Below are 223,527 nucleotides of genomic sequence, written 5' to 3' on the forward strand. Positions count from 1 at the left end.
CTCGCCGAGAACGCGCGGATACCGAACAACGCGCTCGCGGACGCGGTGGGCATCGCCGCCTCGACCTGTCTGACCCGGGTCCGGGCGCTGCGCGAGCGCGGGGTGATCCGCGGGTTCCGGGCCGAGATCGCCCCGGCCGCGATCGGTCTGCCGCTGCAGGCGATGATCTCGGTCCGGCTCCGGGCCCACACCCGGGAGCAGAACGAGAGCTTCCGGGCGGCGGCCCCGGACATGCCCGGTGTGGTGACGGTCTTTCACATGGCGGGCTCGGACGACTACTTGCTCCATGTGGTGCTCGCGCACCCGGACGCGCTGCGCGACTTCGTGGTGGACCACCTCACCACCCATCCGGCGGTGGCGCAGACCCGGACCAACCTGATCTTCGAGCAGATCGCCGGCCGTCGGCAGCTCAGCCCCGGCTGACGGTCCGGCTCCGCCCTGCCCGCCCCTCCCGCCCGCCCCCCGGCTTCGGCCGAGGGGCGTTTCTGTTGCTCCGGAGCCGGACCCGACAGTCGAGAGTCGTCTTTTTGCGAAATCCTGTCGACATCTTGTGGTCATCTGTCGAGCAGTGGTTAAGTAGCGGAGCCGCCAGGAGCCGCCAGGCGAGGGCCGCGGCGCCCCCCTCCACCCATGCCTGTAGAAGGGTCAGTCCGCCATGAAGAGAACCGGGCTTGTCCGTAGATCCGTCGGTGTCGCGTTGGCAACCGGGATGGCCATCTCCCTTGCCGCCTGCGGCAGTTCGGGAAGCACGGGCGGAGGTGACGGGTCGACCAAGGGGACCGGCTCGGCGACGCTGGACCCGGGTGCGAAGGTCACCATCAGCGTGGACTGCCAGCCGCCGGTGACCAAGGCGGCCGAGCGCAAGCAGTGGGACGAGGACATCGCGGCGTTCGGCAAGCTGTACCCGAACGTGACGATCAAGAGCAAGGACGCCTCGCCCTGCGAGGAGCCCGCCCCGTTCACCGCCCAGCTCAAGGGCAAGACGCAGACCGACGTCTTCTACACCTACTTCACCGACCTGAACCAGGTGCTGGACGCCGACGGCGCCGAGGACATCAGCGCGTACGTCAACGAGAGCACCGTCCCGGCGCTGAAGGACATCGACCCGTCGGTGCTCGCCACGCTCAAGGACGGCGGCAAGCTGTACGGCCTGCCCACCTCGAACTACAAGATGGGCCTGCTCTACAACCGCAAGCTGTTCAAGCAGGCCGGGCTCGACCCGGAGAAGCCGCCGGCCACCTGGGCGGAGATCCGGGAGGCGGCGAAGAAGATCGCGGCGCTCGGCAACGGGGTCAACGGGTACGGGGACTACAGCGCCACCAACCAGGGCGGCTGGCACTACACCGCCGAGCTGTACGGCCTCGGCGGCAAGATGGTCAGCGACGACGGCAAGAAGGCCGCGTTCAACACCCCCGAGGGCAAGCAGGTCCTGCAGAACCTGTACGACATGCGCTGGACCGACAACACCATGGGCGCGGCGCAGAGCCTCAAGTGGCCCGACCTGATGACGCAGATGGCGTCGGACAAGCTCGGCATGTACGTCGGCGCCCCGGACGACATCACCTACATGGTGCAGACGCTCAAGGGCGACTACGAGGCGTACGGCATGGGCCCGATGCCCGGGGCCAAGGCGGCGCTGCTCGGCGGCAACGACTACATGTTCAAGAAGGGGTCCAGCCCGGACCAGATCAAGGCGGGCATCGCCTGGATCAACTTCAAGTTCCTGAGCCTGGGCAAGGGCCAGTTCAACTACGCCCGGACCAAGACCGACGGCCTGCCGGTCGGCCTGCCGCAGCCGTTCTTCTTCACCGGCGCCAGCCTGGAGGCGGACAACAAGGCGAAGGCGGCCAGCGCCACCGTCCCGGTGCAGAACTACGCGCCGTACCTGGCCGTCCCGGTGCCCGGCCTGACCGAGCCGGCCCACGCGCAGCAGATCTACAAGGTGCTCGACAACCCGGTCTCGGCCGTGCTGACGGACAAGAACGCCGACATCAGCAAGCTGCTGACCGAGGCGGAGACCCAGGTCAACCAGGTCCTGGCCAGCCTCCAGTAGTGGTCCCCAGGGGGCTGGCCGTCAGAGCCGGCCCCCTGCCGGGGGAGTACCGACGATCCAGCGGGAGAGCGAAGCAATGGCAGCGATCAGTGTCGCCGGGAAGGCGGCCAGACCCACCACCCACGAAGGCCGGCTGTGGCGCCAGGTCCGGCAGAACCTCACCGCGCACGGATTCCTGATCGGCGCCCTGCTCTGCTTCGCCTTCTTCACCTGGTACCCGATGGTCCGCGAAGTGGTGATGAGCTTCCAGAAGACCAAGCGGGGCAGAACCAGCTGGGTCGGCCTGGACAACATCGACCAGCTGCTCCAGGACCCGGCGTTCTGGCAGGCCTGGCGGAACACTCTGCTGTTCACGCTGCTGGCGCTGGTGCTCGGCTTCGCGGTGCCGTTCTTCGTGGCGGTCCTGCTGAACGAGCTCCGGCACGCCAAGTCCTACCTGCGGGTGCTGGTCTACCTGCCGGTGATGATGCCGCCGGTGGCCTCGGTGCTGCTGTTCAAGTACTTCTACGACCCGGACTTCGGGCTGTTCAACAGCATCCTGCACAGCCTGCACCTGCCGACCTCGGCCTGGCTCAACTCCCCTGACACCGCGATGATCTCGGTGGTGATCGCCTCCACCTGGATGAACATGGGCGGCGCCACCCTGATCTACCTGGCCGCGCTCCAGGGCATCCCCGGCGAGCTGTACGAGGCGGCCGAGCTGGACGGGGCCGGCCTGTGGCGCCGGGTCTGGCACGTCACCATCCCGCAGACCCGGCTGATCCTCTCGCTGCTCCTGCTGCTCCAGGTCGTGGCCACCATGCAGGTGTTCGTCGAACCCTTCCTGCTGACCGGCGGAAACGGGCCGCAGGGGTCCACCACCACGGTGGTCTACCTGGTCTACCAGTACGCCTTCAACTTCAACAACTACGGCGCCGCCTCGGCGCTCGGCCTGATCATGCTGCTCGTACTGGCCGGCTTCTCCGCCCTGTACGTGCGGCTGTCCCGAAAGGCCGACTGAACCATGGGAGCCCCGGTGGACGAGCCGCTGACCCGGACGCTGATATCGCAGACCCAACTCAACCGTCCGCTCGGCAGGTTGCTGTACCGGACCGTGCTGGTGCTGACCGTCGTCGGCTTCACCGTGGTGTTCCTCGGGCCGCTGTACTGGCTGGTGACCGGTGGACTGAAGTCCACCGCCGAGGTGATCCAGAACCCGCCGACGCTGTTCCCGGCCGAGCTGCACCCCGACACCTACGCCACCGCCTGGCGCCAACTCGGCATGGGGCGGCTGCTGTTCAACACCCTGTACTACGCCTTCGGGGCGCTCGCGTTCCAGCTGGTGTTCGACGTGGCGGCGGCGTACGCGCTGTCCAAGCTGCGGCCGGTGCTGGGGAACCTGATCCTCGGCATGATGCTGGCCACCCTGATGATCCCGGCGGCGGTGCTGATCGTGCCGCAGTACCTGACCGTGCTCGACCTGCCGCTGCTGCACCTCAACCTGATCAACACGCCGTGGGCGATCTGGCTGCCGACCGTGGCCAACGCCTTCAACATCTTCCTGCTGAAGCGGTTCTTCGACTCCATCCCGGAGGACCTGATGGCGGCGGCGGCGATCGACGGGGCCACCCCGCTCCGGGCCCTGTGGTCGATCGTGCTGCCGATGTCGCGGCCGATCATCGGGGTGATCTCGATCTTCGCGGTGGTCAACGTCTGGAAGGACTTCCTCTGGCCGATGCTGGTCCAGCCGGACCCGGCCAACCAGACGCTCAACATCGGCATCAAGTCGCTGTCGATGGGCGTGCCGCAGAACGTGATCATCGCGGCGCTGGCGATCGCCTCGGTGCCGACCATCCTCTTCTTCCTGATCTTCCAACGCAACATCATGTCCGGGCTCACCTCCGGCGGCCTGAAGGGCTGAGGCCCGCAGGGCCGGCCGGGGCCGAGAACGGGCGCCGACCCGAAAGGACCTCCCACCGTGGGACAGCAATCCCGGCTCCCGTCCGAGCACCCGGACTGGTGGCGCGACGCCGCGATCTACCAGGTGTACCCGCGCAGCTTCGCCGACGGCGACGGTGACGGCACCGGAGACCTGGCCGGGGTCCGCTCCCGACTGCCGTACCTGGCCGAACTCGGCATCGACGCGGTCTGGTTCAACCCCTGGTACCCCTCGCCGATGGCCGACGGCGGCTACGACGTGGCCGACTACCGCGGCGTCGACCCGCTGTTCGGCACCCTGGCCGACGCCGAGCTGCTGATCGCCGAGGCGCTCGAACTGGGCATCCGCACCGTGGTGGACATCGTCCCCAACCACGTGTCCGACCAGCACCCGTGGTTCCAGGCCGCGTTGGCGGCCGAGCCGGGCAGCCCGGAGCGGGACCTGTTCCACTTCCGGCCCGGCCGGGGGGAAGCCGGCGAGCTCCCGCCGAACGACTGGGTGTCCGAGTTCGGCGGCTGCCCGTGGACCAGGGCGGCCGACGGCCAGTGGTACCTGCACCTGTTCGCCACCCAGCAGCCCGACCTGAACTGGGCGCACCCGCTGGTGCGTTCGGAGCACGAGGAGATCCTCCGGTTCTGGTTCGACCGGGGTGCGGCCGGGGTCCGGATCGACTCCGCCGCCCTGCTCGCCAAGGACCCGGCCCTGCCGGACTTCGTCAAGGGCCGCGACCCGCACCCGTTCACCGACCGGGAGGAGCTGCACGGCATCTACCGCTCCTGGCGGGCGATCGCCAACGAGTACCCGGGTGAGCGGATCCTGATCGGCGAGGTCTGGCTGCCGGACGCCGAACGGTTCGCCCGCTACCTGCGCCCGGACGAACTGCACACCGCGTTCAACTTCGACTTCCTGGCCCGCCCCTGGGAGGGCCGCAGCCTGCGGGAGTCGATCGACGGCACCATCGCCCTGCACGCCCCGGTCGGGGCACCGGCCACCTGGGTGCTCTGCAACCACGACGTGACCCGGACGGTGACCAGGTACGGCCGCCGGGACACCCGGTTCGACTTCGCCACCAAGGCCTTCGGCACCCCGACCGACCTGGCGCTCGGCCGCCGCCGGGCCCGGGCGGCGGCGCTGCTCTCGCTCGCCCTCCCAGGTGCGGTCTACCTGTACCAGGGCGAGGAGTTGGGCCTGCCGGAGGTCGAGGACCTGCCGCTGGACCGCCTCCAGGACCCGATGCACCTGCGCTCCGGCGGCACCGACCCCGGCCGCGACGGCTGCCGGGTGCCGCTCCCCTGGTCGGGCGACCGACCCCCGTACGGGTTCAGCCAGGCTCCGGCCGAGCCCTGGCTCCCGCAGCCGGCCGACTGGGCCGACCTCACGGTCGAGGCCCAGTCGGCGCGGGCTGACTCGATGCTCACCCTGTACCGCACCGCGCTCCGGCTGCGCCGCTCCGAAGCGGCGCTGCACGGCGACAAGTTCGAGTGGCTGACCAGTACGGAGCAGGTGCTCGCGTTCCGGCGCGGCCCCGGCTTCGTCTGCGTGGTCAACCTCGGGGCGGAGCCCGTGCTGCTCCCCCCGCACGACTCCGTCCTGCTGGCCAGCGGCCCGATCGCCGACGACCGGCTCCTCCCCGCCGACACGGCGGTCTGGCTGCTCAGCTAGACGGCGCACCGCAGCACCGCAGCACCGCAGCACCGAAGGCACCGCAAGCGCACCGCAGCGTCCCGGCGCGGAACACCCTCCGTCCGGCCCGCCAGGGCCGGGCGCCGCTCCGCCCCGTCGCTTCCCCCGGAGACCCGGATGGCCCGGTCGCCACCACCTCGCAAGGTTCCCAACTCCTCACCCCCACCCCTTCGTTCGGACGAGACGAGACAGAGGAAACCGTGAGAACCCGAGCACCGATCCCCCGACTGGTGGCCACCGCAGCCACCATCAGCCTGCTCGCGCTGGCAGGCCCGATGCTGCCCGGCACCGTCGCTTCGGCGGCCGGTGGCCCCAACCTGGCAGCCGGAAAGGCCGTCGCGGCCAGCAGCTCCAACGGCGGCCAGGCCGTGGCCAACATCAACGACGGCAACCAGTCCACCTACTGGGAGAGCAGCAACGGCAGCCTCCCGCAGTGGGTCCAGGTCGACCTGGGCGCCGCCGCCAGCGTGGACGAGGTGGTGCTGAAGCTCCCCGCCGCCTGGGGCAGCCGGACCGAGACGCTGGCCGTCCAGGGCAGTGCCGACGGCACCAGCTTCACCACCCTGACCAACTCGGCCGGCTACAGCTTCGACCCGGGCGCCGGCAACACCGTGAAGATCGGCTTCCCGGCCGCCACCACCCGGTTCGTCCGGCTGGCGATCAGCGCCAACACCGGCTGGCCCGCCGCCCAGATCTCCGAGCTGGAGGTGCACGGCGCGACCGGCACCAGCGCCAACCTGGCCCAGGGCCGCACCCTGACCGCCAGCAGCTACAGCCAGACCTACACCGCGAACAACGCCAACGACGGCAGCCAGTCCAGTTACTGGGAGAGCTCCAACAACGCGCTGCCGCAGTGGATCCAGCTCGACCTGGGCTCCTCGGTCGCGGTGAACAAGCTGGTGCTCAAGCTGCCGGCCGGCTGGGAGAAGCGCACCCAGACGCTCTCGGTCCAGGGCAGTGCCAACGGGACCGGCTTCACCGATCTGGCCGCCTCCACCGGCTACGTCTTCGACCCCGCCGCCGGCAACGCGGTGACGGTCGACTTCGGCACCACGACCACCCGGTACATCCGGCTGAACATCACCGCCAACACCGCCTGGCCGGCCGGCCAGCTGGCCGAGCTGGAGGCGTACGGCCCGACCACCGGGGACACCCAGGCGCCGTCCGCGCCCGCCAACCTGGCGTACACCCAGCCGAGTTCGGGTCAGATCAAGCTGACCTGGGGTGCGGCGACCGACAACACCGGGGTGACGGGCTACGACGTGTTCGCCAACGGTGAGCTGCTGACCAGCGTCGCGGGCAACGTGCTGACGTACACCGACAGCCGCCCGGACAGCGCCACCGTCTCCTACTTCGTCCGGGCCAAGGACGCGGCCGGCAACCAGTCCGGGAACAGCAACACCGTCACCCGCACCGGCGCCACCGGGGACACCCAGGCTCCGTCCGCTCCGGCCAACCTGGCGTACACCCAGCCGAGTTCGGGTCAGATCAAGCTGACCTGGGGTGCGGCGACCGACAACACCGGGGTGACGGGCTACGACGTGTACGCCAACGGCGCGCTGCGCGGCACGGTCGCGGGCAATGTGCTGACGTACACCGACAGCCAGCCGGACAGCGCCACGGTCTCGTACTACGTCAAGGCCAAGGACGCGGCCGGGAACCAGTCCGCGAGCAGCAACACCGTGCTGCGCAGCGGGACCACCGGCGGCACCAACCTGGCGGCGGGCAAGGCGATCACCGCCTCGTCCAGCATCTTCACCTTCGTGGCCGCCAACGCCAACGACAACGACCTGGCCACGTACTGGGAGGGGAACTCCAACAGCTACCCCAACAACCTGACGGTGGCCCTCGGTTCGAACGCGGCCGTCGACTCGGTCGTGGTCAAGCTCAACCCGGCGGCGGCGTGGGGCGCCCGCACCCAGACCATCGAGGTGCTCGGCCGGGACCAGAGCGCCAGCAGCGTGAGCAGCCTGGTGGCCGCGAAGAGCTACTCCTTCGACCCGGCCTCCGGCAACACGGTGACCATCCCGGTCGGCGCCAACGCGGCCGACGTGCAGCTCCGGATCACCGCCAACTCCGGCTCCGGCGGCGGCCAGGTGGCCGAGTTCCAGGTGATCGGCACCCCGGCGCCGAACCCCGACCTCACCGTCACCGGCACCACCGCCAGCCCGGCCAACCCGGTCGAGACCGACGCCGTCACGCTGGCCGCGACGGTCAAGAACGTCGGCACGCTGGCCTCCGCCGCCACCGCCGTCGACCTGTACCTCGGGTCGACCAAGGTCGGCACCGCCCAGGTCGGCGCGCTGGCCGCCGGTGCCTCCGGCACCGTCTCGGTCAACGCCGGGGTGCAGAACGCCGGCAGCTACCAGGTGACCGCCAAGGTCGACCCGGCGAACACCGTGATCGAGCGGGACGAGACCAACAACAGCTTCACCGCCCCGGCCGCCCTGGTGGTCAGCCAGGTCGCCAGCTCGGACCTGCTGGCCTCGCCGGTCAGCTGGTCGCCGGGCAACCCGGCCGCCGGCAACGCCGTCAACTTCTCGGTGGCGCTGAAGAACCAGGGCACGGTGGCCTCGGCCGCCGGTGCGCACGGCATCACCCTGACCGTGGCCGACCAGAGCGGCGCGGTGGTCAAGACGCTGACCGGCTCCTACTCCGGCGCGATCGCGGCCGGCGCCACCAGCGCCCCGGTCAGCCTGGGCAGTTGGACGGCGGGCAACGGCAAGTACACCGTGAAGACGGTGATCGCCAACGACGCCAACGAGCTGCCGGTCAAGCAGGCCAACAACACCAGCACCCAGTCGCTGTTCGTCGGCCGCGGCGCCAACATGCCGTACGACACCTACGAGGCCGAGGACGGCGTACTGGCCGGCGGAGCCGCGCTGGTCGGCCCGAACCGGACCGTCGGCGACCTGGCCGGCGAGGCCTCGGGCCGCCGGGCGGTGACGCTCAACTCCACCGGTGCCTCGGTCGAGTTCACCACCAAGGCGCCGACCAACACCCTGGTCACCCGGTTCTCCATCCCGGACGCGGCGGGCGGTGACGGCATCGACTCGACGCTCAGCGTCTACGTCAACGGGACCTTCCTGAAGACCATCGACCTGACCTCCAAGTACGCCTGGCTGTACGGCAGCGAGACCGGCCCGGGCAACTCCCCGGGTGCGGGCGGACCGCGGCACATCTACGACGAGGCGAACGTGCTGCTCGGCACCACCGTCCCGGCGGGCAGCAGGATCAAGCTGCAGAAGGACGCGGGCAACACCTCGCAGTACGCGATCGACTTCGTCAGCCTGGAGCAGGCCACCGCCACCCCGAACCCGGACCCGGCGCGGTACGCGGTGCCGGCCGGGTTCACCCACCAGGACGTGCAGAACGCCCTGGACAAGGTCCGGATGGACAGCACCGGCACCCTGGTCGGCGTCTACCTGCCGACCGGCGACTACCAGACCGCGAGCAAGTTCCAGGTCTACGGCAAGCCGGTCAAGGTGATCGGCGCGGGCCCCTGGTTCACCAGGTTCCACGCTCCCAGCACCCAGTCCAACACCGACGTCGGCTTCCGGGCCGAGGCCACCACCAACGGCTCGACCTTCGCGGGCTTCGCCTACTTCGGCAACTACACCTCGCGGATCGACGGCCCGGGCAAGGTCTTCGACTTCTCCAACGTCGCCAACACGGTGATCGACAACATCTGGGTCGAGCACATGGTCTGCATGTACTGGGGTGCCAACACCGACTCCATGACCATCAAGAACTCCCGGATCCGCGACACCTTCGCCGACGGCATCAACATGACCAACGGCAGCACCGACAACCTGATCAGCAACAACGAGGCCCGGGCCACCGGTGACGACTCCTTCGCGCTCTTCTCCGCCATCGACTCCGGCGGCGCGGACGAGAAGAACAACGTCTTCGAGAACCTGACCTCGATCCTCACCTGGCGGGCGGCCGGCGTGGCGGTGTACGGCGGGTACGCCAACACCTTCCGCAACATCCACATCGCCGACACCCTGGTCTACTCGGGCATCACCATCAGCTCGCTGGACTTCGGCTACCCGATGAACGGCTTCGGGACCGATCCGACCAACCTGCAGAACATCTCCATCGTCCGGGCCGGCGGCCACTTCTGGGGCTCGCAGACCTTCCCGGGGATCTGGGTCTTCTCGGCCTCGAAGGTGTTCCAGGGCATCCGGGTGAACGATGTCGACATCGTCGACCCGACCTACCACGGCATCATGTTCCAGACCAACTACTCGGGCGGCCAGCCCCAGTTCCCGGTCAAGGACACGGTGTTCACCAACGTCTCGATCAGCGGGGCGCAGCGCAGCGGTGACGCCTTCGACGCCAAGTCGGGCTACGGGATCTGGGTCAACGAGGCGGCCGAGGCCGGCCAGGGCCCGGCGGTCGGCAACGCGGTCTTCAACAACCTGCGGATGAGCGGCAACTTCCAGGACATCAAGAACACCACCTCCACCTTCACCCTGACCGTGAACCCGTAATACCCCCTGAAACGGTGCCGCCGGGAGTCCTGACACTCCCGGCGGCACTTCCGGCTGTTCGGCAACTGTCCGGAAAAGGCGGATTGTCGGGAACGCAAGAAAGCGCAAAAAGCTTGCGACAGAAGACGTACACTCACGGCATGACACGACGACTTGCCCAGGTGGCGCAGAAGGTCGGCGTCAGCGAGGCCACGGTCAGCCGGGTGCTGAACGAGAAACCCGGCGTCTCCGAGGCGACCAGGGCGGCGGTGCTGACGGCGCTGGACGTGCTCGGCTACGAGCGACCCACCCAACTCCGCGGCGAGCGGGCCCGGTTGGTCGGCATGGTGATGCCAGAGCTGCAGAACCCGATCTTCCCGGCCTTCGCCGAGGTGGTCGGCGGCGCGCTGGCGGGCCAGGGCTTCACCCCGGTGCTCTGCACCCAGACCGCGGGCGGCGTCTCCGAGGCCGACTACGTGGACCTGCTGCTCTCCCAGCAGGTCTCCGGCGTGGTCTTCTTCGGCGGCCTGTACGCCCAGGCGGACGCGGCCCACGACCACTACGAGCGGCTGGCCGAGCGCAGCCTGCCGACCGTGCTGCTGAACGCCGCGATCGACGGGCTGGACTTCGCCCGGGTCTCCTGCGACGACGCGGTGGCGGTGGAGCAGTCCATCGGCCACCTGCGCCAGCTGGGGCACCGGCGGATCGGCCTGGTGCTCGGCCCGAGCGACCACGTGCCGTCCCAGCGCAAGCTGGCGGCGGCCCGGGTGGCGGCCGCGAAGGCCGGCCTGGAGCTGCCGGACGAGCACGTGGAGCGGGCGCTGTTCACCCTGGAGGGCGGCCAGGCGGCCACCACCAGGCTGCTCCGGCAGGATGTGACCGGCATCATCTGCGCGAGCGACCCGCTGGCCCTGGGGGCCGTCCGGGCGGTCCGCCGGGCCGGGCTCTCGGTACCGGACGACGTGTCGGTGATCGGCTACGACGACTCGTCCTTCATGAACTGCACCGACCCGCCGCTGACCACCGTCCGGCAGCCGATCGAGGCGATGGGCCGGGCCGCGGTGGACCTGCTGGCGGGGGAGATCGGCGGCGCCAAGATCACCCACGACGAGCTGCTGTTCGAGCCCGAGCTGGTGGTGCGCGGCTCCACCGCGCCGCCCCGCTCGCGCGGTTGACGCACGCGAAGGCCCTGACTCCCGCAAGGGGTGTCAGGGCCTTCGTCGTTCGGGTGGGTCAGGAGCTGAACGCCTGCAGGTCGGAGAGCTGGGCGGCGGGCCAGCCGGTGTTGCCGGTGAAGGTCACCCGCAGGTACCGGGCGGAGGCGCCGGGGAAGGCCACCGTGACGGTGTTGCCGGTGGCCGGGTCGAAGCCGTAGCCCGCCGAGGCCTTGGCCGTGGTCCAGTTGGTGCCGTCGGTGCTGGTGAGCACGGAGAGCGTCTCGGTCCGCGCGCCCCAGCCGGCCGGCAGCCGGAGCACCAGGCGGCCCACCGTGGACTGGCTGCCGAGGTCGGCGCTCAGCGACTGCGGGAAGGCGTTGTTGGCGCTCTCCCAGTAGCTGTTCGGGTCACCGTCGTTGGCCCGGGACTCGGAGTAGACGTCCGCGTGGCTGGTGGCGGTCAGGGTCCGGCCCGCGAGCAGGTTCTGGTTGGCCGGCGGGGTGGTGGGCGGGGTGCTGGTGGGCGGGGTGGTCGGGTTGCCGCCGGTGAGCACGGTCAGCTCGGAGAGCTGGGCTGCGGGCCAGGCGGTGTTGCCGGTGATCGTCACCCGGACCCAGCGGGCGCTGGTGGAGGGGAAGCTCACGGTGGCGGTGTTGCCGGTCGCGGGGTTGAGCACCACGCCCTGGGCGGCGGCCAGTTGGGTGAAGGCGACCCCGTCGGTGGAGCCCTGCACCGAGACCGTCTCGGTCCGGGTCTCCCAGCCGGCCGGCAGCTTGAGCTGCACGCCGTTGACGTTGGCGGCGGTGCAGCGGTCCACGGTCAGCGACTGCGGGAAGGCGTTGTTGGCGCTCTCCCAGTAGCTGGCCGCGTTGCCGTCGATCGCGTTGGCCGCACCGTAGTTCTGGTTGGTGCTGCTCGCCGTCGCGCTGACGGTGCAGGCCGGCGGCGTCGAGGTGGAGGGCGACGGGGACGGGGACGGGCTGGGCGAGGAGGAGGGGGAGTCGGACGGGGACGGGGAGGGCGACGGCGAGGGCTGGGTGCCGTTGGACGGCCGCCCGCCGTAGGTGAACCTCGGGTCCGGCCAGACGCCCGAGCAGGTGCTGCCGGACCAGCCGGAGTTGCCGCCGCCGTCGGTGATCACGAAGCCGGTACCGACGCAGTTGTGGGTCGGGGTGGCGGCCTGCGCGATGTTCTTCGCCGTCACGTTGGTGAACTTCATGCTCGCGTTGGCCTGCGCCTGGATCGCGTAGGTGCCCGCGCCGTCGATGTTCACGTTGGTGAAGTTGACGCCGGAGACGGCGCCTTCGATGGTCTGGATCGCCTCGTACGAGCTGTCCAGGATGTCGCTGTCGGTGATGTTGATGGTCGCGCCGCTGATCGCCTCGTTCAGGCCGCTGAACCAGACCGCGCCGACCCCGAAGTTCCAGTTGAAGTCGCTGTTGCCGGTCCGGATCAGGGTGTTGCGGGCGGCCGTGATGGTGCCCGCGACGGCGGTGCCGGCGCCGGAGCTGACGCCCGGGTAGCGGTTGGCGATGTGCAGGCCGCCGCCGTTGCTGATGGTGTCGGCCATCACGTTGTCGGAGATGGTGAAGTCCTTGCCGCCGTACGTGACGATGTTGTTCGCCAGGATCGGCAGGATCACCGTGTTGTGGGTGAAGCTGTCGCCCACGTTCGGCACCCGCTCCGGCCAGGAGGCCAGGCCGTCGTCGCCGGTGTTGCGGACGAAGGTGTTGGTGACGGTCGAGTTGGTGACGCCGGTGTGGAAGTTCACGCCGTCGGCGGTCTGGTCCAGGATCCGGCTGTTGCGGATGGTGAAGCGGTCCATCGGACCGTCCATCCAGGCCGCCACCTTGGTGTGCTGGATCCACAGGTTGTCGACCACGGAGTTGCTCATCGCACCGCCGATGGCGTTCACCTGGTCGTCGTCGATCCGCTCCTGGATGTCGCCGATGATGGCGAAGTCCTTCAGCGTCACGTTCCGGCTCGGGCCGTTGGCCTCGTGCGGCCGGACCGCGCCGCCGTAGCCGCCGCCGGGCACGTACTTGCCGTAGATGCCGGCCGCCCGGTTGCGGTTGATCGGGTCGCGCCCGCCGAGCACGCTGTACCAGGGCCCCGCCCCGGCCAGCGTGACGCCGTCCACCACCACGTGGTCGTACAGGGTGAAGCTGCCCTGCGGGATGAAGACCGTCTTGCCCTGCGCCTGACCGGCGTTGACCGCCGCCTGGAACTTGGAGGTCGAGTCGGTGGCCCCGCTCGGGTCGGCGCCGAAGTCCGCCACCACGTCAAGTGCCCCGGCGGGCTTGGCGATCGGGGCGGCGACCTGCTCGAAGTCGGCCAGGTCGATGGTGAAGCTGGGCGACTGCGCGGTGGAGGAGACCTGCAGCCGGACCTTCGCGCCGGCGGGCAGGGTCGAGCCGAACATGGTCCGGGTCTCGTCGTAGAAGTGGTGCGGGTTGGTGTCGCCGGGGTTGTTGTTGAACGGGTAACCCCCGTAGTACCAACCGTACTTGGAGGTGACCGGCAGGTCCTTGAGCTTCGATCCGTTGACCACCAGGTCGATCGAGGCGGTCCGGCCCTTGCCGTCGGCGGTGTCCGGCAGGCTGTACCGGAAGCTCATCGCGTTGGCCGGTGCGGTGAGGGTGAACTCCACGTACTGGCCGGTGGAGTTGAGCGTGACGGCCTGGCGGCCCGAGGCCTCCGAGGGCAGCGTGCCGTACCGCCGCTCGGGGCCGATCACGGTGCCGTTGGTGGCCGCGTACTCGGCCTCCTGCTCCTTGAACGGCACGGTGGCGCCCCGGCCGGTGACGTCCAGCGGGGAGAGGGTCGGCACGGCGGCGGCGTGTGCGGACTGGGCGGTCAGGCCGAGCAGGGCGGCAGAGCTCAGTGCGGCTGCCGTGAGCAGGGCGAGTGGGGCGCGCAGTCGGTGGAGCGGGGGTGGCTGCATGGGGGGATGCACTTCCTTGCTGGTCGCGTGGGTGGGAACGGCCGAGCGTTGGAGAGACTAGGCGCGACGGTGCATGAAGTCCATGTAAATGCGCAAAATTTCGACAGAGACAACGCAAGTACGTCGAATCTGCGGGCTCACCCCGGGTGTTGGCAGCGTTCAGCCCTGGTCCGGCGCCGGGTTCGCGGCGTCCGTCCACAGGCTGTGGACAAGTCCCGCAGTGGTCAGCGGCGGTTGCCCAGGGCGAACAGCAGGATCACGAAGCCGGCGAAGACATGGGTGCCCGCGATGTAGACGGAGGCCCGCACCAGCATCTGCCGGCGCCGGCTCTTCTCGTCCTGGACGGCGGCGCTCCGCACGGCCTCGCTCACGGTCGGGCTCCTTCGGTTCGCGGCCGGTTCCTCAGATCCCGAGTCTACGGGCGCGGGCGGCGGCCAGGTCGAGCAGCCGGTGGACGTCCGCCTGCCGGGTGCCGGGGGCGTCGTTGTACTCGTCCGGCGAGCTGACGGGGTGTCCGCTCGCGTGCAGCACCTCCATCACCTGGATCCGGCCGCGCCGGGCGTCCTCGGGCACGCCGAAGCCGTGCGCGAGGACGGCGGCCTGGGCGCCGAGCAGGCAGACCCGGCCATGGTCGTCCCACATGGTGCCCTGCACCCAGCCGGCCGCGGCCAGGTAGCGGGAGGCCAGCGCCAGGTGCCCGGCGATGCCCACCCTGGTCGGCGCGGGCGGCCGCCGCAGCAGCCGGTCCAGCAGGGTCGCGGCCGGCGGCCGGTGCTCCGCGTACCAGGGCTGCCGGACGCTGCCGAGCGGGCAGACGTACGGGAGCTCCGGGCGGCTCGGGAAGGTGGCCAGGTAGGCCTCGATCTCGGCCACCAGGCCGGAGCTGTCGACGGTGAGCAGGGGCGGGATGAATAACGGCTTATGGGTGGATTTCACCCTTTCTTGATACCGGACGTTCCGGCATCGCGCCGCGGTCGACGCGCGGGCTCCTCCGATCCGCGGGCGCCTCCGGCGGGGGGAGAAGGCGGAGGAATCGGAATCCGCCGACCGGGGGCGCCGGGGCGCGGGTAGCGTGCGAGGTATGTCGATCTCCTGGGTGACCGTGCCGACGCCGCTGCCGAGCGGACCGCTGCGGTTGGCCGTCACGGCGCAGGGGGTGGCCGCAGTCTCGTACCACGGGGACGTGGTGGCCGGGGTGCGGGTGGGCGAGCCGGAGTGCACGGACCAGGACCGGGTGCGGTTGGTGACCGCCCGGCTGGAGGAGTACTTCGAGGGGAAGCGGACCGACCTCGGGCTGCCGGTCGACTGGCGCTTCGCCACCGGGCCGCACCGCACCGTGCTGCAGACCCTGGTCGCCCAGGCGGGCTACGGACAGACCCTCACCTACGGCGAACTCGCCACCCGCAGCGGGCTGTTCGAGGACTTCACCGACGGCGGCTGGACCGCCGCCCGGACAGTGGGGAAGATGATGGGCGCCAACCCGCTCTGCCTGCTGGTGCCCTGCCACCGGGTGGTGGCCTCGGACGGGCTCGGCGGGTTCGGCGGCGGGCCGCGCGGCCTGGAGATCAAGCGCTGGCTGCTCACGCTGGAGGGCGTGCTGCCGCCCACCCTGGACTGGAACGGCCCCGGCTGACCGCCGGAGCCCGTCCCGTCGGCGTCAGACCAGTGCGGCCATCGGCTCCGGCTGGTGCAGCGGCACCGACCGGGCCGGCCGGATCGGCTGGATCGCGGCCACCAGTGCGTAGTCCTCGCCGAGCAGCTCGTCGGCCGGCGGCAGCGCGGGCCGCAGGCCGAGCGCCAGCTGGACGGCGGCCAGCGGCAGGTTGAGCCCGCACAGCCGCAGCTGGTGCAGCCCGCCCGAGGGCCGGGTGTTGATGTCCAGCAGCACCGGGACGCCCCGGTGGTGGCGGAACTGCACGTTGGAGAGGTAGGACATGCCGAAGGTCTCGATCAGGTGCCGGGTCGGCTCCAGGTAGACCGGGTCGGTGGTGAAGCTCCGGCGGCGGCTGCGCTTGCTGCGGCCGACGGCGGCCAGCAGCCGGCCGTCCTGGTCGGCGAGGCAGTCCACCGAGATCTCCGGGCCCTCCAGGTAGGGCATCACCAGCAGGTCGACCGGCCCGGGGGCGGCGGCGATCGCGGCGGCCAGCTGGTCGAGCTGGACGCCCGCGCTCGGCCAGCCGTCCAGCTGCCCCAGGCCGAACGGCTCCCGGGTGATGGTGCGGAACCCCTCGCCGCCCGCGCCGCTGGCCGGCTTGAGGCAGGGCTGCTCCCCGGCCTCCTCCAACTCGGCCACGGCCAGCAGGAGTTCGTCGGCGGTACGGACGTGGTGCCAGCTCGGTACGGGCAGCCCGGCGGCCGCCATCGCGACGTAGCCGTCCACCTTGCTCTCGAAGGTGGCGATCGCCCCGGCGGGCGGGCAGACCAGTGCGGTGCCCCGGGCGGCGAACTCCGCGCGGTGCCGGGCGATCGCGAGCTGGTGCAGCCGGGGGAGGAAGACGTCGATCCGGTAGCGGTCGCAGAAGTCCAGCGCGAACTCGACGTACGCCTCGGCGGAGAGCCCGTCCGGCTCCAGCAGGCCGTGGTCGGCGGCGGCCAGGACGGGGGAGTCGGCGTCCACGTGGGTGGCCCAGACCTCCACCGGCGCGGCCCGCAGCAGGTCGATGAAGAACACGTTCTCGGCGTAGGTGCGGTTCAGCCAGACGCGGGTGGGGGCGCTCACAGAGGTCTCCCTGGGAAAAGGGCATGAAACAGTGGGAGGGCGTCCGGCAGAAGGTGGCCGAGACCCGGCCTTGACTGCGCCCTTGAGGTGGCACCTTAGCGCTCCCGGCCGAACGGGTGAACGGGGGGTGGCGGCCTGTTCGGGGCCCTGATCGGGCGTTCCACCAGCGATCCGTCAACTGGCTTGGTCGGAGCGGAAGTTGACCGCGACTTCGACAGGTTTCGGGGATGTGAATTCTTCGGCGGCCAGGGCGCGGCCGGGCGCACGATGCACAGAACGGGCGGCGCCGGAGCGAAAACGCTCGAACAGTCACCGAATCGGGTGAGCCCGCTGCCATTTCCCGACCGGTCGGGGCCGGATCGCAGCCACCATGAACCACGCAACGCGATACGTCCATCGTGCCCGCATCGTGCCCGCGGAGAGGCCTTTCGATGTCCATCGAAACCACTGTCGGTATCCCTGGTCAAGGCGGGGAGCCGCAGGTCCCACCCGGCGTGCACCCGCCCGCAGCCGCTGCTCACCGGGAGAGCCTCGGCACCGAGGCCGCCCGCAATCTCGCCACCACCACCAAGTCCGCCCCGCAGATGCAGGAGATCAGCGACCGCTGGCTGCTCCGGGCGCTGCCCTGGGTCGACATCGAGGGCGGCGCCTACCGGGTCAACCGGCGGCTGAGCCACGCCGTCGGCCAGGGCCGGGTGGCCTTCGAGCAGACCGGTTCCGAGGTCCGGGTGGTGCCCCCGACGCTGCGGGAGGTCCCGCTGCTGCGCGACTTCCCGGACGACGGTCTGCTGACGGAGCTGGCGGGCCGGTTCACCGTGCGCACGGTCACCGCCGGCGAGCTGCTGGTCGAGGCCGGGCAGCCGGTCGACGAGATCTTCCTGATCGCGCACGGCAAGCTGGACCGGCTCGGCACCGGCAAGTACGACGAGACCACCGTGCTCGGCGGCCTGGCCGACGGCGACCACGTGGGGGACGAGGCGCTGGCCCAGTCCGACCCGCTCTGGCCGTTCGGCGTCCGGGCCACCACCGGCGGTACCGTGCTGGCGCTGCCCCGGTCCGCGTTCGAGGAGCTGGCCGGGCGCTCGCCCGCGCTCCGCGAGCAGATCGAGCGGTACCGCGAGGGCGCCCGGCAGGCCGTCAACAAGTACGGCGAGGCGGCGATCGCGATGTCCGCCGGGCACCGGGGCGAGCCCGAGCTGCCGAGCACCTTCGTGGACTACGAACTCCGGCCGCGCGAGTACGAGCTGAGCCTGGCCCAGACCGTGCTCCGGGTGCACACCCGGGTCGCCGATCTCTACAACGAGCCGATGAACCAGACCGAGCACCAGCTCCGGCTGACCATCGAGGCGCTGCGCGAGCGGCAGGAGTTCGAGCTGGTCAACAACCCCGGGTTCGGCCTGCTCAGCACCGCCGCGTACGACCAGCGGATCTCCACCTGGTCCGGCCCGCCGACCCCGGACGACATGGACGAGCTGCTCTGCCGCCGCCGCGGCACCAAGTTCTACCTGGCCCATCCGAAGGCGATCGCGGCGATCGGCCGGGAGGCCAACAAGCGCGGTCTGTACCCGGACCCGGTCGAGCTGGACGGCAAGCGGGTGACCGCCTGGCGCGGGGTGCCGATCCTGCCCTGCAACAAGATCCCGATCAGCAAGGCGCAGACCACCTCGATCCTGGCGATGCGGGTGGGCGAGCACAACCAGGGCGTGATCGGCCTGCGGCAGACCGGCCTGCCGGACGAGTACGAGCCGGGGCTCTCGGTGCGGTTCATGGGCATCGACGAGAAGGCGATCATCTCCTACCTGGTGAGCACCTACTACTCGGTCGCCGCGCTGGTGCCCAACGCCGTCGGCGTACTGGAGAACGTGGACGTCGCGCACCGCAGTTGAGCACGTCGTGACCGCGGGCGGCCTGCCCGCGGTCACTTTTTCTCGGTCTGGGGGAGGACGTTCATGGGGATCTTCGCGCTCGAACGGGACAGCCGGGAGGGCCAGGAGGCCGCCGAGGTGCTGGCCCGCTCCCGTGCCGTGGTCGACCCGGCCCTGCGGGCGGCGGTCGAGTCGCTGCCCAGCTCGATGCGGCGGGTCGCGGGGTACCACTTCGGCTGGTGGGAGGCGGACGGCACGCCCTCGGCGGCCGGTTCGGGCAAGGCGATCCGCCCGGCCCTGGTGCTGGCCGCCGCACAGGCGGTCGGCGGATCCGGGCCCGCGACGGCGGTCCGGGCGGCAGCTGCGGTCGAGCTGGTGCACAACTTCACCCTGCTGCACGACGACGTGATCGACCGGGACGACACCAGACGCCACCGGCCCACCGCCTGGCGGGTGTTCGGCACCACCGAGGCGATCCTGGCGGGCGACGCGATGCACTCGCTGGCCCTGCGGGTGCTCGCCGAGGACGAGCACCCGAGCGCGGCGGCGGCGGTCCGGCGGCTGGCCGACTGCGTGGTCGAGCTCTGCGAGGGCCAGCAGGTGGACTGCGCCTTCGAGCAGCGCGACGACGTCTCGCTGGCCGAGTGCCTGGCGATGGCCGAGGCCAAGACCGGCGCGCTGCTCGGCGCGGCCTGCGCGATCGGCGCGCTCTACGGCGGGGCGGGCGAGCAGGCGGCGGCCGCGCTGGACGCGTTCGGCCGGGAGATCGGGCTGGCCTTCCAGCTGATCGACGACCTGATCGGGATCTGGGGCGACCCGGCCGTCACCGGCAAGCCGGTCGGTGCCGACCTGGCGGCCCGGAAGAAGTCGCTGCCGGTGGTCTTCGCGCTCTCGGCCGACCGTCCGGGCAGTGCCCGGCTGGCCGAACTGTACGCACTGGAACGCGAGTTGACGCCCGTCGAGCTGCACGAGGCGGCCGCCGCGGTGGACCAGGCCGGCGGCCGGGCCTGGGCCCAGAGCGAGTCCTGCGAGCGGATGGCGGCGGCGATCGCCCACCTCGCCGACGCCGTCCCCGACCCGGCCGCGGCCGACGACCTGCTGGCCCTGGCCGAGCTGGTCACCCGCCGGATGCACTGACCCGACCCGAACGGGCGGACCGTTCCTAGAGCCCGGTCAGCAGGCGCTCCTCCTTCGCCCGGTCGATCCCCAGCTCGGTGGTGCCCTGCCGGTAGGGCGCGCCGGCGGGGCCGCGCTGCTGGATCCAGGCCCAGGTGTCGGCCACGGTCTCGGCCAGCGGCCGGATCTGCAGGCCGGCCGCCGTCGCCTTGGCGGTGTCGGCGGCCCAGATGCCGGACCACTCGGGCGTGGAGGGGCTCCAGAGCGGCAGCTCGACCCAGGGCGCCACCTCGGCCTCGCCGAGCAGCGCATCGGGGGCCCAGACCAGCTCGGCCCCGCTGCCGGTGGCGGCCACGCAGGCCTCCAGCAGCTCCCGCATGGTGCTGGACCCGGCCGGCGCGGTGGTGACGTACCGTCCGGTGCCGCCCCGCTCCAGCAGGTCGAGACCGAAGGCGGCGAAGTCGCGGGCGTCGATCAGCTGGGTCGCCCGCGCCGGGTCGCCGGGAGCGAGCACCCTGCCGCCCTCGGCGATCCGCTCCAGCCACCAGGGCAGCCGGCCGACGTTCTCGTACGGGCCGATCAGCAGGCCGCAGTTGAGGATCAGCGCGCGCTCGGGGCCGAACGCCGCCAGCACGGCCCGCTCGCAGCCGGCCTTGAGGTGATTGCCGGGCGGCTGGTCGGCCGGGGTGTCGGCGGGGCACGGCTGGGTGGCGGAGTCCTCGTCGACGGGCAGCGCGGGCCAGTCGGTGAAGGCGTGCACCGAGGAGACGAAGGTGTAGTGGTCGGTGTGCCCGCGCAGCGTCCGGGCGGCCAGCGCGACCGCGTACGGCTGCTGGCCGGCGGTGTCCACCACGGCGTCCCAGTGGCGGCCCTCGACCAGCCGGGCCAGGTCCTCGGGGGAGTTGCGGTCGCCTCGGACGGCCTCGACGCCGTCCTGGTCGGGGCCGGAGCGGCCGCGGTTGAAGGTGGTGACCCGGTGGCCGCGGCGGAGGGCTTCGGAGACGTAGGCGCGGCCGAGGAAGGACGAGCCGCCGATCAGGAGAAGGTTCATGCCGTTCAGCCTGCGCCCGCCGGGTGCGGGCCGGAAGCGGCGTTCACCCTGGGCCGAGCGGATTCGCCGAGAGCTGACGGTCCGTCCGACATGCCGCCCCCGAGCGGCCGACATAGCATCCGTTTCATACGGATTGTGGTGGTATGTCAGACCCTGGGGGTTCGGTCCGGACCGGGTGGTCCTGGACGGCAGCCGGACCATCCCCGCGCTGACCGGACGGAGGAACGGGCATGACCGAGGCCGCCACCCTGGAGGCGCTCGCCGCCGACGCCTATGTGTACGGCTACCCGATGGTCTTCGACCTGACCATGGTGGACCGGTTCCACCGGGACGGGATGGGCAGTCTGCCCGCCACCGGGTTCAACCGCTTCAGCCACGCCGACAAGCTCGGCGGGGCCGGGACGGAGTTCGTCTCGGTCAACAACGACACCGTCTACTCGGTCGCCCAACTCGACCTGTCCGGCGGCCCGTTGATCCTGGACGTGCCGGACGCGGACGGCGCGTACTACGTGCTCCAGTTCGTCGACGCCTGGAGCAACAACTTCGCCTACCTGGGCCGGCGGGCCACCGGCACCCGGGCGCAGCGCCGACTGCTGGTGCCGCCGCACTGGCGCGGAACCCCCGAGCCCGGCCTCGAGGTGATCGAGTGCCCGACGGCCGTGGCGACCGTGATCGGACGCAACGCCTGCGACGGCCCGGCCGACCTGCTCCGGGTGCGCGCACTCCAGCAGCAGCTGACCCTCACCCCGCTGGAGTCCGGCGGGGAGTCCGGCGGCGAGTGCGCGGGCCTGCCGGAGCCGGACCCGGAGGTGCCGGAGCAGCTCCGCTTCCTGGAGCAGCTCCGGCTCTGGGCCGCGCAGTTCCCCCCGGCCCGGCCCGATGTCGAGTACCAGCAGCGGTTCGCCCCGCTCGGCCTGCTGGACACCGGCGCCTCGCCCTACCGCAACCCGGCGCCCGACTGGGCCGCCGCACTGGCCAGGGGGCTGGCCGAGGGCCGTCGCCGGGTCGAGCAGGCGGGCCGGCCCGACCCCGACCAGCCGGGCGGCGACTGGGCGCTCAACCTGCACCTGTTCGACTTCAACCTGGACCACCTCGGCCCCGGCACCGTGGACGACCCGCAGTGGCGCATCCCCGACCGCCGGGCCGCCTACCTGACCCGCGCGGTCGCGGCCAGGACCGGACTCTGGGGCAACCACGCGTACGAGGCGGTGTACGCCGCCACCTACCGGGACGCGGAGGGCAGGCCGCTCACCGGCGCCTGCTCGTACACCCTGCGCTTCGACGCCCCGCCGCCGGTGGACGCGTTCTGGTCGCTCACCATGTACGACGCCACCGACTACTTCCTGGTGCCCAACCCGGTCGACCGGTACTCGATCGGCGACCGCACGCCGGGCCTGGTGTACGGGCCGGACGGCTCGCTCACCCTGGTGCTCCGGCACGAACGGCCGGAGGACCCGGCCGAGGCGGCCAACTGGCTGCCCACCCCCGCCGGGGAGTTCCGCCCGATGATCCGGCTCTACCAGCCGGGCGCCGCCGTCCTGGACGGCACGTACCGGCTGCCGCAGATCCGGCCGTACTGAAGCCCGGCCGACCCGGAGCGGGAGCACGGTGGCGCGGTCCGTGCCGGGCGCCGGGTAGGTCGGCGACGCCGTCCCGGGTCTGCCGGCGTGAGTCCTGACGCGGGCGGGCGGACGCTCACCGTGCCGGGTGGTGCGGCGGTCGCCGTACCGCTGTCGGCCGGCACGGCGGCCGTCGCGGGGCCGCCCGGCGGCGGCGCCCGCCCGGTGCGCCCGGTGCTCCCCGCGTCATCGCCCGCCCCGCCGTCCGCCGGGCCGGTGCCACCGCTCCGGCGCGCTCATGGGGACACCTCGGCGGAGGGGCTCGCGGGGGCCGGAGCCGGCGACGACGAACCCGAGGACGTGGGGGACGGCGTGGCCGACGGGCCGCTGCTCGGCTCCGAACTCGGCGAGCCGGTCGGCGTGGGGGAGGGCGTGGGTGTGGACGTGGGCGTCGGGTCCGGAGTCGGCGTCGCTGGGTCGCTCGGCCCGGAGGTGGGGGGCTGGGTCGGGATGTCCCGGTCGGACGGGCCGCCCTCCAGGGTGACCACGGCCTGCGACGGCGGCAGGGCGATCCGGGCCCGCCACTGGTGGTCCGGCGCCCGGGTCTGATCGACCGTCACGGTGACGGTGATCCGCTGGGCGGGGGCCAGGGTGCCGGAGTCCCGGCTCAGCCGGAGCCAGTCCACGTCCACCTCGGCGTGCCAGTGGATCGTGGTGCCGCCGGAGTTGACCAGGGTGATCACTGTGCGCTCGCCGAACTCCTGCGCCTCGACGGTCAGCAGGCCCGGCTCGGCCGGCTGCGTCCGGGGTGCCTGCGCCGGGGCCTCCGCGCGCGGGGTGGCGTTCCCCAGCCGGGTGGCGCCCCGGCCGGGCACCTGGACGGCCGGGCCCAGGACCGAGGGAAGCAACGTTTCTGCGTTGGTGGTGACCGCTCCTGCCAGCTCCAGGCTGCGCTCGGGGACCGTGGGCGTGCTCTCCCAGGTCGACGGCGCGACGGACGCCTTCGCCGGCGTCTCCACCCGCACCGAGGAGACCGACGCCGTCCCCGACGCACCGTCACCACTGCGGTGGGCGCCCCAGAGCGCGACCACCGGAGCCGTCAGCACCGCCGCCAGGACGCCCGTGGTCACCACCCGCTGACGCACCGCCGCCCCGCCGAGCCGACCCGGCGCCCGGTGGCGCGGGAAGCCCTGCTGGTCGAACCGGAGCCCGCCCTCCTCCGGCCCGGCCGGCCGCCGGGCCACCAGTCGCGCCCGCAGCTCCTCCGGCGCCGCCAGCAGCGGCAGCCCCGGCAGGGCCGCCAGCCCCGTGCCCAGCTCGCCGGAGACCCGGTCCGCGGTACCCCGGCAGGTCGGGCACTCCACCACGTGGCGCACCAGCTCCCGCCGCAGCGCGGGCCCGAGCACCCACTCCCGCCAGCTCTCCGCCCCGGCCCCGCCCAGCTCGGCCAGCACCGGGCAACTGCCCACGCCCAGCACCAGCAGCGCCACCCGGGTCCGCCACACCTCCGCCTCGGCCGCGGCCAACAGCTCGTCACCCGCCGCTGCGGACAGCCCCAGCACGGCCGTCACCTCGTCCGGCGCCAGCCGGTGCCGCACCGCCAGCTCCAGCGCCTCGCGCTGCTCCGGCGGTGTCCCGGCCGCCTCCGGCCAGGCCAGCGAGGCCAGCTCGCGGCGGTGCTCGGGACTCGGCGCGGTCAAGCCCTGGGCCAGCCGCTGCAGGCAGCAGTGCCGCGCCAGCGAGTACAGCCAGGCCCGCCGCAGGGCCGGATCGGCCAGCCGGGACCCGTGCCGCAGCGCCAGGTCGCGCACCTCGCGGACCGCCGCGACGGCGGCCTCGTGCTCGCACAGGACCGAGAGACAGTAAGTGAACAGCCCGTCGGCGTACTGGTCGTAGGCCGCCGCCGTGGACGTGGGGGAAGTCGTCACCCGACCGACGCTAGGGACCGGGCCGGGCCCGGGGGCGGATTCGGGCTCCTTGTACTTCTTTCGGGTAACAACACCACCCGACCGAGAACTTCTGACAGGTGCGCGACCGGGCGTCCGCCCTGGGCGGTCGGCCCGGGCTTGTCGGTCCGGGTTGTCGGTCCGAGCGGCTACCGTGTGCGCCATGGCTGCCCGCACCAAGACCACCGCCAAGCCCCGCCCGGCGTACCGCTGCACCGAGTGCGGCAACCAACTGCCCAAGTGGGTCGGCCGCTGCCCCGAGTGCAACGCCTGGGGCACCGTCGAGGAGTACGGCGCCGTCCCGATCAGGACCACCGCCGCAGGCCCCGTGAGCACCCCCGCCATGCCGATCGGCCAGATCGACGGCAAGGTCGCGACCGCCCGTACGACCGGTGTGCCCGAGTTGGACCGGGTGCTCGGCGGCGGCCTGGTCCCCGGCGCGGTGGTGCTGCTCGCCGGCGAGCCCGGTGTCGGCAAGTCGACCCTGCTGCTGGACGTGGCGGCCAAGGCGGCCACCGACCAGCACCGCACGCTCTACGTGACCGGCGAGGAGTCGGCCAGCCAGGTCCGGCTGCGCGCCGACCGGATCAACGCCCTGTCCGACCACCTCTACCTGGCCGCCGAGTCCGACCTCGGCGCGGTGCTCGGCCACATCGACGCGGTCAACCCCGGCCTGCTGATCCTGGACTCGGTGCAGACCATCGCCTCCGCCGAGCTGGACGGGGCGCCCGGCGGCCCGGCCCAGGTGCGGGAGGTGGCCGGTGCGCTGATCCGGGCGTCCAAGGACCGCGGCATGGCGACGCTGCTGGTCGGCCACGTCACCAAGGACGGCTCGATCGCCGGGCCGCGGTTGCTGGAGCACCTGGTCGACGTGGTGCTGAGCTTCGAGGGCGACCGGCACGCCCGGCTGCGGATCATCCGCGGCATCAAGAACCGCTACGGCGCCACCGACGAGGTCGGCTGCTTCGAGCTGCACGACGAGGGCATCGTCGGCCTGGCCGACCCGTCCGGGCTGTTCCTGACCCGGCGTGACAAGCCGGTCCCCGGCACCTGCCTGACCGTCACCCTGGAGGGCCGCCGGCCGCTGGTGGCGGAGGTGCAGGCGCTGATGGTGGATTCGCAGATCCCGTCCCCGCGCCGGACCACCTCCGGCCTGGAGTCGCCCCGGATCGCGATGATCCTGGCGGTGGTGGAGCGCCACGGCGGGGTGAAGCTCGGCAAGCAGGACATCTACACCGCGACGGTCGGCGGGGTGAAGCTGACCGAGCCGTCCGCCGACCTGGCGATCGCGCTCGCGGTGGCCAGCTCCTCCTCCGACACCCCGCTGCCGAACGGCCTGGTGGCGATCGGCGAGGTCGGCCTGGCGGGCGAGGTGCGGCGGGTGACGGGGGTTCAGCGGCGGCTCGCGGAGGCGCACCGCCTGGGCTTCACCCACGCCCTCGTCCCGCCGGACCCGGGCAAGGTCCCGCGCGGCATGAAGGTGGTCGAGGTCGCCGACATCGGCGAGGCGCTGCAGGCCATTCCGGGCCGTCGCAAGGCCGCGGCGAAGCCGCGCGCGGACGCCGCCGGAGCCCCGGCCGCACCCCGTCCCGCCCGGGTCCCGGCACCCGTCGCGGCCTACCCGGACGAGCTGATGGAGGGCTGGGAACCGGTCGACTCGGACGAACTCAACTGACCCAGACCTCCTTATTGCCGAACGCCGTTAGACTTTCCCCTGTTTAATCGGCATGAAGTGCAGTAATGAGAGACAGACCGTCGGGCACCACGCCACACGGTCCGGGTCGACCGGAGGAGTCACGTGGCAGCCAGCGACCGGGCGGACAAGTCCTCCCGCGAGGAGGCCCTGCTGCGGGCCTCCCTCACAGCCATCGCACCGGGGACGGGTCTGCGCGACGGTCTGGAGCGGGTGCTCCGGGCCAACACCGGCGGGCTGATCGTGCTCGGCTTCGACAAGACGGTGGACTCGATCTCCACCGGCGGCTTCGTGCTGGACGTCGAGTTCACCGCCACCCGGCTGCGCGAACTGTGCAAGCTGGACGGCGCGGTGGTGCTCGACAAGGACATCACCAAGATCGTCCGAGCCGGGGTGCACCTGATGCCCGACTCGACCATCCCCACCGACGAGACCGGCACCCGGCACCGCACCGCCGAGCGGGTCAACCGGCAGACCGGCTACCCGGTGGTCGCGGTCTCGCACTCGATGCGGCTGATCGCGATGTACGTGAACGGGACGCGCCGGGTGCTGGAGGACTCCACCACCGTGCTCTCCCGGGCCAACCAGGCGCTGGCCACGCTGGAGCGCTACAAGCTCAGACTGGACGAGGTGGCCGGCACCCTCTCCGCACTGGAGATCGAGGACCTGGTCACCGTCCGGGACGTCACCGCCGTCGCGCAGCGGCTGGAGATGGTCCGCCTGATCGCGGCCGAGATCGCGGGCTACGTGCTCGAACTCGGCACCGACGGCCGACTGCTCTCGCTCCAGCTGGACGAGCTGATCGCGGGCGTCGAGCCCGAGCGCGAGCTGGTCGCCCGGGACTACTTCCCCGAGCGGGCCGCCAAGCGCGGCAAGACCGTCCCGGAGGTGCTGGCCGACCTGGAGGCGCTCACCCACGCCGAGCTGCTCGACCTGCAGACGGTCGCGAAGGCGTTCGGCTACCCCGGCACGCCGGAGTCGCTGGACTCGGCGGTCTCGCCGCGCGGCTACCGCCTGCTGGCGAAGGTGCCCCGGCTGCCCAACACCGTGATCGAGCGGCTGGTCGAGCACTTCGGCGGCCTGCAGAAGCTGCTGGCCGCCAGCATCGACGACCTCCAGACGGTCGAGGGCGTCGGCGAGACCAGGGCCCGCTCGGTCCGTGAGGGGCTCTCCCGGCTCGCAGAATCGTCCATCCTGGAGCGCTACGTCTGACCCCGGGCCGGGGCCTTGGCCCTCGGCGCCCTGAACCGCAACGGCCGACCGCCGCGGATGACCCGAACTGCCGGGTCCGTCCGTGGCGGTCGGCCGTTCGTCGGTCGGGCCGTTGTGCTTCAGCCGTTGCGCGTCAGTCCCCGGCGGGTGCCGACGGCTCCGGCTTCACCGCGTAGAGCAGGCTGAGCAGGGAGACCTGCACCGCGTCCGGGTCGCGACTGTCGCCCTCGGTGGCCAACTCGTCCATGATGGCGCCCAGTTGATTGCGCAGCCGGACCACCCGCTCGGGGCGAAGCCGGATGTTGAAGTGGCTGAACGCGGCGGGGGAGGCGGGCTTGCCCGGGGCGACGCTCGGCAGGTCCAGCCGGTCGGCCAGGTAGTGGTTCCTGAACTCGTTGCGGACCAGGTCCACGGCGGCGAGCAGCGGGCCGATCGCCTCGGTGCGCTCGATGCTGCGGTCCGCGAAGACCTCGCCGGTCAGCCGGAGTGACTTCTGCGCGGGCAGGTAGCGGCTCTCGGTGATGCCGGAGACCACCCTGGTGCCGGCCACCAGGATCAACGAGGTCTGTTCGAGCTGCTTGATGTGCCGGTAGAGCTTGGTGGGCGGCTCGCCGAGGGCGGCGGCGATCTCCTTGACCGTCAGGGCCTCCGGGCTCCGCTCCATCAGCGTGTTGATGATCGACAGCCGTACGGGATCGGCCAGGGCCTTCAGCGTTGCCAGGTCATTGACTTCACGCTCATTCAGTTGCTCAACCACCCGTTCATTAACCCATGAACGTCAACGCTTGTGCAACCAATCACCCTTCTGCAACCATTCACTTAAGCGTGAATGGTTGCAGAAGGGTGACCGTGCACGCTCGGGTGAACGGGGTGGGCCATGACGGAGCTTCAGGCCGAACGGGAGATCCACGAGCCGACGGGCGACCAGCGCGAGCGGGCGGAGCAGCCGACCACCGTCCCGCTCCGCCGCAACTGGCGCTACCAGGCCCTGTGGAGCGGTTCTGCGGCCTCGATGCTCGGCACCATGGTCGCCGACACCGCCTACCCGCTGCTGCTGCTGGCGCTGACCGGTTCCCCGCTGATCGCCGGGGCGTTCGGGGCGGTCCAGTTCACCGCCTCGCTGCTGTTCGGGCTGCACGGCGGCGCGCTCGCCGATCGCCGTGACCGCCGCCGCATCCTGATCGCCGCCGACACCGTCCGGGTGCTGGCCACCGGCTCCGTCCCGGTCGCGCTCTGGCTGGACGTCTTCAGCGTCTGGCAGGCGCTCCTGGTGGCCGCCGTCATCGGCGCGACCATCGCGTACGCGGGCCCGGTCCGGACGCTGGCGGTCCGTTCGCTGGTGCCGGCCCCGCAGCTCCGGCAGGCGCTCACCCAGGACGAGGTGCGGATCAACGGTGCGGCCCTGCTCGGGCCGCCGCTGGCCGGCCTGCTGCTCGGCCTCGGCCGGGCCGTCCCCTTCCTGGGGACCGCACTCGCCTCTGTCTACTCGCTCGCCACCGCCTGCCTGGTCCGGTTCGACGGCCGCCCGGGCGGAGCCGCCGACGGTTCCGGCCCCGGCGACTCCGCCCGGGAGGAGGGCGGCGTCCTGGCCGGTCTCCGCTACCTGTGGCGCAGCGCGGTGATGCGGTCGATCGTCGGCGTGGTCGCCCTGATCAACCTGACCGGTGCCGCGACGCTGCTGCCGGTGGTGGTCCTGCTCCGGGACGGCGGTACCTCGACCACCGGTACCGGCCTGGTGCTGGCCGGCGAGGCGGTCGGGGGGCTGCTCGGCGCGCTGCTGGTCCGTCCGCTGCACCGCCGCCTGCGGCCGGGGGTGCTGCTGTTGCTGGCCTCGTGGGCGATGGTCCCGCTGGTGCTGGCGCCGTCGCTGCTGAGCGGCCCGACCGCGTTCTTCCTGGTGCTGCTGGTGGGGTCGCTCGGCGTCCCGGCACTCCGGGTGATGGTCGACCTGTTGATCTTCCGGCAGGTGGCCGACCACCTGCGCGGCCGGGTGATCGCCGCGACCATGACGCTGTTCGTCCTCGGGATGCCGCTCGGCAGTTTTGTCAGCGGTCTGCTGCTCGACCATCTCCGGCCGGCTACCGTGCTCCAGCTGGCCGCCGGGTGCCTCGCGCTCGCGCTGCTGCCCGCCACCGCCAGCCGCTCGCTCCGCCGGGCCCAGTGGCCGGCTGCGGCGACCCCCGCCGCGCACTGAGCCCGGCCGCACGACTGCCCGGCCGCACAGCCGGACGACTGCCCACCCGGACGACCGCACGGCCGGGGGCGGCTCAGTCCTCCAGGCGGATCGAGGTGCGGGCCGAGACCGGTCCGCCGGACGGGCCGGTCAGGGTGGCCTGGACCAGGTAGCGGCCGAGCGGCGCGGGGGTGGGGTCCGGGGTGGCGTTCGGCGTGGCGCACTGCGGCTTGCTCCGCCCGCGCTCCCAGGTGAAGGTCTCGGTCAGCCCGGTGCCCGCGCCGAGCTGGACCCAGGTGTCCTGACGGTCCGTCGGGCAGTCGCCGGAGGACCAGATCCGCTCGTTGGACTCGGCCAGCGTGACCACCACGGTGGAGGCCGTCCGGCCGAGGTTGACCCGGCAGGTGCCGGTCGAGGTGTTCCGCACGGTGAGTGAGAGCCGGGGCTTGTCCTTGGCCTTGTAGGCGTCCTGACTGCCCGCCAGCTCCAGCGAGACCTGCGAGGCGGTGCAGACCGGGAGGGCCATCACCTCGGAGGTGTTCACCGGCGGTGGGTTCGTCCCGCCGCCCGTGGTGCCGCCCGCGCCGCCGGAGGTGCCGCCGGTGCCACCGGTACCGCCCGTGCCGCCGGTGGTCCCGGCGGAGCCGGAGGTGCCCCCGGTGGTCAGGCTGACCTCGCCGCCGCCGGAGCCGGAGACCCCGCCGGTCGAGGTCGAGCCGCCGCTGCTGCCGCCCGGGCGGGTGGTGATCGCCGGACCGGTCGGGTCGGCGCCGGGCGTGATCGACTGGGCGGGGGCGGGCTGGGCCGCCTTGCCCGGGCCCGATTTCCCGTCGCCGCCGGGGCCCGTGACCAGCCAGAGGACCAGCGCGAGGAGGGCTGCCACGGCCACGAGCACGACGACGCGCCGTCGCCAGTAGATCGAGGCCGGCAGCGGTCCCACGGGTTGACGCAGAGAAGGCACGCGCAAACTCTACGAGACCCGGCGCACCCGATGGTGCATCAACACCGCTGCTGCGCCGGTTCCTTCACATCATCCGTGTTTTGCTCCGGACGGGGGACCCGGGTGGCTCGCCGCCGGGGCCGCCCGGAGGAGGGTCGGCAGCCGGAGTCCCGGACCTCGCCGAAGCCGGGTCCCCAGCAGCTCCCATCAGCGTCGATCCGGTCGAACCGACGGCGGGCGGCGGCCTCGGACACCGTTCCCGCCCCTGCCGCGGCGCGGCATGACCCGGGTGTTCCTGCGGTTCACCGATCCCCGGACGGAGCGGATCCGGCTGCGTGGGAGGATGGACGGGCCATGGCTGCCACTTCCGTGACCCCCGCCCCGACTGCCGCCCCGACCTCCGCGCCGCTGCTGCACTCGACCGTGCTCGACTGGTACGAGGTGCACGCCCGCGACCTTCCCTGGCGTACTCCGGAGGCCTCGCCCTGGGCCGTGATGGTCAGTGAGTTCATGCTCCAGCAGACGCCGGTGAAGCGGGTGCTGCCCGCGTACGCCGCCTGGCTGGAGCGCTGGCCGACCCCGGCGGACCTGGCCGCCGACGCCCCGGGCGAGGCGGTCCGGATGTGGGGCAGGCTCGGTTACCCGCGCCGGGCGCTGCGGCTGCACGCCGCCGCCGTCGCGATCACCAGGGAGCACGGCGGCCGGGTCCCCGACGACCACGCCGCGCTGCTCGCGCTGCCCGGCGTCGGCGAGTACACCGCCGCCGCCGTCGCCTCGTTCGCCTTCCGGCAGCGCCACGTGGTGCTCGACACCAACGTCCGCCGGGTGTTCGCGCGCGCGGTGGCCGGGGTGGAGTACCCGGCGCAGGCCACCACCGCGGCCGAGCGCCGGACCGCGACCGCCCTGCTGCCCGCCGACACCGCGACCGCCGCCGCCTGGGCGGTCGGCGTGATGGAACTCGGCGCACTGGTCTGCACGGCGCGCAGCCCCGACTGCGGCGGCTGCCCGCTGCGCCGGCACTGCGCCTGGCAGGCCGCCGGCTGCCCGCCGTACCAGGGCCCGGCCCGCCGGGGTCAGACGTACGAGGGGACGGACCGCCAGGTCAGGGGCAAGCTGCTCGCGGTGCTGCGGGACGCGCACGGCGAGGTGCCGCAGGCCCGGCTGGACGCGGTCTGGCCGGACCCGGTGCAGCGCGCCAGGGCGCTCGACGGGCTGGTCGCCGACGGGCTGGTCGAGCCGGTGGCGCAGGGCGTGTACCGGCTGCCGCAGTAGCACCCGGCAGAACCCGGAACGCCAAGCCGGAACAACCCAGAACGCCGGCAGGACCCGGAACGCCGGATGCCCGGGCCGCCCCCGTCAGGGGTCGGCCCGGGCATCCGGTGCGAAGGCGTCAGAGCGCGCTGGCCTCGAGGGACTTCTCGGCCGCGTCGCCGGTCCCGCGCAGCGGGACCTCCCGCATGAAGAGCGCGGCCGCCACGGCGACCAGGCTGATCACCGCACCCCAGAGGAAGACGGTGTGCATGCCGTTGGAGACGGCGTGGTGGTAGGCGTCCTGGAACGCTGCGGGCAGTGCCCGCAGCGCGTCCGGCCCCAGCTGGCTGTGCGAGGCGCCGGTCTGGATACCGGAGGCGGACATGGTCGAGGTGACCCGGTTGTTGAACAGGGCGCCGAACAGCGCCACGCCGAACGAGCCGCCGATGGTGCGGAACAGGGTGGCGGTGGAGCTGGCCACGCCCATGTCCTTGAGCTCGACGCTGTTCTGCGCGACCAGCATGGTGATCTGCATCAGGAAGCCCATGCCGGCCCCGAGCACCACCATGAAGCAGGCCGAGGTGAACTTGCCGGTGTCGGTGCCCAGGGTGGAGAGCAGCAGGCAGCCGCCGGCCATCACGGCGGTGCCGATGATCGGGAAGATCCGGTACTTGCCGGTCTTGGTGACGGCCTGTCCGACCACCAGCGAGACGACCAGCATGCCGAACATCATCGGCATCAGCAGCAGGCCGGAGTTGGTCGCCGAGGCGCCCTGCACGGTCTGCTGGTACAGCGGCAGGAAGGTGACCGCGCCGAACATCGCGAAGCCGACGATGAAGCCGATCACCGAGACCAGGGCGAAGTTGCGGTTGCGGAACAGGTCGAGCGGGAGCATCGGCTCCTCGGCCCGCTGCTCGACGTAGCAGAAGCCGATCAGCGAGGCGATGGCGAGCGCGCCCAGGCCGAGGATCTGCTTCGAGCTCCAGGCGTACTCCTGGCCGCCCCAGGTGGTGATCAGGACCAGCGAGGTGATGCCCGCGGTGAGCAGGATCGCGCCGAGGTAGTCGATCTTCGCGGTGGAGCGGACCTTGGGCAGCTTCAGCGTCACGATGACGACGGCGAGCGCGACCAGGCCGAGCGGCAGGTTGATGTAGAAGGTCCAGTGCCAGCTCAGGTGGTCGGTGATGAAGCCGCCGACCAGCGGGCCGCCGATGGTGGCCAGCGCCATCACGGCGGCGAACATGCCCTGGTACTTGCCGCGGTCGCGCGGCGGCACCAGCGCACCCATGATCGACATCACGCCGACCATCAGGCCGCCCGCGCCCAGGCCCTGCACCGCGCGGAAGGCGATCAGCTGGGTCATGGTCTGCGAGAGCCCGGAGAGCGCCGAGCCGAGCAGGAAGATCCCGATCGAGATCAGGAAGGTGCCCTTGCGGCCGTAGAGGTCGCCGAGCTTGCCCCAGATCGGGGTGGAGGCGGCGGTGGCCAGGGTGTACGCGGTGACCACCCAGGACAGGTGCTCGGCGCCGCCGAGGTCACCGACGATGGTGGGCATCGCGGTGCCCACGATCAGGTTGTCCAGCATCGCCAGCAGCATGGCGACCACCAGACCGATCATGACCAGCCGGATCTCGCGCGGGCTGCGCGGGGTCGGGTCGGCCTCCGGCACCGCGGCGTCGGCCGGGGTGTCGACCTGCTGTTTCGGCATGCTTCTGTCTCCTGGAACGGCACCGGTCGGCTAACTTACTTGCCGACCGGCTAGTGACTGGGCCAGTGGCACGGTAAGTTGTCCGTATGCTGGGCGTCAAGCCGAAATTCTCGGCAGCGGGCCCGGCCGCAGGGAGAATGCAAGCCCAGAGGCTCCGGGGTACCGCAGTCTCCGCCCCGATCGCCGTCCTGAGGCAGGCCGCCAACTCATGAGCACCGCGCAGAGCCCCCGTACCGACACCAGGGCACGGATCATCGAGGTGGCGCTGGAGCTGTTCGCCGAGCAGGGGTACGAGAAAACCTCGCTGCGCGAGATCGCGGACCGGCTCGGGGTCACCAAGGCGGCGCTCTACTACCACTTCAAGACCAAGGACGACATCGTCCACGGGATCGTGGAGAGCATGGCCGCGCCGATCGACCAGGCGATCGCCTGGGGCGAGGGGCAGGAGTGGTCGGCGGAGCTGCGGGACGAGCTGGTCCGGCGGTTCGCGGCCGGGATGGCGGAGCGGGCTCCGCTGCTGCGGTTCTTCCACGAGAACCAGCCCGCGCTGCGGGAGTCGCCGGCCGGGCTGCAGTTCAAGGCCCGGATGATCGCGATGATCCGGCTGGTGCACGGCCCCGACGCGAGCTTCCAGGACCGGCTGCGGGCCGCGATGGCGCTGTTCTCGATCAACACCGCGCTGTTCCTGCTCAAGCAGGACCAGGAGAGCCCCGCCGACCCGGCCTGCGGGGGCGACCACGCCGCGGCGAGCCTGGAGGAGGCCACCGCCGCTGCCCTGGAGGTCGCGCTGGAGATCGCCGGGCGGATCGACCCGCTCCAGGCGCTCTGACCGGAGGCCTCCTGAGCGGCCGTCAGAAGTCGGCGACCGTCAGAAGTCGGTGACGCCGCGGGCCGCGAGGTAGGCGATCGGGTCGATCACGGCGCCGTACTTGTTGGCGCTGCGGATCTCGAAGTGCAGGTGCGGGCCGGTGGAGTTGCCGGTGGTGCCGGCCTTGCCGATCTGCTGACCCGGCGTCACGGTCTGCCCCGCGTGCACCGAGACCGCGGACAGGTGCGCGTACTCGGCGTAGTGGCCGTCGGAGAGCCGCAGCACCACCTCGTTGCCGTACGCGCCGTCGTACCCGGCCGAGACCACGGTGGCGTCGCCGACCGCGAGCAGCGGGGTGCCGACGCTCACCGCGAAGTCCACACCGGTGTGGTAGCCGGCGGCGTACTCGGGGTTCTTCTTGCCGTACGGGTTGCTGATCGGCTCGCCGGGCGTGGGCGCGGACCAGGCGGGTGCGGGCGCCGGGGCCGGGGTGGCCTCGGGGGCGGGCTCGGCGGGCGCCGCAGCGGGCTCGGGGGCCGGGGCGGCCGCCAGGTTGTCCGCGACGGCCACGGCCTCGTGCGAGGAGGCGGAGCCCGCCAGCTCGTACGGGGCGGGGGCGGCGACCTGGACCAGGCCGGCCCGGGTGCCGTCGAAGGCGGTGGAGGCGAAGGCGGCCGAGGTGAAGGCCGAGCTGCCCGGTGTGGTCGGCAGCACCGTCTGGGCGGCGGCGGTCGCGGGCAGCAGCAGGGCGCCGCCGGCCAGCGTCAGGGCGCCGCTCCAGGCCACGACCGTCCGGCGCTCCCGGACCCAGGCGGTGACGCGGTGAAGGGAAGACATCGGGTGACGACACCTCATGGTTCGGGAACGGGGGGACCAATCAGATGTAAACGGTCACCGCGGGTGTCCCAAAATGGTGTGACGTACTACGGCGTGTAGTGAGTGTGGGCCGGAACTTCCAGCAGTCGGAGTAATGATCTTTCGATCTGACCGGCCGAACGGGCGAACCGGGCATTTCGCTCCACGGCCCGCCCGCTACTACCTGACCTAGTATCGGCCGTCGGAGCTGTGACCAGCCCCACCGGAGGGCTTGGTCTACCCGGCCCCGACCAGCGCCAACCGTGAACCGGGTCACAGAACCGCGGCCACCCGCCGACGCCGCTGCTGTCCACTTCGTGCGCTTCCGTGCCAGGCTGAACCGCGATCACAGCACGCCCTGCCCGAGCCATCCCGTCCCCCGACCGGAGGAACTCCCCTCATGGCGGCACCACAGCTCAAGCCCGGCACATCCTGGTCCGAGACCTACGCCCGCTGCATCGCGGCCGCGCCCGAGGCGTTCACGCCCGACCGGCTGCTGAACCTGGTCCGCGGCGAGTGGCGCGCGGTCGGCACTCCCGGCGAGCACACCACCCCGCTGGACGGCACCGCGATCCCGGGTCCGCCCCGGATCGGCATCGAGGAGGCCGAGGCCGCCGTCGCGTTCGCGTCCGAGCAGCACGCCGCCTGGGGCCTGGTGCCGCTGGACGAGCGCAAGGCCCGGGTCGCGGCCGCCGTCGACGGCCTGGCCGAGCAGCGCGACCTGCTGGCCCTGCTGCTGGTCTGGGAGATCGGCAAGCCCTGGCGGTTGGCCTGCGCCGACGTGGACCGGGCCCTCGACGGGGTGCGCTGGTACCTGGAGCAGATCGACCGCCAGCTGGCCGGGCGCACCCCGCTGCCCGGGCCGGTCTCCAACATCGCCAGCTGGAACTACCCGATGAGCGTGCAGGTGCACGCCGAGCTGGTCCAGCTGCTGGCGGGCAATGCGGTGGTCGCCAAAACCCCCTCCCAGGGCGGTTTCCACTGCCTGACCCTGGCGCACGCGGTGATGCACCGGGCCGGGCTGCCGGTCACCCTGCTCTCCGGCACGGGCGGGCAGATCGGCGATGCGCTGATCCGCTCGGCCGGCCTGGGCGCGCTGGCCTTCGTCGGCGGCCGGGCCAACGGCCGCAAGGCCGCCACCGCGCTGGCCGACCTGAACCGCCGCCACTTCCTGGAGCAGGAGGGCCTGAACACCTGGGGCGTCTGGGACCACAGTGACTGGGCGGCGCTCGGAGCACACCTGAAGAAGGGCTTCGAGTACGCCAAGCAGCGCTGCACCGCCTACCCGCGCTACGTCGTGCAGCGCACGCTCTTCCCGGCCTTCCTGGAGACCTACCTCGGGGTGCTGGAGGAGCTGCGGTTCGGCCACCCGCTCGCCGTCGCCGCCCCGGGCGACCCGCTGCCGGACCTCGACTTCGGCCCGGTCATCCACGCGGCCAAGGCGGCCGAGCTGCGCGGCCACTTCGACGCGGCGGTGGCCGCCCGGGCGATCCCGCTGCACCGGGGCAGCCTGGCCGACGGCGTCTTCCTGCCCGGCCAGTCGCTGGACGCCTACCTCGCCCCGGCGGCCGTCCTGGAGCCGCCCGCCAGCTGGGCCCTGCACCACTCCGAGCCGTTCGGCCCGCTGGACTCGATCGTGCTGGTCGACACCGAGGCCGAGCTGCTGGCCGCGATGAACGCGGGCAACGGCTCCCTGGTCGCCTCGCTCGCCACCGACGACCCGGCCTTCGCCGACCGGGTCGGGCCCGATCTGCTGGCGTTCAAGGTCGGCATCAACAAGCCGCGCAGCCGGGGTGACCGGGAGGAGGTCTTCGGCGGGCTCGGCGCCTCCTGGAAGGGCGCCTTCGTCGGCGGGGACCTGCTGGTCCGGGCGGTGACGTACGGGAAGGAAGGGGCGGACGAGAAGCTGTACGGCAACTTCCCGTCGTACTCGCTGTACCCGCCCCGCTAACCGGCTGGAGGGTCCGCCCGCCGTGGGGCAGGATCGTTCGTATGACCGAATCTGAGCTCACCACCCGCGAGCGACGCTTCAACGCCTTCCACCGCTGCGGCCGACTGCTCTCGGGCAGCCGGCCGCAGTCGGTCCGCGACCGGCTGGCGACCCTGGCCGCCGACGCGGAACTGGCCGGGTACGACCTGGACCGGGCGCAGGACCTCTACGGCGACGGGGTGATCCTGGCCCTGGAGGAGCAGGTCGCCGATCTGCTCGGCAAGCCGGACGCCGCCTTCTTCCCCACCGGCACGATGGCCCAGCAGGTCGCCCTGCGGTACTGGGCCGACCGCAGCGGCAGCCGGACGGTCGCGATGCACCCGCTCTCGCACCCCGAGCAGTGGGAGCGCCGGGCCTACCAGCGCCTCGGCGGCCTCACCTCGGTCTGGCCGACCGAGGAGCCCCGGGTGCCCACCCCGGAGGAACTGCGCGACTGCGAGGAGAAGTTCGGCACCCTGATGCTCGAACTCCCGCTCCGGGACGCCGGGTTCATCCTGCCCAGCTGGGACGAACTGGTCGCGGCGGTGACGGCGGTGGAGGGCGTGCACGTCCACCTGGACGGGGCCAGGATCTGGGAGTCGGTCTATCACCTGGGCCACTCGCTGCCGGAGATCGCCGCCCTGGGCGACTCGATCTACGTCTCCTTCTACAAGACCCTGGAGGGCATCAGCGGGGCGGCCCTGGCCGGCCCGGCCGACTTCGTCCGGGAGGCCAAGGTCTGGCGGCACCGCTACGGCGGCTCGCTCTACCAGCAGTGGCCGGTCGCCCTGAGCGCCCTGGCCGGCCTGGAGCGCACGCTGCCCCGGCTGGAGTCGTACGTCGCGCACGCCAAGGTGGTGGCCGAGACGCTCGGCCGGATGCCCGGCGCCCGGGTGAACCCGGAGGTGCCGCACACCCACCAGTTCCAGCTCTGGCTGCCGTACGGCGCCGAGCGGTTGACCGAGGCCACCCTGCGGCTGGCCGAGGAGCAGGGCGTCGGCCTGTTCGCCTGGTGGAACGAGCCGGGCCCGGTGCCCGGCCACTCGGTGACCGAGATCACCGTCTCGGAGGCGGCGCTGGAGTGGACCCCGGAGGAGATCGAGGAGGCGGCGGCGGAGTTCCTGGAGCTGCTGCGCTGACCCGGCGACCGCCGCCCCCGGCTGCCCGTGTTGTTCTAGGCTCGGCTGGACGACACATCTTCAGGGGGCGCTGTGGACACGGGAATTGAGCTGGCCGACGCGATCGACGTCGTACGGGCGCAGCTGGCGGACGCGGTGGCGCGCGGGGAGGGCGAGGCGATCCGGTTCGGGGTCGACTCGGTGGTGGTGGAGTTCGGGGTCGAGCTGAAGCGGGACGCCAAGGTCAAGGGCGGCGTGAAGGCCTGGGTGTTCAGCGCCGACGCCGAGGCGGGCGTGGCCCGGCAGCGGACCCACCGGATCACGGTGACGCTCACCCCGAAGGGCCCGGACGGCTCCGTGGAGGTCGGCAACGACGACCTCGGCAGCCGGGCCGGGTTCTGACCGTGGCCACCCGGGCGGTCGCGGTCCGGGGCGTCACCCAGGGCAGCGGCCACCTGCTCGGGCGGCGCCTGGTGCTGACGGCGGACCACGTGGTGCGTGCGGAGGTCGGCGGGGCGGCCGAGGCGGCCGTCCCCGGCGGGACGGGCTGGGGCCGCTGCACCGTGCTCTGGCGCAGCCAGGAGCTGGACGCGGTACTGCTGCTGGCCGGGGCCGACCTGGTGCAGGGTGAGGTGGCGCCGGTCCGGTGGGGCCGCACGGACCGGCACGAGCCGCTGGGCGGCTGCCATCTGACGGGCTTTCCGGCGGTGGAGCGGGACGACCGGGGGCGGCTGGAGAGCACCCAGGTGACGGGCTCGCTGATGCCTGAATCGGGCCTGCTCAAGGGGAGTGAGGTCTTCCTCGCCCAGCAGCTCCCGCCGGTGGCCGCCCAGGGCTCCCCGTGGGCCGGGCTGTCCGGCGCAGCGGTGGTGTTCCGGGGCCGGGTGCTCGCGCTGGTGCTCCGGGACCACAACCCGGGGGCGTGGGGCAGCTCGCAGCTCGACGTCCTGCCCGCGGCGGCGCTGCTGGCGGCCCCGGGCTTCGCGTTCAGCCTGGTGGACCAGCTCGGCGCCCAGCCGAGGCTGGAGGGGATCTCGGAGCAGGAGATCGCCGACACCGACTTCGAGCGCGAGTACGCCGAATCGATCCAGGCCGACTACGGCCGGATCAGGATCTTCGGCCTGGGCAAGGCGCACGGCCAGGGCCGCCGCGGCTGGGGCCTGGACGCCGGGTACCTCACTCTGGAGGCGACCGAGCTCTCCGACCGGTCCAGGCGCCACCCGGCCGGGGCAGTCGAGTCCGGTGAGGGCGAAGGCCGTTCCGGCCCGCAGCAGGTGCCGGAGATGCTCCGGGGCAAGCGGCGGATCCTGCTCCGGGGGCAGGCCGGCTCCGGGAAGACCACGCTGGTCCAGTGGCTGGCGACCGGTGCGGTGGCGGGCACGCTGGACGAGGAGCTGGCCGAGCTGAACGGCCGGGTGCCGCTGGTCCTGCAGCTGCGCAAGCTGGCCCGGCAGGGCAACTTCAGCCCCCGGCCGGAGGAGCTGCTCGCCCTGGACGGACGCCTGTGCGCCGACGCCCAGCCGGCCGGCTGGGCGGCCCGGGTGCTGGCCAGCGGCCGGGCGATGCTGCTGGTGGACGGCCTGGACGAGGTGCCGGACGCCCAACGCCGGGAGACCCTGCGCTGGTTGGAGCGCCTGCTCGACCACTACCCCGAGGTCTGGACGATGGCGACCGTCCGCCCCTCGGCGGTGGAGCCGGGCTGGCTGGCCCACCTGGACTTCGAGGAGCTGGCCCTCCGCCCGATGGGCGAGGAGCACCGGCGCCGGTTCATCGGGCGCTGGCACGGCGCGATCCTGGCCGAGCTCACCTCGGTGCCGCACACGCCGCTGGAACGGGCCCGCTGGCAGCAGGAGTTGGACGAGCTGGAGAGCGGGCTGCTGCGCACCCTGGAGCAGTCGGACGACCTGGCCCAGATCACCGACAGCCCGCTGCTCTGCGCGATGGTCTGCGCGCTCAACCGGGAGTCCGACGGCGCACTGCCGAGCCACCGGATGGAGATCTACCGGGACGCCTTGTCGATGCTGCTGGTGAAGCGCGACGACGCCAAACAGGTGGGCGCCGACGAGAAGTTGAGGCCGTCCGAGCCCGAGCAGCTGGCGCTGCTGCGCCGGATCGCGCACTGGCTGGTGCGTAACAACCAGGTGGAGGGCGAGCGCACGACCGCGATCCGGCAGATCGACGCCGCACTGGCCAGCCTGCCCGCCCTCGCCCGGCAGGGCGACGCCGCCCAGGTCTACGCACACCTGCTGAACCGCAGCGGCCTGCTGGCCGAGACCAGTACGGACACCTTCCAGTTCATCCACCGGACCTTCCAGGACTACCTGGCCGCACTGGAGTTCCGGGAGCAGGCCGACTTCGGCCTGCTCACCAGGATGGCGGCGGAGCAGACCTGGCAGGACGTGATCCGGATGACGGTGGGTCACTCCGGGCCCCGGGAGCGGGCGGAGCTGCTCGGGCGACTGGTGGCGGCAGGGGACGAGGCGGAGGGAGAGCGGCAGCTGGCGGTCCGTCTCGCGGCCGGCACCTGCCTGCCCTACGCGCAGGAGCTGGACGGGGCGTCCCGGGAGGCGGTGCTGAGCCGGCTCTCCAGGCAACTGACGGACGATCCGGCGGCGCTGGACAGCGCGAGCTGGGCGCCGGTCGGGGAGGGCCTGATCGGGGTGCTCCGGATGCTGCTCCTGGACGGGGTCGAGCTAGACCAGGACGAGGTGGTCCGCACGGCCGGTCAGCTCGGCGGAGACGAAGCCCTGGCGCTGCTGGGGGAGCTGGCGGCCGACGGGGTGAGCGCCGAGACGATCACCCGCGAGTGGTCCAACTTCGGGCACACCGAGTTCGTCGCTGCGGTGATCTCGCGGATCGACCTCTCGACGTTCCACATCCTGCTGGTCACCACCGCCGAGCAACTGGCGGTGGCTGCCGGACTGGGGGCCAGCGGGATCTATGTGGACGCGGAGGGGATCGACCTCGCGCCGCTCGCTGACTGGCCCGAACTGACCGAGCTCTACATCAGCGAGTGGGGCTACGACCTGAGCGTGCTGGCCGGCACGGCGGTGCGGGTGCTCGACGTCTACGGCGCGATGGGGCTGTCAGCGGCCGCCTGGCGGGCCCTGAACGGCATCACCGCGCTGCGCATCTCTGCCAACGCGCTGGCCTCCGTCCCGCCGGGGTTCTCCCTGCCGAACGTCGAGTTCCTGGGCCTCTTCGCGCGTGAGCGGTACCGGGTCGACGTCAGCGCGTTTCCCGGCCTGCGGCATCTCCTGCTCTACTGCGCCGCGACCGAGACGGTGGACCTCCGAGCGGCGGCCGCGCAGGGCGACTTCACGGTGGAGATCCGGACCGAGGGCGGCGATCCCCCCGAGCTGCTGGGCCGCGAGGCGTTCGAGCCGGACCGACTGACCATGCGCTGAACGCACCTCGGCCCCGCCGGGACGAATCCCGACGGGGCCGAAGTCACCTGACTACCACGTCAACTGAGCTGAGCTCACTTGCCGGGGCTGACCAGGACCAGGGTCTCGAGCTTGTTCCAGCTCTCGTAGAGGACCGAGATCGCGGTGTTGGTGTTGGGCACCTGGACGCTGCTGTACTGGTTCTCGGCGCTCCAGTACTTGTTCTTCGCGTCGTTGAAGGAGCTGACGCCCTTCGAGGACGGGATGGTGGTCAGCACGTCGGCCTTGTGGAGCTTCAGGCCGTCGGTGCGCTCGAACCCGAAGGTCGAGTCGTAGCCCTGCATGCGCGGGCGCATCGCGGTGCCGTCGGCCCACTTGAGGGTGTCCGGGTGCGAGTCGACCGGCAGGATCAGGCCCTGGCCCGGGTGGTTGGTGACGTTGTTGTCGCTCTGCGACTTGTCCCACAGCCAGATCAGGAGGCCGTTCTGGTTGGCGTAGTGCTCCACCCAGTCGGGCTTGGCGGCCGAGCCGAAGGTGTACGGGCCGGTCTTGAGCGTCTCGTCGTACGAAACGTACTGACGGTTCTCGACCAGGTACTTCTGCTCGTACGACTTGGAGAACTTGCCGTTGATCCGCGAGAAGCCGCTGGCGGTCCAGCCGTTGTCGCCGTTCTCCACGTTGTCGGTGAAGACCGGGGCACCGTTCGCGCTGACGACGATGTTGTCGAGCGCGAGGCCCTTGAGGTGCACGCCACCGTCGGTGGTGTAGCGGAAGCGGACCTTGACGGCCTTGCCGGCGTAGGCGTCCAGCGAGTAGGACAGGTCGCCCCACTTGCCGGCCGAGTCACCGGTCAGACCCGCGGTGCCGGCCGGGGTGGCCGGGATCGCGGTGCCGTTGAAGGTGCCGTCGAGGGCGGTCCACTTGGCGCCGCCGTCGGTGGAGACCTCGGCGTAGCCGTAGTCGTAGTCCTGCTCGATGTCGTACCAGGCCTTGGCCGACAGGTTGGCCGAAGCCTTGCCGGTCAGGTCCACGTCGCGGGTCAGCGAGACGTTCAGGTCGTCGGCGCTGCCGCTCCACCACTCGCCGGCACCCTCGAACGGGGTGTTGATCTCGGTGGTGACGGTCTTCGACGGGAGGTCGACCACCAGCGCCTGCGGGCGCTTGGTGTTGTACTCCGCCGGGCCGAGGAGGTGCGCGGAGTACTTGCCGGCCTTGCCGGTCTCGAACTTGAGCCAGCCGAGCTGCAGCTTGCTCCAGGCGTCGAGGTCGGCCGGCTTGTCACCGATGCTGTTCTTGCCGGTGCCGAGCCAGGAACCCGACGACATCAGCGACCAGAAGCCGACCGAGTTGTCGATGCCGGAGCCCGAGGTGTCGTACAGGTCCGGCAGACCGAGGTCGTGGCCGAACTCGTGCGAGAACACACCGAGGCCACCGTTCTCGGCCTGCATGGTGTAGTCACCGGCCCAGATGCCGGTGCTGCCGACCGGGGTGCCACCCAGCTTGTTGTTGTCCGGGCCGGCCTGGCCCTGCAGGGTGCCGTAGACGTACGAGCGGTGGGCCCAGAGCGCGTCGGTGCCCTGGACGCCGCCGCCGGCGGACTGGTCCTCACCGGCGTGCACGATCTGGAAGTGGTCGATGTAACCGTCGGGCTCGTTGAAGTTGCCGTCGTGGTCGTAGTCGTACCGGTCCCACTGGTCGTACTGGGCGATCTGCGCCTTGATCTGAGCGTCCGTCTGGCCCTTGGCCTTCTGGTCGGCGACCCAGGCGTTGATGCCGTCGCGGATCAGGTCCTGCGCGTTGTTGCAGACGTGCTGCTTGCAGTAGTCCGAGCCGTAACGGGCCTCGTTCCACGGCACCTTGACCCAGTCGGTGACCTGGCCGTCGACCGAGTAGCGGCCGGAGGACTGACGCTCGTAGTAGGTCTTGAGCGAGTCCTTGGTGGTGCTGAAGTACAGGTCCTGGTAGTGCTGGCGGTTGTAGTCCGCCCGCCAGTCCGTGGAGTTGTCCTTCGTCCGGTCCGGCTGCGCGATCTGGTTGCGCAGCGGGCCGGGCTGGCCGCCGTACTTCACCGTGCCGTCGGGCAGCTTGGTGGTGTTGTCCACCTGGTCGCTGAACTCGACCAGGATGGTGAAGATCTTGTCCGTGCGCTCGCGGCCGAGCTCGACGAACTTGTCGCGGCCCAGCTTGATGCTGGTGCTGCCGCCGTGGGTCTCGATCTTCGCGGTGCCGTTCACGAGCTGCTCGACAGCAGCCTTCTGCTGGGCCTCGACCTTGCCGGTCAGCGGACCGGGCAGGTTGTGGTCGTCCGGCGCGTTCAGCGCAGCGTCGGCCGGGTCATTGGAGACCGTGACCGGCGCGGCGGTAGCCGTAGCCGGCAGCATTCCCGCGCCGAGAGCGGCGATTACCGCCACGGCCGCGGTCGCCGCGGCGGCCTTCTTGGATATGTTCAACGTGGTGACGTCCTCCCCATACCGGCCGAGCTCATGGCCCCGCCGGTGAACCAATGAAAGACAGGTGGACGTCATTTGATCCAAGGGTGAGCAAAAAAGAAAGACCTTGACCCTGACATGGCCACGGCGCTATGCTCCGGCGCTTCTATCACCTGATCATCCGTCAAATGTCCGAGCCGGACCCGGCGGTGGAAGCATCCATCGCATCCGAACCAGCCTGGCTATCCGTCGAACGGCGGGGGCCACCGTGCGGTTCATCACAAGAATTGTGACCTGGCGATGAACGCGAGGGGCATGGCAAAAGGACCCCTGCGCTGGCGCTATGGCCAGTGCAGGGGCCCTTTCGGAGCCGGTCGGTGCTACCCGGTACTGCGGTTACTTGGTGAGATCAGGACCGGCCGAGGCGACCGCCGCGGGAGAGTCCGCCACCGGCGACTTCTCCTCGCCGCGGAAGGTGAACTTGGCTTCCTTGCCCTCGCCCTCGACCCCGACGACCACGATGTGGCCGGCCCGCAGCTCGCCGAAGAGGATCTTCTCCGACAGGTGGTCCTCGATCTCGCGCTGGATGGTGCGGCGCAGCGGACGCGCACCCAGCAGCGGGTCGTAGCCGCGCTTGGCCAGCAGCTTCTTGGCGTCGATGCTGAGCTCGAGACCCATGTCGCGGTCCTTGAGCCGGCCGTCCACCTTGTCGATCATCAGGTCGACGATCTGGATGATGTCTTCCTCGGACAGCTGGTGGAAGACCACGATGTCGTCGACACGGTTCAGGAACTCGGGCCGGAAGTGCTGCTTGAGCTCCTCGCTGACCTTCGCCTTCATCCGCTCGTACCCGGTGGTGGCGTCACCCGTGGCCGCGAAGCCGAGGTTGAAGCCCTTGGAGATGTCCCGGGTGCCGAGGTTGGTGGTCATGATGATGACGGTGTTCTTGAAGTCGACAACTCGACCCTGGGAGTCGGTCAGGCGACCGTCCTCCAGAATCTGCAGCAGCGAGTTGAAGATGTCCGGGTGCGCCTTCTCGACCTCGTCGAAGAGGACCACCGAGAACGGCTTCCGGCGCACCTTCTCGGTGAGCTGGCCGCCCTCCTCGTACCCGACGTAGCCGGGCGGGGAGCCGAACAGCCGCGAAACGGTGTGCTTCTCGCTGAACTCCGACATGTCGAGGGAGATCAGCGCGTCCTCGTCGCCGAACAGGAACTGCGCCAGCGTCTTGGAGAGCTCGGTCTTACCGACCCCGGACGGACCGGCGAAGATGAACGAACCGCCGGGGCGCTTCGGGTCCTTGAGGCCCGCACGGGTACGCCGGATCGCCTTCGAGAGCGCCTTGATGGCGTCCGTCTGGCCGATGACGCGCTTGTGCAGCTCGTCCTCCATGCGCAGCAGGCGGGAGGACTCCTCCTCGGTGAGCTTGAAGACCGGGATGCCGGTGGCCGTGGCCAGGACCTCCGCGATCAGCTCCTCGTCCACCTCGGCGACGACGTCCATGTCGCCGGCCTTCCACTCCTTCTCCCGCTTCGCCTTCGCGGTGAGGAGCTGCTTCTCGTCGTCGCGCAGCGAGGCGGCCTTCTCGAAGTCCTGCGCGTCGATCGCGCTCTCCTTCTCCCGGCGCACGTCGGCGATCTTCTCGTCGAACTCGCGCAGGTCCGGCGGCGCGGTCATCCGGCGGATGCGCATCCGGGAGCCGGCCTCGTCGATCAGGTCGATCGCCTTGTCCGGCAGGAAGCGGTCCGAGATGTAGCGGTCGGCCAGGGTGGCGGCGGCGACCAGCGCGGCATCGGTGATGGACACCCGGTGGTGCGCCTCGTAGCGGTCCCGCAGACCCTTGAGGATCTCGATGGTGTGCGGCAGCGACGGCTCGGCGACCTGGATCGGCTGGAAGCGGCGCTCCAGCGCGGCGTCCTTCTCCAGGTGCTTGCGGTACTCGTCCAGCGTGGTGGCACCGATGGTCTGGAGCTCACCGCGGGCCAGCATCGGCTTGAGGATCGACGCCGCGTCGATCGCACCCTCGGCGGCGCCCGCGCCGACCAGGGTGTGCAGCTCGTCGATGAACAGGATGATGTCGCCGCGGGTGCGGATCTCCTTGAGCACCTTCTTCAGGCGCTCCTCGAAGTCACCGCGGTAGCGGGAGCCCGCGACCAGCGCGCCGAGGTCGAGCGTGTAGAGCTGCTTGTCCTTCAGCGTCTCCGGGACCTCGCCCTTGACGATCGCCTGGGCCAGGCCCTCGACCACGGCGGTCTTGCCGACGCCGGGCTCGCCGATCAGCACGGGGTTGTTCTTGGTGCGGCGGGACAGCACCTGCATGACCCGCTCGATCTCCTTCTCGCGCCCGATCACCGGGTCGAGCTTGGCCTCGCGGGCGGCCTGGGTGAGGTTCCGCCCGAACTGGTCCAGGACCAGCGAGGTGGAGGGGGTGCCCTCGGCGGGGCCGCCGGCCGTGGCCGACTCCTTGCCGGTGCCCTGGTACCCGGAGAGCAGCTGGATGACCTGCTGACGCACCCGGTTCAGGTCGGCACCCAGCTTCACCAGGACCTGGGCGGCGACGCCCTCGCCCTCGCGGATGAGGCCGAGCAGGATGTGCTCGGTGCCGATGTAGTTGTGGCCGAGCTGAAGGGCCTCGCGGAGCGACAGCTCCAGCACCTTCTTCGCCCGCGGGGTGAAGGGGATGTGGCCGGACGGGGCCTGCTGGCCCTGGCCGATGATCTCCTCGACCTGCTGGCGGACGGCCTCAAGAGAGATCCCGAGGCTCTCCAGGGCCTTGGCGGCGACACCCTCGCCCTCGTGGATCAGGCCCAGGAGGATGTGCTCGGTGCCGATGTAGTTGTGGTTGAGCATCCGGGCTTCTTCCTGAGCCAGGACGACAACCCGCCGCGCACGGTCGGTGAACCTCTCGAACATCGTTTATCGCTCCTCAGAGCGGTCGGGCAGTTCGGGGACTGTCCCCGCCCTGTCCTTCCGCATGCTAGTCCCGCTCAGCGGCGCGGCTCACGGATCAGCTCCAACTCACGTGGAGCCTTTCATGCTGCGCGACCAGCCGACACCATTCCCAACCTGATGCTGGGAGACGGTGTTCCCACAGCAGGGCCTGATGCACCCGATACCGCTACGCCAACGGCGAACAACGTCCACCGAGGACTCGGACAGCTGGTCTCGCGATCTGCTCGGCCGGGGCCATCGGCCCCACCCACCTGCATTCATACCCGGTAATGCGGCGAGTTTCGCGCAGTTTCCCCGGTGGCGGTGTTCGCCTGGCGAGAAGTCCACCGGGGTGACGGTGGATCAGATCGGGCCCGCGGCCGTTCAGGTGGTGGCCGCGTGACCGCGTCGCCCCTCCAGCGTTGCACAGCCCATGACGGTTCCGTCGAGCCGGAGCGGGCTGTGCCCCGTCCCGCTCACCGCCCTGCTGGACTCCGACCGGGTCGAGGTGCGCCGCCCGGTCGGGCTGGCCTCGCTCGCCCGGCTGGACCGCCTGGGGCGGCCGTCGGGTCCGGTGGTGGCCCGGGGTGACCGGGTCGCCTTCCTGCTGGCGCCGGACACCGCGGAGACGGTGCCCGAGCTGCTGCGCTGGCTGGGCTGGGGGGCCGAACTCCGGCTCGGCCTCACCGCCAGGGCGGCCGGACCGGCCCGGGTGCCACGGCCGCGGGGCGCGGAGGAGGCTCCTCCGCGCCCCGATGACCGGCGGGCCAGCTGGCTCCGCCCGGCCGAGCACGGGTCCGTACTGGACCTGCGCTCACCCGATCTGCTGCGACTGCTCGACTGCCTGGCCGACGCCTGCGCCCGTGACCTGATGGGTCTGGCACCGGCCGGCTGACCGGTCGTCAGGCGACGTTGGCCTGCTCGTACGCCTCGCGCACGTCGCTCGGGACCCGGCCGCGGTCGTTGACGTTGAAGCCGTTCTCCTTGGCCCACGCGCGGATCTTCGCGGTGTCCGGGGCGCTCGCCGCCGGGCGGCCGGTGCCGCGGGCGGTGCCCCGGCGCGCTCCGGCCAGTCGGCCGCTCTGCTTGCGGCCCTTGTCCACGTACGGGGCCAGCAGCCCGCGCAGCTTCTCCGCGTTCGCGCTCTTCAGGTCGATCTCGTAGGCCACGCCGTCCAGGGCGAACGTCACGGTCTCGTCCGCCGAACCGCCGTCGAGATCGTCTTCAAGAATGACCTGCACCCTCTGTGCCACGGGCTTCCCTTTCCGCTAAACGACCCATTGCCTAGAGAAAGGAAAGCGCCTTTTTCGTGAAAACACAAACCCCTGGCTGCTCCGAAGGTGTCCGCCGACCTCTTCCGCCGGGTGTTCAGAGGCGGAGCAGCATCCTTGAGTTGCCCAGCGTGTTGGGCTTCACCCGCTCCAGGTCGAGGAACTCCGCGACACCTTCGTCGTACGAACGTAGAAGTTCCTCATAGACATCCGTAGCGATCGCCGCCGGATCTGCTGTACTGTCGTCGGTTTCACCGATCTCGACGAAACCGTGTTTCGCGAAGAACGAGACCTCGAACGTCAGGCAGAAAATCCGACGGACGCCCAGCCAGCGGGCGGTGTGGACCAGCTTCTCCAGCACCAGGTGGCCGACCCCCAGGCCCTTGCAGGACGGATCGACCGCCAGGGTGCGGACCTCGGCCAGGTCCTCCCACATCACGTGCAGTGCGCCGCAGGCGACCACGAGACCGGTGTCGTCGCGTTCCGCGACCCAGAACTCCTGTACGGATTCGAACAGCGTCACGGTCGGCTTGTCGAGCAGAATGCCGTCCCGCGAGTAGCCGTCGATGAGCCGCCGTACTGCGCGCACGTCGCTGGTCCGCGCCCGGCGGATGGTGACCTCCATGGCGGGACGCTATCGTGCTCAGGCGCTTCCGGTCTCCCCCGGATCACCTTCGGGCCCGCTATCGGGGGGTGCGAGCGCGGTGACCCGGAGGGCGTCCCGGAGTGCCTCGCGCTGCTCGGGCGACATCAGGCCGAAGAAGTGAACCAGTGCCGCGGCCGGATTGTCACTGGTCGCCCAGGCGTCGTTCATGAGGGCCGCGGTGTATGCCTCGCGGGACGAGACCGGCTCATATACATAGGCGCGACCGACCTGCTCCCGTCGGAGCCAGCCCTTTCTGAAGAGCTTGTCGAGCACCGTCATCACGGTGGTGTACGCGATTTCGCGTTCCGACCGAAGATCCTGCAGAACCTCGCGAACGGTGACCGGGCGGTTCCACTGCCAGACCCTGGTCATGATGTCGTTCTCGAGTTCTCCGAGTTGCCGCACCATAGTCCGGCCAGGATAGGGAGTGTTCCGGACAAACTTTGCTGATTCGCCGCAAACCGGCGCGCCGCCACCCCGGAGGGTGACGGCGCGTCGGGCCGGGGCTGCTATTCGGCGTTCCGGGCCGCCAGCGCGTCCGCGAGGGCGTCCTCCTTGGCGCGCTGGGCGCCGCCCTGGGAGCGGATGATCGCCCGCACCAGGAAGCCGAAGCCGATCGCCATCACCAGCGGGGGCACGATCGCACTGATGTAGTCCACCAGGTCACTCCTCTTCGGAAACGTCGGAACCTTCGGCACCGTCCGCGGCCTTGGCGGCCTTGGCGGTCGGCTTCACGATCGGGAAGAGCACCGTCTCACGGATGTTCTTGCCGGTCAGCAGCATGATCAGGCGGTCCACCCCGAGGCCGAGGCCACCGGTCGGCGGCATCGCGTACTCCAGCGCGCGCAGGAAGTCCTCGTCCACCTGCATCGCCTCGACGTCGCCGCCGGCCGCCAGCAGCGACTGGGCGGTCAGCCGGGCCCGCTGCTCGACCGGGTCGACCAGCTCGGAGTAGGCGGTGCCGATCTCGGTGCCGAAGATGACCAGGTCCCACTTCTCGGCCACGCCCGGGATCGAGCGGTGCTGGCGGGTCAGCGGGGAGACCTCGGTCGGGTAGTCCTTGATGAAGGTCGGCTTGATCGCGTGGTGCTCGAGCAGCCGCTCGACCATCTCCAGCACGATCTGGCCGTGGCCCCACTCCTTCTCGTACGGGATGCCGGCCTTGTCGGCCAGCTCGCGCAGCTCGTCGACACCGGTCTCCGGGGTGACCTCGGTGCCGAGGTGCGCGGAGATGCCGGGGTAGACGCTGACCTCGGCCCAGGGCTCGGCCAGGTCGATCTCGTGCTCGGCGCCGTCCGGGCCGATGCCGCGCACCACGGTGGTGCCCAGCGCGTCCCGGGCCGCGTTCACGATGGTGGCCCGGATCAGCTCGGCCTGGGTGTCGTAGTCGCCGTAGGCCTCGTACGACTCCAGCGAGGTGAACTCGGGGTTGTGGGTCGAGTCGGCGCCCTCGTTGCGGAAGTTGCGGTTGATCTCGAAGACCTTCTCGGCGCCGCCGACCACCAGGCGCTTGAGGTACAGCTCCGGCGCGATCCGCAGGAAGAGGTCGATGTCGTACGCGTTGATGTGGGTGGTGAACGGGCGGGCGTTGGCGCCGCCGTGCACCGGCTGCAGCATCGGGGTCTCGACCTCGATGTAGCCGCGCTCCTCGTAGGTGCGGCGGATCGAGCGGACCACCTTGCTGCGCAGGTAGAGGATCTCCCGCGCCTCCGGGTTCACGATCAGGTCGACGTAGCGCTGGCGGACCCGGGCCTCCGGGTCGGTCAGGCCCTTGTGCTTGTCCGGCAGCGGCCGCAGGCACTTGGCGGTCAGCTCCCAGCGGTCCACCAGCACGGACAGCTCACCGCGCTTGGAGGTGATCACCTCGCCCTCGACGCCCACCTGGTCGCCGAGGTCGATGTCGGCCTTCCAGGCCGCCAGCCGCTCCGGGCCCAGCTTGTCCAGGGAGAACATCACCTGGAGGTCGCCCGAGCCGTCCCGCAGGGTGGCGAAGCAGAGCTTGCCGCCGGTCCGGGCCAGCACCACGCGGCCGGTCACGCCGGCCCGCTCGCCGGTGGTGACGTCCGGCTCCAGGTCGGGGTGCTTGGCGCGCAGGTCGGCGATGGTGGTGGTGCGGGGGAAGCCGACCGGGTACGGGTCGACGCCGGCGGCCCGGAGCCGGTCCAGCTTCTCGCGCCGGACGCGCATCTGCTCGGGAAGGTCGTCGGTCGCGGGGATGCTGTTCTGATCGCTCACCACACCAGGGTATCGACCGTTACGGGGGCGACCGCCACGGGATATCGCCGCGACACGGCGGCGGCCCCGGAGAGGTCGGCAGGACCTCTCCGGGGCCGCCCGGGCGCAGCGGGTCCGTCAGGCGCGCCCGCCGGCCCGGCGGCGGCGCAGGGTCACCGCGATGACGCCGAGGCCGAGCACGACCGCGGCGCCGCCGAGGACGATTCCGAGGGTGCCCGGTCCGGTGATCGGGCCGGCGCCACTGCCGCCGCCGGTCGAGGCGAGCGGCCGGGAGGAGGAGCCCGGCGTCGCCCGCGCGCCGGAGTCGGAACTCGTGGGGGCGCCGGAGCTCTCGACGGGGGTGGCGGAGTCGGTCGGGCCGGTGCCGGTGCTGGTCCCAGCGCGCGCGGTGGCCGGGGTGCCACGGCCCGGCTGCTCACCGAGCCGGACCAGGACGACGTCGTTGACCGGGGTCCGGTCGTTCGGGTCGACCGCCGAGAGGTGGCCGGGCTGGTACGTGCTGGTCCGGTCCTGCAGCGAGACCCGGGCGCTCAGACCGGCGGCCGGGGCGTCGAGTTCGAGCCCGAGATCGAACGAGAGCTCCTCCCCGACCCGGCCCAGCTGCGACAGGGAGCAGTAGTAGCCCGGGCCCAGGAGCTGCGTCGCGTCCCACGCCGCGTCGTGGCAGGCCGCCGGGAGGTCGGTGACCACCCGGGCCCCGTCGGGCAGGTGCAGGCGCACGGACGTGGCCTGGTCGCGGAAGTAGTCCGAGGAGTCGGCCGGGCCGTTGTTCCGGGCGCCGATCGTCAGGGTGCCGCGCCGGCCGTTGCCCGCGGGGGTCCACCGGCCGAGGGCCTCGTGGTCCGAGGTGGTGGCGACGTCGAATCCGAACGTGCTGTCGTGACGGCCCGTCAACAGGTCCGGCCCGCCGACGTCGTCGACCGGGGTCTCCGGACTGCCGAAGGTGAGCCGGGGTCCGGTGCCCTGCTCGAATGCGTAGGAGTTCCGCAGGTCGTTCCGCTCCAGGGCCCGGTTGCCGAACACCTCGAAGGCGAGGAAGCCCTTGAACTCGGATCCCGTGACCTCGATGGCGAGGGGATCGAGGTGCACCGTCTGCTGCGGGGCGACCGGGCTGTCGATGGTGCAGACCATGTAGGTGCTCGGCATCCGGTAGGTCTGCCATGGTGGCGTGGTCGCGTACTCGCAGTTGGAGAACTGCTGGCGGAACTTCGCTCCGGGGCCGAGGGTGGCCTGGACGATCACCCGTTGGGCCGGGAGCCGGCCCTCGTTGGTGACCTCCAGCCGGGGGCTGAGGGTGCTACCGGGCTTGACGTCCTTCAGGGGTTCCGGCCACTTCGGGACCAGGTTCGGGCCGCCGACGAAGACCTCGACGTCACGGGCGGCGGGCTTCGTGTTCGAGCCGGTCACGGTGATGTGCAGGACGCCCTTGGCGCCGATCGCGGCACCCTCGGCCGGACTCAGGTAGGGGTTTCCGCCGGTGCTGGCGCTGCCGGGGGCGGGCGAGGGCTGCTCGCACCGGTGCACCGTGCCCGTGACCTCGCACCCAAGGGCCGTGCCGAGCTCGGCGACCCCGGCCAGATCGCGGGTGTCGTAGCTGACCCTGAGGTCCTCGGGCGTGCCCTCCCCCTGCTGGGTGATGGTGAGAAAGAGGTCGCTCGGCCGCTCGGCCGGATCCAGCGAGAGGGTGGAAGCGCCGAGGAAGGTGAAACCGAGGTCGTTCTCCGCCGAAGCGGGCCGGGCACCGCCGACCAGGAGGAGGGTGATGACGGCGGCGGTTCCGAACGTACGGGCCAGGCGTATGAGTGCCACTGCTGTCCTTCGGTCACAGGGTCTTCGCCGCGCACTCTAAATTGTGTGATCGAACGACCGTTGCGCGACGGGCAGGACAAGTCGGTCAACTCGTCGCAGGAGCGGTCGATTCAGGAATCCATTGCAGCAGAACTGTTACAGCGCGCCCGAGCCTGGCGCTCAGTCGGCCGGCCGGCGGGCCCGGCGGCGGAGCGCGAGACCGGCCGTCGCGGCGACCAGGGCCGCTGCGGCGACCACGGCGGTGGCGACGGCGCTGCCCGGCCGCCCGGACGCGTCGGCGGTCGTGATGGAGGAGCCGGACGCCTGGACGTCCGGGGATCCGGCTGGACTCCCGACCGACGGGTTCGCGGTGGGTGCGGGGGCAAGGGACACCCTGCTCCGGTAGGACCTCCAGGAGTCGTGGAGGCCGACGGGGCCCAGGGCGGTGACCGGGGTCTCGGGTCGGCCGAAGGTCAGGTGGGGACCCGAGCCGGTTTCGTAACCCAGCTGTTCCAGTTGCCGCTCGCTGCTGGCGGGACGGCTGTCCCAGTTGGCCTGTGCGGCGAACTCCACCGAGGATGTGGGTAGTTCGAAGGTGATCGGCACCGGGTCCAGAGTGACGGTCTCGCCGGGGGCGATCGGGCTGTCGACGACGCAGACCACCGCCGACGTCTTCGCGTACCTGCAGTTGCCGAACTGCTCCGCGATCGTGGCGCCCTTTTCCGGGGTGAGGGTCAGGATGACCCGTTCGGCGGGGAGCGTACCGGTGTTGGTGATCTGCAGCGACGGGCTGACCACCTCGCCCAGGGGCTGGTCGGCCGGTGTCGGGAGCGGGCCGAACTCCAGGTTGGGGCCGCCGATCACGATGGTGACGTCGACCTCGGCCAAGGTGCCCGTCGCGTTCGTCAGCGTGATGTGCAGGACGCCGCTGGCGCCCGCCTCGGCACCCTCGGCCCGCATCAGCTGGAGAGATCCCCAGACGGGCAGTCCCTCGACGTGCCAGTGCCGGCAGACGTACGCCGTACCGTCCGGGGTGCAGTCGGGGGTTGCGCTCATGTTCGCGACCCCGGCCAGGTCACGGGCATCGAACCGGGTCCGGACGGCCTCGTACGGACCGACGTCGCCGAGGAAGGCACCCCGGACGGGCGTCGGGTCCCACGGGAGGAGCGACACCGCCAACGGCCCGTCGTAGACCACGGGGCCCTTGTCAGCCGCAGCGGGGAGGGCGGGGCCGGTCAGGGCGAGACCGGCCAGCAGGGCGGTCGCTAGCCGGAGTGCCGGGCGTATCAGGGGCATGGCCGTCCCAGGGGTGCGTACGGAGGGTCCGGTGCACTCTAGGGGCGGACGGGGGCCGGTGTCAGGGGAGGCGGGGGAGCCTCCCCTGACCGGGGGTCAGCCGGTGGCGAGTTCCAGGTCGTCCTGGGCGGGGGCCGGGGCGCTGGGCTCGGTGTGGGTGCGGCGGCCGAAGAGCTCGGCGGGGGTGGGCATCCGGCGGGGCTGCGGGCGGGCGTCTGCGGGCGACTTCGGGGCCGCGGCGTGATCGGTCATCGGGAACCGTCCTCCAGCTGGATCGGGGGAGCCGCCGCTGAGATGCGCGGCGGGGCTTGGTACGGCCGTCAGGTGCCGCTGACCGGTGCCGAGGGCGAGGCGTTCGCGGACGTCGGCCTCGGCGATGGCGTGGCAGCGGCCCGCCAGCCGGGAGCGGCGGGAGCGTTCGCCGCCGCCGCAGGGCAGCCGGGTCAGGGCGCGGAGGGCGGTGAGGTCCTCGGCGGTGGGGAGGTAGCCGTCGGTGATGGCCTCCTCCAGGCGTTCCAGGTAGCCGGAGACGGTGCCGGGCAGGGCGGCCCGGTACCGGGCGAGGTCCGCGAGCAGGAACGAGCGCAGCCGCCCGCCCTCCTGCACGGCCTCGTCCACGGCCTCGGCGAGGCGCAGGGCCTCCTGGACGTCCTCGGCCCACAGCTCACCCGCAGGAGTCGGGTACGGCATGTGGACCGGGTACAGCGCTTGGGCGAGGGCACGGCGCAACACGCGGACTTCGTCGGCGCTGAAGGCCATGCCGCCGCGCGATCCGTGTGGCGTCGGCATGCCATGACAGTACGTGGCGTACGTCCGATTTATGGCTATTTGCCGCGCGTCTGTACCGATTGGCCTATCTGCGGCTCATCGGAGGAGTGACGGTCCGTCAGGGCTTCGCCGCCCCGCTCAGGCGGTGGCGGGCTTGTTGCGCTCGTAGACCAGCCGGAGGCCGATCAGGGTGAGCCACGGCTCGTGCACGTCGATCGTGGCGGCCTCGCCCAGGACCAGCGGGGCCAGGCCGCCGGTGGCGATCACCTGGACGTCGTCCGGATCCTTGGAGAGCTCCTTGGCCATCCGCTCGACCAGCCCGTCGACCTGCCCGGCGAAGCCGTACAGGATGCCGGACTGCATGCCCTCGACGGTGTTCTTGCCGATCACGTTCCGGGGGCGGGCCAGCTCGATCTTGCGGAGCTGGGCGCCGCGCATCCCCAGCGCCTCGACCGAGATCTCGATGCCGGGCGCGATCGCGCCGCCGACGTAGTCGCCGCGCTCGTTGACCGCGTCGAAGGTGGTGGCGGTGCCGAAGTCGACCACGATGCACGGGCCGCCGTACAGGTGGTTGGCGGCCAGCGCGTTGACGATCCGGTCGGCGCCGACCTCCTTGGGGTTGTCCATCAGGACGTGCACCCCGGTCTTCACCCCCGGCTCCACGATCACCGCGGGGACGTCGCCGTAGTAGCGGCGGGTCACCTCGCGGAGCTCGTGGAGCACGGCGGGCACGGAGGAGCAGATGGCCAGGCCCTCGATCCGGTCCTCGGCCGAGACGACCGGGTGAGAGCCCATCAGGCCCTGCATCAGCACCGCGAGTTCGTCGGCGGTGCGGCGCGGGTCGGTGGAGATCCGCCAGTGCTCCACGATCTCCTCGCCGTCGAACAGGCCGAGCGTGGTCTGGGTGTTGCCGACGTCGATGGTGAGGAGCACGGGGGGAGCCTTCTGCTAGATACGGATCAGGAAGAGCGGAGGTCCAGGCCGATGTCCAGGATCGGCGAGGAGTGGGTGAGCGCACCGACGGCCAGGAAGTCCACCCCAGTCTGGGCGACCTCGCGCGCGGTGGCCAGGGTCAGCCCGCCCGAAGCCTCCAGCTTGGCCCGGCCGTCGACCAGCTCGACCGCCTGCTTCAGCTCGGCGGTGGTGAAGTTGTCCAGCAGGATCAGGTCGGCGCCGGCCTCCAGCACCGGCAGGATCTGGTCGAGCCGGTCCACCTCGATCTCCACCGGCAGCTCCGGGTACGCGGCCCGGACGGCCTTGAACGCCTCGGCCACGCCGCCCGCGGCGACCACGTGGTTGTCCTTCACCAGCGCGGCGTCGGAGAGCGACATCCGGTGGTTGCTGCCGCCGCCGGCCCGGACCGCGAACTTCTGCAGCGAGCGCAGGCCCGGGGTGGTCTTGCGGGTGTCCCGGACCACGGCCCCGGTGCCCTCCAGGGCGTCCGCCCAGGCGCGGGTGGCGGTGGCGATGCCGGAGAGGTGGCAGAGCAGGTTCAGCGCGCTGCGCTCGGCGGTGAGCAGGTCGCGGGTGCGGCTGCGGACCGAGAGCAGGACCTGGCCGGCCTCGACCGCGTCACCGTCCTCGACGTGCCGCTCGACCTCGAACTCCTCCTCGCAGACCAGCGAGACCACGGCCTCGGCGATCCGCAGACCGGCCACCACGCCGGCCTGACGGGCCGTGAAGTCCGCGGTCGCCACCGCGTCGGCGGGGACGGTCGCCACCGAGGTGACGTCCTCGCCGCCGGCCAGGTCCTCGGCCAGCGCCAGGGTGGCGATGTCCTCCACCTCGACCGGGTCCAGGCCGGCCGCCTCCAGCATCTCGGCCAGCGCCGGGTCCAGGCCGGTCTCGTACGCCTCGCCGTCGCCGCAGCCGCAGGCGTCGCCGCAGCCGACCATCGGGAGTTCTTCGTGGGTGTGGGACATCGGATGCTCCTGTTTGGCAGATGGTTCGGAAGTCAGGGGTTCGGAGAGGGGAACGGCAGAGTGCCTGACCCGGTACGCAGGTTGAACGCTCCTGGGGTCGGCGCCGCCGTTCCCCGGGCCCCTAGTGGCTGATCGTGATGCCCGCGGCGTCCAGCGTGGTGGTGAGGTGGAGCTGCCAGCGGGTGTCGTCGCGGTCGGGGAAGTCCTCGCGCCAGTGGCAGCCGCGGGTCTCCTCCCGGCGGGCCGCGGCGGCGACCAGGGCGGTGGCGACCAGGTGCAGGTTGGTGGCCTCCCAGGTCTCCACCCGGGGGTCGGCGGGCTTCTCCTCGGTGGTGTGGGTACGGGCCTCCTCGCCGAGCCGGTCCAGGCCGGCGGCGGTGGCGGCCATCGAGGCGGCCGACCGCAGCACGCCCGCCCCGGTGGACATCAGGTGCTGGATCTGCGCCCTGGCCTCCGAGGTGAGCAGCGGCACCGTCGCGGCGGACCGGGCCCCGGCCACGTCGACCGAGCGCTCGGGGAGCCGGCCGGCGGTGTGCCGGGCGGTCAGGTCGGCGGCGATCCGCTCGGCGAAGACCAGGCCCTCCAGCAGCGAGTTGGAGGCCAGCCGGTTGGCGCCGTGCACGCCGGTGCAGGCCACCTCGCCGCAGGCGTACAGGCCGGGCACGGTGGTGCGGCCGAGCAGGTCGGTGCGGATGCCGCCGGAGGCGTAGTGCGCGGCGGGGGCGACCGGGATCAGCCCGGTGACCGGGTCGATGCCGTGCGAGCGGCAGGAGGCCAGGATGGTCGGGAAGCGCTCGGCCCACATCTCGGCGCCGAAGTGCCGCCCGTCCAGGTACATGTGCTCGGTGCCGAGCTCCTGCATCCGCTCGGTGATCGCCTTGGCGACGATGTCGCGCGGGGCCAGCTCGGCCAGCTCGTGCCGCCCGAGCATGAACCGGACGCCGTCGGCGTCCACCAGGTGGGCGCCCTCGCCGCGGACCGCCTCGGAGACCAGCGGCTGCTGGCCCTCGGCCTCGGGGCCGAGCCAGAGCACGGTCGGGTGGAACTGGACGAACTCCAGGTCGGTCACCTCGGCCCCGGCCCGCAGCGCGAGCGCGACGCCGTCGCCGGTGGAGACCGCCGGGTTGGTGGTGGCCGAGAAGACCTGCCCCATGCCGCCGGTGGCCAGCACCACGGCGCGGGCCCGGATCGCGCCGACACCGTCCCGCTGGCCCTCGCCCATCACGTGCAGGGTCAGGCCCGCCGCGTGGCCGTCGGCATCGGTGAGCAGGTCCAGCACCAGGGCGTGCTCGATGAGTTCGAGCCCGGGGTCGCTGCGGACGGCGGACACCAGGGCTCGCGATATCTCCGCCCCGGTGGCGTCGCCGCCGGCGTGCGCGATCCGGCGGCGGTGGTGGCCACCCTCCCGGGTGAGCAGGATCTCGCCCTCGGCGTCGAGGTCGAAGGCGGCCCCGGTGGCGATCAAGTTCCGTACGGCGTCCGGGCCTTCGGTGACCAGGGTGCGGACGGCGGCCTCGTCGCAGAGCCCTGCCCCGGCCACCAGGGTGTCGGACAGGTGCTGCTCGGGGGTGTCGCCCTCGCCCAGGGCGGCGGCGATGCCGCCCTGGGCCCAGCGGGTCGAACCGTCGTCGAGCATCGCCTTGGTGACCACCATGGCCCGCAGGCCGGCCTTGCGGACGTTGAGGGCGACGGTGAGTCCGGCCACGCCCGAACCGACCACGACCACGTCCGTGGTGGTGGTCCAGCCCGGGGCCGGGGCGGTGAGGCGGTGCGAGACGGTCATGTCCTGTTGCTCCTTAGCGCGCGGCGGTGGGGGCCGCGGTGTGCCCGTCACCGTACGCCTGGTCACCGCGCAGCAGGCCGCTGCCCTCGGGGGCCTCGGCGGCGTCGGTGCCGTAGCCGGTGATCCGGTTGTCGCCGTCCACGAAGACCACCCGGGGCACGTAGCCCTTGGCCTCGGCGGTCTCCATCTGCCCGTAGGCGATCAGGATGACCAGGTCGCCGGGGTGGACCAGGCGGGCGGCGGCGCCGTTGATGCCGATCACGCCGGAGCCGCGCGGGCCCGCGATCGTGTAGGTCTCCAGCCGGGCGCCGTTGTTGATGTCGACGATGTGGACCAGCTCCCCGGGGAGCAGGTCGGCGGCGTCGAGCAGGTCCTCGTCCACCGTGACCGAGCCGACGTAGTGCAGGTCGGCCTGGGTCACGGTGGCCCGGTGGATCTTGGACTTGAGCATGGTGCGGAGCATTGGGTCACGCCTCCTGTGAGTGCATGCCTGGGAAACTGCTTCTTACCGGACGATGATGCGGGCGTTGTCGATCAGGCGGGTCGAGCCCACCTTCGCGGCGACGGCCAGCACCGCCTCGCCCTGGAAGTCGTCGGCGGCTTCGGTGAAGTCGTCCGGATCGATCAGGGCGAGGTAGTCAAGGGTGACACCTTCGGCGCCGTCCAGGGCGGCCGAGGCGGCGGCGCGGACGGCCTTCGGGCCCTGCGCGGCCACGTCGCGGCCGGCGAACAGCGCCTTGGAGAGGGCCAGCGCCTGCTCCCGCTCGGACTCGGAGAGGAAGCGGTTGCGGGAGGAGAGGGCCAGGCCGTCGGGCTCGCGGACGGTCGGGACGCCGATCACCTCGACGTCGAAGTCCAGGTCGGCGACCATCCGCTGGATCACCGCGAGCTGCTGGGCGTCCTTCTCGCCGAAGAAGGCGAAGTCCGGGTCGGTGATGTGCAGCAGCTTGGCCACCACGGTCAGCACGCCGTCGAAGTGGCCCGGCCGGGCCGCACCCTCGAACCGCTCGCCCATCGGGCCCGCGGTGATCCGCACCTGCGGGGTCCCGTTCGGGTAGACCTCCTCGGGCAGCGGGGCGAACACCACGTCCGCGCCGTTCTCCTCGGCCAGCCGGACGTCGGCGGCCAGCGTGCGCGGGTAGCGGTCCAGGTCCTCGCCGGCGCCGAACTGGAGCGGGTTCACGAAGACGGTGACGGCGACCCGGCCGTCCTTGCCGACCTGCTTGCGGGCGGCCCGGATCAGCGCGGCGTGGCCCTCGTGCAGCGCGCCCATGGTCATCACCACCGCGTTGTCCACCGGCTGCTCGTCCGGCCAGAAGGCGGGCTCGAAGTCGGCGATCGTGTGGGTCAGCTCGGCCTTGTGCACCTTCGGAGCCTTGCTCGGCTGCTGCTTGCCACGGGCCATCAGGGGTTCTCCTCGTTGAGTACGTCCAGCAGCGCAGCCGCCGACTCTTCCTTGAGCGATCCGGACCGGACCGCCCGCTGCGCCGTGGCGCGGGCCATCGCGCGGTAGGCCTGCCCGATGTCGGGGGCTACCGTACCGAGCTGGTGCAGATGACGGCGGACCGTCCCCGCGTCGCCCCGGGCGACCGGTCCGGTGAGGGCCGCGTCGCCGGAGCGAAGACTGTTGTCCAGGGCTGCTCCGAGCAGCGGGCCGAGCAGGCGGCCCGGCTCGGCCACGCCCGCCGTGCGGAGCAGTTCGAGGGCCTGGGCGACCAGGGTGACCAGGTGGTTCGCGCCGTGCGCGAGGGCCGTGTGGTAGAGCGGGCGGACCTCCTCGGGCACCCATTCGGGCTCGCCGCCCATCTCCACCACCAGTGCCTCGGCCACCGGCCGCAGCTCCTCCGGGGCCGTCACCCCGAACGGGCAGCCGGCCAGCCGGGCCAGGTCCACGCCGGTGCCGGTGAAGGTCATCGCGGGGTGCAGCGCCAGCGGCAGTGCCCCGGCCCTGGTCGCGGGCTCCAGCACCTTGACGCCGTGCGCGCCCGAGGTGTGCACCAGGATCTGCCCCGGGCGGACCGCCCCGGTGGCGGCCAGCCCGGCCACCAGATCGGCCAGCGCGTCGTCCGGCACGGTCAGCAGCACCAGGTCGGCGGCGGCCAGCACCTGCGGCGGACTGACCAGCCGCACCCCCGGCAGCAGTGCCTCGGCCCGCCGCTGCGAGGCCAGCGAGACCCCGGACGCGGCGACCACCCGGTGCCCCGCCAACTGCAGTGCGGCCCCCAGTGCGGGCCCCACCCGTCCCGTCCCGACCACCCCGACCGCCAGCCGCGCGGGCCGGTTCCCGGGGTCGGAGGGATCACCGAACGGATCGGCCAGGGCCCCGAATTCGGCCTCGTCGAAGGTGCTCACGGCTCGCCGTCGTCCTTACTTCCGTTCCAGTCCTCTGCAGGTACCGGACGTACCGCGTCATTCTACGGCCGCGGCCGCCGTCGGCTACTCCCCGGCACCGGCCCGGACCAGGCCGGCCTCGTAGGCGAGGACGACGGCCTGGACCCGGTCGCGGAGGTTGAGTTTGGCGAGGATGCGGCCGACGTGGGTCTTCACGGTGGCCTCGGAGAGGGTGAGCCTGGCGGCGATCTCGCCGTTCGAGAGGCCCTGGGCGACCAGCAGGAAGACCTCCCGCTCGCGCTCGGTGAGCGGCGCCAGGACGGGCGAGCCGGGGGTGGAGCGGGGGAGCGGGAGGACCTCGGCGAAGCGGTCGATCATGCGCCGGGTGGTGGTGGGGGCGACCACGGCGTCGCCGGCGTGGACGGAGCGGATCGCGGCGACCAGCTCGATCGGCGGGACGTCCTTGAGCAGGAAGCCGCTGGCGCCGGCCTTGAGCGCGGCGAAGGCGTACTCGTCCAGGTCGAAGGTGGTCAGGATGAGCACGTGCGGGGAGTCCGGGCGGGGGGCGCCGTCCTCGGTCAGGCAGATCCGGCGGGTGGCCTGGACGCCGTCCAGCCGGGGCATCCGGACGTCCATCAGGATGACGTCGACCTCGGTGTGCTCCAGCACCTGGAGGGCCTGCTGGCCGTCCCCGGCCTCGGCGGTGATCTCGATGTCGCCCTGGGACTGGAGGATCATCCGGAAGCCGGTGCGGAGCAGCTCCTGGTCGTCGACGAGCATCACCCTGATGGTCACGGTGCAGTCCTTACTTGATGGTCTTGAGGGGAAGTACCGCGCGGATCCGGAAGCCCCCGCCGGGCCTGGGCCCGATGTCGAGGGCACCGCTGACCATGCCGACCCGCTCCCGCATGCCGATCAGACCATGGCCGGGCCCGTCGCTACCACCGACCACCAACTGGTCGTCGGTGGAGCCGCGGCCGTCGTCCTCGATCAGCACCTCCAGCTCGCGGTCGCGGAAGTCCACCGCGACCCGGGCCCGGACGTCGGGGCCGCCGTGCTTGCGCACGTTGGTGAGCGCCTCCTGGACGATCCGGTACACCGTCAGCTCGACGCCGCGGGGCAGCTCCTGGACCTCGCCGGTGCTGTCGAAGTCGACCGGGAGCCCGGCCGTGCGGACCTGGTCGAGCAGCTCGGGCAGCTCGGCCACGCCGGGCTGCGGGACGTACTCCTCGGTGGTGTCGGTGGTGCGCAGCACCCCGAGCAGCCGGCGCATCTCGACCAGCGCCTGACGCCCCGTCGAGGCGATGGTGCCGAGCGCCTCCTTGGCCTGCTGCGGGGAGTTGTCCAGCACGTAGGCGGCGCCGTCGGCCTGAACGATCATCACCGAGACGTTGTGCGCCACCACGTCGTGCAGCTCCCGGGCGATCCGGGCCCGCTCCGCCGCCACCGCGATCTTCGCCTGGGCGCCGCGCTCGCGCTCCAGCCGGGCGGCCCGGTCCTCCAGCTCGGTCAGGTACGCCCGGCGGACCCGGGTGAGCCGGCCCCAGGCCCAGCAGAGCACGAACGGCGTCGACATCAGCACCGAGAAGAAGACCAGCTGGGGGCCGCCGTCGACCGAGCTGCCCGCCTCGTGGAACTGCAGCAGCGTCAGCGGGCCGGCCGCGAGACCGGCCACCAGGGCCAGCCGGGAGGTCAGCACCGATCCGTAGGCCGCGCCGGTGTACGCGAACACCAGGTACCCGACGCTCTCCACGCCCGGGTTGACCCGGACCACCAGCTGGCCGATGCCGAGCACCACCGCGGCGACCGTGGTCGCGTCGGGGTGCTGCCGCCGGAACACCATCAGCCCGCCGACCAGGCCGGCCAGCACGTAGGCGACGTCCTCCTGCCAGCCGCTCTGGTTGCCGGTGGAGAGCAGGGCGAAGCAGGCAAGCAGCAGCGCCCAGGCGGAGTCGACCACCATGGGGTGACGGCGGAACCAGGCGTTGAGTCGATGCACAGCTCAAGCCTAGGCAGTCGAAGGTGGTGCACAGGTCCGCCGGGAGAGCGATCCCTCCTACTCCGCAGGGTGGAGAGCCGGCGTGACGCCGGTAACGTCCGGGGCATGAGGTGGATGCGGTGGCGGACGGCCATGGAGCAGGCGCTGTACGGGGCCGACGGCGGGTTCTACCGCAGGCCGGAGGGCCCGGCGGGGCACTTCAGGACCTCGGTGCACGCCTCCCCGCAGTACGCCGGGGCGGTGACCCGCCTCCTGACGGAGGTGGACGCCGCACTCGGTCACCCGGAGGAGTTGTCCCTGGTCGACGTGGGGGCGGGCCGGGGCGAACTGCTGGCCGGGGTGCTGGCGGCGGTGGACCCGGAGCTGGCCGGGCGGCTGCGCCCGTACGCGGTGGAGCTGGCGGACCGGCCGGCCGGGGTGCCGGAGCGGGTGGTGTGGACGGACCGGGTGCCTGACGGGGTGTCGGGCCTGCTGTTCGCCAACGAGTGGCTGGACAACGTCCCGCTCGACCTGGCTGAGCGGGACGGGGACGGCGGGCTGCGGTACGTCGAGGTGGCCCCGGACGGGACGGAGCGGCTCGGCGGCCCGGCGGACCGGGCGGACGCCGACTGGGCCGCCCGGTGGTGGCCGGACGGGCCCCGGGTCGAGCTGGGCGGGTCCCGGGACGCGGCCTGGGCCGGGGCGGTCGGTGCGCTGGAGCGGGGGCTCGCGGTGGCGGTGGACTACTCCCACGCCCTGGACCGGCGTCCGCTGCTCGGCACCCTGACGGGGTTCCGGAACGGGCGGGAGGTGCACCCGGTGCCGGACGGCTCGTGCGACCTCACCGCGCACGTGGCGCTGGACTCGGTGGCCGTCCCCGGTGTCCACAGCCTGTGGACAACCCAGCGCGAGGCGCTGCACGCCCTCGGCGTGCACGGCGCACGCCCCCCGCTCGCGCTGGCCTCCAGCGATCCGGTGGCGTACCTGCGCGCGCTCGGCGGCGCGGGCGAGGGCGCGGAGCTGACCGACCCGGCCGGTCTCGGCGGCTTCGGCTGGCTGCTGCAGGCTGTCCGGATGCCGGTACCGGAGAGCCTGGCGGGGCGGCCGGGATGGCAGACTCTCACCCCATGAGGGAGACCACGGTCGGCGTCGGCGCGGGTGCCGAGAATCTTGTCGGGGAGCTGGGCACCAGTGACATGGTGCTCAACATCGGCCCGCAGCACCCGTCCACGCACGGGGTGCTGCGGCTGAAGCTGGTGCTGGACGGCGAGCGGATCGTCGCCGCCGAGCCGGTGATCGGCTACATGCACCGGGGCGCCGAGAAGCTCTTCGAGGCCCGGGACTACCGCCAGATCATCATGCTGGCCAACCGCCACGACTGGCTCTCCGCCTTCTCCAACGAGCTGGGCGTGGTGCTCGCGGTCGAGCGGATGCTCGGCATGGAGGTGCCCGAGCGGGCGGTCTGGATCCGCACCCTGCTGGCGGAGCTGAACCGGGTGCTGAACCACCTGATGTTCCTCGGCTCGTACCCGCTGGAGCTCGGCGGCATCACCCCCGTCTTCCACGCCTTCCACGGCCGCGAGGAGCTCCAGCACGTCCTGGAGGAGGCCAGCGGCGGCCGGATGCACTACATGTTCAACCGGGTCGGCGGCCTGAAGGAGGACCTGCCGGCCGGCTGGCTCGGCCGGGTCAGGGCGGCGGTCGCCACCGTCCGCTCGCAGGTGCCGGTCTTCGAGGACCTGGTCCTCGGCAACGAGATCTTCCGGGCCCGGACCGCCGGCGTCGGGGTGCTCTCGCCCGAGCACGTCCACGCGTACGGCGCCAGCGGCCCGATCGCCCGGGCCAGCGGCGTCGACTTCGACCTGCGGCGGGACGAGCCGTACCTGGCGTACGGCGAGCTGCAGGACGTGCTCACCGTGGTCACCCGGGAGGAGGGCGACTGCCTGGCCCGGTTCGAGTGCCTGCTCGAACAGACCGTCAACTCGCTCGCCCTGGCCGACGCCTGCCTCGACCGGCTGGCCCAGCTGGCCCCCGGGCCGGTCAACCTGCGGCTGCCCAAGGTGCTCAAGGCCCCCGAGGGGACCACGTACGCCTGGACCGAGAACCCGCTCGGGATCAACGGGTACTACCTGGTCTCGCGCGGCGACAAGACACCGTGGCGGCTCAAGCTCCGGTCGGCCTCGTTCAACAACATCCAGGCCCTGACCGAGCTGCTGCCCGGGACGCTGGTCGCCGACATGGTGGCGATCCTGGGATCGATGTTCTTCGTCGTCGGCGACATCGACAAGTAGCGCCCCGGGGAACAGCTTCAGCTCAGCTGGGGTCGGCCGGGTGCGGGGCGACCAGGGCGCCGCCCTTGATCCGCTGGTCGCAGAGGCCGGCCAGGACGGCGTAGCCCTCGGGGCCCATCAGTTCGGTGAGTTCGGGGCGGTAGGAGACGTAGACCGGGTCCGGCGCGTCGTGGGCGTCCGGGCTGCCGGTGCACCACCAGTTCAGGTCGTGGCCGCCCGGGCCCCAGCCGCGGCGGTCGTACTCGCCGATGGTGACCTGGAGGTAGCGGGTGTCGTCGGGGCGGTCGATCCAGTCGTAGGTGCGGCGGACCGGGAGCTGCCAGCAGACGTCGGGCTTGGTCTCCAGCGGCTCCCTGCCCTCCTTGAGGGCGAGGGTGTGCAGCGAGCAGCCCGCGCCGCCGGGGAAGCCGGGGCTGTTCAGGAAGAGGCAGGCGCCGTTGACCCGGCGGGTCTGCCGGTCGCCGTCCTCGTCCAGCATGGTGATGCCGCCGTCGACCTTGATCCGGCCCTTGGCGTCGGTGCCGTGCGCGTGGTTCTCCCAGATCTCCGGGGTCAGCCGGGCCGCGTGGCCGATCACCCGCTGCTCGTCGTCCTCGTCGGAGTAGTGGGCGCCCAGCGTGCAGCAGCCGTCGGACTCGCCCCGGCCCGGGCGGATGCCCTGGCAGCCGCGCCCGAAGATGCAGTTCCAGCGCGAGGTGAGCCAGGTCAGGTCGCACCGGAAGACCTGCTCCTCGTCGCCCGGGTCGGCGAACTCGACCCAGGCGCGGGCGAAGTCCAGCGGCACCTCGGGCCGCATGGTCGGCATCGCGAGGTCGATCGTGCCGCCCTGCTTGTCCTTGGGCTTCTTGCTGTGCTTCTTGCTGTCTGCTGCCACCGGTCAAGGGTATGGCCTCGCCCGGGTGTTCCCCGGTGACGGCCCCGGCGGGTGGTGAAGTTGCGGTGAGAAACCGGGACGGGCCCTGCGACGGGCCCCTGCCCTGGCCCTAGGATGGCGGCCAGGTATCTGCACGGGGGCACTGGGGGAGTGGGCGGATGGGCAGCGGTGGCGCGGGCGAGTTCCTGATCAAGCCATGGGAAGTACGCGGCGAGGGAAGGGAGTTCGAGAAGATCTCGAACGACTACGCCCGGGCCGCGCTGGCGCTGGAGCAGGGTCTGACCGGTCTGGGCACGCCGTGGGGCGGTGACGCGCCGGGGGCCGGATTCGGGACGGCGTACACCGAGGCCCAGGGCATGCTGCTGGCCGGGCTGAACGGACTGGCCGACCGGCTGGGCAAGGTCGGGGCCAATCTGGCGGGCATGGCCGAGGAGGTCGACCGTACGGACGGCGACGTGAGCGCCGATCTGGCGAAGGTGCACACCGGCAAGCCGCTGGTGGTCTGACGCACCGTCGGGAACCGCGGCGGCCCGTCCGTACGTGTTGCTGTCCGTCTCCAGCTTGTCCGTCCCCGCAGAACCCGGAAGGAGGGGCCTGGTGTCCCGTAGCGTGCCCGAGGAACTCGTCCCGGTACTGGCCAGGTTGGGCCATGAGTGGCCGCAGGCCGACGAGGAGGGCCTGCGCCGCGCGGCCGGTGTCTGGCGGGAGTTCGGCGCCGAGGCGGAGCGGCTGAGCCGCCGCGGCGGGGATTCGGCGCAGCGCGTCACCGGGGAGAACTCCGGGCAGGCGGTGGACGCCTTCGCCGCGCACTGGCGCGGCTTCACCGGTGGCGGCCGGGGCAGCCTGGACGACGCGCAGAGCGCCGCCGACCTGGTGGCCGCCGCGTTCGACCGGGCGGCCGGGGCGGTGGACTCGTGCAAGGCCGAGATCATCGCGGCGCTGCACGACCTGGCCGAGGAGATCAAGGTCGCGCAGAAGGTCGAGGCGGTGGCCCACGCCGCGCTCGGCGTGATCGGTGACGCGATCGCCGACGTGGTGGTCGGGGCCGGCGAGCTGGTCGCGGTGCAGATGGCCAAGCACAAGGTCGGCAACCTGCTGGAGGAGCTCGGCCGGGAGATGAAGGAGGGGCTCCAGCAGGCGCTGAAGGAGCCCCCCGTGGTCGCCCTGGAGCGGATCGCGCAGGCCGACGGGTACGCGACCCGGGCCGCGCACTCCGCCGGTGCGGCCGCCGCGGGAGCGCTGCTCGGCGGGCGGGCGGTGGCCGGGGTCCGGATGCTGTCGGCGAAGGTCGGCCGGCACGGCGAGCTGGTGACCGACGCCCAGGGGCAGCCGGTGATCGTCGACGAGCAGGGCAAGCAGGTCCGCGGCGTCGAGGGCCTCATGGTGGCCAAGGACGCGCAGGGCCGGCCGGTGGTCGGCGACGACGGCCGGGTCGCGGTGCTGGGCACGGACGGCAAGCCGGTGGTCGGCCTGGCGGTCGACGCCGAGGGCAGGCCGCTGCGGGACGGCCACGGCGGGCTGGCACTGGTCGGCACCGGCGGCCTGATAGCGGCGGCCGGGGTCAGCGTGGCGCTCGGCCACGATGGGAAGCCGCTGCTCGGCACCGACGGTGAGGTCGTCGTGCTGGACCAGAACGGCGCGCCGGTCCGGGGCACCGACGGCCACGTCGCCAAGCTCGGTGCGGACGGCGCCCTGGTCACCGACTCGCACGGCCGGACGGTGATGGTCGACGACCAGGGCAACACGGTCCGGGGCCCGGAGAAGTCGGGCGCCGGCGTCGGGGTCAACCTCGGCGGCGTGGGGGTCGACCTCCAGGTCGGTCCCGGCGGGGTCGATGCGGACATCGAGCTGAAGGAGCACGACAACAGGCACGGCCAGGGCCGCGGGAGCGAGTTCGACCAGGCGCACGGGCACGGGCCGGACCCGGCCGGCGGCCGGGGGCCGCTGGCCGGCGTCCAGGTCCAGGCCGGTCCGCTCTCGGCCTCGGTCCAGGCCGACCCGTTCCAGGGTGGCGGCGGACACAGCGCCCCCGTGCACGGCAACAGCCATGGCAGCAGCAGCATTTGGGGCGACAGCGGCTCGCACCGGAGCGAGCCGGCCGCCCAGGTGGGCGGCGGGTACGGGCCGCAGCGCCCGACCGTGTCGGTCGACTACGACTACGGCTACGACTCCACCCCGTCCGCGCCGGTGCACCACGGGCCCGCCTCGGTCCGCACCGACTCGGTGGCCGTCGCGCCCTCCCCGGTGAACGTCGGCCCGGTCCACGGCGACGCCGGCTCGGCGCCGGTGTTCGGCGGCCGCCCCGGTGGCGAGTCGTCGCTGCCGGCCGGCGGTGCGCCGTCCGGGCTCGGCCCGGTCTCCGGCGGTGGCGGCGCCCCCGCCGGACCGGTCGGTGCGCCGCCGGTGGCCCCGCCGCCGGCCGCGGCCGCCGCCCCGGTCGCCGCCGCTCCGTCAACTCCGGTGGCAGCCGGTACTCCTGGCGCTCCCGGCGCCGCCGGAGGGGCCGGCGCGGGCGGCCAGTCGGGCGTGGTCGGTGCGGTCGGTGCCGTGGGCGCCCCGCAGCACGCCCCCGGCGCGGGGCAAGGCCGTCCGCTCGGCGGGCCGCCGCAGGCGGTCGGCCTGGTGCCCAACCCGCTTCCCACGCACCCGGGTTCGTCCGGTGCGGCCGCCATGGGCGCGGTCCCGCTGCGCGCCTTCGAGGTGCTGCCCGAGGCGCGCCGCCGGGACGGCGAGAGCCTGGCCCACCCGGCCCAGGCCGCGCCGGTGGCCGCGATGTTCCTGATCGCCCACTCCTACCGCCGCACCGCGCCCGAGCAGCCGGGCGAGCGCCAACGCGCCCGGATCATCGCGGACGGCCGCCCGTACGGGGCCGCCGGCGGGCTGGGCCCGGTCGACCCGGCGCACCAGGCCGAGCTGGAGCGGCGGGTGCCGCGCGACCCGGAGGGTGCGCCCTCGGTCCACCCCGACCCGCGCTTCGGCGACTGGCCGGAGGCGCTGAACGCCGGCGGCTTCCGCGAGCCCGGCCGGGCCAACAACGGCCTCGACCTGGCCCTGTCCGCGCTGGACAGCTACCTCGGCAACATCACCTGCGGCGCGCCGCGGCTGCCCGACGGCCCGGCCGGCGAGTTCGGCGGCCGGGACCGGGCGGAGCGCGAACTCGGCACCCAGTTCAAGGACCTGGGCTACGGCGCGGAGGCGCTCGGCCAGCTCGCCGAGGTGCTCCGGCGGTGCGGCTCCGGCGCCCAGGCGGTGCTGCTCACCCTGGACGAGTACGGGCGCTCGCACACCTGGAACGCCTTCGTCTCCGGCGAGACGCTCACCTACCTCGACCCGCAGACCGGCTACCGCTCGGCGGCCCCGCTGCACCCGGCGGACCAGGGCCTGTGGGCGATCGCACTGGAGGCCTCCGGCCGCCCGCTGGACCTGTCGGCGCTCCAACCCTCCATCCCGGTAGTCGAGTTGACCCCGGCTCCGGCGCCCGACCCGCTGGCCAAGCCGGTACCGGAGCCGCCCGCCCCGCCGCGTTCGCGCCTGACCATCCACCGCAACACCGCCAGGAGCGCCCGTCGATGACCACCCTCGCGCAGGCCCTCGACACCGCCCACCGGTGGGTCAACGGCGAGCTGGCCCAGGAGAGTCCGCGCCCGGTCAGGGCGCACGAGTTCGACCTCGGCTGGGTGGTCTGGCCCGAGCCCGCCCCGGTCCGGCTCGACCCGCTGTCGGGGGAGCGCCGCGCCCCGGAGGAGCTCGGCGCGGCCTGCGCGGTGGTCGACCGGTTCACCGGTGAGCTCACCGTCTGGCCCTCGGTCCCGGTCCAGCAGGTGATCCGGCTCTACCGCGACCGGACCGGCGCGGGCGACTACGACCCCGCCCTGCCGCCCGCCATCGGCCCCGGCTGCCGGACCCAGATCGGCTACCGGGACGCCCTCGGCGAGGACCGGACCCTGGTGCTGCGCTCCGCCACCGGCCGCCCGCACCCGGCCCTGCGCGCCTGGCGGCAGCTGACCGAGCAGGGCATCCCGCCCGAGGACGTGGTCTCGGTGCACACCGACCTGCGGCCCGCGATGCTGCCCGGCGGCTACGTCGCGGCCGCCGTGCTGGCCGCGCTCCCGACCGCCCTGCACAGCCACGACCTCGCCTACGGCCCGCGCTACGACGGCCGGGCCCGCGCGGTCCGGGCCGCCGGTGCGGCCAACCCCCGGCCGAACCGGGTGCCGTTCCCCACCAACGTCCCGCCCGCTCAACCGGAGGCGGAGGCCGCCCTGGTGGCCCGGCTGGCCGCGCAGTTCGGCCCGCAGGGCGTACGCCGCTTCGACCCCGCCCACACCGCGGCCGCCGACCTGCCCGAGGCGGTGGCCGCCCCGCTCCAGCGGATCGGCCTCCCGGTGCTGCTGGAGGGCTGGTTCACCCTGCACCACCCGGTCTCCGACGGGATCGCGGACGGCACCCCGGACGAGCCCGTCCTGCCGGACCTGGCGGGCTACCTCGCCGCCCGCGGCCTGGCCGGCCGGGCCGGCGAGCAGGCCCGGCGGGACCTGCTCGGCCAGCTGCTGATCGGTACCGACGGCTGGGCCCTGCTCAGCGTCGACACCGCCCAGGGCCGGATCCGCGCGGTCGACCCCGAGACGGCCGCCACCCGCTACGTGAACGCCGACCTGACCGCGTTCGTCCGCTCGCTGGCCCTGTTCGCGGACCGGCTGCCCAAGCTCCGCGACCTGCACCCGCTGGCGGCCGGCCAGGCCGTGGCCGAGCTCCAGTGGTCCCTGGCGGGGCTCGACCGGACGGTCTTCAACGACCCCGAGAACTGGTGGGCCGTCATCGTCGAGCAGCTCTGGCACGGGGTGCTCTAGTTCTTGCCTGACGACCCGGCGCTGCCGGCGCTGCCGGTTCAGCGGAGGAAGTTCTCCAGGGTGGTGGCGAGGGCGACGGGGATCTCGTACATCGGGTAGTGGCCCGAGTTGGCGAGGAGTTCGAGGTCGCCGTTGGGGTAGTCGGCGAGCCAGGTGGAGCGGTAGAGCTCGGGCGTCAGGGCCAGGTCGTGCTCGCCGACGAAGGCCCGGGCGGGCAGCGGCAGCCCGGCCACCTTCGGGGCCAGGTCGGCCCCGGTCCAGTCGGCCAGGTAGGCGGCGAAGGCCTCCGGCCGGGAGTCGGCCACGGACTGGGCGGTCATCCGGTCCAGCCAGACCGGGGTGGCCCGGCCGCCGGTGACCAGGTCGAGGATGGCGCGGCGGTTGGCGGGGCTTGCGGCGGCTCCGTGGAAGAGGTCGTGGGCGTCGCCGGTCAGCGGGTACGGCGCGGCGGGGACCGGGGCGATCCCGGCCAGCCGGTGCACCCGGTCGGGGGCCTCGGCCAGCACCTGCTGGGCCGCCTTGCCGCCCATCGAGTGGCCGATCAGCGAGAACCGCTGCCAGCCCAGCTGGTCGGCCAGCGCGAGGGCGTCCCGGGCGATCTCGGCGAGCGTGTACGCACCCGCGACCTCGGCCCGTTCGCCGTACCCGCGGTAGTCGAGGAAGGTGTAGCTGAAGGTGTCGCCGTCCAGGTAGTCCAGGAAGGACCCCCAGCCCGCACTGGTGCCGAACCAGTCGTGCAGCACGATGACACCGTGCCCGCCGGTGCCGATCCGCCGGTGAGTGATCGTCATATCCGCCTCCGCCGTGATGAGTTGACCCAGGGACGCTACCCACGGGGCCGGTGCGCGAGTCGGGGCGGCGGGGACGGACCGCCGCGATCCGGCCGCCGGCGCGGCCGGATCGCGTAGCGTGGGCCGTTATGCGACTCGGTGTACTCGACGTAGGTTCCAACACCGTCCACTTCCTCGTGGTGGACGCGCACCCCGGTGCTGCCCCGCTGCCCGCGTACTCGCACAAGGCCGAGCTGCGGCTCGCCGAGCTGCTGGACGGGGCCGGGGCGATCACCGAGGCCGGCGTCGACAAGCTGGTCGCGATGGTGGCCTCCTCGATCCGGGTGGCCGAGGACAAGGGCGTGGTCGACCTGCTGCCGTTCGCCACCTCCGCCGTCCGGGAGGCGGTCAACGGCGAGGCGGTGATCCGCCGGGTGGCCGAGGAGACCGGGGTCGAACTGCGGGTGCTGTCCGGGCAGGACGAGGCCCGGCTGACCTTCCTGGCGGTCCGCCGCTGGTACGGCTGGTCCTCCGGGCGGCTGCTGGACCTGGACATCGGCGGCGGCTCACTGGAGCTGGCGGCCGGTCTGGACGAGCAGCCCGACGTGGTCTGCTCGCTGCCGCTCGGCGCGGGCCGGCTGACCGCCCGGCTGCCCGGCGACGTCGCGGACCCGGACGACGTCCGGGAGCTGCGCCGGTACATCAGGGCCGAGATCGCGCAGGTGGTCGGCGAGTTCGCCCGGCGCGGCGGGCCCGACCACGCGGTGGGCACCTCCAAGACCTTCAAGCAGCTGGCCCGGATGACCGGCGCGGCCCCGGCCGACGCGGGCCCGCTGGCGGTCCGCAAGCTCACCCGGGCCGGCCTGGCCGCCTGGGTGCCCCGGCTGGCCACCATGACGGTGGCCGAGCGGGCGCAGATCCCCGGCGTCTCCGAGGGCCGGGCGAGACAGCTGCTCGCGGGCGCGCTGGTGGCGGACGCGGCGATGGACCTGTTCGGCCTCGAAGAGCTCGACATCTGTCCGTGGGCCCTGCGCGAGGGCATCATCCTGCGCCGGCTCGACACCCTGGACAGCCCCTCCGACCGGCGGGTCGCACTGACCGGGTGACCGGACGGGTGACCGGGCACACACCAATACCGCGCGCGTCCGCATACGCTGTCTCCCGTGGCGGAACCAGCGGACGAGGACGGAACGCGGGCCGGCCGCGAGGCCGGTGACCCTGCCCGGCAGCCGCGGCCGGCCCGGCCGCGCCGCGCCAGGGCCCGGGCGGCGGCCGAGCAGCCGCAGGCCAAGCCGGCCAAGGCAGCGAAGCCGGCCAAGGCGACCAGGACCGCGAAGCCGCCCAGACCCCCCAAGCCCGCCAAGCCCCCCAAGCCCGCCTCGCTGGCCGCGCAGGCGGTCAAGGCGGTCAAGGCCGCGAAGAAGCCCGCCCAGCGGGCCCCGCTGCTGCGCACCACCGACCGGCTGGTGCTGCCGCCGCACGGCGACGGGCTGCACGTTCCGGACACCAAGGTGGTGCTCTCGACCGCCTCGGTCTACCCCGAGAACACCGCCACCGCCTTCGAGCTGGCCGCCGGACTCGGCTACGACGGCGTCGAGGTGATGGTCTGGAACGACCCGGTCAGCCAGGACATCGAGGCGCTCAGGCGGCTCTCGGACGAGCACCGGATGCCGATCCTGGCGGTGCACGCGCCCTGCCTGCTGATCACCCAGCGGGTCTGGACCACCGACCCCTGGACCAAGCTGGTCCGGGCCAGGGCCGCCGCCGAGAAGCTCGGCGCCGACACGGTGGTGGTGCACCCGCCGTTCCGCTGGCAGCGGCAGTACGCCCGGGAGTTCGTCACCGGGATCAACCGGATGGCGGGCGAGACCGACGTCCGCTTCGCGGTGGAGAACATGTACCCCTGGCGCTACCGGGACCGCGAGATGCTCGCCTACGCGCCCGGCTGGGACGTCACCGAGGAGGAGTACCGGCACTTCACCATCGACCTCTCGCACGTCTCCACCTCGCGGATCGACGCCTTCGAGATGGCCGACCGGATGGGGGACCGGCTCGCGCACGTCCACCTCGCCGACGGGGTCGGGTCCGGCAAGGACGAGCACCTGATCCCGGGCCGGGGCACCCAGCCGTGCGCCGCCCTGCTCGAACGGCTGGCCAGGACCGGTTTCACCGGCCACGTGGTGCTGGAGGTCAACACCCGGCGCGCGCTCTCCCCCGCCGAACGCGAGGCCGACCTGGCCGAGGCGCTGGCCTTCACCCGCAAGCACCTGGCCACGGTGCTGAGGTAAGTGCTCACTACGGTGGCGGTATGACGAGCTATCAGCGACAGGACCACGCGAACTCCTTCGGCGCGGTGGCCGCCGAGTACGACGCCGCCCGGCCCTCGTACCCCGACGCGCTGTTCACGGAGCTGGAGCGACTGACCGGCCGTCCGCTCCGGGGCGCCGAGGTGCTCGACGTCGGCGCGGGCACCGGCATCGCCACCCGGCTGCTGGCCGCCCGGGGCGCCAGGGTCACCGCCGTCGAGCCGAGCCCGGGGATGGCCGCGCAGCTGCGCGCCGTCAGCCCGGAGCTGCCGCTGGTGAAGGCCGCCGGCGACGAACTGCCGTTCCACGACGGCACCGCCGACCTGGTCACGTACGCCCAGGCGTTCCACTGGACCGACCCGGACCGGTCGGTCCCGGAGGCGCTCCGGGTGCTCCGCCCCGGCGGCTCGCTGGCCACCTGGTGGAACGTCAAGGACCAGCGGACCCCGTGGATCAAGGCGATGGGCGAGCGGCTGAACACCGGCATCCCCGGCGGCCACCACGGGTACGGCGCGGTCAACGAGATCGCCGAGGTGTTCGCCCCGTACGGCCTGCCGGTCGGCCGGGTGGTGCTGCACTGGGAGCGGGAGGTCACCGTGGACGCGGTGATCACCGACCTGCGCTCGCGCTCGTACATCGCGGTGCTGCCGCCGGAGCGGCGGGAGGAACTGCTCGCCGTGGAGCGGGCCGAACTGCTGGCCGCGTTCCCGGCCGGGCTGGTCACCGAGCCGTACGTGCTGGACCTCACGGTGCTCACCAAGGCGTGACCGGATGGCGGACACGGTGTCCGTCCGCTGGTACCGGGGGCGTAGGCTCGAAAGCCACGGCGACCCTGCACCCTCCCACCCCAGCAGGGCCGCGAACGCGCCTGAGAAGGAGTGGACACAGTGCCCGAGCTGAAGTCCCGTACGGTCACCCACGGTCGCAACATGGCAGGCGCCCGGGCGCTTCTCCGGGCGGCCGGCGTAGCCCGCGAGGACTTCGGGAAGCCGATCATCGCGGTGGCCAACTCCTTCACCGAGTTCGTGCCGGGCCACACTCACCTGCAGCCGGTCGGCCGGATCGTCTCCGAGGCGATCCAGGCCGCGGGCGGCATCCCGCGCGAGTTCAACACCATCGCGGTGGACGACGGCATCGCGATGGGCCACCACGGCATGCTCTACTCGCTGCCCTCGCGCGACCTGATCGCCGACTCGGTCGAGTACATGGTGAGCGCGCACTGCGCCGACGCGCTGATCTGCATCTCCAACTGCGACAAGATCACCCCCGGCATGCTGATGGCCGCCCTGCGCCTCAACATCCCGACGGTCTTCGTCTCCGGCGGCCCGATGGAGGCCGGCCAGGCCGTCCTGGTGGACGGCACGGTGCGCAAGCTCGACCTGGTGAACGCGATCTCCGACGCGGTGAACGAGAACGTCTCCGACGCGGACATCGCGATCATCGAGGAGAACGCCTGTCCGACCTGCGGGTCCTGCTCGGGCATGTTCACCGCCAACTCGATGAACTGCCTGGCCGAGGCGATCGGCCTGGCGCTGCCGGGCAACGGCTCGGTGCTGGCCACCCACACCGCCCGCAAGGCGCTGTACGAGGACGCCGGCCGGACCATCGTCGACATCACCAAGCGCCACTACGAGCAGGACGACTACTCGGTCCTGCCGCGCTCGATCGCCTCCCGCGCCGCGTTCGAGAACGCGATGGCGCTGGACATCGCGATGGGCGGCTCGACCAACACGATCCTGCACCTGCTGGCCGCCGCCCAGGAGGCGGAGGTCGACTTCGACATGCGCGACATCGACGCGATCTCGCGCAAGGTGCCCTGCCTGTCCAAGGTCGCGCCGAACGGCAAGTACTACATGGAGGACGTGCACCGGGCCGGCGGCATCCCCGCCATCCTGGGCGAGCTCTACCGGGGCGGGCTGCTCAACGAGGACGTCACCACGGTGCACTCCTCCTCGATGGCCCAGTGGTTCAAGGACTGGGACATCCGGGGCGGCTCCGCCACCGAGACGGCGGTCGAGCTGTTCCACGCCGCCCCCGGCTGCGTCCGCTCCGCCACCGCCTTCTCGCAGTCGGAGCGCTGGGACACCCTGGACACCGACGCGGCGAACGGCTGCATCCGCTCGATCGAGAACGCGTACTCGGTCGAGGGCGGCCTCGCGGTGCTCTACGGCAACCTGGCCGAGGACGGCTGTGTGGTGAAGACCGCCGGTGTCGACGAGTCGATCTGGACCTTCAGCGGCCCGGCCGTGGTGCTGGAGTCGCAGGAGGACGCGGTGGACGCGATCCTCACCAAGCGGATCAAGGAGGGCGACGTCGTCGTCATCCGCTACGAGGGCCCCAAGGGCGGCCCCGGCATGCAGGAGATGCTCTACCCGACCTCGTTCCTCAAGGGCCGGGGCCTGGGCAAGGCCTGCGCGCTGATCACCGACGGCCGGTTCTCCGGCGGCACCTCCGGCCTGTCGATCGGCCACGCCTCGCCCGAGGCGGCCTCCGGCGGCACCATCGCGCTGGTCGAGGACGGCGACGTGATCGCGATCGACATCCCGAACCGCTCGGTCGAGCTGAAGGTCTCGTTCGAGGAGCTGCACGAGCGCCGGCTCAAGCTGGAGGCCGGCACCGGCTACCGCCCGAAGGACCGGGTCCGCCCGGTCAGCGCGGCGCTGAAGGCGTACGCCGCGATGGCCACCTCCGCCGACAAGGGCGCGGTGCGCGACGTGAGCAAGCTGGGCTGACGCCCGGTCAGGCGGCCGTCCCCCGGTGCGGGAGACGGCCGCCTTCGTCGTTCCCGGGGGTGGTCGGGCCATAATCGGTCTCGTGGACGAGCAGCAGAACCCCCAGGCCAGGACCGTCGGCACCGCCGAGCCGGAGTCGATCCGCTGGTTCGGCACCAGCTGGCTGGAGCGCGGCTCCGGCTACTGGGCCCGCCGGGTCGCGGTGCCGCTCGGCGCGCTGGTGGCGGTGGCGGCGGGGGTGCTGCTGCTGCGGTTCGCGGTCGCCGGCGTGCGGGACTCCGATGCCGGCGGGCTGGTCTACGGGCTGCTGGTGGCCGCGATCGGGCTCTGCTCGCTGCTCTCCGGCCTGCGGATGTGGAAGGTGCTGACCGAGGGCAAGGACGCGCTGACCGGCTGGATGACCGAGGAGAAGTCGCTCGGCGCGGTCTGGCTGATCGGCTTCGCCGGGGCCCTGTTCGTGTACTTCCTGCGCAGCCTCGCCGAGGCTCCCGGCGAGGCCGTCGCGCGGGCCCGGTACGAGCGCGCCCTCGCCGCCTCCGAGCGCCGGCAGAGCGGCCGGGCCGCCCGCAGCGGCAACCCGAAGCGGGCGAAGAAGCGCCGCTGAGCCGGCCGCGGACCGGCTGCCGCGGACTTGGGCTGCGTCAGACCGGCTTGGGCACGTCGGTCGCCGCCGTCGCGGTCGGCTGGACGGCCGGGCTGCTCGGGGCCGGGCGCGGCTGCTCGCCGGTGCTGTCGGTGGCGACCTTGAGGCTGAACAGCACGATCGCGATCATCGCCAGCACGATCAGCCAGGTCTGCCAGCCCTTGCCGCTCCGGGCCCGGCGCCGCTTCGGCCCGTCGTTGACGGAGCGTCGCCCGCCCGGGTCGACCGGCGGCTGCTGCTTCCAGCGCGCGGCGAGCATCCGGGTGCGGCCGGACGCCTCCTTCATGGTGGCGGCCCGGACGAACTCCTCGTCCAGCACCAGCCCTTCGAACGGGTCGGGGTGCTCGGAGGGGCGGGGCTCCGGCTCATCGGCTATCGGCACATCGTCAGTATGCCTCGACCGGGGCTCGAACGGCCGTCGGTTTCCGATCAGCTCCGGCTGATCGTCCCGCACTCCTGGCGGTCGGTCAGGCCCTTGCTGCGGTCGTACGGGTCGGTGGTGGGCCCGCCCGGGGCCGGGGTGGCCGGCGCTCCGAAACCCATCTCGAACTGGTTGAAGGCCGGGTGGTAGTGGCCGGGGGCGCCGTTGCACCGGCTGTTGCCCGCTTCGCTGTCGACGTCCGCGAAGAAGATCTTCTTCGGGTCCACCTTGTAGTGGGCCGGGTCGTAGAACCGGACCGTGATGATCCGGCGCACGATGGTGCGGGCGGTCCAGGTCCCCGGGGTGGCGTCGGCGCCGGTCCAGCCGGCCGGCTTGGCGGCGGCCCCGGCCGGGTTCGGGGCGGCGGTGCGGAGCTGCTCCGCCTCCGGGCCCGGCCGCAGCGGGTAGACGAAGGTGTAGTCGGTGTGGACCAGCACACCCTTCTCGCCGTCGCCCTCGAAGGTGGTCCGGCCCTGCACCTTGACGGTGCCGTCGACCGGTACCGCCTCGCGCGGGTCGAACCGGCTGAACAGGGAGACCGGGTCGTTGTCGACGGTCGGCCGGTCCAGGCCTTCGGCGTAGCGCTGCCGGGATTCGCGGTCCAGCATCGCCAGGGCGGCGTCCGGGCGGCCGCCCGCGACCACGGCCGGGTCCAGGTTGGCCGCCACCAGGAAGTCCTTGACCAGCTTGAGCTGGGCCGTCACCTGTTCCTCGGTGAAGACGCCGACGGCGGTGGCCGGCGGCAGCACGACGGCGTCAGGACCGGTCGGCCAGCCCTCGGCGGGGGAGCCGGCCCACGGGTGGGCCACGGTCGGCTGGCTCGGGTCCACCGACGGCGGGGCGGCGGAGGGCTTCGCGGTCTCCGGGCCGACGGTCGGCACCACGCGCGCGGCGGCCGGCTCGCCGTCGCCACCGCCGGGACCCGCGTACCAGGAGCGCAGGCCGTCGAGGTTCAGCGCGGCGAGCGCCACCGCGACCGCGAGCAGCACGAACACGGGGGTCTGCCAGTTCCGCTGCCGGCGCGGGGCGTTGCCCCAGGGGTCGACCGGCTTCGGCTTCCGTCCGAACCGGTGCCGGGCCTGCGGCGGCGCGTCGTTGACGGAGCGTCGGCCGCCCGGGTCGACCGGTGGCTGCTCCTTCCAGCGCGCGGCGAGCATCCGGGTCCGGCCGCTCTGCTCCTTCACCTCGGCGGAGCGGACGAAGGCCTCGTCCAGGACGAGGCCCTCGAACGGGTCGTCGGCGGGGCGCTGTTCTGGATCTTCGGCTATCGGCACGCGGACAGTATGCAGACGCCGGGACGAGGGTCTTCTGTCGGGTGGCGGGTCGACCGGCCCGCCCGGGCCGGTACGCGCCGGTTCGTCCGGATCAGTCCCGGCGGCGGGCCTTCCGGACCGAGCCGACCACGCCCGCGATCACCAGCAGCACCCCGGCGGGCACCAGCGAGCTGAACAGCGCCTCGAACAGGTTCGTCCCGCCGAGCAGCGTCATGGCGACGGTGTTCAGCCCCCAGAGCGCGCCCGCCGCCGGCAGCGCCGAGCGCCAGGGGTGCTCGGCCGCCCAGCGGTGCAGCCGGCGGTCCGCGGTGTCCCGGCGGAGCTTGCCGCCGACCGCCCCCACCAGGAAGAAGAAGAACAGACCGAGCCCGACCGGCCCCGCCAGGATGTCGGTGGACCAGTGCCCCGTCACCACGTCCACCCCGAGGGCGGCCCCACCCACCAGCGCGCCGACGCCCGCCGCCGTGCGCCACGGCCCGAGGGTCGCCGAGGCGACCGCGAGCTGCCGGTTCTCACTGCGCGTCAAATCTCCGTGTCCCATGCCTCCAAGGTGCTCCGTCGCCCGGCCGGAATCCATAGGGGTAGCCCCCGACTTTCCCCCTACGGGTGGCCCCGCCGGCCCGGTGTGGCGCCCGGCAGGACCGGCCCTGACCACACCGTGGGACGGACGGCCGCCGGGGCCCTGACCGGTGCGAGGATGGCCGCACACGTACGTAAGGAGCGGCCATGTCCGGACAGAAGATCGCTTTCCTCGGTACCGGCAAGATCGGGGAGGCACTCCTCTCCGGTCTGCTGCGGGCGGGGACCGACCCGGCCGACGTCCTGGTGACCGCCCGCCGCCCGGAGCGGGCCGCCGAGCTGGCCGAGCGCCACGGCGTCACGGCGGTGACCAACGCCGAGGCGGCGAAGCTGGCCGACACCCTGATCCTGGCGGTCAAGCCGCAGGACATGGGCGCGCTGCTGGAGGAGCTCTCCCCGCACGTCAGCCCGGACCGGCTGGTGATCTCGGCCGCCGCCGGTGTGCCGACCCGCTGGTTCGAGGCCAGGCTCGCCGCCGGTACGCCGGTGGTCCGGGTGATGCCCAACACCCCGGTGCTGGTGGACGAGGGGATGAGCGTGATCTCCGGCGGCACGCACGCCGAGGAGCGGCACCTGGTCCGGGCCGAGGAGATCTTCCGCTCGGTCGGCAAGGCGCTGCGGCTGCCCGAGTCGCAGCAGGACGCGGCCACCGCGCTCTCCGGCTCCGGCCCGGCGTACTTCTACTTCCTGGTCGAGGCGATGACCGACGCGGGCATCCTGCTCGGTCTGCCCCGGCAGGTGGCGCACGACCTGATCGTGCAGTCGGCGATCGGCGCCTCGGTGATGCTGCGCGACTCCGGCGAGCACCCGGTGAAGCTGCGCGAGGCGGTCACCTCCCCGGCCGGCACCACCATCGCGGCCATCCGCGAACTGGAGAACCACGGGGTCAGGGCCGCGCTGCTCGGCGCCCTGGAGGCGGCCCGCAACCGCTCGCAGGAGCTGGCCTCCGGGGGAAAGTAGGCTCACCGGGGTGAGCTACGACTTGGTGATATTCGACAACGACGGCGTGCTGGTGGACAGCGAGCCGATCTCCAACCGGGTGCTGGCCGAGTACCTGACCGAACTCGGTTACCCGACCACGGTCGAGGACTCGTACCGGGACTACATGGGCTGCGCCGCGCACACCGTGCACGACGTGATCGGCGAGCGGTACGGCGCAGCCCTGCCCGAGGGCTTCGACGTGCTGTTCCACGCCCGGGTGTTCGCCGCCTTCGAGCGCGAGCTCACCGCGGTGCGCGGCGCCGAGGCGCTGCTGAAGACGCTTCAGCGGCACGGCGTGCGGTACTGCCTGGCCTCGTCCGCGCACCACGAGTGGATCAGGACCGCGCTCGACCTGACCGGTCTGCGCAGCCACCACGCCGAGCAGCGGATCTTCAGCGCCCAGGACGTCGGCATCGGCAAGCCCGCCCCGGACCTGTTCCTGCACGCGGCCCGCACCATGGGGGTCGAGCCCGGCCGCTGCCTGGTGCTGGAGGACAGCCGCAACGGTGTGCTGGCGGCCCGGGCGGCGGGGATGGACGTGTACGGCTACGCCGCGCTCACCGACCCGGCCAGGCTGACCGGGGCCGGGGCGACCGGCGTGCTCGGCGACCTGGCCGAGGTCCCGGCGCTGCTGGGCCTGCCGACCGACTGACCGTCAGTCCTGCTTCTCCCCGGCGGAACCCGGGCGCCGTCTGGCCGCCAGGTCGCCGAGCGGCCGGGGCCGGGGGACGCCGGTGCGGCTCTTGCCCCGGCGCTGCCGATGGGCCATCAGTTCCCGGCCCCGCTCCGTCTCGGAGGCGGCGACCAGCGGGATCGGATGGGGGAAGCGCAGCAGGGTGCCCTGGTCCGCCGCGGCCTCCGCGGCGCCGGTGCGGTCGAGTTCGGCTGCCAGGTCGAGCAGTTCGGCCACCGGGTCGGGCCGCTCGGCGCCGGGCTGCGGTCCTGCGGACCGGGGCTCGGCCGGCTGCGGCGGACCGGAGCCGGCCGGGGCGGCGTCCATCCGGCCGCTGCCGCCGACCGCCGCGCACTGGTAGGCCATCGAGTCCTGCCAGCCCAGTGCGTAGGCGTGCTCCTCGGCCCGGCCGAGCTCCTCCCGGGTCAGCACCACCAGGCCGTCCGGGACCGCGAGATGGGCCAGCCGGGCCAGCAGGCGGGCGACGGCCTCCGGGCCGAGGACGCGGGCGGACTCGAACCCCGAGAGCTCGTCGGCCACACCGGCCTGACGGTCCGTCGCCCCCGTCCGGTGGTCAGCCCCCGAGCCCTGTGGCCCACCGTCCCGCTCCACCCCGTTGCACCTTCCTGTCCGACTACCCCGTGGCGCGCCTGCCCCCTGCGCTGTCGTCGGTGTCCTCCAGGGCGAACTGGGCGGCGATCCTCAGGAACATGGCCCGCCGATCGGCAGGAATGCCCAAGGCGTCTGCCGCCTCGTCAGCTGTCATCCGCCGTCGGGAATCTTCGTTCTGGGAAGAGTACTCGGTTGCCAGCGGAAGATCGTCAGCGGTCAGCTTCCCCGACCTGATCAGGACCTCTCTGACCGGCACCTGGAGCGCCCGGGCGAGCCCGCGCATGGTGTCCAGGTCGGGCATGCTCTGCCGGTGCAGCAGCCGGGTGACCGCAGCGCGGTGCACACCGGCGTCCTCGGCCAGCTTCGACTTCCCGCCCCCGCGCGGACTGTCGATGTCGTACCCGCGGTCGCGCATCAGGGCTTCGATCCAGGCCGCGAACGGCTCCAGGCCGATGTCCTTGTTGTCCATGTCGTGCTCCCTCCATCCGAGGGAAAGGCTATCGCGCGCACGCGCACGCCACGTGACGACAGCTGTATACAGGGGCGTCGATTTGGTCAAGAAACGCCGAAGATTCCGTTCCGGATACTGGACGGCGCCTGGTGGGCGGGCCGGTGGCGGACGGAGTAAGCCCTTGCGCGCGCGAGCGCAACAAGACAGGATCGGAGCGCGTCGCACCCTCCGCACCTCCCGACCCGCTGCCCGCAGGAGTACCACCGCCATGCCCGGACGCTCCGGCTCATCCCTGCCCCGCCACCTGCTGCTCGACCAGGACCCGGACCTCGACGCCGACCTGCCCCCCACTCCGTCGGCCGCCTGCGCCGGGCTTCCCGTCGGTGCCGTCTTCGCCACCCGCTACGCCCAGGCGCTGCCCGCGCTGCTGGCCTGCGGTCGCTGCGCGCTCCGGACCGAGTGCGTGACCGCCGTCGACCCGGCCAACTCCTGGTTCGACGGCGTCAGCGGCGGCCGGCTCTGGCGGAACGGCCGCCCCATCGCGGACTCCCCGACGGTCCCCGCCGCTCCCGCCGCCCCGGCCGCCTGACGCCCCGTCGGCCCAGCAACCGCGCGGGTCTCCGCGCCCGTACCCGCACCACGCCTGCCCGATCAGAGGAGCACCGTCATGTCCCGTCCCACCCCGGCCGTCCCCGCCGCTCCCGCCGTCCGCTCGGTGCTCGCCGAGTCGGACGCCACCCGGGCCCGGCTCTGGATCGAGATCCTGGCCCGGCAGTTCCCCGAGCTGATCGAGGAGCTCGCCCCGGGACGGCCGGGCGCCCGCTCCGCTCCGGGGCCGCTGGACCCGGCGCAGCTGGCCGCCCGGGCCGAGCGCGACCGGGACGACCGGGCCGCCGCCCGCTGGAACGAGCAGCACGGCCACTCGGTGGTCGGCGGCGGCGCGGCACCGATCCGGCTGCACGTCTCGGACGCGCTGCGCGACATCACCGACGGTGTGGTCGAGCTGGAGGAGGCGGTGCTGGACCGGCTCGGGGCCGGCCGCCCGCGCAAGGCCGCCGTCCCGGAGCGGCTGGCCCGGCTGACCGCACTGCTGGGCCGGATCGCCGAGCACCCGGTGCTGGCCTCGCACGTACTGGACGAGTGCCGGCGGATGGCCCGCCGCTGTTCGGCGGCGCTCGGGGAGGCGGAGTCGCTGATCCGGGTCCGCGGCCGCTGCCCGTGGTGCGACTCGGTCTCGCTCCGGGCCTTCCCGGCCTGGCGGGCGGTGCTCTGTGTGAACCCCGGCTGCCGGTGCACCGAGCCGGACTGCGGCTGCGGCACCAACTCCTCCTACCGGCACACCTGGCGGGAGACCTCCTGGACCCAACTCGCCCTCGATGCCGGGGTGGACGCCGACGAGATCGCCGCCCTGGTGGACGAGGCCGAGGCCGCCCCGGCGGGGCTGCGGGCATGAGCGCCGCAGTCGCGCTGGGCGCGGCCCTGGTGACCGGCCCGATCGCGGCCGACGAGGTGGCGGTGGCTCCGGCCACCATCCGCAAATGGGTCCAGCTGGGCCACCTGGCCCCGGCCGGCCACCGCGGCCGCGCCCAACTCTTCCGGCTGGAGGACGTGTTCGCCGCCGAGCGGGCCACCCGCCGCCGTCCGCGCAGCTGACGTCCGTTCAACTGGCCGAGCCCCCGCCGCACTTCGGTGCGGCGGGGGCTCTCTGCATGTCCCGCACTTCGATCGTGCGAACCCGCCCGTACAAGTTGCGCGCTCGCACGCACATGGATCACAATAAGTGCAGCGGCGGAGCTGTGCCCGACACCGGGTCACGGTCCGCCGTTTCGCGTCGGCTGGCCTCTCCGGCTCCTGCGCACACGGCACCCCACCCCCTCCATCCACCGGGTGTCCGTCCGTGCGACCGGAGCCGGGAGCCGTCCGGCGCACCACCCCCGCCCCTCCATGCAGAAGGGAGCAGCCCCTTGAGCGGTCCGGTGATCGCCTTCCCCGACGTCGAACGAGTCGTCGTGGACGCTCTCAAGAACCGCCCCGAACTGGCCGGGGTGACCGTCGACAACCGGCCCCCGGCCGGCTTCGACGGCACCCAGAAGGCCGTCCTGGTCTCCCGGGTCGGCGGCGCCTGGCTGGACGACCAGTTCCTCGACCGCCCGCTGGTCGACCTGGAGGTCTACGGCCCGGACAAGACCACCGCGCACGGCATCGCGCTGACGGTCCGTTCGCTGGTGCTCCAGCTCGGCGGCACCGCGGCCGGCACCGGCGTGGTGACCGACATCGCGGAGGCCGACGGCCCCCGCTGGCTGCCGGACTTCAACCGCCCGGCGGCCAGCCGGTACATCAGCACGGTGCGGCTCACGCTCCGGCTCTCCTGAACGTCCCTGACGGACGCTCACCCCTGATCAGGCCCCGTCGCCCGGCGGGGCCTCTGCCGTACCCGAGCCCGGGTCGGCGCTCCACCTCATCACCAAGGAGTACGCATGGCAGGCAACAACGCCGCTGAGATCCGCGTGGCCGGTACCGGCCGCATCCTCGTCGCCCCGGTCGGCACCGCCGCCCCGGTCGACACCAGCGTGGCCTGGGCGGCCGGTTGGAAGGACCTCGGCTACACCTCGCCGGACGGCATCAAGTTCACCAAGAAGGACAAGCTGGACCCGGTGGACACCTGGCAGTCCGTCAGCCCGGCGCGGTTCATCTACTCCGACCGCGACCTCACGGTGAAGTTCGCCCTGCTCCAGATGAACGAGGACACCCTCCCGTTCTTCATGGGCGGCGACGCCGTCACCGAGACCGCGGCCGGTTCGGGCATCTACAAGTACGACCTGGCCAGCAACCCGAAGTTCAACGAGAAGGCGCTGGGCATCGAGTTCACCGACGGGAACGCGGTCACCTACCGCTTCATCGTCCCGCGCGGCCAGGTGACCGAGAACGAGGAGATCGCGCTCACCCGCACCTCGGCGATCAAGCTCGGCGTCACCTTCACCGCCCTGGCGGTGGACGACACCAAGCCGCTGGCCAGCTTCCTGATGAAGGACCCGGCGTACAACCCGGCCTCCTGATCCGGTAGTTCGCGCCACCTCCTGGCCCGGTGCCGCCCCGGCGCCGGGCCAGGCCCCGTTCCCGCTTTCCCCCAACTCCCGGATGGAGAACAGTCATGGCCCGTTTCGACGTGAACGCCGCGCGCGCCCAGCGCCAGGAGGCGCTCGGCCGCTCCTGGACCTTCGAGCTGGACGAGGACGTCTTCGAGCTCCCGACCGAGATCGGCCGCACGGTCGCCCGCAAGCTGAACGCCCTGGACGACAACGACGTCGACGGCCTGCTCCGACTCCTGCTCGGCGACAAGCAGTTCGCCCGGCTGGAGGACCACGAGCTCACCATGCAGGACGTCAGCGCGATCCTCGAGGCCTACGGCAAGGAGACGGGGCTGGCCCTGGGGGAAGGCTGAGCCTCGTCGAGTTCGTCGATGAACACGCCGAGGCCCTCGAAGCCGACCTGCTGAAGCACTACGGCGTGGACCTGCTCGACTGGCACCGCGGCCGGCTCTCCTCCCGCCGGCTCTCGGTGCTGGTCCAGCACCTGCCACGCGACAGCAACACGGTCCGCGCCCTGCACGGCGAAGCCGCCGAGTGGACCCTGACCGACCACCTCCTCGCCGCCGCCGTCGACCACCTGGCGGTGGCCAACTGGATGTTCCTCTCCGTCAACCGCGACGAGGACTCCGACCCCCCGGAGCGCCCGGAGCCCGTCCCGCGCCCCGGCGACGACGAGGAGCAGGACGACGAACCGCAGGAACCGCAGCCGGTGTCGGCCCGGGAGTTGCGGTCCTTCTTCGGATAACTGGAGGTAACAGATGGGTGGTCTCGGAGGCTTCATCGAGGACACGGCCAACAGTCAGCTGACCGGCCCGGTGAATGCCATCAAGAACGAGCTCACGCTGTTCAAGGCTGATGCCAAGGTGCAGAAGCACATGCTGACCGGCCTTGCCACCAGCATCACCGGGCTCAAGTCGGACTTCACCGCAGTGGCCAACAGCAACACCTTCTTCAAGGCCGATCTCACCGCCCTGGCCCTTGGTTTCACCGTCTTCAAGGCCGACTACAGCCTTCTCAAGGTCGACGAGAAGGGCGTGTACTGGCGCGGAAAGCCGGTCAAGCAGTGGGGCGTCGACAAGATCAAGCAGCTGGAGAAGAACACCGAGAAGGCTCAGCGAGAGGCCAACCGAGAGTCCCAAGTACTCAACTCCCGTCTGCGCACGCTGGATCAGCGGATATCAGCACTCTCGGGCACGAAGGACCAGCGCGATACCGCCAAGAGTGACAACCGCAAGGCATGGAGCACCTATTCCGGGGACAGGACCGAGGAGAACCTGAGGAAGGCCCAGGAGGCTCAGCGGAAGTACCAGGAGCTCGACCGGCAGGTCGCGAAGGAGCTCCGCGAGATCGACGGGCTCAAGAAGAGGGCCGAGAAGTCCAAGGACGAGCTGAAGGAACTGAGGAAGGTCGCCACCGACCTCGAGGCCAAGCGCAAGAAGCTGAAGGACATCGAGAGCGACGCCACTAAGGCGAAGGCAACCACGGAGCGGTTGTTCGGAGCCCTTGAGCAGAAGGCCCAGAAGCTGGAGACCAAGCTGAACTCGCTGTCGCGAGCCATCGGCTGACGGCGGGCGAACGGAGTAACGATGAGTCTGAAAAGTTCACTGGCGGGTGCTTCGACAAGCCTGACCCGTTTCGGTAGCTCGCTCGGTACCGCCTCCTCCAAGGCCGACCGGCTGCGGGATTCGGCCAAGGGCGCCGACGGTGCCGTGGGAAAATTGAAGAGCTCGGCCGATCAGGCCGAGAAGGCCGTCTCGAAGACCGGTAAGGCGGCCGGTAGTTCGGGCGGGATGTTCAGCAAGATGAAGGGTGGGCTCGGGGCGGCGACCACCGGGTTCAAGGGGCTGAACACCGCGATGAAGGCCAATATCATCGGCCTGCTGCTCGCGCTGCTGGCCCCGCTGATCGCCAAGATCGTCGATATGGCGATGCAGTCGAAGACCATGCAGAAGGTGATGCAGAAGGTCTTCGCGGTGGTGCAGAAGGTCATCGACGCGGCGATGAAGGTCGCCGTCAGCGTGATGAAGTGGGCGGCCCAGTGGATCGCCAAGATCTGGCCCGGCATCAAGAAGGTCATCGAGACGGTCGTCAAGGTGATCTCGACCGTCATCACGTTCTACTTCAACGCCTACAAGACCGTCATCACGACGGTCTTCAACGTGGTGAAGAACTTCATCACCACGGTGTGGAACGGCATCAAGAAGGCGATCGAGGTGGTCGTCAAGGTCGTCTCGACGATCATCAAGTTCTACTTCAACGCGTACAAGACCGTCATCATGGCGGTCTTCAACGCGGTCAAGTCCTTCATCTCGGCGGTGTGGAACGGCATCACGGGTGCGATCAGGTCGGCCGTCAACACGATCAAGAGCGTGATCGAGGGCGTCCGGCGGGTCTACGAGGTGGTCAAGGACGCCTTCGGGCGGGCCAAGGACGCCGTCGCGGACAAGATCGGCGGGATGGTCGACTTCGTCCGGGAGCTGCCGGGGAAGATCACCAACGGGCTCGGCAACATGGGGCACCTGCTCTATGACAAGGGCAAGGACATCATCAACGGCCTGATCAACGGCCTGAAGGACATGATGGGCCGGGTCGGCGATGTGGTGAAGGGCATCGCGGACAAGATCACCGGCGGGCTGTCCAGCGCGCTGAAGATCTTCTCGCCCTCGCGCGTGATGATGGGCCTCGGCGGCCACGTCGGCGAGGGCCTGGCGATCGGCATCGAGCAGACCGGGGACCGGGTCAGGAAGACCATGACCGAGCTGGTCCCGGTGCCGGACGGCCCGCAGACCAGGGCGGCGATGGCGAACGCGGCCAACTCCCGGCTGTTCCAGGGCCGGACGGACATCCTGCGGGCCAGGGCGGCCACCGTCCAGACGGCGGCGTACGGCGCGGCCGCGCAGGCCGGCCTGGCGATCCAGAACTACTACGAGTCGAGCACCGGCGGCGCCCGGCAGACCGCCGAGGAACTGATGTTCCTGGTGAAGGCACGAGGGTGAGGAGGAACCAGTCATGGCCGACAACCCGACGGCACCGCAGGATCCCGGTTCGCTGATCACCCGGGACGGTCAACTCCAGTGGGGCGACCTGCTGATGGGGCCGGGGACCAGGTACCAGATCGCCGCCGAGGGCCTGACCGGCTGGCACGACCTGCCCGGGATGGACCTGGGGGACTCGCCCCGGGCGGCCGGCCACGGCGCCCTGCCGGGGGTGCGGTTGGCGCAGGCCCGTACGGTCGGCGCCGTGGTGCTCGCCCTGCCGGGGCGCTCGCCCGATCCGGACGCCCCCTGGGACCCGGTCGGCGGGGACGACGACCCGGCCGGCTCGCTGGCGGAACTGCGGTACCGGACCGGCCTGTCGGCGGGTGAGCAGTGGCTGGCCGTCCGGCTGCACGGGGCGGTCAGGGCGGTCCGGGCCAGGGTCTCCGGGCGGGTGACGGCGGTCAACCGCCAGTACGCCTCGGCCGGGCTGGCCCGGATGACGCTGCAGTGGGTCTGCACCGATCCGCACGTGTACTCGCAGCAGGAGTACGTGGCCAGGACCCCGGTGCGCCGGGAGGGCGGCCGGGTCGGCTACCCGCTGGCCTATCCGCTCGCCTACGGCACCGCCGGGGTCAGCGGCGCGGTGGCGGTGCTGAACGGCGGCAACGTCGCGGCCCGGCCCCGGCTGACCCTCACCGGCCCGGTGACCAACCCCCGGATCAGGAACGCCGCGACCGGCCGAGTGCTGGAGTACCGGATCACGCTGACCGAGCGGGACCGGCTGACCGTGGACACCGGGGACGGCACCGTCACCCTCAACAACGTGGTCTCCCGGCTCGGCAGCGCCAGCCCGCGCAGCACGCCCGAGCAGGACTGGACGCTGGTGCCGGGCGCCAACCAGGTGGAGTTCTCCGACGACGCGAGCGACAGCGCCGCCGGGCTCGTGATCACCTGGCGGGACGCCGACCTCTGACACCGGCCACCGGGGACTGCAACCAACCACCAGGCGAACCAAGGTACTTGGGCCGCCAGAATCTCTGGAGCACTCCATGACAGTACGTGTCGGCCGACTGGCCAGCGGCATGTCCGCCGAGGACCATCGGCTCGCCGCCGCCATCTTCATGGCCCCGAGCGGGCCGGTCACCACCAGGGGCGGCTGCGTCCCGGGCGGCTTCGTCCGGGACACCGCGCTCGGCGACGGCATGCAGATGCGGATCCTTCCGGGCCAGGCCTGGATCGACGGCAACAGCAAGAGCGCGCAGGGCGGTTACGCCGTGACGGTGGACGCCCCCGAGACCGTCTCGTTCTCGCCGGGCCACACCAGCTACGACCGGATCGACTCCGTCGTGCTCCAGGTCTTCGACGACGCGACCGACCAACTCGGCCAGGGCACCCGCGGGTTGGTCCGGGTGGTGGAGGGCGTGCCGACCGCCTCGCCGGTGGCCCCGATCTCGCCGTACAACAGCGAGAAGCTGTACGAGGTCCGGGTGCCGAGCAAGGCCTCCGGCACCAACACCGGCATCCCGTTCACCACCGGTGCCGCCGCCGACCGGCGCCGCTACACCTCCACCTTCGGCGGCATCGTGCCGGAGGGCTGGGGCAGCGCCTTCAACGGCGGCTACCCCGGCCAGTACCGGGACAACAAGGGCCGGCTGGAGCGCTGGAGCGGCACCTCCTGGCAGCCGCTGCCCGGCGCCGTCGGCCCCTCGGACGCGGTCGGCGCCTACGTCGGCCAGTACCGGGACAGCGGCACCCGGATGGAGCGCTGGAACGGCTCCGCCTGGCTGCCGACCACGCCGGCCAGCGTGATCGTCTACGACGACGACGGCGGCGACGCCACCTCCGTCACCTACATCGAGCTGATCGCGGACACCATCGTGCCGGTGACGGTCACCTTCACCGCGCCCGCGTCCGGGCAGGTGATCGTCTCGATCGGCGCCTACGCCAACAACACCCTTGCCACCGCGGCCACTTACCTGTCCGCCAACATCCGCCGGGGCTCGACCGTGGTGTCGGCCGCCGACGACCGCAGGGCCGCCCTCGCCTACGGCACCACCCACCGGTCCTCGGTCTCCACCCAGTACCCGGTCACCGGGCTGACCCCGGGTGCGGTGCACACCGCCACCCTGGCCCACCGCACCAGCAACGCCTCCGGCTCGGCCGGCTACGACAACCGGTACGTCCGCGTCGACCCGGTGCTCTGACCGGAGCCCGATCCACCACCCGCGAGCAGCAGGAGGAGCAGCCGATGCCCACTCCCGGCGCGGTACTCAAGTCCTCGGCACCCGGCTCACTGATCACCTGCGACGGACAGGTGCAGTGGGCCGGGCTGCTGATGGGCCCCGGTACCCCCTACCAGATCACCGCCGAAGGCTTCACCGGCTGGGAGGACCTGCCCGGGCTCTCCTCGTCGGACGTGCCCCGGCCGACCGCCCACGGCGCCTGGCCCGGCGCCCGCTGGGCCCAGCCCAGGATCGTCACCGTGACCGTCTGGGTGCTGCCGCCGAGCGGCGGCGCACCGGCCGACGCGCTGGCCGCCCTGCTCGCCGCCACCGCGCCCACCGCCGACGGCGACGACGAGCGCTGGCTGACGGTGCGTCTGCACGACGAATCACTGGCCTGCCAGGCCCGGGTCACCCAGCGCACCGTCCAGGTGGACCGCAGCTACGCCCGCCTCGGTGCCACCCGGGTGGCCCTGCAGTGGGTCGCCACCGACCCGCGCCGGTTCGAGCCCGAGCTGCTGACCGAGGTCGGTGGCCTGCCCGAGCCGGAGCGCGGCCTCGGCTGGGACCTCGCCTGGGGCCAGCGCGACCCGGCCAACCCGGCCTGGGAGTCGCTGGACTGGGGCGTGCTGCCGGGCAGCGGCGACCTGGTGGTCCGCAACGAGGGCAGCGCCCCCGCCCAGCCGGTGATCGAGATCGTCGGCCCGTGCGTCAAGCCGCGGCTGACCGTGGCGGCCACCGGCGCGCAGCTCGGGTACAACATCTCGCTCAAGTACGGCCGCCGGCTGGTCATCGACACCGCCGCCGGCACCGTGCTGCTGGACGGCGAGGAGGACGTCCGGGCCACCGCGCTGAGCGGCAGCCTGCCGGAGAACCTGTTCGCGCTCCAGCCCGGTACGACCGTGCTGCGGTTCCGGGCCGACTGGGGCACCGGCGACGCCAAGGTCCTGGTCCGGCGGCGCAACGCCCACTGGTGACCGCCGGCGCCTGATCCACCGTCAACTCCGTTGGGCGCCCGGTCGGCGCCGTCCCGAGCAGAGGGAGCATTCCATGACCATCCGTACCGCCTGGCTGCCGCCGACCGGTCAGACCAGGGCCGACACCCGGCTGGCCCTCTCGGCCCTGATCACGCCGGGCAACGCCCTTGCCGCCAACCACGGTTGCACCCCCGGTGGCCTCAACCTCACCGGGCTGACCGGCCCGGACGGGATGAAGTGCCGGATCGGCACCGGCCGGGCCCTGGTCCAGGGCCTCTCCGAGCAGGGCAGCTACCCGGTCGCGGTGACCTCCTCGGAGACGCTGGAGTTCGAGCCGGGCGACCCGACCATGGACCGGGTCGACCTGGTCGTGCTGCAGGTCTACGACACCGACCACGACAACAGCGGCCGGACCGAGACGGTGCTCCGGGTGATCAAGGGCGCCCCGGCCGCCGCCCCGCAGCCGCCGGCCACCCCCGGTGCCGCACTGGCGCTCTACCGGGTGCTGGTCAAGGCCAACACCTCGGTGGCCAACGGCGGCATCGCCTGGACCGTCGACGGCATCAAGGTGGACGTCCGGCACTACACGGCGGCGCTCGGCGGCATCCTGCCGCCGCGCGACCCGGCCTTCAACGGCGTGTACGCGGGCCAGTACCGGGACAACCTCGGGCGGCTGGAGCGCTGGGACGGCACCGCCTGGCGGCCCAACCCCGGTGCGGTCGGGCTGCCCGGCGCCCCCGGTGTGTACGCGGGCCAGTACCGCGACACCGGCGACCGGATGGAGCGCTGGGACGGTTCGTCCTGGCGCCCGTACCCGGTGCAGACCGCGGTGGCCTTCACCGCCGACGCCGGGTACACCACGGGCGTCACCACCTTCGTGGAGACGCTCAACGACACCCCGACCAACAGCACCCTGGTCGCCACCTTCCTGGCCCCGCCGTCGGGGCGGGTCGCGATCTCGCTGGGCTGCCGGATGGAGCTGCTCGGCGCCGCCACCACGGCCTTCGCCGAGATGTCGGCAACCGTCCGGCAGGGCGGCACCACGGTCTTCACCCCGGACGACACCTCGGTGGCCGGCCTGCTGAACTCCGCCAGCCCGATGCGGGTCTCGGTCTCCAACACCTTCGTGATCACCGGGCTGACCAAGTACACGACGTACACCGCGACCAGCTGCTACCGGATCTCCGAAGCCGTCGGCCGGGCCTGGTTCGACAACCGTTTCGTCCGGGTCGACCCGCTCTAGGTCCGCCCCCTCACCTGTCAGGAGACAGAGATGGCCGAGTTGAACCCTGTCACGGCGTGGCTGCAGCCGACCGGACAGACCCGGGCCCACACCCGTGCCGCGCCGCTGGGCGCGATGGCCCCCGGTGCCGGGCACCGGGTCAACGTCCGCTCCGGCGTGCTGCCCGGCGCCGAACCGTTCGGCCTGCTGGAGCCGTCCGGGATGCAGTTCAAGCTCCAGTCCGGCAAGGCGGTGCTCCAGGGCGGCACCTTCCAGGGCGCCTACCCGGTGGCCTGGTACGGCGACGACCCGCTGGTACTCGCCGACGGCGACGCCCAGTTCGACCGGATCGACTCGGTCGTGCTGCGGGTCTACGACACCGGCTACGAAGCGGCCGCGAGCGACCGGGCCGCGATCGAGATCGTCAGGGGCACACCGGCGGCCGCCCCGGTCGCCCCGCCGCTGCCCGCGGCACCCGCGGTGGCGATCCGGCTCTGGGACATCCGGGTCCGCAAGGGCGCCTCGTCCGGCACCGCGATCGACTGGAACCTGGACGTCACCGACAAGCGGGTCTGGACCGTGGCCGTCGGCGGCATCACGCCGAAGGACGCCGGCGGGGCCAACGGCGGCTACCAGGGCCAGTACCGGGACAACGGCGGCGGCCTGGACCGCTGGGACGGCACCGCCTGGGCCGAGGTCGGCGGGTGGAAGGCCTACACCCCGAACTGGACCGCCGAGACCACCAACCCGGTGCTGGGCGACGGCACGGTGGAGGCCAGGTTCACCAGGATCGGCCGCACCGTGCACGTCCGCGGCTACCTGCTGACCGGGACCACCACCACGTACGGCTCCGGGCGCTGGCAGTTCTCGCTGCCGCTGACCGCCTCCGCCGTCCCCGGTTACCAGATCGGCCAGGCCCAGCTCAGCGGCCCGTACCGCTACGTCGGCCAGTTGATGGTGTCGCCCAACACCGGTGCGGTGACCGTCTATTCGCCCGGTCCGACCGGATCGGCGCTCCAACTGGTCAGCTCCACCTACCCGTTCACCTGGAGCGGCGGCGGCCAGCTGCTCCGCTTCACCATGACCTATGAGGCGATATGACCGGCGCAGGCACCGGCTACCGCGCGGTCTTCTGTGATCTGCGCACCGACCAGGTGATCGACGTACTGCCGCTGCGGGACGTCGAGTTCGACGACTACATCGGCAAGACCGGCTCGCTCAGCGGCACCATCCCGGTGCCCAACCAGGAGATCGGCCGCCGGGTCCGGCGGGTGATCGAGGGCCGCACCGCGCTCTACCTGGAGCGCGGCGGCGAGGTCTGGTGGGGCGGCATCGTCTGGACCCTGACCCCGCAGTCGGACGAGAACGGCGTGCTCACCGTCCCGGTGCAGGCCGCCACCTTCGACTCCTACGCGGCCCGCCGCCGGATCCGGACCGACCTGCGGCTCAACACCCGGGACAGTGCCGACCTGGTGGTGGACCTCTGGCGCGACCTGCAGTCGGCGGCCGGCGGTGACATCGGCATCACCTACGGATCCGGCCTGGCCGGATCCGACCAGGAGATGTACTGGCCCGGCAGCGACGACACCCTCTACGAGGACGCGATCGGCCAGGTCCTGGCCGGTGCACCCGAGCTGGAGTACCGGGTCGCGGTCTTCCGGGACCCGGTCACCGGCGAGCGCCGCCGCCAACTGCAGCTCGGCACCCCGCGGATCGTCAGCACCGCGGCCGAACTGGTGCTGGACCGCCCCGGCGCGGTGCTCAGCTACTCGTTCCCCCGGGACGCCACCCGGGGCGGCACCACCTGCCGGATCAAGGGCGCCGACGCCGACGGCGGCGACCTGTCCAACGGCGCCAAGCCGATGCTCTCGGCCGAGGCGGTGGCCCAGCCGCTGATCGACGGCGGCTACCCGCGGATCGACCTCTCCGGCGAGCACAGCAAGCTCGCCAAGCAGGCCGAACTCGACCGGCTCGCCCGGATCCAACTCGCCGCCGCCACCGGTGCGGTGGTGATCCCCTCGGTCCGGATCCGGCTCGGCGACGGCGCGCCGTCCGCACTGCTCGGGCGGACCGCCCGGCTGCGCATCGTGGACGAGTGGTTCCACGAGGGTCTGGACGCCCGCTACCGGGTGGTCGGCCTCCGGGTCACCCCGCCGGAGCGCGGCCGGCCCGAGGCGGCCGACCTCTACCTGGAGGAACTGTGACCAGCCCGTACGAGGAGGCACCCTAGATGGCAGCGCTGCCCGAGAACATCGTGGACCGGCTGCGGGACATGCAGCGCAAGATCCAGCAGCTCGGCGCCGAGGTGCGCAACCGCCCCGGCCTGACCCGGATCCTGGGCGACCTCACGGTCTCCGGCGGCGGGCGGCTCACCGTCCGCACGCCGGAGGACAAGACCCTGGCCCGGATCGGGGACATCACCGCGGCCGGCGCCAGCCCGCAGCAGGGCATGCTGGTCTACCGCGACGACGCCTCGCTCGCCTTCAGCATCAGCGGCAGCAGCGGCGCCACCCAGTGGGTCGGCATCTGGGACCGGCTCGGACACCTGGCCGTCTCCGACGACACCGTGACCGGCGGCCTGGCCCGGCCGTACGTACCGATCCCGCTCTACCCCGCTCCGCTGCCGATCACCTCGGCCAGCTGGACCCGGGTACTGCAGGGCGGCATGTACCTCCAGCACCCCCGGATCGCGGTCGGGGTCTGGGTCTCGGCCGCCGCCGCGACCACCGTCGAGGCCCGGGTGATGTACCTCAACTCCGACGGTGTGTCGGTCCAGTTGGGCAGCACGGTGACCGTGGCCGCGCAGGCCGTCACCCAGCAGGTGATCGGCTTCCACGGCCAGCCGCCGTTCACCTGGAGCAACCTCTACGTCGAGGCCCGCCGCACGGTCGGCACCGGGGCGGCCTCGGCCGGCGTGCTGTTCGCCGAGGGCCGCCAGAGCTGACCGACCGTCACATCCCAGGAGGTGCGCCCATGTCCCAGCCCGTGCCGGAGCAGCCGGCCGAGGAGGTCCTGACCTTCCCCGGCGGATTCATCCTGCTGCCGCCCGACCCCAACCCGGCGCCGATCCCCGAGCCGCCGCAGGAGGAGGTCCTGGTGCCGCCGCCGCCCGTGGACGGCGAGTCACCCTGACCGCGCTGCCGACCGGCCCCGCATCCGCCCTTCCGGCGGGTGCGGGGCCGCTCCCTTTTCGCCCGACCGCCAACCGCTGACCGCCGACCGCCAGGAGGCACCGCCATGTCCGACTCCGCCCGCCGCACTCTGCGCACCACCGTGCAGACCCTGCTCGGCCTGCTCGCCGCCGTCCCGCTGCTGGTCGACAGCGGCACCCTGCCCGCCACCCTGCCCGGCCTCGCCCTGGCGGTCACCGTCTCCACCGCCGTCACCCGGCTGATGGCGCTGCCCGGCATCGAGCAGTTCCTGCCGGCCTGGCTGCGCCGGGAGAGCACCGACGCCCCGTCGGACGGCCGGTGACCGCCGGCGCCCTGGGGACGGCCGCCACCCTCGACACCGCCGTGGTCTGGTGCGGAGCGCTCACCGCCGTCACGGCCGCCACCGGCATGCTCTGGCGGCTCGGCCGGGTGGTCCGTCAGATCGCCCACCGGGTCGAGGAGTTCAGCGAGGACTGGCAGGGCACCGAGGACCGCCCCGGCGTCCCCGGCCGGCACGGCGTGATGACCCGCCTCGACGGCATCGAGAAGCGGATCAGCGCGGTCGAGCACGAGCTCCGCCCCAACAGCGGCTCCTCGATGCGGGACGCGATCGACCGGGTCGACCGCCGCACGCTGCGCATCTCCCCCGACGCGGAGGGGTGACCCGCGGAGGGGCGAACTCCCGCACCACCGAACGGAATCCAGGAGGAACCATGCAGTTCGTCTCCCGCGCCCAGTGGGGCGCCCAGCCCCCGAGGGGCGACTGGCGCCAGATCCCCGGCACCCGGGGCGTCAAGATCCACTACGAGGGCACCGCCGTCCCGGCCGACCTGCCCGCCGACCACGACCGCTGCGCCGGCCGGGTCCGGGCGATCCAGAATGCTCACATGGCAGACCGGAACGAGGGCTGGATCGACATCGCGTACACCGCCGTGGTCTGCCCGCACGGCCAGGTCTTCGAGGGCCGCGGCGCGCACCACCAGACCGGGGCGAACGGCGGCGCCTCGCTCAACCGGGACCACTACGCGGTCTGCGCGATGGTCGGCGACTCGGGGCTGACCGAGCCCACCGAGGCGATGCTGCACGGCCTCCGGGATGCGGTCGAGTGGCTGCAGCGCGACGGCGGCGCGGGCGGCGAGATCAAGGGCCACCGCGACGGCTACGCCACCAGCTGCCCCGGCGGCCCGCTCTACCGCTGGGTCCAGGCCGGCGCCCCGCGCCCGGGCGGACCGGCCGCTCCGGTCCAGGTCTCCCCGCCGCCGGCCCCGGCCGGCCCCGAGTGGCCCGGCGAGTACCTGGCGCTGCGCTCCCCGATGCTGCACGACGAGAACGTCCGCCGCTGGCAGCAGCGGATGCGCGACCGCGGCTGGCCGATCGAGGCCGACGGCTGGTTCGGCCCCGCCTCGGCCGAGACCGCCCGCCGCTTCCAGGCCGAGAAGGGTCTGAGCAGCGACGGCGTGGTCGGGCCCGCGACCTGGGCGGCCAGCTGGAACAGCCCGGTGACCTGAGCCGCGGTCGGCCGGGGACCGGCCCGTTCGGGCCGGTCCCCGGCACCGTTTGCGTTCGACCCCTCCCGCAAACGCGATCGAACGCCTACGCTCACGCCTCAACATCTCCGTACCGGCCGGTAGCGCCGACAGTGAGCGAGGCCGACCATGCCCGAGCAGCAGGTGGACGCGCGGTTGCGCCGGTCGCGGGCGGCGGTGGCGGCGAGCTTCGTGCTCCAGGGCGTCACCTTCGCGCTGCTGGTGACCTGCATCCCGGAGATCCAGCGGCGGTACGGGCTGAGCGACGGGCTGCTGCCGGTGTTCCTGGCGGCGGTGCCGATCCTGGCCGGGGTCGGCTCGGTGACCTCCGAGTCGGTGGCCGGGCGGGTCGGGGCGCGGGCGGTGCTGCGGGTGGTGCAGCCGGCCGTCTGCGTCAGTCTGGCGCTGGTCGGGCTGGGCAGTGAGCTGTGGCAACTCGCCATCACGCTCGGCCTGTTCGGCCTGCTGGTCGGGGCGCTCGACGCGAGTATGAACATGCTCGGGGTCGGCCTGCAGCGCCGGTACGGCCGGAGCATCATGATCGGTTTCCATGCCGCGTTCAGCCTCGGCGGCATCCTCGGCGCGGCCCTGGCCGGGCTCGGCGCGCACGAGGACCTGGAGCTCCCGGTGCTGTTCGGCGGCGCGGCCGCCGTGCTGATCCCGCTCGCGCTGCTGGTCGGCACCCGCTTCCCCGGCCGGGCCGAACTCGGCGACGCGGTACGGGAGGCGGCCGCCGCCGCGGCCGCCCGGATCCCCTGGCGCCCGCTGCTGCCGCTCTGCGCCGCGATGGCCTTCGCGTACATCGCCGACGCCTCGGTCTCCAACTACAGCGTCAAGTACCTCACCGACGTGCTGGACAGCCCGGCGGACCTGGCCAAGCTCTCCTACCTCGGCTACATGGTGGCGATGCTGCTCGGCCGGGTGGTCGGCGACCGGGCGGTGGAGCGCTGGGGTGCGGTCCCGGTGGTGCGGGGCGGGGCGGCGCTGGCCGCGCTCGGCTTCGCGCTGGCGGCCGCCGCGCCGGAGGAGTGGGCCGGGATCGCCGCGTTCACCGTGCTCGGCTTCGGCATCTGCGCGATCATCCCGCAGGTGTTCGCGGCCGGCGGCCGGCTCTTCCCGCTCGCCTCCGACGCGGCGGTGGCCCGGCTCAACCTGTTCAACTACGTCGGCTTCCTGCTCGGTTCACCACTGGTCGGCGCGCTGGCCGGGGCCGGATCGTTCCGGCTGGCGCTGCTGGCCCCGATGGTGCTGATCCTGGCGATCCTCCCGCTGGCCCGGCACTTCGAGGGCGGACCCGCCGCCCGATAACGTGTGACCCATGTCCGAGAACTGCAGCGGCCTGCACCTATACTGGGACGAGGCCGTCACCTCGTACGACTTCGGGGCGGGGCACCCGATGGACCCGACCAGGCTGGCGCTGACGATGCGGCTGGTGGAGGCGTTCGGCCTGACCGCCGCGCCCGGGGTGACCGTCCGGGCGGCGCCGCCGGCCGGGGACTCGACGCTGCGGCTGGTGCACACCGCCGGGTACGTCGAGGCGGTCCGGCGGATCGCCGCCGACCCGGAGCGCAGCGACCCGGTGCACGGCCTGGGCACCGCCGACAACTGGGCCTTCGCCGCCCAGCACACCGCCTCCGCGCTGATCGCCGGCCAGTCGGTGGCCGGGGCCGAGGCGGTCTGGCGCGGCGGCGGCGCCCGACACGCCGTCAACTTCGCCGGCGGCCTGCACCACGCGATGCCGGACCGGGCGGCGGGCTTCTGCGTCTACAACGACCCCGCGCTGGCGATCGCCCGGCTGCTGGAGCTCGGCGCCGAGCGGGTCGCGTACGTGGACGTGGACGTGCACCACGGCGACGGCGTGCAGCAGGCGTTCTGGAACGACCCCCGGGTGCTCACCGTCTCGATCCACGAGAGCCCCGCCACGCTCTTCCCGGAGACCGGCTGGGCCACCGAGACCGGCGGCCCGGACGCCCCGGGCACCGCCGCCAACCTGCCGCTGCCCGCCGGGACCGGGGACGCGGGCTGGCTGCGGGCCTTCCACGCGTTCGTCCCCGAGCTGCTCTCCGCGTTCCGCCCGCAGGTGATCGTCAGCCAGCACGGCGCCGACACCCACGTGGCGGACCCGCTGGCGCACCTGGCGGTCAGCCTGGACGCGCAGCGGCTGGTGGCCGAGGCGGTGCACGAGCTGGCGCACCACTACGCCGACGGCCGCTGGCTGGCCCTCGGCGGTGGCGGCTACGCGGTGGTGGACGTCGTCCCGGCGGCCTGGACCCAGCTGGTGGCGATCGCCGCCGGACGCCCGATCGACCCGGCCGCCGAGCTCCCCGCCGAGTGGCGGGCCGAGGCCGAGCGGCTGACCGGACGCCCGGGGCCGGCCCGGATGACCGACGGTGCCGAGCCGCGCTGGCGCGACTTCCACGACCACGGCTACGACCCCGGCGACCGGCTGGACCAGGCGATCCTGGCCGCCCGCCGGGCCGTCCTGCCGCACCACGGCCTGCTGCCGTGAGCCGCGCGGGCGCCCCGACCAGGGCCGAGCTGACGGCCCATCTGCTCCGGCACCGGCTGGCGGGCCCGGCCGTCCCGACGCCCCGTCAGAACAACCTGCGGCACTACCGCCTGTTCGGCCAGGCCGACCCGGCGGCCCTGATGGGCCTGGACCCGGAGCGCCGCTGGGGGCCGGGCGCGGTGCTGGACCTGATGGCCCGACAGGTCGGCGTGCACCCCGACTTCTCGTACGGCCAGGGGCCGGACACCATCGACCCCGAGCGCACCGTCGACGCGCTGGACCGCCTGGCCGGGCTGCTGGGAGCCACCGCCGCCCGCCGCGGCGGCGTCCTGGCCGGGACGGGGCACCCCACCAAGCTGGCGGGCTTCCACGGCGCACTGGCGCGCGCCCTGGAGCGCGCGGGCTGCACCCTGCACACTCCCGGGCGCGGGACCCGCTTCCGCGAGCCCACTCCGGCCGGTCAGCGGGCCTGCGTGCTGGACGCGGTCGGCCCGGTCCTGGTGGTCCGCTCCGCCGACAGCGCGAAGGAACTGCTGCACACCCACTCGCCGGCTCCGGTCCGACTGGCCCTGGCCGCACTCACCGGGGCCGGGCACCCGCTGCCCGACCTGGTGCTGGGCGACCACGGCTGGCTCTGCGGGGCCGGCCGGCTCGGCGTCCCGGCCGGTGGCCTCGCCGACTCCAACGACCCGGCGCCGTTCGTGGCCGAGGCCGAGGGCACCGTCGCGGTGGCCGTCCCGGTGGACGACGGTGCGCATCCGGACTGCTACAGAGCGCTGAGTGACTACGTACTGCAACGGGCGGACCTCGCACCGTACAAGGACTGAGCTTCCCCCTCTTCCCACTGGTACCACCCTTAACTACTCTGGGGATACACGTGTGCCGGTGGAGTCACCGAAGGGGAAGTCGGTGCCTTGCACACGGGTAAGGGTCGGGTGAGGGTCATGAGTTCCGGCGAGCGCCCATTGCAGGAGGTCGTCTTCCTGACCGTGGCGGAGGTTGCCTCGGTCATGCGGGTGTCCAAGATGACGGTGTACCGGTTGGTGCACAGCGGAGAGCTGCCCGCGATCAGGGTCGGCCGCTCCTTCCGAGTCCCCGAGCAGGCCGTCCACGAGTACCTCAGGGATTCCTACGTACGGCTCGAAAGCGCGTAACCTGGGCTCTCATCAGGGCGCGATTACGGCTTATCCGAGGTGACGGGTAGGCTAGGCCCTCCGTCAGTCGTATGGACTCCGTCTCTCACGGACGAGAGTCTCAGTGAGCGAGGGTAGTTCCGTGGGCTCTGTCATCAAGAAGCGTCGCAAGCGTATGGCCAAGAAGAAGCACCGCAAGCTTCTGAAGCGCACTCGCGTTCAGCGTCGTAACAAGAAGTAGGCACCCACGGCCGCGCCCTGCGCGCCAGGTTGCAGACAGCGCCCGCCCCGGCTCAGGCCGGGGCGGGCGCTGTCGTTTCCCCGGATCGAACCCCGGCGCGATACGGTGCGTGCAGGGCTTACGAGAGGGGTGCGGCGGAGTGGGCAAGGTCGTGCTCGTCACCGGTGTGGCCCGGCATCTCGGGGCCAGGTTCGCGGCCCGGCTGGCCGCCCGGCCCGGGATCGACCGGGTGGTCGGGGTGGACAGCAGGGAGCCCTGGGGCGGGATGGCCGCCGACGGCGTCGAGTACGTCCGGGTGGACCTGCGCCGGCCGGCCGTCGCCCGGGTGATCGCCGAGCACGACGTGGACACCGTGGTGCACCTGGACGTCAGCGCCGGAGTGCAGGGCGGCCGGGCCGCCGCCAAGGAGACCAACGTCATCGGCACCATGCAGCTGCTCGGGGCCTGCCAGAAGGCACCCGGTCTGCGTCGACTGGTGGTCAAGTCCACCACCGCCGTGTACGGCTCCACCCCGCGTGACCCGGCGGTGTTCGGCGAGCGGATGCCGCCCAAGGGCCTGCCGCGCAGCGGTTTCGGCAAGGACGCCACCGAGGTCGAGGGCTACGTCCGGGGCTTCGCCCGGCGCCGCCCCGACGTCGCGGTCACCGTGCTGCGGTTCGCCAACATCGTCGGCCCGGCCGGGGACACCCCGCTCTGCGACTACTTCGCGCTGCCGGTGCTGCCCACCGTGCTCGGCCGCGACCCCCGGCTCCAGTTCGTGCACGAGGACGACGCGGTCGAACTGCTGCACCTGGCCGCCACCGAACCCAGGCCCGGTACCTACAACGTGGCCGGCGACGGCGTCCTGCTGCTCTCCCAGTGCGCCCGCAGGCTGGGCCGGCCGACCGTGCCGCTGCTCGGCCCCGCGCTCGGCCTGGTGGCCGGGCTGGCCCGGCAGACCGGGCTGGCCGACATCTCGCCCGAACAGATCCAACTGCTCACCCACGGGCGGGTGGTGGACACCGCCCAGCTGCGCGAGGGCTTCGGCTGGACCCCGTCGCGCACCACTCCTGAGGCGTTCGCCGACTTCGCCGCCGCCCAGTCCGGCGGGCTGCTGCCGCCCGAGCGGCTGGCCGCCGCCACCGACCGGCTGGCGGGTCTGCTGACCCGTCAGAACCCTCCGAGGAGCTGAGGACGGGATGACCGCTGCGAGGGACGCCGCCCAGGCGAAGGTGATCCCGATCGAGTCCGCGCCGAGCTGGCAGCCGGAGCCCTCGGGCCCGGCCCTGTCCGACCGGATCGCCGACGCGGTCGGCGGCGCGCTGGCCGGGCCGCTCGGCTCGGCCGCCACCAGGGCGCTCGGCAAGGGCTGGGAGCAGCGGGCCGCCAACGGCCTGTCCTTCCTGCGGCGCCGGATCACCGGCGACTACGAGGTGGACCAGTTCGGCTTCGACCAGGAGCTCACCGAGGAGGTGCTGCTCTCGATGCTCCGCCCGCTGGCGGAGAAGTACTTCCGGGTCGAGGTCCGGGGGATCGAGAACATCCCGGCCGAGGGCGGCGTGCTGATCGTGGCCAACCACTCGGGCACCGTCCCGCTGGACGCGCTGATGACCCAGATCGCCATCCACGACCACCACCCCCGGCGGCGGCACCTGCGGATGCTCGCGGCCGACCTGGTGTTCGAGCTGCCGGTGGTGGGCGGGCTGGCCCGCAAGGCCGGGCACACGCTGGCCTGCGGGGAGGACGCCGCCGCGCTGCTGGAGCGCGGCGAGGTGGTCGGGGTCTGGCCGGAGGGCTTCAAGGGGATCGGCAAGCCGTTCTCCGAGCGGTACAAGCTGCAGCGGTTCGGCCGGGGCGGGTTCGTGGCGTCCGCGCTGCGGGCCGGGGTGCCGATCGTCCCGTGCTCGATCGTCGGTGCCGAGGAGACCTACCCGATGATCGGCAACGCCCGGACGCTGGCCCGGGCGCTCGGCCTGCCGTACCTGCCGATCACGCCGACCTTCCCCTGGCTCGGCCCGCTCGGCGCGATCCCGCTGCCGACCAAGTGGACCATCCAGTTCGGCGAGCCGATCCCGACCGACAGCCACCCGCCGGAGGCGGCGGACGACCCGATGCTGGTCTTCGACCTCACCGACCAGGTCAGGGAGACCATCCAGCACACGCTCTACCAGCTGCTGGTGCAGCGGCGGTCGGTCTTCTTCTAGACCTTCCCGGCACACGGGGGCGGGGCCGGGGCAACTGCCCCGGCCCCGCCCCCGTCGGGTGTCAGCCCAGGGAGATCTCCGGCAGCAGGCCCGGGATCAGCGCGGGGATGCGCAGCTCCTGGGTCGGCGGCTGGTCCTGCGGGGCGCCGCTGTCCGCCGGGGCTGGTGCCTCGGCGGGGTGCTCGGCCGGGCCGGCGGCAGGGCTGCTGCCGGTGCCGCCGTTGCCGGTGATGGCACCGGGCAGCAGCTTGTCGAGCAGACCGGGGCTGGCCTTGCCGCTGGGCGTGGTCGCGCCCGCTCCGGTACCGGAGTCGGGCCGGCCCTGCTCGCTGCGCGGGCGGTCCGCGGTGCCGTGGCCGGTCGCCGGGGAGCTGCCCGACCCGCCGGTGGACTGCTGCGCGCCGCCGCCGGGTGCGGCCGGAGCGCCGCCCTTGGCCGCGGGCTGGGTCAGCCTGAGCGGGGCGACGTCCTCGGTCATCTCGTCGAAGAGGCTGTTCACCTTGCTGGCCTGGCCGGTGAGTTGCGACGGCAGCTGGCCCTGGACGGCCGCCCAGCGGTCGTCCTCGGCGTCGGTGAAGGTGGCCAGCTTGCGCATCGGGTCGAGCGAGCCGTTGCTCCGGTAGACCGAGCGGAGCAGCTCCCGGCCCTTGACCGCCTCGGCGTGCATGTCGTCCAGGGCGCGGCGGACCTGCTCCACCGTGTCCGGGCTCAACGAGGCACCGGTGTCCGTCCGGCCGAGCAGGCCCTGGGCCTCCTCCAGCCGGGTGGAGGCCTGGTCCAGCAGCAGGGCACCGACCTCGGAGTCGGACCCGGCCCAGCTCAGCCGGAGGTCCTCCAGGCCGCGCTTCATGCCGTAGAGGGTGTCCCCCGGAAGGGCGTTGGAGCTGGCGGCGGCCGCGCCGGCGAAGCTGCCGACCGCCACCCCGGCGACCAGACCGCCGATCGCCAGCCGCCGGCCCCAGCGAGTCCTGGCGCCGGAGCGGACCGCCCGGTGCCTGCGCTGCTGCGGTACCCGGGCCGCCGGGCTGCCGGTCCAGTCGCGCTCGAACGCGGCCATCAGCTGGGCGCGTTGGAGTGTCCTGGCCTCGGCGCTCAGCTCGGGCTCGGGCAGTGCGCCCAGGGCGTCCGCCATGCTCAGCAGCTCCGCCATCGCGGTGGAGCCACCTTGCCGACTGCTGCCGGGTCTCTGATCCCCTTGGTGGGGCTCTGCGTGGTGGGCCTCCAGCGCCTCGGCGAAGGCCCTCGCCCGCCGGTGCTCCAGCATGTTTGCCGTCACGGGCCACACCTCCCTTCGTCGTTGTCGACTCCCCGGCCTGCCGGACGGTTGCCTCGGCGGGCCAAAACCACTCCATCGGGTGAGCGTGGCCGATCCTGCTTGACCCACGGCCCGGCGGGGGCTTGCACGTTGGCCAACGAGCGGTGCGGGGCGTCGGTTACGCACGACTGATCATGTGACCGCTCATTCACCCGACTGGGGAGGCTGGGCAGTTGATATGACTCACGGTCGGTTATCGCCTTCACCGGGCGTCGGGCGGCAGCAGTCGCGCCAGGGTGCGCACCGCGCGGTACTGGAGGGTCTTGATGGCCCCCTCGTTCTTTCCCATGATCCTGGCCGTCTCGGCCACCGACAGCCCCTGCAGGAACCGGAGCGTGACGCACTCCTGCTGCTGCGGGTTGAGCCGGCGCACCGCGTCCAGCAGGGCCGCGTTGGAGAGCGACTCCAGTACCGAGTCCTCGGGGCTGCGCTCGCACTCGTTGGAGTCGAGCATCTCGCCGGTGGTGACCTCGAGCCGGAACCGGCTGGACTTGAAGTGGTCCGCCACCAGGTTCCGGGCGATGGTCACCAGCCAGGCGCCGAAGTCCCGGCCCTGCCAGGTGAAGGTGCCGATCCGGCGCAGCGCGCGCAGGAAGGTCTCGCTGGTCAGGTCCTCGGCGGTGGCCCGGCCGCCGACCCGGTAGTAGATGTACCGGTAGACGGTGTCCGAGTAGTGGTCGTAGAGGCGGCCGAAGGCCTCGCTCTCGCCGTTCTGGGCCCGCTCGACCAACTCCATGATCGGGTTGTGCTCGGACTCCAGGCCGGGGGTCGGCGTGGTTCTGGCCCTGCTTCGTGAGCCCGGACCCGTCCCGGCACCGACCCGGCTGCGGGTGCCCGTCCCGCTGGTGGTCGCCGGGGAGCGCAGGGCTACCCCGGTGGCCAACGGGACTCCGGCCAGGGCCGGTTGTGGCACGTACAGCTCGAACTCGCGGATCGCGGACCGGAGTCGGTCGAGGTGTGTACCGCGGCGCAGGTTGGTGGGCGACGGGCGGGAGGAGGCAGGCGCGTCGTTCCGGACGGGTGGGTACACGGGACTCCCAGAGGCAGAACTGTGGACGGATCACCTCCGCCTGCGCGGAGAGCACACTCCGACTGACCCCTCGTCACCGGGGACGTGTGGGTGGCGTGCATCCAGGAGAGAATAACGCTTTGTGCAATGACAGCTACACCCTGTGGCCGAAGTGGTCGTTTGAGATCCGCTTGGCGTGCATATTCAGCTGGAACTGACCGAACCTGGCATCAGCCGCCCGGCTCAATGTGATCGCGCGTGTGCACCGGGTGACAGTTTCCGGAGGTGGGGGGCCCGATTCCCGGGTTCAGGCCTCGGCAATCCCCGACTTTGCCGAGTCTCCGAACGATCGGTTCCGGTCACGCGCGAACGAGATCGGAGCGCCCGGGTCCGGCACCGGAGTTCGCCCTTAAGAGTGAGCCGGTGTCCGCACCCCGCTGACCCCGCTGACCAGGCGTCAGACCGCCCGGTGCCGCCGCCGGATCGCCACCGCGGCCGCCGCCGTACCGGCCAGCACCCCCAGGCCGGCCGCCGTGGGCAGGCCGATCCTGGCCGCCTTGCGGCCGGTCCTGAAGTCCCGCACCCGCCAGCCGTTGGCCCGGGCGTGCCGCCGCAGCGCCGAGTCCGGGTTCACCACGTACGGGTGGCCGACCAGCGCGAGCATCGGGATGTCGTTGGCCGAGTCGCTGAACGCCGCGCACCGGCTCAGCTCCAGCTGCTCCCGCCGGGCCAGCGCGGTGACCGCCGCGGCCTTCGCCTCGCCGTGCAGCAGCCCGCCGACCAGCCGGCCGGTGTAGACGCCGTCCACCGCCTCGGCCACGGTGCCGAGCGCGCCGGTCATCCCGAGCTGCCGGGCGATGATCCGGGCCACCTCCTGCGGGGCGGCCGTGACCAGCCAGACCCGCTGCCCGGCGTCGAGGTGCAGCTGCACCAGGGCCCGGGTGCCGGGCCAGATCTTCCGGGCGATGACGTCCGCGAAGATCTCCTCGCAGATCTCCTCCAGCTCGGTGGTGCGCTTCCCGGCCACCAGGCCGAGCGCCTTGTCCTTGGCGTCCGCCATGTGCGCCGGGTCCTCGGCGCCGTGCACCCGGAACCAGGCCTGCTGCCAGGCGAACCTGGCCATGTCGCGGCGGGTGAAGAAGCGGCGCCGGTACAGGCCGATGCCCAGGTAGAAGATCGCCGCGCCGCGCAGGATGGTGTTGTCGCAGTCGAAGAACGCGGCCGCCCGCGGGTCGTCCGGGGTCGGCGTGTGGTCCTCCGCCGCGTCGGCCGCGGCCTCGCCGGCCAGGGCGGACTGCTCGGTCGGGGAGCGCCGTGCGGGGGAGAGCCTTCGGAGGACGGCCATGGCACCGAGCATAACGAGCCGGCGTGAACGAGGGTGCACGGGAGAGTTGCCGCCGCCTTGCCGCAGAATGGGCGGGGTGAGCCCACTGTTGCGACGTGACACGAGCAAGAAGCCGGCCGAGCGGACGGTCACTCTGATCGGGAAGCCGGGGTGCCATCTGTGCGACGACGCACGGGCGGTGATCACCCGGGTGACCGGGGAGCTGGGGAGCGCCTTCGAGGAGCGGGACATCACCCAGGACGAGGAGCTGTACCGGAAGTACTGGGAGCAGATTCCGGTGACGCTGATCGACGGGAAGCAGCACGATTTCTGGCGGGTCGACGAACGCCGGCTGCGGGCCGCGCTCGGCGCCTGACGACACGGCAGCCCCTCCGAACGGCGGGGGTGCTTCGCCAAATCGTTGTGGATAAAAGTGAAGATCGGCTTAGAGAACGCCAAATGGTCGGCTTACGATCTAAAATGTTCTGTCCGCCGGGGGTTGGATGACGGAGGAGGGCTTCCATGCTTCCCGGTCGACAACTGCCGCCCGTGCGGGGCGGCTTCGCCGTCGTGGACGTCGAGGCCAGTGGCCGCAGCCCGTGGCGCCACCGGGTGGTCGAGGTGGCGGTGGTGCTGCTGGACGGCCGACTCCGGACCGAGGGCGAGTTCTCCACCCTGATCGACCCGGTCGGACCGGTCGGGCCGACCCATGTGCACCGGATCAGCCAGGCCGACGTGGTCGGCGCGCCGAGGTTCCGCGAGGTCGCCCCCGCACTGCTGGACCTGCTGGCGGGCCGGGTGCTGGTCGGCCACCACGTCAGCTGCGACCAGGCGTTCCTGGAGCGCGAGTTCGCCCGGATAGGCGTGCCGCTCCCGTCGGTGCCCTCGCTCTGCACGCTCCGGCTGGCCCGGGCGCACCTGGCCGGGGCCGGCGGCTACGGCCTGACGGCCTGCGTGGAGGCGGCCGGGCTCGGCTGGTACCCGGCGCACACCGCGCTCGGCGACGCCCGGGCCACCGCCGACCTGCTCCGGCACCTCACCGCGGCCCGGGCCGACTGGGCCCCGCCGCTGCACGAGGCGGCCGGACTGCCCTGGCCCCGGCTGGGCGGCGCGATGTCGCGGCGGCACGCCGGTCCGCCGCCGCTGATCCGGCGGGAGGCCCCGTTCGGGCCGTGGCCGCAGGGCGTCGAACCGCCCGGCATGGTGCTCACCGCTCTGGGCGCCGGGCGGTGAGTGGCGCACACTGTCGCAGGGGCGGCCGCGGCGGAGGCGTGATGCGCGTCACTGTGCCCGGACAAATCGGACACCATCTTTGTGCACACGTTCACAAACACATAGCCTGGCTGCCAAAGCCCAGCTTCACCCACAGGAGCACCGTGGCAATCGGCCGATCCACCCAGAGCACTTCGCAGACGCCCGAACCGGGCGCCGCGCGCCGACCCTCGCGTGCCCGGGGCATCCCGGAGGCGACCGTCGCCCGCCTTCCCCTCTACCTGAGGGCACTCACCGCGCTCTCCGAGCGCTCCGTGCCCACCGTCTCATCCGAGGAACTGGCCACCGCAGCCGGGGTCAACTCGGCGAAGCTCCGCAAGGACTTCTCCTACCTCGGCTCCTACGGGACCCGCGGCGTCGGCTACGACGTGGAGTACCTGGTCTACCAGATCTCCCGCGAGCTCGGCCTGACCCAGGACTGGCCCGTGGTCATCGTCGGGATCGGTAACCTCGGGCACGCGCTCGCCAACTACGGCGGCTTCGCCTCCCGCGGTTTCCGGGTCGCCGCCCTGCTGGACGCCGACCCGACCGTGGTCGGCAACAGCGCCGCCGGCCTGCCGGTGCGGCACATGGACGAGTTGGAGGCGATCGTGGAGAGCCAGCACGTCTCCATCGGCGTCATCACCACCCCGCCCGGCGCGGCCCAGCAGGTCTGCGACCGCCTGGTCGAGGCCGGCGTCACCAGCATCCTGAACTTCGCCCCGACCGTGCTGACCGTCCCGGACGGCGTGGACGTGCGCAAGGTGGACCTCTCGATAGAGCTCCAGATCCTCGCCTTCCACGAGCAGCGCAAGGCGGGCGAGGAGGCCGGCTCCGGCGACTCGGTGCTCGACCGCGCCCCCGGCCCGGTCCGGGCCGCGGCCGCCAAGCTCCGCCGGGCGGCCGGCGCCGCCAAGGCCGAGCCGGTCAAGGGCAAGCCCGCCAAGGGCACCGAGGGCGAGCGCTCCGCGGTGATGCCCGCGTGAGCCGCCAGCAGATCCGCAGCACCAGGGGGCGGGCATGAGTCTTCTCGTCGTCGGTCTGAGCCACCGCAGCGCGCCCGTCGGCCTGCTGGAGCGGGCCGCCCTCACCGGTGCGGTGCCCACCCGGCTGCTGCACGACACCGCGGCCTCCCCGGCCGTCGGTGAGGCCGCCCTGGTCAACACCTGCAACCGGATCGAGCTCTACGCCGACGTGGACAAGTTCCACGCCGGGGTGGCCGAGCTCTCCGTGCTGCTCGCCCACCACAGCGGCGTGGACCTGGAGGAGCTCACCTCGCACCTCTACGTGCACTACGAGGACCGGGCCGTGCACCACCTCTTCTCGGTGGCCTGCGGCCTGGACTCGATGGTGGTCGGCGAGGGCCAGATCCTCGGTCAGCTCCGCGACGCGCTGGCCCGCGCCCAGGAGGAGCACACCGCCGGGCGCGGACTGAACGAGCTGTTCCAGCAGGCCCTGCGGGTCGGCAAGCGGGCGCACAGCGAGACCGGCATCGACAAGGCCGGCCAGTCCCTGGTCACCTTCGGCCTGGAGCAGGTCGCGGCCGGGGCCGGCGAGATCGCGGGCAAGCGCGCCCTGGTGGTCGGGGCAGGATCGATGAGCTCGCTGGCCGCCGCCACCCTGGTCCGCTCCGGTGTCTCCGATCTGCTGATCGCCAACCGCACCCCCGAGCGGGCCGAGCGGCTCGCGGCCAACCTGGGCGCCCGTACGGTCGAGTTCGGCAAGGTCCGCGCGGCGCTCGCCGACGTCGACCTGGTGATCTCGTGCACCGGGGCGGCCGGTGTGGTGATCAGCGCCGAGGACGTCGCGGCGGCGGTCGCGGTCCGGACCGCCGAGAACCCGCTCGCCTTCCTCGACCTGGCCATGCCGCGCGACGTGGACCACGCGGTCCACGAGCTGGCCGGGGCCCTGCTGGTCGACCTGGAGACCCTCTCGCAGGCGCACGCCGCCACCCCCGGAGCCGGGGACGTGGACGCCGTGGTGGGCATCGTCGCGGACGAGGTCGACGCCTTCGGCGCGGCCCAGCGCGCGGCCCGGATCGCCCCCACCGTGGTGGCGCTCCGTCAGATGGCCTCCGAGGTGGTGCTGAGCGAGCTCGGCCGCCTCAACACCCGGCTGCCCGACCTGGACGAGCGCACCAGGGCCGAGGTCTCGCAGACCGTCAAGCGCGTGGTGGACAAGCTCCTGCACGCCCCGACCGTCCGGGTGAAGCAGCTCGCGGCCGAGCCCGGCGGGGCCGGGTACGCCGATGCGCTGCGCGAGCTGTTCGACCTGGACCCGGCGGCAGTGCAGGCTGTCTCCGGCACACCGATCGGTGCGCAGGCCACGGCCGACGCCGCCCACGCGGGGGGAAGCCCCCGATGAACCACCAGCCAGCCCACGAGCATGACCGGGACGATCACCTCATGAATGGTCAACTGAGCAGCAGCGACGGCCAGTCGCAGCCGCTGCGCCTCGGCACGCGCCGAAGCGCCCTTGCGATGGCCCAGTCGGGCATGGTCGCCCGCACGGTCGAGCGGGTCACCGGACGCCCCGTCGAGCTGGTGGAGATCACCACCTACGGCGACACGTCCAGGGAGGCGCTGGCACAGATCGGCGGCACCGGGGTCTTCGTCTCCGCGCTGCGCGACGCGCTGCTGGAGGGCCGGATCGACCTGGCCGTGCACTCGCTCAAGGACCTGCCCACCGCGGCGCCCGAGGGCCTGCTGCTGGCGGTCGTGCCCGAGCGCGAGGACAGCCGGGACGCCCTGGTCGGCCGGGACGGCCTGGGCCTGACCGAGCTGGTCGAGAAGCTGGCCGGGCACACCGCCCGGATCGGCACCGGATCGCCGCGCCGGATGGCCCAGTTGAACGCATGGGCCCGCGCCAAGGGGGTCGAGCTGGAGACGGTCCCGATCCGCGGCAACGTGGACACCCGGATCGGCTACGTCGCCTCGGGCGAGCTCGACGCGGTGGTGCTGGCCGCCGCCGGGCTCAACCGGCTCGGCCGCAGCGCCGATGCCACCGAGCTCCTGGACCCGGAGCTGATGCTCCCCGCTCCCGGCCAGGGCGCCCTGGCCGTCGAGTGCGTGAGCCCCGAACTCGCCTCCGTGCTCGGTGAGTTGGACCACCTCCCGACCCGGGTCGCGGTGGCCGCCGAGCGTGCCCTGCTGGCCCGCCTGGAGGCCGGCTGCTCCGCCCCGGTTGCCGCCCTCGCCACCTGGCAGGGCACCGAACTGCGGCTGGAGGGCGTGGTCGGCACCGTCGACGGCGCCACCCTGCTGAAGAAGACCGCCAACGGTCCGCTCGTCCTCGACGAGACCGCCGAGCGGCAGGCGGTGGCCCTCGGCCACGCGCTCGCCGAGCGGCTGCTCGACGTGGGAGCGGCCAACCTGATGGGGGAGCGAGCCCGATGAGCGCCGCCGCCAACCTCGCGCACACCCCGGCCGCCCCGGCCGGACGCTGCACCTTCCTCGGTGCGGGCCCCGGTGACCCGGGCCTGCTCACCCTGCGGGCGGTGGACGTGCTGGCCTCCGCCGACGTGCTGATCGCCGACCCGCTCACCGCGGTCGCCGTGCGCACCCACTGCCCCGAGCGGGTGGTGGTGCACAGCACCGCCGGCGAGGACTGCCCGGACGTGGCGGCCCTGGTCGCCGAGGCCGTCCGCTCCGGCAAGCACGTGGTCCGCACCGTCGACGGCGACCCCGGCCTGGACGGCTGCGCCGCCGAGGAGATGCTCGGCTGCGCCCAGGCCGAGATCCCGTTCGAGGTGATCCCGGGCGTGGCCCAGTCGGTCGGCGTGCCGGCCTACGCCGGGGTGCCGCTGCGCGGCAGCCGGGGCGCGGACGTCCGGTTCGTGGACGGGGCCGGCCTGCTGGCCGGCCAGGCGGTCGACCTCGGTGCGCCGGAGACCACCCTGGTGGTCCGCACCACGCTCGGCCAGCTGCCCGCCACCGCCGCCGCGCTGGTGGCCAACGGCCGCAAGCCCGACTCGCCGCTGTCGGCCACCCTCTCCGGGACCACCACCCGGCAGCGCACCTTCACCGCCACCCTGGCCACCATCGCGGCCGACCTGAAGGCGGCCCGGGTACTGCCCTCGCCGGTCTCGGCCCCGGTCGACCCGGCCACCTCGGTGATAGCCGTGGTGGGCGAGCAGGTCGCCCACCGCTCCTCGCACTCGTGGTTCGAGACCAAGCCGCTGTTCGGCTGGAACGTCCTCGTGCCGCGGACCAAGGAGCAGGCGCACGGCCTCTCCGACCAGCTCCGCGGCTACGGCGCGGTGCCGCAGGAGGTGCCGACCATCGCGGTCGAGCCGCCGCGCACCCCGCAGCAGATGGAGCGCGCCATCAAGGGCCTGGTGACGGGCCGTTACGAGTGGATCGCCTTCACCTCGGTCAACGCGGTCCGCGCGGTCCGGGAGAAGTTCGAGGAGTACGGGCTGGACGCCCGCGCCTTCGCCGGGATCAAGGTCGCGGCGGTCGGCGAGACCACCGCGCAGGCCCTGGTCGACTTCGGCGTGAAGCCCGACCTGGTGCCCAGCGGCGAGCAGTCCGCCGCCGGTCTGCTGGAGGACTGGCCGCCGTACGACCCGGTCTTCGACCCGATCGACCGGGTGCTGCTGCCGCGCGCCGACATCGCCACCGAGACCCTGGTGGCCGGCCTGGTCGAACTCGGCTGGGAGGTGGACGACGTGACGGCCTACCGGACCGTGCGCGCCTCGCCGCCGCCGGCCGAGACCCGGGAGGCGATCAAGGGCGGCGGCTTCGACGCGGTGCTCTTCACCTCCTCCTCGACCGTCCGCAACCTGGTCGGGATCGCGGGCAAGCCGCACAACGTCACGATCATCGCCTGCATCGGCCCGGCCACCGCGAAGACCGCGGAGGAGCACGGCCTGCGGGTGGACGTGATGGCCCCGGCCCCGTCGGCCGCCGCACTGGCCCAGGCGCTGGCAGACTTCGGGGCGGGCCGCCGGGACACCGCGACCGCCGCGGGCGAGCCGGTCTACCGCCCGAGCGAGCGTCGTCCGGGTTCCCGCCGCAAGGCCCGCTGACCCGGGACTTCTCGCAGGGCCTCAGGTACTACGGTCCAGGGGCTCGGGGAACGGCGAGGATGTCTGGCGTGCGGGTCAAAGGCGAAAGTGCCTGACCGCCCACGCACCGGTGACCTTGTACGAGGTCGGCGTCGCAGTTCCCCGAGCCCCTGATGGTTCCCACCGTTCGGAGAGAGAAGCTCGTGTCCGCTGAGTTCCCGTACGTCCGTCCGCGTCGTCTGCGTTCCACTCCCGCGATGCGGCGGCTGGTCGCGGAGACCAGGCTGCATCCGGCGGAGCTGATCCTGCCCGCGTTCGTGCGGGAGGGGATCAGCGAGCCGCGGCCGATCGGGTCGATGCCCGGGGTGGTGCAGCACACCAGGGACACCCTGCGCCGGGCCGCGGTCGAGGCGGCCGAGGCGGGCCTGGGCGGCATCATGCTGTTCGGCGTGCCCGAGGTGCAGGACGCGATCGGCAGTGAGGGCACCAACCCGGACGGCATCCTGCAGCTGGCCATCCGGGACGTGGTCTCCGAGGTCGGCGACGCGCTGGTGGTGATGTCCGACCTCTGTCTGGACGAGTACACCGACCACGGCCACTGCGGGGTGCTGGCCGAGGACGGCAGCGTGGACAACGACGCCACCCTGGAGCGGTACAAGGAGATGGCGCTGGTCCAGGCCGAGGCCGGGGTCCACCTGGTCGGCCCGTCCGGGATGATGGACGGTCAGGTCGGCGTGGTCCGGAAGGTGCTGGACGAGCAGGGCTTCCAGGACGTCGGGATCCTGGCCTACACGGCCAAGTACGCCTCGGCCTTCTACGGCCCGTTCCGGGAGGCGGTCGGCTCCTCGCTCAAGGGCGACCGGAAGAGCTACCAGCAGGACCCGGCGAACGCCCGGGAGTCGCTGCGCGAGCTGGAGCAGGACGTGGCCGAGGGGGCCGACCTGGTGATGGTCAAGCCCGCGATGGCCTACCTGGACGTGCTGCGGCAGATCGCCGACGCCTCGCCGGTGCCGGTCGCGGCGTACCAGGTGTCCGGCGAGTACTCGATGATCGAGGCCGCCGCCGCCAACGGCTGGGTCGACCGCGAGCGCCTCATCCTGGAGACCCTCACCTCGATCCGCCGGGCCGGCGCCGAGCAGATCCTCACCTACTGGGCCACCGAGGCCGCCGGGATGCTGCGCTGAGCACCTGAGCACCTGAGCACCTGGGCATGCGGAAGGGGTGGTGGGGAACCGGGTTCCCCACCACCCCTTCCTGCTGACCGGGTGTCAGTCGATCGTGGCGCTGCCCTCGGCGCCGCCCGCGGCCCAGTCGTCGCCCGCCACGAACCACTCGTGGAAGCAGGCCTCGATGTGGCTGGTCTCGGCGTGGCCCCAGCGCTCGGCGGCCAGGAAGGGCTCATCGGCGGAGGCGGCGAACTGGGCGCCACCGCTTGCACTCACGTGCGCGTAGGCGGGGGCCGAGACTCCGGCCAGGGCCAGGGTGGCGACCGCGGTGATCGCGGCCTTGCCCAGGATGCTCTTCATCAGAAGTTCCTCTCTGCGTGACAGCAGTGTGACTACAGGTGACCATGGATTCGGGTGCGCACGGTGCAGCACGCGCGCGAGCCGCGGCCGGTCCACTCGAAAGCAGCACGTCGCGAACGGCAGCAGACCGCAGGGCCCGGGGGAAGGCTTCCCCCGGGCCCTGCGGCGGTGGTGCGTGGAGCAGTGATCAGCCGATCAGGTGGGAGACGCCACCGTCGCCGCTGCCCACGGTGTTCTGGCCGACGTTGCAGACCTGGTTCGGCTCGTTGTTCAGAACGTCGGCCTCGATCGGCACCGCGACACCGATGACGGCGACGGCGATGTTGTGAACCTCGGGCAGGCAGAGGTTCGGGTTGTCCAGGGTGTGGAAGTTGTTGCTGTGGTCGCCGTGGGTGCCGGTGGCGTTGGTGCCGCCGTTGCCCGAGATGGAGGTGGCGGCACCGTCGGAGTCGCCGATCGCCATGGCGGGAGCGGCGGTCATGGCCAGACCAGCGGTGGCAACGCCCACGGCGGCGAGAGCCTTCTTGATCATTGTTCTGTTCCTTTTCGGATCTGATGGGAGTGATGGAGCAGGGTGGATCAGTCGGCCCTTACGGGCCAGGCCGGCGAGAGGGTTCAGCCGACCAGGTGGGAGACGCCGCCGTCACCGCTGCCGAGCGTGCCCTCGCCGACCACGCAGGTCTGCTTGGGCTGGTTGCTCAGAGCCGCGACCTCGACCGGCACCGCGACACCGAGGACGCCGACGCCGATGTTGTGCACCTCGGGCAGGCAGATGTTGGGGTTGTCGAGCACGTGGTAGTTCGGGCTGTGGTTGCCCCAGGTGCCCGTGGCGTTGGTGCCGCCGTTGCCCTGGATGGAACCGGCCGCACCGTCCGCGTTGCCGATCGCGGAGGCCGGAGCGGCGGTGGCGGCCAGGGCGGCGGCGGCCAGCCCGACAGCCGCGAAAGTCTTCTGGAGCATGGTGGAGATACCTCTCTGGATGAATCACATCGGTTGCCGGCCTGTCCGGGGGGATTACCTCCGACACCGTCCTGGCTGCGACATTTAGATCAAAGAATGACGGGCGCGAAGGTTACGCGGAATCTTCGGAAATCGGTGATGGATCGCCAAAGACCCGGCCCTGCAGTCGGATTATTAGGCCATACTGGTTAACCCGTGCTATCCCGGGCGCCGCTTACTCGTTTAGGCAGTTTGCTTTCGGCCGCGCAGCGGCTGCTACCCAAGCTCCACAGACAGAACGGTGATTAGCATGAAGCTCTCCAAGCGGGCGACCGGCGCGCTGCTGCTGGCGGTCGGGACCGGCGTCCTGGCCGGCCAGTCGGCGGCGATGGCCGCCCCCGGCAGCTCCCCGGTGACGCCCGGTCAGGTCGCGTCGATCGAGGACGAGTGGGGCACCGAGGAGGTCCCGTTCACCATCCCGCTGGAGACCGTCAGCGAGCACCTGCCGCTGCTGCCGAAGGGCGGCCAGGTCTCGGGCGGGATCCCGACCTCGCTGCTGATGCCGCCGGTGCCGGACGCCAAGCCGGGCGCCCAGCTGATCCCGGACCGGGTCGTGCCGGGGGTCGAGGTCGGCAAGGTCGGCCCCCGCCTGCAGGCCGCGCTGCCGCTGCCGACGGCCGACCGCAGCACCGAGCTGGGCGACCTGGCGCTGGACGCCCCGGCCGCCCCGCTGAACGCCCAGGGCCCCGACCTGACCCTCGGTCAGCCGTTCGCCTGGGTCGAGGGCAACAGCGGGTCGGCCGCGGACGACATGCTGACCGCCGGCGAGCTGGACCCGCAGCTGGTCACCGCGCCGGTGCAGGCGATCCCGGGCGCCAAGGCGAGCCTGGGCAAGGGCGGCGAGAAGCTCTCGGTCACCGACTCGCTGGCCGGCCTCACCTCGACCACCACCGGCACCATGCGCGAGGTGCTCGACCAGGCCTGACGGACCGTACGGAAGAGCCCGGCACCCGCCGTTCCGGTGGTGCCGGGCTCCGCTGTGCCGGGCGCTGCCCGGGGCCGCGGGTCAGCCGGGCAGCAGGTCGGTGACCTCACCGACCAGCAGCAGGTCCTCGGGGCCTCCGCCACCGCTCAGCGGGGCGGTCAGCGGGGCGGTGGAGACCGGCTCCAGGCCGTTGTCCGGTTCGAGCGCGAGGCCGTTGTTCAGCACATCGGCGGAGGACTGGGCGAACGGGTCGAGCCGGAGCGTCTTGGCGGGCCGGACGCCGTGGCCGAGCGCCCCGGTGACCGCACCGAGTCCCGCGGCGGCGTCCACCGGCTGCAACTGGCCGCCGGGCGCGGGCAGGTCGACCGCCTGGGCGGCGGTGGGTGCGCCCAGCAGGGCGGCGGCGGTGAGCAGGCCGAGGGACAGCTGCTTCCTGAGCGTCATGGGTTCAACTCCTGGGTGGTGCCTGGGCGGACGCCGAAGCCCCTCGGTCGGCGGACCAAGGGGCTTCGCACGGGTGCACTGCCGTTCAACAGGTGGTTCAGCAGTCCTCGTCGGCCACCGGGGGCGCCTCGACGTTGGCGCAGGAGTTGCCGAACGACGGGTTCAGCAGGCCCACCAGGTTGGCGCTGTTGCCGCAGAGGTTGACCGGCACGTGCACCGGAACCTGGATCGAGTTGCCCGAGCCGACACCGGGGGAGCCGGCGGTGACGCCCTCGGCGGAGGAGCTGGCCAGCGCGGAGCCCGCACCGGCGGCGACGATACCGAGCGCGGCGGCGCCGACGGCGGCGGCCTTCTTCACGTTCTGCATGGGGGTTGATCTCCTAGATCACACAGGGAGGGGTGGGTGGTGCCCCGCACAGGAACGGGGCACCACCCGGTGGAGCCTGATCAGCCGGAGCTGATTCAGCCGACGTTGGCGCAGGAGTTGCCGAACGACGGGTTGAGCAGCGCGATGACGTTGACGGTGTTGCCGCAGACGTTCACCGGGATGTGGATCGGGACCTGGACGTTGTTGCCCGAGAGCACGCCCGGCGAGCCCGCCACGACGGCCTCGGCGTCGGAGCTGGCGGAAGCGGCACCGGCGGAGCCGAGCAGCAGGCCGGCAGCGGCGAGGGAGAGGACAGCAGCCTTCTGGATCTTGCGCATGGGGATTCCTCCGTTTGGGCGGATGGCCGGAAAAGCCACCCGAGTTCTGGGGGGTACCGTGTGGTGTGTCATGCGAGCGGCCCAAGTGCCTTGTTACGCCCGTGGATTGGACGGTCTCGCTCGGCCGCTTCGTTCACGCGCCCCGTGGTTCAGTTCTCGCACGGTCGAGATCAGTACGCAATCGCGGCGCGCCCAGGCGGGTGTCGAAATACTCCACCTGGAAGCCTTCGGTCTGACGTGGCGTCAGAGTCAGGCGTTGACGCAGGAGTTGCCGAACGCGGGGTTCAGCAGGCCGATCACGTCGACGGTGTTGCCGCAGAGGTTGACCGGGATGTGGACCGGGACCTGCACGTTGTTGCCCGAGAGCACACCGGGCGAGCCGGCCGTGACGGCCTCGGCCGAGGCGCCACTGCTGTGGTGGCCGTGGGCGGCGGCAGCAGCGGCGCCGCTCAGCAGCAGGGCCGCGGCTGCGGCGGTACCGAGGGTGCCGTAGGCGAGCTTGCGCATGGTGCGAACTCATTTCTTGCGTGTTGATCAGGGGACTGGGTGGAGCTGGGTTCGCCAGTAAGAACGACGCAGTGCGCGGGGGGAAACGGGCGGCGCCCGCGATCACCCAAATGCCGGGATTGCTGCATTCGGGTGATTGTCGAAGTGCCGCCGGAACCAGCCCTGGCAGCCCTCGTTGGACCGGAAGCACGCCTGTGCGCTTCCTTGCTCGTCCGCTGTTGGTACGGCAACTGGAAGACCTGATCTACGAGGAGACTCAAATGAGCGTCAAGAAGGCCGCCGCTGTCGGCGCCGCTGTTGTCGGCATCGTTGCCGCCGGTGCGGGCACCGCGATGGCGAGTGCCGGGGCCGAGGGCGTCACCGCCGGCTCTCCGGGTGTCATCTCCGGCAACTCCGTCCAGGTTCCGGTTCACGTCCCGGTCAACCTCTGCGGCAACAGCGTCAACGTGATCGGCGCGCTGAACCCGGCGTTCGGCAACTCCTGCGCGAACGTCGGCTGAATTCAGCCCCGTAACACCTGAGTTGTACCCGAACAGCGCCTGACGCCCCGGTGTCGGGCCGCCTCTCGGTCGATTCCGCCGTACCCGAGCCGCCGCTCCCCGCCTCCCCTCCTGAGGCGCGGGGCGGCGGTTCCGCGCTGTCCGGAGGCTGCGCCAACTCGCCTGTGCCGCCCGTGTCCTGGCTCTTGTTGCGTTACTTGTCAGTATCTAGCATGTGAGCCGGGCTCATCTTCTGCCCACCCGTTCCACGCCCGATACTCCGCGCCGCCCGGCGCACGCCGAGTGGCCCCCACCCCTCAAGGAGTCACGCGTGATCAGGACAGAACCACGGGCGGTGCGGCGACAGCGCCGGGCTGCTCTGACGGCCGCCATCGGCCTGCTCGCCGCCCTCGTGCTGACCGGCACCCCCACCGCCTCGGCCGCCCCCACGGCTGCGGTGAAGCCCGCCGCGATCGTCGCGCTCGGCGACAGCGCCATCTCCGGCGAAGGCGCCGGGACCGACACCGCCGACGCGTACGAGCCCGGTACCGACACCCCCACCAACTACTGCCACCGGCACGCCAAGTCGGAGATCTTCGTGACCGACCTGCCCGGGGTCACCGGGCTGGATCTGGCCTGCTCCGGCGCGCAGACCGGCGACCTGGTCAGCGACCCGGAGCTGGCGAAGATCACCGGGCCGGGCAGCGGCGACTTCGGCGAGCCCAAGCAGGACGTCCAACTCGCCCGCAAGGCGGCCGAGTACGACATCAAGATGGTGGTCGTCACGATCGGCGCCAACGACGACTTCGACTTCAGCGGCATCATGATGAGCTGTCTGCAGCAGTACTTCCCGATCCCCAAGGACCGGGGCTGCCGGGACACCATCGGCAGCGACTCGATCGAGCAGCGGGCCGAGCGGGTCAAGCCCAAGGTGGCGGCCGCGCTCACCAGCGTCCGCGCCACCATGCGGGCGGCCGGGTACGCCGACTCCTCCTACCAGTTGGTGTACCAGTCCTACTTCACCCCGATCACCCCGGACATCCGGCGCAACGACTACGCCGGAAAGGTGGCCGACGGCTGCCCGGCCTTCCCCGAGGACCTGGCCTGGGGCCACAACTGGGTGGTGCCGAAGCTGAGCGACGCGCTGCGCGAGGCCGCCGCCCGGGTGCCCGGGGTGCGCTACCTGGACCAGCGCCGGGTCTCCTACGGCCACGAGGTCTGCGCGGGCTGGACCAGCTCGCCGTACGAGTACACCAACGGCGACGTGATCGACCTGTCGGAGCGGACCAGGAACGGCTGCGACCACGAGATCGGCATCCCCGGCGTCTGCATGAACATGGTGCGGCAGTCCTACCACCTGCGGGTCGCGGGCTTCCGCGGCGAGGGGGTCTGCCTGGGCCAGTTCTACCGGCAGCCCGCACTCCAGGAGGCGTTCTGCACGCTCAACCCGCAGAACACCACCTCGATCCAGCCGCTGACGCCCGGTCAGCCCTTCCCGGACAAGCCGGAGGCGGGCTCCTGGTACCAGCTCACCAACCTGGCCACCGGCCAGGTGCTGGACTTCGCGGGCGGCGGCACGTACGGCGACAGCACCAACGGCCGGGCCGCCGTCGGCTACCGGGCCACCGGCGGGCTGAACCAGTCCTTTGTGCTCAACTCCCGCCCGGCGGGCGGATTCACGCTGAACTTCAGTGGCAACGAGTCGATGTGCCTGGACGCCACCGGGGCGGCCACCGCGCCCGGCACCCGGCTGGTCCAGTGGAGCTGCCACGGCGGTGACAACCAGCGCTGGATCTTCCGGCCCGCAGCGGCCGGCGGCTACCAACTGGCCGCCGCGGCGGACCAGTCCAAGGTGATGGGCCTGTCGTCGGTGCTGGACACCCAGGGCAACCGGGTGGTCGCGCTGGCCGCCGACACCGGTGCGGCCGACCAGCGGTGGCAGATCACCAAGCTCGGCATCGCCTACCTGCCGTAGGGCCGGGCAGATGGAGACGGCGGGCCCGGTCTCCCGGGCCCGCCGTCTCCGTCCTGCCGTGACTACGGCAGCCAGTGGTTCCCGGTGATCGCGATCATCACCTGGAGCTGGATGCTGGCGCCGTAGTAGCCGCTCGGGTCCAGCGGGGTGGCGTTCAGGTTGTTCCAGAGCGCGTCCAGCCAGGCCTGGCTGGACGGGTCGGCGGCGGCGGCCACCGCGAACGGGGCGATGAAGGCGACCGAGGAGCCGGCCTCGGCCACGGTGCCGTTCAGCTTGTACCCCTGGGCGATCTTGCTGGGGTCACCGCCGGTGGCGGACTTGATCCAGGTGTTCATCTTCCGCACCGAGGCCAGCGACTGGCTGTCACCGGTGGTCAGCGCGTCCACGCCGATCCGCCACGGGTCGCGGCAGGCGTTCCAGGAGTAGGCGCCGTCCAGCGAGGACTCCAGCACCTTGCCGGGGGCCGGCTTGGGGTCGCTGGTGTTGGTGTTCACCACGAAGTCCGGCAGCAGGCCGGTGCTGGGGGCGTACTTGCTCTGCAGGTGGCTGATCGCGTTCTGGTGGGCGGTCAGGATGCCGTCCCAGGCGCTGTCGCCGGTCGCCTTCCGGAAGGCCTTGAAGTGGCCGGGCAGCCAGTCCGAACTACGGCTCATGGTGTTGTAGTTGCCGTCGGACCAGTCGCCGAAGTTGGTCAGCTTGGTGCCGGCCACCACCTCGCTCGCCTTGATCGCGTTGATCCGCTTCACCGCGAGGGACTTGTAGTTGTAGCTCCCGGTGCTGCCCCACTGCCGGTCGGCCAGCAGCAGCGCGTACGCGATCTCCAGGTCGCCGTCGGTGGCGGAGTCGCTGCCGTCGACGCTCTTGCAGCTCGCGTCCTGCTCGGCCGCGTGCAGCGCCGAGTTGTTCACCGAGGGGTGGTCGAGGACGAACTTGAGCACCTTGTCGAAGGAGGACTTGGCGTCCGGGTCGGCCCCGGCCATGGTGGCCAGGATGGTCAGGCCGTAGCCCTGGCCCTCGGCCACGTAGGGGTGGTCCGCGTCGGTGGAGGCGATCGCCGACCAGCCGTTGCCGCACTTGGAGGTGACGAAGGCGGCCTTCCACTTCTTGTAGTAGTCCACCACCTTGGCGTCGTTGGCGGCCTGACTGCCGGACACCTTGATGGTCCCGGCGGCGTACGGGAACGCGTGGCTGCCGAAGGGCACGTTCACGCCGCCGCCGGGGGTCGGGGTGGGGGTGGGCGTGGGGGTCGGGGTGGGCGTCGGCGTGGGGGTCGGCGTGGGGGTGCCGCCGCTGCCGTAGGCCTCCAGCTCGAACAGCGAGTAGCCGTACGCGGTGCCGCGGGCGGTGCCGAAGACCCGCAGGTAGCGGCCGGTGCCGCTGACCGCCAGGTCGTCGGTGCCGCCGTCGCCGGTGCTGGTGGAGTACACCTGGCGCCAGCTGCTGCCGTCGTCGGAGAGCTCCACCCGGTACGCCTTGGCGTACGCCGCCTCCCAGTTGAGGACGACCCGGCCGACCGAGGCGCCGGCCCCGAGGTCGACCTGGATCCACTGGTTGTCCACGCCCTCGGCGCTGGCCCAGCGGGTGGTGCCGCTGCCGTCGACGGCCTTGGCGCCGCCGTAGCTGCTGGTCTCGGAGGAGGAGACGGTGACCGGCCGGTTCAGGGCGAGGTTGCCCGGAGCCGCGGTGGCGGGGGTGAGCGCGAGCAGGCTGGTGATCAGCGCACCGGCTGCCGAGGCCGCGCAGAGCGCGACCGAAGTCTTGCTTCTGGTAAGGGACATGGCGGGAGCATCCTGGCTCCGGGCACGGAGGGGCAAGGGGTAGGTTAGTAAAGTTTCCTAATGGAGACCGGAGTTCAGCAGGCTGTACTCCTCCGTGCCCGGACGGACCGTCAGCCCCGCACGCTCTCCCGGACCACTCCCGGCAGCCAGTCGGCCAGCCGGGAGAACCGGAAACCGAGCTGCTCGGCCCGGGTGTTGGCGACCCCGTAGTAGTGGTCGAAGGAGAACGGCGACGGCTCCGCCCCCTCGGTGAACCGGGCCTCGGGCAGGCCCTGGGCCGCGATCAGTGCACAGAGCGCCCGGACGTCGGTCTCCCCGTGCGAGGCGGCGTTCACCGGCCCGGTGAAGTCCGAACCGGCCGCCCAGACCAGGAAGTCGGCGATCTCGCCGTACTCCACGAAGGTGGCCGGATGGCTCGGCCGGTGCGCGACGATCTCCGCCCCGGTCCGCATCCGCTGCACGTAGTGCGCCAGCCGGCCGGTGAAGTCGGCGGCGCCGCCGCCCAGGACGTGCGCGGTGCGCACCGCCGCGTACGGCAGCACGGACTGCCGGGCCAGCACCGCCTCGGCGCCCCGCTTGCCCTCGGCGTACTCGGCGGACGGCGCGCCGGTCCAGGCGGCGGCGTCGAACTCCGGCTCGCCCAGCGGCTGTCCGGCGACCCCGTGCACCCGGTCGTAGACCTCCACCGTCGAGGTCATCAGGTACCGCCCGGTCCGGCCGCCGAACACCCGCAGCGCGATCTCCGCCTGCTCGGGCCGGTACAGCACCTGGTCCAGCACCACGTCGAAGCTCCGCCTGCCCAGCGCGGCGGCCAGCCCGGCCTCGTCGTCCCGGTCGGCCACCAGGTGCGTGACCCCGGGCGGCGGGGCCGAGGACCCCCGGTTCAGCACGGTGACCTTGGCCCCGCTGTCCCGCAGCAGCTCGACCACCCGCCGCCCGAAGTACCGGTTGCCGCCGATCACGCAGACCTCGTCCATGCCCCTGAACCCCTCCCGTAGCCTGCGCAGCAGTCTTCCGGTGATCCGGCCGGATGGGAAACGACGGCGGCCCGCGACTGTCCAGCGGAGCGACCACCAGGCGGACAGCCCTGCGGATCCCGGGCCCGATCCAGCAGGATCGCAGCACCACCTGCCTGCCCTGGAGCCCGTGATGACCACCGCAATACCCGGCCGCCGGATCGCCGCCGTCGCCGAGGAGTTCGGCACCCCGGTCTGGATCTACGACGCGGAGAGCATCCGCGGCCAGATCGCCAGGCTGAGGCAGTTCGACACCGTCCGCTTCGCCCAGAAGGCCTGCTCCAACACCCACCTGCTCCGGCTGATGCGCGAGCAGGGCGTCGCGGTGGACGCGGTCTCGCTCGGCGAGATCGAGCGGGCCCTCAAGGCCGGGTACCGGCCGGACGGCGCCGACGACGACCCGATCGTCTTCACCGCCGACCTGCTCGACCGGGCCACCCTGCGCCGGGTGGCCGAACTCGGCATCCCGGTCAACGCGGGCTCCCCGCAGATGCTGGAGCAGCTCGGCGAGGCCGCCCCCGGCCACCCGGTCTGGATCAGGATCAACCCCGGCTTCGGCCACGGCCACAGCCGCAAGACCAACACCGGCGGCGAGCAGAGCAAGCACGGCATCTGGCACGAGCACCTGGCCGAGAGCCTGGCGCTGGTCGACCGGTACCGGCTCGACCTGATCGGCTTCCACATGCACATCGGCTCCGGGGTGGACTACGGCCACCTGGAGGCGGTCTGCGAGACCATGCTCAAGCAGGTCAGGATCTCCGGCCGGGACATCCGCGCCATCTCGGCCGGCGGCGGCCTCTCGGTCCCGTACGCCGCCGGGCAGCCCGAGGTGGACACCGACCGCTACTTCCGGATCTGGGACGCCGCCCGCCGCGAGCTGGCCGCCGAACTCGGCCACCCGGTCCGGCTGGAGATCGAGCCGGGCCGCTTCCTGGTGGCCGGCTCCGGGGTGCTCGCCTCCGAGGTCCGGGCCCAGAAGCCGGTCGGCAGCAACCACTTCGTGCTGGTCGACGCGGGCTTCAACGACCTGATGCGGCCCGCCATGTACGGCAGCGCCCACCGCGTCACCGTGCTGCGCGACGGCACCCCGGTCGACGCCCCCGCGATCGACACCGTGCTGGCGGGTCCGCTCTGCGAGTCCGGCGACGTCTTCACCCAGGCGCCCGGCGGCGACGTGCTCCCGGTCCCACTGCCCCGGGTCGAGATCGGCGACCTCGCGGTCTTCCACGACACCGGCGCCTACGGCGCGAGCATGTCCTCCACCTACAACACCCGGCCGCTGATCCCGGAGGTGCTGGTCGACGGCGCCGACACCCGGCTGATCCGCCGCCGCCAGACGGTCGAGGAGCTGCTGGCGCTGGAGGACTGACGGGGCGTCGGCCCCGCCGGTGTCCGGTCACGGAACCGGCGGGGCCGCCCCGGTCACTCGTACCGCAGCGCGCTGGGCCGCATCAGCCGCAGCAGCAGCGGCAGCCCGAGCAGGGTGACCAGCAGGACCGAACCGGCCGCGACGCCCGACAGGGTCAGCATCGACCCCCAGTCGAAGGCGAAGTCCAGCCCGGCCGTGTACTGCAGCACCGAGCCCATCAGCAGCCCGCCCGCCGCCGCGAGCGCCAGCCCGAGCGCCATCGGGATCGCCGTCTGCCACAGCACGGACAGCGCCAGCACCCGGCGCCGGGTGCCGAAGGCGTACAGCACGCCCAGGATCCGGCGCTGCTCCCGCAGCCGCTCCAACTGCCCGACCAGCAGGCTCAGGGTGACCAGCAGCAGGGTCAGCCCGGCGCCCGCGGTGAGGACGCGCTTGACCGCGAGGTAGGTGTGGTCCGGGTCGGCGTCGAGCGGGAAGCGCGTCCTGGCGGTCGGGGCGACCAGCATGGCGTCCGTGACCAGCTGCTCGGCCGGGTCGGCAGTGCCGGGGGCCATCGCCACCAGGACGGTCGCGGGCTGTCCGCGCAGGACGGCCGCCGGGACCGCACCCGGCGTCAGCAGCAGCCGCCCGCCCGCCGTCGGCCGGTCGAACGGCGAGACCCCGGCCCGGGACGGCACGGTCGCCCTGATCGGGGGCACCGTCCAGGTGGCCGGCTCGCCCTCGCCGTGGAAGTACGCGGCCCGGACCTGACTGCCCGGCAGCACCGGCTCGGTCCGGCCCGGCTCGCCGGTCGGATCGGTCAGGAAGGCGTCGCCGTCCTGGCAGTCCGGCAGGGTCGCCAGCTCGGCCAGCGCCGCGCAGCCGGCGATCCGCACCACCGCGCCCTCCCACTCCCGGCCCTCGGGGCCGCGCAGGAAGAACTCGGTGTAGCCCAGCGCCCGGTCCACCCCCGGTGATCCGCCGAGCCGGGCGGCCAGTGCGGCCGTGTCGGCGGCGCCGCCGGCGAACTCGACGCTCTGCTGGTAGCGGTAGCCCGTGGGCGGCTGCCGGTCCGAGGTGTACTGGGCGCTGACGCCCATGAACAGCGTCTGCAGCGCGATCGCCCCGGCCACCGTCACCACCACGCCGCTCACCGCGGTGGCGGCCGGGGCCGCGCCGAGCTGGAGCCGGCGGGTCGCCAGCTGCCAGGACAGCGCCCCGCCCCTGGCCTGCCGGATCACCGCCTGCACCAGCCAGGGCAGCAGCGTGCAGACCGCCGCCAGCATCAGCAGCACGCCGAACGAGACCAGCAGCGAACCCCGGGTGTCCTGCACCGGGTTGAGCAGGTCGTCCCGGCTGCCGTAGGCCGGGTCGTACGGGGAGGGCAGCGCCATCGCCGCACCCACCACCAGCAGCCCGAGCGCCAGCAGGGTGAGCCGCCACCACAGTCGGCGCCGCTCGGTGCCGCTGTGCCGGACCACGCCGAGCGGGTCCACCGTGACCCGGCGCATCGCCAGCAGCGTGACCAGCACGGCCAGCACCGGCACCGCCGCCACCAGCACGGCCGTGATCAGCGGATCGGGTGCGATGTCCGCGGCGAAGAAGCTGAAGCCCGCGACCGTCAGACCCTCGATCAGCTGACGGCCCACCAGGAACAGCACCGCCCCGGTGGCCAGCCCGAGCAGCGAGCCGACCAGCGACTCCCCGGCGGCCAGCCGGGCGGTCATCCGCCGGTCCGCGCCGGCCAGCCGCAGCGCGGCCAGCCGCCGGTCCCGGCGCTCGCCGCCGAACCGCGTCGCCGCGGCCAGGAACACCCCGACCGGCGCCAGCATCACCATCAGCCCGACCACGTTGAGCAGCACCAGGCGCGGGTCCATCGGCTTCGGCGGCGCGAAGTGCCCGTACGCGGTGATCCGCTGCGCCCCGCCGTCCACCGACAGGTGCTCGCCGCCCAGCACGAAGGCGTACTGGCCGGGGCCGAGCAGTCCGTCCGGGCCGATCGTGCCGGTCACCGGGTACGGCAGCCGGTCCCGGAGCGGACGGTTGGCCGGATCGTCCAGCAGCTCGGCGAGGGCGGGCGAGACGGCCATCCGGCCCGGGCCCGGGAAGGCGGCCAGGCCCGGCGGGACGGTCGCGCCCGGTCCTTCGGCCTGCACGACCCGGCCCCGGATCGGGAGGCCCCGGTACGTGGTGCCCGCCTCGGCGACCAGCACGCTGTGCTCGCCGGGGGCCGCGTGCTCGTCGTCGAAGGTGTCGTTCTGCAGGTAGAGCCGCTGGTTCCGGTGCTCGACGATGCCGGGAAAGGAGGCGGTGAACAGCAGCAGCGCCACCCCGAGGCCGACCCCGGCCGCGGTCAGCAGCAGGCGCCCCCAGCCCTCCCGTCCGCTGCCCAGCGCGAGGCGGGCGCCGAGGGCGAGCTGCGCCGGGAGGCGGAAGCGGACCTGGTCGCCGCCGGGCGGCGGGGGCCCGGTGACGTCCGGGGCGCTCACGCGGCCGCCGCCAGATCCTGGGTGCGGCCGTCCCGGACGAACACCTCGCGGTCCGCGTACGCGGCCACCCTCGGCTCGTGGGTGACCAGCACGATCGCCGCGCCGGTCTCCTTCGCGGCGCTCGCCAGCAGCGCCATCACCCGCTCACCGTTCAGCGAGTCCAGCGCGCCGGTCGGCTCGTCCGCGAAGACCACCGCCGGCTGGGTGATCAACGCCCGTGCCACGCCGACCCGTTGGCCCTGCCCGCCGGACACCTCGCCCGGCCGCTTGGCCGCCGCCTCCCCGACCTGCAGCCGCTCCAGCCACTCCTGCGCCCGCTGCTCGGCGGCCTGCCGCCGCATCCCGTTCAGCCGCAGCGGCAGTGCCACGTTCTCCAGGCAGGTCAGCTCCGGCACCAACTGCCCGAACTGGAACAGGAAGCCGAACTCGGTCCGCCGCAGCGCACTCAGCTCCGCATCGGTGCACCCGGCCAGCTCCCGCCCCCGGTACGCCACGCTGCCTCCGTCCGGCCGGCTGATCCCGGCCAGGCAGTGCAGCAGGGTGGACTTCCCCGACCCCGACGGCCCCATCACGGCGACGAGTTCCCCCGCCGCCACCGAGATCGAGGCGTCGTCCAGCGCGGGCGTCGGCCCGAAGTTCTTGCGCAGCCCTCGGGCCGAGAGCAGCGTGGCAGGTGCGGTCATCGCACGGCTCCGTGTCATATCGGTCGTTCACAGTACGGCCGCCACCACCCCGGGCGGCCCGTCGGGGTGACTATACACACGGTGTATACGCCGGGTTTATAGACCCCTGGCCTGGCCGAACCCGGTGCCGGCTCTGGCACCATGACCTGATGTCATATCTGGGGCTGGTCGCCCTCGTCGTCCGCGACTACGACGAGGCCATCGCGTACTACACCACCGTGCTCGGCTTCGATCTGGTCGAGGACACCGACCGGGGCGGCGGCAAGCGCTGGGTGGTGGTGGCGCCGCCCGGGTCCCGGGAGACGGCGCTGCTGCTGGCCCGGGCGGACGGGGCCGGGCAGGAGGCCGTGGTGGGCGGCCAGACCGGGGGCCGGGTCGGGTGGTTCCTCTACACCGACGACTTCGACCGGGACCATGCGCGCTTCAGCGCGGCCGGTGTCACCTTCGAGGAGCCGCCGCGGCGGGAGCCCTACGCCACCGTCGCGGTGTTCCGGGATCTCTACGGCAACCGCTGGGACCTGCTGCAGCCGAACTGACCCGGTGGGCCGGGCCGGGAACGCCGACGGGGCGGCGCAGGCCGACCTGGTGTCGGGTGCGCCGCCCTGGGGCGGAACGGGACGGGGCGCGGGCCCGCGTCGGCATGGCGGTTACTTCGGGTCCTGGTTGAACTTCGAGCTGGACCAGCGGTAGCCGAGGGCGGCCAGGGCGAGCGACCAGGCGACGGCGAGCCAGCCGTTCCAGCCGATCTCGGTGCCGAGCAGGAGGCCGCGCAGGGTCTCGATGGCGGGGGTGAAGGGCTGGTACTCGGCGATCGGCTGGAACCAGCCCGGCATCGCGCTGATCGGGGTGAAGGCGCTGGAGATGAGCGGCAGCAGGATCAGCGGCATCGCACTGTTGCTGGCCGCTTCGGCGTTGGGGCTGGCCATGCCCATCCCGACCGCGATCCAGGTGAGGGCGAGGGCGAACAGGGCGAGCAGTCCGAACGCGGCCAGCCACTCCAGGGCGGTGGCGTCGGTGGAGCGGAAGCCGATGGCGACGGCGATGGCGCCGACCAGGACGACGCTGGCGACGGACTGGAGCACGCTGCCGACGACGTGGCCGATCAGGACGGAGCCGCGGTGGATGGCCATGGTCCGGAAGCGGGCGATGATGCCTTCGGACATGTCGGTGGAGACCGAGACCGCGGCCCCGATGACGGTGCTGCCGATGGTCATCATCAGGATGCCGGGGACCAGGTAGGCGATGTAGGTGGAGCGGTCGGCGCCGCCCAGGCCCGCGCTCATCACGTCGCCGAAGATGTAGACGAAGAGCAGCAGCAGCATCACCGGGGTGAGCAGCAGGTTCAGCGTCAGCGAGGGGTAGCGCCGGGCGTGCAGGAGGTTGCGGCGCAGCATGGTCGAGGAGTCGCGGACGGCGAGGGAGAGGGTGCTCATCGGACGTTCTCCTTGGACTGGTGCGGGATGGCGGTGCTGTCGGTGAGGGCGAAGAACACGTCGTCGAGGTCGGGGGTGTGCACGGTCAGCCCGTCGGCTTCGATGCCGGCGGCGTCGAGCCGGTCGAGCACGGCGCGCAGGTCGCGCTGGCTGCCGTCGCTGGGCAGTTGCAGCGAGAGCGCCTCGTCGTCGCCACTGGCTCCGGGCAGGGCGAGGGCGGCGCTGCGGTAGGCGGTCGGGTCGGTGAAGCGGAGCCGGACGTGTCCGCCGGGGACGAGCCGCTTGAGTTCGTCGGCGGTGCCTTCGGCGGCGATCCTGCCGTTGTTCAACACCGCGATCCGGTCGGCCAGTTCGTCGGCCTCCTCCAGGTACTGGGTGGTGAGGAAGACGGTGACGCCGTCGTTGACGAGGCGTCGGATGATCTGCCACATGGTGTGGCGGGAGCGGGGGTCGAGACCGGTGGTGGGCTCGTCCAGGAAGATGATCCGGGGGCTGCCGACCAGGGTCATGGCGATGTCGAGGCGGCGCTTCATGCCGCCGGAGTAGGTCGAGGCGGGCTTCTTCGCCGCCTCCACCAGGTCGAAGCGCTCCAGCAGTTCGGCGGTGGTGCGGCGGCCCTCGCTGCGGGAGAGGTGGTGCAGGTCGGCCATCAGGAGCATGTTCTCCTCGCCGGTGATCAGGCCGTCGACGGCGGAGAACTGTCCGGTCACACCGATCGCGGCGCGGACGGCCCGGGGGTCGGTGGCGAGGTTGTGGCCGCCGACGTGCAGCTCACCGGCGTCGGGGGTGACCAGGGTGGAGAGGATCTTGACCGCGGTGGTCTTGCCGGCCCCGTTCGGGCCGAGCAGGGAGAACACGGTGCCGGCGGGCACGGCCAGGTCGATGCCGTCGAGGACGGTCTTGTCGCCGTACGCCTTGCGCAGCCCGTTCGCCGCGATGGCCAGGTCGGTGGTCATGGTGGGTGCTCCTTCGATGGCTGCGGATCAGCGGGTGCGGGCGGTGATGTTGCCGTAGGAGGTGGTGGCGTGGATGGCGAGGTCGGGGGTGCCGGTGTTGGTGAGGGCGTTGTCGATGCGGCCGTAGCTGGTGCCGGCGTCGAGGGTGGCGCTGGTGGTGCGGGGGGTGGTGACGGTGATGTCGCCGGCTTCGGTGCGCAGGGTGAGGGTGCCGGTGGTGGCTTCGGTGACGGTGAGGTCGCCCTTCTGGGTGGTGAGGTGGGCGGTGCCGTTGAGGCGGCCGAGGGTGATGTCGCCGGCGAGGAGGGTGAGGCGGGTGTCTGCGGTCTCGTCGAGCTTGACGGTGCCCTGGGCGGTGTCGAGGGTGACGTTGCCGAGGCGGCCGACGCCGCGGAGTTCGGTGGCGGCGGTCTTGGCCTCGAGGTGGGAGCCGGTGGGGAGTTGGACGGTGACCTCGATGGAGCCGGGGTGGCCGAGGATCTTGTTGGCGGGGGCGGTGGTGATGCGCAGGACGCCGTCGGCGTAGTGGACGGTGGTCTGTTCGGCGGCCTTGGTGTCGCGGTTCTTGGCGGGGTCGGCGGGGCGGATCTCGACGGTGGTGTCGGTGCGGTCGGCTGCGATGAGGCGGATGTGGCCGGCGGGGATGTCCAGGACGGTGGTGATCGGGGCGGGGGTGGCGAAGTTCTGCATGGTGGCTCTCCTTGTCCGGTTGCGGTGGCCTGCTTGGCCCCGCTGTTTCCGATGAGGGAAAAGCTACGTTGCGTTCATTGCTCTGGCAACAAGCCTGTTGCGCGAAAACCCCGTCATTGCAGGTGGAGGTGCCGAAATTGTTGCAATGGATTCGCGGCTAACGCAACGAGCCCGAGCGCATTCGTTGCAATGAAATGAGAGTGAACGCTATGCTGGGCCCACCACGGACCACGAAGGAGACCCGCGATGCCGGGAGGCAGGCTCACCCAGCAGGAACGCCAGCAGATCGCGCTGGGAGTGGCCGACGGCCTCGCCTACGCCGAGATCGCCCGGCGCCTCGACCGCCCGACCTCGACGGTCACGCGTGAGGTGATGCGCAACGGGGGCCCCACCGGCTACCGGGCCGACCTCGCCCACCGCGCCACCGAGCGCCGGGCCCACCGGCGCACCCAGGCCGCGCCGCAGGGGCCGGAGCCGGCCCCGCAGGCCTACGGGCGCGACGCCGAGGCCGTGGCCGCGTACGAGGAGGTGCTCACCACCGTCATGATGCAGTCCGGCATGCCCCGGATGATGGCCCGGGTGATGGCCTGCCTCTGCCTCAGCGACGCGGGCAGCCTCACCGCGTCCGACCTGGTCCAGCACCTCCGGATCAGCCCGGCGTCCGTCTCCAAGGCGGTCGCGTTCCTCGACGGCCAGGGCATGATCCGCCGGGAGCGGGACGAGCGCCGCCGCGAGCGCTACGTCGTCGACGACGACGTCTGGTACCAGGCGATGCAGGCCAGCGCCCGCGCCACCGCCCACATCGCCGAGATCGCCCGCCAGGGCGTCGGCATCCTCGGCCCCGCCACCCCGGCCGGCAGCCGGCTGGAGAACATCGGCCGCTTCCTCGACTTCGTCTCCGAGAGCGCCTCCCGCGCCGCCGAGCAGGCCCGCGACATCCTCCACACCAAGCCCGCACCGACCCCGGACGGGACGAACTAGCCGGGCACCGGCCGTCCCGAATCGACCCGAAGGAGCTGTTCCCGTGCAGCTGAAGTCCGACCGTGCCTGCACCGAGATCCTGATCAGCGGATCCGCGGCCGAACTGACGCTCCTGGCCGAGGCGGTGGCCGCAGGCGAGGGGTTCCTCGCGGCCGTGACCGAGCCGGGCAGCGGTACGCCGACGGGTATCGGGGCCGAGCGGGCGCCCGGCCCCGGCGTCCTGGTCCGGATCGACACCGAGCGGCGGCTCCTGCTGATCAGCGGCGACGACGACGCCCGCGCGGTCCTCGCGGCGAACCTACGCGGCATCGCCACCGCCGACGAAGGCGGCCACCTGCACATCGACTACTACCCGGACCACTACTACCTGGTCGAGGGCTCGGTCCCGCTGGTGGTCGAGAGCCCCCACGGCGGCATGCCGCACCGGCGCTGACCGGGCCGAGCGCCGCGCCGCTCCAACTCCTGCGGCGGGTAACGCCGTTCCGGCTTCGGAAGGGCCGTCAGGGCCAGACCAGGCAGTAGAGCTGGTGGCCGGCGTCGTGGAGGCGGTTGGCGAAGTCCTGCCACTCGTGCAGCATCGTGTAGATCACGAAGGCGTCCCGGGGGCCCCGGCGGTCGGGGACGGTGGACCAGATGAAGGCGGCGGCGCCGAGTTCGGTCTCGTCGGCCTTGCGCAGGGGTTCGACGACGGTGTGGGGGAGTTGGACCACGGCGTAGTCGGGGTGCAGGACGACGAGTTCCAGTGGCGGGACCTGGTGCAGCGGGACGCCCTGGATGCCGGTCAGGACCATGGCGGACATCGTCTCGGGCTTGATCTTGGTGGAGAGGTGGCCGTTGGGGGAGCCGCTGGTCTCCATCAGGTCGCCGAGGCGGCCGAGCGAGCCGAGCTCGCCGGCGTCCAGGCCGAGGCCGCCCGGGCCGAGGGCGGTGGGGACTCTGGCGGCGGTGGCGCGGTCGGGAGCGCCGAAGTACTTGTAGGTGACCCCCACTCTGCCTTCGCCCCGCCTTCCCCTGCCCGCACCGGTACCCCCGCCAGCGGCCCCGGCACGCCGACGAGAACCACCCGCGGCCTCGTCGTGGCCGTCCTGCGCCTCGGACACTCGGACCATCCTCACCGGAATTCGCCGGAATCGACAGACCCCCGCACGCTCGGTGTCCCTCCGAACGTGCCCACTACCCGTTCCGCGCTGTCGTACACGGCCCGGCCGGTCACAGTTTCACCCATCGGGGGCATGACGGTGAGCGCGGTAGTACGGATAACCGTACCGACGAGGCTACAGACCGTACAGTCCGTTCGGGTCACACCCGCGTGGTACCAGGATCATCGTTCCAGATGATCGGGTCCGACATGCGGAGGTCCAGGACACGATTTGAGACCATGTCCGGGTGACCAACCCGAAGAGCTACCCCTACGAGGCCCCGCAGAGCCAGTCGCTGTTCGACCGCGCGTCGGCCGTGACCCCCGGCGGCGTCAACTCCCCGGTGCGCGCGTTCCGCGCCGTCGGCGGCACCCCGCGTTTCATGGTGTCGGGCACCGGCCCCTATCTCACCGACGCCGACGGCCGCGAGTACGTCGACCTGGTCTGCTCCTGGGGTCCGATGATCCTGGGCCACGCGCACCCGGCGGTGATCGAGGCGGTGCAGCAGGCGGTGGTCCGCGGCACCTCCTTCGGCACGCCCGGCGAGGGCGAGGTGCTGCTCGGCGAGGAGATCGTCGACCGGGTCGCCCCGGTCGAGCAGGTCCGGCTGGTGTCCAGCGGCACCGAGGCGACCATGTCCGCGATCCGGCTGGCCCGCGGCTTCACCGGCCGGGCGAAGATCGTGAAGTTCGCCGGCTGCTACCACGGCCACGTGGACGCGCTGCTGGCCGCGGCCGGTTCGGGCGTCGCCACCCTCGGCCTGCCGGACACCCCCGGGGTGACGGGGGCTCAGGCGGGCGACACCATCGTGCTCCCGTACAACGACCTGGAGGCGGTCCGGGCGGCCTTCGCGGCGCACCCGGGCCAGATCGCCTGCGTGATCATCGAGGCGTCCCCCGGCAACATGGGCGTGGTCCCGCCGCTGCCCGGCTTCAACAAGGGGCTCTCGGAGCTCTGCCGCGACAACGGCGCGCTGTTCATCTCGGACGAGGTGATGACCGGCTTCCGCACCTCCAAGTCCGGCTGGTACGGCGTCGAGGCGGCCGTCGAGGGCTGGGCGCCGGACCTGCTGACCTTCGGCAAGGTGATGGGCGGCGGCTTCCCGGCCGCCGCGTTCGGCGGCCGCGCCGACGTGATGGCGTACCTGGCCCCGGCCGGTCCGGTCTACCAGGCGGGCACGCTCTCCGGTAACCCGATCGCCACCGCCGCCGGCCTGGCCCAGCTGGTCAACTGCACCGACGCGGTCTACGAGAAGGTGGACGCGGTCTCCGCGGAGATCTCGGCCCTGGTGAGCCAGGCGCTGACCAAGGAGGGCGTGGCGCACCGGCTGCAGAACGCGAGCAACATGTTCTCGGTCTTCTTCACCGACCGGCCGGTCACCAACTACGACGAGGCGAAGCAGCAGGAGTCGTTCCGCTTCACCGCGTTCTTCCAGAGCATGCTGGCCCAGGGCGTCTACCTGCCGCCGTCGGCCTTCGAGTCCTGGTTCGTCTCGGCCGCGCACGACGAGCGCGCGATCGAGTGGATCGCCGCCGCCCTGCCCGCCGCCGCCCGTGCGGCGGCGGAAGCCCGGCCCGCGTAAGTCATCGAGGAGCGAGCACACGTGAGCGCGAAAGAGATCACCGTCGTCCACCTGATGCGGCACGGTGAGGTGCACAACCCGGAGGGCGTGCTCTACGGCCGGCTGCCGGACTACCACCTCTCCGACCTGGGGCGGCAGATGGCGGACCGGGTGGCCGAGCACCTGGCGGACCGGGACATCACCCACGTGGTGGCCTCCCCGCTGGAGCGGGCGCAGGAGACCGCCGAGCCGATCGGCAAGGTGCACGGGCTGGAGGTCGCGGTCGACGACCGGCTGATCGAGGCCGACAACATCTTCCAGGGCAAGACCTTCGGCGTCGGTGACGGCTCGTTGAAGAACCCGGCGTACTGGAGGTACCTGACCAACCCGCTGCGGCCGTCCTGGGGCGAGCCGTACGTCGAGCAGGCGGTCCGGATGATGGGCGCGCTGGCCGCGGCCCGGGACGCGGCACGGGGGCACGAGGCGGTCTGCGTCAGCCACCAGCTGCCGATCTGGATCGCCCGGAGCTTCGCCGAGCGGCGCCGGCTCTGGCACGACCCGCGCAAGCGGCAGTGCTCGCTGGCCTCGCTGACCAGCTTCACCTACGAGGGCGACCGGATCGTCTCGATCGGCTACCGCGAGCCGGCCCGGGACCTGCTGCCGGCCCACCTGGTGGGCAAGGGGAAGAAGGGCGACGCCCCGGTCGGCAAGAGCTTCGGCGCCTGACGCCGGGTCAACGGTGATTTGTCTGTATTAAGCGGATCGTAAGCATAAGAAGCGCAGGTCAGGAGGGGTCCGACGGCTAACGTCGGACCCCCCTAAACCTGCCCAAAGTCTCATGCGAAACTTTTCACATGTCTGGGACGACCCGCCGTTACCTCCGCCCGGCCGCCGCGCTCGCGGCCGCCGCCGCACTGACCCTCACCGGTTGCACCGCGGACTCCAGCAGTTCCGACGGCCAGACCGGGTTCATCTCCGGCAAGGGCGGCCTGGACACCGCGCCCGCCGCCTCCCGGCAGGAGGCGCCGGCCATCTCCGGCACCACGCTGCGCGGGGACAAGCAGGCCCTGGCGGACTACCGCGGCAAGGTCGTGGTGCTCAACGTCTGGGGCTCCTGGTGCAACCCGTGCCGGGCCGAGGCGAAGGGCCTCCAGGAGGTCTGGACGAAGCTGAAGACGCAGGGCCAGGACATCCAGTTCCTCGGGATCAACACCCGGGACCCGGACGCCAACAACGCCATCCGGTTCGAGGACAGCTTCGGGATCGACTACCCGAGCCTGTACGACCCGGACGGCACCCAGATCCTCAAGTTCCCCAAGGGCAGCCTCAACCCGCAGTCCATCCCGAGCACGATCGTGGTGGACCGTCAGGGCAGGCTGGCCGCCCGGGCCATGCGCCCGCTGTCGGCGGAGGACCTGGAGAGCCTGATCGCGCCCGTCCTGGCCGAGTCGAAGTGAGCACCGCGCTCCTCCTCGCCGTGGGCCAGAACGAGACGGTGGCCAGCGGGGCCATCCTGCTGGCGGTGCCGATCGCGCTGGCGGCCGGGCTGGTCTCGTTCTTCTCGCCGTGCGTGCTGCCGCTGGTGCCGGGCTACCTGAGCTACGTCACCGGCTTCTCCGCCGCCGACCTGGCCGACGCCAAGGGTGCCAGGCGCGGCCGGATGCTGCTCGGCTCGCTGCTGTTCATCCTCGGCTTCACCGCCGTGTTCGTCTCCGGCGGCGCACTGTTCGGCTACTTCGGCCAGACCCTGCAGGCGAACCAACGGACCATCAGCATCGTGATGGGCGTCCTCACCATCCTGATGGGGCTCGCCTTCATGGGGCTGCTGCCCGGCCTCTCGATGCGCGAGGTGCGCTCGCACCGCCGTCCGGTGATCGGCCTGGCCGGAGCCCCGCTGCTCGGCATCGTGTTCGGCGTCGGCTGGACGCCGTGCGTGGGCCCGACCCTGGCGAGCATCCAGGGGCTGGCCTGGAACCAGGCCTCGCCCTGGCGCGGCGCGGTCCTGATGGCCGTCTACTGCCTCGGCCTCGGCGTACCGTTCGTGGTGGCCGCGCTGGCCTTCCGCCGGGCGCTGGGTGCGTTCGGCTGGATCAAGCAGCACTACCAGTGGGTGATGCGGATCGGCGGCGGCATGCTCGTCGTGGTCGGTCTGCTGCTCGTCACCGGCGCCTGGGACTCGATGGTCCGTGAGATGCAGTCCCTCACCGCCGACTTCTCGATCGGAATCTGACCCGTGAGCCCCCTGACAGACGAGATCGAGGCGGAGCGCCTCAGCAGTGCGCCGACCGAACAGGACGGCCCGTCCGGCATCGGTGTGCTGGGCTGGCTGCGCTGGACCTGGCGTCAGCTGACCTCGATGCGGGTCGCGCTGATCCTGCTGTTCCTGCTCTCGCTGGCCGCCATCCCCGGCTCGCTGATCCCGCAGAACAGCCAGAACGCCTTCAAGGTGCAGACCTGGAAGACGGCGCACCCGGACATCACCCCGGTGTACGAGAAGCTCCAGCTGTTCGACGTGTACAGCTCGGCCTGGTTCTCGGCGATCTACATCCTGCTGTTCGTCTCGCTGGCGGGCTGCATCATCCCGCGCACCTGGCAGTTCGTCGGCGTGCTGCGGGCCCGGCCGCCGGCCGCGCCGAAGAACCTGACCCGGATGCCGGTCTACGCGGCCTGGCACACCTCGGCCGGCCACAAGGCCGTGAACGCCGCCGCGCACCGGCAGTTGAAGAGCCGCGGCTTCCGGGCCCACCTGTCCGGCGGCTCGGTGGCGGCCGAGAAGGGGTACCTGCGCGAGGTCGGCAACCTGGCCTTCCACCTCTCGCTGTTCGCCCTGCTGGCCGGCTTCGCCTGGGCCAGCCTGGCCAGCGGCGAGGGCGGCAAGCTGGTGATCGAGAAGCAGGGCTACTCCAACACCGCGACCCAGCTGGACGACTTCACCGGCTCCGCCTTCTACACCCTGGACGACCTGGACGCGTTCGGCTTCAAGCTGGACGGCTTCACCGCCAGGTACGCCAACAGCGGCCCGCAGGCGGGCAGCGCCCGGCAGTTCACCGCCCACATCCGGTACTGGACCGGCAGCGACGACTCGAAGCTGACCAAGGGCGACATCGAGGTCAACCACCCGCTGGAGATCGGCGGCAGCAAGGTGTTCCTGATCGGCCACGGCTACGCGCCGGTGGTGACGATCAAGAACGCCCAGGGCGAGAAGGTCTACTCGGGCCCGACCGCCTTCCTGCCGCAGGACGCCAACCTCACCTCGACCGGCGTGCTCAAGGTCAACGACTACGGCGAGAAGGACGGCAAGAAGACCCAGCTGGGCTTCAACGGCTACTTCCTGCCGACCGCCCCGGAGAGCTTCGAGAAGACCGGCCCGGTCTCGCTCTTCCCGGACGCGGCCGACCCGATGCTGGTGCTCACCGCCTACGCGGGCGACCTCGGCACCGACTCCGGCCTGCCGCAGAACGTCTACCAGCTGGACACCAAGCACCTCACCCAGCTCACCCAGGACGGCAACCCGGCCCGCGCCCGGCTCAAGCCGGGCCAGGCCTGGACCCTGCCGGACGGCTACGGGACCCTCACCTTCGAGGGCTACCAGCAGTGGGCGAGCTTCACCGTCTCGCACCGGCCGGGCAACTCGATCGCGCTGATCGGCGCGGTCGCCGCCATCCTCGGCCTGGTCGGCTCGCTCTTCGTCCAGCGCCGCCGGGTCTGGGTGCGGGCCTCCGTCACCGCCGACGGCCGCACCCTGGTCGAGGTGGCCGGGCTGGCCCGGAGCGAGTCGGCGAAGATCGCCGAGGAGCTGGCCGAGATCGCCGTCGACCTCCAGGACGACGCCCCGGCCATCGACGACGACCCGGCCGTCGACGACGATGACCCACCAGCAGAACCTGCCGCCCCCGCCGCCCCCGCTGTCCCGGACTCCAAGGAGTAGACGGTGCATCTCGCCACGTCGGTCGACCCACAGCTCGCCGACCTCTCCAACAAGCTGATCTACTCGGCGATGGCCGTGTACGTCATCGCCATGTTCGCCCACATCTTCGAGTGGACGTTCGGCAGCAAGGGCGCCGTCGCGGTCCGCTCGGTCGAGCAGGCCGGGCTGGCCGCCGCCGTCGAGGCCGCCAAGGCCCCGGCCAAGGGCGCCAGGAAGGTCACCGTCACGGTCGCCTCCGCCGACGGCGGCACCACCACGCTGACCCGCACCGCGCTCGCCGACGCCGGGGCCACCGTGGTCACCAGCGGCCGTGACACGGCCGTCGACGTCGACGGCCCGGGTGCGGCCGGGACCAGCGAGAAGGGCGACTTCGCGGGCCGGATCGCGGTCTCGCTGGCCGCCCTCGGCGCCCTGCTGCACTTCGGCGCGGTGCTCACCCGGGGCCTCTCGGTGGTGCGCTGGCCGTGGGGCAACATGTACGAGTTCTCCTGCGCCTTCGCGCTCGCCATGGTGGTCGCCTACCTCGGCCTGCTCGCCGCCAAGAAGCCGGTCCGCTGGCTCGGCCTGCCGGTGATGGTCGCCGTGGTGCTCACCCTCGGCCTCGCGGTCACCGTGCTCTACACCGAGTCCGAGCAGCTCGTCCCGGCCCTGCACTCGTACTGGCTGGCGATCCACGTCTCCACCGCGATCTTCTGCGGCGGCGCCTTCTACGCGGCGTTCATCGCCACCGTGCTCTACCTCGGCAAGGACACCTTCGACCGCCGGATCGCGGCCGGGAAGACCACCGGGCCGCTCGGCACCTCCGCCTCGATCTGGCACCGGCTGCCCGCCGCCGCCACCTTCGACAAGCTGTCGTACCGGATCAACGCGATCGTCTTCCCGCTCTGGACCTTCACCATCGTGGCGGGGGCGATCTGGGCCGAGGCGGCCTGGGGCAAGTACTGGGAGTGGGACCCGAAGGAGACCTGGTCCTTCATCACCTGGGTCTTCTACGCCTGCTATCTGCACGCCCGGGCGACCGCCGGCTGGAAGGGCCGCAAGGCCGCGTACCTGGCCCTGCTGGCCTTCTCCTGCTGGCTGTTCAACTACTACGGCGTCAACATCTTCGTCACGGGGAAGCACTCCTACGCCGGAGTCTGACGCCGGGTCGATCCGTCTGTACCAGTAGCCGCGAGGAGGGCCGCACCATGTCCGAGTGCGACGAGGTCATGCTGACCGTCCGAATCACCGCGGCGGAGCGAGCGCTGCTCCGCCGGCTCGCCCAGAGCCATCGCAGCGACGTCTCAGAGGTGGTCGCGGACGGGCTGGTGGACGTGCTCCCGATGGTCTGCCACCAGGTGGACGCGTACCGGCTGCTGGCGGCGCTCGCGCCGCCGGCGCCGTGCGCCCAGACCGTCTGGTTGCCGACCGCACTGACCGACCTGCTGGTGCTGGCCGCGGCCCGGGTGGCCCAGCTCACCGGCGTCCGCCTCGGCTCGGCCAGCGCCATCCTCGGCGCGGCCGTCCGCCTCTGGCTCTGCCAGGACCCGGCCCGGCTGGAGGCCAACCTCAGCGTCATGCACGCGGGGCGCAAGGCCCTGGTGGTGGCGTAGCCCGGGGCATACGCATCGGCCACCAGGGGCTCGGGGAACGGCGACGCCGACCCCGGGTGCGTTCAACGTACGTACCGGGTCAGGCTGCCGTTCGCCCCGAGCCCCTGGTGGCCGAAGCCCGACGGGCTAGGCCGCCTGCTGCCAGCTGACGGGGGACCAGTAGGCCGGGCGGCGCTCGATCCGGGACCAGGTGGCGATCGGCTCGGCCGGGGCCACGGCGGCGGTCTGCACCGCGGCGGCACGCGCCATCAGGACGGCGGTCAGGGCGGCGAGTTCCTCGTCCGTCAGGGTGCCACGGACGATGCGGAGCAGCGGTTCGGCGTTGGCGGTCATGAGGTCATTTCTCCCGCGTCTTGAAGTCTGATGGGTTCCGAGCGGCACAACGGCGCGTTACATCGGCGGGTTGCCGTGCTTACGGCTGGGCAGGTCGGCGTGCTTCGTGCGGAGCATGGCGAGCGAGGCGGCCAGGACGGCGCGGGTCTCGGCCGGGTCGATGACGTCGTCCACCAGGCCGCGCTCGGCGGCGTAGTAGGGGTGCATCAGCTCGGTCTTGTACTCCTTGATCTTCTGCGCGCGCATCGCCTCCGGGTCCTCGGCCCCGTTGATGTCGCGGCGGAAGATGACGTTGGCGGCACCCTCGGCGCCCATCACGGCGATCTCGTTGGTGGGCCAGGCGAAGGACAGGTCGGCGCCGATCGAGCGCGAGTCCATCACGATGTACGCGCCGCCGTAGGCCTTGCGCAGGATCAGCTGGATCCGCGGCACGGTGGCGTTGCAGTACGCGTAGAGCAGCTTGGCGCCGTGCCGGATGATGCCGTCGTGCTCCTGGTCGACGCCGGGCAGGAAGCCGGGGACGTCCAGCATGGTGACCAGCGGGATGTTGAAGGCGTCGCACATCTGGACGAAGCGCGCGGCCTTCTCGCTCGCGTTGATGTCGAGCACGCCGGCCAGCGACTGCGGCTGGTTGGCGATGATGCCGGTGACGTGGCCGTCGATCCGGGCCAGCACGCAGAGCACGTTGGTGGCCCAGCGCTCGTGGATCTCCAGCATCTCGCCGTGGTCGACGATCTCCTCGATCACCTTGCGCATGTCGTACGGGCGGTTGCCGTCGGCCGGGACGAGGTCGAGCAGCGAGTCGTTGCGGCGGTCGACCGGGTCGTCGTTCGGGGCGGCCGGGGGCATCTCGCGGTTGTTCTGCGGGAGCAGCGAGAGGAGGTAGCGGACCTCCTCGATGCAGCTCTGCTCGTCGTCGTAGGCGAAGTGCGACACGCCCGAGACGCCGGAGTGGACGTCGGCGCCGCCGAGGCCGTTCTGGCTGATCTTCTCGCCGGTGACGGCCTGCACCACGTCGGGCCCGGTGATGAACATCTGCGAGGTCTCGCGGACCATGAAGATGAAGTCGGTCAGCGCGGGGGAGTACGCGGCGCCGCCGGCGCAGGGGCCGAGCATCACCGAGATCTGCGGGATCACGCCGGAGGCGCGGGTGTTGCGCTGGAAGATGCCGCCGTAGCCGGCCAGGGCGGTGACGCCCTCCTGGATCCGGGCGCCGGCGCCGTCGTTCAGCGAGACCAGCGGGGCACCGGCCGCGATGGCCATGTCCATGATCTTGTGGATCTTCTGCGCGTGGGCCTCGCCCAGCGCGCCGCCGAAGATCCGGAAGTCGTGCGCGTAGGTGAAGACGGTGCGGCCGTGCACGGTGCCCCAGCCGACGATCACGCCGTCGGTGTGCGGCTTCTTGGCCTCCAGGCCGAAGCCGGTGGCCCGGTGCCGGCGGAGCGGCTCGACCTCGTGGAAGGAGCCCTCGTCCAGCAGCAGGTCGATCCGCTCACGGGCCGTCAGCTTGCCCTTGGCGTGCTGGGCCTCGGTGGCCTTGTCGCTCGGGCCGCGCAGCACCTGCCGGCGGAGTTCGTGCAGTTCGGCCACCCGCCCCCGGGCGTCGGCCGGGGTCTCGGGGACCTCGCCACCGGCGGGCGCCTCGTGCAGAACCGTCATCTCGAACCACTCCAAGTCTGAGGGAACTGTCCGGCGGCGGGCCGCTGCGGCGGGCCGTTCGCTACGAACACTTCTTCACCTACGACACTACGAGGGATCACCGCCGCTCCTCGGCGTCGATTCCGTACAAGGTCGGGCGTCAGAAGCTGTCAGGGCTGTACAGAAAGCGGCCCGGCCGAAAGCTCGGCCGGGCCGCTTCGCGGTGTTCCGGGGTGATCTAGCGCTGAGGTGAATCCGCAGGTCAGACGGCATTTACGGGGGTCTCGGGGAGGGCTCTGAGCGGCTACTGAGGGGTATCTCGGCTCGTAGGGATGCGCCAAAGCCTTCAGCGCTTGTCGGGTTCTTCCCCGTTGCCCTGTTCGCGCAGCTCGTCCTCGCGGCGGCGCAGATCGGCCTCCCACTGCTTCAGCAGCTCGGTGTCCCGGTCGCGCTGGTCCTGCTTCAGCGAGGCCAGGAACTCGGGGTTGTCGTCCGGTGCGACCTGCGGACCGGTGGCGCGGCCGGGTGCGCGCAGCGCGCCGCGCTGCTTGCCGATCGCCAGCCAGGCGATCGAGCCGACCAGCGGGAAGAGCAGCACGATGATCACCCAGACCACCTTGGGCAGGTGCTTGACCTCCTTCTCCGGCGTGGTCAGGCAGTCGATGAACGCCCAGATCCAGAGGGCGAGCAGGAGCAGTGGCGGCAGAATCCTCAGCACGGTGCGATCTCCCCCGGTGACGAGCAGGTGGGGCCCTCTTGGCGTGGCCAGGGTAGTCGGTATCGGATACTGACTGGCATGGCATACGACGATCTCCGTTCGTTTCTCCGGGCCCTGGAGCGAGAGGGCGACCTCAAGCGGATCAAGACCGAGGTCGATCCGCACCTGGAGATCGGCGAGATCGTCGACCGGGTGCAGAAGGCCAAGGGCCCCGCGCTGCTGTTCGAGAACGTCAAGGGCAGCTCGATGCCGCTGGCGATGAACGTCTTCGGGACGGAGCGCAGGCTCGCCAAGTCGCTCGGCCTGAAGGGCCCGGAGGAGATCTCGGAGAAGATCGCCGGCCTGCTCAAGCCGGAGCTGCCGCAGGGCTTCACCGGCTTCCGGGACGCCTTCGGCAAGCTGGCCTCGATGGCGCACGTGCCGCCGAAGAACGTGAAGTCCTCGGACGCGCCGGTGCAGGAGGTGGTGCTGACGGGCGATCAGGTCGACCTGGACGACCTGCCGGCGCTGTTCACCTGGCCGCTGGACGGCGGCTCGTTCTTCAACCTGGGCCTGACCCACACCAAGGACCCGGACTCGGGCATCCGCAACCTCGGCCTGTACCGCCTGCAGCGGCACGACAAGCGGACCATCGGGATGCACTGGCAGATCCACAAGGACAGCCGGAACCACTACGCGGTGGCGGCCAAGCGCGGTGAGCGGCTGCCGGTCGCGATCGCGTTCGGCTGCCCGCCCGCCGTGACGTACGCGGCCACCGCGCCGCTGCCCGGCGACATCGACGAGTACCTGTTCGCGGGCTTCGTGGCCGGTGAGCGGGTGCGGATGGTGGACTGCAAGACCGTCCCGCTCCAGGTCCCGGCCGACGCCGAGGTGGTGCTGGAGGGGTGGCTGGAGCCCGGGGAGATGCTGCCCGAGGGGCCGTTCGGCGACCACACCGGCTTCTACACGCCGCAGGAGCCGTTCCCGGCGCTGACCATCGACTGCGTGACCATGCGCAAGCGGCCGATCCTGCAGTCGATCGTGGTCGGCCGCCCGCCGACCGAGGACGGCCCGCTGGGCAAGTTCACCGAGCGGTTCTTCCTGCCGCTGCTCAAGATCATCATCCCGGACATCGTGGACTACGACCTGCCCGAGGCGGGCGGCTTCCACAACTGCGTGATCGTCTCGATCGACAAGAAGTACCCCAAGCACGCCCAGAAGGTGATGCACGCGATCTGGGGCGCGCACATGATGTCGCTGACCAAGCTGATCATCGTGGTGGACGCCGACTGCGACGTGCACGACTACCAGGAGGTCGCCTGGCGGGCCCTGGGCAACACCGACTACAGCCGCGACCTGACCGTGGTCGAGGGCCCGGTGGACCACCTGGACCACGCCTCGTACCAGCAGTTCTGGGGCGGCAAGGCGGGCATCGACGCCACCCGCAAGCTGCCCGAGGAGGGCTACACCCGGGACGGCGGCTGGCCCGAGATGGTCAGCTCCGACCCGGAGACCGCCGCCCTGGTGACCGCCCGCTGGAAGGAGTACGGCCTGTGAGCGCCGTCGCCGCCGCCCCGGAGCCGGGCAAGGTCCGGGCCTTCCTCAACCTGGTGCTGATCGAGCACTCGGTCTTCGCGCTCCCGTTCGCGTACATCTCGGCGCTGACCGCGATGTTCCTGACGGACGGTCGGATGCACTGGGGCGACCTGTTCCTGGTCACCGTCTGCATGGTCGGCCTGCGCACCTTCGCGATGGCCGCCAACCGGATCATCGACCGCGAGATCGACGCCCGGAACCCGCGCACCGCCAACCGCGAACTGGTCACCGGCGCGGTCTCGCTCCGCACCGCGTACGTCGGCTCGGGGATCGCGCTGCTGGTCTTCCTCGGCTCCGCCGCGCTGCTCAACCCGCTCTGCCTGCTGCTGGCCCCGCTCGCGGTGGTCCCGATGGTGGTCTACCCGTACGGCAAGCGGTTCACCGACTTCCCGCACGCCATCCTCGGCTTCGCCCAGGCGATCGGGCCGATCGGCGCCTGGCTGGCCGTCAGCGGCAGCTGGTCCTGGTACCCGGTGGTGCTCGGCCTCGCCGTCGGCATCTGGATCGGCGGCTTCGACCTGATCTTCGGCACCCAGGACGTGGCCGCCGACCGGGCCGAGGGCGTCCGCTCCGTCCCGGCCCGCTTCGGCATCCCGGCCGCCCTCTACGGCGCCCGCGCCTGCCACGCCGTCACCATGGCGCTGCTGGTCTGGTACGCCCTGCTCACCGACGCGGGCCCGGCCTTCTGGGTCGGCCTGGCCGTGGTGGCCGGCGCCTTCCTCTACGAGCACTCGATCGTGAAGCCGCACGACCTGTCCCGCCTCAACCGGGCCTTCTTCACCACCAACGGCTTCGTCGGCATCTCCCTCTTCGCCTTCGCCCTGCTGGACCTGGTCCTGCGCGGTCTGACGTTCTGACGGCCGCTCAGGCGGCTCCGGCTCCGGCCGCCGCGGCCCGGGCGTCGCGGAGGGCGAGCCTGGCGTAGGCGCGGACGTCGGCGTCGGGGTCGGCCAGGCGGTCGCGGAGGGCGGTGGCCACGGCCGGGTCGGCGGCGTGCGGCGCTGCGGCGCGGACGGCGGACTTGCGGACGTCCATGTGGGGGTCGGTCAGCAGCGGCAGCAGCGGGGTGGTGGCGCCGGCGCTGCCGAGGGCGGTGGCGGCGCCCTTGCGGACCTCCCAGGCGGGGTCGGGGCGGCTCGCCAGGGCGAGCAGCGGGGGCGGGCAGCCGAGGCCGGCCGCGCCCTGGAAGGCGGCGGCCCGGACCAGGGGTTCGGGGTCGGCGGCCAGCCGGAGCAGGGCCGGGACGGCGGCCGGGTCCCCGATGGTGCCGAAGCCCTCGGCGGCGAGCACCCGGACCTCGCGGGCCGGGTCGTCGGCGGCCGGCAGCAGGGCCGGTGCGGCGTCGAGCGAGACCAGCCCGCTGACGGCCTGCAGCCGGACGGCGGTGGCCGGGTCACCGAGTGCGGAGGCGTACAGGGGGAGCGGGCCGGTGCGCAGGGCGCGGGAGAGTTCGAGTACGCCCGCGCGCACCACCGGGTCGGGGGAGGCCGCGTGCGGCAGGAGCGCCGGGCCGAGCTCGGGCGTGAGGGTGGGGAGGAGTTCGCGCAGCGCGGCCACGGCAGCGGCCCGGACGGCGGTGTCGGCGTCGGCCAGGGTGCGGGCGAGCTCGGGGCCGGTCCCGGCGGAGACGTTCTCGGTGAGCAGCGCGACGGCGGTGCGCCGGACGTCTGCGGCCGGGTCGCGCAGGTAGGGGAGCAGCTCGGCCAGCGCGGGCTCGTCCAGCCGGAGCAGCTCGCGCAGCCGGGGTGAACCGGCGGACTCGGCGGCGGTGGACGCCGCCGGGCGGACGGCGGCCTCGCCGGTACGGCCGACCGGCAGCGCGTGCACCTCGCCGAGCACGGTGACCGGCAGGGCGGGCGGTTCGAAGCCGTCCACCGGGACCAGGTAGGGCGCGACCGGCCGGGTCAGGAACTCCATCGCCCCGTCGTCCGCCCGGCGGCGCAGGTTGAGGTGGCTGAACCAGCGCTCGTCGTCCTTCCCCGGGTGGTCGATCCGCTCGTGGTAGAGGCCCCAGCGGCTCTCGGTGCGGGCCAGCGAGGAGCGGGCGGCCATCTCGGCGCAGTCCCGGATGAAGTCCACCTCCACCGCCCGCATCAGCTCGTGCGGGGTGCGGGCGCCGATCCCGGCCACCTCGCCGCGCATCCGCTCGAAGTGCTCCAGCGCGACCGAGAGCCGGGCGCCGGTCTTCGGCGGCGCCACGTAGTCGTTGACGAAGCGTCGGAGCTTGTACTCCACCTGCGGCTGCGGCGGCCCGTCCGGGTTGCGCAGCGGACGGTAGATCAGCTCGTGCGCGGCGGCCAGCTGGTCGGCCGGCAGTTCGGCCCGGGCGGCGGGCAGGTGGGCGGCGGCGTGGGTGCCGGCCAGGTCGCCGAAGACGAAGGCGCCGATCATGTAGTTGTGCGGGACGCAGGCCAGGTCCCCGGCCGCGTACAGGCCGGGCACGGTGGTGGCGGCGTTCTCGTCCACCCACACCCCGCTGGCGGAGTGCCCGCCGCAGAGCCCGATCTCGGAGATGTGCATCTCGATGTCGTGGGTGCGGTAGTCGTGGCCCCGGTTGGCGTGGAAGGTGCCCCGGCTGGGCCGCTCGGTGGTGTGCAGGATCGACTCCAGCGCCTGCACGGTCTCCTCCGGCAGGTGGGTGGTGCGCAGGTAGACCGGGCCCCGGTCGGAGGCCAGCTCGGTGGCGAACTCGGCCATCATCTGCCCGGACCAGTAGTCGGAGTCGACGAAGCGCTCGCCGTGCCGGTTCACCTGGTAGCCGCCGAACGGGTTGGCCACGTACGCGCAGGCGGGTCCGTTGTAGTCCTTGATCAGCGGGTTGATCTGGAAGCACTCGATCCCGCTCAGCTCGGCGCCCGCGTGGTACGCCATCGCGTAGCCGTCGCCGGCGTTGGTCGGGTTCTCGTACGTGCCGTACAGGTAGCCGCTGCTGGGCAGGCCGAGCCGGCCGCAGGGGCCGGTGGCCAGCACCACCGCGCCCGCCTCGACGGTGACGAACTCCCCGCTGCGGGTGTCGAAGGCGGCCGCACCGACCGCCCGGCCGCCGGAGGTGAGCACCCGGACCGGCATCACCCGGTTCTCGATCGTGATCCGCTCCCGCATGTGGCGCTGCCGGAGCACCCGGTAGAGCACCTTCTTGACGTCCTTGCCCTCCGGCATCGGCAGCACGTAGCTGCCGGACCGGTGCACCTGGCGGACCTGGTACTCGCCGTACTCGTCCTTCTCGAACTTGACCCCGTAGCCCTCCAGCCGCCGCACCATGTCGAACCCCCGGGTGGCGGTCTGACGCACCGTCCGCTGGTCCACGATCCCGTCGTTGGCCCGGGTGATCTCGGCGACGTAGTCGTCCGGTTCGGCCCGGCCGGGGATGACGGCGTTGTTGACCCCGTCCATGCCCATCGCCAGCGCGCCGGAGTGGCGCACGTGTGCCTTCTCCAGCAGCAGCACGTTCGCACCGGCCTCGGCGGCGCTGAGCGCGGCCATCGACCCGGCGGTGCCGCCGCCGATCACCAGCACGTCGCAGCTCAGTCGGCGGGCCTCGGTCAGGTCGGGGATCTGCATGGTCAACGGCCCTTTCAGGAAAGCTCGGTGAGGATCTTGGCGCGCAGGGCGAGGACAGCCGGGTCGGTCCTGGCGGCGCTCTCGCGCGGCCGGGGCACCGGGTGCAGGGCGAGCAGCCGGCCGCCGCCGAGCACCGCGACCCGGTCGCCGAGCAGCAGCGCCTCGTCCACGTCGTGGGTGACGAAGACCACCGTGCAGCGCTCCTTCTCCCAGACGGTGAGCAGCAGTTGCTGCATGGCGTGCCGGTTCTGCGCGTCCAGCGCGCCGAACGGCTCGTCCATCAGGACGGCCTTCGGTGAGTTGACCAGCGCCCGGGCCAGCTGGACGCGTTGGCGCTGGCCGCCGGACAGCTGCCGCGGCAGCCGGTCGTGGTGGCCGTCCAGGCCGACCCGGCCGATCCAGTCCTCGGCCGGGGTGCGGCGCTGCCGCCGGGGCAGTCCGGCGATGGCCAGCGGGAGTTCGACGTTGCGGCGGACGGTGCGCCAGGGCAGCAGCCCGTCCTCCTGGAACACCAGGGCGCGCTCGGCGGACGGCCCGCGCACCGGGACGCCGTCCGCCAGCAGCTCGCCGCCGGTCGGCGGCAGCAGCCCGGCCAGGGCGCGCAGCAGGGTGGACTTGCCGCCGCCGGAGGCCCCGACCACGGTCAGCACCTCGCCGGGCGCCACCTCCAGGTCGAGCCCCTCGATCACCGGGTGCCCGGTGTGCCCGAGGGCCAGGCCCCGGGCGGTCAGTCGCAGGCTCATCGCTCGCTCCCCAGTCGTGGCGGCAGCCAGCCGGTCAGCCGGCGGCCGAGGATCTCGACGGCCCCCGAGGTCAGCCAGCCGAGCAGGCCGATGGTGGCCATCCCGACGAAGACGCCGGGGTAGTCCAGCACGGTGTACGCCTGCCAGGTCCGGTAGCCGACCCCGAACTGGCCGGAGACCATCTCGGCGGAGATCACGCAGATCCAGGAGACCCCGATCCCGACCGAGAGCCCGCCGACCACCCCGGGCAGCGCGGCCGGCAGCACCACGCTGAACAGCACCCGCCACCGGCCGCCGCCCATGGTCCGGACGGCCTCCTCCCAGAGCGGCGGCACCGCCCGGACGGCGTGCCGGGTGGCCACTGTGACCGGGAAGAAGGCGGCGGCGAAGGTGATGAAGACGATGCCCTGCTCGTTCTCCGGGAAGAGCATGATCGCGACCGGGACCAGGGCGATCGCCGGGATCGGCCGGACCACCTCCAGCACCGGGCCGAGCAGGTCGGCCGCCCAGCGCGAGCGGGCGGTCAGCACCCCGGCGGAGACCCCGAGCAGGGCGGCCAGCAGGAAGCCGGTGCCGATCCGCAGCAGACTGTCCGTCAGGTCCTGCCAGTACTCCGCGGTGCCGAGCCTGAGCCCGAACGCCTCCCAGACCTGGACGGCCGTCGGCAGGTGGTCGAACCGGACCCAGAGCCGGACGTGCTGCGCGGTGAGCAGCTGCCACAGGCCGACGAAGCCGAGCAGGGAGAGCAGCCGCAGGAGCCGACGGCGGGTCACGAGGCCGCCAGGGCTTCCCGGTAGGAGAGCGGCCGGGCGCCGGGGTGCCCGGCCAGGTACGCCTGCACGCCGTCCTCGGTGGTGAACGGCAGCAGCGCGGTGCCGTCCTGCACCCAGAGGTCCTTGTCGGCGAACCAGCGGGTGCCGGTCGCGGCGTCCGGCACGTACGCGGCGCGGAGCTTCTTGCCGGACGCCTTGACCGCCTTCAGCAGGCAGCCCGGGTCGGCGGCCGGCTGGGTGGCCCCGTCGCCCTCGAACCACACCTCGCCCGCCAGCTTCGGGTCGGTGACCGGCCTGCCGCAGACCGGGTCGGTGCCGGTGATCCGAGCGGGTTCGACGGTGGGCAGGGCGGCCTGCTCCAGGTAGGAGCGGTCGATGAACTTCTCCAGGTCCAGCGCCTTGAGCACGCCGACCGACTTGAGGAACGGCACGTCCTCGCCGAGCGCGGCCAGCAGTTCGGGCCGGAGCGGGGTGGCGAAGGTGGCGATGCCGTTCGGCCCGTTGTAGAGGTGGACCACCTCGGCGGGCAGGCCGGTGGCCTCGGCCACCTTGCGGCTGGCCGCCAGCGGCTCCTGGTTGAGGTAGGCGGTGGCGTCGGCCTGGGCGTTCAGGAAGGCCTTCACCACGGCGGGACGCTCGGTGCCGAACTTCTGCCGGATCACCACCCCGTGCAGGGTCGGCTTCGCCAGCGCGGCGCCGTCGTAGAGCAGCCGCGCGTCGCCGGCGAAGACCACCGCGCCGGGCCAGGCGACGAACTGGGCCAGCGCGTCCACCCCGCCCGCCTTGAGGGCGGAGGCGCCGACGGCGGGCTGCTGGTTCTGCTTCTGGATCTCGGTGTCGGCGACGCCCGCCTTGCGCAGCGCCTGCACCAGGGTGCCGTCGGCGGCCGAGCCGACCGAGGTGGAGACCTTCTTGCCCTTCAGATCCGCCAGCGTGTGCGCGGTGGAACCGGTCGGCACCACCACGCTGTTGAGCGCGCCGAGCAGGTTGTAGCCGGTGATCGAGACCAGCCGGGTGCCCGGGCCGCCGGCCTCCTGGGCGCGGGAGCCGTTGATCAGCAGCGGGTAGTCGCCCATCGAGCCGATGTCGATCTTCTCGGCCAGCATCTGGGCGGTGATCGGGGCGCCGGAGTCGTAGTCCTGCCAGGTCACCTTGTAGTGCCGGCCCTCGGCCCTGCCGAGCTCGGTGAGGCGCTGCTCGAAGTAGCCCTGGGCGCGCAGCAACGTGCCGGCCGTCACGGTGTTGATGGTCTTGGACTGGTAGCCGACCACCACCTCGACGGTGCCGTCGCCGCTGCCGGAGGAGGAGGAACAGGCGGTGGCGGCGGTCAGGACTGCTGCGGCCAGCACGGCTCCGGTACGTACTCTCATGTCTGACTGTTCCTCAACTATCGCAGCAGATACGGCATGTTGACGGTGACGGCCCCGGTGGGGCAGCGGGCGGCGCACGGGCCGCAGTACCAGCACTCGTCCACGTGCATGTACGCCTTGCCGCTGTCCGGGTTGATCGCCAGCGAGTCCAGCGGGCACATCTCCACGCAGAGCGTGCAGCCCTCGATGCAGAGCGAGGCGTCGATGGTCACGGGCACGTCGGAGCGGTGGTCGGCGAGTGCCATGGTGTTCGGATTCCTTCGGGGTCGAGGGGTGCTCGGGGGTGCGGGGTCAGGACAGGTCGCGGAGCAGGTGGCCCTGCATGGTGAGCCGGTCGCCGCGGAACCGGACGTACTCCAGGTCGACCGGGCGGCCGTCGGCCAGCGAGGTCAGCCGTTCCAGCATCAACAGCGCCGCACCGCGCGGGACTTCGAGCACGGTGGCGGAGTGCGGGTCGGCATTGACCGCCTCCAGGGTGATCTCGGCCCGGCCGAGCGGCTGCCCGGCGATCTCCTCGATCAGCCGGAACAGGTCCTGGCCCGCCAGGTCGGCGGCGTCCAGCTCGGCCCCGATGTCCGGCGCCAGGTAGGTCAGGTCGAGCGAGAGCGGCAGCCCGTTCAGCCGCCGCAGCCGCTCCACGTAGACGACGTCCGCCCCGTCCGGCAGCCCGAACCGGCGGGCCACCGGGCCCGGCGCCCGGACCGGGCCGAACGCCCGGACCTCGTTCACGACCTCGCCGTGCTCGTGCAGGGTCTCGGCCAGGCCTTCGAGCCGGTTCAGGCCGTGCGGCACCTTCGCCGCCACCACCACCGTCCCCGAACCGGGCACCCGCCGGACCAGCCCCTCCTCGCGCAGCAGGTCCAGCGCCTCCCGGACGGTGTTCCTGGACTCGCCGAACTCCTCGGCCAGCTGCTCCTCGTGCGGCAGCGGCCGCTCCCGGCCGCGCTCGGCCAGCACCTGCCGGCGCAGCACGTCCGCCACCTGCCTGGCCCGGTCGGCCCGCAGCCGCCTGGTGCCGGGTCGGGCGGCGTTCTCGCTGGTCATCGCGGTGGCTCCGGGGTCGGGGGCTGGTGGTCGCGAGAACCATAGGGCCGTACCGCCCGGTTTTTCGTTGCCGCAGTATTACGCCACCTGATGGCCCGGTCGCACCGTCCTGACCTGGGGCGATCCGGCTGCTGCGGGTCGAACTGCCACCTGCCTGCCGAGCCGGGATGCTGGAGTGGAGTCCGTTCCCGTCCCTCGCCGTCCGTTCCCGTCCTTCCCCGTCCGTTCCAGGAGTGGTTCCGATGATCGGCAAGCTGCAGTGCGTGGTGCTCGACTGCCACTACCCCGCCGGGCTGGCGCACTTCTACGCCGCCCTGCTCGGCGGCGAGGTGGACCGCCCCGATCCGCGCTGGTCGCTGGACGAGTTCTGGTCCACGGTGCACGTGCCCGGCGGCGCGGTGCTCGGCTTCCAGCGGGTCGAGGACTACCGCCCGCCGATGTGGCCGGACCCGGCCCACCCGCAGCAGCTGCACCTGGACATCGACGTGGAGGACCTGGACGCGGCGGAGGCGCGGGTGCTGGAGCTGGGCGCGGTCCGGAAGGCGGTCGAGACCGGCTGGCGGGTCTACACGGACCCGGCGGGCCACCCGTTCTGCCTGGTGCGGGGTGCCGCCGGTCCGGAGGCCTCCGGCTGACGGCCTATCATTTCACCATGTCTGCCGCTGAGTTGATCAGGATCGTGTCCCGCTCCTCGCCGATGGCGCTGGCCCAGGTGGAGCGGGTGCGGGCCGAGCTGGCCGTACTGCACCCGGGGATCAGGACCGAGGTGGTGCCGGTGGTCACCTCGGGGGACCGCTGGATGGGTGATCTGGCGAAGCTGGGCGGGAAGGGCGCGTTCACCAAGGAGGTCGACCAGGCGCTGCTGGCGGGGGAGGCCGACCTCGCGGTGCACTGCCTCAAGGACGTCCCCGCCGACCGGCCGCTGCCCGCCGGGACGGTCTTCGCCGGGTACCTGCGGCGCGACGACATCCGCGACGCGGTGATCCACCCCGAGGGCCTGACGCTGGACCGGATGCCGGCCGGCAGCCGGATCGGCACCTCCTCGGTGCGCCGGATCGCCCAGCTCGCCGCCTCGCACCCGCACCTGGTCTGCGTGCCGATCCGGGGCAACGCCAACAGCCGGCTGGCCAAGCTGGCGGCGGGGGAGGCCGACGCCCTGCTGCTGGCGGCCTCCGGCCTGGAGCGGATCGGCGAGAGCGACCGGATCAGCGAGATCCTCCCGCTGGACGCGATGTGCCCGCCGATCGGCGCGGGCGTGCTCGCGCTCCAGTGCCGCGAGGACGACCACGCCACCATCGAGGCGGCGGCCGGACTGGGGCACCACGACACCTGGCGGGAGGCGACGGCGGAGCGGATGTTCCTGCACGTGCTCCAGGGCCACTGCAACAGCCCGATCGCCGGGTACGCGACGGCCGAGGCGGACGGGCGGCTGGCCCTGCGCGGCCGGGTCTTCTCGCCGGACGGCAAGCAGATCCTGGACGCGCACGAGTGGGCGGGTGCGCTCAGCCCCGAGGACCTCGGGACCTCGGTCGCGCTCGCCCTCAAGCGGCAGGGCGCGCACGAGCTGATCGCGGCCATCCCGCACTGACCGGCCGTCGGGCGGCCGCACTGACCGGCCGTCAGGCGACTGGTGCTGCCGCCGCCCCGGGCCGGATCGGGGCGCCGAGCACCCGCCGGGTCAGTCGCTCGGCCACGGCGGCGACGAAGGTGCGCGGGCGGCGCGGCGCGAGGTGCGCGCCCAGCGCGTTGGTGAGGCCGGGCGTCACGTACGCACGGTTCCGGTCGAGGGCGCGCAGCGCGGCCCGGACCACCGGCTCCGGGGTGGTGAACGAGCCCGTCACGGCGGCCTCGCGGGTGCCGATCGCCTCGAAGAAGCCGGTCTCCACCGGGCCGGGGCAGAGGGTCAGCACCTTGATGCCCCGGCCGCGATACTCCTGGCGGAGCGCGAGGCCGAAGTTGAGCACGAAGGTCTTGGACGCGCTGTAGACGGCGAAGTACGGCGAGGGCTGGAAGGCCGCGACCGAGGCCACGTTGAGCACCGCGCCGGAGCCCTTGGCCAGCATGCCGGGCAGCAGCTCGTGGGTGAGGTCGACCAGGGCGACCACGTTGACCATCAGCTGGTCGTGGTCGCGCTGCCCGTCCGTCTCCTCGAACCGGCCGCAGCTGCCGAAGCCGGCGTTGTTCACCAACAGGTCGACGGTCAGGCCGCGTTCGGCCAGCTCGGCGGCGATCCGGCGGGCGGCGTCGGGGCGGGCGAGGTCCTGCACCACCACCTCGGCCCGGATGCCGTGCTCGGCGCGGAGCCTGGCCGCGAGCTGCTCCAGCCGGTCGGCGGAGCGGGCGGTGAGGATCAGGTCGTGCCCGCGCGCGGCGAGCTGGGCGGCGAACTCGGCACCGAGGCCGGAGGAGGCGCCGGTGACCAGGGCGGTCGTGCTCATGGGGGTTCTCCTGGAGTCGATGGGAGCCGAGTGGAGTCGATCCGCTATCTGCAACACAAGAGTAGCTTTTTCTTCTGGAACTGCAACAGTGATGATGCAGATGGCTCGTGTGTATGGTTCCCGGAGAGGGTGCAGAGGAAGAGGAGCGCATGAGCAGCAGTACGACGGGCCGCCCGCTGCGGGCCGACGCCGAGCGCAGCGTGCGCGCCATCCTGGAAGCCGCCGAGCGGGTGCTGACGGAGAATCCGACCGCCTCGATGGAGCAGATCGCCGAGGCCTCCGGCCTGGCCAGGACCACGGTGCACCGGCGCTTCAGCAGCCGGCAGGCGCTCGTCGACGCCTTGGCCGCCTCGGCCGCCCGCCAGCTCGCGCAGGCGATCGAGGAGGCGTACCCCGAGGACGCCCCGCCGCTGGTCGCGCTGCACCGCGCCACCGCCAACGTCCTCCGGGTGAAGGGCGCCTGGAGCTTCGCGCTCGGCCCCGCCGCCGCCCAGAGCGCCCAGGCCGCCGAGCTGCACGAGCAGATCGACCACCGCTGCCTCGAACTCCTCGACCGGGCCCGCACCGGGGGCGTGTTCGCCCCCGACGCGGACCTGGACTGGATCCGCCGGGTCCTCTACGCCCTGATCGGCGAGTCCCTGCACGGCGCCGCTCCGGCCGGGTCCGACGCCGGGTCCGACGCCGACCCCGAGGCGCTGGCGGCCAGGATCGTCGGCACCCTGCTGCACGGCCTCGGGGCCTGATCGTCCGAGGCCGGCCTGGCTACGGTGCGGTACGGGTGATGGTCAGGATGCTGGACGGGACCCGGGCCACCAGCCGCAGGTCGAACCCGCTGTCGGCGAGCGTCCCGATCGACTCCTTGGGGCCTGCCGGGTCGGCCGCGAGCGCGAACTGCTCCGCGACCCAGGCCCGTGGCCGGGGCGTCGCGGTGCCGTTGAAGGCGATCTCGGCGCACTCGGCCAGGGTGGCCGCGACCTGGGGCGAGACGGAGTTCTCGGCCATGCACTCGACCCGCTGTGCGAGGCCGTTCTCGTCCACGGCCACCCGGACCCAGAGCGTGAACCCCTCCGGCAGGACCTTCTTCGCCTCCACCCGGGCGGTGCCGCGGGCCGAGTTCCGCTCGACCACCAGCCCCCAGCGGGTGGCGATCCGCCCCATGATCTCGTCCGCCCCGATCCCCGGAAACGGCGGCGAGCTCCGGACGGTGGGCGACGCGGACGGTGAGGGCGTGGCACTCGGCGGCGCCTGCACGGGCACCGGCGTGGACGTACAGCCGCCCAGGCCGAGCGCCACGCACGTCATCAGCCCCCCGAGACGGAGGACGGTGCCCCGCTTCGCCTCTGATGTGTGATCAGTCATGAGCGGTAACCCTAGTGCCGCCCATCGCCCCCGGCGCGTGGTGTTGGCGGGGGCGTGTGATGTGGGGTGCGCGCCGGGGGTGTTTGTGTGCGCGCCGGTTGGTGGGAGGGATGGGTCCGGTGTGGGGCACGAGGGGTGCTTGCGGCCCTGGGGTGGGGTTTTGTGCGGTGGGGAAGGGCGCGGGCCGGGCCGGGGTGGGAATTCCGAAGAGTGTTCGGGCCCATGTGGGCGATGGACTTGGCTGCCGGGGGCCGATTACAACGAGGGGCGTTCATGTGAATACCCGTCAGTTGTCGAGCAGTCCCGTGAAGCAAGGACCCCTGATGCCCATACCTGTTGCCCTGCGCCGCTACTCCGCCGGACTGACGGCCCTGGTGCTGGCCGTGTCGGCCGCCGGTGCCGTCACCCTGGCCACGGCGGGGGCCGCCCAGGCCGCGCCGGAGGCCGGTCTGCTCTACGTGGCCAACTCCGGTACGAACGACGTCTCGGTGATCGACACCGGGACCGGGACGGTCACCGCCACGATCCCGGTCGGCACCACCCCGCGCGGGATCGCGGCGGCGCCGGGCGGTGCCCGGGTGTACGTCGCCGACAGCGGGTCGAACGCCGTCTCGGTGATCGACACCGCCAGCAACACCGTGACCGCCACCGTCCCGGTCGGCAGCGGGCCCAACGGCGTCGCGGTCGCCCCCGACGGGAGTCGGGTCTACGTGGCCAACTTCAACTCGGCCAGTGTCTCGGTGATCGACACCGCCGCCAACACCGTGACCGGCACCGTCCCGGTCGGGTCACTGCCGTTCAACCTGGCGGTTGCCCCCGACGGCAGCCGGGTCTACGTCGCCAACTCCGACGACGACACCGTCTCGGTGCTCGACACGGCCGCCAACGCGGTGACCGCGACCGTCCGGGTGGCGGCGGTGCCGGAGGCCGTCGCCGTCAGTCCCGACGGGGGCCGGCTCTACGTGGGCGGCTACAACAGCGCCACCCTGAGCACCGTCGACACCGCGACCAACACGGTCGTCTCCACCCTCGCGGTCGGTCCGGGCACGAACGCGGCCGTGGTCTCGCCGAACGGTGCCGAGCTCTACCTGGGCAGCTTCAACGCCCCCAGCAACCTGACGGTGGTCGACACCGCCGCCAACACGGTCACGGCCGGGATCGCCGCGGGCAAGGTGCGCGGCGTCGCCCTCGACCCGAGCGGCGCCAACCTGTACGCCACCAACTTCCCGGGCGACCGGGTCTCCTTCGTCGACACCGCCACCAGGACCCTCACCAGCTCGGTCCAGGTCGGCACCGACCCGTACGGTCTCGCCTACGTCAGCCGATCCGTCACCCCGGTTCCGGTTCCGGTGGTGGGTGGGATCAGTCCGGCGAGTGGTCCGGCTGCGGGTGGGACTGTGGTGTCGGTCAGTGGCTCCGGGTTCACGGGAGCGACTGGGGTGAAGTTCGGTGCGGTGGCGGCGACTTCGTTCACGGTCGACTCTGCGGGCAGCCTGACGGCGACTGCTCCGGCGGGTTCGGGAACGGTTGATGTCACCGTGACGACCCCGGCCGGTACGAGTGCGACGAGCGCGGCTGACCGGTACTCGTATGTTGCGGCTCCGGTTCCGGTTCCGGTGGTGGGTGGGATCAGTCCGGCGAGTGGTCCGGCGGCGGGTGGGACTGTGGTGTCGGTCAGTGGCTCCGGGTTCACGGGGGCGACTGGGGTGAAGTTCGGTGCGGTGGCGGCGACTTCGTTCACGGTCGACTCTGCGGGCAGCCTGACGGCGACTGCTCCGGCGGGTTCGGGAACGGTTGATGTCACCGTGACGACCCCGGCCGGTACGAGTGCGACGAGCGCGGCCGACCGGTTCACGTATGTTGCGGCTCCGGTTCCGGTTCCGGTGGTGGGTGGGATCAGTCCGGCGAGTGGTCCGGCGGCGGGTGGGACTGTGGTGTCGGTCAGTGGCTCCGGCTTTACGGGGGCGACTGGCGTGAAGTTCGGTGCGGTGGCCGCGACTTCCTTCACCGTCGACTCTGCGGGCAGCCTGACGGCCACCGCCCCGGCGGGTACGGGCACGGTTGATGTCACGGTGACCACCCCGGCCGGTACGAGTGCGGCTGTTGCGGTGGATCGGTTCACGTACGTCGCGGCCACCCGGGACGCCACGGCCCTGAGTGCCGCGCCGGTGCTGCTCTCCGCCGGTGGGGGCGGCCTGAGCGTCAACCTGGCGCTCTCCGCGACCCTCACCGACACCACCACGCACACCCCGGTCGTCGGACAGAGCGTCAAGTTCACCGTCGGCAGCAGCACCGTCTGCACCGGTGTCACCAACGCCCAGGGCACGGCCTCCTGCAGCGGGTTGGTGCCGCTGCTCACCGTGGTGCTGAACGGCGGGTACCAGGCCGCGTTCGCCGGTACGGCCGGGCTCCAGCCCGCCACCGCCCGGGCCGCGCTGATCCAGCTGGGCTGACGCCCAGGACGCAGTGGGAGCGAGGCCCCGGCCATCGGCCGGGGCCTCGTCGTCACTGCAGCGCGAGCGGGTCGCCGACGCACAGCTGCCCGGGGTGGGCGACGGTGGCGAGGGCGTCCAGGCGGGCGTCGTGGGCCTGGGTGAGGGCCTTGAGGATCTCGGGGGCGTGCGGCAGGCCGGGCTGGGCGGTGCCGGACATGACGCAGCGTTCGCTGGCCCGGACGAAGGCGAGGGCCAGGCCGGCCGGGGTGGCGGCCCGGCGGCCGAACCAGCTGTCCTCGACGAAGGGTGCGGTGCCCGGCGGGGTGCGGAGCAGGATGTTGGGGCGGAACCGGCGTTCGTCCACCACGGTGCCGGGGAGGGCCGCGCGGATCCAGTCCAGGGTGGCGGTGGTGAGCACGCTGACGGGCAGCTGGTCGAAGTGCGAAACGGTGTCCTCGCGGGCGAGTTCGACGTCGTCGCGCTGGAGGTAGGCGCGAAGGAAGGCGTTCGGGTCCGGGACGGGAGCGCCCAGCGGGTCGATCAACTCGGGGGCGGTCAGCCGGTTGCCGAGCCGGGAGCCGAGGCGGAGCAGGCCGTCCATCCGGCGGAACCGGCGGGTGTTCTTCCCGGAGCCGAGCTTTCCGGCCCCGTCCCGGACGGCGTACAGCCGGTCCCCGGCGAGCCCGCGCTCGTCCACCTCCACGGAGCCGAGCTGCTCGCCGCCGGTCGATTTGACCGGGTAGCGCCACACCCGCTCGATCACCCCGATGATCTCTGCCATGGCGGGAGCCTAGCGCCGCCGCCCGGGGATGGTCTAGACCAAGGTTCGTCAGGTGCACGACCAGTGGTGCGGACGGCCGAAAGCCGCGACCGGGCAGCGGCCCGGTCGCGGCTTCGAGCCGGAGGAGCAGGGTCAGTTGTTCCTGCCGCCGGCCGGGTTGCCGGCGCCGACGACGTTCACGGAGTTGCCGCAGACGTTGATCGGGATGCTGATCGGGATCTGGATGTTGTTGCCGGAGAGGACGCCCGGCGACCCCACCACGACGGCGGAGGCGCTGGCCCCGCCGGTGTTCACGCAGGTGTTGCCGCCACCGGCGAACTCGGGGGCGTGCTGCTGCGGTTGCTGCTGGACCGGGCCGTGTTCCTCGCACCCGGCCATGGCCGGGGCGGTGCAGGTGAGGGCAAGGGCGATGCCGAGACCGACGGTCGCCGCGAACTTCTTGGTTCGGTTCATGCCGGAAGGAGTATCCCGTTCCGGCCCCGGCGACCCGCTCGACCGCTTCCGCTCACCCGGTCGACCGGTAGGGATCACACCTGACACCGGTTCGACTGGGGCAAGTGGCCGACCCGGGAGGCGCTCTGCCGCAACGTCAGGTCCGGTCGCCCGCCGCCCCGACCGGTCGGCCCACCCGGTCAGCCCAACCGGGCCACCGCCCGTACCGGGGCGCCGTCGGCGGCGGTGAGGCGGAGCGGGAAGAAGGAGACCGCGACCGCCAGGCCGGCCGCCCGGGCGTCGAGCAGCGGGGTGAGGTCGGTGAGGTTCTCGCACAGGACGGCGCCGCCGGGGCTGCCGAGCAGGGCCCGGTGCGCGGCCAGGGTGGGGGCGTGCGGGGCGGGGTCGTGCTCGTCGGTGAGATCGGCGAGCAGCGCCGCCACCGCCGGGTCGGCCGGGCCCGGATCGGGGGTCGGGTCGATGCTCAGCGCGTCCACGCCGACGCTGCGCACCCCGGCGGCGGCGATCGCCTCGGCCGCGCCGGGGGTGAGCCAGGGGTGGGCGTAGTAGTGGTCGGTGGCCCAGTACCGGTGCCAGCCGGTGGCCAGCAGCAGGACCGCTCCCGGCTTCACCAGGTCCAGCGCGGGCGCGAGTTGGGCCGCCGTCACCCCGGTGCGGGGCGCCAGGCCGCGCAGGTCGGCGAGCACGGCGGGGCCGGTGAAGAGGCCGAGCGGCAGCCCGTCCAGGGTCGGCCAGGTGACGTCCACGTGGTACGGCGCGTCCACGTGCGTACCGGACTGCGAACCCAGGTGAAGCGCCAGCACGTTGACCCCGTCGGCGGCGGTGGTGAGCGCGGGTCGGAGCGAGACGGCCGGGTCCCCGGGGTACACCGGCATCCCGGTGGTGACCGGATGGGTGAGGTCGATCAGCGTCGGCGCCATGAGGCCATCCTGGCAGCTCACCGGCGGCGAACGGTGCGGAATTGCGCCTGGGGAATCGGGAATTCACCGTGTACGGGTCATCGGGGGGCGGCCGGACCGGGCTTCCGGAGACCGGCGGAATCGGGCCCGGACGAGTCTTGCCCGCCGATGGGGCGAACTGTAGGTTACTGGGCGTGGCCGGCGGTCGAGGGGGATTGTCACACCCTGTCCGTCGGGCCGACGGGAGTGACATATCACCGGGTCGCACCGGGTCCGACCGGACGGCAGAAGGCCTGGCCACAGGCTTTCGGAGCGGTTCCGGGAAACACCGAATTCGTGGCGGCGGGCACCGCTGCGGATTGTTCGAAGACTTACCGTCAATGCTGTTCGCGTTCTCTTGACATCCCTCCCGGTCGGCAGCCCGGCTTTCGCTGCTCGCAGACCAGTGGAATCGGTTCGCAGGTATTTCCTGCGGACGGAATTCCCGCTGGACACGGGACGGGGAGGCGAGAGGTGCTGGCCGCACACCACGCGTGGTCGAAGGACGGGCAGGAGGCCCCTGACGGGCCCCGGATCAGCCTGGCGGTGATGCACCACCCCGCCCGCGCCGCGGCGCTGCCCCGGCTGGTGGCCGCCTGCGCGCCGCTGTCCGTCCGGGCGGTGGCCGATCCGGAGCCCCTGGGCCCGCCGAGTCCGCTCCGGACCGCGAAGCGCGCCTGGGCGGCGGTCCGCCCGGGCGCCACCCACCACGTGGTGCTCCAGGACGACGTCACGCCGGTACCGGGCTTCGCCGCGCAGCTGGCCGCGGTGCTCACGGCCCGGCCCCGGGACGCGGTGGCCCTGTACGTGAACTGGAACAGCCCCTACAACGCCTATCTGGCCCGCCGGGCCGCGGTGTCGGGCGCGCCCTGGGCGCCGCTCGCCCCCCGGGAGTGGGTGCCGACCCTGGGGCTGGCCCTCCCGGCGGCGGCCGCCCTCGGGCTGGCCGAGTACCTGGCCGGTTTCCCGGACGAGTTGAAGGACGACGACGAACTGATCGTCCGCTACTGCGCCGAGGCCGGGCTGACCGTGCTGGCGGCGGTCCCCCACCTGCTGGAGCACCGGGCCGGACCGAGCCTGGCGGGCAACGGCGCGCACGGCGCCCGGCACGCGGCGGTGCCGATGGACGCCCCGCCGCCCGCCGGCCACTGGTCGGGCCCGGTCCCCGGCGGGGTCCAACCCCCGCGTACCGCCGGCGGGTTGCCCTACGCCGTCGAGCTGGTGCGGTCGCGCTGTCTGCTCCGGCTGATGCGGGAGCAGGAGCCGGTCGGGCACCCGTTCGCCTGGGCCTGGGCGGACTGGAGCCCGCTGATCGGCGCGGACCCGGCGGCGCTGCTGCGGGACTTCGAACGGGCCGCCCACCCCGCCGGGCTGCCGGTCGGCACGCTCCGCGAGGTGTGGGCCGCGAGCTGGCTGCTCGGCCACGACGCGGCGCCGGTGGCGGGCGCTCCGGCGGCCTGCGCGGCGGCGCTGCGCAGCTGGGTGCTGTCCGGGCTGGCCGAGGAGGACGCCCGCGGCCTGACCCTGGCCACGGTCGAGGCGGTCACCGGGCTGGCGCTCCAGGCGCTGGAGGCGGGGGCCAAGGCCGGTGCGGGCCGGCCGGTCCCGGCCGAGGTCGAACTGCCGCCACTGGCAAGGGTGCTGGCCGAGCGGGAGGCCCGGGCCCTGACCAGTGCGGCGCCCGAGCAGTCGCCGCCGGTCGCGGTCCGCTGCGCACCCTGCCCGGACTGCCCGGCCGGACCGCCGGAGCTGGCCCGCGCCCTGGCCCGGCTGCCGTACGAGCGGCTGCGGGTGCTGCCCGACGGTGCCGAGCCGGAGCCGGACGAGCTGGATCTCACCCTGCTGGCCTGCGAACTCCCGGACGCCCGGGCTCTGTTGGCGCTGGCCGTCCGGGCCCGCCCGGGGCAGCGCTTCGCCAGCCGGGCGGTCGCGCTCGCGAGCGGTCGCGAAGTCGGCGCCGGTCTGCGGGAGTTGGACCGGGCCGAGCGCTGGTGGGACGGCGGTCCGGCGCCGGACGGCCCGTACGTCCTCCCGGTCACGCTCCGCGCGGCCGACGACTGCACCCGGCCCCGCCTCCCGGCGCCGGACCAGCACTACCGGGCGGTCCGCCACGCGGAAGTCCTCCGGGCCCTCTGACCACCGAAACAGCGATGCAGGAAAGGGAGTTGGATGAACACCGAAGCCACGACCGTGCAGGTGCCCTGCGCGGGCGCCCGCACCGGGGAGGGCCCCGTCACCTGGGGCCAGCACGCCATCTGGCACGCGCTGCAGAAGCTGAGGCCGGGCGACCACGCCTACAACGTGCCGCTCGACGGCCCCGTCCCCGGTCTGCCGCTGGCGCAGATCGAGCAGGGCTTCAGCGGGCTGCTGCACGTCCACGACGCGCTGCGCACCCGGGTGGTGGCCGACGCCGACGGGGAGCTGCGCCAGTACGTCGACGGGGCGGGCAGCGCCCCGCTGCACCTGCGCCAGGGCACGGCCGAGCAGGCGGCAGCGGTGGGGGCGGCCCTGCGGGAGGAGCTCTGGGGGCGGGCTTTCGAGTACGCCGGCGAGTGGCCGGTCCGGTTCGGTGCGGTGGTCTCCGAGGGGCTGGTGCACCACGTGGTGGTGATCTTCTCGCACACGGCCGCCGACGCCTGGGGCCTGCCGACGCTCCAGGGCGACCTCCAGGCGCTGACCCTCGGCGCGACCCCGGCGCAGGTACGGGCCGAGGCCGCCGAGGCCGGGGTGCTGCAGCCGCTGGAGCAGGCGGCCGAGCAGGCCTCGCCCCGGGGACGGCGGCTGGACGCGGCCGCCCGCCGCCAGTGGCGGTCGGCGGCGGCCGGTGCCCGGGCCCCGAAGGCCGCCCCGCCGGCGGCGGTCGAGGCCGGGGCCCCGCGCTACCGCCGGGCCCACCTGCTCTCGCCCGCGCTGCCCGGCGCGCTGGCCCGGGTCTGCGAGACCCACCGGACCACCTCGGCGAACGTCCTGCTCGCGGCGACCGCCGCCACCATGGCCGACTGGGCGGGCACCGGCCGCTGCGGCCTCCAGCTGATGGTGAGCAACCGGTTCCACACCGGGCTCGCCCAGGCCACCGGCCCGCTCGCGATGGAGGGCTACCTGGCGATCCGGACCGAGGACGCGGCGGAGTTCAAGGACCTCCTCCCCAGGACCTGGAGCGCCTCGCTGGCCACCTACCGCAGCGCCTTCTACGACAAGCGCGCCCTGGAGGCGGACCTCGCCCCGTACGCGGAGGACGCGGGCGTCACCTTCGAGCGGTCCTGCTGGTACAACGACCAGCGGGTGGAGGCCCCCGCCCCGGCCTCGGCGGACTGGTCCCCGGCGGCCGCCGGGGAGTCGGTGCTGACCTGGGAGACCGCGACCGACCACGGCGGCACCGTCAGCTACGTCCTGCACATGGCCGACAAGCCGGACGGCCTGGAGATCGCGATGACCGGCGACACCCACCTCTTCACCCCGGCCGACATGGAGCGGCTGCTGCGGACCATCGAGGGCACCGTGCTCGACCAGGCCGCCAGCTGGGGTGGCTCACCCGCGGGCGGCTGACCTGCGGGGCGCGGACTATCGTGCCCGGTATGAGCAGTGATCAGCAGCAGACGCCACGTCGGCCCTGGGTGGTCGGAGTCTCCGGTGCGTCCGGGACGCCGTACGCGGCGGCGGTGATCCGGGCGTTGCTGACGGCCGGTGAGACGGTCGACCTGGTGGTCAGCCGGGCCGCCCGGCTGACCATCCTGGACGAGACCGGCATCTCGTTCCGGGACGCGCACTGGCGGGCCGACCTGGCGGAGTGGCTGGGCACCGGGCAGCTGGACGGCGTCCGGTACTGGGCCGCCGGTGACTTCGCCGCCGGTCCGTCCAGCGGCTCGTACCCGGCCAAGGGGATGCTGGTGGTCCCGGCCACCACCGGCGCGGTGGCCGGGATCGCGCTCGGGCTGAGCAAGGACCTGCTCCAGCGGGCCGCCAGCGTCACCCTGAAGGAGCGCCGTCCGCTGGTGCTCTGTCTGCGCGAGACACCGCTCAACGGGGTGACGCTGAAGCACCTGGTGGAGCTCGACGCACAGGGCGCGGTGGTGCTGCCGGCCGCGCCGGGCTTCTACGCCGGGGGCTCCACCGCCCGGGAGCTGGTGGACTTCGTGGCCGGCCGGGTGCTGGACGCGGTGGGTGTGCCGCACACGCTGTACCGGCGCTGGGCGGGCGAGTTGGGCGACGGGGGGAAGGTCGCGTAAGCGGCGGGGCCGGGGGAAGGTATGTTCATTGCGATATCCGGGTCGATCCAGGTGTGACGCCTTCGAATCCGGATAATGATCTGTGGGTCTGGAGAGGTTCGGAAGGACGCGGGCGGATACATGGACACGGTGGACAGACAGCTCATCCAGGCGCTCCGGGAGAACGGCCGCGCCTCCTACGCCGAACTGGGCCGCCTGGTCGGCCTGTCGGGCCCGAGCGTGACGGACCGGATCAACCGGCTGGAGCAGGCCGGGGTGATCACCGGCTACCGCGCCACCGTCAACCCGGCCTCGCTGGGCTTCGGCGTCACCGCGCTGATCGGTCTTCAGCTCACCGACGCGGCCGACCACGAGGACGTGGCGCACCGGCTCAAGGACCTCGGCGAGGTCGAGGACTGCTGGTTCATCGCGGGCGACGACTCGTACATGCTCAAGGTCCGGGTCTCCGACGTGGAGGGCCTGGAGTCGGTGGTCAAGCGGCTGTCCGGCACCAAGGGCGTGGCCAGGACCAGGACCACCGTCGTCCTCTCCACCAAGTGGGAGAACCGGGTCAGTGAACTGCCTTTGGAACCGGGGGAGTAGCGGACGATGGCACTGATCGGACTGGAAGAGCTGCGCGCGGCGCAGCAGCGCATCGCCGGGGTCGCGGTCCGGACCCCGCTGATGCCGTGCCCGTGGGCGGCCCGGGGCGACCGGGCGCTCTGGCTGAAGCCGGAGGGCCTCCAGCCGACCGGTGCGTTCAAGATCCGCGGCGCGTACAACCGGCTGTCCGCGCTGAGCGCGGCGGAGCGCGCCCGCGGCGTGGTCGCGCAGTCCAGCGGCAACCACGCGCAGGCCGTGGCGTACGCCGCCCAGCTGCTCGGCATCAAGGCCGTCATCGTGATGCCGGACGTCTCCCCGGCGGTCAAGGTCGAGAACACCCGCTCCTTCGGCGCCGAGGTGATCCTGGTCGGCCCGGGCGAGCGGGACACCATGCCCGGCGAGCTGGCCGAGCGGCACGGGTACGTCTGGGTGCCGCCCTACGACGACCCGTACATCATCGCGGGCCAGGGCACGGTCGGCCTGGAGATCGCCGAGGACGCCCCCGACGAGCTGGACACCGTGCTGGTGCCGGTCAGCGGCGGCGGCCTGATCAGCGGCGTCGCCGCCGCGCTCAAGCTGGCCTGCCCGGGCGTCCGGGTGATCGGCGTCGAGCCCGAGCTGGCGGCCGACGCACAGGCGAGCTTCCGGGCCGGCGAGCGGATCGGCTGGTCCACCGAGGAGACCTACCGGACCCTCGCGGACGGGCTGCGCACGCCCAGCGTCGGGGTGCTCCCGTTCGACCACATCCAGGCGTACGTGGACGACATCGTGACCGTCTCCGAGCAGGAGATCAAGGACACCGTGGCGCTGCTGGCCCGGCGCGGCCGACTGGTCGCCGAGCCCTCGGGCGCGGTCGCCCCGGCGGCGTACTTCCACCGCGCGGACGAGCTGGAGGGGCGGGTGTTCGGCGCGGTCGTGAGCGGTGGGAACATCGATCCGAGCCTGCTCGCCGAACTGCTCAAGGTCTAGGCGTAGGCTCGGGCAGGTCAATTCTCAAGGCACGAGGAGGCAGGTCACCGCATGGACGCAGGGCTGAAGCGTGAGCTGGAGGCGAAGGTCTACGCGGGTGAGCGGCTGACCCGCGAGGACGGCATCGCGCTCTACGAGAGCGACGACCTGGCCTGGCTCGGCGGTCTGGCGCACCACGTGCGGACCGAGAAGAACGGCGACGTGGTCCACTTCAACGTCAACCGTCACCTCAACATGACCAACGTCTGCGCCGCCTCCTGCGCGTACTGCTCGTTCCAGCGCAAGCCGGGCGAGAAGGACGCGTACACCATGCGGATCGAGGAGGCCGTCCGGCTGGCGAAGGCGATGGAGGTCGACTCGCTGACCGAGCTGCACATCGTCAACGGCCTGCACCCGACCCTGCCGTGGCGCTACTACCCGCGCAGCCTGCGGGAGTTGAAGGCGGCGCTGCCGAACGTCTCGCTGAAGGCGTTCACCGCCACCGAGATCCACTGGTTCGAGCGGATCAGCGGCCTGACGGCCAGTGAGATCCTGGACGAGCTGATCGACGCCGGTCTGGAGTCGCTCACCGGCGGCGGCGCGGAGATCTTCGACTGGGAGGTCCGCCAGCACATCGTCGACCACGAGACCCACTGGGAGGACTGGTCGCGGATCCACCGCCTGGCGCACGAGAAGGGTCTGAAGACCCCCTCGACCATGCTGTACGGCCACATCGAGGAGCCCCGGCACCGGGTCGACCACGTGCTGCGGCTGCGTGAGCTCCAGGACGAGACCGGCGGCTTCCAGGTCTTCATCCCGCTGCGCTACCAGCACGACTTCCACGACTCCAAGGACGGCGTGGTCCGGAACAAGCTGATGGCCCGCACCGAGATGGCCACCGGCGCCGAGGCGCTGAAGACCTTCGCGGTCTCCCGGCTGCTGTTCGACAACGTCCCGCACGTCAAGGTGTTCTGGGTGATGCACGGTGTCACCACCGCGCAGCTGGCGCTCAGCCACGGTGCGGACGACATGGACGGCTCGGTGGTCGAGTACAAGATCACCCACGACGCCGACAACTTCGGCACCCCGAACAAGCTGGGCCGGGACGACCTGCTCGACCTGATCCGGGACGCCGGCTTCCGCCCGGTCGAGCGGAACACCCGGTACGAGATCATCCGCGAGTACGAGGGCCCGGACCTGAACCGCCGGGAGACCCCGCAGGCCATGCGGCTCTGACTGCTCCGTCACATCGGCCCTCCGAACCGAACCGGTTCGGAGGGCCGGGTCGTGTTCCAGGTGCGCGTATGCTCACAGGCTCACCACACGCCAGGGGTTCCGTTCCGGCCCGCGGCTTTGGAAGGATCGTCCGTATGTCCGGTTCCCATCGTGCCAAGCCCCGCAGTCGGGCCGACGAGCCCGCCGTGGCGGCCAGGCCCCGCGGGCACCGGCGGAAGGCGAAGAAGAAGCGCGGCGGCCGGACCCTGATGGGCAGCACCGCGCTGCTGCTCGCGGCCGTCTCCGGCTGGTTCACCGTCGGCCCCGGCCGGTCCGCCCCCGAGGTCACCGCCGCCGGGATGCCGGACCTGCCCGCGGCCGACGCCGCGTCGCCGGCGCCCGCCGCCGCGGCCCAGGCCGGCCAGCGGACCGAGCCGCCCGCCGCCGACCGCTCCGACCGGAGCGACGGCAGCGTACTGGCCATCCCCGGGCTCGGCCCCAAGTTCACCGCGCAGATCCCCGCCGACACCCGGCAGCTGGTGGTCGCGACCGGCAAGGGCAAGGACGCTTCGGAGACCGGCGTCACGCTCTGGACCAGGACCGTCGACAACCGCTGGAAGCCCGGCGCCGCCTGGGCCGGCCACAACGCGTACAAGGGCTGGACCACCGACCACCGCCAGGGCGACCTGCGCAGCCCGATCGGCCTCTACGCGCTGACCGACGCGGGCGGCCGGAAGGCCGACCCCGGCAGCCGGCTCCCGTACGACCAGGACAAGGCCTTCGTGATCGACGGCGACGGCTTCAACGGCGAACCGCTGGCCGGCTCCTTCGACTACGTGGTGGCGATCAACTACAACCGGGTGCCCGGCACTTCGCCGCTCAGCACCAAGTACCCCGAGGGCGTCGGCAAGGGCACCGGCATCTGGCTGCACGTCGACCACGGCGGCCCCACCCACGGCTGCGTCTCGCTGCCGGAGGCGCAGATGGTCGAGCTGATCAAGGCGCTCGACCCGGCGGCGAAGCCGATGATCGTCATGGGCGACGCCGCCTCGCTGGCGGCCTGAGGCCGGTCCGGACCGGCCCGGAGGCCCGTGTGCCGCAAGGGGTGTTGTCCGTCCCCTACAGGTTCCGACCTCGGACGTTGTACCAGGGCGTCACCAACGGACCCGTCGGTAACGTTGTTGAGTGGGCGATATGACCGCCTCCCGTATCGTGTCGCTCGGCCACTACCAGCCGCCGAAGGTCCTCTCCAACGACGACCTCGCGCTCCTGGTCGACACCGACGACGAGTGGATCCGCACCCGGGTCGGCATCCGCACCCGCCACATCGCGGAGGACGAGACCCTGGTCGACATGGCCACCGAGGCGGCCCAGAAGGCACTCGCCAACAGCGGACTGCTGCCCGAGCAGATCGACCTGGTGGTGGTCGCCACCTGCACCGCGGTCGACCGCAGCCCCAACACCGCCGCCGCCGTGGCCGCCCGGCTGGGCGTCCGCTCGCCGGCCGCGTACGACATCAACACGGTCTGCTCCGGCTTCTCCTACGCGCTCGCCACCGTCGACCACGCGATCCGGGCCGGCTCGGCCACCCGGGCGCTGGTGATCGGCGCCGAGCGGATGTCCGACACCATCGACTGGAGCGACCGGACCACCGCCGTGATCTTCGCGGACGGGGCCGGGGCCGCGGTGGTCGAGGCGGTTCCTGACGAGCAGTCCGGGATCGGTCCGGTGCTCTGGGGCTCCGAGCCGGACAAGGGCGACGCCGTGGTGATCACCGGCTGGGACCCGACGATCAGTCAGCAGGGCCAGACCGTCTTCCGCTGGGCCACCACCCAGCTCGCCCCGCTGGCCCGGGAGACCTGCCGGAAGGCCGGGATCGAGCCGTCCGAGCTCAAGGGCTTCGTCGCCCACCAGGCCAACCTGCGGATCATCGACGCGATCGCCAACAAGCTCGGGCTGGCCGAGGACGCGGTGGTCGCCCGCGACGTGGTCGAGTCCGGCAACACCTCCGCCGCCTCGATCCCGCTGGCGCTCAGCAAGCTGGTCGAGAAGGGCGAGCTGCGCAGCGGCGACCCGGTGCTGCTGTTCGGCTTCGGCGGCGGGCTGGCGTACGCGGGCCAGGTCGTCCGCTGCCCGTAGCGGTTCCCGCCGCACTGCTTGCACACGCCGAAGGGGCGGCCCGCTGTGGGCCGCCCCTTCGTGGGTTTGTGCGTGCTGCGCGGTCAACGTCGGCGAACCTCCCCCGAGGACACGGCCGCCGTCCGACACGTCCCGGACAGGAAACCGGGACGGAGCACGCGGGGTGGACGGGTGGGTTACTTGGGCGGCTTCTTGCCCGTCACACCCAGGTAGACCTGGAGGGCGAGGTTGGGTTTGAGGTCCTTGACCTTCACGCCCCAGGCGGTGAAGGCCTTGGAATGCTCCGCCGCCGAGGCGAGGAGCGAGACCAGGGACCCGGAGAGAGCGGCCGGATCGACCGACTTGTCGGTCTTGGCCTGGTTGGCCTTGATGGCTTCGCCGAGCGGCCCGGCGACCGAGTTGAGGACCTTCATGCGGATCTTGAAGAACCGCTTGTCCCCTTCGGCTGCACCGAGAGTGACCACTCGGAGAATGGCATCGTTCTTGCGCCAGAAGGCGAGAAATCCGTCCACCAGGTCTTCCGACGTGGTGAAGCCGGTCTTTCCCGCCCAGGACTTTCCATCGAGGAGCTCCTTGAGCTCCACGCTGTCCTCGGCCATTTCCTCGGCGATTTCGAGGACGGCGCCCTCGACATCCGGGAAGTACTGGTAGAAGGTCGCGGGGGAGGTACCCGCCATACGGGCGACGTCGATGACCTTGACGTCCCGGTAAGGCGACGTGCTGAGCATCTCGCGGAGGCAGTCGAGCAGCTTCTGCCGCGTCTCCTGTCCGCGTCGCCCGGCGACGCGACCGTCGACGGTGCGAACTTGTCCTGTCATGCCGTCAGCTTACCGTGGCACGATCTTGGCGCGATTCGGTGATGTGACTATTACTCCAGCCGGGGTGGGGTGAGCCGACGGATATTCAGGAGCGCCGTGGTTGAACGGTGCCCCCCCGTGATCTGACGGAGCCCCAGCGTGACGGGGTGTCGGCTGAGGGATGGTCGGGTCGCACAGAGTGACCACCGGGGCCCGGAGCCGTCGGTCCGTCAGTTCCGGTCCGGCGCCGCGCGGCGGCGCAGGCCCTCAGCAGGGCCGATTCGCCCGGCGGCGGGGGAGATTGGATCAGGCGGGGCGGGCATTGGAGAATCAGGGGCGGCGCACCCCGACCGGGTGGCGGCAGGACGGGGAGGTGGCAGCGGAGTGGACCAGCTTTCAGCGCACGATCCGAGGCGGATCGGGCCCTTCGAGGTGCTCGGGCGGCTCGGTGCGGGCGGGATGGGCCTGGTCTACCTGGCGCGCTCCGGTGCCGGTCGGCGGGTGGCGATCAAGACGGTCCGGGGGGAGCTGGCCGAGGACGAGCTGTTCCGGGTCAGGTTCGCCCGGGAGATCGCGGCGGCCAAGACGGTGGGCGGTTTCTACACCGCCGCCGTGGTGGACGCCGACCCGGACGCCGCGGTGCCGTGGCTGGCCACCGCGTACGTGCCCGCACCCTCGCTGGAGGAGCTGATCGGGCACTGCGGGCCGCTGCCGGTGGACGCCGTCCGGTGGCTGGTGGCGGGCATCGCCGAGGCCCTGCAGTCCATCCACGCGGCCGGGTTGGTGCACCGCGACCTCAAGCCGTCCAACGTGCTGGTGGTCGAGGACGGCCCCCGGGTGATCGACTTCGGCATCGCCGCCGGGGTCTCCAGCTCCCGGCTCACCATGACCAACGTCGCGGTCGGCACCCCGGCCTACATGTCGCCGGAGCAGGCCAAGGACAGCCGCAGCGTCACCGGCGCCAGCGACGTCTACTCGCTCGGCTCGCTGCTGGTGTTCTGCGCCACCGGCCATGCCCCCTACCGGGGCGCCAACCCGGTGGAGACGGTCTTCCAACTGCTGCGCGACCAGCCCGACCTGTCCGGTCTGCCGGTGGAGCTGGCCGACCTGGTGCACGCCTGTATGCGGCCCGCGCAGGAGACCCGGCCGACGCCCGCGCAGATCCAGGCCGAGCTGGCCCCGCACCTGTTCTCCCGGGACGACGCGGCCGGCGAGGCCGGGGACTGGCTGCCGCCCCGCGCCCTCGACCTGATCGAGCAGAAGCGCGGCCGCAGGACCGTCCCGCCGCCCCCGCCGCCGGTGGTTCCGCCGCAGCCGCCGGGGCCGGCCTCGGTGGTCACCGAGAAGATCGCCGAACGCCGGGCCCCGGTGGCCGGGGAGATCCGGCTGGCCGGTGCTGCGGTGCCGATAGGGCCCGGGCCGCGGGCCGAGCCCGCGGCCGTCACCGGAGAGGCCGCACCCGGCACCGACTGGGTCCGCCGGGCCGCCCCGCCGGCCCCGCCCGCGCCCCGGTGGCGCCCGTGGCGGTTCCGGATGTCCAACGACGTCTGGGGCACCCCCGTGGTCGCCGCGGACACCCTCTTCGTCTCCAGCTTCGAGGTGCACGCCCTCGACATCGGCTCCGGGCAGCGCCGCTACAAGACCCGCGACGTGGCCTGGGCCCTGGCCGTCGACGCCGGCCGGGTGCACGCCGCCGACGGCCCGCACCTCTACACCGTCGACGTGGCCGACGGCACCGAGCGCTGGCGCAACTCGCTGGACGGCTGGGTCTACTCGCTGGACGCCGCCGACGGCGTGCTCTGCTGCGGCATCAGGGGCGGTGGCGTACAGCTCCGTTCGGCCGCCAGCGGCGCCGAGCTGTGGCGGGCCGACGACGCCCAGCAGGACTACGAGAACCCGCAGTCGGGCCCCGCGCTGGTGGCCGGCTCGGCGTACTACTACGGCGGCGGGCGGCTGCGCTGCGTCGACCCGCGCGGCGGGCGGCTGCGCTGGGCCTTCCAGGTCGGCGAGAACGTCCCCTCCCGGCCGGTCGAGCTCGGCGGGACGCTCTACCTGACCTCCGGCACCCGGGTCTACGCCCTGGACGCCGCGACCGGGGCGGAGCGGTGGCGGTTCGAGGCGGCGGTGGTGCTCTTCACCCCGCCGGCGGTCGACGGCGGGGCGGTGTACGTCGCCGACTACCTGGGGACGGTCTACTCGCTGGACGCCGCGACCGGGCGGGACCGCTGGCGCGGGCGGACCGGCAGCCGGCAGGGGTCGGAGCCGGTGGTGCTCGCCAACGGCACCGCGCTGGTCGGTGCGGGGGACACCCTGCACGCCTTCGACACCGGGTCCGGGCGGGAGCGCTGGCGCTACAGCGCGCGGGGCGAGCTGGTCGGCTCCCCGGCCGTCGCCGACGGGCTGGTCCACCTGGGCAGCCGGGACCACTCGCTGCACACCCTCGACCTGACCACCGGTCAGCTCCGCTGGGAGCTCGGCACCAAGGGCGAGCTCACCGGCTCCCCGGTGGCCGTCGGCGGGCGGGTCTTCGTCGGCAGCAAGGACCGCTGCGTCTACGCCCTGGACGCCTTCTACGGCACGGCGGTGCCCAACTGATCCGCTCGGCGACGGCGCAGCCAGGGGCTCGGGGAACGGCGAGGACGTCCGGCGAGCCCCTGGCTTCCGGACCTGGCGCCTAGCGCTGCTGCCAGGCGGCCCAGGCGGAGGTGACCATCGACTCGATGTCGTGCTGGGCCTTCCAGTCGAGTTCGCGGTGGATCAGGTCGGCGGCGGCCACGACCCGGGCGGGGTCGCCGGGGCGGCGGGGGGTGACCCGGGGCGGGGTGGGGTTGCCGGTGACGCGGGCGATCACGGCGAGCATCTCGGCGACCGAGACGCCTTCGCCGCGGCCGATGTTGAGGGTGAGCGAGAGCGGTTCGGCGGCGGCGTCCAGCCGGTGCACGGCGGCGACGTGGGCGGCGGCGATGTCGGCGACGTGGATGTAGTCGCGGACGCAGGTGCCGTCGGGGGTGTCGTAGTCGTCACCGAAGACCAGCGGGGCCTGACCGTCGGTCAGCCGCTGGAACGCCATCGGGACCAGGTTGGAGACGCCGTCGTCGGCCAGCCGGGGCGAGGAGGTGCCGGCCACGTTGAAGTAGCGGAGCGAGGCGGTGGAGAGGCCGTGCGCCCGGCCGACGGAGCGGACCAGCCACTCGCCGGCCAGCTTGGTCTCGCCGTAGGGGTTGATCGGGGCGCAGGGGGTGGCCTCGGTGACCAGGTCGGCGTCGGGGGTGCCGTAGACCGCGGCGGAGGAGGAGAAGACCACCTTCCGGGCCCCGCCCGCCACGGCGGCCTCCAGCACGGTCTGCAGACCGGTGAGGTTCTCCCGGTAGTAGCGCAGGGGTTCGGCGACCGACTCGCCGACCTGCTTCTTGGCGGCGATGTGCACCACGCCGGTGACCCGGTGCTGCCGGACCACGGTGTCCAGCAGGGCCCGGTCCAGGGTGGAGCCGACCACCAGCGGGACGCCGTCCGGGAGCCGGTCCGGTGAGCCGCTGCTGAGGTCGTCCAGGACGACCACCGGTACGTCGGCGGCGACGAGCTGCTGCAGGACGTGTCCGCCGATGTAACCGGCTCCGCCGGTGATCAACCAGGTCATGCCGGAAATCCTATGCGGCCTGCCGTCAGGGCCCGGAGGGTGACGGCGCGTCGGTTCCCCATATGCGGACATATCGGTGCAATGCTGCCGAATGCTGCTCGCATACGGAACCGGAGGATGTCCAGGTGCACCCGAAGAAGGAACCCACCCGTCCGATCCCGGCGGGCCCCCGACCGACCGGGCCCCGCCTGCTGCTCTCCGGGGCCGCGCTGGTGCTGGCCGCGACGCTGGTCACCGGCTGCAGCAGTGGCGGCAGCTCCTCGGCGGGTGCCTCCGGGACCCCGTCCGGCAGCTCCTCCGCCCCGGCGCCGTCCAGCGGCAACCAGCTCCAGGACGACTACCAGAAGGTGATCGCCAACGTGCTGCCCTCGGTGGTGCAGATCACCACCGCCACCGGGCTCGGCTCGGGCATCGTCTACGACACCAAGGGCAACATCGTCACCAACGCCCATGTGGTCGGCAACGCCAAGACCTTCACCGTGACGCTGCCCAACAGCAGCAAGGCGCTGGAGGCGACCCTGGTCGGCAGCTATCCCGAGTCCGACCTCGCGGTGGTCAAGCTCAACAGCCCGCCGAGCGGACTCAAGCCGGCCACCTTCGGCGACTCCGGCAAGGTCGAGGTCGGCCAGATCACGCTCGCGATGGGCAGCCCGCTCGGCCTCTCCTCCAGCGTCACCCAGGGCATCGTCTCGGCCACCGGCCGGACCGTCTCCGAGCCCAAGGGCGGTGACTCGCCGGGCGCCACCATCGGCAACATGGTGCAGACCTCGGCCGCGATCAACCCCGGCAACAGCGGCGGCGCCCTGGTCAACCTGTCCAGCCAGGTGATCGGCATCAACACCCTGGCCGCCACCGACCCGGACATGAACGGCAGCGCCGCCCCCGGCATCGGGTTCGCCATCCCGGCCGCCACCATCACCAACATCGCCGACCAGCTGATCAAGGACGGCAAGGTCTCCAACTCCGGCCGGGCCGCACTCGGGATCTCCGCCCGCACGTACTTCAACTCCGACTTCCAGCCCGCGGGCGCGGTGGTCGTCTCGGTCACCGCGGGCGGTCCCGCCGCCTCGGCCGGGCTCCAGCCCGGCGACGTGATCACCAAGGTCGGCGACACCGCCGTCACCACGCTGAACGGACTCACCACCGCCCTGGCCGCGCTCCAGCCCGGCGCCAAGGTCACCGTGACCTACCAGCGCGAGGGCGAGACCAAGACGGCCGAGGTCACCCTCGGCAGTCTGTAGCACCGGAGACCGCAGCACCGGAGACCACCGGGCCCGGCCGTCCACCCACCGCGCAAGGGGGGTGCGACCGCCGGGCCCGGTCCGGTGCTGCGGTCAGCGCTGGGCGCGGGTGCGCCAGGGGAGTTCGGCGGTGGCCGTGGTCGGGCCGCCGGCCGGGCTGTCGAGCAGGAGGACGCCGTCCACCGCGCCGATCCGCTCGGACAGGCCGGCCAGACCGCTGCCCGGGTAGGAGCCGGCCCCGCCCCTGCCGTCGTCCTCGACCCGGAGCATCAGGCGGTCGGCGGCCCGCCAGACCTCGACCGTGGCGGTGCGGGCACCGGCGTGCTTGGAGACGTTGGTGAGCAGCTCGCTGACGGTGAAGTAGGCGATGCCCTCGACCGCCGAGTCCGGCCGGTCCGGCAGGTCGACGTGGACGGTGACCCCGCCGGGGACGGTGCAGCGGGCGGCCACCGCGGAGAGTGCCGCGTCCAGCCCACGGTCCGTCAGGACGGCCGGGTGGATGCCCCGGGCCAGGTCGCGGAGCTCCTGCAGGGCGAGCTTGACCTCGCCGTGGGCGGCGCCGACCATCTGGGCGGCCGCCTCCGGGTCCTCGGTGAGCTTCTCCTTGGCCAGGCCGAGGTCCATCGCCAGCGCGACCAGCCGGGCCTGCGCCCCGTCGTGCAGGTCGCGCTCGATCCGGCGCAGGTCGGCGGCGGCGGTGTCGACCACGGTGCCGCGGTCGTCCTCCAGCTCCCGGACCCGCTCGGAGAGCGCGTTCGGACCGGCCAGGCTGTCCACCAGCATCCGGTCCACCGCGAACAGGAACCGCATCGCCCACGGCAGCACCGGCCAGCCGACCACCAGCAGGACCAGGGTGAGGGCGAAGCTGATGATCCCCCAGGGCAGCAGCAGGATCGCGTAGAGCGCCGAGCGCCAGCCCAGACCGTCCGTCAGGACGGCCGTCACCCAGCCCATCACGCCCGGACGGGTGGCCTGCACCGGTGCCGCGTCGCCCGCCCCGGTGCCGAGCACCAGCGCGCAGCGGCGGCGCGCGAGCCCCCCGAACCAGCGGCAGCCGGCCAGCCCGGCGGCCAGCAGCGGCAGCCCGAGCACCGTGACCGCGAGCCCGATGCCGGTGGTCAGCACCACGACCGTGAAGGCGAACCCGGCCACCCCGAGCGGCAGGTTGAGCAGCAGGTGCTGCACCTGCCGCCAGAGCTGCGCCCCGTAGAGCGGGGGTCGGTCCGGGGTCTCCTTCATCACGCACCAAGCCTCTCGTAGAACTCCTGTGGCCAGCATCGCTGCTCGGACCGGCTCGGGACCATGGGGGCAGTTGGCATTCCGGTGGTGGGGATATCCCCACCACCGGAGCGTCTTGCGGGTCGGGCGGGGTGTCGGGGGAGCAGGGTGCTGCACTTAGACTCACGCCTTGACGGTTATGGACGTGTGAACCAGCGGTGCACCGGGAGGCGAACGCATGGAGGGGCAGCTGGCCGCTGCCGACCCTGCCGTGGGTGGTGGCTACTTCGACGCCTACGCGGCGGTGGGCCTGCTCGCGGTCGTCGGTGTGCTGTTCGTCGCGGTGTCCTTCACCGCCAACCGCCTGCTCCGGCCGGTGGTCCACTCGCCGGAGAAGCTGCTCGCCTACGAGTGCGGCGTCGACCCGGTCGGCGCGGGCTGGGCGCACACCCAGGTCCGGTACTACGTCTACGCCTTCCTCTACGTGATCTTCGCGGTCGACGCGATCTACCTGTTCCCGTGGGCGACCGTGTTCGCCGCCGCCGGGTTCGGGATGGCCACGCTGGTGGAGATGTTCGTCTTCATCGGCTTCCTCGCGGTCGGGCTGCTCTACGCCTGGAAGAAGGGCGTTCTGGAATGGACGTGACGCACGCGCACGGCACCGGGGGCCCGATCCCGCTGGGCCTGCCCGACCCGGCCAAGCCCGGTGCGGTGGAGCCGGCCCGGCTCGGCCCGCTGGCCCGGCTGGCGCCGGACCCGGTCAAGGTGGTGCTCAACTGGGGCCGCCGGTACAGCCTCTGGTGCTTCAACTTCGGACTGGCCTGCTGCGCGATCGAGTTCATCGCCGCCTCGATGGCCAAGCACGACTTCATCCGGATGGGCGTGATCCCGTTCGCCCCCGGTCCCCGGCAGGCCGACCTGATGATCGTCTCGGGCACCGTGACGGACAAGATGGCCCCCGCCGTGAAGCGGCTGTACGAGCAGATGCCCGAGCCGAAGTACGTGATCTCGTTCGGCGCCTGCGCCAACTCCGGTGGCCCGTACTGGGATTCGTACTCCGTCACGAAGGGCGTCGACCAGATCATCCCGGTCGACGTCTACGTGCCGGGCTGCCCGCCGCGCCCGGAGGCGCTGCTGCAGGGCATCCTCAAGCTGCAGGAGAAGATCGCGGCGGAGTCGCTGCCGCAGCGGTACGCGGCGCCCGCCGCCGCGCTGCGGCGACCGCTGGTGGCCGGGCCGGAGGCGGGCGAGAAGTGACGGACCCCCAGACCACCGCCGGGGCGATCGGCGCGTGGGCCACTGCGGCCGAGGCGTACGACCTGCTCACCGTGGACGTACCCGCCGAGCACTGGATCGAGGCGCTGACCGCGGCCCGGGACACCCTCGGCCTCACCTACTTCGACTGGCTGAGCGCCGTCGACGAACTGGCCGACGGCTTCTCGGTCGCCGCCCACCTCGCCGACGCCGGCTCGGGCCCGGTGCGCCACCTGCTGGTGCGCACCAAGGTCCCCCGGGGCGCCGCCGCGCTGCCGACCGCCGTCGGCGTCTACGCCGGGGCCGGCTGGCACGAGCGGGAGACCGCGGAGATGTTCGGCATCGACTTCACCGGCCACCCGCACCTGGTCACCCTGCTGCTGCCGGACGGCTTCGAGGGCCACCCGCTGCGCAAGGAGTTCGTGCTCGCGGCCCGGGTGGCCAAGGCCTGGCCCGGCGCCAAGGAGCCCGGCGAGAGCGAGGGCGACGGACCGGCGCGGCGCAAGATGCAGCCCCCGGGCGTCCCCGACCCGAACGAGTGGGGCCCGCTCAAGGGCACCCTGCCCGCGATCGCCGAGCGCCCGGCCCGGGCCGCCCGCACCCCGCGTGCGGCAGCGGCGGCGGCCGGCCCGGCGGCCGAAGCGGCGGAGGGCGCACCCGCGCCCCGTCCGCGCCGCTCCCGCAGCATCAGCGACGGCTCGGTCAGCCAGGCCGAGGGCGCCCCCGCCCCGGTCGAGCGGCCCCGCCCGGCGCGCACCCAGTCCGCGGACGCACCCTGGCACAACCCGGTCCCGGCCACCGCTGACGAACCGTCGGCACCGCCGGCACCCCCGGCGCCCCCGGTCAGCGGCGGCCCCGGCGCCCCGGCGGTCCCCCCCGCGGCGACCGAGCCCGAGCCGAAGGACGGAGACGGCGCATGACCTTCCTGGAAATGCTGCTGCGCTGCGTCGCGGCACTGGCGGTCTTCCTGGTGCTCCCGCTGGTGATCGGCCAGACCGAGCACAAGGTGATGGCGCACATGCAGGGCCGGCTCGGCCCGATGTACGCGGGCGGCTTCCACGGCTGGGCCCAACTGGTGGCCGACGGCGTGAAGTTCGTCCAGAAGGAGGACGTGGTCCCGGCCGAGGCCGACCGCCGGGTCTTCCAGCTGGCGCCCGCCGTCGCCCTGCTGCCGTACCTGGTGGTGCTGCTGGCGATCCCGGTCGGGCCGAACGGTTTCGTCGGACAGGCGATCGACGCGGGGATCTTCTTCGTGCTCGCCGTGATGGGCATCGGGGTGCTCGGCTCGCTGATGGCGGGCTGGGCCTCGGCCAACAAGTTCTCGCTGCTCGGCGGGCTGCGCACGGCCGCCCAGCTGATGGCGTACGAGCTGCCGATGCTGCTCGCGGCCGCCTCCGCCGCGATGGCGGCCGGCACCCTCTCGCTGCCCGCGATGCTGGAGCAGTTCCAGTGGTGGTGGGTGCCGTGGCAGATCGTCGGCGCCTTCGTCTTCTTCGTGGCCGGCCTGGCCGAGCTGCAGCGGCCGCCGTTCGACATGCCGGTGGCCGACTCCGAGATCATCTTCGGCGCGTACACCGAGTACACCGGTATCCGGTTCGCGTTCTTCCTGCTGTCCGAGTACGCCGGGATCCTGGTGGTCTGCGCGCTCACCACGGTGCTCTTCCTGGGCGGCTGGCACGGTCCGCTGCCGGACCAGCTGGGCTGGCTCTGGACCCTGCTGAAGACCTTCGCCCTCGCCCTGGTGGTGATCTGGCTCCGGGTCACCTACCCCCGGCTCCGGGAGGACCAGCTGATGAAGTTCGCCTGGACCGTGCTGATCCCGCTCGCCCTGGGCCAGCTCGCCCTCACCGGCATCGTGAAGGTGGCGATCTCCTAAATGAAGCTTCCCGGCTCCGGCCTGGCCAAGGGCCTCGCCGTCACGCTCCGCACCATGACCAAGAAGACCGTCACCGCGCAGTACCCCGAGGTGCAGCCCGACCTCGCGCCCAGGACCCGGGGCGTGATCGCGCTGCTGGAGGAGAACTGCACGGTCTGCATGCTCTGCGCCCGCGAGTGCCCGGACTGGTGCATCTACATCGACTCCCACAAGGAGACGCTGCCCGCCGCCGACCCGAACGCCCGGGCCCGCACCCGCAACGTGCTGGACCGGTTCGCGATCGACTTCTCGCTCTGCATGTACTGCGGTATCTGCATCGAGGTCTGCCCGTTCGACGCGCTGTTCTGGTCGCCGGAGTTCGAGTACGCGGAGACCGACATCCTGGAGCTGACCCACGAGCGGGACCGGCTCCGGGAGTGGATGTGGACGGTGCCCGCACCGCCCGCGCTCGACCCGGCGGCCGAGGAGCCCAAGGAGATCGCGATGGCCCGCAAGGCCGCGGACAAGGCCCACGCCGCCCAGCTGAAGGGTGACGCGTCGTGAGCCTGCTCGCCGCCGCCGGGCCGCTGGAACCGGCCGCCCGCTCCTTCCTCTCCCCGACCGGGGTGGAGATCGTCTTCCTGCTGGTCGGCCTCGCCGTGCTCGGCGCCGCCGTGCTCACCGTGACCACCCGTCAGCTGGTGCACGCCGCGCTCTGGCTGGTGGTCGCGCTCGGCGGGCTGGCGGTGGAGTTCCTGCTGCTCACCGCCGAGTTCATCGCCTGGGTGCAGGTGCTGATCTACCTCGGCTCGGTGGTGGTGCTGGTGCTGTTCGGCCTGATGCTGACCAAGGCCCCGATCGGCCGCTCCCCGGACGCCGACTCCGGCAACCGGTGGGCCGCGCTGGCCGTCGGCCTGGGCACCGCGGCCACCCTGGTGACCCTGGTGGTGGACGCGTTCCGCACCTCCTGGATCGACCTCGGCGCCGGCGCGGGCAGCGCCAGGGCCACCGGCGAGTACCTGTTCCGGCACTGGGTGCTGCCGTTCGAGGCGCTCTCGGTGCTGCTGCTGGCCGCGCTGGTCGGCGCGATCGTGCTGTCCCGCCGTGACGGCGGGAACAAGCCGAAGCCCCGCCCCGGCAAGCTCCGTGCGGGCAAGCCCGTCGGCACCCCCAGGGAGCGCTGACCATGCACCTCGCCTACCCCGCCGTCCTGGCCGCGCTGCTCTTCGCGATCGGCGTCTACGGCGTCCTCGCCCGCCGCAACACCGTGCTGGTGCTGATGTCGGTCGAGCTGATGCTCAACGCCGTCAACCTCAACCTGGTCGCCTTCGACGTCTGGCTCCGGGACGCCCTGCACGGCGGCCAGGCGCTCACCCTCTTCACCATCACGCTGGCCGCCGCCGAGATCGGCCTCGGCCTGGCCATCGTGCTGCTGGTCTTCCGCACCCGCCGCACCGCCGACATCGACCGGATCACCGCGCTCGGCGACCCGGCGGAAGACGACGACACGTCAGCTGAGGCCGTCGCATGAACCTCGCCCTCCCCGTCCTGGTCCCGGTGCTGCCCGCGCTCGGCGCCGCCGCCGCGCTGGCCACCGGAAAGCGCGCCCCCGGTCTGACCCGGCCGCTGGCGATCCTGCCGGTGGCCGCCTCGGCCGTGCTCGCCCTGGTGGTCGCGCTCCAGCTCGGCACCGGCCAGAGCCTGGACGCCGCCACCCGGCTGGCCCCGACCGGCGGCCCCGAGCTCTCGCTCGCGCTGCACCTGGACGGCTTCAGCTCACTGATCTCGGTCCTGGTCGGCCTGGTCGCCACCTGTGTGCAGGTGTACTCGACCGCCTACCTCAAGGACGACCCGCGCTACCCCTCGTACGCGGCGCTGGTCTCGCTGTTCACGGCGGCGATGTTCCTGGTCGTCTACTCCGGCGACCTGGTGGTGCTGCTGGTCGGCTGGGAGGTGATGGGCATCTGCTCGTACTTCCTGATCGGCCACCACTGGGAGACCGCCGACGCCCGCTCCGCCTCGCTCAAGGCCTTCCTGGTCACCAAGCTCGGCGACGTCCCGTTCCTGATCGGCATCTTCCTGCTCGGCGCGGACGCCGGGACGTTCCGGATCGGGGGCGTGCTGAAGGCCGCCACCGACGGACAGCTCTCGCACCCCACCCTGACCGCGCTGCTGCTGCTCGCGGGCGTCGCGGGCAAGAGCGCCCAGTTCCCGCTGCACACCTGGCTGCCCGACGCGATGGCCGGCCCGACGCCGGTCTCCGCGCTGATCCACGCCGCCACCATGGTGGCGGCCGGCATCTACCTGGTGGCCCGGCTGCTGCCGGTCTTCCTGGCCTCGGGCGCCGCGCTGGTGGTGCTCGCCGTGATGGCGGCCGTCACCATGGTCGGCTCCGCGCTCTGCGCGCTGGCCCAGGACGACCTCAAGCGGGTGCTGGCCTACTCGACGGTGGGTCAGCTCGGCTACATGGCGGGCGCGCTGGCCGCCGGGGACCGGCAGGCCGCCGTGTTCCACCTGGTCAGCCACGGCGCCTTCAAGGCGCTGCTGTTCCTGGCCGCCGGTGTGGTCATCCACGCCGCGCACACCAACTCGCTCAGCGCGATGGCCCGGATGCCCGGACTGCGCAAGAAGGTGCCGGACGCCTACTGGACCACCGGCATCGCGCTGGTCGCCCTGATCGGGCTGCCGCCGTTCTCCGGCTTCTTCAGCAAGGAGGCGGTGCTCACCGCCGCCGAGCACGCCGCCACCGGCGAGGCCCTGACCAACGGCCTCGGCCCGGCCTCCGCCGTGCCGTCCGCGGCCGGCTGGATCGTCCTGGTCGCCGCCGGGCTGACCGCGCTGCTCACCGCCGCGTACGCCGCCCGGCTCTGGCTGCTGGCCTTCCACAGCTCGCCGGTGGCGCTGCCGGACACCCCGGACGCCCCGTACTCCGCCGAGATCGACGCCGCCGACCCGGCCCAGTCCGAGCCGCCCGCGATGCGCTGGCCGCTCTGGGTGCTGGCGGTTCCGACCATGGCCTTCGGCCTGTTCGGCCTCCGCTCGGACTGGCTGCCCGCACTGCTGGACGGCGGCTCGCTCCGCCCGTCCACCGGGACCGCCGTGATCGGCACCGGGCTGGCCCTGGCGGGCGCCCTGATCGGGTACGGCGCCTGGCGCTCCGTCACCGCCCGGGCCGCCGCGGCGGCCCGCCGGGTGCCGGAGCAGGCGGGCCCGCCCGCCGCCGAGACCCTGACCGCCGTCCGCCCCAAGCCCCCGGCCGACCCCGGCCGACTGCTGCTCGGGCCGCTGTTCGGCCCGGCCCTGCACGGCTTCCACGTGGACCGGCTGTACAGCGCGCTGTTCGTCCGTCCGACCCTGGCCGCCGCGCAGCTGGTCCGGTTCCTGGACCGCGAGGTGGTCGAGACCTACGTCCGCGGCACCGGCCTCGGCGCCAACCTGCTCGGTTGGGCGGTCCGCCGGAGCCAGACCGGCAACGCGCAGACCTACCTGAGCGTGCTGCTGGGCGCCGTCGTGGTGCTCACCGTCCTGGTGGCGGTCGGCTCATGACCCTCTCCCACCACTCCGGAGGCCGCCGGTGAACGTGCTCCTCATCGCCCTCCTGGCCGTCCCGCTGCTGGGCGCCGCCCTGACCCTGGCCCCGCTCGGCGAGCGCGCCGCGCTCCGCCTCGGCGTCGGCACCACCGGCGCGGTGCTCGCGGGCACCGTCGCGCTGGCCGCCTGGTTCGACCACTCCGCCCCCGCCCGGATGCAGGCCGTCACCGACGCCGCCTGGATCCCGGCGATCGGGGTCCGGTTCCACCTCGGGGTGGACGGCATCTCGCTGCCGCTGCTGGTGCTGACCGCGCTGCTCACCTTCCTCTGCGCGGTGTACTCCACCAAGCGGCTGCCGGACGGGCCCGGCGCCCGGGCCTTCACCGGGCTGGTGCTGCTGCTGGAGGTCGGCATGCTGGCCACCTTCGTGGCGCTCGACCTGGTGCTGTTCTTCCTGGCCTTCGAGATCGTGCTGATCCCGATGTACTTCCTGATCGCCCGCTGGGGCAGCGGGGCCAAGGTGCCCGCCGCCAACCGCTTCATCCTGTACACCCTGTTCGGCTCGGCCCTGATGCTGCTCGGCTTCCTGCTGATCGGCAGTCAGGCGGGCACCTTCGACCTGACCCAGCTGGCCACCGCGCACGGCAGCGGCCTCACCCGCACCACCCAGGTGATCGCCGCGCTGGCGATCCTGACCGGCCTCGCGGTGAAGGCCCCGGCCTTCCCGCTGCACAGCTGGCTGCCGGACGCGCACACCGCCGCGCCCACCGTCGGCTCGGTGCTGCTGGCCGGCGTGCTGCTCAAGATGGGCACGTACGGCCTGGTCCGGGTGCTGCTCCCGGTGGTCCCGGACGGCACCGCCACGCTGGCCCCGTACCTGGGCGCACTGGCCGCCGTCGGCATCGTCTACGGCTCGCTGGCCTGCCTGGCGCTGGCCCGGCCGGGCGCCAAGGGCGACCTCAAGCGGCTGATCGCGTACTCCTCGGTCGGCCACATGGGCTTCGTGCTGCTCGGCATCGCCTCGCTCACCCCGACCGGGGTGAACGGCGCGCTGTTCGCCAACATCGGCCACGGCCTGATCACCGGCCTGCTGTTCTTCCTGGTCGGCGCGGTCAAGGACCGCTACGGCACCGCCGACCTGGACACCCTCGCGGGTGCCACCGGCGCCGCGCTGTACGGCCGGGCGCCCAGGATCGGCGGGCTGCTCGCCTTCGCCGCCGTGGCCAGCCTCGGCCTGCCCGGCCTGGCCGGCTTCTGGGGCGAACTGCTCGCCATGTACGGCGCCTTCGACCCGGCGGCCGGGCTCTCCCGCCCCGCCTTCCTCACCTACCTGGTGCTGGCCGGCCTCGGCACCCTGCTGACCGCCGCCTACCTGCTGGTCGTGGTCAAGCGGGTCTGCATGGGCGACCCGAAGCAGACCGGCCCCGAGATCGCCGACCTGAAGGCGTACGAGGCGGTCAGCTGGACCCCGCTCGCCGCGCTCACCGTGGTCGCCGGGCTCTGGCCCGCGCTGCTGCTCGGGCTCTCCGACCCGGCCGTCAAGCACCTGCTCGGAGGTGGCTGACGTGCCCGCCTCCACTCCACTCCTTCTGGGGCAGCCCGCCATGACTCCTCTCGCCGTCGCCGATCCGGGCACCCTGGTCCAGTCCGTCGACTGGGTGGCGATCGCGCCGCCGCTGGTCGCGGCGCTGGCCGGTCTGGTGGTGCTGGTCGCCGATCTGTTCTTGAAGGGGAGTCAGAAGAAGGCGCTGTCCTGGCTCGCGATCGGCGGGCTGACGGCGGCGCTCGCCGCCCTGCTCCCGCTCGCGCTGGGCTCCGGCACCCGCTCGACCTTCTGCCTGGCCGACGGCGGCTGCTCGTACACGGCCGACCACTTCGCGCTGGCCTTCCAACTGCTGGCGCTGGGCGGTGCGCTGATCGCCGCGCTGCTCTCGGCGCACACCGTCGACAAGGACGGGCTGCCCGCCGGTGAGTACTGGTTCCTGCTGCTCAGCAGTGCCGCCGGGGCCGCCCTGCTGCCCGCCGCGCGGGACCTGGCCACCCTGATCGTCGCGCTCGAGGTGGCCTCGCTGCCCGCCTTCGCCCTGGTCGCGCTGCGCCGGGACGGCCGGGGCGCGGAGGCCGCGCTCAAGTTCTTCCTCTCCTCCGTCACCGCCACCGCCGTGATGCTGCTCGGCGTCAGCTTCGTCTACGCCGCGACCGGCACGCTGCACCTGTCCGCGATCGCCGAGGCGCTGACCACGGCGCCCGGTCAGCTGAAGCACCTGGCCGAGGCGGGGGCGGTGCTGACCCTGGTCGGCTTCGCCTTCAAGACCGCCGCCGTGCCGTTCCACTTCTGGGTGCCGGACACCTACGTCGGCGCCCCGGTGCCGGTCGCGGGCTACCTCTCGGTGGTCGGGAAGGCCGCCGGCCTGGCCGGTCTGGCCCTGGTCACCACGGTCGCGTTCCGCCCGTACGGGCACACCTGGGGCCTGGTGCTGGCGGTGCTGGCCGCCGTCACCATGACCGCCGGGAACGTGGCCGCGCTGCGCCAGCGCGCCGCCGCCCCCAACGGTGCGGTCCGCCTGCTCGCCTGGTCCTCCGTCAGCCAGGCCGGCTACCTGCTGGTGCCGCTGGCCGCCGCCGGGTACGCCGGTGACGACCACCCGGTCGGGGCCACGGTCGCGTACGCGCTGGTCTACGGCGTGGTGAACCTCGGCGCCTTCGCCGTGGTCGCGGCCACCGGGCACTCCCGGCTGGACGACTTCCAGGGCCTGTTCGCCCGCAACCGCTGGGCCGCGCTCGCGCTGGCCTTCTTCCTGCTCTGCCTGGCCGGGCTGCCGCCGGGCGTGGTCGGCCTGTTCGGCAAGGTGGTGGTCTTCCGCGCGGCGGTGGACGCCGGTCTCGGCTGGCTGGCGGTGGTGATGGCGGTCAACGTGGTGGTCGCGCTCTACTACTACCTCACCTGGACGGCCAAGCTCTTCGCCACCGCTCCCGAGGCCCCCCGGACCCGGATCCCGGGCCCGCTGACGGCCACCCTGGCCCTCACCGCCTCGGTCGCGGCCGTGCTCTCGGTGGCCCCGCAGCTGGTGCTCCAGGTGGTCTCGGGCACCCTGTTCTGACCCCGCTCCGGCCGGTGCCGGGAACGAAGCCGCCTCGTCCTGCCGTTGATCCTGGCAGAGGGACGATTTCAGAAGGCTTCCCACCGCACCACTTGGAGGGCCTGCGTGCACCGGCAGCACAACGGGTTGAGGACGGCTGCGCTGATCGGCGGGCTGTCGGCGCTGATCCTGGTGATCGGCAGCTTCTTCGGCCGGACGGGCTTCGTGCTCGCGCTGCTCGTCGCCCTCGGCACCAACGCCTACGCGTACTGGAACAGCGACAAGCTCGCGCTGCGGGCGATGCGGGCCCGCCCGGTCAGCGAGATCGAGGCGCCGCAGCTGTACCGGATCGTCCGGGAGCTCTCCACCTCGGCCCGGCAGCCGATGCCCCGGCTGTACATCTCGCCCACCCCGGCCCCGAACGCCTTCGCCACCGGGCGCAATCCGCGCAACGCCGCGGTCTGCTGCACCGACGGCATCCTGCAGCTGCTGGACGAGCGGGAGCTGCGCGGGGTGCTCGGCCACGAGCTGAGCCACGTCTACAACCGGGACATCCTGATCTCCTCGGTGGCCGGGGCGCTGGCCACGGTGGTGATGTTCCTGGTGAACTTCGCCTGGCTGATCCCGTTCGGCCGGAGCGAGGACGACGACGGACCCGGCCTGTTCGGGATGCTGGCGATCATGATCCTCGGCCCGCTCGCCGCGAGCCTGATCCAACTGGCCGTCAGCCGCTCCCGGGAGTACCAGGCGGACACCGACGGGGCCAGGATCACCGGCGACCCGCTCGCCCTGGCGAGTGCCCTGCGCAAGCTGGAGACCGGCACCCAGCGGCTCCCGCTGCCCCCCGAGCCCCGGCTGAAGACCGCCAGCCACATGATGATCGCCAGCCCGTTCCGGACCGGCGAGAGCGGCACCCGCTTCTTCTCCACCCACCCGCCGATGGCCGAGCGCATCGCCCGCCTGGAGCGGATGGCCGGCCACCGGCTGCCGTGAGACCTCAGTCCCGGTAGACGCAGAGCGCCCAGAGCACGAAGGCGCTCAGCGCGATCGCGATCAGCGACCAGACCGGGTAGTAGGGCAGGAAGAGGAAGTTCAGCACCAGGTTGAGCGAGACCAGGGCGATGCCGACCACCCGGCCCCATGCCGCCCCGCTGATCACCCCGTAGCCGACCACGGTGAGCACCACGCCCAGCAGCAGGTGGATCCAGCCCCAGGAGGTCAGGCTGAACTCGAAGGTGTAGTGCGGGGTGGCCAGGTAGACGTCGTCCCGGGCGATCGCCACCACGCCCTGGAGGATGCCCAGGACGCCGTCGATCAGCATCATCACGCCGGCGAACAGCACCAGGCCGGTGACGGCCGTCGTGTTCCTGCGTCCGCCGCCCGGCGCGGGGGCGGCTCCTGACGGGTCGTAGTACGGACCGGATGCCTGGGCCATGGCTGCCTCCTGCGAAGAGCTGACAATGTGACAGTTTGTCCCAGTATGTGAGGAAGGTCAGTGTCCGGCATGTCGAGCCGCCCGGCGCGCCGGGCGCAGTGGACGATGGAGCACCCGGCGAAGGGTTCGGCATGAGCCGTCACCGTTTCCACCTCGACCACGGCGGCCACTCGGTCACCGTCAACCTCCGGCACGGTCTGCACACCGAGATCGAGTTGCTGGTCGACGGCAAGGAGGTCGGCCTCCAGCGGGTCCACGGCCACGGCCCGTGGACCATGGCCGACGTGCTGCCCGACGACCCGCCCAAGCCCTTCACCGTCCGGATCACCCAGGACGACGGGCCCGGCTGCGTGCTGCTGACCGACGGCCTCGAACGGCCGATGCCGACTACGCCCGACTGAGCTCCGCCCGGTCCGGCGGGTTGGCCCCGGCCCGGGAGACGGTGACGGCGGCGGCCCGGCCGGCCGACCGCAGCAGCGCGGCCAGCTCGGCGGCGCCGAGGGCGGCCAGGCCGGGACGGGCGGCGGCGCCGAGCAGGCCGCGGGCGGCGAGCAGGTCCAGGACGGCCGCCATGAAGGAGTCGCCCGCGCCCACGGTGTCCACCACGGTGGCCGGGGCGGCGGGCGCCGCGGCGGTGGCGTGCCGGGTGTAGGCGGCCGAACCCGAGGCGCCCCGGGTGATCAGGACCAGGGCCGGGCCCAGCCCCAGCCAGTGCTCGGCGACCTGCTGCTCGGAGCGGTCCGGGTGGAGCCAGGCGATGTCCTCGTCGCTGGCCTTCACCACGTCGGCCAGCGCCACGCACCGCTCCACCTCGGGCCGCACCTCGGCGGGGGAGCCGAGCAGGGCGGCCCGGATGTTGGGGTCGTAGCTGACCGAGGCGCTCGGCCGCAGCCGCTCGGCCAGCGCGCGGGCGGCCGCCGCGCCGGGGGCCAGCACGGCGGCGATCGAGCCCAGGTGGACGTGGTCGACGGCGGCCGGCGGCTCGACCGGGCGCAGCGACCAGTGGATGTCGAAGGTGTAGTCGGCCCGGCCGTCCGGGTCGAGCAGCACGATCGCGGTCGGCGTGCGGACGCCCTGCTGACCGTCGGTCAACAGCTCCACCCCGGCCGAGCGGAGGTGGGCGGCGATCAGCCCGCCGACCCGGTCCGGCCCGAGCTGGGTGAGCAGCGCGGCCCGGTGCCCCAGCCGGGCCAGCCCGTACGCGACGTTGGCCGGGCTGCCGCCGGGGTGCGGGACGTCCGGCTGCCCGGGGGTGCGGACGATGTCGGCCACGCTCTCGCCGATGACGAGGAAGGACGGGGTGGAGGTCATGGCCGTCGGGCTCCCGGTGGGGTGAGGCGGGTCGTGGGCGGAGTTCACGGTACCGATCACCCTGGTTGCGGGGGAGTGCGGCGGCTACGCTGGCCGCTCCTGGGGCGGGAGGTGGGCGTGGTGGGGGAGGGCGAGCTGCTGGCCGAGCTGCTGGCGGCGGTACGGGACCTGGCCGGGCGGCCGGCGGCCCGGTCGTGGCTGGTGCGGCTGGCCTCGGCCGCGACGGTGTCGGCCGAGGCGCTGCGGGCGGCGGTGGAGGCGGCCGGGCTGGACCCGGACGAGGGCTTCCAGGGCTGGGTGGCGGCGGGCCCCGGGGTGTCCGGCGCGCAGGAGCGGCTGGACGGGCTGGCCGGGCGGTGCGCGGCGGAGGAGGGGCCGGAGGGGCTGCTGATCCTCGCCCAGGGCGTGCCGGAGGCGGAGGTCGCGGCGGCGCTCGGGCCGGACGGACGGGTCGCCGTCGGGCTGCTCCGGATCGGGCCGGACGCCGCCCGGGAGACGCTGCGGGACGCCCGGGCCGCTGCGGCGCTGGCGGCCGGCCGGGCCGGGCTCTGGCGCTACCAGGACCTCTGGCCGCTGACCGCGACGGCCACGGCGGCCGACCGGCTCGACCCGCTGCTCGCCCCTGCCGTCGCCACCGCCCGGACCTTCCCCCATCTCGCCGACGCGGTACGGGCGTTCGCCGACCACGGCTTCGCGGTCGGCCCGGCGGCCCGGGTGCTGCGGGTGCCCGCCGACACCCTGATCCGCAGGCTGGACCGCTGGCAGCAGCTCACCGGCGCGGACCTGCGGACCCTGCCCGGGCTGACCGCCTCGCGCACGGCGGTCGAGCTGGCGGCGCGCGGGCGCTGAGGACGCGGGCGCCGGGCTCAGCCGGTCGCGGGCGGCAGGCCGGCGCCGGTGCGGAACGCGGTGAGGGCGAGGGCGAGTTCGACCACGTGGGTCGGTTCGGCCAGGCGGCGGCCGGTGAGCTGCTCCAGCCGCCGGATCCGGTTGAGCACGGTGTTGCGGTGGCAGTAGAGCCGGTCGGCGGCGGTGGTGGCCGAGCCGCCGGACTCCAGCCAGGCGCCCAACGTGTCGAGCAGCGAGTGCCGTTCGGCATGGGGGAGGGCGAGCACCGGGGCGAGCAGCCGGGTCAGCCGCTGGGCCAGCTCGGGCTGGGCCACCAGCAGGGCGGCCGGCAACCGGTCGTCCAGGTGGGCCAGTTCGGGTCCGTCGGCGGTGCAGGTCTGGAGGGCGGTCTCGGCCAGCCAGCGGGCCCGGCCGAGGTCGGCCAGCGAGCCGACCGCCGGGCTGACCCCGACCCGGACCGGCTGGCTGCCCAACTGCCGTCCGATCTCCGCCGGTTCGTGGCCGCGCAGCTGGACCAGCGCCACCTCGCGATCGGCGTGGATCCGCCACAGGAACCGCGGCCCGTCCGCGGCCTCCCCGCCCGGCTGGCCCTGGCCGGTCCGCGGCTGGTGGAAGGCCCCGGGCAGCGGTCTCAGCACGGCCACCGCGTACCGGCCCCGCTCCGGCAGGCCGAGCCGGGAGACCGCCTCCGGGATCGAACCGGTGGCCACCCCCGAGCCGTCCAACAGTGAGTCCAGCAGCGCGTTCCGCCGGTCCTGGGCCCGGGCCGCGCGGGCGGCGGCGGCACTGCGGTACGACTCGGTGACGGCGTCGCCGATCTGGTCCAGCACGTCCCACAGATCGGCCGCCAGCGGCAGCAGCTCGGGCAGCGCCTCGGGGTGGTCGGCCCGGACCAGCTCGGTCACCCGCAGCCACATCAGCCGGCCGCCCCGGCGGTAGGCGTGCAGCAACGAGGCCAGCGGCAGCCCCTGTTCGGCCCGGCGGCGGCCGGTCACGGTGGCGTCGGCCAGGTCGACCGACAGCCCCTGGGCACGGTCGATCAGGGCTGCCAGCGCCTGGCAGAGGTTGTGCTGGACCCGGGCCCTGAGCTCGGCCGGCGGCACCAGCTCGGCGTACGCGGCGTCCTGGCGGAGGATCTCGGAGGTCAGCTGGTGCGCCACCGCCGGGAAGCCGGCCACCAGCGGGCGGTGCACCAGGCCGACGATCCGGAGCGCCTCGGACCGGCCGGGGGCGATGGTTGTGGCCGGAGCATCCATGGCGCTCTCCTTCGCTGTCGTCCGCAGGGGCTGCGCGGCAGGTCAGCGTGGCACGGAAGCCCGGGTGCCGATAGCCCCGCGGCGCGGACGGACCGCCGGACTGTGCGGGTGCACAGTCGGGCGGGGCGCGGGTTGGGGCGGTGCAGCGGATCGGGGCGGGGGGCTTCACCGGCCCGGTCGGCGGGTGTTCTGCTGCCGACCGCCGACCACCTTCGAACAGGAGACCCCCGTGCTCAGCACCATGCAGCGGCACCACCTGACCGTCACCGGCCTGCTGCGGCACGGTGCCACCGTGCACGGCCGCAGCGAGGCGGTCACCTGGGACGGCGGCACCGCCCGGCGCACCGGCTACGCCGAGACGGCCGCCCGGGCGGCCCGGCTGGCCGGCGCCCTGCGCGCGCTCGGGGTGGACGGGGACCAACGGGTCGCCACCCTGATGTGGAACCAGCAGGAGCACCTGGAGGCCTACCTCGCCGTCCCGGCGATGGGCGCCGTCCTGCACACGCTCAACCTCCGGCTGCCCGCCGACCAGTTGGCGCACATCGCCCGGCACGCCGAGGACACGGTGGTGATCGTGAGCGCCGACCTGGTCCCGGTGCTGCCGACGGCCCCCTCGATCGAGCACGTGGTGGTGGTCGGCGCGGCCGAACTCCCGGTGCTGCCGGGGGTCGTGGTGCACGACTACGAGTCGCTGCTGGCCGCCGCCCCGGAGCGGTTCGACTGGCCCGATCCGGACGAGGACTCGGCGGCGGCGATCTGCTACACCTCCGGCACCACCGGCGACCCCAAGGGGGTGGTGTACTCGCACCGTTCGGTCTACCTGCACTCGATGCAGGTCTGCCTGCCCGAGGCGCTCGGCCTCTCCGACACCGACCGGGCGCTGGCGGTGGTGCCGATGTTCCACGCGATGGCCTGGGGCCTGCCGTACGCGGCCTTCCTGGCCGGGAGTTCGCTGCTGCTGCCCGGCCGGTACCTCCAGGCCGCACCGCTGGCCGCCTTCGTCGCCGCCGAGCGCCCGACCACCGCCGCCGCCGTCCCCACCGTCTGGGCCGCGCTGCTGGCCCACCTGGACGCCGAGGGCGGCGACGTCTCCTCGCTGCGCGAGGTGCTGGTCGGCGGCGCGGCCTGTCCGCCCGCGCTGATGACCGGCTTCGAGCAGCGGCACGGGCTCCGGGTGGTCGCGGCCTGGGGGATGACCGAGACCTCGCCGCTGGGCACGGTGGCCCGCCCGCCGCAGTACGCCCGGACCGCCGGGGAGCAGTGGCCGTACCGGAACTCGGCGGGCCGCCCGCCGGCCGGGGTGCGGCTGCGGCTGACCGCCGAGGACGGCACCGTGCTGCCTCAGGACGGCGTCACGGTGGGCGAGTTGGAGGTCAGTGGCCCCTGGGTGACCGGTTCGTACCACCTGGTCGAGGCGTCCGACAGCTTCCGGGACGGCTGGCTGCGCACCGGCGACCTGGGCACCCTGACCGCCGACGGCTGCCTCCGGCTCACCGACCGGGCCAAGGACGTGATCAAGTCCGGCGGCGAGTGGATCTCCTCGGTCGAGCTGGAGAACCAGCTGATGGCCCACCCGGCCGTGCGGGAGGCGGCGGTGATCGGCGTACCCGACCCGCGCTGGGACGAACGGCCGCTGGCCGCCGTGGTGTTGACCGAGGAGCTGGACCCGGCCGAGCTGGCCGCCTTCCTCGGCGGGCGGATCGCCCGTTGGCAGCTGCCGGAGCGCTGGACCGTACTGGCCGAGATCCCGAAGACCGGGGTCGGCAAGTTCGACAAGAAGGAGCTGCGGGCCCGCTACCGTGCGGGTGAATTGGACGTCACGGTCCTCGACCGCCGGGAGGCGTCCACAACCTGACGGAGTCGCAACTGGCGGTCCCTCAGGTCTCCCCGGCGCTCGGGTGCCCCATCCGCCCCGAAGCCGCTCCGCGCCACGCCCGCGGCGGGACCGAACGGGCGGCCCGGACCAGCCCGTTCGTCCCCCGGCCCGGCCTGCGGGGATGCCCCGGCGGACCCGCTCCCGCACGGTAGTCGGGCCGTGCGGCCGCCGGGTTCCCGGGGCGGAACGTGACCCGGGTCACGCGGGGAAATGCGGCCGCGACCCCGGCGGAAATGGCCGACCCGACCCTGTGAAGGCCGCAACACGGGTGCAACGATGGGCCCTCATGGAGCTGGGGAGAGCTGTTCGGGGGGCACGGGCCGCGATGTTCGCGGCCGTCTGCGTGCTGCTCGCCTCCCTCGGGCACGTGCTGATGTCCGGTACGGGCGTGGCCTGGTGGGCACCGGTGGCCGGGTTCGCCGCCGTCGGCGGCCTGGCCTGGTGGCCGGCCGACCGGGAGCGCGGGCCGCTGCTGGTCACCGGCCTGACGGTCGGGGCCCAGGCCGGGCTGCACACCCTGTTCTCGCAGGCGCAGGCTGCCGCCGCTCCGGTCCTGGCCGACCGACCCGCTCACCACATGGCCGATATGACGGGCATGCAGATGGGCGGCCACAGCCACCACGCCGGGCCGGCCATGGAGGTGCACCCGCAGCTGCTCGGCGGGGGCGCGGTCGGCATGCTGACGGCGCACCTGCTCGCCGCCCTGCTGATGGGCCTGTGGCTGTCGGCCGGCGAGCGCGCCGTGTTCCGGCTCGGCCGGACCCTCGCCGCCCGGCTGCTGGTGCCGCTGCTCGCCCTGCTGCCGGCGCTGCTCCGGCTGCTGCGCCTGGTGGTCCGCCCGCCGCACCGGCCGCGCCCGCGCCCGGCCCTGTTCCGCACCGTGCGGCGGCTGCGGCAGCAACTGCTCGTCCACGCCCTCACTTCTCGGGGACCGCCCGCCGGGACAGCTGTCCGCTGACAGCAGTCCCCCGACGCCCGCGTCCGCCGACGCCGTACCCGTTCCGGGTGCGGTGGCGCTCCCGCGTGCCTCGGGTCCGTCCCCGCGGCCGACCGCCGCCCCCGTCTCCGAGAAGGACCTCCGGCGATGACTCCTGCCCTGATCCAGACCCGTACCCCTGCCCACCCCCGCACCCCGCGGTTCCAGCCGCCGCGCGACGACCAGGCGGTGACCGCCTGGGCGCTGGCCGCCCGGGACGGCGACCCGGCCGCCGTCGACACCTTCATCCGCTCCACCCAGCAGGACGTCCGCCGCTACGTGGCGTACCTGAGCGGCGATCCGCAGGCGGCCGACGACCTGACCCAGGACACCTACCTGCGGGCGCTGCGCAGCCTGCCCCGGTTCGAGGGCCGGTCCTCGGCGCGGACCTGGCTGCTGTCGATCGCCCGCCGCACCGTCGCGGACCGGTTCCGGTTCGCCGCCGCCCGGCCCCGGCTGCTGGACACCACCGACTGGCAGGCCGCCGTGGAGGGGGCGCAGCCGTGCGGACTGCCCGGCTTCGACGAGGGCGTGGCACTGGCCGATCTGCTCGCGGCCCTGCCCGCCGAGCGGCGGGAGGCATTCGTGCTGACCGGTCTGCTCGGGCTGCCGTACGAGGAGGCCGCACTGGTCGCGGGCTGTCCGGTCGGCACCATCCGGTCCCGGGTGTTCCGGGCCCGGGCCGCGCTGATCGGCCAGCTGGCCGAGGCGGACGCCGACCGGGCGGCCTGCGCGGCCTGACCTGACGGACCCGGCCCCACGGCCCGGACCGCCGGGAACCAGGCGGCGGTCCGGGCCGACCAATGGGCCGTGAAGCACAGCGGAGAGCAGACGGCCCCGGCGGCGGCCGCCCGGACGACCCCCTCGGTCGGCCTCGACGTACGGCTGCGCGGCGTGGTGTGCCGGCACGGCCGGGTCGAGGCCGTCCAAGGGGTGGACCTGGACGTGGCGGCGGGCGAGCGGATCGCGCTGACCGGCACCAACGGCTCCGGCAAGACGACCCTGCTGCGGGCCCTGCTCGGCCTGCACCGGCCGGTCGCGGGCCGGCTGCTGGTGGGCGGCCGGGACACCGGGACTGCGGCGGAGTGGGCCTGGCGGCGACGGGCCTGCGGGTGGATCCCGCAGCGCCCCGCCGCCGGTCGCTTCCCGCTGCTGGCACGGGAGTTGCTGGCCAGCAGCGGTGCGCCCGGGGCGGCCGCCGGGGCGGCCGACCGGCTCGGGGTCGGACGGCTGGCCGACCGGCCGCTGACCGCGCTGTCGGGCGGTCAGCTGCAACGCATGCACCTGGCCCGGGCGGTGGGCTGCGTCGCGGCCGGCGCGGGCGTCCTGCTCGCGGACGAGCCGACGGCCGCGCTGGACTTCGCCGGGCAGGAGGAGGCCGCCGAGCTGCTCACCGGACTCCCGGTCACCCTGCTGGTGGTGACCCACGACCGGGCGCTGGCCGAGCGCTGCGACCGGACCCTGGAGATGGCGGCGGGCCGACTGCGGGAGGTCCGGTGAACGCGCTCGAACAGGTCGGCGCGCTGCTCCAGTTGGTGCCGGTCCAACGGGCCGGGGCGGGGCTGCTGCTGGCCAGCCTGGGGCTGCCGCTGGTCGGGGTGGTGATCGTCGGACTGGACATCATGCCGGTCCGGTTCGCGATGATGCACGTCGCGCTGCTGGGCATCGCGGTCGGCATGCTGCTGGGCCTCGACCCGGCGCTCTGCGCGATCGTCGCCTGCGCGCTCGCGGGTGCGGGGGTGGCCCCGCTGGCCCGTACCCCTGACGGCCTGTCAGGGGCGATGGGCCTGCTGATGAGCCTGGCGATCGCCGCCGCGCTGCTGGTGCTCTCGTTCTCCGGGGTCAACGCGAACGGGGCGTTCGCACTGCTCTGGGGCTCGATCCTGGCCGTCCGGCCGTCCGACCTGGTGGTGCTCGGTGTGCTGGCGGTGGTGGTGCCGGCGCTGCTCTGGCGCCGCCGCCGGGACCTGGCGCTGCTGCTGCACGACCGCGAGCTGGCCGTGGTCTCCGGCGTCCGGGTGGAGTGGCTGACCATGGCGCTGCTGGTCGTGGTGGCGGTCTCGGTCGGCGCCGCGATCCGGCTCACCGGGGCGCTGCTGGTGGACGCGCTCACCCTGCTGCCTGCGCTCGCCGCCCGCCGGCTGGGCCGTTCGCTCGGCTCGATCGCGCTCTGGGCGGTCGGCATCGGCGTCGTGGTCAACGCCGTCGGCTTCCTGATCTCGCTGGCCTGGGACCTGCCTCCCGGTCCGGTCCTCGTCCTGGCCGCCGGGGCCGTCGCCCTCGCGGCGCACCTGATACCCGAACGGAGAACCACCTCATGGCGTCGTCCTACCGCCTCCCCTTCCGGCCTGTCCTCGCACTGAGCCTGAGCGCGGGCCTGCTCGTGCTGACCGGCTGCGGCAGCTCCGCCGACACCGCTGCCGCCCCGAAGGCCGGCGGCCCGGTGGTGGTCGCCACCACCGCCTGGGAGGCCGCGCTGGCCAAGGCGGCCGGGGCGAAGGAGGTCAAGGTGCTGGTCCCGGCCACCCTGAAGCACGCGCCGGACTACGAGCTCAAGCCCTCCGACCTGACCACCGTGGCCGGCGCCGACTTCGTGCTGTACGCCGCCTTCGAGCCGTTCGCGGGCAAGGTCAAGGAGGCCACCGGATCGAAGGCCAAGGCGGTCGAGGTCACCCTGGACGACAGCCGGAAGGTGACCGCGGCCGAGGTCACCAGGCTCGGCGCGCTGTTCGGTACCGAGCAGGCCGCCGCGCAGTGGAACACCGCGTTCGCCGCCGAGTACGACCGGCTGGCGCAGCAGGTGAAGGCCAAGTGGCCCGGCGGCAAGGCACCGGTGGTGGTCACCCAGGTGTTCACCGGCTGGGCGGCCGACCTGGCCGGCGCCCAACCGGTCGGCAGCTACGGCCCGGAGGCGGTGACGCCGGCCCAGCTGGCCGAACTCTCAGGGAAGAAGCCGCAGTTCGTGCTGGAGAACGCGGCGATGTCGACCGGTACGGTGCTGCCGGGCTCCACCGCCAAGCAGCTGAACATCTCCAACTACCCGGGCCCGGACCTGGATCTGCTCGCGGTCTACCGCACGGCAGCCGGCCAGTTGGAGCAGGCCTTCGGCGCATCCTGAACCTCCCGGACCTCCTGAGCCGACCGTGGCGGCCCCTGCAAGGGGGCCGCCACGGTGCGTGGGTCAGACGCCCTGCAGGGCCAACTGCTGCTTCAGCGCCGCCCGGTCGGGCTTGCCCGCCGGGGTCAGCGGCAGCGCGTCCAGGACGAGCAGGTGCTCGGGGTGCTTGCGCCGCTCCAGCCCCCGGGCGTCCAGGTACGCGGAGAGCTCGGCGAGCGTCGGCGCCGGCCGCCCGGCCCGGGGGACCACGCAGACGGCCAGCCGCTCGCCCATCACCGGGCAGGGCACGCCGGTGCAGAGCACGTCGCGGACGGCCGGGTGCGCGGAGAGCTCGCCCTCGACCTCGGCGGGGCTGATGTTGGCGCCGCCCCGGATCACGATGTCCTTGAGCCGGCCGACCACCCGGAGCACGCCGTCCGGGCCGAGCACGCCGAGGTCTCCGGTGCGGACCCAGCCGTCCGGGGTCCGGTAGCGGTCGTTCAGCTCCGGTGCCCCGACGTAGCAGAGCGGGGTCATCGGGCCGCGTGCCAGGATCTCCCCGGCCGCGGCGCCGTCGGCGAGCGGGGCGATCCGGATGTCGGTGACCGTCGGGTCGGGGCGGCCGACCGCGATCCCGGGTCCGTCCGCCGGTTCGGTCCCGCCGTCCAGGCCGGTGTGGCAGTTGACGCCGTCGGCGGAGCCGTACAGGTTCACCACCGTGCAGCCGAACGCCCGCCGGGCCTCCTCCCGGGTGGCCGGGTCGAGCGCGGAGCCGCCCAGCACGAGTGCGGTCAGGCCCTCCGGCCTTTCCTGCTCGGTCAGTTCACCGAGCATCATCCGCACCATGGTCGGCACGCCCAGGACGTGGGTGGGTTGGTACTGGTGGATCGCGGCCAGCGCGGCGGCGGGGGTGAAGCGGTCCAGCAGGACCACGGTCCCGCCGTGCCGGGCCAGCACCACGGCGGTGCCGTTGCTGCCGAAGGCCGAGGCCAGCGGCACCAGCAGCAGGCAGCGCAGCTCCGAGCCCGGCCGGAGCAGCGAGCCGAGGAAGTTGCCCCGCCCGCCGGCCAGTGCGTTGTGCGAGTACGCCACCATCTTGGGCTCGGCCTCGGTGCCCGAGGAGACCAGGATCCGGGCGGCCGAGTCGGGGTCGGGTCTGGCCGGGGTGAAGCCGGAGGAGTCCGTGCCGAGCAGCTCCCGCAGCGGGAGGCAGCCGGCCGGCACCTCCCCGCGCCCGGCCGCGACCACCACCCGCAGTTCGGGCAGGGTGCCGATCAGCCGGGCGAGTTCACCGGCGTACGCGACGCCCTGGTGCTCGGTGACGGCGATCACCGCCCGGGCGCCGGAGCGGCTCAGCAGCGAGCGCGCCTCCCGGCCGCCCCGGCCGACCGGGAACGGCAGTGCGATCGCGCCGAGCGCCGCCAGGGCCAGGTCGGCGGTCACCGCGTCGCGGTTGTTGGGGAGTTGGACCCCAACGACGTCGCCGGGGCCGATCCCGGCCGCCCGCAGGCCGGCGGCCAGACATCGGACCCGGCGGTCGAGCGCGGTGTAACAGAGCTTCCCCTTGGCGTCGATGACGGCGGTGCGGTGCGGATCGGCCACCTGCCGGGCGCGGAACAGCGCGTACAGGTCGAGGTCGGGGTAGCTGCCGTCGGCGGCCCAGGCGCGGCGCTGCTGTGCCGGGACGAGGTCGTGCAGCAGGGGAGCCGTGGTGCGGAGCAGGGTGGTCACGAGAACCTCCAGGGCGTGGGGACGGCGAGGGCGCCGTGCCGGTCGCGGGTCAGGGCGCCGTCCAGCCGGGGGTCGGTGGCCAGCGCGCGCAGGTCGGTGGTGACGGCGGTGGCGGTCAGGCCCTGGGCCCGGAGCACCGCCACCGCCTCGGTGGTGGGCCGTCGGCGCAGGCCGGCGGCCGTGGCGGCGGCCCCGGCGGCCGAGCCGTCGGCGGGGGCGACCCAGCCGTCGGCGGTGCGCAGCGGACGCCGGAATCCGGCCGGTCGGCGGGCCCGCAGCCGGGTGGCGGAGGCGGTCAGGGTCTCGGCCGCCCCGAGCAGCGAGGACTCCACCCGGACGCCCCGCCCGGTGCGTTCGCGCAGCAGCAGCCCGGCCAGCACCGCCTCGGCGCCGTGCAGGCCGCCCAGGACGTCGATCAGGGTCATCAGGGACGGTGCGGGCGCCTCGTCGGCGGCCCGGACCACCTCACCGACGCCGGTACGGGCCTGCACCATGAAGTCGGTGCCGATCGGCGCGCCCGGGAGCCGGCCGCCCCAGCCGCCGGTGTAGGCGTACACCAGGCCGGGGTTGGCCGCGCCGAGCGCGTCGGCGTCCAGGCCGAGCTGCTCGGCCTTGCCGGGGGCCCAGTTGTGCAGGAACACGTCCGCTCCGGCTGCCAGTTCGGTCAACTCTGCTTGCCCGGTGCGCGACTTGATGTCGATCTCGACCGCGCGCTTGCCCCGGTTCAGGGCGAGCCAACGGGCCGAGACGTCGTCGCAGCACGGCGGCATGCCGCGCAGCGGGTCCCCGCCCGGCGGCTCGATCCGCAGCACGTCCGCGCCGAGCAGGCCCAACAGGTGGGCGGCCAGCGGGGCCTGGATGCGGCGGCCGGCCTCCAGCACGGTCAGGCCGGTGAGCGGGAGGGCCGGGCCGGCGGGCAGCCGCGCGGCCCGGTCGGCCGGCCGGCCGAGGTCGAAGTCCCAGGGGGCGGCGGGGCCCGGGCCGGTCGGCGGGTGCAGCCGGCAGACCTCGGCGCCGGAGCCGGCCGCCGCCTGCTGGACGGTCGGCCAGTCGGCCGCCCTCGCGGCGGCGTGCAGCTCTGCCGGCAGCGGCGCGGTCGCGGTGGCGTACCGGAACTGGAACGGGCGCCAGCCCGTCCGGACGGCCTCCGGCGGTGCCCCGAGACGGCGCCAGAACGCGGCCCAGCTGCCGGGCTCCAGCGCCTCCAGCTCGAACCGGACACCGTCGGCGCTGGTGAACGGCGGCCCGCCGGGGCCGAGTTCGACCGCCTCCTGCTCGTCCGCCGCGGCGGCGGCCAGGTACTGCGAGACGGTCAGCAGCGCCGCCCGGTCGGCCCCGGTGGCCACCGAGGTGGTGCTCCCGCCCCGGGCCTGCGCCAGCAGCGCGGCGAGCAGGCCCTGCACGGTGAGCACCGAGGCGCAGGTGGCGGCGTAGTCGGCGGCCAGTCCGCGCGGTGCGCCGTCGCGCCGGCCGTGCACGTGCGAGATCCCGGTGAGGGCCTGCACGGTCGCCTCGTCGGCGGCGTCCCCGGGCGGGCAGAGGTCGGCCCAGGAGGTCTCGGCGCGGACGCCGCCCGACACCTCGAAGTGCGCGGTGGGGCCCGGGACCAGGCTGCTCTCCACGGCGGCCCCGAGCGCCCGCAGGTGGGCGGTGGCGGGCCCGGTGAGGGCCGCCGGGCCGAACGCGCGCAGCCGGACGTCGGTCAGCGGCGGCGCTGCCCGGACGGGGGCAAGGGGGGCCATGGCTCTCCTCTCGGCGGCCGGACGGCGGCCGCGCGGTGGTCGGGCCGGTCGGGGTGTCCCAGCCGGTCGGGCCCGGGAACCAGCGGCCGTCGGCGGCCGACCAGCTCCACAGTCGAACTGTCGTGCTGCCGGCCCACCGGGTTCCCGGCAGATGCGGAGGAACTTCGTGAATGATCACAAACCGGTCGGAGCCCCGGCCGCGGCCGGCCTGCCCGAGTGCCCGGCCGAGCTGCTCGAACTGCGCAGCCGGGTGGCGGAGTTCGTCCGGAGCAGGGTGATGCCGGTCGAGCCGGTGCTGGACGCAGGCGGCCCGGCGGCCCGGACCGAGCTGACCCGGCTCCAGGCCGAGGCCAGGGCGGCCGGGCTGTGGGCCCTGCCGCTGCCCGCCGAACTCGGCGGCCAGGGCGTCCCGTTGGCCGCCTACGCGCACCTCGCGGAGGCCGAGGGGACGAGCGACCACGGCCCCGCCGCGCTCGGCTCCGCCCCGCTGCTGGACGTCCTGATGCTCGACCGCCATGCCGCCCCGGCCGTCCGGGAGCGGTTCCTGCGCCGGATCACGGCCGGGGAGGTCCGGACCTGCTACGCGATGACCGAGCCCGACACCCCCGGTACCGACCCGGCCCGGACCGCGACCCGCGCCGAGCCGGGCCCCGGCGGGCAGTGGACGCTGCACGGCCGGAAGTGGTTCACCAGCGGCGCGGGCGAGGCGGATCTGGTCACGGTGCTGGCCAGGACCGCCCCTGACGAGCTGTCACTGCTGCTGGTCCCCACCACCGCCCCCGGCTTCCGGGTGCTGCGCGAACTGCCGGTGCTGGGCGCGGGCGGCCAGTGGGAGATCGAGCTGGACGGCGTCACCGTCCCGGCCGGGCACCTGGTCGGCGAACCGGGCGCGGCGCTCCGGATCGCGGGCGAACGCCTCCGGCTCGGCCGGGTGCTGCGCTGCCTGCGCTGGCTCGGACAGGCCACCCGCGCCTTCGAGTTGATGTGCGAGCGGGCCACCACCCGGCAGCAGGGCGACGGCCGGCTCGCCGACCGCCAGCTGGTCCAACAGCTGGTCTTCGACTCGCTGCTGGCGATCCGCACCACCCGCCCGCTGGTGCACGAGGCGGCCGCCCGGCTGGCCGCGGGGCAGGACGCCCGGGTGGAGACCGGCCTGGCCAAGGTGGCGGCGGCACGGATGCTGTACCAGGTCGCGGACGCCGCGATCCAGGTCCACGGCGCCGCCGGACTCGGCCCCGACACCCCGCTGCCCGCCCTGTTCCGGGCCGGCCGGGCCGCCCGCCTGCTGGACGGCCCGGACGAGCTGCACATCGCGGCGGTCGCCCGCCGGGTCCTGCGGCCCCAGGCCTCGAACGGCCCGGACGCCAGGAAGATTTCGCCCCAGAGCAGTTGGTGACGGGCCGCCAGGCCCTGCCCGGCTCCGGCGCCCCCGCCGGGGTTCTGCGGTCTCAGGCCTCGAACGGCTCGACCAGTCCGGTCAGGATCGCCAGTCCGAGGGCCAGGAAGAAGTCGCCCCACACCAGTTGGTGCCGGACCGCCAGACCGTGTCCGGCGTCGTAGCAGCCGTCCAGCAGCCGCCCGTCGCGCAGATGACGGCTGGTGAGCCGCTCCAGGATGCGGACGGCGGCGTCCCGGGCCCCGGGCAGCGGCTGCTCCAGTGCGGCCAGTTTGAGCAGGGCGACCGCCTCGATCGCCGCCGCCGAGGTGTCGGCGGCCGGGCTGCGGGCGGCCAACAGGCCCGTCACCATGGTCTGTTCGCCGCCGAGTACGTGCAGACCGTCGGCCGCGCCGAGCAGCAGCCAGGGCACCGTCCGGCTCCAGCCCGGCGGCGGTTCCGCCCCGGGCAGCCAGCCCCCGTCGGGCCCGGCCTGCCAGCACGGACGCGGCGGCTGCTCGCGCAGACAGAGCTCCAGGTGCCGGTCCAGGTGCGAACGGGCGGCCGCCGCACCGGCGTTGCCCGCCATGGCCAGCAGCGGTACCAGTCCGGGTACGCCGTCCGCCCGGGCCAGCAGCCGGGGGCCGCCGAAGGCGTCGCCCCACGGCACGACGCCCGGTCCGGGTTCGAAGGCGTCCAGGCAGGCGAGCGCCGCCCGGTCCCGCAGCCCGGCCCCGGCCGGTCCGGCCAGTGCGGTGCCGTACCAGAGGATCAGACCGCGGGTCGCGGTGTCCCGCTCGACCCAGTCGGCCAGCCGCCCGGTGCAGTCGACGGCGGCCTGCCGGTCGGCGGCCGCGCCGGTGGCCCGGGCCCGCAGCCAGAGCAGCCCGGCCCAGAACCCGCCGGTCCACGAGCCGCGTCCGGTGGTGGTCCAGCGGCCGCCGTCCGGCCGGCGGTCCGTCGGATCGGCGTACAGCGGGAAGCGCGGCCCGACCTCGGCCGCCGTCGCCCCGGCCCGGGCGAGCACCGCGCTCAGGGCCGGCCCGGCCCACTCCGCCGGCTGCCGCTCGATCCGGCTCACGCGACCGACACCCGGGCCCGCCGCAGCGCCGGCGGCGCCGCGACCAGCGCCGCGCCCGCGAACTCCACCGCCACCAGCAGCCAGCCGGGCCCGTACCCGGCCGCCGACACCAGCAGCCCGAACAGGGCCGGTCCGACCGCGAACCCGGCGAAGAACCCAGCCGCCACCAGCGCCGAATCCTGCCCGGCCCGTCCGGGCTCGGACCGCTGCATCACCAGCACCATCGAGACGGCGTTGGCCGACACCGCGAAGACCCCGACGGCCACCGCCCCGACCCAGACCAGCGCGGGCAGCGGACCGGCGGCGGCGAACAGCAATGCCGCCCCCACCGCGCCCGCCGCCAGCAGCGCGGGCAGCCGCTCGGCCCGCCCGGGCCGCCCGGCCGCCCGGGACCAGCCCACCCGGCCGACCACGCCCGCCACCCCGAGCACCGCCACCGGCAGCGCCGCCACGGTGGCGGACAGACCGAGCCGCTGGGTGCCGAACAGGGCGAGGTAGGTGTTGACCGAGGCCACTCCGCAGCCGAGCAGCAGCGAGAACGCGGCCAGCCGGCCGACCACCCGGCCCGGCGGCAGCTTCGGCGCATCCGGGGCCGGTGGCGGGTCCGGCGGGAGTACGGCGGCCGCCCACCCCGCCGCGAGCAGGGCGGCGGCCGCAGCGGTCCACACCGCGCCGCGCCAGCCCGCCCCGGCTGCCAGCAGGGTCAGCGGCAGCCCGGCCAGGAAGGCGCCGAACTGCACCCCCGACTGCTTCCAGCCCAGCACCGGGGCCCGCCGCTCCGGCGGGAAGCAGGCCAGTACCGCCTTGTTCGTCGCCGGATTGGCCAGCGCCTGCGGCACCCCGCCCAGCGCCACCGCCAGGAACAGCACGGCCGTCCCCGGTGCGGCGCCGATCAGCCCCAGCGCCACGGCGGTGATCAGCAGCAGCGCGACCGTGGACCGGCGCGGCCCGAGCCGGTCCACCAGCCGTCCGGCCACCGGCGACAGCAGCGCCGCCAGCCCGAACCCCGCCGTGGTGGTCAGCCCGAGCGCCGTCCGGGAGACGCCCAGCTCCGCGACCAGCCGCGGGCCGAACGCCCCGAGCAGGAAGAGCTGGAGCATCGAGAACGCCATCGTGCAGGTCAGCAGCACCGTCACCGCCGGTCGTGACGATCCGTCACGCCTCATCCGTACCCTCCCTCGGTCGGGGCACCCGAGGGCCCGGGCAGTCAGTCGTACCGGGGGGAGGCCGGGTTCCCGGACACGGGCCTGCCGCTCACCCGTCAGGGGGTGAGCGGCAGGCCCGGTCCGTGCGGTGTCCTGCTCAGGCGAGCAGCTTCTCCTTGGCCTTCTGGAACTCGTCCTCGGTGAGGGCGCCCTGCTCCTTCAGCGCCGCCAGCTTGGCGAGCTCGTCGACACCGCCACCGCCCGCCGCGCCGCCGCCGGTGCCGGCCGCCTTGCGCACGTACTCCTTGAACGCGGCGTCGGCCTTCTGGGCCTGCTCCCGGTCCCTGGTGTTCATCGACCCGCCGCGGGCGATCAGATAGACGAGCACTCCGAGGAACGGGAGCAGGATCACGAAGATCAACCACCCCGCCTTGCCCCAGCCGCCCATGTCGTCACTGCGGAAGATGTCCGTGATGATCTTGAACAGCAGGAAGAACCACAGGATCCAGAGGAAGAGCCACATCATGGTCCAGAAGAGGTTCAGCAGCGGATAGTCGTCCATGGAAGCTCCCAGTCACTCGCGGCACAGGTACCGGATTCGGCCGTGCCACCACAGTGAGCAGCTGCGGGCGCCGCCCGCTCGCGGGGCCGGGCCAGGTTGCGCCGTCCGGGGTACTGCGCCCCGCCCAGCGGCGATTTGTCGGATATGTTCGCATTCATTGACCGGTGGAAGCTGCAGCGGAGAGGTGAGTGAGCGCATGCCAAGGGGTCTCACGGTCGACACGGTCGGGCCGGTGGATGTCGCGGTGATCTCGTTCGACGGCAACAGGTTCAACGGGGAGGTGGCTCCCGCTCTGCTGGAGCTCCAGCAGAGCGGGACGGTCCGCATCCTCGACCTCACCTTCATCAGCAAGGACAGTGACGGTGCGGTCTCCGTGCTGGAGGTGGAGGACTCGGCTGCCGCCGAGGCCTTCGAGCGGGTCACCCAGGCGGAGTTCGACCTGCTGAGCGAAGAGGACCTGGCCACCGTCGCCGCCGGTCTCGAACCCTCCTCGTCGGCCCTGGTGGCGGTCTGGGAGAACACCTGGGCCGCCCGGCTGTCGGCCGCGCTGCGCGACTCCGGCGGTGAGGTCCTCCTGCTGGAGCGGATCCCGCGCGGGGACGTGGTGCAGGCCATCACCGCACTGGACGAGGAGAGCTGATCGCGATGCGTCGACGTGTAGGAAGGCCCGGCCTGCTCGGCACCATGGCCCGTACCGCCGTGGTTGCGGGCACGGCCACCGCCGTCTCCGGACGGATGCAGCGGGGTGCGGCCGAGCGCAGCGCCCAGGAGGAGCAGGCCGCCGCCTATCAGCAGCAGGCCCTGGTCGACCAGGCGGCAGCCCAGCTCGCCGCCCAGCAGGCCCAGGCGCAGGCGCCGGTTGCCGCCGCGCCGTCCGGGCCGGACCGGGTCGCCCAACTCACCGCCCTCGCCGAGCTGAAGGCCAACGGCCTGCTCACCGAGGCGGAGTTCACCGCCGAGAAGGCCCGCGTACTCGGCAGCTGAAGCACCGTCAGGGCCGCCCGCGCGGGCGGCCCTGACGGCTGTCCGGGCTACTCCTTGTGCTGCAGCGTCCCCAGCGGTTCGGGGTCCGCCGCCAGGGCGGTGGCCGCCCGCTTCCAGTCGGTGTCCCCGCCGCCCAGCGCGTGGTGCAGGAAGGCCGCGCCGAGCTGCTGGATCAGGGCGACCCGGGCCGGATTCGCGTCCGTGGTCTCGGCGGCCTCGTACCCGGAGACGCCGCCGAGCGAGTGCTCCGCCCCGAACAGGGTGAGCAGGCTCTTGCTCCCCGGGCTGAGGACGTACGGGTCGGTGAACCAGTCGGGTCCGCGGGTGGACAGGTGGGAGTGGTCGCTGTCCCCCGCCACGATGAGGGCGGGCGCGGCCATGGTGTCGAAGGACGGCTTCATGAAGGGGAAGTGCTCGGCGGCGAACGGGACCAGGTCGTCGCCCAGGCCGGTCAGGGCGAGCAGCACCCCTGCGGTGACCCGGGGGTCGGACAGGTCCTCGCCGGGGACGCCGTCGGCGTCCAGGACCCGCGCGCCCAGCAGCGTGCTCGCGCTCTGGGCTCCCCAGGAGTGGCCGGCCACGGCGATGCGGCTGTGGTCGACCCGGCCGGCGAGGCCGGGCAGGGCGGCTTCCAGGGTGTCGAGCCCGTCCAGCACGCGCTTGAGGTCCTCGATCCGGATCCGCCAGATCTGCGGGGTGCGCGGGTCCTCGGCCGGGATGCCGAGCGTCCTGGAGTCGAGGTGGGTGGGCTGGAGGACCACGAAGCCCTGGGCGGCCCAGCTGTCGGCGAGCGGGGCGTAGCCGTTCATCGACGAGCCGTAGCCGTGCGAGAAGACGATGACGGGGAGGCCGGTGCCGGTCGCGGGGGCGGACACCCGGACCTGGAGGTCCTCGCCGCGCCCCGGTGCGGTCAGGACGACGGGCTGCGCGGACAGCACCACGGCGGGCGGTGCTGCGGGCTGCGGTGCGTTCGTGGTGCTGGAGCCGGACATGGCCGTGCCTTCCGTTCGGGTTCATCGCAGGCTTGGTCGGCGGGTCCGGTTCTGCCATCATGGGCAAAACGGAACCTCGTTCCGCAATGACGATACGGAACGCCGTTCCGTTTTACAAGCTTCGGAGAGGGGCCTCGCCGTGACCGACGACGACCGGCAGGGAGACACGGCCGGGTCCAAGCGCAAGGACGTCCGCCGCAATCAGCAGACCCTGCTGGAGGCGGCTGCGGCGGCGTTCGTCGCCTCGGGCGTGGAGGCGCCGGTGCGCGACATCGCGAGCCGGGCCGGCGTCGGCGTCGGCACCGTCTACCGGCACTTCCCGACCCGGTCGGACCTGGTGATCGCCGTCTACCGGCACCAGGTCGACGCCTGCGCCGAAGCCGGCCCGGTCCTGCTGGCAGCCGGTCCGACACCCCATGTCGCCCTCGAACGGTGGGCCGACCTCTTCGTCGACTTCCTGGTCACCAAGCACGGCCTCGCGGCCGCGATGCAGGCCGACAACACCGGCTTCGAGGCGCTGCACGCCTACTTCCTGGACCGCCTGCTGCCGGTCTGCGCCGAACTCCTCGACGCTGCCGCCGCCGCGGGCGAGCTCCGCTCCGGCCTCACCGCGTACCAACTCATGCGCGGCATCGGCAACCTGTGCATCGGCGCGGAGAACGACCCCGACTACGACGCCCGCCGCCTGGTCGCACTCCTCGTCGCCGGGCTGCGCTGACCGCGCCGACCGCGACGGCCCGTCCGGACACGCCCGTCCGGTCGGGCGGTGATACGAACGCCTGCGGGAGCGGCTCGTGGGAGGGTGGTGGCATGAAGGTGATCGAATTCGTGCTGAATGTCCTCTGGCTGATCTTCTGCGGGATCTGGATGGCCCTCGGTTACGCCCTCGCCGGGATCATCTGCTGCATCCTCATCGTCACCATCCCGTTCGGCGTCGCGTCGTTCCGGATCGCCGGGTACGTCCTCTGGCCGTTCGGGCGGACCACCGTGGAGCGGCCGGACGCGGGGGCGCCGTCCTGCGTCGGCAACGTGATCTGGCTGGTCTTCGCGGGCTGGTGGCTGGCGCTCGGTCACATCGCGACCAGCATCCCGCTGTTCCTGTCGATCATCGGCATCCCGTTCGGCTGGGCCAACCTCAAGATGATCCCGATCTCGCTGATGCCGCTCGGCCGCGAGGTGGTCTCCACCGACGAGAAGTTCGGCGGCCGCTGAAGCCTCCGGCGCGGGGCGCCGGTACGGCTGCGGGTACGGTGACCGGGTTCCGACGTTCGTTCGAGGGATCAGGTCGTCTTGCCCAGTTGGCGTACCACCATGACCGCTGCCGCCGTCACCGGGGCGGGGCTGCGGTCCGACTACACCGCCGCCGCCCGACGGGTGCTGCGGCGGGAGCAGGCCCCGTACCTGGCGCTGCGGCTGCTGGCGGCCCCGCCGCTGGTGCCGTACCTGGTGAGCGGGCTGGCGTTCATGAACCTGGTGGACGACGTGGCCGAGCAACACCCGGACCGGCTGCCCGAGTTGGGTGAGCGGGTGGCGGCGGCGCTGGGCGGCGGTCGGAGTGCGGACCCGGTGCTGCGGGCGTACGGGCACGCGGTGCGGACCCGGGGGCTGCCGGGGGAGTGGGTGACCCGGTTCCTGGCGGGCGCCGCCACCGCCGAGGCGGGGTTCAGCGGCTTCGGGACGGAGCAGGACTACCAGCGGTACCTCGACGCGTACTCGCTCCCCGGGCTGGTGGTCTTCAGCGGGCTCCAGTACGAGGGCGGACCGGACCGGGAGCAGGCCGAGGGGCTGCGCCGGTTCGTGGACGCGGCCCAGCGGGTGGACTTCCTGGCCGACCTGGCCGGGGACCTGGCAGCGGGGCGGCTGTGCATCCCGCGCGAGCGGCTGGCCGAGTTCGGCGTTGACCGGGCCGAGTTGGAGCAGGGGCGGGACACCGCCGGGGTGCGGGCGCTGCTGGCGGACCAGCGCGGCCGGGCCCGGGCGGCGCTGACGGCGGCGGCGGACGTGAGCGGGCTGGCCGCGCCCGGCCTGCGCCCGGTGCTGCGGGCGATGACGGAGCTGATGGCGCACCAGCTGGCCGCGGTGGAGCGGGCGGGGCCCGGCGCGCTGCGGCGGGACGTGGGCTACGGGGTGCTGGCGCCGCTGCGGATCCTGGCCCGGGCCCGACGGTCCGCTGCCACCGGCTGACAGGCCGACAGGCTCTCAGTGCGGCCCGGCCTGCGACGGGGACGTGGTCGCCGGGGCGGGGCCGACCCGGGCCCGGAGGATCGTGGCGGTGGCCTCGTCCGCCGGCAGGAAGGCCTCCAGGCGCAGCTCGGCGAGCGTGACGTCGAGTGCGGTGGCGAACGACGTGATGGTGGTGATCAGCCGCAACTCGCCCGCTGGGGAGGCGAGTCGGAGCGGGACGGCGAAGCCGAGGTGGTCCGGGTCGGGCGCTGCGGGCGGCAGGTAGGACTCCAGCTCGGCGATGAAGGCGGCCAGCCGGGGGTCGTTGCCGCCGCCCTCCAGCGCGCGGCGCATGTTCTCGGTGACGTGGCGGCCCCACTGGGGCAGGTTCCGTACGCGGCGGGCCAGCCCGTCGGGGTGGAGCAGCAGCCGGATCATGTTCACCGGCGGTTCGAGCAGTTCGGCCGCGACGTCCTCGGTGAGCAGATCGACGGCGCTGTTGGCGGCGACCAGCTCCCCGTACGGGCGGAGCACCAGGGCCGGGTAGGGGAGGTGGCCCTTCAGGATCACCTCCAGCGCCTCGCGGACCGGGCCCAGCATCGGGGTCTCCAGCCGCGACTCGGGGTACACGGGGGCGTAACCGGCGGAGTTCAGCAGGGAGTTGCGGTCGCGCAGCGGCAGGTCGAGCGACTCCGCGATGCGGATCACCATGGTGCGTCCGGGCCGGGAGCGGCCCCGCTCCATGAAGCTCAGGTGTCGCTGGGTGGTGCCCGCCCGCAGGGCCAGGTCGAGCTGGCTGATCCTGCGCTCGGTCCGGCGGCGGCGTAACTCGGCGGGAAAGGCGCTGGGTTCGGTAGCGGTGCTCACCGGACGGTTATAGCCAACCCTGCCGACACCCGGCCATTCCCTGGACGGAATTGTCCGGCTGCGGCGGACCCCGCAGGATCGGTGCCGTGACCCGGACCAAAGGCGCCGTCCACGCCAGGCCCCTTTGGCAGCAGGTCAGTTGTCGACCGAGGAGCGAAGACCGTGAAGAGCTACCACATCACCGCCGCCGGCACCGCCGCCGCTGCTCTGACCCTCCGCGAGCACGCCGTACCCGAGCCCGGCCCCGGCGAGGTGCTGGTGCGGATGCGGGCCAACGCGGTCAGCTTCCGGGACCTGCTGATCCTGGCCGACGACTACCCGCTGCCGGTCCGTCCCGACGTGGTCGCCGGGTGCGAGGGCGCCGGTGAGGTGGTCGCCCTCGGGACGGGCGCCGGCACCCTGGCCCCGGGCGACCGGGTCGCGCTCACCGTCTTCCCGGACTGGGTGGACGGCCCGTTCGGGCTGGACCGCGCCGCCCAGTTGGGTTCCTGGCTGGACGGCACACTCACCGAGTACCGGGTGGTCGCCGAGCGTGCACTGGTCCGGATACCCGACCACCTGTCGTACGAGGAGGCGGCCGCGCTGCCGCTCACCATGCTGACCGCGTGGAACGCCCTCACCGGCGGACGGCCGCTGCTCCCCGGCGAGACCGTGCTCACCCTCGGTACGGGCGCGGTCAGCCTGGCGGCCGTCCAGCTGGCGGTGCAGGCCGGGGCCCGGGTGATCGCCACCACCTCCGGTGCGGCGAAGGCCGTCCGGCTCAAGGAGCTGGGTGCGGACGAGGTGATCGACCGCACCGCCGAGCCCGACTGGCACGAGGTGGTACGGGAGTTGACCGGCGGCCGGGGCGTGGAGCAGGTGGTGCACGTCGCGGGAGCGCTGGACCAGTCGCTGCGGGCGACCGGGCTCGGCGGCGAGATCGCGTACGTCGGGTACCGGGTGGCCGACACCCCGACCGGGCCGGCGGTGGACGCCCGGCTGCTGTTCGCCGCGGGGGCGCAGGTGCGGCCCGTGGCGGTCGGCAGCCGAGCGCAGTTCACCGCGCTGAACCGGGCGGTGGCGGTCCACCGGACCCGTCCGGTGATCGACCGGGTGTTCCCGTTCCTGGAGGCCCCGGCGGCCTTCCGGCACTACCGGGAGGGCCGGCCGTTCGGCCGGGTGGTGATCAGCCACGGGTAGCGGCGGGCCGGGCGGGGGTGCGGCTCAGACGCCGGCGCCGAGCCGTCCGCTGAGGGTGCTGTGCAGTTCGGCGCTCGGGGAGTTGAGGCCGACCAGCTCGACGGTCCTGCCGCGCTGGGCGTACCGGGCGGTGACCGCGTCCAGGGCGGCGACCGAGGAGGCGTCCCAGATGTGGGCGCCGGTGAGGTCGATCACGACCTTCGCGGGGTCGTTCGCGTAGTCGAACCGGGTCACCAGGTGGTTGCTGGAGGCGAAGAACAGCGCGCCGGTGACGGTGTAGCGGACCTGGCCGCCGGCCGGGTCGGTGACCCGGGTGACGTCCGCGGAGTGGGCGACCCGGCGGGCGAACACCACCATGGCGCAGACCGAACCGGTGATCACCCCGACGGCGAGGTTGCCGGTGGCGACCACGCAGGCGACGGTGATCACCATCACGGCGCTCTCCCCGACCGGCAGCCGGCGGAGCGTGCGCGGGCTGACGGAGTGCCAGTCGAAGGTGGCGACGCAGACCAGCATCATCACCGCCACCAGCGCGGCCATCGGGATCCGGGAGACGACCGGGCCGAAGACGATGCAGAGCACCATCAGGAACGCGCCGGACAGGAAGGTGGAGAGCCGGGTGCGGGCACCGGAGGCCTTCACGTTGATCATGGTCTGGCCGATCATCGCGCAGCCGCCCATGCCGCCGAAGAAGCCGGTCACGATGTTGGCGACGCCCTGGCCGATCGACTCCCGGGTCTTGTTCGAGCGGGTGTCGGTGATCTCGTCGACCAGTTGGGCCGTCATCAGCGACTCCATCAGCCCGACCAGCGCGAAGGCGACCGCGTACGGGGCGATCAGGGTCAGCGTGGCGACGGTGAACGGCACGTCGGGCAGGCCGGGCAGCGGCAGGCCGGAGGGGAGCTCGCCCTTGTCGCCGACGGTGGGCACGGCGAGGTGGGCGCCCACGGTGACGGCGGTCAGCGCCGCGATCGACACCAGCGGCGCCGGGACGGCCCGGGTGAACCGGGGGAGCAGCGCGGTCAGCGCCAGGCCGCCGGCCAGCAGCGGGTAGACCGCCCAGGGGACGTCGACCAGGTTCGGCAGCTGGGCCAGGAACACCAGGATGGAGAGCGAGTTGACGAAGCCCAGCATCACGCTGCGCGGGACGAACCGCAGCAGCCTGGCCACCCCCAGCGCCCCGAGCGCGATCTGGCACAGGCCGCCGAGGATCACGGTGGCGATCAGGTAGCCGAAGCCGTGCTCCCGGGCGAGCGGTGCGACCACCAGGGCGATCGCACCGGTGGCGGCGGAGATCATCGCCGGGCGTCCGCCGACCACCGCGATCACCACGGCCATGGTGAACGAGGCGAACAGGCCGACGCTCGGGTCGACCCCCGCGATGATCGAGAACGAGATCGCCTCCGGGATCAGCGCCAGCGCGACCACCAGGCCCGCCAGCACCTCGGTACGGGCCACCTTCGGGCTGAGCCAGGACGGGCGGAAGGCGCGCAGTCGCGCGACAGCAGGCTGGGCAGCGGGCAAGGCGGGGACCTGTCGTACTCGGGCGCGGCCGCACGGCCGCACGGCCGCGTGGCTGGGGGAGGGGAGGGAAGTGTCCGACTCTACCTGCCGGGTGGAACCGTCGAGCCGTGGCGGCGCAGCGGCCCGGACTCCGCCCGCGCACCCGGTGTCCCACCCGCCCCGCCGGGGCACGAAAGGGGTCGGCGGGCGCCGTTCGTGAATTCGGTGTGTCCTGGGCGAGACGCCATTGCGGGCCGTCCGCGCGGGCCCTTATTGTCGCTTGCATGGCAGCCGGAGAGTTCCTCGCGGCCCGCCGCCACGTCGATTTCGGCCGACTGGCCAGCGGGCTCTGTAGCGCCCCCAGCACCCCCGCCGCGTGACCTTCGCGGCCCGTCGCCGCTGATCGCGGCGCCGTCTCGGCTCTGTCCGCGATTCCCCGTCGGGTGATTTCCCCCTCCCCGGGATCGCGCGTTCTCCCCCCACTCCGGTGCCCTTTCGGCATGTCCCGCCATCGGCACCGGAGTTCACCGACGCCGAAAGGAATTCCGTGGTGCCCGAGAACATCCGTCCCGCCATCAACCGGCGGGGCTTCCTCGCCGGAGCCGCCGCTGTCGCCGCCGCCGGAGCCGTCCCGCTGGCCACCGCCGGTACGGCCGCCGCCGCGTCCGCAGCCCGCCCCAACGTGCTGCTGATCGTCACCGACGACCAGCCCAAGCACACCGACTGGGCGATCCAGAACACCATCGCCTGGCTCGGCGGCCAGGGCGTGACGTACCCCAACGGCCATGTCGCCACGCCGCTCTGCGCACCGTCCAGGTCCTCGGTGTTCTCCGGCCGGTACGCCCACAACCACGGGGTCCGGAACAACGGGGCCTCGGCCGCACTGGACCAGCACACCACCGTCCAGCGCTACCTGAGCCAGGCGGGCTACCGCACCGGGCTGTTCGGCAAGTACCTCAACTCCTGGACGCTGGCGGACAATCCGCCGCACTTCGAGGACTGGCTGCTGCTCCAGCCCTCGTACCAGGACGCCAGGTACAACGACAACGGCACCGTCCGCACCATCAACGGCTACGCCACCAACGTGATCAAGAACCACGCGCTGGCGTTCCTCGACAAGGCCGCCACCGACACCCGCCCGTGGTTCGCCTACGTCACCCCGTTCGCCTCGCACGAGCCCAACAAGCCCGCGCCCAAGTACGCCGACACCCCCGTCCCGGCCTGGAACGGCCGCCCCTCGGTGACCGAGGCCGACCGCAGCGACAAGCCCGCCTACATCCGCAACGCGACCGCCACCCTGGCCGACGCCCAGGCCCTGAGGCAGCGCCAGCTCCGCACCCTGCTCTCGGTGGACGACGCGGTGCAGGCCCTGCACGACAAGCTGGCCGCGCTCGGCCAGCTCGACAACACCCTGGTCATCTACATCGGCGACAACGGCTACACCTGGGCCGACCACGGCTGGCTGAAGAAGTCCGTGCCGTACTCCCCGTCCCACCAGGTGCCGTTCTACCTCTCCTGGCCCGCCGGCGGGCTCGGCGCCGGTACCACCGACAACCGGATCGCCGCCAACATCGACATCGCGCCGACGATCCTGGACGCCGCCGGGATCGTCCCCGACACTCCGCAGGACGGCCGCTCGCTGCTCACCGGGTACCGCAGGGACCACCTGCTGGTCGAGTGGTGGCGCCAGGGCGCCGGGGCGGGCACCCCCGAGACCTGGGCCTCGTACGTCGCCACCGACAAGCAGTACACCGAGTACTACGATCTCAGGACCGACGTGAACGGGACGGTCTCCGGTACCGGGCAGGTGGTGTTCCGGGAGTACTACGACCTGGTCAGCGACCCGTACCAGCTGAAGAACCTGCTGTACCAGGCCACCCCGCAGCAGGAACAGGCCCTCGGCATCCCGGCCCTGGCCGCCCAGCTGTCGGCCGACCGCAGGGCCTGACCCGCACGCCCGGCGCCGCCGGGATCCATCCGAGAGGACACTGCACCGTGAGTACGGAACCGACCCGGTCCTGCTGCACCCCCGGCCGGTCCGGGTCGGCCCCGGCAGCGCTCACCCTGACCGTCGCCCCGCCGAGGGCGGCCAAGGGCCTGCTCCAACTCCCCGGCGGGCGCTTCCTGATGGGCACCGACGACCCGGTGGGCTTCCCGGCCGACGGCGAGGGCCCGGTCCGCGAGGTGGAGGTCGGCCCGTTCCGGATCGCGCCGACCGCTGTCACCAACGCGCAGTTCGGCAGCTTCGTGAAGGCCACCGGATATCTGACCGAGGCGGAGCGGTTCGGGTTCAGCTTCGTGTTCGAGGGCTTCCTGGCACCGGAGACGGCGGCCACCGCCCGGTCGGTGGCCGGCGTCCCGTGGTGGCGTGCGGTCGGCGGCGCCGACTGGCGCCGGCCCGAGGGCCCCGGCTCCTCGGTCGGCGACCGGCAGAACCACCCGGTGGTGCACGTCTCCTGGCACGACGCCCAGGCGTACTGCGAGTGGTCCGGCAGCCGGCTGCCCACCGAGGCCGAGTGGGAGTACGCCGCCCGGGGCGGGCTGGAGCAGCGCCGCTACCCCTGGGGCGACGAGCTCACGCCGGGCGGCCGCCTCATGTGCAACATCTGGCAGGGCGTCTTCCCGACCCTGAACACCGCCGCCGACGGCCACCGCGGCACCGTTCCGGTCAAGAGCTACCGCCCGAACGGCCACGGGCTCTACAACGTGGCGGGCAACGTCTGGGAGTGGTGCGCCGACCGGTTCAGCCCCGACTTCCACCGCACCGGCCCCCGCCGGGACCCGGCCGGGCCGCCGGATGGCGACCGCCGGGTGATGCGGGGCGGCTCGCACATGTGCCACGACTCCTACTGCAACCGCTACCGGGTCGCCGCCCGCAGCTCCAACACCCCCGACAGCTCGGCGGGCAACATCGGCTTCCGGGTCGCGGCTGCGTAGGGGCGGCAGCAACAGGGGTGGCAGCGCAGGGGCGGCAGTACAGAGGTGACAGCGCAGGGCCGGCTGCACAGGGGTGGCGCAGCGGCCCCCGCAGCAGGTAGACAGGCGGGCATGAGCACTGATCAGTCCCCGAACTTCCTGCCGACGTTCACCCCCGCCGACCTGGCCGGGGACGGCTTCGGACTCCGTCCGTGGAGCCTGGTCGGCGAACCGGAGCGCCGCGCCCGGGAGTTGGCCGCACTCGCCGCCGACCCCGCGATATCCCTCTGGAATCCGCTCCCGATCAGGACCGTCGCCCATGCCGAACGCTGGCTGGCCGGCCGGGTCTCCGGCTGGGAGCGCGGCGACCTCGCCTCCTTCGCGCTGCTCACCCCCGACTTCGACGGCCTGCTCGGCAGCGTCACCGTCCGCTGGGTCGACCGCGGCGACGCCCTCGCCATGATCGGCTACTGGCTGGTCCCCGACGCCCGGGGCCGCGGCCTCGCCACCCGCGGCCTCGAGGCCGCCACCCGCTGGGCCTTCACCACCGCTGACGCCCGCCGGATCGAACTCGGCCACGCCGTCGGCAACACCGCCTCCTGCCGGGTGGCCGGCCGGGCCGGCTATCTGCTGGAGGGGACCCTCCGCCAGAGCCACTGCTTCGGCGACGGCAACTACCACGACGAACACCTCCACGCCCGCCTCGCCAGCGACGCCTGACCCGGTCGGCAGCCGCTCGACCGTCGACGGGCGGGGGCCGGGGCGCTGCCGCGCGGGCGGCGCCGACCTCGGCCTGGTTGGTCAGGCACGGTTCTTCGCGCCGCACGCCGGAGATCCCTGCCCTGGCCGAGCCCTGCTGAGCGCCTGCCGAAGCGGCCACCCGAGGACTGCGTCAGCCGATCACCGTCACCGGCCGCCGCCGGAGCGCCCACGCCGCCGCCACCACGGTGAACGGCACGGCCACCGCCGCACAGCCCCCCGCCACCCCCGCGAGCGCCCCCCACGGCACCACCACCGGCGGCTCCACCCCCAACAGTCGCAGCGCGAGCTGCATCCCCGTCAGGTTGACCCCTGTCACCACCGCCCCGAGCAGGCCCCCCGCCGCCACCGCGAGCAGCGACTCCGCCGTCACCACCCGGATCACCTGCCACCGTGTCGCTCCGGCCAGCCGCAACTGGGCCAGCTCCCGCTTCCGGTCCGCCGTCGCCAGCACCAGCGTGTTGGCCAGCCCGATCGCCGTGTAGACCAGGGCCAGCCCGAGTACCAGCACCGCCCGCAGCCAGGCGACCCGGTTCGGCGAGACGGGGTAGTGCACGGCCAACCACCGCTCCCGGTCCACCACTTCGGCCCCGTACCGGCCCACGACCGCAGCCGTCTCCGCCACCCGGCCGCCCCGCAGCTCGATCCGGTCGGTCCGCGCCCCGGGCGCGTTCCGTGCCGTCACGTACAGCCCGTTGTTCCCGGTCCCGTCCCGCAGCACGCCGGCCACCCGCAGCGTCCGCCGCGCCCCGTCCGCGAGCACCAGCTCCACCGGTGCGCCGACGGTGTGCTGCTCCCACTCCTCGGGCAGCAGCACCGACTCGTCGTCCAGCTCCGCCAACGACCCGGCCAGCAGCGGCAGTCGGGCCACCTCCCGGTACGTCGCCGGATCGACCGCCCGCGCCTCCGTCCGTACCGTCACGCCGTCGCTCTCCACCACCGACACGGCCGCCGCCGCGCTCGGCGAGACCAGCAGACCCGGCACCGCCCGCAACTCCCGGACCAGGGAGCCGACATCGGAGCCCGGTCGCGGCGTCACCACCTGGTCCGCGGTGCTCTGCGCCCGCGCCTCGGCGGCCCGTCCCGCCGCCACCGTGTCCATGCCGCCGAGCAGCGAGCCGGCCAGGGCCACCGAGACCAGCACCGGCGCGGCCACCGCACCCGTGCGCCGGATGCCGCCCAGGGCGTTCGCCCGGACCAGCCGCCCGGCGTACGAGGTCAGCCGGGCCGGCAGGGCGCCGAGGCCGTGCAGCAGCGGACGGGCCAGCACCGGGACGAGCAGGCCGCAGGCGGAGATCAGGGCCATCGGCTGCACGGTGTAGTTCTTCCGCCGCAGCAGCGAGGCCGGTTCGTCGACCAGGGCGACGCCCACCAGCACCGCCGCCGTGGCCAGCAGGCCGAGCCCCCAGCACCAGCGTCCGACCGTCATCACCCGGGAGTTGACGTCCGCCTCGCGCAGCGCGTCCAACGGACCGAGCCGCCCGGCCCGGTGGGCCGCGGCCGCGACGCCCGCGACGGCGACCAGCAGGCCGGTGGCGAACGCCGCGCACAGCGGCCAGATCCCGGTACCGATCGCGAACCCCTCCGGTGCGGTACCGACCCGGACCAGCTCCCGGCCGAGCCGGGGTGCGCCGACCGCCCCCAGGGCGCAGCCGGCCACCGAGGCGGCCACCCCGACCGCCACCGCCTCGAGCAGCACCATCCGCCGGATCTGCCCCCGGCTCGCCCCGGTCAGCCGGAGCAGCCCCAACTCCCGCTGTCGCTGGGCCACCACGTAGGAGAAGGTGGAGGCGATCACGAAACCCGCCACGAAGGTGCTCACCCCGCCCGCCGTCCCGAACGCGGAGTTCAGACCGATGGCGGCCTCGCCCCAGGGCAGCCGCGCGGTGGCGGCCAGCCCGAGCAGCATCACCGCCATCAGCGCGACACCGAGCGCCAGCGCGACGAACGCCCCGACCAGTGAGACCCAACGGACCCGCAGTGACTTCCACGCGATTCTCGACATCCTCATGCTCCGAGCCAACCGCTCCGGGGCCGTCCGATCACCAGCGCTGCCTCCACTCCTAGGGGTAGGGCTGGCCCTACCGCGCCGCCGCCAACCGCCGCCTAGGGTTCCCCTCGTGTCCCCAAGCCCCCGATCCCCGAAGGCAGTGCCCGGCGGCGCCTGGCAGGCGCTGGCCCGGCCCGGCTTCCTGCGCTCGCCGTGGCCCTGGCGGTCCGTCGGCTACCTGCTCGCCACCGGCGGGTCCGGCCTGCTGCTCTGCCTGCTGCTGGTGCTGGGCGCGGTCGTCGCGGGCGGGCTGGCGATGGTGCTGATCGGCCTGCCGCTGCTGGCCGCCCTCGCGCTGGTCGGGCTGCCGTACGCGGCGCTGGAGCGCCGGCTGCTGCGCCTGCTGCCGGACCGGACGCCGGTGGAGTCGCCGCACCGCACCCCGGACGGCCCGGGGCTGCCGGCCTGGCTGCGGACCCGGTACCGGGAGCAGGCCACCTGGCGCGAACTCGGCTGCACGGCGCTGGCCGCCCTGCTGCTCTGGCCGATCGACCTCACCGCCGTCGGCTGCGCGGTGTTCGTCCCGCTCTGGCTGCTGGCCACCCCGGTCCTGCTGGCGCTGGACGGCGAGCAGGTGAACGTGCTGAAGGTCTGGCAGATCCACGACCAACCCACGGCGCTCGCCCTGGCCCTGGCCGGCGCCGTCCTGTTCGCCGCCCTGAGCTACCCCCTGACCGCCGTCGCGGCGGGCCGGGCCACGCTGGTCCGCCGGCTCACCGGCCGGACCGAGCCGGACCACCGGATCGGCGAACTGGTGCGCTCCCGGGCCCGGTTGGTGGACGCCTTCGAGGCCGAACGCCGCCGGATCGAACGGGACCTGCACGACGGCGCCCAACAGCGGCTGGTGGCCCTCGCGATGAACCTCGGCCTGGCCCGGCTGGACGCCCCGACCGACAGCCTGCTGGCCGGACGGCTGGCCGACGCACACCGGGAGGTCGGCCAAGTGCTCGCCGAACTCCGCGAGTTGATCAACGGCATCCACCCGCAGGTGCTGGCCGACCGGGGCCTGCCGGAGGCGGTGGCCGACCTGGCCGACCGGTCCCCCGTCCCGGTCGACCTCGACTTCGAACTCCCCGGCCGGCCACCGCCCGCCGTGGAGGCCGCCGGGTACTTCGCGGTCGCCGAGGCGCTGGCCAACCTGGCCAAGCACAGCGGCGCCAACCGGGCCCGGCTGACCGGCCGTTACGCTGACGGGCGGCTCGGTGTCGAGGTGTCGGACGACGGCCGCGGCGGCGCCGATCCGGCCCGGGGCACCGGGCTGACCGGCCTGGCCGACCGGCTCGCGGTGGTGGACGGCACCCTGACGGTGAGCAGCCCACCCGGAGGACCGACCCTGCTGCGCCTGGAGATCCCGTGCACCCTGACCGACCCGTCACCGCCCCGCTCCGAGTAGTCCTGGCCGAGGACAGCGTGCTGCTGCGCGAGGGCCTGATCGGTCTGCTGGAGCGGTTCGGGCACCGGGTGGTGGCCGCCGTGGGCGACGCCGGGGCGCTCCGCGCGGCGGTGGCCGAACACGTCCCCGACCTGGTGGTCACCGACGTCCGGATGCCGCCGGGCCAGAGCGACGAGGGGCTGCGGGCCGCGGTCGAACTGCGTGAGGCCCGCCCGGGGCTGCCGGTGCTGGTGCTGAGTCAGTACGTCCAGCGCTCGTACGCCGCCGATCTGTTGGACTCGGGCGACGGCTCCGGTGTCGGCTACCTGCTGAAGGACCGGGTCGGCCAGATCGAGGACTTCCTGGCCGCCGTCGGCACGGTGGCGGAGGGCGGCACCGTGGTCGACCCCGAGGTGGTCCGGCAGCTGATCGGCCGCCGCCGCGACCCGCTGGCCCGGCTGACGCCGCGTGAGCGCGAGGTGCTGGCCCTGATGGCGGAGGGCCGGTCCAACGCCGCGATCTGCCGCGAACTGGTGGTCTCCGAGGCGGCCGTCTCCAAGCACATCGGCAGCATCCTGGCCAAGCTCGACCTGCCCCCGGCGGAGCAGAGCCACCGGCGGGTGCTGGCGGTGCTCACCTTCCTGCGCGGCTGACCGGCTCCTCCGCCACCTGCACGATCGCCTTGCCGGTGTTCTCCCCGGCCAGCATCCCGAGGAAGGCGTCCACCGAGCGGTCGAAGCCCACCGTCACGGTCTGGTCCGGCACCAGCGCACCCGAGCGCAGGTACGGGGTCAGGTACTCCTCCAACTCGCCCTGCACCTCGCGGTGGTTGCGGACCAGGAAGCCCTCCAGGCGCAGGCTCTTGCTCACCACGTCGTAGAGGTTGCGCGGCGCGGCGGGCGGGTTCGCCGCGTCGTCGTACTGCGCCACCGCGCCGCACCAGGCGATCCGGCCGCCGTCCCGCAACGCCTCGATGGCGCCGGAGAGATGCTCGCCGCCGACGTTGTCGAAGTAGACGTCCAGGCCGTCCGGGGCGGCCCGGCGGAGCTGCCCGCCGATCGGGCCGTCGTGGTGGTCGAAGGCCGCGTCGAAGCCGAGCCGCTCGGTCAGGTGCCGCACCTTGGCGGCCGAACCGGTGCTGCCGACCAGGTGCCCCACCCCCATCAGCCGGGCCAGCTGCCCGACCGCCGTGCCCACCCCGCCCGCCGCCGCGCTGACGTACAGGCTCTCGCCGGGCTGCAGCCGGGCGATCCGGGTCAGGCCGACGTAGGCGGTCAGCCCGGTGCCGCCGAGCAGGCTCAGGTAGGTGCTGAGCGGTACCCCGGCCGGCGGCCGGATCACCCGGACCCCGGCCGAGCGGAGCGCGGGCACCCCGGGCTCCCGCAGCCGGACCTGGACGCCGCCCGGATCGGGCGCCGCACCCCGCTCCGGGATCTGATCCGGACTCAGCAGGGCATGGGTCCGCCAGCCGAGCCGGTGCGCCACCAGGTCGCCGACCTTCAGATGATCCGACCGGGACTCCACCACTCGGCCGAGCGCGCGACCCTCCATGGGGGCGTGCAGCTCCCCGACGTCCATCACCTCACGCATGTACGGATCGACCGAGAGGTGGATGTTCTCCACCAGCGCCCCGCCCGGCTCGACGGCGGGCAACGGTACGTCGACGAAGGCGAAGTCGCCGGGGGAGGGGCGGCCCTGCGGCCGGGCGACCTGGTGGACGAAGCGGGCGGTGCGGGTCATGGCGGGGCTCCCTGGTCGGCTTTCGGCACGCGGTGCTCGGTGTGGTGATCACGCTAGGGAGCGCGGGGACGGTCGGGCAGGTGCTGCCGTCGATGGTTCGACGCTTTCCATGAGCACTCCTCATGGAAGCCGTCCGCCCGGGATAGGTTGCCCGGATGACCGACCTCGCCCCGCACGAGCTGCGGATTCTCGTCGCCGTCGACCGCGACCGCAGCTTCACCGCCGCCGCGGCCGCGCTCGGCATGTCGCAGTCGGCCGTCTCGCACGCGGTGCGCGGCTGCGAGCGCAAGCTCGGCGCGGTGCTCTTCGAGCGGGGGCGCCACGGCGCGCGCCCCACCCCGGCCGGCGTACAGGCCGCCGCCCACGCCCGGCAGATCCTGCACCTGCTCGCCACCCTGGCCACCGAGACCAGGGCCGCCGCCCGGGAGAGCGCAGAACTCACCGGCCCGCTCCGCATCGTGGCCTTCCGCAGCGCCGCCGCCCACCTGCTGCCCGGCGTCCTGGCCCGACTGGCCGACCGTCACCCCGGCCTCGCACCCGAGCTCCGGATCGTCCGCGAGATCGGCCGCGGCACCGCGGGCGAAGTCGCCGACGGCCACGCCGAACTGGGCATCGCCACGCTCGACGCCGCCACCGGCCAGGCCCCGTCACCCGCCCTGCCCGGACTGCTGGCCGGCCGCCTGTTCACCGAGCCGTACGCGCTGGCGCACCCGGTCGGCCATCCCCGGCCGCGCACCCTCCCACTGGTCGACTGGGACGAGAACTGCGGCTCCTACACCCGGGACTGGTGGCGCGACCAGGACTGGATCCCGGCCGCCACGGTGAACGTCGAGGACGACACCGTCACCCTCTCCCTGGTCGCCCAGGGCCTCGGCATGTCGATCATGCCCGCCCTCACCCTGCTCGGCGCCCCGCCCGGCGTCGCCGTCACCGCCCTCGGCCCGCAGCCGCCCACCCGCACCGTCGGCTACGTCACCACCCCGGCCCTGGCCCGCACCGCGGCCGTCCGCGAGCTGATCCGCGAACTCCGCGCCGCCCCGGCCCCGGTGCTCACGGCCTAGCGTTCACCACCCGCCTCACCAACCGTCTCGCCCACCGCCTCGCGCAGCCGCCGGAACTCCTCCGCGATCCCGTCCAGGGTGTAGTGAGCGTTCAGTCCGCTCGGGTTGGGCAGCACCCAGACCTCGGTGCCGCCCAACCCCGCCGGCACGCCCTCCGACTGCCGCCCGACCACCGCGCCCCGCCGCCCGAACGCGGTCCGGTACGCCCCGATCCCCAGCACCGCCAGCGCCTCCGGTCGCAGCCGGGCCACCCGCTCGACCAGGGCCGCCCCGCCCTCCCGGTACTCCTCCGCGGTGAGTTCGTCCGCCTTGGCGGTGGTCCGGGCCACCACGTTGGTGATGCCGAGCCCGTACCCGAGCAGCTCCCGCTGCTCCTCCGGCCGCAGTTGACGGGGCGTGAACCCGGACCGGTGCAGCGCGGGCCAGAACCGGTTGCCCGGCCGGGCGAAGTGCTGCCCGGTGGCCCCCGACCACAGACCGGGGTTGATCCCGCAGAACAGCACCCGCAGCCCGGGCGCCACCACATCGGGCACGGTCCGGTCCCGTGCCGCCGCCAGCTCCTCCGCGCCCGGCCGGAACTGACGCGCCGTCGGCTTCCCTGTCTCGCTCATCCGTCCAGTCTGCCCGGTCCACCGCGACCTCCGTTCGAATGCACAGTGAGTTCGATAATCCGCTGCCGCACCGTCGCTGAAGGGCGCAGAATGGCTAGATGTCCTACGAACTGAAGGCGCTGATCGCATCGCAGGAACTGCTCAACGTGGTGGCGGCGGAGGTACCGGTCGCCCGGGTCGCCGGACTGGAGCAGAAGCTGGCCCTGATCCCGATGACGGACCTTCTCTTCGACACCGTCACCGAGCACGGTGGCGCGCTCCAACCGGGCTTCGCCTCCTTCCCCG

The 223,527-nt window shown here is 72.9% G+C and carries 214 protein-coding genes and 1 pseudogene (2 of these 215 running past the window's edge); 130 read left to right on the plus strand and 85 right to left on the minus strand.

Annotated features, from left to right (window positions below):
• From ABT118_RS02885 to ABT118_RS02915, 7 genes are all read left to right on the plus strand, one after another.
• Positions 1-423 carry the 3' portion of an Lrp/AsnC family transcriptional regulator gene (locus tag ABT118_RS02885; protein ID WP_350644448.1) on the plus strand. 66 nt of this gene lie to the left of the window's left edge, so 423 of the gene's 489 nt are visible here — the last part of the coding sequence; the start codon falls outside the window, past its left edge; the stop codon is at positions 421-423.
• A gap of 232 nt (positions 424-655) precedes the next feature.
• Positions 656-2,053 carry an ABC transporter substrate-binding protein gene (locus tag ABT118_RS02890; RefSeq protein WP_350644449.1) on the plus strand — a complete coding sequence of 466 codons (1,398 nt, stop codon included), beginning with the start codon at positions 656-658 and terminating at the stop codon, positions 2,051-2,053.
• A gap of 76 nt (positions 2,054-2,129) precedes the next feature.
• Complete coding sequence (locus ABT118_RS02895) at positions 2,130-3,053, plus strand: carbohydrate ABC transporter permease (RefSeq protein WP_350644450.1); 924 nt, start codon at positions 2,130-2,132, stop codon at positions 3,051-3,053.
• Between the two features lie 15 nt (positions 3,054-3,068).
• Positions 3,069-3,953 (plus strand): carbohydrate ABC transporter permease, encoded by an 885-nt coding sequence (locus tag ABT118_RS02900; RefSeq protein WP_350644451.1) that lies wholly within the window; start codon positions 3,069-3,071, stop codon positions 3,951-3,953.
• A 57-nt stretch (positions 3,954-4,010) separates the two neighbouring features.
• Positions 4,011-5,633 carry a glycoside hydrolase family 13 protein gene (locus tag ABT118_RS02905; RefSeq protein WP_350644453.1) on the plus strand — a complete coding sequence of 541 codons (1,623 nt, stop codon included), beginning with the start codon at positions 4,011-4,013 and terminating at the stop codon, positions 5,631-5,633.
• A 296-nt stretch (positions 5,634-5,929) separates the two neighbouring features.
• Positions 5,930-10,150 carry a discoidin domain-containing protein gene (locus ABT118_RS02910; protein WP_350645090.1) on the plus strand — a complete coding sequence of 1,407 codons (4,221 nt, stop codon included), beginning with the start codon at positions 5,930-5,932 and terminating at the stop codon, positions 10,148-10,150.
• A gap of 140 nt (positions 10,151-10,290) precedes the next feature.
• Positions 10,291-11,304 carry a LacI family DNA-binding transcriptional regulator gene (locus tag ABT118_RS02915; RefSeq protein ID WP_350644454.1) on the plus strand — a complete coding sequence of 338 codons (1,014 nt, stop codon included), beginning with the start codon at positions 10,291-10,293 and terminating at the stop codon, positions 11,302-11,304.
• A 58-nt stretch (positions 11,305-11,362) separates the two neighbouring features.
• Here ABT118_RS02915 and ABT118_RS02920 read toward each other — a convergent pair whose 3' ends face one another.
• The 4 genes and pseudogenes from ABT118_RS02920 to ABT118_RS02935 all read right to left on the minus strand — a co-directional run bounded on the left by ABT118_RS02920 (position 11,363) and on the right by ABT118_RS02935 (position 15,166).
• Positions 11,363-11,839, minus strand: a complete 477-nt coding sequence (locus tag ABT118_RS02920; protein ID WP_350645091.1) for a discoidin domain-containing protein — start codon at positions 11,837-11,839, stop codon at positions 11,363-11,365.
• Positions 11,831-14,230: pseudogene (locus ABT118_RS02925) on the minus strand (discoidin domain-containing protein); the annotation flags it as partial. The gene ABT118_RS02920 and the pseudogene ABT118_RS02925, both read right to left, overlap by 9 nt.
• Positions 14,231-14,454: 224 nt before the next feature.
• The gene (locus tag ABT118_RS02930) at positions 14,455-14,601 is read right to left on the minus strand and encodes a DUF6126 family protein (RefSeq protein ID WP_350644456.1); all 147 of its coding nucleotides are present in this window, start codon (positions 14,599-14,601) and stop codon (positions 14,455-14,457) included.
• A 31-nt stretch (positions 14,602-14,632) separates the two neighbouring features.
• Positions 14,633-15,166, minus strand: a complete 534-nt coding sequence (locus ABT118_RS02935) for a DUF6197 family protein (RefSeq protein ID WP_350644457.1) — start codon at positions 15,164-15,166, stop codon at positions 14,633-14,635.
• A 145-nt stretch (positions 15,167-15,311) separates the two neighbouring features.
• Between ABT118_RS02935 and ABT118_RS02940 the strand changes: the two genes are divergently transcribed.
• Positions 15,312-15,863 (plus strand): methylated-DNA--[protein]-cysteine S-methyltransferase, encoded by a 552-nt coding sequence (locus tag ABT118_RS02940; protein ID WP_350644458.1) that lies wholly within the window; start codon positions 15,312-15,314, stop codon positions 15,861-15,863.
• Positions 15,864-15,887: 24 nt separating this feature from the next.
• On the opposite strand, the gene ABT118_RS02945 is transcribed toward ABT118_RS02940, so the two are convergent.
• Positions 15,888-16,949, minus strand: a complete 1,062-nt coding sequence (locus tag ABT118_RS02945; RefSeq protein WP_350644459.1) for an ATP-grasp domain-containing protein — start codon at positions 16,947-16,949, stop codon at positions 15,888-15,890.
• A gap of 431 nt (positions 16,950-17,380) precedes the next feature.
• Between ABT118_RS02945 and ABT118_RS02950 the strand changes: the two genes are divergently transcribed.
• Together ABT118_RS02950 and ABT118_RS02955 are read left to right on the plus strand one after the other, a co-directional pair.
• Positions 17,381-18,835, plus strand: coding sequence for a family 2B encapsulin nanocompartment shell protein (locus ABT118_RS02950; RefSeq protein ID WP_502884454.1), 1,455 nt, complete (start codon positions 17,381-17,383; stop codon positions 18,833-18,835).
• Positions 18,836-18,898: 63 nt separating this feature from the next.
• Entirely contained in the window at positions 18,899-19,951 is a 1,053-nt protein-coding gene (locus ABT118_RS02955; protein WP_350644462.1) for a family 2 encapsulin nanocompartment cargo protein polyprenyl transferase, read from the plus strand.
• Positions 19,952-19,976: 25 nt separating this feature from the next.
• On the opposite strand, the gene ABT118_RS02960 is transcribed toward ABT118_RS02955, so the two are convergent.
• Positions 19,977-20,981, minus strand: a complete 1,005-nt coding sequence (locus ABT118_RS02960) for an NAD-dependent epimerase/dehydratase family protein (protein WP_350644463.1) — start codon at positions 20,979-20,981, stop codon at positions 19,977-19,979.
• A 230-nt stretch (positions 20,982-21,211) separates the two neighbouring features.
• Between ABT118_RS02960 and ABT118_RS02965 the strand changes: the two genes are divergently transcribed.
• The gene (locus ABT118_RS02965) at positions 21,212-22,561 is read left to right on the plus strand and encodes a DUF1254 domain-containing protein (RefSeq protein WP_350644465.1); all 1,350 of its coding nucleotides are present in this window, start codon (positions 21,212-21,214) and stop codon (positions 22,559-22,561) included.
• A 275-nt stretch (positions 22,562-22,836) separates the two neighbouring features.
• Here the strand turns inward: ABT118_RS02965 and ABT118_RS02970 are convergent, their stop codons facing one another.
• On the minus strand, positions 22,837-24,468 hold the full coding sequence (locus tag ABT118_RS02970) for a BACON domain-containing protein (protein WP_350644467.1): 1,632 nt from the start codon (positions 24,466-24,468) through the stop codon (positions 22,837-22,839).
• Positions 24,469-24,649: 181 nt separating this feature from the next.
• Between ABT118_RS02970 and radA the strand changes: the two genes are divergently transcribed.
• Together radA and disA are read left to right on the plus strand one after the other, a co-directional pair.
• Positions 24,650-26,161: a DNA repair protein RadA gene (gene radA / locus ABT118_RS02975; protein WP_350644469.1), complete on the plus strand. Its 1,512-nt coding sequence runs from the start codon at positions 24,650-24,652 to the stop codon at positions 26,159-26,161.
• Between the two features lie 171 nt (positions 26,162-26,332).
• A complete protein-coding gene (gene disA / locus ABT118_RS02980; RefSeq protein WP_350645092.1) occupies positions 26,333-27,391 on the plus strand; it encodes a DNA integrity scanning diadenylate cyclase DisA in 1,059 nt (352 codons plus the stop codon).
• Positions 27,392-27,524: 133 nt separating this feature from the next.
• Here the strand turns inward: disA and ABT118_RS02985 are convergent, their stop codons facing one another.
• Positions 27,525-28,148: a helix-turn-helix domain-containing protein gene (locus tag ABT118_RS02985; RefSeq protein WP_350644471.1), complete on the minus strand. Its 624-nt coding sequence runs from the start codon at positions 28,146-28,148 to the stop codon at positions 27,525-27,527.
• 120 nt (positions 28,149-28,268) lie between these two features.
• On the opposite strand from ABT118_RS02985, the gene ABT118_RS02990 reads away from it, so the two are divergent.
• Positions 28,269-29,585: an MFS transporter gene (locus ABT118_RS02990; RefSeq protein WP_350644473.1), complete on the plus strand. Its 1,317-nt coding sequence runs from the start codon at positions 28,269-28,271 to the stop codon at positions 29,583-29,585.
• A 73-nt stretch (positions 29,586-29,658) separates the two neighbouring features.
• Here the strand turns inward: ABT118_RS02990 and ABT118_RS02995 are convergent, their stop codons facing one another.
• Positions 29,659-30,525, minus strand: coding sequence for a hypothetical protein (locus ABT118_RS02995; RefSeq protein WP_350644474.1), 867 nt, complete (start codon positions 30,523-30,525; stop codon positions 29,659-29,661).
• A 333-nt stretch (positions 30,526-30,858) separates the two neighbouring features.
• Between ABT118_RS02995 and ABT118_RS03000 the strand changes: the two genes are divergently transcribed.
• Complete coding sequence (locus ABT118_RS03000; RefSeq protein WP_350644475.1) at positions 30,859-31,776, plus strand: iron-sulfur binding domain-containing protein; 918 nt, start codon at positions 30,859-30,861, stop codon at positions 31,774-31,776.
• A 118-nt stretch (positions 31,777-31,894) separates the two neighbouring features.
• On the opposite strand, the gene ABT118_RS03005 is transcribed toward ABT118_RS03000, so the two are convergent.
• On the minus strand, positions 31,895-33,463 hold the full coding sequence (locus ABT118_RS03005) for an MDR family MFS transporter (protein ID WP_502884455.1): 1,569 nt from the start codon (positions 33,461-33,463) through the stop codon (positions 31,895-31,897).
• A 208-nt stretch (positions 33,464-33,671) separates the two neighbouring features.
• Between ABT118_RS03005 and ABT118_RS03010 the strand changes: the two genes are divergently transcribed.
• The gene (locus tag ABT118_RS03010) at positions 33,672-34,292 is read left to right on the plus strand and encodes a TetR/AcrR family transcriptional regulator (protein ID WP_350644476.1); all 621 of its coding nucleotides are present in this window, start codon (positions 33,672-33,674) and stop codon (positions 34,290-34,292) included.
• Positions 34,293-34,331: 39 nt separating this feature from the next.
• Here the strand turns inward: ABT118_RS03010 and ABT118_RS03015 are convergent, their stop codons facing one another.
• Positions 34,332-35,108: a M23 family metallopeptidase gene (locus ABT118_RS03015; protein WP_350644477.1), complete on the minus strand. Its 777-nt coding sequence runs from the start codon at positions 35,106-35,108 to the stop codon at positions 34,332-34,334.
• Positions 35,109-35,526: 418 nt separating this feature from the next.
• Between ABT118_RS03015 and ABT118_RS03020 the strand changes: the two genes are divergently transcribed.
• The 4 genes from ABT118_RS03020 (at position 35,527) to ABT118_RS03035 (ending at position 41,620) form a co-directional block, all read left to right on the plus strand.
• Entirely contained in the window at positions 35,527-37,077 is a 1,551-nt protein-coding gene (locus tag ABT118_RS03020) for an aldehyde dehydrogenase family protein (RefSeq protein ID WP_350644478.1), read from the plus strand.
• Between the two features lie 41 nt (positions 37,078-37,118).
• Positions 37,119-38,234 (plus strand): threonine aldolase family protein, encoded by a 1,116-nt coding sequence (locus ABT118_RS03025; RefSeq protein WP_350644479.1) that lies wholly within the window; start codon positions 37,119-37,121, stop codon positions 38,232-38,234.
• A gap of 72 nt (positions 38,235-38,306) precedes the next feature.
• Positions 38,307-38,615, plus strand: a complete 309-nt coding sequence (locus tag ABT118_RS03030) for a trypco2 family protein (protein ID WP_350644480.1) — start codon at positions 38,307-38,309, stop codon at positions 38,613-38,615.
• Between the two features lie 2 nt (positions 38,616-38,617).
• Positions 38,618-41,620, plus strand: a complete 3,003-nt coding sequence (locus tag ABT118_RS03035; protein WP_350644481.1) for an NACHT domain-containing protein — start codon at positions 38,618-38,620, stop codon at positions 41,618-41,620.
• 74 nt (positions 41,621-41,694) lie between these two features.
• Here ABT118_RS03035 and ABT118_RS03040 read toward each other — a convergent pair whose 3' ends face one another.
• Together ABT118_RS03040 and ABT118_RS03045 are read right to left on the minus strand one after the other, a co-directional pair.
• On the minus strand, positions 41,695-43,980 hold the full coding sequence (locus ABT118_RS03040) for an immune inhibitor A domain-containing protein (protein WP_502884478.1): 2,286 nt from the start codon (positions 43,978-43,980) through the stop codon (positions 41,695-41,697).
• Positions 43,981-44,424: 444 nt separating this feature from the next.
• The gene (locus ABT118_RS03045; protein ID WP_184918152.1) at positions 44,425-46,941 is read right to left on the minus strand and encodes an ATP-dependent Clp protease ATP-binding subunit; all 2,517 of its coding nucleotides are present in this window, start codon (positions 46,939-46,941) and stop codon (positions 44,425-44,427) included.
• A gap of 451 nt (positions 46,942-47,392) precedes the next feature.
• Between ABT118_RS03045 and ABT118_RS03050 the strand changes: the two genes are divergently transcribed.
• The gene (locus ABT118_RS03050) at positions 47,393-47,854 is read left to right on the plus strand and encodes a hypothetical protein (RefSeq protein WP_350644483.1); all 462 of its coding nucleotides are present in this window, start codon (positions 47,393-47,395) and stop codon (positions 47,852-47,854) included.
• A gap of 7 nt (positions 47,855-47,861) precedes the next feature.
• On the opposite strand, the gene ABT118_RS03055 is transcribed toward ABT118_RS03050, so the two are convergent.
• The 16 genes from ABT118_RS03055 to ABT118_RS03130 form a co-directional block, all read right to left on the minus strand.
• Positions 47,862-48,212 (minus strand): histone-like nucleoid-structuring protein Lsr2, encoded by a 351-nt coding sequence (locus ABT118_RS03055; protein ID WP_350644484.1) that lies wholly within the window; start codon positions 48,210-48,212, stop codon positions 47,862-47,864.
• Between the two features lie 115 nt (positions 48,213-48,327).
• The gene (locus ABT118_RS03060; RefSeq protein ID WP_350644485.1) at positions 48,328-48,855 is read right to left on the minus strand and encodes an amino-acid N-acetyltransferase; all 528 of its coding nucleotides are present in this window, start codon (positions 48,853-48,855) and stop codon (positions 48,328-48,330) included.
• Positions 48,856-48,873: 18 nt separating this feature from the next.
• The gene (locus ABT118_RS03065) at positions 48,874-49,284 is read right to left on the minus strand and encodes a BlaI/MecI/CopY family transcriptional regulator (RefSeq protein WP_350644487.1); all 411 of its coding nucleotides are present in this window, start codon (positions 49,282-49,284) and stop codon (positions 48,874-48,876) included.
• A gap of 101 nt (positions 49,285-49,385) precedes the next feature.
• Positions 49,386-49,535 carry a hypothetical protein gene (locus ABT118_RS03070; RefSeq protein WP_350644488.1) on the minus strand — a complete coding sequence of 50 codons (150 nt, stop codon included), beginning with the start codon at positions 49,533-49,535 and terminating at the stop codon, positions 49,386-49,388.
• A gap of 4 nt (positions 49,536-49,539) precedes the next feature.
• The gene (lysX, locus tag ABT118_RS03075) at positions 49,540-51,111 is read right to left on the minus strand and encodes a bifunctional lysylphosphatidylglycerol synthetase/lysine--tRNA ligase LysX (protein WP_502884456.1); all 1,572 of its coding nucleotides are present in this window, start codon (positions 51,109-51,111) and stop codon (positions 49,540-49,542) included.
• A gap of 117 nt (positions 51,112-51,228) precedes the next feature.
• Positions 51,229-52,920, minus strand: coding sequence for a hypothetical protein (locus tag ABT118_RS03080; protein WP_350644489.1), 1,692 nt, complete (start codon positions 52,918-52,920; stop codon positions 51,229-51,231).
• Positions 52,921-53,079: 159 nt separating this feature from the next.
• Complete coding sequence (locus ABT118_RS03085; RefSeq protein WP_350644490.1) at positions 53,080-54,195, minus strand: hypothetical protein; 1,116 nt, start codon at positions 54,193-54,195, stop codon at positions 53,080-53,082.
• Between the two features lie 96 nt (positions 54,196-54,291).
• Positions 54,292-54,984 carry a hypothetical protein gene (locus ABT118_RS03090; RefSeq protein ID WP_350644491.1) on the minus strand — a complete coding sequence of 231 codons (693 nt, stop codon included), beginning with the start codon at positions 54,982-54,984 and terminating at the stop codon, positions 54,292-54,294.
• Positions 54,985-55,101: 117 nt separating this feature from the next.
• Positions 55,102-55,896, minus strand: a complete 795-nt coding sequence (locus ABT118_RS03095) for a type III pantothenate kinase (protein ID WP_350644492.1) — start codon at positions 55,894-55,896, stop codon at positions 55,102-55,104.
• A gap of 26 nt (positions 55,897-55,922) precedes the next feature.
• On the minus strand, positions 55,923-56,885 hold the full coding sequence (gene nadC / locus ABT118_RS03100) for a carboxylating nicotinate-nucleotide diphosphorylase (RefSeq protein ID WP_350644494.1): 963 nt from the start codon (positions 56,883-56,885) through the stop codon (positions 55,923-55,925).
• A 121-nt stretch (positions 56,886-57,006) separates the two neighbouring features.
• Positions 57,007-58,668 (minus strand): L-aspartate oxidase, encoded by a 1,662-nt coding sequence (locus tag ABT118_RS03105; protein ID WP_350644495.1) that lies wholly within the window; start codon positions 58,666-58,668, stop codon positions 57,007-57,009.
• A gap of 13 nt (positions 58,669-58,681) precedes the next feature.
• A complete protein-coding gene (gene panD, locus ABT118_RS03110) occupies positions 58,682-59,131 on the minus strand; it encodes an aspartate 1-decarboxylase (RefSeq protein WP_350644496.1) in 450 nt (149 codons plus the stop codon).
• 42 nt (positions 59,132-59,173) lie between these two features.
• Positions 59,174-60,073 (minus strand): pantoate--beta-alanine ligase, encoded by a 900-nt coding sequence (gene panC / locus ABT118_RS03115; protein ID WP_350644497.1) that lies wholly within the window; start codon positions 60,071-60,073, stop codon positions 59,174-59,176.
• The gene (locus ABT118_RS03120) at positions 60,073-61,020 is read right to left on the minus strand and encodes a Rossmann-like and DUF2520 domain-containing protein (RefSeq protein WP_502884457.1); all 948 of its coding nucleotides are present in this window, start codon (positions 61,018-61,020) and stop codon (positions 60,073-60,075) included. The genes panC and ABT118_RS03120 overlap by 1 nt, the downstream gene beginning before the upstream one ends.
• Before the next feature lie 84 nt (positions 61,021-61,104).
• Positions 61,105-61,794: a response regulator gene (locus tag ABT118_RS03125; RefSeq protein ID WP_350644499.1), complete on the minus strand. Its 690-nt coding sequence runs from the start codon at positions 61,792-61,794 to the stop codon at positions 61,105-61,107.
• 10 nt (positions 61,795-61,804) lie between these two features.
• Positions 61,805-62,998: a sensor histidine kinase gene (locus ABT118_RS03130; RefSeq protein WP_350644500.1), complete on the minus strand. Its 1,194-nt coding sequence runs from the start codon at positions 62,996-62,998 to the stop codon at positions 61,805-61,807.
• A gap of 105 nt (positions 62,999-63,103) precedes the next feature.
• Here ABT118_RS03130 and ABT118_RS03135 point away from each other — a divergent pair, with 105 nt between their 5' ends.
• Positions 63,104-64,108: an SAM-dependent methyltransferase gene (locus tag ABT118_RS03135; protein WP_350644501.1), complete on the plus strand. Its 1,005-nt coding sequence runs from the start codon at positions 63,104-63,106 to the stop codon at positions 64,106-64,108.
• On the plus strand, positions 64,105-65,268 hold the full coding sequence (locus ABT118_RS03140) for an NADH-quinone oxidoreductase subunit D (RefSeq protein ID WP_350644502.1): 1,164 nt from the start codon (positions 64,105-64,107) through the stop codon (positions 65,266-65,268). The genes ABT118_RS03135 and ABT118_RS03140 overlap by 4 nt, the downstream gene beginning before the upstream one ends.
• Positions 65,269-65,290: 22 nt before the next feature.
• Here the strand turns inward: ABT118_RS03140 and ABT118_RS03145 are convergent, their stop codons facing one another.
• Complete coding sequence (locus tag ABT118_RS03145; protein ID WP_350645096.1) at positions 65,291-66,064, minus strand: DUF3109 family protein; 774 nt, start codon at positions 66,062-66,064, stop codon at positions 65,291-65,293.
• Between the two features lie 236 nt (positions 66,065-66,300).
• Here ABT118_RS03145 and ABT118_RS03150 point away from each other — a divergent pair, with 236 nt between their 5' ends.
• The 3 genes from ABT118_RS03150 to ABT118_RS03160 all read left to right on the plus strand — a co-directional run bounded on the left by ABT118_RS03150 (position 66,301) and on the right by ABT118_RS03160 (position 70,992).
• The gene (locus ABT118_RS03150; protein ID WP_350644503.1) at positions 66,301-66,648 is read left to right on the plus strand and encodes a hypothetical protein; all 348 of its coding nucleotides are present in this window, start codon (positions 66,301-66,303) and stop codon (positions 66,646-66,648) included.
• A 91-nt stretch (positions 66,649-66,739) separates the two neighbouring features.
• Complete coding sequence (locus tag ABT118_RS03155) at positions 66,740-69,715, plus strand: toxin glutamine deamidase domain-containing protein (RefSeq protein WP_350644505.1); 2,976 nt, start codon at positions 66,740-66,742, stop codon at positions 69,713-69,715.
• On the plus strand, positions 69,712-70,992 hold the full coding sequence (locus ABT118_RS03160) for an SUKH-4 family immunity protein (RefSeq protein ID WP_350644506.1): 1,281 nt from the start codon (positions 69,712-69,714) through the stop codon (positions 70,990-70,992). The genes ABT118_RS03155 and ABT118_RS03160 overlap by 4 nt, the downstream gene beginning before the upstream one ends.
• A gap of 38 nt (positions 70,993-71,030) precedes the next feature.
• Here the strand turns inward: ABT118_RS03160 and ABT118_RS03165 are convergent, their stop codons facing one another.
• Complete coding sequence (locus ABT118_RS03165; protein WP_350644507.1) at positions 71,031-71,783, minus strand: alpha/beta fold hydrolase; 753 nt, start codon at positions 71,781-71,783, stop codon at positions 71,031-71,033.
• Between the two features lie 128 nt (positions 71,784-71,911).
• Between ABT118_RS03165 and ABT118_RS03170 the strand changes: the two genes are divergently transcribed.
• The 5 genes from ABT118_RS03170 to ABT118_RS03190 all read left to right on the plus strand — a co-directional run bounded on the left by ABT118_RS03170 (position 71,912) and on the right by ABT118_RS03190 (position 77,404).
• On the plus strand, positions 71,912-72,868 hold the full coding sequence (locus ABT118_RS03170; RefSeq protein WP_350644508.1) for a Ppx/GppA family phosphatase: 957 nt from the start codon (positions 71,912-71,914) through the stop codon (positions 72,866-72,868).
• 384 nt (positions 72,869-73,252) lie between these two features.
• Positions 73,253-74,050, plus strand: a complete 798-nt coding sequence (locus tag ABT118_RS03175; RefSeq protein WP_350645097.1) for a sugar phosphate isomerase/epimerase family protein — start codon at positions 73,253-73,255, stop codon at positions 74,048-74,050.
• 20 nt (positions 74,051-74,070) lie between these two features.
• Positions 74,071-74,835 carry a class I SAM-dependent methyltransferase gene (locus ABT118_RS03180; RefSeq protein WP_350644509.1) on the plus strand — a complete coding sequence of 255 codons (765 nt, stop codon included), beginning with the start codon at positions 74,071-74,073 and terminating at the stop codon, positions 74,833-74,835.
• A 120-nt stretch (positions 74,836-74,955) separates the two neighbouring features.
• On the plus strand, positions 74,956-76,800 hold the full coding sequence (gene ilvD, locus ABT118_RS03185) for a dihydroxy-acid dehydratase (protein ID WP_350644510.1): 1,845 nt from the start codon (positions 74,956-74,958) through the stop codon (positions 76,798-76,800).
• Between the two features lie 82 nt (positions 76,801-76,882).
• Positions 76,883-77,404, plus strand: a complete 522-nt coding sequence (locus ABT118_RS03190) for a hypothetical protein (protein WP_350644511.1) — start codon at positions 76,883-76,885, stop codon at positions 77,402-77,404.
• Positions 77,405-77,441: 37 nt separating this feature from the next.
• Here ABT118_RS03190 and ABT118_RS03195 read toward each other — a convergent pair whose 3' ends face one another.
• From ABT118_RS03195 to ABT118_RS03205, 3 genes are all read right to left on the minus strand, one after another.
• Positions 77,442-77,825, minus strand: a complete 384-nt coding sequence (locus ABT118_RS03195; protein ID WP_350644512.1) for an SCO2583/SCO2584 N-terminal domain-containing protein — start codon at positions 77,823-77,825, stop codon at positions 77,442-77,444.
• Positions 77,826-77,872: 47 nt separating this feature from the next.
• Positions 77,873-79,138, minus strand: coding sequence for an SCO2583/SCO2584 N-terminal domain-containing protein (locus ABT118_RS03200; RefSeq protein WP_350644513.1), 1,266 nt, complete (start codon positions 79,136-79,138; stop codon positions 77,873-77,875).
• Positions 79,139-79,229: 91 nt separating this feature from the next.
• Positions 79,230-79,664, minus strand: a complete 435-nt coding sequence (locus ABT118_RS03205) for a hypothetical protein (protein ID WP_350644515.1) — start codon at positions 79,662-79,664, stop codon at positions 79,230-79,232.
• Between the two features lie 200 nt (positions 79,665-79,864).
• Between ABT118_RS03205 and proC the strand changes: the two genes are divergently transcribed.
• Complete coding sequence (gene proC, locus ABT118_RS03210) at positions 79,865-80,677, plus strand: pyrroline-5-carboxylate reductase (RefSeq protein WP_350644516.1); 813 nt, start codon at positions 79,865-79,867, stop codon at positions 80,675-80,677.
• 10 nt (positions 80,678-80,687) lie between these two features.
• Positions 80,688-81,350 carry an HAD family hydrolase gene (locus tag ABT118_RS03215; RefSeq protein ID WP_350644517.1) on the plus strand — a complete coding sequence of 221 codons (663 nt, stop codon included), beginning with the start codon at positions 80,688-80,690 and terminating at the stop codon, positions 81,348-81,350.
• Positions 81,351-81,353: 3 nt separating this feature from the next.
• On the opposite strand, the gene ABT118_RS03220 is transcribed toward ABT118_RS03215, so the two are convergent.
• Positions 81,354-81,911 carry a hypothetical protein gene (locus ABT118_RS03220; protein ID WP_350644518.1) on the minus strand — a complete coding sequence of 186 codons (558 nt, stop codon included), beginning with the start codon at positions 81,909-81,911 and terminating at the stop codon, positions 81,354-81,356.
• 94 nt (positions 81,912-82,005) lie between these two features.
• Entirely contained in the window at positions 82,006-82,452 is a 447-nt protein-coding gene (locus tag ABT118_RS03225; RefSeq protein WP_350644519.1) for a helix-turn-helix domain-containing protein, read from the minus strand.
• A gap of 250 nt (positions 82,453-82,702) precedes the next feature.
• On the opposite strand from ABT118_RS03225, the gene ABT118_RS03230 reads away from it, so the two are divergent.
• The 27 genes from ABT118_RS03230 (at position 82,703) to ABT118_RS03360 (ending at position 103,666) form a co-directional block, all read left to right on the plus strand.
• On the plus strand, positions 82,703-83,023 hold the full coding sequence (locus ABT118_RS03230; RefSeq protein WP_350644521.1) for a hypothetical protein: 321 nt from the start codon (positions 82,703-82,705) through the stop codon (positions 83,021-83,023).
• A gap of 78 nt (positions 83,024-83,101) precedes the next feature.
• Positions 83,102-83,887 carry a hypothetical protein gene (locus ABT118_RS03235; protein WP_350644522.1) on the plus strand — a complete coding sequence of 262 codons (786 nt, stop codon included), beginning with the start codon at positions 83,102-83,104 and terminating at the stop codon, positions 83,885-83,887.
• Positions 83,884-84,087: a hypothetical protein gene (locus ABT118_RS03240; protein ID WP_350644523.1), complete on the plus strand. Its 204-nt coding sequence runs from the start codon at positions 83,884-83,886 to the stop codon at positions 84,085-84,087. Before ABT118_RS03235 ends, ABT118_RS03240 begins: the two co-directional genes overlap by 4 nt.
• 311 nt (positions 84,088-84,398) lie before the next feature.
• The gene (locus tag ABT118_RS03245; RefSeq protein WP_350644524.1) at positions 84,399-84,806 is read left to right on the plus strand and encodes a phage tail termination protein; all 408 of its coding nucleotides are present in this window, start codon (positions 84,399-84,401) and stop codon (positions 84,804-84,806) included.
• 105 nt (positions 84,807-84,911) lie between these two features.
• Positions 84,912-85,490, plus strand: a complete 579-nt coding sequence (locus ABT118_RS03250; RefSeq protein ID WP_350644525.1) for a phage tail tube protein — start codon at positions 84,912-84,914, stop codon at positions 85,488-85,490.
• 95 nt (positions 85,491-85,585) lie between these two features.
• A complete protein-coding gene (locus ABT118_RS03255) occupies positions 85,586-85,876 on the plus strand; it encodes a hypothetical protein (protein ID WP_350644526.1) in 291 nt (96 codons plus the stop codon).
• A 65-nt stretch (positions 85,877-85,941) separates the two neighbouring features.
• On the plus strand, positions 85,942-86,268 hold the full coding sequence (locus tag ABT118_RS03260; protein WP_350644528.1) for a hypothetical protein: 327 nt from the start codon (positions 85,942-85,944) through the stop codon (positions 86,266-86,268).
• A 13-nt stretch (positions 86,269-86,281) separates the two neighbouring features.
• Entirely contained in the window at positions 86,282-87,088 is an 807-nt protein-coding gene (locus ABT118_RS03265) for a hypothetical protein (protein ID WP_350644530.1), read from the plus strand.
• A 21-nt stretch (positions 87,089-87,109) separates the two neighbouring features.
• Entirely contained in the window at positions 87,110-88,519 is a 1,410-nt protein-coding gene (locus tag ABT118_RS03270) for a phage tail protein (RefSeq protein WP_350644532.1), read from the plus strand.
• 13 nt (positions 88,520-88,532) lie between these two features.
• Complete coding sequence (locus ABT118_RS03275; protein ID WP_350644534.1) at positions 88,533-89,474, plus strand: phage distal tail protein; 942 nt, start codon at positions 88,533-88,535, stop codon at positions 89,472-89,474.
• A gap of 76 nt (positions 89,475-89,550) precedes the next feature.
• Positions 89,551-90,705, plus strand: coding sequence for a hypothetical protein (locus ABT118_RS03280; protein WP_350644536.1), 1,155 nt, complete (start codon positions 89,551-89,553; stop codon positions 90,703-90,705).
• A 44-nt stretch (positions 90,706-90,749) separates the two neighbouring features.
• Positions 90,750-91,700, plus strand: coding sequence for a phage distal tail protein (locus tag ABT118_RS03285; protein WP_350644537.1), 951 nt, complete (start codon positions 90,750-90,752; stop codon positions 91,698-91,700).
• A 73-nt stretch (positions 91,701-91,773) separates the two neighbouring features.
• Positions 91,774-92,943 (plus strand): hypothetical protein, encoded by a 1,170-nt coding sequence (locus tag ABT118_RS03290; RefSeq protein ID WP_350644538.1) that lies wholly within the window; start codon positions 91,774-91,776, stop codon positions 92,941-92,943.
• Between the two features lie 30 nt (positions 92,944-92,973).
• Positions 92,974-94,023, plus strand: a complete 1,050-nt coding sequence (locus ABT118_RS03295) for a hypothetical protein (RefSeq protein WP_350644539.1) — start codon at positions 92,974-92,976, stop codon at positions 94,021-94,023.
• On the plus strand, positions 94,020-95,126 hold the full coding sequence (locus ABT118_RS03300) for a hypothetical protein (RefSeq protein WP_350644540.1): 1,107 nt from the start codon (positions 94,020-94,022) through the stop codon (positions 95,124-95,126). The genes ABT118_RS03295 and ABT118_RS03300 overlap by 4 nt, the downstream gene beginning before the upstream one ends.
• 26 nt (positions 95,127-95,152) lie before the next feature.
• Entirely contained in the window at positions 95,153-95,866 is a 714-nt protein-coding gene (locus ABT118_RS03305) for a hypothetical protein (RefSeq protein ID WP_350644541.1), read from the plus strand.
• 29 nt (positions 95,867-95,895) lie between these two features.
• Positions 95,896-96,054: a hypothetical protein gene (locus ABT118_RS03310; RefSeq protein WP_350644543.1), complete on the plus strand. Its 159-nt coding sequence runs from the start codon at positions 95,896-95,898 to the stop codon at positions 96,052-96,054.
• A 105-nt stretch (positions 96,055-96,159) separates the two neighbouring features.
• Positions 96,160-96,396, plus strand: a complete 237-nt coding sequence (locus ABT118_RS03315) for a hypothetical protein (protein WP_350644545.1) — start codon at positions 96,160-96,162, stop codon at positions 96,394-96,396.
• A complete protein-coding gene (locus ABT118_RS03320; RefSeq protein WP_350644547.1) occupies positions 96,393-96,737 on the plus strand; it encodes a hypothetical protein in 345 nt (114 codons plus the stop codon). Before ABT118_RS03315 ends, ABT118_RS03320 begins: the two co-directional genes overlap by 4 nt.
• A gap of 50 nt (positions 96,738-96,787) precedes the next feature.
• Positions 96,788-97,582, plus strand: a complete 795-nt coding sequence (locus ABT118_RS03325) for a peptidoglycan recognition protein family protein (RefSeq protein WP_350644548.1) — start codon at positions 96,788-96,790, stop codon at positions 97,580-97,582.
• A 147-nt stretch (positions 97,583-97,729) separates the two neighbouring features.
• A complete protein-coding gene (locus ABT118_RS03330; RefSeq protein ID WP_350644550.1) occupies positions 97,730-98,908 on the plus strand; it encodes an MFS transporter in 1,179 nt (392 codons plus the stop codon).
• A 10-nt stretch (positions 98,909-98,918) separates the two neighbouring features.
• Positions 98,919-100,109, plus strand: a complete 1,191-nt coding sequence (locus tag ABT118_RS03335; protein WP_350644551.1) for an acetoin utilization protein AcuC — start codon at positions 98,919-98,921, stop codon at positions 100,107-100,109.
• Positions 100,106-100,936 (plus strand): phosphatase, encoded by an 831-nt coding sequence (locus tag ABT118_RS03340; protein ID WP_350644552.1) that lies wholly within the window; start codon positions 100,106-100,108, stop codon positions 100,934-100,936. Before ABT118_RS03335 ends, ABT118_RS03340 begins: the two co-directional genes overlap by 4 nt.
• A 117-nt stretch (positions 100,937-101,053) precedes the next feature.
• Positions 101,054-101,263: a helix-turn-helix domain-containing protein gene (locus tag ABT118_RS03345; RefSeq protein WP_184918271.1), complete on the plus strand. Its 210-nt coding sequence runs from the start codon at positions 101,054-101,056 to the stop codon at positions 101,261-101,263.
• Positions 101,264-101,384: 121 nt separating this feature from the next.
• Complete coding sequence (locus tag ABT118_RS03350; RefSeq protein WP_003948845.1) at positions 101,385-101,483, plus strand: 30S ribosomal protein bS22; 99 nt, start codon at positions 101,385-101,387, stop codon at positions 101,481-101,483.
• 139 nt (positions 101,484-101,622) lie between these two features.
• A complete protein-coding gene (locus ABT118_RS03355; RefSeq protein ID WP_350644553.1) occupies positions 101,623-102,654 on the plus strand; it encodes an NAD-dependent epimerase/dehydratase family protein in 1,032 nt (343 codons plus the stop codon).
• A gap of 7 nt (positions 102,655-102,661) precedes the next feature.
• Complete coding sequence (locus ABT118_RS03360) at positions 102,662-103,666, plus strand: lysophospholipid acyltransferase family protein (protein WP_350644555.1); 1,005 nt, start codon at positions 102,662-102,664, stop codon at positions 103,664-103,666.
• Positions 103,667-103,727: 61 nt separating this feature from the next.
• On the opposite strand, the gene ABT118_RS03365 is transcribed toward ABT118_RS03360, so the two are convergent.
• The 3 genes from ABT118_RS03365 to ABT118_RS03375 form a co-directional block, all read right to left on the minus strand.
• A complete protein-coding gene (locus ABT118_RS03365) occupies positions 103,728-104,816 on the minus strand; it encodes a DUF5667 domain-containing protein (protein WP_350644557.1) in 1,089 nt (362 codons plus the stop codon).
• 367 nt (positions 104,817-105,183) lie between these two features.
• Positions 105,184-106,011 carry an ECF subfamily RNA polymerase sigma factor, BldN family gene (locus tag ABT118_RS03370; RefSeq protein ID WP_502884458.1) on the minus strand — a complete coding sequence of 276 codons (828 nt, stop codon included), beginning with the start codon at positions 106,009-106,011 and terminating at the stop codon, positions 105,184-105,186.
• 436 nt (positions 106,012-106,447) lie between these two features.
• Positions 106,448-107,335 carry an HAD family hydrolase gene (locus tag ABT118_RS03375; RefSeq protein WP_350644560.1) on the minus strand — a complete coding sequence of 296 codons (888 nt, stop codon included), beginning with the start codon at positions 107,333-107,335 and terminating at the stop codon, positions 106,448-106,450.
• Positions 107,336-107,402: 67 nt separating this feature from the next.
• Between ABT118_RS03375 and ABT118_RS03380 the strand changes: the two genes are divergently transcribed.
• The 7 genes from ABT118_RS03380 (at position 107,403) to hemB (ending at position 114,757) form a co-directional block, all read left to right on the plus strand.
• Positions 107,403-107,690: a glutaredoxin family protein gene (locus tag ABT118_RS03380; protein ID WP_350645098.1), complete on the plus strand. Its 288-nt coding sequence runs from the start codon at positions 107,403-107,405 to the stop codon at positions 107,688-107,690.
• 146 nt (positions 107,691-107,836) lie between these two features.
• The gene (locus ABT118_RS03385) at positions 107,837-108,547 is read left to right on the plus strand and encodes a 3'-5' exonuclease (RefSeq protein WP_350644562.1); all 711 of its coding nucleotides are present in this window, start codon (positions 107,837-107,839) and stop codon (positions 108,545-108,547) included.
• Between the two features lie 143 nt (positions 108,548-108,690).
• Positions 108,691-109,551 carry a redox-sensing transcriptional repressor Rex gene (locus ABT118_RS03390; RefSeq protein ID WP_350644563.1) on the plus strand — a complete coding sequence of 287 codons (861 nt, stop codon included), beginning with the start codon at positions 108,691-108,693 and terminating at the stop codon, positions 109,549-109,551.
• Positions 109,552-109,585: 34 nt separating this feature from the next.
• On the plus strand, positions 109,586-110,929 hold the full coding sequence (locus ABT118_RS03395; RefSeq protein ID WP_350644564.1) for a glutamyl-tRNA reductase: 1,344 nt from the start codon (positions 109,586-109,588) through the stop codon (positions 110,927-110,929).
• 41 nt (positions 110,930-110,970) lie between these two features.
• On the plus strand, positions 110,971-111,960 hold the full coding sequence (hemC, locus tag ABT118_RS03400; protein WP_350644565.1) for a hydroxymethylbilane synthase: 990 nt from the start codon (positions 110,971-110,973) through the stop codon (positions 111,958-111,960).
• On the plus strand, positions 111,957-113,594 hold the full coding sequence (locus tag ABT118_RS03405) for a bifunctional uroporphyrinogen-III C-methyltransferase/uroporphyrinogen-III synthase (RefSeq protein WP_350644566.1): 1,638 nt from the start codon (positions 111,957-111,959) through the stop codon (positions 113,592-113,594). The genes hemC (ABT118_RS03400) and ABT118_RS03405 overlap by 4 nt, the downstream gene beginning before the upstream one ends.
• Before the next feature lie 152 nt (positions 113,595-113,746).
• On the plus strand, positions 113,747-114,757 hold the full coding sequence (gene hemB / locus ABT118_RS03410; RefSeq protein WP_350644567.1) for a porphobilinogen synthase: 1,011 nt from the start codon (positions 113,747-113,749) through the stop codon (positions 114,755-114,757).
• Positions 114,758-114,841: 84 nt separating this feature from the next.
• Here the strand turns inward: hemB and ABT118_RS03415 are convergent, their stop codons facing one another.
• The 3 genes from ABT118_RS03415 to ABT118_RS03425 all read right to left on the minus strand — a co-directional run bounded on the left by ABT118_RS03415 (position 114,842) and on the right by ABT118_RS03425 (position 116,059).
• The gene (locus ABT118_RS03415) at positions 114,842-115,099 is read right to left on the minus strand and encodes a hypothetical protein (protein WP_350644568.1); all 258 of its coding nucleotides are present in this window, start codon (positions 115,097-115,099) and stop codon (positions 114,842-114,844) included.
• Positions 115,100-115,286: 187 nt separating this feature from the next.
• Positions 115,287-115,631 carry a rodlet layer protein gene (locus tag ABT118_RS03420; RefSeq protein WP_350644569.1) on the minus strand — a complete coding sequence of 115 codons (345 nt, stop codon included), beginning with the start codon at positions 115,629-115,631 and terminating at the stop codon, positions 115,287-115,289.
• Positions 115,632-115,714: 83 nt separating this feature from the next.
• Complete coding sequence (locus ABT118_RS03425) at positions 115,715-116,059, minus strand: hypothetical protein (RefSeq protein WP_057231624.1); 345 nt, start codon at positions 116,057-116,059, stop codon at positions 115,715-115,717.
• 289 nt (positions 116,060-116,348) lie between these two features.
• Between ABT118_RS03425 and ABT118_RS03430 the strand changes: the two genes are divergently transcribed.
• On the plus strand, positions 116,349-117,023 hold the full coding sequence (locus ABT118_RS03430; protein ID WP_350644570.1) for a hypothetical protein: 675 nt from the start codon (positions 116,349-116,351) through the stop codon (positions 117,021-117,023).
• An 81-nt stretch (positions 117,024-117,104) separates the two neighbouring features.
• Here ABT118_RS03430 and ABT118_RS03435 read toward each other — a convergent pair whose 3' ends face one another.
• The 4 genes from ABT118_RS03435 to ABT118_RS03450 all read right to left on the minus strand — a co-directional run bounded on the left by ABT118_RS03435 (position 117,105) and on the right by ABT118_RS03450 (position 118,679).
• On the minus strand, positions 117,105-117,467 hold the full coding sequence (locus ABT118_RS03435) for a hypothetical protein (RefSeq protein WP_350644571.1): 363 nt from the start codon (positions 117,465-117,467) through the stop codon (positions 117,105-117,107).
• A gap of 97 nt (positions 117,468-117,564) precedes the next feature.
• Positions 117,565-117,834: a chaplin gene (locus tag ABT118_RS03440; protein ID WP_350644572.1), complete on the minus strand. Its 270-nt coding sequence runs from the start codon at positions 117,832-117,834 to the stop codon at positions 117,565-117,567.
• 95 nt (positions 117,835-117,929) lie between these two features.
• Entirely contained in the window at positions 117,930-118,172 is a 243-nt protein-coding gene (locus ABT118_RS03445; RefSeq protein WP_350644573.1) for a chaplin, read from the minus strand.
• A gap of 249 nt (positions 118,173-118,421) precedes the next feature.
• Positions 118,422-118,679 carry a chaplin gene (locus tag ABT118_RS03450; RefSeq protein ID WP_350644574.1) on the minus strand — a complete coding sequence of 86 codons (258 nt, stop codon included), beginning with the start codon at positions 118,677-118,679 and terminating at the stop codon, positions 118,422-118,424.
• 260 nt (positions 118,680-118,939) lie between these two features.
• Here ABT118_RS03450 and ABT118_RS03455 point away from each other — a divergent pair, with 260 nt between their 5' ends.
• Together ABT118_RS03455 and ABT118_RS03460 are read left to right on the plus strand one after the other, a co-directional pair.
• Positions 118,940-119,179 (plus strand): chaplin, encoded by a 240-nt coding sequence (locus ABT118_RS03455; RefSeq protein ID WP_057231612.1) that lies wholly within the window; start codon positions 118,940-118,942, stop codon positions 119,177-119,179.
• A 310-nt stretch (positions 119,180-119,489) separates the two neighbouring features.
• Positions 119,490-121,133, plus strand: coding sequence for an RICIN domain-containing protein (locus tag ABT118_RS03460; protein ID WP_350644575.1), 1,644 nt, complete (start codon positions 119,490-119,492; stop codon positions 121,131-121,133).
• A gap of 62 nt (positions 121,134-121,195) precedes the next feature.
• Here ABT118_RS03460 and ABT118_RS03465 read toward each other — a convergent pair whose 3' ends face one another.
• Together ABT118_RS03465 and ABT118_RS03470 are read right to left on the minus strand one after the other, a co-directional pair.
• A complete protein-coding gene (locus tag ABT118_RS03465) occupies positions 121,196-122,911 on the minus strand; it encodes a glycosyl hydrolase family 8 (protein WP_350644576.1) in 1,716 nt (571 codons plus the stop codon).
• Positions 122,912-123,021: 110 nt separating this feature from the next.
• Entirely contained in the window at positions 123,022-123,888 is an 867-nt protein-coding gene (locus tag ABT118_RS03470; RefSeq protein ID WP_350644577.1) for an NAD-dependent epimerase/dehydratase family protein, read from the minus strand.
• A 172-nt stretch (positions 123,889-124,060) separates the two neighbouring features.
• Here ABT118_RS03470 and lysA point away from each other — a divergent pair, with 172 nt between their 5' ends.
• On the plus strand, positions 124,061-125,296 hold the full coding sequence (lysA, locus tag ABT118_RS03475; RefSeq protein WP_350644578.1) for a diaminopimelate decarboxylase: 1,236 nt from the start codon (positions 124,061-124,063) through the stop codon (positions 125,294-125,296).
• 53 nt (positions 125,297-125,349) lie between these two features.
• Here the strand turns inward: lysA and ABT118_RS03480 are convergent, their stop codons facing one another.
• Both ABT118_RS03480 and ABT118_RS03485 read right to left on the minus strand, forming a co-directional pair.
• Positions 125,350-127,764 (minus strand): FtsX-like permease family protein, encoded by a 2,415-nt coding sequence (locus tag ABT118_RS03480; protein ID WP_350644579.1) that lies wholly within the window; start codon positions 127,762-127,764, stop codon positions 125,350-125,352.
• Positions 127,761-128,447: an ABC transporter ATP-binding protein gene (locus ABT118_RS03485; protein ID WP_350644580.1), complete on the minus strand. Its 687-nt coding sequence runs from the start codon at positions 128,445-128,447 to the stop codon at positions 127,761-127,763. Before ABT118_RS03485 ends, ABT118_RS03480 begins: the two co-directional genes overlap by 4 nt.
• A gap of 149 nt (positions 128,448-128,596) precedes the next feature.
• Between ABT118_RS03485 and ABT118_RS03490 the strand changes: the two genes are divergently transcribed.
• The gene (locus tag ABT118_RS03490) at positions 128,597-128,983 is read left to right on the plus strand and encodes a VOC family protein (RefSeq protein ID WP_350644581.1); all 387 of its coding nucleotides are present in this window, start codon (positions 128,597-128,599) and stop codon (positions 128,981-128,983) included.
• Positions 128,984-129,094: 111 nt separating this feature from the next.
• Here ABT118_RS03490 and ABT118_RS03495 read toward each other — a convergent pair whose 3' ends face one another.
• The 3 genes from ABT118_RS03495 to ABT118_RS03505 are packed head-to-tail and all read right to left on the minus strand — an operon-like array spanning position 129,095 to position 131,526.
• Positions 129,095-129,880, minus strand: coding sequence for an ABC transporter permease (locus ABT118_RS03495; RefSeq protein ID WP_350644582.1), 786 nt, complete (start codon positions 129,878-129,880; stop codon positions 129,095-129,097).
• On the minus strand, positions 129,877-130,836 hold the full coding sequence (locus tag ABT118_RS03500) for an ATP-binding cassette domain-containing protein (protein WP_350644583.1): 960 nt from the start codon (positions 130,834-130,836) through the stop codon (positions 129,877-129,879). Before ABT118_RS03500 ends, ABT118_RS03495 begins: the two co-directional genes overlap by 4 nt.
• 27 nt (positions 130,837-130,863) lie before the next feature.
• Complete coding sequence (locus ABT118_RS03505; RefSeq protein WP_350644584.1) at positions 130,864-131,526, minus strand: DUF4097 family beta strand repeat-containing protein; 663 nt, start codon at positions 131,524-131,526, stop codon at positions 130,864-130,866.
• 246 nt (positions 131,527-131,772) lie between these two features.
• On the opposite strand from ABT118_RS03505, the gene ABT118_RS03510 reads away from it, so the two are divergent.
• Positions 131,773-132,507 (plus strand): GbsR/MarR family transcriptional regulator, encoded by a 735-nt coding sequence (locus ABT118_RS03510; protein ID WP_350644585.1) that lies wholly within the window; start codon positions 131,773-131,775, stop codon positions 132,505-132,507.
• A gap of 43 nt (positions 132,508-132,550) precedes the next feature.
• Positions 132,551-132,940: an Imm32 family immunity protein gene (locus tag ABT118_RS03515; RefSeq protein WP_350644586.1), complete on the plus strand. Its 390-nt coding sequence runs from the start codon at positions 132,551-132,553 to the stop codon at positions 132,938-132,940.
• Positions 132,941-133,007: 67 nt separating this feature from the next.
• Here the strand turns inward: ABT118_RS03515 and ABT118_RS03520 are convergent, their stop codons facing one another.
• Positions 133,008-133,496 (minus strand): hypothetical protein, encoded by a 489-nt coding sequence (locus ABT118_RS03520; RefSeq protein WP_057231582.1) that lies wholly within the window; start codon positions 133,494-133,496, stop codon positions 133,008-133,010.
• A gap of 397 nt (positions 133,497-133,893) precedes the next feature.
• Between ABT118_RS03520 and hemL the strand changes: the two genes are divergently transcribed.
• The 7 genes from hemL (at position 133,894) to ABT118_RS03555 (ending at position 140,727) form a co-directional block, all read left to right on the plus strand.
• Complete coding sequence (gene hemL, locus ABT118_RS03525) at positions 133,894-135,228, plus strand: glutamate-1-semialdehyde 2,1-aminomutase (protein WP_350644590.1); 1,335 nt, start codon at positions 133,894-133,896, stop codon at positions 135,226-135,228.
• A 54-nt stretch (positions 135,229-135,282) separates the two neighbouring features.
• A complete protein-coding gene (locus ABT118_RS03530) occupies positions 135,283-135,933 on the plus strand; it encodes a histidine phosphatase family protein (protein WP_350645099.1) in 651 nt (216 codons plus the stop codon).
• 128 nt (positions 135,934-136,061) lie between these two features.
• Positions 136,062-136,664: a TlpA family protein disulfide reductase gene (locus ABT118_RS03535; RefSeq protein WP_350644591.1), complete on the plus strand. Its 603-nt coding sequence runs from the start codon at positions 136,062-136,064 to the stop codon at positions 136,662-136,664.
• A complete protein-coding gene (locus tag ABT118_RS03540) occupies positions 136,661-137,437 on the plus strand; it encodes a cytochrome c biogenesis CcdA family protein (protein WP_350644593.1) in 777 nt (258 codons plus the stop codon). Before ABT118_RS03535 ends, ABT118_RS03540 begins: the two co-directional genes overlap by 4 nt.
• A 3-nt stretch (positions 137,438-137,440) precedes the next feature.
• Positions 137,441-139,135 (plus strand): cytochrome c biogenesis protein ResB, encoded by a 1,695-nt coding sequence (resB, locus tag ABT118_RS03545; RefSeq protein ID WP_350644594.1) that lies wholly within the window; start codon positions 137,441-137,443, stop codon positions 139,133-139,135.
• A 3-nt stretch (positions 139,136-139,138) separates the two neighbouring features.
• Positions 139,139-140,275 carry a c-type cytochrome biogenesis protein CcsB gene (ccsB, locus tag ABT118_RS03550; protein ID WP_350644596.1) on the plus strand — a complete coding sequence of 379 codons (1,137 nt, stop codon included), beginning with the start codon at positions 139,139-139,141 and terminating at the stop codon, positions 140,273-140,275.
• 47 nt (positions 140,276-140,322) lie between these two features.
• The gene (locus ABT118_RS03555; protein ID WP_350644597.1) at positions 140,323-140,727 is read left to right on the plus strand and encodes a hypothetical protein; all 405 of its coding nucleotides are present in this window, start codon (positions 140,323-140,325) and stop codon (positions 140,725-140,727) included.
• A 126-nt stretch (positions 140,728-140,853) separates the two neighbouring features.
• On the opposite strand, the gene ABT118_RS03560 is transcribed toward ABT118_RS03555, so the two are convergent.
• The 3 genes from ABT118_RS03560 to ABT118_RS03570 all read right to left on the minus strand — a co-directional run bounded on the left by ABT118_RS03560 (position 140,854) and on the right by ABT118_RS03570 (position 143,416).
• Entirely contained in the window at positions 140,854-141,060 is a 207-nt protein-coding gene (locus tag ABT118_RS03560; RefSeq protein WP_350644598.1) for an acyl-CoA carboxylase subunit epsilon, read from the minus strand.
• 57 nt (positions 141,061-141,117) lie between these two features.
• A complete protein-coding gene (locus tag ABT118_RS03565; RefSeq protein WP_350644599.1) occupies positions 141,118-142,719 on the minus strand; it encodes an acyl-CoA carboxylase subunit beta in 1,602 nt (533 codons plus the stop codon).
• A gap of 325 nt (positions 142,720-143,044) precedes the next feature.
• Positions 143,045-143,416 carry a PLD nuclease N-terminal domain-containing protein gene (locus tag ABT118_RS03570; protein WP_350644600.1) on the minus strand — a complete coding sequence of 124 codons (372 nt, stop codon included), beginning with the start codon at positions 143,414-143,416 and terminating at the stop codon, positions 143,045-143,047.
• A gap of 78 nt (positions 143,417-143,494) precedes the next feature.
• Between ABT118_RS03570 and ABT118_RS03575 the strand changes: the two genes are divergently transcribed.
• On the plus strand, positions 143,495-144,952 hold the full coding sequence (locus ABT118_RS03575; RefSeq protein ID WP_350644601.1) for a menaquinone biosynthesis decarboxylase: 1,458 nt from the start codon (positions 143,495-143,497) through the stop codon (positions 144,950-144,952).
• Entirely contained in the window at positions 144,949-145,848 is a 900-nt protein-coding gene (gene mqnP / locus ABT118_RS03580; RefSeq protein WP_350644603.1) for a menaquinone biosynthesis prenyltransferase MqnP, read from the plus strand. The genes ABT118_RS03575 and mqnP overlap by 4 nt, the downstream gene beginning before the upstream one ends.
• A gap of 7 nt (positions 145,849-145,855) precedes the next feature.
• Here mqnP and ABT118_RS03585 read toward each other — a convergent pair whose 3' ends face one another.
• Genes ABT118_RS03585 through ABT118_RS03610 form a run of 6 tightly spaced genes read right to left on the minus strand, consistent with a single transcriptional unit; the run spans position 145,856 to position 152,482 of the window.
• Entirely contained in the window at positions 145,856-148,552 is a 2,697-nt protein-coding gene (locus ABT118_RS03585) for a fumarate reductase/succinate dehydrogenase flavoprotein subunit (protein WP_350644604.1), read from the minus strand.
• A gap of 14 nt (positions 148,553-148,566) precedes the next feature.
• Complete coding sequence (locus tag ABT118_RS03590; RefSeq protein ID WP_350644605.1) at positions 148,567-149,295, minus strand: ABC transporter ATP-binding protein; 729 nt, start codon at positions 149,293-149,295, stop codon at positions 148,567-148,569.
• Complete coding sequence (locus ABT118_RS03595) at positions 149,292-150,068, minus strand: ABC transporter permease (protein ID WP_350644607.1); 777 nt, start codon at positions 150,066-150,068, stop codon at positions 149,292-149,294. The genes ABT118_RS03590 and ABT118_RS03595 overlap by 4 nt, the downstream gene beginning before the upstream one ends.
• Positions 150,065-151,438: an ABC transporter substrate-binding protein gene (locus ABT118_RS03600; protein WP_350644609.1), complete on the minus strand. Its 1,374-nt coding sequence runs from the start codon at positions 151,436-151,438 to the stop codon at positions 150,065-150,067. Before ABT118_RS03600 ends, ABT118_RS03595 begins: the two co-directional genes overlap by 4 nt.
• A 17-nt stretch (positions 151,439-151,455) precedes the next feature.
• Positions 151,456-151,683, minus strand: a complete 228-nt coding sequence (locus ABT118_RS03605) for a 4Fe-4S dicluster domain-containing protein (RefSeq protein ID WP_350644611.1) — start codon at positions 151,681-151,683, stop codon at positions 151,456-151,458.
• A 46-nt stretch (positions 151,684-151,729) separates the two neighbouring features.
• A complete protein-coding gene (locus ABT118_RS03610) occupies positions 151,730-152,482 on the minus strand; it encodes a GntR family transcriptional regulator (protein ID WP_350644612.1) in 753 nt (250 codons plus the stop codon).
• A gap of 242 nt (positions 152,483-152,724) precedes the next feature.
• Here ABT118_RS03610 and ABT118_RS03615 point away from each other — a divergent pair, with 242 nt between their 5' ends.
• Together ABT118_RS03615 and hemC (ABT118_RS03620) are read left to right on the plus strand one after the other, a co-directional pair.
• Entirely contained in the window at positions 152,725-153,117 is a 393-nt protein-coding gene (locus tag ABT118_RS03615) for a VOC family protein (protein ID WP_350644615.1), read from the plus strand.
• A gap of 17 nt (positions 153,118-153,134) precedes the next feature.
• A complete protein-coding gene (hemC, locus tag ABT118_RS03620) occupies positions 153,135-154,070 on the plus strand; it encodes a hydroxymethylbilane synthase (protein WP_350644617.1) in 936 nt (311 codons plus the stop codon).
• A gap of 31 nt (positions 154,071-154,101) precedes the next feature.
• Here the strand turns inward: hemC (ABT118_RS03620) and ABT118_RS03625 are convergent, their stop codons facing one another.
• Entirely contained in the window at positions 154,102-154,920 is an 819-nt protein-coding gene (locus ABT118_RS03625; RefSeq protein ID WP_350644619.1) for an SDR family NAD(P)-dependent oxidoreductase, read from the minus strand.
• A 149-nt stretch (positions 154,921-155,069) separates the two neighbouring features.
• Between ABT118_RS03625 and ABT118_RS03630 the strand changes: the two genes are divergently transcribed.
• The gene (locus tag ABT118_RS03630) at positions 155,070-155,663 is read left to right on the plus strand and encodes a TetR/AcrR family transcriptional regulator (RefSeq protein WP_350644621.1); all 594 of its coding nucleotides are present in this window, start codon (positions 155,070-155,072) and stop codon (positions 155,661-155,663) included.
• Between the two features lie 19 nt (positions 155,664-155,682).
• On the opposite strand, the gene ABT118_RS03635 is transcribed toward ABT118_RS03630, so the two are convergent.
• Positions 155,683-156,279, minus strand: a complete 597-nt coding sequence (locus ABT118_RS03635) for a hypothetical protein (RefSeq protein ID WP_350644622.1) — start codon at positions 156,277-156,279, stop codon at positions 155,683-155,685.
• 323 nt (positions 156,280-156,602) lie between these two features.
• On the opposite strand from ABT118_RS03635, the gene ABT118_RS03640 reads away from it, so the two are divergent.
• Positions 156,603-158,732, plus strand: coding sequence for an IPT/TIG domain-containing protein (locus tag ABT118_RS03640; protein WP_350644624.1), 2,130 nt, complete (start codon positions 156,603-156,605; stop codon positions 158,730-158,732).
• A 52-nt stretch (positions 158,733-158,784) separates the two neighbouring features.
• On the opposite strand, the gene ABT118_RS03645 is transcribed toward ABT118_RS03640, so the two are convergent.
• The 3 genes from ABT118_RS03645 to ABT118_RS03655 form a co-directional block, all read right to left on the minus strand.
• The gene (locus ABT118_RS03645) at positions 158,785-159,495 is read right to left on the minus strand and encodes an MOSC domain-containing protein (protein WP_350644626.1); all 711 of its coding nucleotides are present in this window, start codon (positions 159,493-159,495) and stop codon (positions 158,785-158,787) included.
• A 132-nt stretch (positions 159,496-159,627) separates the two neighbouring features.
• On the minus strand, positions 159,628-159,948 hold the full coding sequence (locus ABT118_RS03650; RefSeq protein WP_350644628.1) for a chaplin: 321 nt from the start codon (positions 159,946-159,948) through the stop codon (positions 159,628-159,630).
• Positions 159,949-160,127: 179 nt separating this feature from the next.
• Positions 160,128-160,868: a cyclase family protein gene (locus ABT118_RS03655; protein WP_350644630.1), complete on the minus strand. Its 741-nt coding sequence runs from the start codon at positions 160,866-160,868 to the stop codon at positions 160,128-160,130.
• Between the two features lie 492 nt (positions 160,869-161,360).
• On the opposite strand from ABT118_RS03655, the gene ABT118_RS03660 reads away from it, so the two are divergent.
• The 8 genes from ABT118_RS03660 to ABT118_RS03695 all read left to right on the plus strand — a co-directional run bounded on the left by ABT118_RS03660 (position 161,361) and on the right by ABT118_RS03695 (position 169,996).
• Positions 161,361-163,022, plus strand: a complete 1,662-nt coding sequence (locus ABT118_RS03660) for a hypothetical protein (RefSeq protein ID WP_350644632.1) — start codon at positions 161,361-161,363, stop codon at positions 163,020-163,022.
• A gap of 33 nt (positions 163,023-163,055) precedes the next feature.
• On the plus strand, positions 163,056-164,432 hold the full coding sequence (locus ABT118_RS03665) for a condensation domain-containing protein (protein ID WP_350644634.1): 1,377 nt from the start codon (positions 163,056-163,058) through the stop codon (positions 164,430-164,432).
• A 29-nt stretch (positions 164,433-164,461) separates the two neighbouring features.
• Positions 164,462-165,112, plus strand: coding sequence for a UbiX family flavin prenyltransferase (locus tag ABT118_RS03670; protein WP_350644636.1), 651 nt, complete (start codon positions 164,462-164,464; stop codon positions 165,110-165,112).
• Between the two features lie 120 nt (positions 165,113-165,232).
• The gene (locus ABT118_RS03675) at positions 165,233-165,694 is read left to right on the plus strand and encodes an Lrp/AsnC family transcriptional regulator (protein ID WP_057231532.1); all 462 of its coding nucleotides are present in this window, start codon (positions 165,233-165,235) and stop codon (positions 165,692-165,694) included.
• Positions 165,695-165,700: 6 nt separating this feature from the next.
• Entirely contained in the window at positions 165,701-166,663 is a 963-nt protein-coding gene (locus tag ABT118_RS03680) for a threonine ammonia-lyase (RefSeq protein ID WP_350644638.1), read from the plus strand.
• Between the two features lie 51 nt (positions 166,664-166,714).
• Complete coding sequence (gene mqnE / locus ABT118_RS03685) at positions 166,715-167,878, plus strand: aminofutalosine synthase MqnE (protein WP_350644640.1); 1,164 nt, start codon at positions 166,715-166,717, stop codon at positions 167,876-167,878.
• A gap of 134 nt (positions 167,879-168,012) precedes the next feature.
• Entirely contained in the window at positions 168,013-168,921 is a 909-nt protein-coding gene (locus ABT118_RS03690; RefSeq protein ID WP_350644642.1) for a L,D-transpeptidase family protein, read from the plus strand.
• 130 nt (positions 168,922-169,051) lie between these two features.
• The gene (locus tag ABT118_RS03695; RefSeq protein ID WP_350644644.1) at positions 169,052-169,996 is read left to right on the plus strand and encodes a beta-ketoacyl-ACP synthase III; all 945 of its coding nucleotides are present in this window, start codon (positions 169,052-169,054) and stop codon (positions 169,994-169,996) included.
• A gap of 176 nt (positions 169,997-170,172) precedes the next feature.
• Here ABT118_RS03695 and ABT118_RS03700 read toward each other — a convergent pair whose 3' ends face one another.
• Complete coding sequence (locus tag ABT118_RS03700) at positions 170,173-170,814, minus strand: TetR family transcriptional regulator (protein WP_184918376.1); 642 nt, start codon at positions 170,812-170,814, stop codon at positions 170,173-170,175.
• Positions 170,815-171,177: 363 nt separating this feature from the next.
• On the opposite strand from ABT118_RS03700, the gene ABT118_RS03705 reads away from it, so the two are divergent.
• Positions 171,178-173,388: an outer membrane protein assembly factor BamB family protein gene (locus ABT118_RS03705; RefSeq protein WP_350644646.1), complete on the plus strand. Its 2,211-nt coding sequence runs from the start codon at positions 171,178-171,180 to the stop codon at positions 173,386-173,388.
• Positions 173,389-173,467: 79 nt separating this feature from the next.
• Here ABT118_RS03705 and galE read toward each other — a convergent pair whose 3' ends face one another.
• Positions 173,468-174,430: a UDP-glucose 4-epimerase GalE gene (galE, locus tag ABT118_RS03710; protein ID WP_350644648.1), complete on the minus strand. Its 963-nt coding sequence runs from the start codon at positions 174,428-174,430 to the stop codon at positions 173,468-173,470.
• A 155-nt stretch (positions 174,431-174,585) separates the two neighbouring features.
• Between galE and ABT118_RS03715 the strand changes: the two genes are divergently transcribed.
• Complete coding sequence (locus ABT118_RS03715; RefSeq protein WP_502884479.1) at positions 174,586-175,671, plus strand: S1C family serine protease; 1,086 nt, start codon at positions 174,586-174,588, stop codon at positions 175,669-175,671.
• 93 nt (positions 175,672-175,764) lie between these two features.
• On the opposite strand, the gene ABT118_RS03720 is transcribed toward ABT118_RS03715, so the two are convergent.
• Positions 175,765-176,910 carry a sensor histidine kinase gene (locus ABT118_RS03720; RefSeq protein WP_350645100.1) on the minus strand — a complete coding sequence of 382 codons (1,146 nt, stop codon included), beginning with the start codon at positions 176,908-176,910 and terminating at the stop codon, positions 175,765-175,767.
• A 217-nt stretch (positions 176,911-177,127) separates the two neighbouring features.
• On the opposite strand from ABT118_RS03720, the gene ABT118_RS03725 reads away from it, so the two are divergent.
• The 11 genes from ABT118_RS03725 (at position 177,128) to htpX (ending at position 187,602) form a co-directional block, all read left to right on the plus strand.
• On the plus strand, positions 177,128-177,535 hold the full coding sequence (locus tag ABT118_RS03725) for an NADH-quinone oxidoreductase subunit A (protein WP_350644652.1): 408 nt from the start codon (positions 177,128-177,130) through the stop codon (positions 177,533-177,535).
• Complete coding sequence (locus ABT118_RS03730) at positions 177,526-178,146, plus strand: NADH-quinone oxidoreductase subunit B (RefSeq protein ID WP_350644654.1); 621 nt, start codon at positions 177,526-177,528, stop codon at positions 178,144-178,146. Before ABT118_RS03725 ends, ABT118_RS03730 begins: the two co-directional genes overlap by 10 nt.
• Complete coding sequence (locus ABT118_RS03735; protein ID WP_350644656.1) at positions 178,143-179,063, plus strand: NADH-quinone oxidoreductase subunit C; 921 nt, start codon at positions 178,143-178,145, stop codon at positions 179,061-179,063. The genes ABT118_RS03730 and ABT118_RS03735 overlap by 4 nt, the downstream gene beginning before the upstream one ends.
• A complete protein-coding gene (locus ABT118_RS03740) occupies positions 179,060-180,019 on the plus strand; it encodes a complex I subunit 1/NuoH family protein (RefSeq protein ID WP_350644658.1) in 960 nt (319 codons plus the stop codon). The genes ABT118_RS03735 and ABT118_RS03740 overlap by 4 nt, the downstream gene beginning before the upstream one ends.
• Complete coding sequence (locus ABT118_RS03745; protein ID WP_350644660.1) at positions 180,020-180,562, plus strand: NuoI/complex I 23 kDa subunit family protein; 543 nt, start codon at positions 180,020-180,022, stop codon at positions 180,560-180,562. It abuts the gene before it with no gap.
• Positions 180,563-180,564: 2 nt separating this feature from the next.
• On the plus strand, positions 180,565-181,182 hold the full coding sequence (locus tag ABT118_RS03750) for an NADH-quinone oxidoreductase subunit J family protein (RefSeq protein ID WP_502884480.1): 618 nt from the start codon (positions 180,565-180,567) through the stop codon (positions 181,180-181,182).
• Positions 181,183-181,184: 2 nt separating this feature from the next.
• Entirely contained in the window at positions 181,185-181,529 is a 345-nt protein-coding gene (nuoK, locus tag ABT118_RS03755; RefSeq protein WP_350644664.1) for an NADH-quinone oxidoreductase subunit NuoK, read from the plus strand.
• On the plus strand, positions 181,526-183,544 hold the full coding sequence (locus tag ABT118_RS03760; protein WP_350644666.1) for an NADH-quinone oxidoreductase subunit 5 family protein: 2,019 nt from the start codon (positions 181,526-181,528) through the stop codon (positions 183,542-183,544). Before nuoK ends, ABT118_RS03760 begins: the two co-directional genes overlap by 4 nt.
• A gap of 28 nt (positions 183,545-183,572) precedes the next feature.
• The gene (locus ABT118_RS03765) at positions 183,573-185,093 is read left to right on the plus strand and encodes a complex I subunit 4 family protein (protein WP_350644668.1); all 1,521 of its coding nucleotides are present in this window, start codon (positions 183,573-183,575) and stop codon (positions 185,091-185,093) included.
• 40 nt (positions 185,094-185,133) lie between these two features.
• Positions 185,134-186,630, plus strand: coding sequence for an NADH-quinone oxidoreductase subunit N (locus ABT118_RS03770; protein ID WP_350644670.1), 1,497 nt, complete (start codon positions 185,134-185,136; stop codon positions 186,628-186,630).
• A 105-nt stretch (positions 186,631-186,735) separates the two neighbouring features.
• Positions 186,736-187,602, plus strand: a complete 867-nt coding sequence (gene htpX / locus ABT118_RS03775) for a zinc metalloprotease HtpX (protein ID WP_350644672.1) — start codon at positions 186,736-186,738, stop codon at positions 187,600-187,602.
• 4 nt (positions 187,603-187,606) lie between these two features.
• On the opposite strand, the gene ABT118_RS03780 is transcribed toward htpX, so the two are convergent.
• A complete protein-coding gene (locus ABT118_RS03780) occupies positions 187,607-188,044 on the minus strand; it encodes a DUF7144 family membrane protein (RefSeq protein WP_350644674.1) in 438 nt (145 codons plus the stop codon).
• A 131-nt stretch (positions 188,045-188,175) separates the two neighbouring features.
• Here ABT118_RS03780 and ABT118_RS03785 point away from each other — a divergent pair, with 131 nt between their 5' ends.
• On the plus strand, positions 188,176-188,445 hold the full coding sequence (locus tag ABT118_RS03785; RefSeq protein ID WP_350644676.1) for a hypothetical protein: 270 nt from the start codon (positions 188,176-188,178) through the stop codon (positions 188,443-188,445).
• On the opposite strand, the gene ABT118_RS03790 is transcribed toward ABT118_RS03785, so the two are convergent.
• Positions 188,432-189,355 carry a PfkB family carbohydrate kinase gene (locus tag ABT118_RS03790; protein ID WP_350644678.1) on the minus strand — a complete coding sequence of 308 codons (924 nt, stop codon included), beginning with the start codon at positions 189,353-189,355 and terminating at the stop codon, positions 188,432-188,434. The genes ABT118_RS03785 and ABT118_RS03790 overlap by 14 nt on opposite strands.
• 117 nt (positions 189,356-189,472) lie before the next feature.
• On the opposite strand from ABT118_RS03790, the gene ABT118_RS03795 reads away from it, so the two are divergent.
• Entirely contained in the window at positions 189,473-190,204 is a 732-nt protein-coding gene (locus tag ABT118_RS03795) for a helix-turn-helix domain-containing protein (protein WP_350644680.1), read from the plus strand.
• A 17-nt stretch (positions 190,205-190,221) separates the two neighbouring features.
• On the opposite strand, the gene ABT118_RS03800 is transcribed toward ABT118_RS03795, so the two are convergent.
• On the minus strand, positions 190,222-191,460 hold the full coding sequence (locus ABT118_RS03800) for a PucR family transcriptional regulator (RefSeq protein WP_350644682.1): 1,239 nt from the start codon (positions 191,458-191,460) through the stop codon (positions 190,222-190,224).
• A 229-nt stretch (positions 191,461-191,689) separates the two neighbouring features.
• On the opposite strand from ABT118_RS03800, the gene ABT118_RS03805 reads away from it, so the two are divergent.
• From ABT118_RS03805 to ABT118_RS03830, 6 genes are all read left to right on the plus strand, one after another.
• Positions 191,690-193,315, plus strand: coding sequence for a long-chain fatty acid--CoA ligase (locus ABT118_RS03805; protein WP_350644684.1), 1,626 nt, complete (start codon positions 191,690-191,692; stop codon positions 193,313-193,315).
• 307 nt (positions 193,316-193,622) lie between these two features.
• The gene (locus ABT118_RS03810; protein ID WP_350644686.1) at positions 193,623-194,294 is read left to right on the plus strand and encodes a hypothetical protein; all 672 of its coding nucleotides are present in this window, start codon (positions 193,623-193,625) and stop codon (positions 194,292-194,294) included.
• A gap of 126 nt (positions 194,295-194,420) precedes the next feature.
• Positions 194,421-195,053, plus strand: coding sequence for a sigma-70 family RNA polymerase sigma factor (locus ABT118_RS03815; RefSeq protein WP_350644688.1), 633 nt, complete (start codon positions 194,421-194,423; stop codon positions 195,051-195,053).
• A 144-nt stretch (positions 195,054-195,197) separates the two neighbouring features.
• A complete protein-coding gene (locus ABT118_RS03820; RefSeq protein WP_502884481.1) occupies positions 195,198-195,812 on the plus strand; it encodes an ATP-binding cassette domain-containing protein in 615 nt (204 codons plus the stop codon).
• Positions 195,809-196,675, plus strand: a complete 867-nt coding sequence (locus ABT118_RS03825; RefSeq protein ID WP_350644690.1) for a metal ABC transporter permease — start codon at positions 195,809-195,811, stop codon at positions 196,673-196,675. The genes ABT118_RS03820 and ABT118_RS03825 overlap by 4 nt, the downstream gene beginning before the upstream one ends.
• Positions 196,630-197,430, plus strand: a complete 801-nt coding sequence (locus ABT118_RS03830) for a metal ABC transporter solute-binding protein, Zn/Mn family (protein WP_350644691.1) — start codon at positions 196,630-196,632, stop codon at positions 197,428-197,430. The genes ABT118_RS03825 and ABT118_RS03830 overlap by 46 nt, the downstream gene beginning before the upstream one ends.
• Before the next feature lie 63 nt (positions 197,431-197,493).
• Here the strand turns inward: ABT118_RS03830 and ABT118_RS03835 are convergent, their stop codons facing one another.
• Together ABT118_RS03835 and ABT118_RS03840 are read right to left on the minus strand one after the other, a co-directional pair.
• Positions 197,494-199,140: an AMP-binding protein gene (locus ABT118_RS03835; RefSeq protein WP_350644693.1), complete on the minus strand. Its 1,647-nt coding sequence runs from the start codon at positions 199,138-199,140 to the stop codon at positions 197,494-197,496.
• Positions 199,137-200,882, minus strand: coding sequence for a CoA transferase (locus ABT118_RS03840; RefSeq protein WP_350644695.1), 1,746 nt, complete (start codon positions 200,880-200,882; stop codon positions 199,137-199,139). Before ABT118_RS03840 ends, ABT118_RS03835 begins: the two co-directional genes overlap by 4 nt.
• A gap of 166 nt (positions 200,883-201,048) precedes the next feature.
• Here ABT118_RS03840 and ABT118_RS03845 point away from each other — a divergent pair, with 166 nt between their 5' ends.
• Complete coding sequence (locus tag ABT118_RS03845) at positions 201,049-202,278, plus strand: acyl-CoA dehydrogenase family protein (RefSeq protein ID WP_350644696.1); 1,230 nt, start codon at positions 201,049-201,051, stop codon at positions 202,276-202,278.
• A gap of 52 nt (positions 202,279-202,330) precedes the next feature.
• On the opposite strand, the gene ABT118_RS03850 is transcribed toward ABT118_RS03845, so the two are convergent.
• The 3 genes from ABT118_RS03850 to ABT118_RS03860 form a co-directional block, all read right to left on the minus strand.
• Entirely contained in the window at positions 202,331-203,338 is a 1,008-nt protein-coding gene (locus ABT118_RS03850; protein ID WP_350644697.1) for a sugar ABC transporter permease, read from the minus strand.
• Positions 203,335-204,504, minus strand: coding sequence for an MFS transporter (locus tag ABT118_RS03855; RefSeq protein ID WP_350644698.1), 1,170 nt, complete (start codon positions 204,502-204,504; stop codon positions 203,335-203,337). The genes ABT118_RS03850 and ABT118_RS03855 overlap by 4 nt, the downstream gene beginning before the upstream one ends.
• A gap of 136 nt (positions 204,505-204,640) precedes the next feature.
• Positions 204,641-205,045 carry an SHOCT domain-containing protein gene (locus ABT118_RS03860; protein ID WP_350644700.1) on the minus strand — a complete coding sequence of 135 codons (405 nt, stop codon included), beginning with the start codon at positions 205,043-205,045 and terminating at the stop codon, positions 204,641-204,643.
• A gap of 196 nt (positions 205,046-205,241) precedes the next feature.
• On the opposite strand from ABT118_RS03860, the gene ABT118_RS03865 reads away from it, so the two are divergent.
• Both ABT118_RS03865 and ABT118_RS03870 read left to right on the plus strand, forming a co-directional pair.
• Positions 205,242-205,685: a DUF6325 family protein gene (locus tag ABT118_RS03865; protein WP_350644701.1), complete on the plus strand. Its 444-nt coding sequence runs from the start codon at positions 205,242-205,244 to the stop codon at positions 205,683-205,685.
• Between the two features lie 5 nt (positions 205,686-205,690).
• On the plus strand, positions 205,691-206,029 hold the full coding sequence (locus tag ABT118_RS03870) for an SHOCT domain-containing protein (RefSeq protein WP_350644702.1): 339 nt from the start codon (positions 205,691-205,693) through the stop codon (positions 206,027-206,029).
• Positions 206,030-206,076: 47 nt separating this feature from the next.
• Here ABT118_RS03870 and ABT118_RS03875 read toward each other — a convergent pair whose 3' ends face one another.
• Complete coding sequence (locus tag ABT118_RS03875; protein WP_350644703.1) at positions 206,077-207,021, minus strand: alpha/beta hydrolase family protein; 945 nt, start codon at positions 207,019-207,021, stop codon at positions 206,077-206,079.
• Positions 207,022-207,160: 139 nt separating this feature from the next.
• Between ABT118_RS03875 and ABT118_RS03880 the strand changes: the two genes are divergently transcribed.
• From ABT118_RS03880 to ABT118_RS03890, 3 genes are all read left to right on the plus strand, one after another.
• Entirely contained in the window at positions 207,161-207,739 is a 579-nt protein-coding gene (locus tag ABT118_RS03880) for a TetR/AcrR family transcriptional regulator (protein ID WP_350644704.1), read from the plus strand.
• Between the two features lie 92 nt (positions 207,740-207,831).
• Positions 207,832-208,233 carry a YccF domain-containing protein gene (locus ABT118_RS03885; RefSeq protein WP_350644705.1) on the plus strand — a complete coding sequence of 134 codons (402 nt, stop codon included), beginning with the start codon at positions 207,832-207,834 and terminating at the stop codon, positions 208,231-208,233.
• 99 nt (positions 208,234-208,332) lie between these two features.
• Entirely contained in the window at positions 208,333-209,205 is an 873-nt protein-coding gene (locus tag ABT118_RS03890) for a squalene/phytoene synthase family protein (RefSeq protein ID WP_350644707.1), read from the plus strand.
• Between the two features lie 15 nt (positions 209,206-209,220).
• On the opposite strand, the gene ABT118_RS03895 is transcribed toward ABT118_RS03890, so the two are convergent.
• Complete coding sequence (locus ABT118_RS03895) at positions 209,221-210,051, minus strand: MmyB family transcriptional regulator (protein ID WP_350644708.1); 831 nt, start codon at positions 210,049-210,051, stop codon at positions 209,221-209,223.
• 162 nt (positions 210,052-210,213) lie between these two features.
• Between ABT118_RS03895 and ABT118_RS03900 the strand changes: the two genes are divergently transcribed.
• Entirely contained in the window at positions 210,214-211,230 is a 1,017-nt protein-coding gene (locus tag ABT118_RS03900; protein ID WP_350644709.1) for a zinc-dependent alcohol dehydrogenase family protein, read from the plus strand.
• Positions 211,231-211,254: 24 nt separating this feature from the next.
• Here ABT118_RS03900 and ABT118_RS03905 read toward each other — a convergent pair whose 3' ends face one another.
• On the minus strand, positions 211,255-212,754 hold the full coding sequence (locus ABT118_RS03905; protein ID WP_350644710.1) for a SulP family inorganic anion transporter: 1,500 nt from the start codon (positions 212,752-212,754) through the stop codon (positions 211,255-211,257).
• 529 nt (positions 212,755-213,283) lie between these two features.
• On the opposite strand from ABT118_RS03905, the gene ABT118_RS03910 reads away from it, so the two are divergent.
• The 3 genes from ABT118_RS03910 to ABT118_RS03920 all read left to right on the plus strand — a co-directional run bounded on the left by ABT118_RS03910 (position 213,284) and on the right by ABT118_RS03920 (position 216,369).
• Complete coding sequence (locus ABT118_RS03910; protein ID WP_350644712.1) at positions 213,284-214,681, plus strand: sulfatase family protein; 1,398 nt, start codon at positions 213,284-213,286, stop codon at positions 214,679-214,681.
• Positions 214,682-214,797: 116 nt separating this feature from the next.
• Positions 214,798-215,670 carry a formylglycine-generating enzyme family protein gene (locus ABT118_RS03915; RefSeq protein ID WP_502884482.1) on the plus strand — a complete coding sequence of 291 codons (873 nt, stop codon included), beginning with the start codon at positions 214,798-214,800 and terminating at the stop codon, positions 215,668-215,670.
• Between the two features lie 111 nt (positions 215,671-215,781).
• The gene (locus ABT118_RS03920; RefSeq protein ID WP_350644715.1) at positions 215,782-216,369 is read left to right on the plus strand and encodes a GNAT family N-acetyltransferase; all 588 of its coding nucleotides are present in this window, start codon (positions 215,782-215,784) and stop codon (positions 216,367-216,369) included.
• Positions 216,370-216,541: 172 nt separating this feature from the next.
• On the opposite strand, the gene ABT118_RS03925 is transcribed toward ABT118_RS03920, so the two are convergent.
• Positions 216,542-218,413 (minus strand): FtsX-like permease family protein, encoded by a 1,872-nt coding sequence (locus ABT118_RS03925; RefSeq protein ID WP_350644716.1) that lies wholly within the window; start codon positions 218,411-218,413, stop codon positions 216,542-216,544.
• Positions 218,414-218,528: 115 nt separating this feature from the next.
• Here ABT118_RS03925 and ABT118_RS03930 point away from each other — a divergent pair, with 115 nt between their 5' ends.
• Together ABT118_RS03930 and ABT118_RS03935 are read left to right on the plus strand one after the other, a co-directional pair.
• A complete protein-coding gene (locus tag ABT118_RS03930; protein ID WP_350644717.1) occupies positions 218,529-219,851 on the plus strand; it encodes a sensor histidine kinase in 1,323 nt (440 codons plus the stop codon).
• Entirely contained in the window at positions 219,812-220,483 is a 672-nt protein-coding gene (locus tag ABT118_RS03935; protein WP_350644718.1) for a response regulator, read from the plus strand. The genes ABT118_RS03930 and ABT118_RS03935 overlap by 40 nt, the downstream gene beginning before the upstream one ends.
• Here ABT118_RS03935 and ABT118_RS03940 read toward each other — a convergent pair.
• Entirely contained in the window at positions 220,464-221,570 is a 1,107-nt protein-coding gene (locus ABT118_RS03940) for an NADP-dependent oxidoreductase (RefSeq protein ID WP_350644719.1), read from the minus strand. The genes ABT118_RS03935 and ABT118_RS03940 overlap by 20 nt on opposite strands.
• A gap of 155 nt (positions 221,571-221,725) precedes the next feature.
• Here ABT118_RS03940 and ABT118_RS03945 point away from each other — a divergent pair, with 155 nt between their 5' ends.
• Positions 221,726-222,631, plus strand: coding sequence for a LysR family transcriptional regulator (locus ABT118_RS03945; protein WP_350644720.1), 906 nt, complete (start codon positions 221,726-221,728; stop codon positions 222,629-222,631).
• Here ABT118_RS03945 and mug read toward each other — a convergent pair.
• The gene (mug, locus tag ABT118_RS03950) at positions 222,628-223,242 is read right to left on the minus strand and encodes a G/U mismatch-specific DNA glycosylase (protein WP_350644722.1); all 615 of its coding nucleotides are present in this window, start codon (positions 223,240-223,242) and stop codon (positions 222,628-222,630) included. The genes ABT118_RS03945 and mug overlap by 4 nt on opposite strands.
• Before the next feature lie 98 nt (positions 223,243-223,340).
• Between mug and ABT118_RS03955 the strand changes: the two genes are divergently transcribed.
• On the plus strand, positions 223,341-223,527 hold the 5' portion of the coding sequence (locus tag ABT118_RS03955) for a hypothetical protein (RefSeq protein ID WP_350644723.1). Its footprint extends 287 nt past the window's final position; the window shows 187 of its 474 coding nt (coding positions 1-187); its start codon is at positions 223,341-223,343; its stop codon lies beyond the right edge, outside the window.

Origin of the sequence: Kitasatospora sp. NPDC002040 (assembly GCF_040296785.1) — a bacterium.
In the GTDB taxonomy this organism is placed as follows: domain Bacteria; phylum Actinomycetota; class Actinomycetes; order Streptomycetales; family Streptomycetaceae; genus Kitasatospora.

What these genes read in the sequence shown, in the direction of transcription:
- ABT118_RS02890 (WP_350644449.1), top strand. Translation starts at nt 656, where the DNA reads ATGAAGAGAACCGGGCTTGTCCGTAGATCCGTCGGTGTCGCGTTGGCA.
- ABT118_RS02895 (WP_350644450.1), top strand. Translation starts at nt 2,130, where the DNA reads ATGGCAGCGATCAGTGTCGCCGGGAAGGCGGCCAGACCCACCACCCAC.
- ABT118_RS02910 (WP_350645090.1), top strand. Translation starts at nt 5,930, where the DNA reads ATGCTGCCCGGCACCGTCGCTTCGGCGGCCGGTGGCCCCAACCTGGCA.
- ABT118_RS02915 (WP_350644454.1), top strand. Translation starts at nt 10,291, where the DNA reads ATGACACGACGACTTGCCCAGGTGGCGCAGAAGGTCGGCGTCAGCGAG.
- ABT118_RS02940 (WP_350644458.1), top strand. Translation starts at nt 15,312, where the DNA reads ATGTCGATCTCCTGGGTGACCGTGCCGACGCCGCTGCCGAGCGGACCG.
- ABT118_RS02950 (WP_502884454.1), top strand. Translation starts at nt 17,381, where the DNA reads ATGTCCATCGAAACCACTGTCGGTATCCCTGGTCAAGGCGGGGAGCCG.
- ABT118_RS02955 (WP_350644462.1), top strand. Translation starts at nt 18,899, where the DNA reads ATGGGGATCTTCGCGCTCGAACGGGACAGCCGGGAGGGCCAGGAGGCC.
- ABT118_RS02960 (WP_350644463.1), bottom strand. Translation starts at nt 20,981, where the DNA reads ATGAACCTTCTCCTGATCGGCGGCTCGTCCTTCCTCGGCCGCGCCTAC.
- ABT118_RS02965 (WP_350644465.1), top strand. Translation starts at nt 21,212, where the DNA reads ATGACCGAGGCCGCCACCCTGGAGGCGCTCGCCGCCGACGCCTATGTG.
- radA (WP_350644469.1), top strand. Translation starts at nt 24,650, where the DNA reads ATGGCTGCCCGCACCAAGACCACCGCCAAGCCCCGCCCGGCGTACCGC.
- ABT118_RS02990 (WP_350644473.1), top strand. Translation starts at nt 28,269, where the DNA reads ATGACGGAGCTTCAGGCCGAACGGGAGATCCACGAGCCGACGGGCGAC.
- ABT118_RS03000 (WP_350644475.1), top strand. Translation starts at nt 30,859, where the DNA reads ATGGCTGCCACTTCCGTGACCCCCGCCCCGACTGCCGCCCCGACCTCC.
- ABT118_RS03005 (WP_502884455.1), bottom strand. Translation starts at nt 33,463, where the DNA reads ATGCCGAAACAGCAGGTCGACACCCCGGCCGACGCCGCGGTGCCGGAG.
- ABT118_RS03010 (WP_350644476.1), top strand. Translation starts at nt 33,672, where the DNA reads ATGAGCACCGCGCAGAGCCCCCGTACCGACACCAGGGCACGGATCATC.
- ABT118_RS03015 (WP_350644477.1), bottom strand. Translation starts at nt 35,108, where the DNA reads ATGTCTTCCCTTCACCGCGTCACCGCCTGGGTCCGGGAGCGCCGGACG.
- ABT118_RS03020 (WP_350644478.1), top strand. Translation starts at nt 35,527, where the DNA reads ATGGCGGCACCACAGCTCAAGCCCGGCACATCCTGGTCCGAGACCTAC.
- ABT118_RS03025 (WP_350644479.1), top strand. Translation starts at nt 37,119, where the DNA reads ATGACCGAATCTGAGCTCACCACCCGCGAGCGACGCTTCAACGCCTTC.
- ABT118_RS03040 (WP_502884478.1), bottom strand. Translation starts at nt 43,980, where the DNA reads ATGCTGCCGGCTACGGCTACCGCCGCGCCGGTCACGGTCTCCAATGAC.
- ABT118_RS03045 (WP_184918152.1), bottom strand. Translation starts at nt 46,941, where the DNA reads ATGTTCGAGAGGTTCACCGACCGTGCGCGGCGGGTTGTCGTCCTGGCT.
- ABT118_RS03050 (WP_350644483.1), top strand. Translation starts at nt 47,393, where the DNA reads ATGACGGTTCCGTCGAGCCGGAGCGGGCTGTGCCCCGTCCCGCTCACC.
- ABT118_RS03060 (WP_350644485.1), bottom strand. Translation starts at nt 48,855, where the DNA reads ATGGAGGTCACCATCCGCCGGGCGCGGACCAGCGACGTGCGCGCAGTA.
- ABT118_RS03065 (WP_350644487.1), bottom strand. Translation starts at nt 49,284, where the DNA reads ATGGTGCGGCAACTCGGAGAACTCGAGAACGACATCATGACCAGGGTC.
- ABT118_RS03085 (WP_350644490.1), bottom strand. Translation starts at nt 54,195, where the DNA reads ATGCCCCTGATACGCCCGGCACTCCGGCTAGCGACCGCCCTGCTGGCC.
- ABT118_RS03090 (WP_350644491.1), bottom strand. Translation starts at nt 54,984, where the DNA reads ATGCCGACGCCACACGGATCGCGCGGCGGCATGGCCTTCAGCGCCGAC.
- nadC (WP_350644494.1), bottom strand. Translation starts at nt 56,885, where the DNA reads ATGTCCCACACCCACGAAGAACTCCCGATGGTCGGCTGCGGCGACGCC.
- ABT118_RS03105 (WP_350644495.1), bottom strand. Translation starts at nt 58,668, where the DNA reads ATGACCGTCTCGCACCGCCTCACCGCCCCGGCCCCGGGCTGGACCACC.
- panD (WP_350644496.1), bottom strand. Translation starts at nt 59,131, where the DNA reads ATGCTCCGCACCATGCTCAAGTCCAAGATCCACCGGGCCACCGTGACC.
- panC (WP_350644497.1), bottom strand. Translation starts at nt 60,073, where the DNA reads ATGGCCCGTGGCAAGCAGCAGCCGAGCAAGGCTCCGAAGGTGCACAAG.
- ABT118_RS03135 (WP_350644501.1), top strand. Translation starts at nt 63,104, where the DNA reads ATGAGGTGGATGCGGTGGCGGACGGCCATGGAGCAGGCGCTGTACGGG.
- ABT118_RS03140 (WP_350644502.1), top strand. Translation starts at nt 64,105, where the DNA reads ATGAGGGAGACCACGGTCGGCGTCGGCGCGGGTGCCGAGAATCTTGTC.
- ABT118_RS03145 (WP_350645096.1), bottom strand. Translation starts at nt 66,064, where the DNA reads ATGCGGCCCGAGGTGCCGCTGGACTTCGCCCGCGCCTGGGTCGAGTTC.
- ABT118_RS03150 (WP_350644503.1), top strand. Translation starts at nt 66,301, where the DNA reads ATGGGCAGCGGTGGCGCGGGCGAGTTCCTGATCAAGCCATGGGAAGTA.
- ABT118_RS03160 (WP_350644506.1), top strand. Translation starts at nt 69,712, where the DNA reads ATGACCACCCTCGCGCAGGCCCTCGACACCGCCCACCGGTGGGTCAAC.
- ABT118_RS03165 (WP_350644507.1), bottom strand. Translation starts at nt 71,783, where the DNA reads ATGACGATCACTCACCGGCGGATCGGCACCGGCGGGCACGGTGTCATC.
- ABT118_RS03170 (WP_350644508.1), top strand. Translation starts at nt 71,912, where the DNA reads ATGCGACTCGGTGTACTCGACGTAGGTTCCAACACCGTCCACTTCCTC.
- ABT118_RS03180 (WP_350644509.1), top strand. Translation starts at nt 74,071, where the DNA reads ATGACGAGCTATCAGCGACAGGACCACGCGAACTCCTTCGGCGCGGTG.
- proC (WP_350644516.1), top strand. Translation starts at nt 79,865, where the DNA reads ATGTCCGGACAGAAGATCGCTTTCCTCGGTACCGGCAAGATCGGGGAG.
- ABT118_RS03225 (WP_350644519.1), bottom strand. Translation starts at nt 82,452, where the DNA reads ATGGACAACAAGGACATCGGCCTGGAGCCGTTCGCGGCCTGGATCGAA.
- ABT118_RS03230 (WP_350644521.1), top strand. Translation starts at nt 82,703, where the DNA reads ATGCCCGGACGCTCCGGCTCATCCCTGCCCCGCCACCTGCTGCTCGAC.
- ABT118_RS03235 (WP_350644522.1), top strand. Translation starts at nt 83,102, where the DNA reads ATGTCCCGTCCCACCCCGGCCGTCCCCGCCGCTCCCGCCGTCCGCTCG.
- ABT118_RS03240 (WP_350644523.1), top strand. Translation starts at nt 83,884, where the DNA reads ATGAGCGCCGCAGTCGCGCTGGGCGCGGCCCTGGTGACCGGCCCGATC.
- ABT118_RS03250 (WP_350644525.1), top strand. Translation starts at nt 84,912, where the DNA reads ATGGCAGGCAACAACGCCGCTGAGATCCGCGTGGCCGGTACCGGCCGC.
- ABT118_RS03255 (WP_350644526.1), top strand. Translation starts at nt 85,586, where the DNA reads ATGGCCCGTTTCGACGTGAACGCCGCGCGCGCCCAGCGCCAGGAGGCG.
- ABT118_RS03265 (WP_350644530.1), top strand. Translation starts at nt 86,282, where the DNA reads ATGGGTGGTCTCGGAGGCTTCATCGAGGACACGGCCAACAGTCAGCTG.
- ABT118_RS03270 (WP_350644532.1), top strand. Translation starts at nt 87,110, where the DNA reads ATGAGTCTGAAAAGTTCACTGGCGGGTGCTTCGACAAGCCTGACCCGT.
- ABT118_RS03275 (WP_350644534.1), top strand. Translation starts at nt 88,533, where the DNA reads ATGGCCGACAACCCGACGGCACCGCAGGATCCCGGTTCGCTGATCACC.
- ABT118_RS03280 (WP_350644536.1), top strand. Translation starts at nt 89,551, where the DNA reads ATGACAGTACGTGTCGGCCGACTGGCCAGCGGCATGTCCGCCGAGGAC.
- ABT118_RS03285 (WP_350644537.1), top strand. Translation starts at nt 90,750, where the DNA reads ATGCCCACTCCCGGCGCGGTACTCAAGTCCTCGGCACCCGGCTCACTG.
- ABT118_RS03290 (WP_350644538.1), top strand. Translation starts at nt 91,774, where the DNA reads ATGACCATCCGTACCGCCTGGCTGCCGCCGACCGGTCAGACCAGGGCC.
- ABT118_RS03295 (WP_350644539.1), top strand. Translation starts at nt 92,974, where the DNA reads ATGGCCGAGTTGAACCCTGTCACGGCGTGGCTGCAGCCGACCGGACAG.
- ABT118_RS03300 (WP_350644540.1), top strand. Translation starts at nt 94,020, where the DNA reads ATGACCGGCGCAGGCACCGGCTACCGCGCGGTCTTCTGTGATCTGCGC.
- ABT118_RS03305 (WP_350644541.1), top strand. Translation starts at nt 95,153, where the DNA reads ATGGCAGCGCTGCCCGAGAACATCGTGGACCGGCTGCGGGACATGCAG.
- ABT118_RS03310 (WP_350644543.1), top strand. Translation starts at nt 95,896, where the DNA reads ATGTCCCAGCCCGTGCCGGAGCAGCCGGCCGAGGAGGTCCTGACCTTC.
- ABT118_RS03315 (WP_350644545.1), top strand. Translation starts at nt 96,160, where the DNA reads ATGTCCGACTCCGCCCGCCGCACTCTGCGCACCACCGTGCAGACCCTG.
- ABT118_RS03325 (WP_350644548.1), top strand. Translation starts at nt 96,788, where the DNA reads ATGCAGTTCGTCTCCCGCGCCCAGTGGGGCGCCCAGCCCCCGAGGGGC.
- ABT118_RS03330 (WP_350644550.1), top strand. Translation starts at nt 97,730, where the DNA reads ATGCCCGAGCAGCAGGTGGACGCGCGGTTGCGCCGGTCGCGGGCGGCG.
- ABT118_RS03335 (WP_350644551.1), top strand. Translation starts at nt 98,919, where the DNA reads ATGTCCGAGAACTGCAGCGGCCTGCACCTATACTGGGACGAGGCCGTC.
- ABT118_RS03345 (WP_184918271.1), top strand. Translation starts at nt 101,054, where the DNA reads ATGAGTTCCGGCGAGCGCCCATTGCAGGAGGTCGTCTTCCTGACCGTG.
- ABT118_RS03360 (WP_350644555.1), top strand. Translation starts at nt 102,662, where the DNA reads ATGACCGCTGCGAGGGACGCCGCCCAGGCGAAGGTGATCCCGATCGAG.
- ABT118_RS03365 (WP_350644557.1), bottom strand. Translation starts at nt 104,816, where the DNA reads ATGGCGGAGCTGCTGAGCATGGCGGACGCCCTGGGCGCACTGCCCGAG.
- ABT118_RS03375 (WP_350644560.1), bottom strand. Translation starts at nt 107,335, where the DNA reads ATGGCCGTCCTCCGAAGGCTCTCCCCCGCACGGCGCTCCCCGACCGAG.
- ABT118_RS03380 (WP_350645098.1), top strand. Translation starts at nt 107,403, where the DNA reads ATGGGCGGGGTGAGCCCACTGTTGCGACGTGACACGAGCAAGAAGCCG.
- ABT118_RS03385 (WP_350644562.1), top strand. Translation starts at nt 107,837, where the DNA reads ATGCTTCCCGGTCGACAACTGCCGCCCGTGCGGGGCGGCTTCGCCGTC.
- ABT118_RS03395 (WP_350644564.1), top strand. Translation starts at nt 109,586, where the DNA reads ATGAGTCTTCTCGTCGTCGGTCTGAGCCACCGCAGCGCGCCCGTCGGC.
- hemC (WP_350644565.1), top strand. Translation starts at nt 110,971, where the DNA reads ATGAATGGTCAACTGAGCAGCAGCGACGGCCAGTCGCAGCCGCTGCGC.
- ABT118_RS03405 (WP_350644566.1), top strand. Translation starts at nt 111,957, where the DNA reads ATGAGCGCCGCCGCCAACCTCGCGCACACCCCGGCCGCCCCGGCCGGA.
- hemB (WP_350644567.1), top strand. Translation starts at nt 113,747, where the DNA reads ATGGTTCCCACCGTTCGGAGAGAGAAGCTCGTGTCCGCTGAGTTCCCG.
- ABT118_RS03415 (WP_350644568.1), bottom strand. Translation starts at nt 115,099, where the DNA reads ATGAAGAGCATCCTGGGCAAGGCCGCGATCACCGCGGTCGCCACCCTG.
- ABT118_RS03420 (WP_350644569.1), bottom strand. Translation starts at nt 115,631, where the DNA reads ATGATCAAGAAGGCTCTCGCCGCCGTGGGCGTTGCCACCGCTGGTCTG.
- ABT118_RS03425 (WP_057231624.1), bottom strand. Translation starts at nt 116,059, where the DNA reads ATGCTCCAGAAGACTTTCGCGGCTGTCGGGCTGGCCGCCGCCGCCCTG.
- ABT118_RS03430 (WP_350644570.1), top strand. Translation starts at nt 116,349, where the DNA reads ATGAAGCTCTCCAAGCGGGCGACCGGCGCGCTGCTGCTGGCGGTCGGG.
- ABT118_RS03435 (WP_350644571.1), bottom strand. Translation starts at nt 117,467, where the DNA reads ATGACGCTCAGGAAGCAGCTGTCCCTCGGCCTGCTCACCGCCGCCGCC.
- ABT118_RS03440 (WP_350644572.1), bottom strand. Translation starts at nt 117,834, where the DNA reads ATGCAGAACGTGAAGAAGGCCGCCGCCGTCGGCGCCGCCGCGCTCGGT.
- ABT118_RS03445 (WP_350644573.1), bottom strand. Translation starts at nt 118,172, where the DNA reads ATGCGCAAGATCCAGAAGGCTGCTGTCCTCTCCCTCGCCGCTGCCGGC.
- ABT118_RS03450 (WP_350644574.1), bottom strand. Translation starts at nt 118,679, where the DNA reads ATGCGCAAGCTCGCCTACGGCACCCTCGGTACCGCCGCAGCCGCGGCC.
- ABT118_RS03455 (WP_057231612.1), top strand. Translation starts at nt 118,940, where the DNA reads ATGAGCGTCAAGAAGGCCGCCGCTGTCGGCGCCGCTGTTGTCGGCATC.
- ABT118_RS03465 (WP_350644576.1), bottom strand. Translation starts at nt 122,911, where the DNA reads ATGTCCCTTACCAGAAGCAAGACTTCGGTCGCGCTCTGCGCGGCCTCG.
- ABT118_RS03470 (WP_350644577.1), bottom strand. Translation starts at nt 123,888, where the DNA reads ATGGACGAGGTCTGCGTGATCGGCGGCAACCGGTACTTCGGGCGGCGG.
- lysA (WP_350644578.1), top strand. Translation starts at nt 124,061, where the DNA reads ATGACCACCGCAATACCCGGCCGCCGGATCGCCGCCGTCGCCGAGGAG.
- ABT118_RS03485 (WP_350644580.1), bottom strand. Translation starts at nt 128,447, where the DNA reads ATGACCGCACCTGCCACGCTGCTCTCGGCCCGAGGGCTGCGCAAGAAC.
- ABT118_RS03490 (WP_350644581.1), top strand. Translation starts at nt 128,597, where the DNA reads ATGTCATATCTGGGGCTGGTCGCCCTCGTCGTCCGCGACTACGACGAG.
- ABT118_RS03495 (WP_350644582.1), bottom strand. Translation starts at nt 129,880, where the DNA reads ATGAGCACCCTCTCCCTCGCCGTCCGCGACTCCTCGACCATGCTGCGC.
- ABT118_RS03500 (WP_350644583.1), bottom strand. Translation starts at nt 130,836, where the DNA reads ATGACCACCGACCTGGCCATCGCGGCGAACGGGCTGCGCAAGGCGTAC.
- ABT118_RS03505 (WP_350644584.1), bottom strand. Translation starts at nt 131,526, where the DNA reads ATGCAGAACTTCGCCACCCCCGCCCCGATCACCACCGTCCTGGACATC.
- ABT118_RS03510 (WP_350644585.1), top strand. Translation starts at nt 131,773, where the DNA reads ATGCCGGGAGGCAGGCTCACCCAGCAGGAACGCCAGCAGATCGCGCTG.
- ABT118_RS03530 (WP_350645099.1), top strand. Translation starts at nt 135,283, where the DNA reads ATGCGGCACGGTGAGGTGCACAACCCGGAGGGCGTGCTCTACGGCCGG.
- ABT118_RS03535 (WP_350644591.1), top strand. Translation starts at nt 136,062, where the DNA reads ATGTCTGGGACGACCCGCCGTTACCTCCGCCCGGCCGCCGCGCTCGCG.
- ABT118_RS03555 (WP_350644597.1), top strand. Translation starts at nt 140,323, where the DNA reads ATGTCCGAGTGCGACGAGGTCATGCTGACCGTCCGAATCACCGCGGCG.
- ABT118_RS03560 (WP_350644598.1), bottom strand. Translation starts at nt 141,060, where the DNA reads ATGACCGCCAACGCCGAACCGCTGCTCCGCATCGTCCGTGGCACCCTG.
- ABT118_RS03565 (WP_350644599.1), bottom strand. Translation starts at nt 142,719, where the DNA reads ATGACGGTTCTGCACGAGGCGCCCGCCGGTGGCGAGGTCCCCGAGACC.
- ABT118_RS03575 (WP_350644601.1), top strand. Translation starts at nt 143,495, where the DNA reads ATGGCATACGACGATCTCCGTTCGTTTCTCCGGGCCCTGGAGCGAGAG.
- ABT118_RS03585 (WP_350644604.1), bottom strand. Translation starts at nt 148,552, where the DNA reads ATGCAGATCCCCGACCTGACCGAGGCCCGCCGACTGAGCTGCGACGTG.
- ABT118_RS03590 (WP_350644605.1), bottom strand. Translation starts at nt 149,295, where the DNA reads ATGAGCCTGCGACTGACCGCCCGGGGCCTGGCCCTCGGGCACACCGGG.
- ABT118_RS03600 (WP_350644609.1), bottom strand. Translation starts at nt 151,438, where the DNA reads ATGAGAGTACGTACCGGAGCCGTGCTGGCCGCAGCAGTCCTGACCGCC.
- ABT118_RS03605 (WP_350644611.1), bottom strand. Translation starts at nt 151,683, where the DNA reads ATGGCACTCGCCGACCACCGCTCCGACGTGCCCGTGACCATCGACGCC.
- ABT118_RS03610 (WP_350644612.1), bottom strand. Translation starts at nt 152,482, where the DNA reads ATGACCAGCGAGAACGCCGCCCGACCCGGCACCAGGCGGCTGCGGGCC.
- ABT118_RS03615 (WP_350644615.1), top strand. Translation starts at nt 152,725, where the DNA reads ATGATCGGCAAGCTGCAGTGCGTGGTGCTCGACTGCCACTACCCCGCC.
- hemC (WP_350644617.1), top strand. Translation starts at nt 153,135, where the DNA reads ATGTCTGCCGCTGAGTTGATCAGGATCGTGTCCCGCTCCTCGCCGATG.
- ABT118_RS03625 (WP_350644619.1), bottom strand. Translation starts at nt 154,920, where the DNA reads ATGAGCACGACCGCCCTGGTCACCGGCGCCTCCTCCGGCCTCGGTGCC.
- ABT118_RS03630 (WP_350644621.1), top strand. Translation starts at nt 155,070, where the DNA reads ATGAGCAGCAGTACGACGGGCCGCCCGCTGCGGGCCGACGCCGAGCGC.
- ABT118_RS03635 (WP_350644622.1), bottom strand. Translation starts at nt 156,279, where the DNA reads ATGACTGATCACACATCAGAGGCGAAGCGGGGCACCGTCCTCCGTCTC.
- ABT118_RS03640 (WP_350644624.1), top strand. Translation starts at nt 156,603, where the DNA reads ATGCCCATACCTGTTGCCCTGCGCCGCTACTCCGCCGGACTGACGGCC.
- ABT118_RS03645 (WP_350644626.1), bottom strand. Translation starts at nt 159,495, where the DNA reads ATGGCAGAGATCATCGGGGTGATCGAGCGGGTGTGGCGCTACCCGGTC.
- ABT118_RS03650 (WP_350644628.1), bottom strand. Translation starts at nt 159,948, where the DNA reads ATGAACCGAACCAAGAAGTTCGCGGCGACCGTCGGTCTCGGCATCGCC.
- ABT118_RS03655 (WP_350644630.1), bottom strand. Translation starts at nt 160,868, where the DNA reads ATGGCGCCGACGCTGATCGACCTCACCCATCCGGTCACCACCGGGATG.
- ABT118_RS03665 (WP_350644634.1), top strand. Translation starts at nt 163,056, where the DNA reads ATGAACACCGAAGCCACGACCGTGCAGGTGCCCTGCGCGGGCGCCCGC.
- ABT118_RS03670 (WP_350644636.1), top strand. Translation starts at nt 164,462, where the DNA reads ATGAGCAGTGATCAGCAGCAGACGCCACGTCGGCCCTGGGTGGTCGGA.
- ABT118_RS03675 (WP_057231532.1), top strand. Translation starts at nt 165,233, where the DNA reads ATGGACACGGTGGACAGACAGCTCATCCAGGCGCTCCGGGAGAACGGC.
- ABT118_RS03680 (WP_350644638.1), top strand. Translation starts at nt 165,701, where the DNA reads ATGGCACTGATCGGACTGGAAGAGCTGCGCGCGGCGCAGCAGCGCATC.
- mqnE (WP_350644640.1), top strand. Translation starts at nt 166,715, where the DNA reads ATGGACGCAGGGCTGAAGCGTGAGCTGGAGGCGAAGGTCTACGCGGGT.
- ABT118_RS03690 (WP_350644642.1), top strand. Translation starts at nt 168,013, where the DNA reads ATGTCCGGTTCCCATCGTGCCAAGCCCCGCAGTCGGGCCGACGAGCCC.
- ABT118_RS03695 (WP_350644644.1), top strand. Translation starts at nt 169,052, where the DNA reads ATGACCGCCTCCCGTATCGTGTCGCTCGGCCACTACCAGCCGCCGAAG.
- ABT118_RS03700 (WP_184918376.1), bottom strand. Translation starts at nt 170,814, where the DNA reads ATGACAGGACAAGTTCGCACCGTCGACGGTCGCGTCGCCGGGCGACGC.
- galE (WP_350644648.1), bottom strand. Translation starts at nt 174,430, where the DNA reads ATGACCTGGTTGATCACCGGCGGAGCCGGTTACATCGGCGGACACGTC.
- ABT118_RS03720 (WP_350645100.1), bottom strand. Translation starts at nt 176,910, where the DNA reads ATGAAGGAGACCCCGGACCGACCCCCGCTCTACGGGGCGCAGCTCTGG.
- ABT118_RS03725 (WP_350644652.1), top strand. Translation starts at nt 177,128, where the DNA reads ATGGAGGGGCAGCTGGCCGCTGCCGACCCTGCCGTGGGTGGTGGCTAC.
- ABT118_RS03730 (WP_350644654.1), top strand. Translation starts at nt 177,526, where the DNA reads ATGGACGTGACGCACGCGCACGGCACCGGGGGCCCGATCCCGCTGGGC.
- ABT118_RS03740 (WP_350644658.1), top strand. Translation starts at nt 179,060, where the DNA reads ATGACCTTCCTGGAAATGCTGCTGCGCTGCGTCGCGGCACTGGCGGTC.
- ABT118_RS03745 (WP_350644660.1), top strand. Translation starts at nt 180,020, where the DNA reads ATGAAGCTTCCCGGCTCCGGCCTGGCCAAGGGCCTCGCCGTCACGCTC.
- nuoK (WP_350644664.1), top strand. Translation starts at nt 181,185, where the DNA reads ATGCACCTCGCCTACCCCGCCGTCCTGGCCGCGCTGCTCTTCGCGATC.
- ABT118_RS03760 (WP_350644666.1), top strand. Translation starts at nt 181,526, where the DNA reads ATGAACCTCGCCCTCCCCGTCCTGGTCCCGGTGCTGCCCGCGCTCGGC.
- ABT118_RS03770 (WP_350644670.1), top strand. Translation starts at nt 185,134, where the DNA reads ATGACTCCTCTCGCCGTCGCCGATCCGGGCACCCTGGTCCAGTCCGTC.
- ABT118_RS03780 (WP_350644674.1), bottom strand. Translation starts at nt 188,044, where the DNA reads ATGGCCCAGGCATCCGGTCCGTACTACGACCCGTCAGGAGCCGCCCCC.
- ABT118_RS03785 (WP_350644676.1), top strand. Translation starts at nt 188,176, where the DNA reads ATGAGCCGTCACCGTTTCCACCTCGACCACGGCGGCCACTCGGTCACC.
- ABT118_RS03790 (WP_350644678.1), bottom strand. Translation starts at nt 189,355, where the DNA reads ATGACCTCCACCCCGTCCTTCCTCGTCATCGGCGAGAGCGTGGCCGAC.
- ABT118_RS03800 (WP_350644682.1), bottom strand. Translation starts at nt 191,460, where the DNA reads ATGGATGCTCCGGCCACAACCATCGCCCCCGGCCGGTCCGAGGCGCTC.
- ABT118_RS03810 (WP_350644686.1), top strand. Translation starts at nt 193,623, where the DNA reads ATGGAGCTGGGGAGAGCTGTTCGGGGGGCACGGGCCGCGATGTTCGCG.
- ABT118_RS03815 (WP_350644688.1), top strand. Translation starts at nt 194,421, where the DNA reads ATGACTCCTGCCCTGATCCAGACCCGTACCCCTGCCCACCCCCGCACC.
- ABT118_RS03830 (WP_350644691.1), top strand. Translation starts at nt 196,630, where the DNA reads ATGGCGTCGTCCTACCGCCTCCCCTTCCGGCCTGTCCTCGCACTGAGC.
- ABT118_RS03840 (WP_350644695.1), bottom strand. Translation starts at nt 200,882, where the DNA reads ATGGCCCCCCTTGCCCCCGTCCGGGCAGCGCCGCCGCTGACCGACGTC.
- ABT118_RS03855 (WP_350644698.1), bottom strand. Translation starts at nt 204,504, where the DNA reads ATGAGGCGTGACGGATCGTCACGACCGGCGGTGACGGTGCTGCTGACC.
- ABT118_RS03860 (WP_350644700.1), bottom strand. Translation starts at nt 205,045, where the DNA reads ATGGACGACTATCCGCTGCTGAACCTCTTCTGGACCATGATGTGGCTC.
- ABT118_RS03865 (WP_350644701.1), top strand. Translation starts at nt 205,242, where the DNA reads ATGCCAAGGGGTCTCACGGTCGACACGGTCGGGCCGGTGGATGTCGCG.
- ABT118_RS03870 (WP_350644702.1), top strand. Translation starts at nt 205,691, where the DNA reads ATGCGTCGACGTGTAGGAAGGCCCGGCCTGCTCGGCACCATGGCCCGT.
- ABT118_RS03875 (WP_350644703.1), bottom strand. Translation starts at nt 207,021, where the DNA reads ATGTCCGGCTCCAGCACCACGAACGCACCGCAGCCCGCAGCACCGCCC.
- ABT118_RS03885 (WP_350644705.1), top strand. Translation starts at nt 207,832, where the DNA reads ATGAAGGTGATCGAATTCGTGCTGAATGTCCTCTGGCTGATCTTCTGC.
- ABT118_RS03890 (WP_350644707.1), top strand. Translation starts at nt 208,333, where the DNA reads ATGACCGCTGCCGCCGTCACCGGGGCGGGGCTGCGGTCCGACTACACC.
- ABT118_RS03920 (WP_350644715.1), top strand. Translation starts at nt 215,782, where the DNA reads ATGAGCACTGATCAGTCCCCGAACTTCCTGCCGACGTTCACCCCCGCC.
- ABT118_RS03925 (WP_350644716.1), bottom strand. Translation starts at nt 218,413, where the DNA reads ATGTCGAGAATCGCGTGGAAGTCACTGCGGGTCCGTTGGGTCTCACTG.
- ABT118_RS03940 (WP_350644719.1), bottom strand. Translation starts at nt 221,570, where the DNA reads ATGACCCGCACCGCCCGCTTCGTCCACCAGGTCGCCCGGCCGCAGGGC.
- ABT118_RS03945 (WP_350644720.1), top strand. Translation starts at nt 221,726, where the DNA reads ATGACCGACCTCGCCCCGCACGAGCTGCGGATTCTCGTCGCCGTCGAC.
- mug (WP_350644722.1), bottom strand. Translation starts at nt 223,242, where the DNA reads ATGAGCGAGACAGGGAAGCCGACGGCGCGTCAGTTCCGGCCGGGCGCG.